The 229,420-nt window shown below is 62.9% G+C and carries 210 protein-coding genes, 5 tRNA genes and 1 pseudogene (2 of these 216 running past the window's edge); 136 read left to right on the top strand and 80 right to left on the bottom strand.

The features are described 5' to 3' along the window. The 5 genes from KPL81_RS10365 to lpxC all read left to right on the top strand — a co-directional run. A protein-coding gene (locus KPL81_RS10365) for a D-alanine--D-alanine ligase (RefSeq protein ID WP_219791894.1) crosses the window boundary here: on the top strand, positions 1-581 show its 3' portion. Its footprint begins 349 nt before the window's first position; 581 of the gene's 930 nt are visible here — the last part of the coding sequence; the start codon falls outside the window, past its left edge; its stop codon occupies positions 579-581. Continuing rightward, positions 578-1,300, top strand: coding sequence for a cell division protein FtsQ/DivIB (locus KPL81_RS10360; RefSeq protein ID WP_219791892.1), 723 nt, complete (start codon positions 578-580; stop codon positions 1,298-1,300). Before KPL81_RS10365 ends, KPL81_RS10360 begins: the two co-directional genes overlap by 4 nt. A gap of 194 nt (positions 1,301-1,494) precedes the next feature. Further along, a complete protein-coding gene (gene ftsA / locus KPL81_RS10355; protein ID WP_209472948.1) occupies positions 1,495-2,778 on the top strand; it encodes a cell division protein FtsA in 1,284 nt (427 codons plus the stop codon). Between the two features lie 33 nt (positions 2,779-2,811). Beyond that, positions 2,812-3,981, top strand: a complete 1,170-nt coding sequence (gene ftsZ, locus KPL81_RS10350) for a cell division protein FtsZ (RefSeq protein ID WP_209472946.1) — start codon at positions 2,812-2,814, stop codon at positions 3,979-3,981. 111 nt (positions 3,982-4,092) lie between these two features. Continuing rightward, positions 4,093-5,004, top strand: a complete 912-nt coding sequence (lpxC, locus tag KPL81_RS10345) for a UDP-3-O-acyl-N-acetylglucosamine deacetylase (protein WP_219791890.1) — start codon at positions 4,093-4,095, stop codon at positions 5,002-5,004. 90 nt (positions 5,005-5,094) lie between these two features. Here lpxC and bioA read toward each other — a convergent pair whose 3' ends face one another. The 7 genes from bioA to bioB all read right to left on the bottom strand — a co-directional run bounded on the left by bioA (position 5,095) and on the right by bioB (position 11,142). Then, positions 5,095-6,363, bottom strand: a complete 1,269-nt coding sequence (gene bioA, locus KPL81_RS10340) for an adenosylmethionine--8-amino-7-oxononanoate transaminase (protein WP_219791888.1) — start codon at positions 6,361-6,363, stop codon at positions 5,095-5,097. A 141-nt stretch (positions 6,364-6,504) separates the two neighbouring features. Then, a tRNA-Leu gene (locus KPL81_RS10335) sits at positions 6,505-6,589 on the bottom strand. Between the two features lie 44 nt (positions 6,590-6,633). After that, a complete protein-coding gene (gene bioD, locus KPL81_RS10330) occupies positions 6,634-7,335 on the bottom strand; it encodes a dethiobiotin synthase (protein ID WP_219791886.1) in 702 nt (233 codons plus the stop codon). After that, positions 7,332-8,147: a methyltransferase domain-containing protein gene (locus KPL81_RS10325; RefSeq protein ID WP_219791884.1), complete on the bottom strand. Its 816-nt coding sequence runs from the start codon at positions 8,145-8,147 to the stop codon at positions 7,332-7,334. The genes bioD and KPL81_RS10325 overlap by 4 nt, the downstream gene beginning before the upstream one ends. Then, entirely contained in the window at positions 8,144-8,881 is a 738-nt protein-coding gene (locus KPL81_RS10320; RefSeq protein WP_219791882.1) for an alpha/beta fold hydrolase, read from the bottom strand. Before KPL81_RS10320 ends, KPL81_RS10325 begins: the two co-directional genes overlap by 4 nt. Then, the gene (gene bioF / locus KPL81_RS10315; RefSeq protein ID WP_219791881.1) at positions 8,878-10,032 is read right to left on the bottom strand and encodes an 8-amino-7-oxononanoate synthase; all 1,155 of its coding nucleotides are present in this window, start codon (positions 10,030-10,032) and stop codon (positions 8,878-8,880) included. The genes KPL81_RS10320 and bioF overlap by 4 nt, the downstream gene beginning before the upstream one ends. Before the next feature lie 3 nt (positions 10,033-10,035). Further along, entirely contained in the window at positions 10,036-11,142 is a 1,107-nt protein-coding gene (bioB, locus tag KPL81_RS10310; protein ID WP_219791880.1) for a biotin synthase BioB, read from the bottom strand. Between the two features lie 221 nt (positions 11,143-11,363). Between bioB and KPL81_RS10305 the strand changes: the two genes are divergently transcribed. Together KPL81_RS10305 and KPL81_RS10300 are read left to right on the top strand one after the other, a co-directional pair. Continuing rightward, positions 11,364-12,104, top strand: a complete 741-nt coding sequence (locus tag KPL81_RS10305) for a ComF family protein (protein ID WP_219791878.1) — start codon at positions 11,364-11,366, stop codon at positions 12,102-12,104. A 59-nt stretch (positions 12,105-12,163) separates the two neighbouring features. Continuing rightward, positions 12,164-13,150, top strand: a complete 987-nt coding sequence (locus KPL81_RS10300) for a serine/threonine protein kinase (protein ID WP_219791876.1) — start codon at positions 12,164-12,166, stop codon at positions 13,148-13,150. A gap of 39 nt (positions 13,151-13,189) precedes the next feature. Here KPL81_RS10300 and KPL81_RS10295 read toward each other — a convergent pair whose 3' ends face one another. Next, positions 13,190-13,756 carry a hypothetical protein gene (locus tag KPL81_RS10295; RefSeq protein WP_219791874.1) on the bottom strand — a complete coding sequence of 189 codons (567 nt, stop codon included), beginning with the start codon at positions 13,754-13,756 and terminating at the stop codon, positions 13,190-13,192. A 267-nt stretch (positions 13,757-14,023) separates the two neighbouring features. Here KPL81_RS10295 and folE point away from each other — a divergent pair, with 267 nt between their 5' ends. The 4 genes from folE to KPL81_RS10275 all read left to right on the top strand — a co-directional run bounded on the left by folE (position 14,024) and on the right by KPL81_RS10275 (position 16,976). Continuing rightward, complete coding sequence (folE, locus tag KPL81_RS10290) at positions 14,024-14,581, top strand: GTP cyclohydrolase I FolE (RefSeq protein WP_219791872.1); 558 nt, start codon at positions 14,024-14,026, stop codon at positions 14,579-14,581. A 57-nt stretch (positions 14,582-14,638) separates the two neighbouring features. Further along, on the top strand, positions 14,639-15,049 hold the full coding sequence (gene folX / locus KPL81_RS10285; protein ID WP_219791870.1) for a dihydroneopterin triphosphate 2'-epimerase: 411 nt from the start codon (positions 14,639-14,641) through the stop codon (positions 15,047-15,049). 85 nt (positions 15,050-15,134) lie between these two features. Then, a complete protein-coding gene (locus KPL81_RS10280; RefSeq protein WP_219791868.1) occupies positions 15,135-15,452 on the top strand; it encodes a hypothetical protein in 318 nt (105 codons plus the stop codon). Positions 15,453-15,518: 66 nt separating this feature from the next. Further along, entirely contained in the window at positions 15,519-16,976 is a 1,458-nt protein-coding gene (locus KPL81_RS10275) for an NAD-dependent succinate-semialdehyde dehydrogenase (protein ID WP_219791866.1), read from the top strand. A 208-nt stretch (positions 16,977-17,184) separates the two neighbouring features. Here the strand turns inward: KPL81_RS10275 and purH are convergent, their stop codons facing one another. From purH to ppa, 8 genes are all read right to left on the bottom strand, one after another. After that, positions 17,185-18,765 (bottom strand): bifunctional phosphoribosylaminoimidazolecarboxamide formyltransferase/IMP cyclohydrolase, encoded by a 1,581-nt coding sequence (purH, locus tag KPL81_RS10270; RefSeq protein ID WP_219791864.1) that lies wholly within the window; start codon positions 18,763-18,765, stop codon positions 17,185-17,187. Positions 18,766-18,832: 67 nt separating this feature from the next. Then, positions 18,833-19,171, bottom strand: a complete 339-nt coding sequence (gene fis / locus KPL81_RS10265; protein WP_219791862.1) for a DNA-binding transcriptional regulator Fis — start codon at positions 19,169-19,171, stop codon at positions 18,833-18,835. After that, positions 19,168-20,211 carry a tRNA dihydrouridine synthase DusB gene (gene dusB / locus KPL81_RS10260; protein WP_219791861.1) on the bottom strand — a complete coding sequence of 348 codons (1,044 nt, stop codon included), beginning with the start codon at positions 20,209-20,211 and terminating at the stop codon, positions 19,168-19,170. Before dusB ends, fis begins: the two co-directional genes overlap by 4 nt. 78 nt (positions 20,212-20,289) lie before the next feature. Further along, a complete protein-coding gene (gene prmA, locus KPL81_RS10255) occupies positions 20,290-21,204 on the bottom strand; it encodes a 50S ribosomal protein L11 methyltransferase (protein ID WP_219791859.1) in 915 nt (304 codons plus the stop codon). Positions 21,205-21,280: 76 nt separating this feature from the next. After that, positions 21,281-22,621, bottom strand: a complete 1,341-nt coding sequence (accC, locus tag KPL81_RS10250; RefSeq protein ID WP_219791857.1) for an acetyl-CoA carboxylase biotin carboxylase subunit — start codon at positions 22,619-22,621, stop codon at positions 21,281-21,283. A gap of 27 nt (positions 22,622-22,648) precedes the next feature. Next, positions 22,649-23,116, bottom strand: coding sequence for an acetyl-CoA carboxylase biotin carboxyl carrier protein (gene accB, locus KPL81_RS10245; protein ID WP_209472908.1), 468 nt, complete (start codon positions 23,114-23,116; stop codon positions 22,649-22,651). A gap of 206 nt (positions 23,117-23,322) precedes the next feature. After that, complete coding sequence (dsbD, locus tag KPL81_RS10240) at positions 23,323-25,212, bottom strand: protein-disulfide reductase DsbD (RefSeq protein WP_219791855.1); 1,890 nt, start codon at positions 25,210-25,212, stop codon at positions 23,323-23,325. A gap of 178 nt (positions 25,213-25,390) precedes the next feature. Then, positions 25,391-25,921 carry an inorganic diphosphatase gene (ppa, locus tag KPL81_RS10235; RefSeq protein ID WP_209472904.1) on the bottom strand — a complete coding sequence of 177 codons (531 nt, stop codon included), beginning with the start codon at positions 25,919-25,921 and terminating at the stop codon, positions 25,391-25,393. Between the two features lie 216 nt (positions 25,922-26,137). Here ppa and KPL81_RS10230 point away from each other — a divergent pair, with 216 nt between their 5' ends. After that, positions 26,138-27,883, top strand: a complete 1,746-nt coding sequence (locus tag KPL81_RS10230) for a bifunctional protein-serine/threonine kinase/phosphatase (protein WP_422674126.1) — start codon at positions 26,138-26,140, stop codon at positions 27,881-27,883. A gap of 63 nt (positions 27,884-27,946) precedes the next feature. On the opposite strand, the gene KPL81_RS10225 is transcribed toward KPL81_RS10230, so the two are convergent. Next, complete coding sequence (locus KPL81_RS10225; RefSeq protein ID WP_209472900.1) at positions 27,947-29,206, bottom strand: 6-phosphofructokinase; 1,260 nt, start codon at positions 29,204-29,206, stop codon at positions 27,947-27,949. Positions 29,207-29,384: 178 nt separating this feature from the next. Here KPL81_RS10225 and mpl point away from each other — a divergent pair, with 178 nt between their 5' ends. The 3 genes from mpl to KPL81_RS10210 all read left to right on the top strand — a co-directional run bounded on the left by mpl (position 29,385) and on the right by KPL81_RS10210 (position 32,120). Further along, complete coding sequence (mpl, locus tag KPL81_RS10220; RefSeq protein ID WP_219791851.1) at positions 29,385-30,764, top strand: UDP-N-acetylmuramate:L-alanyl-gamma-D-glutamyl-meso-diaminopimelate ligase; 1,380 nt, start codon at positions 29,385-29,387, stop codon at positions 30,762-30,764. Further along, positions 30,757-31,416 carry a flavin prenyltransferase UbiX gene (locus KPL81_RS10215; protein ID WP_240549164.1) on the top strand — a complete coding sequence of 220 codons (660 nt, stop codon included), beginning with the start codon at positions 30,757-30,759 and terminating at the stop codon, positions 31,414-31,416. The genes mpl and KPL81_RS10215 overlap by 8 nt, the downstream gene beginning before the upstream one ends. A gap of 80 nt (positions 31,417-31,496) precedes the next feature. Beyond that, positions 31,497-32,120: a LysE family translocator gene (locus KPL81_RS10210; RefSeq protein WP_219791849.1), complete on the top strand. Its 624-nt coding sequence runs from the start codon at positions 31,497-31,499 to the stop codon at positions 32,118-32,120. A 15-nt stretch (positions 32,121-32,135) separates the two neighbouring features. On the opposite strand, the gene KPL81_RS10205 is transcribed toward KPL81_RS10210, so the two are convergent. Genes KPL81_RS10205 through KPL81_RS10195 form a run of 3 tightly spaced genes read right to left on the bottom strand, consistent with a single transcriptional unit; the run spans position 32,136 to position 35,364 of the window. Beyond that, the gene (locus KPL81_RS10205) at positions 32,136-33,533 is read right to left on the bottom strand and encodes a bifunctional DedA family/phosphatase PAP2 family protein (protein ID WP_219791847.1); all 1,398 of its coding nucleotides are present in this window, start codon (positions 33,531-33,533) and stop codon (positions 32,136-32,138) included. Positions 33,534-33,569: 36 nt separating this feature from the next. Beyond that, positions 33,570-34,502: a diguanylate cyclase domain-containing protein gene (locus KPL81_RS10200; protein ID WP_219791845.1), complete on the bottom strand. Its 933-nt coding sequence runs from the start codon at positions 34,500-34,502 to the stop codon at positions 33,570-33,572. Then, positions 34,495-35,364 carry a hypothetical protein gene (locus KPL81_RS10195; RefSeq protein WP_219791843.1) on the bottom strand — a complete coding sequence of 290 codons (870 nt, stop codon included), beginning with the start codon at positions 35,362-35,364 and terminating at the stop codon, positions 34,495-34,497. The genes KPL81_RS10200 and KPL81_RS10195 overlap by 8 nt, the downstream gene beginning before the upstream one ends. A gap of 90 nt (positions 35,365-35,454) precedes the next feature. On the opposite strand from KPL81_RS10195, the gene KPL81_RS10190 reads away from it, so the two are divergent. The 11 genes from KPL81_RS10190 (at position 35,455) to lipB (ending at position 45,873) form a co-directional block, all read left to right on the top strand. Continuing rightward, complete coding sequence (locus KPL81_RS10190; RefSeq protein ID WP_219791842.1) at positions 35,455-36,756, top strand: glutamate-5-semialdehyde dehydrogenase; 1,302 nt, start codon at positions 35,455-35,457, stop codon at positions 36,754-36,756. 47 nt (positions 36,757-36,803) lie between these two features. Then, a complete protein-coding gene (nadD, locus tag KPL81_RS10185; RefSeq protein ID WP_219792200.1) occupies positions 36,804-37,454 on the top strand; it encodes a nicotinate-nucleotide adenylyltransferase in 651 nt (216 codons plus the stop codon). 66 nt (positions 37,455-37,520) lie between these two features. After that, positions 37,521-37,883 carry a ribosome silencing factor gene (rsfS, locus tag KPL81_RS10180; protein WP_219791840.1) on the top strand — a complete coding sequence of 121 codons (363 nt, stop codon included), beginning with the start codon at positions 37,521-37,523 and terminating at the stop codon, positions 37,881-37,883. Continuing rightward, a complete protein-coding gene (rlmH, locus tag KPL81_RS10175; protein ID WP_219791838.1) occupies positions 37,880-38,347 on the top strand; it encodes a 23S rRNA (pseudouridine(1915)-N(3))-methyltransferase RlmH in 468 nt (155 codons plus the stop codon). Before rsfS ends, rlmH begins: the two co-directional genes overlap by 4 nt. 42 nt (positions 38,348-38,389) lie before the next feature. Next, entirely contained in the window at positions 38,390-40,297 is a 1,908-nt protein-coding gene (mrdA, locus tag KPL81_RS10170) for a penicillin-binding protein 2 (protein ID WP_219791836.1), read from the top strand. Between the two features lie 3 nt (positions 40,298-40,300). Beyond that, positions 40,301-41,461 (top strand): rod shape-determining protein RodA, encoded by a 1,161-nt coding sequence (gene rodA, locus KPL81_RS10165; protein WP_219791833.1) that lies wholly within the window; start codon positions 40,301-40,303, stop codon positions 41,459-41,461. A gap of 55 nt (positions 41,462-41,516) precedes the next feature. Next, on the top strand, positions 41,517-42,581 hold the full coding sequence (gene mltB / locus KPL81_RS10160) for a lytic murein transglycosylase B (protein WP_219791831.1): 1,065 nt from the start codon (positions 41,517-41,519) through the stop codon (positions 42,579-42,581). A 23-nt stretch (positions 42,582-42,604) separates the two neighbouring features. After that, entirely contained in the window at positions 42,605-43,537 is a 933-nt protein-coding gene (locus KPL81_RS10155; protein WP_219792198.1) for a septal ring lytic transglycosylase RlpA family protein, read from the top strand. Between the two features lie 45 nt (positions 43,538-43,582). Continuing rightward, positions 43,583-44,788 (top strand): D-alanyl-D-alanine carboxypeptidase family protein, encoded by a 1,206-nt coding sequence (locus KPL81_RS10150; protein WP_219791829.1) that lies wholly within the window; start codon positions 43,583-43,585, stop codon positions 44,786-44,788. Positions 44,789-44,871: 83 nt separating this feature from the next. After that, complete coding sequence (locus KPL81_RS10145; protein WP_219791827.1) at positions 44,872-45,180, top strand: HP0495 family protein; 309 nt, start codon at positions 44,872-44,874, stop codon at positions 45,178-45,180. Next, on the top strand, positions 45,181-45,873 hold the full coding sequence (lipB, locus tag KPL81_RS10140; RefSeq protein WP_219791825.1) for a lipoyl(octanoyl) transferase LipB: 693 nt from the start codon (positions 45,181-45,183) through the stop codon (positions 45,871-45,873). It begins immediately after the preceding gene. 102 nt (positions 45,874-45,975) lie between these two features. On the opposite strand, the gene lipA is transcribed toward lipB, so the two are convergent. Together lipA and KPL81_RS10130 are read right to left on the bottom strand one after the other, a co-directional pair. Continuing rightward, positions 45,976-47,028, bottom strand: a complete 1,053-nt coding sequence (gene lipA / locus KPL81_RS10135) for a lipoyl synthase (protein WP_209472871.1) — start codon at positions 47,026-47,028, stop codon at positions 45,976-45,978. Positions 47,029-47,210: 182 nt separating this feature from the next. Further along, entirely contained in the window at positions 47,211-48,200 is a 990-nt protein-coding gene (locus KPL81_RS10130) for a LysR family transcriptional regulator (RefSeq protein WP_219791823.1), read from the bottom strand. A gap of 32 nt (positions 48,201-48,232) precedes the next feature. On the opposite strand from KPL81_RS10130, the gene KPL81_RS10125 reads away from it, so the two are divergent. From KPL81_RS10125 to KPL81_RS10085, 9 genes are all read left to right on the top strand, one after another. Then, positions 48,233-49,267, top strand: a complete 1,035-nt coding sequence (locus KPL81_RS10125) for an ATP-binding protein (protein ID WP_219791821.1) — start codon at positions 48,233-48,235, stop codon at positions 49,265-49,267. A 140-nt stretch (positions 49,268-49,407) separates the two neighbouring features. Then, positions 49,408-51,852, top strand: a complete 2,445-nt coding sequence (locus tag KPL81_RS10120) for a DUF3141 domain-containing protein (RefSeq protein ID WP_240549163.1) — start codon at positions 49,408-49,410, stop codon at positions 51,850-51,852. 264 nt (positions 51,853-52,116) lie between these two features. Beyond that, a complete protein-coding gene (topA, locus tag KPL81_RS10115) occupies positions 52,117-54,744 on the top strand; it encodes a type I DNA topoisomerase (RefSeq protein WP_219791820.1) in 2,628 nt (875 codons plus the stop codon). Further along, positions 54,741-55,205, top strand: coding sequence for a DUF6586 family protein (locus KPL81_RS10110; protein WP_219791818.1), 465 nt, complete (start codon positions 54,741-54,743; stop codon positions 55,203-55,205). The genes topA and KPL81_RS10110 overlap by 4 nt, the downstream gene beginning before the upstream one ends. Positions 55,206-55,343: 138 nt before the next feature. Beyond that, positions 55,344-55,808 (top strand): 2-hydroxyacyl-CoA dehydratase, encoded by a 465-nt coding sequence (locus KPL81_RS10105; RefSeq protein ID WP_219791816.1) that lies wholly within the window; start codon positions 55,344-55,346, stop codon positions 55,806-55,808. A 47-nt stretch (positions 55,809-55,855) separates the two neighbouring features. Then, complete coding sequence (locus KPL81_RS10100) at positions 55,856-56,314, top strand: GIY-YIG nuclease family protein (RefSeq protein WP_219791814.1); 459 nt, start codon at positions 55,856-55,858, stop codon at positions 56,312-56,314. Positions 56,315-56,484: 170 nt separating this feature from the next. Beyond that, the gene (locus tag KPL81_RS10095) at positions 56,485-57,729 is read left to right on the top strand and encodes a GspE/PulE family protein (protein ID WP_219791812.1); all 1,245 of its coding nucleotides are present in this window, start codon (positions 56,485-56,487) and stop codon (positions 57,727-57,729) included. Between the two features lie 190 nt (positions 57,730-57,919). Next, positions 57,920-58,534 carry a L,D-transpeptidase family protein gene (locus KPL81_RS10090; RefSeq protein ID WP_219791810.1) on the top strand — a complete coding sequence of 205 codons (615 nt, stop codon included), beginning with the start codon at positions 57,920-57,922 and terminating at the stop codon, positions 58,532-58,534. 192 nt (positions 58,535-58,726) lie between these two features. Further along, on the top strand, positions 58,727-58,990 hold the full coding sequence (locus KPL81_RS10085; RefSeq protein WP_219791808.1) for an Lpp/OprI family alanine-zipper lipoprotein: 264 nt from the start codon (positions 58,727-58,729) through the stop codon (positions 58,988-58,990). 132 nt (positions 58,991-59,122) lie between these two features. Here the strand turns inward: KPL81_RS10085 and KPL81_RS10080 are convergent, their stop codons facing one another. Both KPL81_RS10080 and mfd read right to left on the bottom strand, forming a co-directional pair. Further along, a complete protein-coding gene (locus KPL81_RS10080; RefSeq protein WP_219791806.1) occupies positions 59,123-60,202 on the bottom strand; it encodes a L,D-transpeptidase family protein in 1,080 nt (359 codons plus the stop codon). A 191-nt stretch (positions 60,203-60,393) separates the two neighbouring features. Further along, positions 60,394-63,843, bottom strand: a complete 3,450-nt coding sequence (gene mfd / locus KPL81_RS10075; RefSeq protein ID WP_219791805.1) for a transcription-repair coupling factor — start codon at positions 63,841-63,843, stop codon at positions 60,394-60,396. A 231-nt stretch (positions 63,844-64,074) separates the two neighbouring features. On the opposite strand from mfd, the gene KPL81_RS10070 reads away from it, so the two are divergent. The 14 genes from KPL81_RS10070 to KPL81_RS10005 all read left to right on the top strand — a co-directional run bounded on the left by KPL81_RS10070 (position 64,075) and on the right by KPL81_RS10005 (position 78,518). After that, on the top strand, positions 64,075-65,538 hold the full coding sequence (locus KPL81_RS10070) for a glyceraldehyde-3-phosphate dehydrogenase (RefSeq protein ID WP_209472849.1): 1,464 nt from the start codon (positions 64,075-64,077) through the stop codon (positions 65,536-65,538). A 362-nt stretch (positions 65,539-65,900) separates the two neighbouring features. Then, positions 65,901-67,250, top strand: coding sequence for a Na(+)-translocating NADH-quinone reductase subunit A (locus KPL81_RS10065; RefSeq protein ID WP_209472846.1), 1,350 nt, complete (start codon positions 65,901-65,903; stop codon positions 67,248-67,250). After that, a complete protein-coding gene (locus KPL81_RS10060) occupies positions 67,250-68,476 on the top strand; it encodes an NADH:ubiquinone reductase (Na(+)-transporting) subunit B (RefSeq protein WP_219791803.1) in 1,227 nt (408 codons plus the stop codon). Before KPL81_RS10065 ends, KPL81_RS10060 begins: the two co-directional genes overlap by 1 nt. After that, positions 68,476-69,288 (top strand): Na(+)-translocating NADH-quinone reductase subunit C, encoded by an 813-nt coding sequence (locus tag KPL81_RS10055; protein WP_219791801.1) that lies wholly within the window; start codon positions 68,476-68,478, stop codon positions 69,286-69,288. The genes KPL81_RS10060 and KPL81_RS10055 overlap by 1 nt, the downstream gene beginning before the upstream one ends. An 11-nt stretch (positions 69,289-69,299) precedes the next feature. Then, positions 69,300-69,968: an NADH:ubiquinone reductase (Na(+)-transporting) subunit D gene (locus KPL81_RS10050; protein WP_209472840.1), complete on the top strand. Its 669-nt coding sequence runs from the start codon at positions 69,300-69,302 to the stop codon at positions 69,966-69,968. A gap of 1 nt (position 69,969) precedes the next feature. Continuing rightward, positions 69,970-70,587 (top strand): NADH:ubiquinone reductase (Na(+)-transporting) subunit E, encoded by a 618-nt coding sequence (nqrE, locus tag KPL81_RS10045; protein WP_209472838.1) that lies wholly within the window; start codon positions 69,970-69,972, stop codon positions 70,585-70,587. A 68-nt stretch (positions 70,588-70,655) separates the two neighbouring features. Then, entirely contained in the window at positions 70,656-71,888 is a 1,233-nt protein-coding gene (gene nqrF / locus KPL81_RS10040) for an NADH:ubiquinone reductase (Na(+)-transporting) subunit F (protein ID WP_209472836.1), read from the top strand. 77 nt (positions 71,889-71,965) lie between these two features. Next, a complete protein-coding gene (locus KPL81_RS10035) occupies positions 71,966-72,661 on the top strand; it encodes a hypothetical protein (RefSeq protein WP_219791799.1) in 696 nt (231 codons plus the stop codon). 17 nt (positions 72,662-72,678) lie between these two features. Beyond that, entirely contained in the window at positions 72,679-72,945 is a 267-nt protein-coding gene (gene nqrM, locus KPL81_RS10030; protein ID WP_219791798.1) for a (Na+)-NQR maturation NqrM, read from the top strand. A 107-nt stretch (positions 72,946-73,052) separates the two neighbouring features. Beyond that, complete coding sequence (gene sthA, locus KPL81_RS10025; protein WP_219791796.1) at positions 73,053-74,444, top strand: Si-specific NAD(P)(+) transhydrogenase; 1,392 nt, start codon at positions 73,053-73,055, stop codon at positions 74,442-74,444. A gap of 485 nt (positions 74,445-74,929) precedes the next feature. Continuing rightward, positions 74,930-75,667, top strand: a complete 738-nt coding sequence (locus KPL81_RS10020; protein ID WP_219791793.1) for a hypothetical protein — start codon at positions 74,930-74,932, stop codon at positions 75,665-75,667. Positions 75,668-75,743: 76 nt separating this feature from the next. Continuing rightward, entirely contained in the window at positions 75,744-77,012 is a 1,269-nt protein-coding gene (locus KPL81_RS10015) for a hypothetical protein (RefSeq protein ID WP_219791791.1), read from the top strand. Between the two features lie 23 nt (positions 77,013-77,035). Further along, on the top strand, positions 77,036-77,527 hold the full coding sequence (locus KPL81_RS10010) for a DUF120 domain-containing protein (protein WP_219791789.1): 492 nt from the start codon (positions 77,036-77,038) through the stop codon (positions 77,525-77,527). A gap of 25 nt (positions 77,528-77,552) precedes the next feature. After that, complete coding sequence (locus KPL81_RS10005; RefSeq protein ID WP_219791787.1) at positions 77,553-78,518, top strand: glycosyltransferase; 966 nt, start codon at positions 77,553-77,555, stop codon at positions 78,516-78,518. Between the two features lie 40 nt (positions 78,519-78,558). On the opposite strand, the gene KPL81_RS10000 is transcribed toward KPL81_RS10005, so the two are convergent. From KPL81_RS10000 to leuS, 6 genes are all read right to left on the bottom strand, one after another. Beyond that, on the bottom strand, positions 78,559-78,984 hold the full coding sequence (locus KPL81_RS10000; protein ID WP_219791785.1) for a DUF488 domain-containing protein: 426 nt from the start codon (positions 78,982-78,984) through the stop codon (positions 78,559-78,561). Between the two features lie 44 nt (positions 78,985-79,028). Next, positions 79,029-79,979: a PA2778 family cysteine peptidase gene (locus KPL81_RS09995; protein ID WP_219791783.1), complete on the bottom strand. Its 951-nt coding sequence runs from the start codon at positions 79,977-79,979 to the stop codon at positions 79,029-79,031. Positions 79,980-79,990: 11 nt separating this feature from the next. Then, positions 79,991-80,383: a PA2779 family protein gene (locus KPL81_RS09990; RefSeq protein ID WP_209472816.1), complete on the bottom strand. Its 393-nt coding sequence runs from the start codon at positions 80,381-80,383 to the stop codon at positions 79,991-79,993. 183 nt (positions 80,384-80,566) lie between these two features. Beyond that, positions 80,567-81,625, bottom strand: a complete 1,059-nt coding sequence (holA, locus tag KPL81_RS09985; RefSeq protein ID WP_219791781.1) for a DNA polymerase III subunit delta — start codon at positions 81,623-81,625, stop codon at positions 80,567-80,569. Between the two features lie 36 nt (positions 81,626-81,661). Continuing rightward, complete coding sequence (locus KPL81_RS09980) at positions 81,662-82,156, bottom strand: LPS-assembly lipoprotein LptE (RefSeq protein WP_219791779.1); 495 nt, start codon at positions 82,154-82,156, stop codon at positions 81,662-81,664. Positions 82,157-82,178: 22 nt separating this feature from the next. After that, the gene (gene leuS, locus KPL81_RS09975) at positions 82,179-84,761 is read right to left on the bottom strand and encodes a leucine--tRNA ligase (RefSeq protein ID WP_219791777.1); all 2,583 of its coding nucleotides are present in this window, start codon (positions 84,759-84,761) and stop codon (positions 82,179-82,181) included. 207 nt (positions 84,762-84,968) lie between these two features. On the opposite strand from leuS, the gene KPL81_RS09970 reads away from it, so the two are divergent. After that, the gene (locus KPL81_RS09970; protein WP_219791774.1) at positions 84,969-85,484 is read left to right on the top strand and encodes a zinc ribbon-containing protein; all 516 of its coding nucleotides are present in this window, start codon (positions 84,969-84,971) and stop codon (positions 85,482-85,484) included. Between the two features lie 66 nt (positions 85,485-85,550). Here KPL81_RS09970 and KPL81_RS09965 read toward each other — a convergent pair whose 3' ends face one another. Together KPL81_RS09965 and KPL81_RS09960 are read right to left on the bottom strand one after the other, a co-directional pair. Further along, the gene (locus KPL81_RS09965) at positions 85,551-86,828 is read right to left on the bottom strand and encodes a hypothetical protein (RefSeq protein ID WP_219792196.1); all 1,278 of its coding nucleotides are present in this window, start codon (positions 86,826-86,828) and stop codon (positions 85,551-85,553) included. A gap of 116 nt (positions 86,829-86,944) precedes the next feature. After that, positions 86,945-87,835 (bottom strand): LysR family transcriptional regulator, encoded by an 891-nt coding sequence (locus KPL81_RS09960; RefSeq protein WP_219791773.1) that lies wholly within the window; start codon positions 87,833-87,835, stop codon positions 86,945-86,947. A 225-nt stretch (positions 87,836-88,060) separates the two neighbouring features. Here KPL81_RS09960 and leuC point away from each other — a divergent pair, with 225 nt between their 5' ends. From leuC to KPL81_RS09855, 22 genes are all read left to right on the top strand, one after another. Further along, positions 88,061-89,506, top strand: a complete 1,446-nt coding sequence (leuC, locus tag KPL81_RS09955; RefSeq protein ID WP_219791771.1) for a 3-isopropylmalate dehydratase large subunit — start codon at positions 88,061-88,063, stop codon at positions 89,504-89,506. Positions 89,507-89,509: 3 nt separating this feature from the next. Continuing rightward, positions 89,510-90,163, top strand: a complete 654-nt coding sequence (leuD, locus tag KPL81_RS09950; protein WP_219791769.1) for a 3-isopropylmalate dehydratase small subunit — start codon at positions 89,510-89,512, stop codon at positions 90,161-90,163. 237 nt (positions 90,164-90,400) lie between these two features. Beyond that, positions 90,401-91,480, top strand: a complete 1,080-nt coding sequence (gene leuB / locus KPL81_RS09945; RefSeq protein ID WP_219791767.1) for a 3-isopropylmalate dehydrogenase — start codon at positions 90,401-90,403, stop codon at positions 91,478-91,480. 103 nt (positions 91,481-91,583) lie between these two features. Further along, positions 91,584-92,696, top strand: a complete 1,113-nt coding sequence (gene asd / locus KPL81_RS09940) for an aspartate-semialdehyde dehydrogenase (RefSeq protein WP_219791766.1) — start codon at positions 91,584-91,586, stop codon at positions 92,694-92,696. A 221-nt stretch (positions 92,697-92,917) separates the two neighbouring features. Beyond that, positions 92,918-95,524 (top strand): FimV/HubP family polar landmark protein, encoded by a 2,607-nt coding sequence (locus KPL81_RS09935; protein WP_219791764.1) that lies wholly within the window; start codon positions 92,918-92,920, stop codon positions 95,522-95,524. A 7-nt stretch (positions 95,525-95,531) separates the two neighbouring features. Next, positions 95,532-96,476, top strand: coding sequence for a tRNA pseudouridine(38-40) synthase TruA (gene truA / locus KPL81_RS09930; RefSeq protein WP_219791762.1), 945 nt, complete (start codon positions 95,532-95,534; stop codon positions 96,474-96,476). Beyond that, the gene (locus KPL81_RS09925; protein ID WP_219791760.1) at positions 96,473-97,123 is read left to right on the top strand and encodes a phosphoribosylanthranilate isomerase; all 651 of its coding nucleotides are present in this window, start codon (positions 96,473-96,475) and stop codon (positions 97,121-97,123) included. Before truA ends, KPL81_RS09925 begins: the two co-directional genes overlap by 4 nt. Before the next feature lie 64 nt (positions 97,124-97,187). Beyond that, on the top strand, positions 97,188-98,402 hold the full coding sequence (trpB, locus tag KPL81_RS09920) for a tryptophan synthase subunit beta (protein WP_219791758.1): 1,215 nt from the start codon (positions 97,188-97,190) through the stop codon (positions 98,400-98,402). Between the two features lie 2 nt (positions 98,403-98,404). Beyond that, positions 98,405-99,220, top strand: coding sequence for a tryptophan synthase subunit alpha (trpA, locus tag KPL81_RS09915; protein ID WP_219791757.1), 816 nt, complete (start codon positions 98,405-98,407; stop codon positions 99,218-99,220). A gap of 83 nt (positions 99,221-99,303) precedes the next feature. Further along, on the top strand, positions 99,304-100,320 hold the full coding sequence (accD, locus tag KPL81_RS09910) for an acetyl-CoA carboxylase, carboxyltransferase subunit beta (protein ID WP_219791755.1): 1,017 nt from the start codon (positions 99,304-99,306) through the stop codon (positions 100,318-100,320). Positions 100,321-100,329: 9 nt separating this feature from the next. Beyond that, entirely contained in the window at positions 100,330-101,616 is a 1,287-nt protein-coding gene (gene folC / locus KPL81_RS09905; protein WP_219791753.1) for a bifunctional tetrahydrofolate synthase/dihydrofolate synthase, read from the top strand. Positions 101,617-101,632: 16 nt separating this feature from the next. After that, entirely contained in the window at positions 101,633-102,328 is a 696-nt protein-coding gene (locus KPL81_RS09900) for an SPOR domain-containing protein (RefSeq protein ID WP_219791751.1), read from the top strand. A gap of 4 nt (positions 102,329-102,332) precedes the next feature. After that, positions 102,333-102,902 (top strand): CvpA family protein, encoded by a 570-nt coding sequence (locus KPL81_RS09895; protein ID WP_219791750.1) that lies wholly within the window; start codon positions 102,333-102,335, stop codon positions 102,900-102,902. Between the two features lie 56 nt (positions 102,903-102,958). After that, positions 102,959-104,482, top strand: coding sequence for an amidophosphoribosyltransferase (gene purF, locus KPL81_RS09890; RefSeq protein WP_219791748.1), 1,524 nt, complete (start codon positions 102,959-102,961; stop codon positions 104,480-104,482). 11 nt (positions 104,483-104,493) lie between these two features. Beyond that, positions 104,494-105,690 carry an O-succinylhomoserine sulfhydrylase gene (locus KPL81_RS09885; RefSeq protein WP_219791746.1) on the top strand — a complete coding sequence of 399 codons (1,197 nt, stop codon included), beginning with the start codon at positions 104,494-104,496 and terminating at the stop codon, positions 105,688-105,690. 147 nt (positions 105,691-105,837) lie between these two features. Further along, entirely contained in the window at positions 105,838-106,392 is a 555-nt protein-coding gene (locus KPL81_RS09880) for a cytochrome b (protein WP_219791744.1), read from the top strand. A 39-nt stretch (positions 106,393-106,431) separates the two neighbouring features. Then, positions 106,432-107,016 carry a YceI family protein gene (locus KPL81_RS09875; RefSeq protein ID WP_219791742.1) on the top strand — a complete coding sequence of 195 codons (585 nt, stop codon included), beginning with the start codon at positions 106,432-106,434 and terminating at the stop codon, positions 107,014-107,016. A 122-nt stretch (positions 107,017-107,138) separates the two neighbouring features. Then, positions 107,139-107,471: a PAS domain-containing protein gene (locus KPL81_RS20620; protein WP_338035605.1), complete on the top strand. Its 333-nt coding sequence runs from the start codon at positions 107,139-107,141 to the stop codon at positions 107,469-107,471. Between the two features lie 18 nt (positions 107,472-107,489). Beyond that, the gene (locus KPL81_RS20615) at positions 107,490-107,636 is read left to right on the top strand and encodes a hypothetical protein (protein WP_240549162.1); all 147 of its coding nucleotides are present in this window, start codon (positions 107,490-107,492) and stop codon (positions 107,634-107,636) included. A gap of 26 nt (positions 107,637-107,662) precedes the next feature. Beyond that, complete coding sequence (locus KPL81_RS09865) at positions 107,663-109,015, top strand: MATE family efflux transporter (RefSeq protein WP_219791740.1); 1,353 nt, start codon at positions 107,663-107,665, stop codon at positions 109,013-109,015. An 83-nt stretch (positions 109,016-109,098) separates the two neighbouring features. Then, on the top strand, positions 109,099-109,566 hold the full coding sequence (locus tag KPL81_RS09860; RefSeq protein ID WP_219791739.1) for a Spy/CpxP family protein refolding chaperone: 468 nt from the start codon (positions 109,099-109,101) through the stop codon (positions 109,564-109,566). A 532-nt stretch (positions 109,567-110,098) separates the two neighbouring features. Next, complete coding sequence (locus tag KPL81_RS09855) at positions 110,099-110,686, top strand: MSCRAMM family adhesin SdrC (protein WP_219791737.1); 588 nt, start codon at positions 110,099-110,101, stop codon at positions 110,684-110,686. Between the two features lie 85 nt (positions 110,687-110,771). On the opposite strand, the gene KPL81_RS09850 is transcribed toward KPL81_RS09855, so the two are convergent. Beyond that, positions 110,772-112,310, bottom strand: a complete 1,539-nt coding sequence (locus tag KPL81_RS09850; RefSeq protein ID WP_219791736.1) for an NCS2 family permease — start codon at positions 112,308-112,310, stop codon at positions 110,772-110,774. A 188-nt stretch (positions 112,311-112,498) separates the two neighbouring features. Here KPL81_RS09850 and KPL81_RS09845 point away from each other — a divergent pair, with 188 nt between their 5' ends. After that, the gene (locus KPL81_RS09845; protein ID WP_219791735.1) at positions 112,499-113,245 is read left to right on the top strand and encodes a Crp/Fnr family transcriptional regulator; all 747 of its coding nucleotides are present in this window, start codon (positions 112,499-112,501) and stop codon (positions 113,243-113,245) included. Between the two features lie 81 nt (positions 113,246-113,326). Here KPL81_RS09845 and KPL81_RS09840 read toward each other — a convergent pair whose 3' ends face one another. The 3 genes from KPL81_RS09840 to cfa all read right to left on the bottom strand — a co-directional run bounded on the left by KPL81_RS09840 (position 113,327) and on the right by cfa (position 116,949). Further along, positions 113,327-114,514: an amino acid aminotransferase gene (locus KPL81_RS09840; protein ID WP_219791734.1), complete on the bottom strand. Its 1,188-nt coding sequence runs from the start codon at positions 114,512-114,514 to the stop codon at positions 113,327-113,329. 142 nt (positions 114,515-114,656) lie between these two features. Further along, complete coding sequence (locus KPL81_RS09835) at positions 114,657-115,568, bottom strand: GGDEF domain-containing protein (protein ID WP_209472761.1); 912 nt, start codon at positions 115,566-115,568, stop codon at positions 114,657-114,659. Between the two features lie 229 nt (positions 115,569-115,797). Continuing rightward, the gene (gene cfa, locus KPL81_RS09830; RefSeq protein WP_219791733.1) at positions 115,798-116,949 is read right to left on the bottom strand and encodes a cyclopropane fatty acyl phospholipid synthase; all 1,152 of its coding nucleotides are present in this window, start codon (positions 116,947-116,949) and stop codon (positions 115,798-115,800) included. A gap of 201 nt (positions 116,950-117,150) precedes the next feature. Here cfa and pyrF point away from each other — a divergent pair, with 201 nt between their 5' ends. Next, entirely contained in the window at positions 117,151-117,852 is a 702-nt protein-coding gene (pyrF, locus tag KPL81_RS09825) for an orotidine-5'-phosphate decarboxylase (RefSeq protein ID WP_219791732.1), read from the top strand. 6 nt (positions 117,853-117,858) lie between these two features. Here the strand turns inward: pyrF and lapB are convergent, their stop codons facing one another. The 3 genes from lapB to KPL81_RS09810 are packed head-to-tail and all read right to left on the bottom strand — an operon-like array spanning position 117,859 to position 119,678. Beyond that, on the bottom strand, positions 117,859-119,046 hold the full coding sequence (lapB, locus tag KPL81_RS09820; protein WP_209472754.1) for a lipopolysaccharide assembly protein LapB: 1,188 nt from the start codon (positions 119,044-119,046) through the stop codon (positions 117,859-117,861). Then, positions 119,047-119,352: a LapA family protein gene (locus KPL81_RS09815; RefSeq protein WP_209472752.1), complete on the bottom strand. Its 306-nt coding sequence runs from the start codon at positions 119,350-119,352 to the stop codon at positions 119,047-119,049. Positions 119,353-119,381: 29 nt separating this feature from the next. Next, a complete protein-coding gene (locus tag KPL81_RS09810; RefSeq protein ID WP_086508802.1) occupies positions 119,382-119,678 on the bottom strand; it encodes an integration host factor subunit beta in 297 nt (98 codons plus the stop codon). A 201-nt stretch (positions 119,679-119,879) separates the two neighbouring features. Here KPL81_RS09810 and KPL81_RS09805 point away from each other — a divergent pair, with 201 nt between their 5' ends. After that, complete coding sequence (locus KPL81_RS09805) at positions 119,880-120,173, top strand: FAD assembly factor SdhE (protein WP_209472750.1); 294 nt, start codon at positions 119,880-119,882, stop codon at positions 120,171-120,173. 151 nt (positions 120,174-120,324) lie between these two features. Next, the gene (locus KPL81_RS09800) at positions 120,325-120,525 is read left to right on the top strand and encodes a hypothetical protein (RefSeq protein ID WP_219791731.1); all 201 of its coding nucleotides are present in this window, start codon (positions 120,325-120,327) and stop codon (positions 120,523-120,525) included. Positions 120,526-120,556: 31 nt separating this feature from the next. Here the strand turns inward: KPL81_RS09800 and nadB are convergent, their stop codons facing one another. From nadB to uvrY, 7 genes are all read right to left on the bottom strand, one after another. Beyond that, positions 120,557-122,158 carry an L-aspartate oxidase gene (gene nadB / locus KPL81_RS09795; protein WP_219791730.1) on the bottom strand — a complete coding sequence of 534 codons (1,602 nt, stop codon included), beginning with the start codon at positions 122,156-122,158 and terminating at the stop codon, positions 120,557-120,559. Positions 122,159-122,246: 88 nt separating this feature from the next. Beyond that, positions 122,247-122,333: transfer RNA gene (locus KPL81_RS09790), tRNA-Leu, on the bottom strand. 41 nt (positions 122,334-122,374) lie between these two features. Beyond that, positions 122,375-122,448, bottom strand: a tRNA-Cys gene (locus KPL81_RS09785). 37 nt (positions 122,449-122,485) lie between these two features. Then, positions 122,486-122,560, bottom strand: a tRNA-Gly gene (locus KPL81_RS09780). 71 nt (positions 122,561-122,631) lie between these two features. Then, entirely contained in the window at positions 122,632-123,180 is a 549-nt protein-coding gene (gene pgsA / locus KPL81_RS09775) for a CDP-diacylglycerol--glycerol-3-phosphate 3-phosphatidyltransferase (RefSeq protein WP_219791729.1), read from the bottom strand. A 67-nt stretch (positions 123,181-123,247) separates the two neighbouring features. Beyond that, positions 123,248-125,062, bottom strand: a complete 1,815-nt coding sequence (gene uvrC, locus KPL81_RS09770; RefSeq protein ID WP_219791728.1) for an excinuclease ABC subunit UvrC — start codon at positions 125,060-125,062, stop codon at positions 123,248-123,250. Positions 125,063-125,112: 50 nt separating this feature from the next. Next, a complete protein-coding gene (gene uvrY / locus KPL81_RS09765) occupies positions 125,113-125,760 on the bottom strand; it encodes a UvrY/SirA/GacA family response regulator transcription factor (protein ID WP_209478637.1) in 648 nt (215 codons plus the stop codon). A 256-nt stretch (positions 125,761-126,016) separates the two neighbouring features. On the opposite strand from uvrY, the gene KPL81_RS09760 reads away from it, so the two are divergent. After that, positions 126,017-126,092, top strand: a tRNA-Ala gene (locus tag KPL81_RS09760). A gap of 54 nt (positions 126,093-126,146) precedes the next feature. Here KPL81_RS09760 and KPL81_RS09755 read toward each other — a convergent pair. Further along, positions 126,147-126,395 (bottom strand): hypothetical protein, encoded by a 249-nt coding sequence (locus tag KPL81_RS09755; protein WP_219791727.1) that lies wholly within the window; start codon positions 126,393-126,395, stop codon positions 126,147-126,149. Positions 126,396-126,681: 286 nt separating this feature from the next. Here KPL81_RS09755 and KPL81_RS09750 point away from each other — a divergent pair, with 286 nt between their 5' ends. After that, complete coding sequence (locus KPL81_RS09750) at positions 126,682-128,106, top strand: amidase (RefSeq protein ID WP_219791726.1); 1,425 nt, start codon at positions 126,682-126,684, stop codon at positions 128,104-128,106. A gap of 29 nt (positions 128,107-128,135) precedes the next feature. On the opposite strand, the gene KPL81_RS09745 is transcribed toward KPL81_RS09750, so the two are convergent. Further along, positions 128,136-129,881, bottom strand: a complete 1,746-nt coding sequence (locus KPL81_RS09745; RefSeq protein ID WP_219791725.1) for a putative bifunctional diguanylate cyclase/phosphodiesterase — start codon at positions 129,879-129,881, stop codon at positions 128,136-128,138. A gap of 283 nt (positions 129,882-130,164) precedes the next feature. Here KPL81_RS09745 and KPL81_RS09740 point away from each other — a divergent pair, with 283 nt between their 5' ends. After that, a complete protein-coding gene (locus KPL81_RS09740; protein ID WP_219792194.1) occupies positions 130,165-132,162 on the top strand; it encodes a sensor domain-containing diguanylate cyclase in 1,998 nt (665 codons plus the stop codon). Between the two features lie 249 nt (positions 132,163-132,411). On the opposite strand, the gene KPL81_RS09735 is transcribed toward KPL81_RS09740, so the two are convergent. From KPL81_RS09735 to flgA, 3 genes are all read right to left on the bottom strand, one after another. Beyond that, positions 132,412-132,861 carry a flagella synthesis protein FlgN gene (locus KPL81_RS09735; protein ID WP_209472632.1) on the bottom strand — a complete coding sequence of 150 codons (450 nt, stop codon included), beginning with the start codon at positions 132,859-132,861 and terminating at the stop codon, positions 132,412-132,414. Further along, positions 132,858-133,139, bottom strand: coding sequence for a flagellar biosynthesis anti-sigma factor FlgM (gene flgM / locus KPL81_RS09730; protein ID WP_219791724.1), 282 nt, complete (start codon positions 133,137-133,139; stop codon positions 132,858-132,860). The genes KPL81_RS09735 and flgM overlap by 4 nt, the downstream gene beginning before the upstream one ends. A 141-nt stretch (positions 133,140-133,280) precedes the next feature. After that, positions 133,281-133,970, bottom strand: a complete 690-nt coding sequence (gene flgA / locus KPL81_RS09725) for a flagellar basal body P-ring formation chaperone FlgA (RefSeq protein ID WP_209472628.1) — start codon at positions 133,968-133,970, stop codon at positions 133,281-133,283. Between the two features lie 181 nt (positions 133,971-134,151). Between flgA and flgB the strand changes: the two genes are divergently transcribed. From flgB to flgL, 11 genes are all read left to right on the top strand, one after another. Further along, entirely contained in the window at positions 134,152-134,565 is a 414-nt protein-coding gene (gene flgB / locus KPL81_RS09720) for a flagellar basal body rod protein FlgB (protein WP_209472626.1), read from the top strand. A 31-nt stretch (positions 134,566-134,596) separates the two neighbouring features. Then, positions 134,597-135,004, top strand: a complete 408-nt coding sequence (gene flgC / locus KPL81_RS09715) for a flagellar basal body rod protein FlgC (RefSeq protein ID WP_209472624.1) — start codon at positions 134,597-134,599, stop codon at positions 135,002-135,004. Positions 135,005-135,009: 5 nt separating this feature from the next. Further along, complete coding sequence (flgD, locus tag KPL81_RS09710) at positions 135,010-135,702, top strand: flagellar hook assembly protein FlgD (RefSeq protein ID WP_219791723.1); 693 nt, start codon at positions 135,010-135,012, stop codon at positions 135,700-135,702. Between the two features lie 82 nt (positions 135,703-135,784). Further along, positions 135,785-137,050, top strand: coding sequence for a flagellar hook protein FlgE (gene flgE / locus KPL81_RS09705; protein ID WP_219791722.1), 1,266 nt, complete (start codon positions 135,785-135,787; stop codon positions 137,048-137,050). A gap of 31 nt (positions 137,051-137,081) precedes the next feature. Further along, positions 137,082-137,837 carry a flagellar basal body rod protein FlgF gene (locus tag KPL81_RS09700; RefSeq protein ID WP_219791720.1) on the top strand — a complete coding sequence of 252 codons (756 nt, stop codon included), beginning with the start codon at positions 137,082-137,084 and terminating at the stop codon, positions 137,835-137,837. A gap of 52 nt (positions 137,838-137,889) precedes the next feature. Next, complete coding sequence (gene flgG / locus KPL81_RS09695) at positions 137,890-138,672, top strand: flagellar basal-body rod protein FlgG (protein WP_209472616.1); 783 nt, start codon at positions 137,890-137,892, stop codon at positions 138,670-138,672. 138 nt (positions 138,673-138,810) lie between these two features. Continuing rightward, on the top strand, positions 138,811-139,470 hold the full coding sequence (locus tag KPL81_RS09690; RefSeq protein WP_240549194.1) for a flagellar basal body L-ring protein FlgH: 660 nt from the start codon (positions 138,811-138,813) through the stop codon (positions 139,468-139,470). Between the two features lie 65 nt (positions 139,471-139,535). Beyond that, the gene (locus KPL81_RS09685) at positions 139,536-140,633 is read left to right on the top strand and encodes a flagellar basal body P-ring protein FlgI (RefSeq protein ID WP_240549160.1); all 1,098 of its coding nucleotides are present in this window, start codon (positions 139,536-139,538) and stop codon (positions 140,631-140,633) included. Next, positions 140,633-141,763 (top strand): flagellar assembly peptidoglycan hydrolase FlgJ, encoded by a 1,131-nt coding sequence (gene flgJ, locus KPL81_RS09680; RefSeq protein WP_219791716.1) that lies wholly within the window; start codon positions 140,633-140,635, stop codon positions 141,761-141,763. Before KPL81_RS09685 ends, flgJ begins: the two co-directional genes overlap by 1 nt. A 61-nt stretch (positions 141,764-141,824) precedes the next feature. After that, positions 141,825-143,738, top strand: coding sequence for a flagellar hook-associated protein FlgK (flgK, locus tag KPL81_RS09675; RefSeq protein WP_219791715.1), 1,914 nt, complete (start codon positions 141,825-141,827; stop codon positions 143,736-143,738). A 19-nt stretch (positions 143,739-143,757) separates the two neighbouring features. Further along, positions 143,758-145,050, top strand: coding sequence for a flagellar hook-associated protein FlgL (flgL, locus tag KPL81_RS09670; protein ID WP_209472608.1), 1,293 nt, complete (start codon positions 143,758-143,760; stop codon positions 145,048-145,050). Between the two features lie 133 nt (positions 145,051-145,183). Here flgL and fliR read toward each other — a convergent pair whose 3' ends face one another. From fliR to fliF, 13 genes are all read right to left on the bottom strand, one after another. Then, positions 145,184-145,978: a flagellar biosynthetic protein FliR gene (gene fliR / locus KPL81_RS09665; RefSeq protein WP_219791713.1), complete on the bottom strand. Its 795-nt coding sequence runs from the start codon at positions 145,976-145,978 to the stop codon at positions 145,184-145,186. A gap of 7 nt (positions 145,979-145,985) precedes the next feature. Further along, positions 145,986-146,255, bottom strand: a complete 270-nt coding sequence (gene fliQ, locus KPL81_RS09660; RefSeq protein ID WP_219791712.1) for a flagellar biosynthesis protein FliQ — start codon at positions 146,253-146,255, stop codon at positions 145,986-145,988. A gap of 9 nt (positions 146,256-146,264) precedes the next feature. Next, a complete protein-coding gene (gene fliP, locus KPL81_RS09655) occupies positions 146,265-147,026 on the bottom strand; it encodes a flagellar type III secretion system pore protein FliP (RefSeq protein ID WP_219791710.1) in 762 nt (253 codons plus the stop codon). Continuing rightward, on the bottom strand, positions 147,023-147,448 hold the full coding sequence (gene fliO, locus KPL81_RS09650) for a flagellar biosynthetic protein FliO (protein ID WP_219791708.1): 426 nt from the start codon (positions 147,446-147,448) through the stop codon (positions 147,023-147,025). Before fliO ends, fliP begins: the two co-directional genes overlap by 4 nt. Continuing rightward, a complete protein-coding gene (fliN, locus tag KPL81_RS09645; protein WP_209472597.1) occupies positions 147,445-148,017 on the bottom strand; it encodes a flagellar motor switch protein FliN in 573 nt (190 codons plus the stop codon). Before fliN ends, fliO begins: the two co-directional genes overlap by 4 nt. Beyond that, complete coding sequence (gene fliM, locus KPL81_RS09640; protein WP_219791707.1) at positions 148,010-149,056, bottom strand: flagellar motor switch protein FliM; 1,047 nt, start codon at positions 149,054-149,056, stop codon at positions 148,010-148,012. The genes fliN and fliM overlap by 8 nt, the downstream gene beginning before the upstream one ends. Before the next feature lie 17 nt (positions 149,057-149,073). Beyond that, complete coding sequence (gene fliL, locus KPL81_RS09635) at positions 149,074-149,550, bottom strand: flagellar basal body-associated protein FliL (protein WP_209472593.1); 477 nt, start codon at positions 149,548-149,550, stop codon at positions 149,074-149,076. Positions 149,551-149,661: 111 nt separating this feature from the next. Beyond that, positions 149,662-150,933 carry a flagellar hook-length control protein FliK gene (locus KPL81_RS09630; protein ID WP_219791705.1) on the bottom strand — a complete coding sequence of 424 codons (1,272 nt, stop codon included), beginning with the start codon at positions 150,931-150,933 and terminating at the stop codon, positions 149,662-149,664. A 19-nt stretch (positions 150,934-150,952) separates the two neighbouring features. Beyond that, a complete protein-coding gene (gene fliJ, locus KPL81_RS09625) occupies positions 150,953-151,408 on the bottom strand; it encodes a flagellar export protein FliJ (RefSeq protein ID WP_219791703.1) in 456 nt (151 codons plus the stop codon). Beyond that, entirely contained in the window at positions 151,405-152,802 is a 1,398-nt protein-coding gene (fliI, locus tag KPL81_RS09620; RefSeq protein WP_240549159.1) for a flagellar protein export ATPase FliI, read from the bottom strand. The genes fliJ and fliI overlap by 4 nt, the downstream gene beginning before the upstream one ends. 9 nt (positions 152,803-152,811) lie before the next feature. Further along, positions 152,812-153,555, bottom strand: a complete 744-nt coding sequence (locus KPL81_RS09615) for a flagellar assembly protein FliH (RefSeq protein WP_209472587.1) — start codon at positions 153,553-153,555, stop codon at positions 152,812-152,814. After that, a complete protein-coding gene (gene fliG, locus KPL81_RS09610) occupies positions 153,548-154,552 on the bottom strand; it encodes a flagellar motor switch protein FliG (protein ID WP_209472585.1) in 1,005 nt (334 codons plus the stop codon). The genes KPL81_RS09615 and fliG overlap by 8 nt, the downstream gene beginning before the upstream one ends. After that, positions 154,549-156,288, bottom strand: coding sequence for a flagellar basal-body MS-ring/collar protein FliF (gene fliF, locus KPL81_RS09605; RefSeq protein ID WP_219791702.1), 1,740 nt, complete (start codon positions 156,286-156,288; stop codon positions 154,549-154,551). Before fliF ends, fliG begins: the two co-directional genes overlap by 4 nt. Positions 156,289-156,600: 312 nt before the next feature. On the opposite strand from fliF, the gene fliE reads away from it, so the two are divergent. Then, entirely contained in the window at positions 156,601-156,930 is a 330-nt protein-coding gene (gene fliE / locus KPL81_RS09600) for a flagellar hook-basal body complex protein FliE (protein ID WP_209472581.1), read from the top strand. Positions 156,931-156,933: 3 nt separating this feature from the next. Here fliE and KPL81_RS09595 read toward each other — a convergent pair whose 3' ends face one another. After that, complete coding sequence (locus KPL81_RS09595) at positions 156,934-157,299, bottom strand: flagellar protein FlaG (protein WP_209472579.1); 366 nt, start codon at positions 157,297-157,299, stop codon at positions 156,934-156,936. Positions 157,300-157,641: 342 nt separating this feature from the next. On the opposite strand from KPL81_RS09595, the gene KPL81_RS09590 reads away from it, so the two are divergent. The 8 genes and pseudogenes from KPL81_RS09590 (at position 157,642) to KPL81_RS09555 (ending at position 172,498) form a co-directional block, all read left to right on the top strand. Further along, the gene (locus KPL81_RS09590; RefSeq protein WP_219791701.1) at positions 157,642-160,161 is read left to right on the top strand and encodes an EAL domain-containing protein; all 2,520 of its coding nucleotides are present in this window, start codon (positions 157,642-157,644) and stop codon (positions 160,159-160,161) included. Positions 160,162-160,334: 173 nt separating this feature from the next. After that, positions 160,335-161,327, top strand: a complete 993-nt coding sequence (locus tag KPL81_RS09585) for an OmpA/MotB family protein (RefSeq protein ID WP_240549158.1) — start codon at positions 160,335-160,337, stop codon at positions 161,325-161,327. A 95-nt stretch (positions 161,328-161,422) separates the two neighbouring features. After that, complete coding sequence (locus KPL81_RS09580; RefSeq protein WP_219791698.1) at positions 161,423-163,246, top strand: methyl-accepting chemotaxis protein; 1,824 nt, start codon at positions 161,423-161,425, stop codon at positions 163,244-163,246. Positions 163,247-163,381: 135 nt separating this feature from the next. After that, entirely contained in the window at positions 163,382-164,752 is a 1,371-nt protein-coding gene (gene fliD, locus KPL81_RS09575; RefSeq protein WP_219791696.1) for a flagellar filament capping protein FliD, read from the top strand. Between the two features lie 319 nt (positions 164,753-165,071). After that, positions 165,072-166,265: a FliC/FljB family flagellin gene (locus KPL81_RS09570; protein WP_219791694.1), complete on the top strand. Its 1,194-nt coding sequence runs from the start codon at positions 165,072-165,074 to the stop codon at positions 166,263-166,265. Between the two features lie 302 nt (positions 166,266-166,567). Beyond that, a complete protein-coding gene (locus KPL81_RS09565) occupies positions 166,568-171,118 on the top strand; it encodes an FkbM family methyltransferase (RefSeq protein WP_219791693.1) in 4,551 nt (1,516 codons plus the stop codon). Between the two features lie 761 nt (positions 171,119-171,879). After that, a pseudogene (locus KPL81_RS09560) lies at positions 171,880-172,044 on the top strand (flagellin); the annotation flags it as partial. A 97-nt stretch (positions 172,045-172,141) separates the two neighbouring features. Further along, the gene (locus KPL81_RS09555) at positions 172,142-172,498 is read left to right on the top strand and encodes a hypothetical protein (RefSeq protein WP_219791689.1); all 357 of its coding nucleotides are present in this window, start codon (positions 172,142-172,144) and stop codon (positions 172,496-172,498) included. Between the two features lie 170 nt (positions 172,499-172,668). On the opposite strand, the gene KPL81_RS09550 is transcribed toward KPL81_RS09555, so the two are convergent. Continuing rightward, positions 172,669-173,169 (bottom strand): hypothetical protein, encoded by a 501-nt coding sequence (locus KPL81_RS09550; RefSeq protein WP_219791687.1) that lies wholly within the window; start codon positions 173,167-173,169, stop codon positions 172,669-172,671. Between the two features lie 132 nt (positions 173,170-173,301). On the opposite strand from KPL81_RS09550, the gene KPL81_RS09545 reads away from it, so the two are divergent. The 28 genes from KPL81_RS09545 (at position 173,302) to KPL81_RS09410 (ending at position 207,876) form a co-directional block, all read left to right on the top strand. Continuing rightward, complete coding sequence (locus KPL81_RS09545) at positions 173,302-173,559, top strand: DUF2835 domain-containing protein (RefSeq protein WP_338035604.1); 258 nt, start codon at positions 173,302-173,304, stop codon at positions 173,557-173,559. 184 nt (positions 173,560-173,743) lie between these two features. Further along, positions 173,744-174,964 (top strand): GGDEF domain-containing protein, encoded by a 1,221-nt coding sequence (locus KPL81_RS09540; RefSeq protein ID WP_219791683.1) that lies wholly within the window; start codon positions 173,744-173,746, stop codon positions 174,962-174,964. An 88-nt stretch (positions 174,965-175,052) separates the two neighbouring features. Then, complete coding sequence (locus tag KPL81_RS09535; protein ID WP_240549157.1) at positions 175,053-179,087, top strand: sensor domain-containing phosphodiesterase; 4,035 nt, start codon at positions 175,053-175,055, stop codon at positions 179,085-179,087. A gap of 31 nt (positions 179,088-179,118) precedes the next feature. Continuing rightward, positions 179,119-180,804: an HD domain-containing phosphohydrolase gene (locus KPL81_RS09530; protein WP_219791681.1), complete on the top strand. Its 1,686-nt coding sequence runs from the start codon at positions 179,119-179,121 to the stop codon at positions 180,802-180,804. A gap of 201 nt (positions 180,805-181,005) precedes the next feature. Further along, positions 181,006-181,425 carry a flagellar export chaperone FliS gene (gene fliS, locus KPL81_RS09525; protein ID WP_219791679.1) on the top strand — a complete coding sequence of 140 codons (420 nt, stop codon included), beginning with the start codon at positions 181,006-181,008 and terminating at the stop codon, positions 181,423-181,425. A gap of 7 nt (positions 181,426-181,432) precedes the next feature. After that, on the top strand, positions 181,433-181,810 hold the full coding sequence (locus KPL81_RS09520) for a flagellar protein FliT (protein ID WP_240549156.1): 378 nt from the start codon (positions 181,433-181,435) through the stop codon (positions 181,808-181,810). After that, positions 181,807-183,111, top strand: coding sequence for a flagellar hook-length control protein FliK (gene fliK, locus KPL81_RS20835; protein WP_219791677.1), 1,305 nt, complete (start codon positions 181,807-181,809; stop codon positions 183,109-183,111). Before KPL81_RS09520 ends, fliK begins: the two co-directional genes overlap by 4 nt. Before the next feature lie 18 nt (positions 183,112-183,129). Continuing rightward, complete coding sequence (locus KPL81_RS09510) at positions 183,130-183,411, top strand: EscU/YscU/HrcU family type III secretion system export apparatus switch protein (protein ID WP_219791675.1); 282 nt, start codon at positions 183,130-183,132, stop codon at positions 183,409-183,411. A 341-nt stretch (positions 183,412-183,752) separates the two neighbouring features. Beyond that, on the top strand, positions 183,753-184,079 hold the full coding sequence (gene flhD, locus KPL81_RS09505) for a flagellar transcriptional regulator FlhD (RefSeq protein ID WP_219791673.1): 327 nt from the start codon (positions 183,753-183,755) through the stop codon (positions 184,077-184,079). Positions 184,080-184,081: 2 nt separating this feature from the next. Continuing rightward, the gene (flhC, locus tag KPL81_RS09500; RefSeq protein WP_209472543.1) at positions 184,082-184,657 is read left to right on the top strand and encodes a flagellar transcriptional regulator FlhC; all 576 of its coding nucleotides are present in this window, start codon (positions 184,082-184,084) and stop codon (positions 184,655-184,657) included. Positions 184,658-184,849: 192 nt separating this feature from the next. Next, a complete protein-coding gene (gene motA, locus KPL81_RS09495) occupies positions 184,850-185,722 on the top strand; it encodes a flagellar motor stator protein MotA (protein WP_219791672.1) in 873 nt (290 codons plus the stop codon). Then, on the top strand, positions 185,719-186,666 hold the full coding sequence (gene motB / locus KPL81_RS09490) for a flagellar motor protein MotB (protein WP_219791671.1): 948 nt from the start codon (positions 185,719-185,721) through the stop codon (positions 186,664-186,666). Before motA ends, motB begins: the two co-directional genes overlap by 4 nt. A 57-nt stretch (positions 186,667-186,723) precedes the next feature. Further along, complete coding sequence (gene cheA / locus KPL81_RS09485) at positions 186,724-188,868, top strand: chemotaxis protein CheA (protein WP_219791670.1); 2,145 nt, start codon at positions 186,724-186,726, stop codon at positions 188,866-188,868. Between the two features lie 2 nt (positions 188,869-188,870). Next, positions 188,871-189,365 (top strand): chemotaxis protein CheW, encoded by a 495-nt coding sequence (cheW, locus tag KPL81_RS09480; protein WP_209472537.1) that lies wholly within the window; start codon positions 188,871-188,873, stop codon positions 189,363-189,365. A gap of 80 nt (positions 189,366-189,445) precedes the next feature. Then, positions 189,446-190,801 (top strand): methyl-accepting chemotaxis protein, encoded by a 1,356-nt coding sequence (locus KPL81_RS09475; protein WP_219791668.1) that lies wholly within the window; start codon positions 189,446-189,448, stop codon positions 190,799-190,801. Between the two features lie 90 nt (positions 190,802-190,891). Continuing rightward, positions 190,892-193,078: a methyl-accepting chemotaxis protein gene (locus KPL81_RS09470; protein WP_219791666.1), complete on the top strand. Its 2,187-nt coding sequence runs from the start codon at positions 190,892-190,894 to the stop codon at positions 193,076-193,078. Between the two features lie 50 nt (positions 193,079-193,128). Continuing rightward, complete coding sequence (locus tag KPL81_RS09465) at positions 193,129-195,315, top strand: methyl-accepting chemotaxis protein (RefSeq protein ID WP_219791664.1); 2,187 nt, start codon at positions 193,129-193,131, stop codon at positions 195,313-195,315. 20 nt (positions 195,316-195,335) lie between these two features. After that, positions 195,336-196,199, top strand: a complete 864-nt coding sequence (locus KPL81_RS09460) for a CheR family methyltransferase (protein ID WP_209478631.1) — start codon at positions 195,336-195,338, stop codon at positions 196,197-196,199. A 100-nt stretch (positions 196,200-196,299) separates the two neighbouring features. Further along, positions 196,300-197,361, top strand: coding sequence for a protein-glutamate methylesterase/protein-glutamine glutaminase (locus tag KPL81_RS09455; protein ID WP_240549155.1), 1,062 nt, complete (start codon positions 196,300-196,302; stop codon positions 197,359-197,361). Positions 197,362-197,411: 50 nt separating this feature from the next. Continuing rightward, a complete protein-coding gene (locus KPL81_RS09450) occupies positions 197,412-199,166 on the top strand; it encodes a methyl-accepting chemotaxis protein (RefSeq protein ID WP_219791661.1) in 1,755 nt (584 codons plus the stop codon). A 74-nt stretch (positions 199,167-199,240) separates the two neighbouring features. Continuing rightward, positions 199,241-199,630, top strand: a complete 390-nt coding sequence (gene cheY / locus KPL81_RS09445) for a chemotaxis response regulator CheY (RefSeq protein ID WP_209472523.1) — start codon at positions 199,241-199,243, stop codon at positions 199,628-199,630. A gap of 37 nt (positions 199,631-199,667) precedes the next feature. Continuing rightward, a complete protein-coding gene (cheZ, locus tag KPL81_RS09440) occupies positions 199,668-200,360 on the top strand; it encodes a protein phosphatase CheZ (protein WP_219791659.1) in 693 nt (230 codons plus the stop codon). Positions 200,361-200,609: 249 nt separating this feature from the next. Continuing rightward, positions 200,610-201,806, top strand: a complete 1,197-nt coding sequence (gene flhB / locus KPL81_RS09435) for a flagellar biosynthesis protein FlhB (RefSeq protein ID WP_219791657.1) — start codon at positions 200,610-200,612, stop codon at positions 201,804-201,806. Then, a complete protein-coding gene (flhA, locus tag KPL81_RS09430; RefSeq protein WP_219791655.1) occupies positions 201,803-203,884 on the top strand; it encodes a flagellar biosynthesis protein FlhA in 2,082 nt (693 codons plus the stop codon). Before flhB ends, flhA begins: the two co-directional genes overlap by 4 nt. Positions 203,885-203,887: 3 nt before the next feature. Then, positions 203,888-206,110 (top strand): flagellar biosynthesis GTPase FlhF, encoded by a 2,223-nt coding sequence (gene flhF, locus KPL81_RS09425; protein WP_240549154.1) that lies wholly within the window; start codon positions 203,888-203,890, stop codon positions 206,108-206,110. Positions 206,111-206,320: 210 nt separating this feature from the next. Further along, the gene (locus KPL81_RS09420) at positions 206,321-206,701 is read left to right on the top strand and encodes a hypothetical protein (protein ID WP_219791653.1); all 381 of its coding nucleotides are present in this window, start codon (positions 206,321-206,323) and stop codon (positions 206,699-206,701) included. A gap of 122 nt (positions 206,702-206,823) precedes the next feature. After that, a complete protein-coding gene (locus KPL81_RS09415; RefSeq protein WP_219791651.1) occupies positions 206,824-207,117 on the top strand; it encodes a flagellar protein FlhE in 294 nt (97 codons plus the stop codon). A 54-nt stretch (positions 207,118-207,171) separates the two neighbouring features. Continuing rightward, positions 207,172-207,876 (top strand): RNA polymerase sigma factor FliA, encoded by a 705-nt coding sequence (locus tag KPL81_RS09410; RefSeq protein WP_219791650.1) that lies wholly within the window; start codon positions 207,172-207,174, stop codon positions 207,874-207,876. On the opposite strand, the gene KPL81_RS09405 is transcribed toward KPL81_RS09410, so the two are convergent. Both KPL81_RS09405 and KPL81_RS09400 read right to left on the bottom strand, forming a co-directional pair. Then, positions 207,873-209,075, bottom strand: a complete 1,203-nt coding sequence (locus KPL81_RS09405; RefSeq protein ID WP_209472509.1) for an EAL and HDOD domain-containing protein — start codon at positions 209,073-209,075, stop codon at positions 207,873-207,875. The two genes, KPL81_RS09410 and KPL81_RS09405, sit on opposite strands and share 4 nt — an antisense overlap. A gap of 80 nt (positions 209,076-209,155) precedes the next feature. Continuing rightward, positions 209,156-209,932 carry an EAL domain-containing protein gene (locus KPL81_RS09400; protein ID WP_219791649.1) on the bottom strand — a complete coding sequence of 259 codons (777 nt, stop codon included), beginning with the start codon at positions 209,930-209,932 and terminating at the stop codon, positions 209,156-209,158. 311 nt (positions 209,933-210,243) lie between these two features. On the opposite strand from KPL81_RS09400, the gene KPL81_RS09395 reads away from it, so the two are divergent. Further along, positions 210,244-211,062, top strand: coding sequence for a motility protein A (locus KPL81_RS09395; protein WP_219791648.1), 819 nt, complete (start codon positions 210,244-210,246; stop codon positions 211,060-211,062). Then, the gene (locus KPL81_RS09390; RefSeq protein WP_219791646.1) at positions 211,055-211,738 is read left to right on the top strand and encodes an OmpA/MotB family protein; all 684 of its coding nucleotides are present in this window, start codon (positions 211,055-211,057) and stop codon (positions 211,736-211,738) included. Before KPL81_RS09395 ends, KPL81_RS09390 begins: the two co-directional genes overlap by 8 nt. 87 nt (positions 211,739-211,825) lie before the next feature. Here KPL81_RS09390 and argF read toward each other — a convergent pair whose 3' ends face one another. Further along, positions 211,826-212,746 (bottom strand): ornithine carbamoyltransferase, encoded by a 921-nt coding sequence (argF, locus tag KPL81_RS09385; RefSeq protein ID WP_219791644.1) that lies wholly within the window; start codon positions 212,744-212,746, stop codon positions 211,826-211,828. Between the two features lie 161 nt (positions 212,747-212,907). Between argF and grxD the strand changes: the two genes are divergently transcribed. Next, on the top strand, positions 212,908-213,258 hold the full coding sequence (gene grxD, locus KPL81_RS09380; RefSeq protein WP_209472495.1) for a Grx4 family monothiol glutaredoxin: 351 nt from the start codon (positions 212,908-212,910) through the stop codon (positions 213,256-213,258). Positions 213,259-213,497: 239 nt separating this feature from the next. Next, positions 213,498-214,139, top strand: a complete 642-nt coding sequence (locus tag KPL81_RS09375; protein WP_219791642.1) for an HPF/RaiA family ribosome-associated protein — start codon at positions 213,498-213,500, stop codon at positions 214,137-214,139. Between the two features lie 38 nt (positions 214,140-214,177). Here KPL81_RS09375 and rnt read toward each other — a convergent pair whose 3' ends face one another. Beyond that, the gene (gene rnt, locus KPL81_RS09370) at positions 214,178-214,843 is read right to left on the bottom strand and encodes a ribonuclease T (protein WP_209472491.1); all 666 of its coding nucleotides are present in this window, start codon (positions 214,841-214,843) and stop codon (positions 214,178-214,180) included. A gap of 201 nt (positions 214,844-215,044) precedes the next feature. On the opposite strand from rnt, the gene KPL81_RS09365 reads away from it, so the two are divergent. The 3 genes from KPL81_RS09365 to KPL81_RS09355 all read left to right on the top strand — a co-directional run bounded on the left by KPL81_RS09365 (position 215,045) and on the right by KPL81_RS09355 (position 217,894). Next, positions 215,045-216,265 carry an argininosuccinate synthase gene (locus KPL81_RS09365; RefSeq protein ID WP_209472489.1) on the top strand — a complete coding sequence of 407 codons (1,221 nt, stop codon included), beginning with the start codon at positions 215,045-215,047 and terminating at the stop codon, positions 216,263-216,265. A gap of 73 nt (positions 216,266-216,338) precedes the next feature. Then, a complete protein-coding gene (locus KPL81_RS09360) occupies positions 216,339-216,638 on the top strand; it encodes an HlyU family transcriptional regulator (protein WP_219791640.1) in 300 nt (99 codons plus the stop codon). Positions 216,639-216,766: 128 nt separating this feature from the next. Beyond that, positions 216,767-217,894, top strand: a complete 1,128-nt coding sequence (locus tag KPL81_RS09355) for a DUF294 nucleotidyltransferase-like domain-containing protein (RefSeq protein WP_219791639.1) — start codon at positions 216,767-216,769, stop codon at positions 217,892-217,894. A gap of 169 nt (positions 217,895-218,063) precedes the next feature. On the opposite strand, the gene KPL81_RS09350 is transcribed toward KPL81_RS09355, so the two are convergent. From KPL81_RS09350 to KPL81_RS09330, 5 genes are all read right to left on the bottom strand, one after another. Beyond that, complete coding sequence (locus tag KPL81_RS09350) at positions 218,064-220,793, bottom strand: sensor histidine kinase (protein WP_219791637.1); 2,730 nt, start codon at positions 220,791-220,793, stop codon at positions 218,064-218,066. 4 nt (positions 220,794-220,797) lie between these two features. After that, positions 220,798-220,998: a hypothetical protein gene (locus KPL81_RS09345; protein WP_219791635.1), complete on the bottom strand. Its 201-nt coding sequence runs from the start codon at positions 220,996-220,998 to the stop codon at positions 220,798-220,800. Next, positions 220,995-223,058, bottom strand: coding sequence for a 3'-5' exonuclease (locus KPL81_RS09340; protein ID WP_219791633.1), 2,064 nt, complete (start codon positions 223,056-223,058; stop codon positions 220,995-220,997). Before KPL81_RS09340 ends, KPL81_RS09345 begins: the two co-directional genes overlap by 4 nt. Continuing rightward, positions 223,058-223,429 (bottom strand): response regulator transcription factor, encoded by a 372-nt coding sequence (locus KPL81_RS09335; protein ID WP_209472474.1) that lies wholly within the window; start codon positions 223,427-223,429, stop codon positions 223,058-223,060. Before KPL81_RS09335 ends, KPL81_RS09340 begins: the two co-directional genes overlap by 1 nt. A gap of 135 nt (positions 223,430-223,564) precedes the next feature. Then, positions 223,565-223,852 (bottom strand): hypothetical protein, encoded by a 288-nt coding sequence (locus KPL81_RS09330; RefSeq protein ID WP_219791631.1) that lies wholly within the window; start codon positions 223,850-223,852, stop codon positions 223,565-223,567. Between the two features lie 230 nt (positions 223,853-224,082). On the opposite strand from KPL81_RS09330, the gene KPL81_RS09325 reads away from it, so the two are divergent. Then, on the top strand, positions 224,083-224,490 hold the full coding sequence (locus tag KPL81_RS09325) for a ketosteroid isomerase-related protein (RefSeq protein ID WP_219791628.1): 408 nt from the start codon (positions 224,083-224,085) through the stop codon (positions 224,488-224,490). A gap of 37 nt (positions 224,491-224,527) precedes the next feature. Further along, positions 224,528-225,442, top strand: a complete 915-nt coding sequence (locus tag KPL81_RS09320; RefSeq protein ID WP_219791627.1) for a carbon-nitrogen hydrolase family protein — start codon at positions 224,528-224,530, stop codon at positions 225,440-225,442. A gap of 38 nt (positions 225,443-225,480) precedes the next feature. On the opposite strand, the gene KPL81_RS09315 is transcribed toward KPL81_RS09320, so the two are convergent. The 5 genes from KPL81_RS09315 to KPL81_RS09295 all read right to left on the bottom strand — a co-directional run. Continuing rightward, the gene (locus tag KPL81_RS09315) at positions 225,481-226,224 is read right to left on the bottom strand and encodes a YdcF family protein (protein ID WP_219791625.1); all 744 of its coding nucleotides are present in this window, start codon (positions 226,222-226,224) and stop codon (positions 225,481-225,483) included. A gap of 13 nt (positions 226,225-226,237) precedes the next feature. Further along, positions 226,238-227,299: a carboxysome shell carbonic anhydrase gene (locus KPL81_RS09310; protein ID WP_219791623.1), complete on the bottom strand. Its 1,062-nt coding sequence runs from the start codon at positions 227,297-227,299 to the stop codon at positions 226,238-226,240. Positions 227,300-227,412: 113 nt separating this feature from the next. Next, on the bottom strand, positions 227,413-228,051 hold the full coding sequence (gene nth / locus KPL81_RS09305) for an endonuclease III (RefSeq protein WP_219791621.1): 639 nt from the start codon (positions 228,049-228,051) through the stop codon (positions 227,413-227,415). Positions 228,052-228,074: 23 nt separating this feature from the next. Beyond that, on the bottom strand, positions 228,075-228,845 hold the full coding sequence (locus KPL81_RS09300; RefSeq protein ID WP_219791619.1) for an RnfABCDGE type electron transport complex subunit B: 771 nt from the start codon (positions 228,843-228,845) through the stop codon (positions 228,075-228,077). A 102-nt stretch (positions 228,846-228,947) separates the two neighbouring features. Continuing rightward, positions 228,948-229,420: the 3' portion of a sensor domain-containing diguanylate cyclase gene (locus KPL81_RS09295; RefSeq protein WP_219791617.1), read on the bottom strand. The gene runs 1,114 nt beyond the window's last position; only the last 473 of its 1,587 coding nucleotides appear in the window; its start codon lies off the right edge, out of view; the stop codon is at positions 228,948-228,950.

The following is a 229,420-nucleotide window of genomic DNA, read 5'->3' as shown; positions in this document are numbered from 1 at the left end:
CCGAGTCGCTGATGCTGGACGCCGACGCCGACTGGGACGACATCGTCGCCCGGCTGGGGCTGCCGCTGATCGTCAAACCGGTCCATGAGGGCTCGACCCTGGGCATCAGCATCGTCGACAGCCGAGAGGCGCTGAGGGCGGCCTACCACGAGGCGGCACGCTTCGATGCCCGGGTCATGGCCGAGCGCTTCATCCGCGGCGAGGAGTACACGGTGTCGTTGCTGGGCGGGCGTGTACTGCCGGCCATTCGCGTCGAGGTGCCCAGCGGCTTCTACGATTACGAGGCCAAGTACAACTCCAACGATACGCGCTACCACCTGCCTTGCGGTCTGGACACCGCCCAGGAGGCGGCGCTGGGTGCGCTGTGCCGTCAGGCCTTCGAGGCCGTCGGCGGCGAAGGCTGGGGGCGAGTCGACGTAATGCGCGATGGCGACGGGCGCTTCTGGCTGATCGAGGTCAACACGGCGCCGGGCATGACCGACCACAGCCTGGTGCCGCAGGCTGCTGCCCATGCCGGCATCGATTTCGACACCTTGGTGCTGCGTATTCTCACCGCCACGCTGGAGCCGCGTCAGGCATGAGTACACGCGGCCCGACGCTAGGCATACTGCTGTTGCTGATTCTGCTGGGGGCGGGCGGTCGTGCCCTGTGGACCTGGCTCGACCGCCCCATCGAGCGCGTGACTATCCGCGGAGAGCTGCAGCATGTCAGCGCCGATTATCTGCGTTCACAGCTGGCACCGCTGCTGCAGGGACAGACCTGGCTCTCGGCGGACCTCCCGGCACTGCGGCGCCGCGCCCGCAATATCGACTGGCTGGCCGAAGTTCGCGTGGCCCGCGAGTGGCCTTACACCCTGGCCTTCGAGCTGGTCGAGCAGGTGCCGGTGGCGCGCTGGAACGACGACTACCTGCTCAATCAGAATGGCGAACCGTTTGCCTTCGCCCCGGTGGAGCCGCCGGCAGGGCTGCCGGATCTGGCCGGGCCGGTCGGCAGCGGCGCCGAAGTGCTGGCATATCATGATCACTTGATTCCTCGTTTCGAGGCCTTGGGACTGAGTATTACTCAACTGCGGCTGGAACCGCGTGGTGCCTGGCGTTTCCAACTCGACGATGGCGTATGGGTGATGTTGGGACGTAATGACCGTGAGGCTCGTCTGGCCCGACTGGCCGCCGCATGGCAGCGCCAACTGGGTCCGCAGGCGGCGCATATTCGCTATATCGACCTGCGCTATCCCAATGGGGTGGCCGTTGCCTGGCATGGCGAAACCGAAATCGAAGAGGGCGGCGACGGTACGGGCTGAAACCTTTTGTCACGTGCAGAACTCATCTTGCAGCATTGCGCTATTTTCTTTGTCTCCAATAACCCGTATCGTGAACCAGGTTTTTCATAATGGACTGGTGGTTTAACGCCAGTTGTTTCTATAATGGGCGCAATGACCATTTATCAGAATAATGGGATACCCAGCGGGTCAAGTTTCAGGAGACACTCCGGCGCATGGCAGTCACTTCCAATTCATCTAATATGGTAGTCGGACTGGATATCGGAACGTCCAAGGTAGTGGCCATCGTTGGACAGCCTACCGATGACGGCGGCATCGAGATTGCCGGGATCGGATCGCACCCTTCGCGGGGCATGAAGAAGGGCGTGGTGATCAACATCGAATCGACGGTGCAGTCGATTCAGCGCGCCGTGGAAGAGGCCGAGTTGATGGCCGGCTGCGATATCCATTCGGTGTATGTCGGCGTGGCGGGCAGCCATATCAGTTCGATGAACTCGGATGGTGTGGTCGCGATTAAAGAGCGCGAAGTGATGCCTTCGGATATCGATCGTGTCATCGATTCGGCGCGGGCGCGGGCCATCTCCGAGGGGCAGCGCGTGCTACATGTCTTGCCCCAAGAATTTGCCATCGATACCCAGGGCGGCATCCGTGAACCGCTCGGCATGTCGGGGGTGCGTCTCGAGGCGCGCGTTCATCTGGTGACCGCCGCGCTCAATGCGGTGCAGAATATCGACAAATGCGTACGACGTTGCGGCCTCGAGGTGGATGCGATCATTCTCGAGCAACTTGCTTCCAGTATGGCGGTACTGACCGAGGATGAGCGCGAACTCGGTGTCTGCATGGTCGACATCGGGGGGGGGACCACCGATATCGCGGTATTCACCGAAGGTGCCATTCGCCACACCGCGGTGATTCCCATCGCCGGCGACCAGGTGACCAACGACATTGCCATGGCGCTGCGTACCCCGACTCAGTATGCCGAGGAGATCAAGGTCAAGTATGCCTGTGCGCTGACACAGCTGGCCGCCAGCGACGAAATGATCAAGGTGCCGAGCGTCGGCGACCGCCCTGCCCGCGACCTGTCGCGACAGGCGCTGGCGGAAGTGGTGGAGCCGCGCTACGAGGAGCTGTTCACCCTGATTCGCGACGAGCTCCGGCGCAGTGGGTATGAGGACCTGGTGGCAGCCGGCGTGGTGCTCACCGGCGGCACCTCGCGCATGGAAGGGGTCGTCGAACTGGCCGAGGAGATCTTCCACATGCCGGTGCGCATCGCCTGTCCGCATAACGTACGTGGGCTTTCCGACGTGGTGCGCAACCCGATTTATTCCACCGGTGTAGGTTTGCTACATTACGCTCTTCAGGAGGCTCGGCAAGGGCATGGCCGTGAGGGCAGGGTAGTGGCAGCGCCACCCAGGCGCGAAGACGTCTCCCAGCGTGGAGGATGGGAAGGGATTCCAGCGCTGGCAAAACTCAAAGGCTGGTTGAAAGGAAATTTCTAATAGGGCCGCGGCGCGGTCCAGGAGACGGGGCTTATGTTCGAACTGGTAGATAGCGCACCCTCGAGCAGTGCGGTCATCAAGGTCGTCGGCGTAGGTGGCGGCGGCGGCAACGCCGTCAACCACATGGTCGAGAGCAATATCGAAGGCGTCGAGTTCATCTGCGCCAATACTGATGCCCAGGCGCTCAAGCGGGTGGCCGCCAAGACCGTGCTCCAGCTTGGCAACGAGATCACCAAGGGGCTGGGTGCCGGTGCCAACCCCGACGTGGGTCGCCAGGCCGCCATGGAGGACCGCGAGCGCATCGCCGAGCTGATCAGCGGCGCCGACATGGTCTTCATCACGGCCGGCATGGGAGGCGGCACGGGCACCGGCGGTGCACCGGTGGTGGCCCAGGTGGCCAAGGAACTGGGCATTCTCACCGTGGCCGTCGTCACCCGTCCGTTCCCGTTCGAAGGCCCGAAGCGCATGCGCGTGGCCGAGGAGGGAATGAGGGAGCTGTCGGAGCACGTCGACTCGCTGATCACCATTCCCAACGAGAAGCTGCTCTCGGTACTGGGCAAGAATGCCAGCCTGCTCACTGCCTTCAGCGCTGCCAACGACGTGTTGCTTGGGGCCGTGCAGGGGATCGCCGAACTGATCACCAGCCCCGGCATCATCAACGTCGACTTCGCCGACGTGCGCACCGTGATGTCCGAGATGGGCATGGCGATGATGGGCACCGGGGGCGCCACCGGCGAGAATCGCGCCCGCGAAGCGGCCGAGAAGGCCATCCGCAGCCCGTTGCTGGAAGATATCGACCTGCACGGTGCGCGTGGCATTCTGGTCAACATCACGGCCGGCCCCGATCTCTCCATTGGCGAGTTCAACGACGTCGGTGCCACCGTTCAGGAATTCGCCTCTCAGGACGCCACCATCGTCGTGGGGACCTCGATCGATATGGATATGACCGACGAGCTGCGGGTCACCGTGGTTGCCGCCGGCCTCGAGGGGCGCCAGGTCAAGGCGGCAGGTCGCGAAACCGTCAAGCGCAACGAAGGCAGCGAATACCGCCAGCGGCCGCAGCCGGCCATGCGCCAGCAGAGCGCCGTGCCCAAGGCCGAGCCTCAGGAGGCGGTCAAGCCGCAGCCGGAGAAGCGCCGCTCGCCCCAGGAACTGGACGACTACCTCGACATCCCGGCCTTCCTGCGCCGTCAGGCCGATTGATACAGGCTATTGCGAGCATAGGCAGGGCCAGGAGATGTTTTTTTGTTGAAACACTCGTTCGGTGTTATAGTGAACGGTGTTTGATAACATACAACGGCCTGGCTACTGCCCATGATCAGACAACGCACCCTGCAAAACACCATCCGCGCTACCGGCGTCGGCCTTCATTCCGGGAAGAAGGTGTACCTGACCCTGCGTCCGGCTCCGGTGAACACCGGCATCGTTTTCGTGCGTACGGACCTGAACCCCGAGGTGCAGGTACCGGCCAGCGCCGCCCTGGTCACCGATACCACCCTGTGCACCGCGCTCTCGCAAGGTGACGTCAAGGTAGCGACCGTCGAGCATCTCATGTCCGCGCTGGCCGGACTGGGGATCGATAACGCTTACATCGATCTCAGCGCCCCCGAGGTGCCGATCATGGACGGGAGCGCCGGTCCGTTCGTGTTCCTGATCCAGTCGGCGGGCATCGCCGAGCAGGAAGCGCCCAAGAAGTTCATCCGCATCAAGCGTGACGTAGTGGTGAAGGAGGATGGCAAGGAGGCTCGCTTCCTGCCGCACCAGGGCTTCAAGGTGACGTTTGCCATCGAGTTCGATCATCCGGTCTTTGATGATCAGAAACAGACCGCCGTAGTGGATTTCTCCACGACTTCTTTCGTCAAGGAAGTCTCCCGCGCGAGGACCTTCGGCTTCATGCGCGATCTCGAGTACCTGCGTGCCAACAATCTGGCACTGGGTGGCAGCCTCGACAACGCCATCGTGGTCGACGAGTATCGGATCGTCAACGAAGGGGGCTTGCGCTACGAGGATGAGTTCGTCAAGCACAAGGTGCTCGACGCCATTGGCGATCTCTACCTGCTGGGCTACAGCCTGATCGGCGAATTCCGCGGCGTGAAGTCGGGCCATGCCCTGAACAACCAGCTGTGCCGGGCGTTGCTGGCCCAGCCCGATGCCTACGAGATCGTCACCTTCGAGAACGAGCGCGAGCTGGCGCCGATCTCCTACGCGCAGCCAATCATGGCTTGACCTTCAGCGCGAATTTCGACCGACAACGGTTGATCAGGTGCAAGTGAAGTGCCACCAAGAGCGCCGCCCTATCAGGGCGGCGCTCTTGCATCAGCGAAACCAATCCTTCATGACCTGGGCGATGTGACGCATGTCCGCCTCGGGTGTGATATAGGCCGGCATGGTATAGAGCCAGCGCCCGAAGGGGCGCAGCCAGACGCCCCGTGTGCGGGCAAAGGCCGCGACCCCCTGGAGCGCGGTAGCGTCTTGGACCTCGATGACCGCCGTGGCGCCCAGCACCCTGACGTCTCGCACCCGAGGGTGACGATGCAGCGCTGACTCCTCCAGCAGCTCAGTGCGCAGTATCCGATTGAGGCGCGCTATTTTGTCCAGGTAATTCTCCTCCTCGAACACGGCCAGGCTCTCCAGCGCCACACGACAGGCCAGCGGATTGCCCATGAAGGTGGGGCCATGCATGAAGGCGTGCAGCGGCGAGTCGCCGATGAAGGCATCGTGCACCCGGTCGGTGGCCAGCGTCGCGGCGTGGCCCAGGTAGCCGCCGGTCAGCCCTTTCGAGAGCACCATGATGTCCGGCGTGATGGCGGCATGGTCGGCGGCGAACAGCTTGCCGGTGCGGCCAAAGCCGGTGGCCACCTCGTCGAACACCAGCAGGACATCGAATTCGTCGCACAGTTCGCGTGCACCCTTGAGATATTCCGGCGATGTCATGTTGAGGCCGCCGGCGGCTTGCAGCAGCGGTTCCATCAACAGCGCGGCGATCTCGTGATGATGTCGCTCCAGCGCTGCCCGCAGGGCGGCGAGATCCTGCGCCACGGTCTCGGGGTCGGCGTCATAGGGTGCCGTGGGGGCCGGCGCGAAGTGGTGTCTGGGCAGGTAGCCGGCAAACAGGCTGTGCATGCCCTCTTCGGGGTCGCAGACCGCCATGCAGCCGCTGGTGTCGCCATGGTAGGCCTTCATCAGCGAGAGCATGCGGTGCTTCTCTGGCTTGCCGCGCAAGTGGTAGTACTGCACAGCCATCTTCATGGCCACTTCCATGCCCACCGAACCGCTGTCGGAGAAGAACACATGGTTGAGCCCCGTCGGTGTGATCCTGACCAGTTCCCGGGCCAGGCGATCGGCGGGCTCATGGGTGAGTCCACCCAGCATCACATGGCACAGCGTGTCCGCCTGCGCCTTGATCGCGGCCACCAGGCGGGGATGCGAATAGCCGTGGATCATGCACCACCAGGAACAAGTGGCGTCGAGTAGCGTTTCGCCGTTCTCCAGTCTGAAGCGAGCACCTTCGCCGCCGACGACCTTGGGGGCGGCTTGCTGGGTGAGCAGATGGGCATAGGGGTGCCACACGGGAGATTGCGTCATATTGCCTCCGTGGGTGCGTAGCGTGAGTGGTCGGGGGCGTGGCAGGTACGCACCGACGCGGCGCCAATAGGCTGGCGGAGCAGGTTAAGCGAAGGTGATGTCGGCGAGGGGGCCGTAAAGCTCGATGGGCGCGAGCCATGATGGTGCGGATGGGGAGACTTGAACTCCCACGCCCGAAGGCACCAGAACCTAAATCTGGCGTGTCTACCAATTCCACCACATCCGCAGGGCTGGGCAGGCGTCCACATTGTACGGACCTTCGGTTGCAAGTCAATCGCCTTGAGGGAGCTCGAGATGGGCAATGGCGGCTTCCGGGCGCCTGGCCGGTGCCACTCGGCTCAGGCGCGGTACCACGCCGAGACAGGGGGCGCCGAGGCGATGCCGCAGCGTGGCCAGGTTGTCGGCGTAGAGCGAGGCGTCACGCGCGAAGTCGGCATCGAGCAGGTTGCCGACCCAGCCGGCCAGCTTGGCTCCGTCCGCACGGATGGCCTCGGCCGTGAGGCACGCGTGGTTGAGGCAGCCGAGCTTGAGGCCTACCACCAGAATAACCGGCAGGTCGAGGTGCAACGCCAAGGCGCTGAGATCTTCGCTGTCATTGAGCGGTACGCGCCAACCGCCGGCGCCCTCGACGAGGATCAGGTCACGCGGCTCCTCGAGCAGCGGCGCGACATGCTCGCCCAGCCGAGCGAGGCCGATGTGCTCTCCTGCCTGGCGGGCGGCCAGGTGCGGGGCGATGGCCGGCTCGAAGGCAAAGGGGTTGATGGTCGCATAGGCCGGCGCCGGCACGCTGCGTGCCATCAAAGCTAGGGCATCGTCGTTGCGTAGGCCCGCGTCGGTGCGGCGGCAGCCCGAGGCAACGGGCTTGAGCCCCAAGGTGCTCAGGCCGCGCGAGCGGGCCAGTGCCAGCAGGCCGGCACTGATCAGGGTCTTGCCGGCATCGGTGTCGGTGCCGGTCACGAAATAACGGGTCATGCTGTCGGCTCCTTGTCGAGCACGAGGGTCAGTCGTCGATAGCTGACCGGCAGTCCGGCCGGCTCGCGCAGCGAGTCGTAACGGCGTGCGGCACGCTCCAGGTCGGAGCGGGTGAGGCGGGCGGACGCTCGCGGGGTCTGGGCGCCGACGCCCTTGATCGAGGCCATCACTGCCGTCAGGTCAGGGTAGAAGAAGCGCTCGAGAACGTTGGTGCAGCAGGCTTGCGCGAAGCCGGCCCGATGCGCACTGGCCAGATGATCCTCCCGCGAGCGGAAGTCGAGCAGGGCGTCGGGGGATGACCAGGCGTGGGCCACCTCGCCCAGGGTGCCGGGACCCAGCGAGTTGATCACGGCACGTCCGCCGGGGCGCAGCACCCGGTGAACTTCGGCCATTACGGCATCGAGGTTGGGGCACCACTGGAGGGCCAGGTTGGAGAACACCACGTCCAGTTGTCCGCTTGCCAGGGGCAGGGAGGCCGCATCGGCACACAGCCAGTCGACAGGAACGGTCGTCTCGCGGCGGGCGGTTTCCAGCATACCAGGAGCGAGATCGAGCCCGAGCACGCGACACTCGTTGCCGAAACGTGCGGCCAGGCGCCCACACCAGAGGCCCGGGCCGCAGCCCAGGTCGAGCACATGTGCTGCGCGTGCAGGCAGAAGGGGCCACAGCGCTTCACCCATTCGCTGCTGTGCCTGGGCCAGGCGCGTGTAACGGTCCGACGCGCGGGAAAACGCCCTGGCGACCTGCCGCCGCCATGCGCTGGAGGCGTCAGGCTGCCGCCAGGCCGTGACATGCAGCGAGGAGGAGGTCATGAAACGCTCCCGTCTTGGGCGGGGCGATGCCCGTAACCGGTGTGTGCAAGTTCGACGCAGTGGCTCGCCAAGGCCTCCGGGCGAGACAGCATCGGGCAGTGGCCGCAGTCGGTGAGAATCCGGTCGGCCGCCTGCCGCGCTGTCTTGCCCAGCAGCTTGTCCCGTTCGCCGGCAAGGCGCCAGATCGGGCACGGGGGCATGGCAAGGCGTTCTCCGAGGTCGAGGCTGGCCAGTTGATCGAGGCCCAGAGCGAGGGTCTGACTGGACGCACCGGGATGGCCCCCAAGAAGGTCGAGCAGTCGTCGGTGGGCCATACCCGGGGCAGTTTCCCCCTGCAGCTGCCAACGCAGGAAATGTTGCCACGTCGCGCGAGGATCGCGATCGAAGGCGCGACGAAATGTAGCCAGTTCGGCAGGTCTTACACCGTCCTCGCTGCAGAAGCGGGCGCCGATTCCCACCAGCACCAGGGCGCGGGGAGGGGGCAAATGAGACAACAGCGCACCGGCCAGCAAACCTCCCAGCGACCAGCCGACCCAGACGGCATCCGAGGCCAGGTCGTTGCGCATCTCGTCTGCCAGCCCCGAGAGCGTCTTCGGCAGAAGGTCGTGGATCCGTTCACCGTAGCCCGGCCAATCGGGAGTATGAACTCGGATGCCATCCGGCCAGTAGGGCGCAAGCGGTTGCCAGATGCGGGCATCGATGCCCCAGCCGGAGAGCAGCACCAGGCGCGTCAATGCATGCCCTCCTCATGCAACTGGGCCAGAGTCTCGAGCAGGTGGTCCAGGGCTTCCCGTGTGTGAGTGGCGTTCAGCGTGATGCGAAGCCGAGCTTCACCCTGCGGCACCGTGGGCGGTCGGATGGCGCCGACCAGCAGGCCTGCCTCCTGCAGTCGAGCGGCCCAGTGCATCACCGCTTCGCTCTCCCCCAGTACCAGCGGCTGGATGGGAGTGAAGGAGTCGGTCAGCGGCAGACCGAGCAGTGTCGCCTCGTGGCGAAAATAGCGGATGCTGTCGCGCAGGCGGTCGCGGCGTTCGGGCTCGGCGGCAAGAATGTCGAGGGCCGCGAGAGTGGCGGCAGCGACACCGGGAGGCTGTGCGGTCGTGTAGACGTAGGGCCGTGCATATTGGATCAAGTGGTCGATCAGCGCTTCGCTGCCGGCGACGAAGGCGCCGCCGGTTCCCAGTGCCTTGCCCAGCGTACCGACCAGAACCGCCACTTGGTCAACCCCATGAGCCCGACCGACGCAGCCGTCTCCCTGGGGTCCGAGCACACCAAGTCCGTGGGCATCGTCGATCATCAACCAGGCGCCGTATCGGGTGCAGATGTCCCTCAGGCCGCCGACATTGGCGACGTCGCCATCCATGCTGAACACGCCGTCGCTGATCACGAGCCTGGGCGTTTCGGAGGGGGCGCGGGCGAGCAGGCGCTCGAGATCGTCGAGATCACGGTGGTGAAAACGTCGCGAGCGCGCGCCGGCAAGCTTGGCGCCGTCGAGCAGGGAGGCATGGTTGAGCCGGTCCTGGAAGACCTGCGTGTCGCTGTCGCACAGGGCCTGTAGCGTGCCGAGATTGGCCATGTAGCCGGTGGAGAAGAGCAGGGCGCGGGGCCGTCCGACGAGGTCGGCCAGGCGCTGCTCGAGCGCTTCGTGAATCTCGAGATGACCACTGACCAGGTGCGACGCACCAGCACCGCTGCCGAAGCGCCGGGCGCCTGCCGCCTGAGCTTCGGCCAGACGCGGGTCGCCGGCCAGGCCGATATAGTCGTTACCGGCGAAGTCGATCAGGTCGGCCTTGAACGTGCGGCGCTCACGCCACAGCCCCTGGGCGCGGCGCCAGGCTGCGGCCTCGCTGAGACGTTCGGACCAAGCGAACGCGGAGGGCGACATCGTTCAGGCCTGGGTGGCGTCGTAGGCCAGTGCCGCGCTACGGGCCTGCTGTGACTGGTGCGCCACGGCACTCTCGAGTGCGGCCTGCTGTGCATCGTCGCCATGACAGGTGCTGCGTCGCTCGGGATGCAGGCCGAGCTTGGCGAACAGGGCCTTGTCGCGAGCGGCCTGAGGGTTGCCGGTAGTCAATAGCTTGTCGCCGTAGAAGATGGAGTTGGCCCCGGCGAGGAAGGCCAGCGCCTGGGTCGACTCGTCCATCTGTTCGCGGCCGGCCGAGAGGCGCACGTGGCTTGCCGGCATCAGGATTCGGGCGACGGCGATAGCGCGCACGAACTCGATGGGATCGAGATCTTCCACATCCTCCAGCGGCGTGCCGGGCACCTTGACGAGCATGTTTATCGGCACGGATTCGGGGTGCGGGTCGAGCCGGGCCAGCTGCTGCAGCAGGGCGGCGCGGTCGCGCGGCGCTTCCCCCATGCCGAGGATGCCTCCCGCACAGACCTTCATCCCCGCCTCGCGTACGTTGGCCAGGGTTTCCAGACGATCGGCATAGGTGCGAGTAGTGATGATTTCGCCATAGTACTCCGGCGAGGTGTCGAGATTGTGGTTGTAGTAGTCGAGGCCGGCCTCGGCCAGGCGGGAGGCCTGGTCGACGTCGACCATGCCTAGCGTCATGCAGGTCTCGAGCCCCAGTGCCTTGACCTGGCGGACCATCTCCAGCACCACGCCAAGATCTTTCTCGCGCGGGCTACGCCATGCCGCGCCCATGCAGAAGCGGCTGGCGCCGGCCTCCTGGGCGGCCTTGGCCTGAGCTACCACCTTCTCGATTTCCAGCAGCTTTTCCTTGTCCAGTCCGGTGGTGTAATGGCCCGACTGAGGACAGTACTTGCAGTCCTCGGGACAGGCGCCGGTCTTGATCGACAGCAGGGTGGAGACCTGGACGGCATTGGCATCGAAGTGGGCGCGATGCACTTGCTGGGCGCGGAACAGCAGGTCGTTGAAGGGCAATGCAAAGAGCGCCTCTATCTCGGCCAGCGACCAGTCATGACGAATCCTGGTCTCGGGGGGAGTGGTTTGGCCGTGCGGACTGGCAAGCTGGGCGTCGGACATGGAAGGGCTCGTCTCGGTCAACTCATTGGGATAGTAAGGTTGACTGTGAGCGTACGTGATTCTGTCTTGCTGTCAACCTGCAGCGTTGATGGGGTTGACTATGGGCGACGTAGGCGGCGAACGAGATGGTGTCGGGGGTGGTAAGCTGCTTGGCATGGCGAAATCATCAGGAGATCCTCTGCGTGGAACCGCAACGGAAGCCTGCATGGCGGCGCGGCCAGATGTCGCGGAAACGCTCAGGCGATTGGCTTCGCTCGCTCTGGTACGGAGTCGACTCTGCGCTGCGCTGGGCCCTGCCAGGGCGCTGTGGTTTCTGCCTGGCAACCGCCGAGCCGGAGCGTCCCTGGTGTCAGGCCTGCTTCGAGTCGCTGCCGTGGAACCTGCCGGCCTGCCCGAGCTGTGCCGAACCGCAGCCGCCCGGGGCACTGGCGGGCAGGTGCTGCGGCCAGTGCCTGACACGTTCGCCCGCTTTCAGGCGGGCACGCGTACCGCTGCGCTACGAGGATGAAGTGGCCAGGTTGATGCAGCGCTTCAAGTTTCACGCCTCACCGCGTGCCGGCAACGTGCTGCTCGAGCTGCTTGAGGCCGGGCTGCCGCGTGCGGCCTTGGCCTGGCCCGAGGCTCTGATTCCGGTGCCGCTGCATCCCCGGCGGGCGCGGGAGCGCGGTTTCGACCAGGCCGACTGGCTGGCCCGGCGCCTGGCGGCACGCCATGGCTTGGTACTGGCGCATGCACAGCGACGCCAAGCCACGCGCTCACAGCGCGGGCTCGATCGCGCCGAGCGCTACCGCAACCTGCGCGGCGGGTTCGTCGTCGAGAGGGCGCTGCCGTCGCGCGTGGCACTGCTCGATGACGTCATGACCACCGGCGCGACCCTGGACGCCCTGGCGCAGGCCTGTCTGACTGCCGGTGCCCGTGAGGTGGAGGCATGGTCGGTGGCCCGCACCCCGCTGCGGCGTTAGTGATCCTCTGTCGTTGCTTAGGCTGTTACCATGGCAACACCATTCTGTCGGTGAATCACATGCACAGCACGCCTCATCCCTTCGCTACCCTGTCGCCGGCGCGCGTCGTGGCGGCCATCGAGTCGCTAGGCTTCTGGCTGCCGGGCGAACCGTTTGCCCTGAACAGCTACGAGAACCGTGTGTTCCTGCTCTACGACGACGAGGGGCGGCGCTGGGTGGCGAAGTTCTATCGCCCGGGGCGTTGGAGCGACGAGCAGATTCAGGAAGAGCACGACTTCCTGGACGAGCTGGTCGCGGAGGGCGTGGCCGTGGCGGCACCTTGGCGGGATGATTCGGGGCGCAGTCTGCATCAGATGGAGGGTTTTCGTCTGGCGCTGTTTCCCCAGTTGCCTGGCCAGGCCCCGGAGCTGGAGAATCCCGCCCATCTGTTTGCCCTGGGCGAATTGATCGGTGCGGTGCATGCCGTGGGTGAGCGTGCCGAGTTTCAGCACCGGGGCAGGCTCGATCTGGATGGCATGGTGCACGAGGCGCGCAGGCGTGTGCTCACCGCCCCCTGGCTGGAGCGTCGCCAGCGTCAGGCCTACGAGCGCATCTCAGTGGAATTGCAGGAGGTGCTGGCGGCGCATGCCTGGGCGCCTGAACAGACGATCCGGGTACAGGGCGACTGCCACATCGGCAATCTCCTCGGCCGCGACGAAAACTTCGCTCTGGTGGATTTCGACGATTGCTTGATGGCACCGGCGGTGCAGGATTTGTGGATGTTCCTCACCGCCGAGCACGAAGCGGAGTGGCACATGCAGCTGTCGGAAGTGCTGGAGGGATACGAACAGCACCGGGAATTCGATCGCCGTGAACTGGCGCTCATCGAGCCCCTGCGCACGCTGCGCCTGATGCGTCACAGCGCCTGGCTGGTGGCGCGCTGGGAGGACCCGGCGTTTCCCCAGGCGTTCCCCTGGGTTGCGGATGCTGCCTATTGGGATGCACACATCAGGCAGCTGGAGCAGCAGCGTGTGGCGCTGACCCGTTCATCTCCCTGGCTGGCCTGACGCCGTGCGCATCCGACGGGGTGCACACGGCGAAAGGGCTCAGTCGTTGTCGGGCGCGGTGCGCTCGGCGGGGATGGGGTTGGCAACGCCCGCGCCATCGGCCTGGCGGCGCTGCTCGTTGATCTGAGCGGAGGGGTTGTCCTGCTCCTCGATCGCGAGAGGACTGGCCAGCTTGAGATGAAAGACGCGATCGCTCGGTAGCTGACAGCCGCCAGTCTCGCACACGGCCAATCCATAGCTGCCGTCGGCCTCGTAGGCGGCAGCGGACATTTCGCCATTGTAAATGTCGCTGTCACCGCCTTCGGTCTCGACACAGGTCAGTGCCTTGGCGGTAATGCGTAGTCGGTCGCCGTCCTGGCGGGCATCACCTACCACGACACAGTAATCGGGCAGTTCGTGAGTAGCGCCCTCGTGACCGCTCACGGGGCGAAGCAGGATATCGTCACGGCGTCCGCCTTCCTCCGCCAGATCGAGATCGTCGATGACCTGGAATGCAACAACGGCGTCGCCGGGTACGGAAAGGGTATTGGCCGAGGCAGCCAGGGGCAGCAGAAAAAGGAGGGCAACTCCACTGGCTGACAGTATCGCGTCTGGAATCTTGATCATATCGGGCTCTCGAGGGACCAGGCTGCGCGTAGCGGCAGGATTCAAGGCCAGTACTCTACCATAGCCGCAAAGGCGAGGCAGCGGCACGAATGTCGCAGGGGGTCGTTTTCAGGCATACCGCCTGCGGCGTGCCTTCGGTTACGGTAGAATAATGTCCAGAGGCGTGAAAAAATTGTACAGAAAGTATAATTTGTACTGTTATTGTATTGATCGACGATGGCCGGGCCATCACGAGACGAACGGTTTTCTGACTCGCAGGGCCTGACCATGAACGAAGAGCTTGCCAACTTCTACCGCCAGATCATCATCGAACTGGGAGAGGATCCCGATCGTGAAGGGCTTCGCGATACACCGAAGCGTGCCGCCAAGGCGATGCAGTTTCTCACGCGCGGCTACTCCCAGACTCTCGAGGAGATCATCAATGGCGCCGTTTTCGAGAGCGAGACGGACGAGATGGTGCTGGTCAAGGACATCGAACTCTACTCGATGTGCGAGCATCATCTGCTGCCCTTCATCGGCAAGTGCCACATTGCCTATCTTCCCAGTGGCAAGGTGTTGGGTCTCTCCAAGTTTGCCCGTATCGTCGACATGTACGCTCGGCGCATGCAGATACAGGAAAACTTGACGCGCGAGATTGCCGAGACCGTACAGCGTGTCACCGGTGCACGCGGCGTGGCGGTGGTGATCGAAGCGCGACATCTCTGCATGATGATGCGCGGCGTGGAGAAGCAGAATTCCAGCATGACCTCCTCGGTCATGCTGGGTGCCTTTCGCGAAAACCAGCCGACCCGTCAGGAATTCCTCACTCTGGTCAGCGGTCGCTGACCAGATGGCCCACGTACCCGCTTTCGCGGCGGGCGTTTGTTGCCTGGAGCCAATCCGATGCCGCTGCACGCCCTGAACGACCAGCATCTCGATCACGACCTGGCCACGATTCGCATCAAGAATCTGCGCCTGCGGACCTTTATCGGCATCAAGGACGAGGAGATCAATAACCGCCAGGATGTGATCATCAATGCGGTGTTCCGCTACCGTGCCGACAAGGCGGTAGTCTTCAATCATATCGAACAGGCGCTCAACTACCGCACCATTACCAAGCAGGTGATCGAGATGGTGGAGGAGGGGCACTTCCTGCTACTCGAGCGCATGACGCGAGAGGTCCTCGACCTGATCATGTCGCACGAGCAGGTCCTGATGGCGCAGGTCGAGATCGACAAGCCTCACGCACTTCGCTTTGCCGATTCGGTCTCCATTACCCTATCGGCCAGCCGTGAGCCACATCGCCAGCGCTGAGCTTGCTCTCCCTGGGGTTGGTGACAACGGTCCTTTGCGCTTAGCATGAGGGGTTATTGCAGAATCGACAGAGAGAGACGATTCGTTGGAACGCGACAGCTCCTCATCGGATTCACCGCGGCGACGCCATGCCCCTTGGGCCATGACGGCCATCGTCATTGCCATTCTCGCCCTGCTGTTCCAGGGTGCTTTGCTGCCACTGAATCTCGCCGCTGCCGTCTGTGCCGTGATGGGGCTGCGGCAGATCCATCGCCAGCCGGCTCGCTACATCGGCCGCGCGTTGTGCTGGATTGCCATCGCTCTGGTCCTGATCCTTGCCATACTAAACGCTATGCTTCAGCCGCCAGTGCCGGGCGGCATGCCCGAGGCCATGCCCGAACAGCACGGCACTGAGGCTCAGTGACAAGGGCAAGCGTGATAAGAATACATCCACTCGGTACAGGCCCCCGCTGAGGCCAGGAGAATCAACATGGAAGCTCTCAAGGAAACGCAGCTCTATTGCCCTTTCGCCTATATTGACGGTAGTTGGGTCGCAGCTGACAGCGGTGAGCAGATCGAAGTAACCAATCCGGCTACCGGAGAGGTCTTCGGTAGCGTGCCACGGCTGGGAAGAGACGAGACCGAGCGCGCCATTGCCGCCGCCGATGCGGCGCTCGTCGGCTGGCGAGCGCTCACTGCCCAGGAGCGTGCCGACATCCTGATGAAATGGCACGACCTGATGTTCGAGCATCAGAACGACCTGGCCATGATCATGACCCACGAGCAGGGCAAACCGCTCAAGGAGGCGGCCGGCGAGATCGCCTATGCGGCAAGCTTCATCCGCTGGTTCGCCGAAGAGGCACGACGCATCTATGGCGAGACCATTCCCGCTGCCAAGCCCAACCAGCGTATCGTGATCACCAAGCAGCCGGTCGGGGTGGTTGGTGCCATTACGCCGTGGAATTTCCCCGCGGCCATGATCACGCGCAAGGCTGGCGCGGCGCTGGCGGCGGGCTGCACCATCGTCATCAAGCCGGCGAGCCAGACGCCGTTCTCGGCCACGGCGCTGGCGCTGTTGGCCGAGCGCGCCGGCGTGCCGCGCGGTGTGTTCAACGTGGTGCCGGGGCGCGCCTCTGAAATCGCCGCCGCCATGACCGAGTCGCCGCTGGTACGCAAGATTACCTTCACCGGCTCTACCGAGGTGGGCCGCGAGTTGATGTCGCGAGCCTCGCAGCACATCCAGAAGATCTCCCTGGAGCTGGGCGGCAACGCCCCGTTCATCGTGTTCGAGGATGCCGATCTGGATGCCGCGGTGGAGGGCGCCATGGCGGCCAAGTTCCGCAATGCCGGCCAGACCTGCATCTGCACCAATCGCTTCCTGGTGCAGTCGAGCGTGATCAACGCCTTCTGCGAGAAGCTGGCGGTAGCGATGAACAGCGAGTTGAAGGTGGGCGACGGCACCAAACCTAACATCAACATCGGTCCGCTGATCGACGGTAACGCGGTGACCAAGGTCAGCGAGCATGTGCACGATGCCGTCGACAAGGGCGCCGAACTGCTGCTGGGTGGTCATCCCCATCCGCTGGGCGGCAACTTCTTCACCCCGACGCTGATCAGCTTCGCCAATGGCGACATGAAGGTGGCCCAGGAGGAGACCTTCGGACCGCTGGCGGCGGTGTTCCCCTTCGAGGATGAGGAAGACGCCGTGAAGATGGCCAACGACACCCAGTACGGCCTTGCTTCCTACTTCTACTCCCGCGACCTGGGCCGCGTATGGCGCGTCGCCGATGCGCTGGAGTACGGCATGGTGGGCATCAACACGGGGCTGATCTCCAATACCTCGGCGCCGTTCGGTGGTGTCAAGGCCTCGGGCCTCGGCCGCGAGGGCGGCCACCAGGGCATCGAGGAGTTCCTGGAGACCAAGTACCTCTGCATCGACCTGGGCTGACCGGGCTTCGCCCGGAGCCGAAAGTCATAAGCTGCAAGAACGAAAACCCCATCGGCCTTGGCCAACGGGGTTTTCGTAACTGATTTGCTTGAGAAGACGGCTGGGCGATGGTCAGGCTAGGCGAAAGTCGGCGAAACAGCGGAGTTTGCTTTTGCAAATGAGCATGTTGAGGCGACTTTCAACGACGCATGACCGAGATCCAGCGTCTTTAGTGCCTAAAGTGGCGCATGCCGGTGAACACCATGGCGATACCCGCCTCGTTGGCGGCGTCGATCACTTCCTGGTCGCGCATGGAGCCGCCGGGCTGGATCACTGCGGTAATGCCTGCTGCTGCCGCGGCGTCGATGCCGTCGCGGAAGGGGAAGAAGGCATCCGAGGCCATCACCGAGCCGGGTACCGAGAGGCCTTCGTCGGCGGCCTTGATGCCGGCGATCTTGGCTGAGTAGACGCGGCTCATCTGGCCAGCGCCGACGCCGATGGTCTGACCGTCCTTGGCGTAGACGATGGCGTTGGACTTGACGTACTTGGCCACCTTCCAGGCGAAGGCCAGGTCGCGCATCTCCTGCTCGCTGGGCACGCGCTCGCTGACCACGGTCAGCTCGTCGCGGCCGACCATGCCGAGGTCGCGGTCCTGCACCAGCAGTCCGCCGGTGACGCGCTTGAAGTCGTGGGCGTGCTCGCGCTCGCCGGGCCAGCTGTCGCCGACGTCGAGCAGGCGCACGTTCTGCTTCTCGGCGACGATGGCGACGGCCTCCTCATCAACCCCAGGGGCGATGATCACCTCGACGAACTGGCGGTCGATGATGGCTCGGGCGGTGTCGGCGTCCAGCGGTCGGTTGAAGGCGATGATGCCACCGAAGGCGCTGGTGGGATCGGTGGTGAATGCCTTGTCGTAGGCCTCGCGCGGGGTTGCGCCGACGGCGACGCCGCAGGGGTTGGCGTGCTTGACGATCACGCAGGCGATGTCGGTGAAGCTCTTGACGCACTCGAAGGCGGCATCGGTATCGGCCACGTTGTTGAATGACAGCTCTTTCCCCTGCAGCTGGCGGGCAGTGGCGACGCTGGCTTCGCTGGCGTTGGCCTCGACGTAGAACGCCGCGCTCTGGTGCGGGTTCTCGCCGTAGCGCATGGCCTGTTTCTTGACGAACTGCACGTTGTAGGTGCGCGGGAAGCCGTCCTCGCCACCCGGCACCCGCTGGCCCAGGTAGTCGGCGATGGCGGCGTCGTAGCCGGCGGTATGCTCGAAGGCCTTGACCGCCAGATCGAAGCGCGTGGCATCGCTTACCGCGCCGTCGTGCGAGGCAATCTCCTCGAGTACGCGGGGATAGTCGCCGGCGTCCACCACGATGGTGGTATGGGCATGGTTCTTGGCGCAGGCACGCACCATGGTCGGGCCGCCGATGTCGATGTTTTCGATGGCATCTTCGAGTGTGCAGTCAGGCTTGGCCACTGTCTGGGCGAAGGGATAGAGGTTGACCACCACCATGTCGATGGGCGCTATATCGTGCTCGGCCATCACCGCATCGTCCTGGCCTCGGCGGCCCAGGATCCCGCCGTGGATCTTCGGGTGCAGCGTCTTGACGCGACCGTCCATGATCTCGGGAAAGCCGGTGTGCTCGGACACCTCGGTCACGGCAATACCGTTCTCCTGCAGCAGGCGGAAGGTGCCGCCGGTGGAGAGCAGTTCGACAGCGTGCCCGGCCAGGCCGCGGGCGAAGTCGACGATGCCGGTCTTGTCGGAGACGCTGATCAGCGCGCGGCGTACCGGGGTGGGGGAGGCTTGGGCCATGGTGAGGGGCAACTCTCTATCGATAGTGGATATAAGGGGCCGGGCCAGCAGGCGCTGCCCGGCGGGTTCAGATCAGGTCGTGCTGCTTGAGCTTCTTGCGCAGCGTGCCGCGGTTGAGGCCCAGCATCTCGGCGGCGCGAGTCTGGTTGCCTTGGGTGTATTCGAGCACGCTGGCCAGCAGCGGCGCCTCGACTTCGGCCATGACCATGGCGTAGAGGTCGGTGACGGTGCCGCCATCGAGATGATCGAAATAGCGTCGCATGGCGGCATCCACGGCCTCACGCAGGGGTTGCTCTGCCAGCGAGGCCGACGACAGGGCTGCAGCGTCGAGTTCCGGCAGGCCAGCGCACGAGCCGGCTTCGAGGCCGGGCAAATCAACATTGCGATTGAAGGCTTCATGGTTCATGCGGCACTGATTCCATTCGTTGCCTGGCCGAGCGGAGTTTCACTCTCCAGGCGAAAGAGGACGTCGATGAAGTCATACTGTTCGTCAGGCTGCTCCAGCGCATTGAAGGCCGCCCGCAGTTCGCGCAGTCGAACGGCGTCGAAACGTCCGTCGGCAGCGAGATACCAACCAAGGTGCTTGCGGGCGATTCGCACCCCCATGTAATTGCCATAGAAGTCATGCAGGGCATGGAGATGTCCCCGCAGCACGCTGGCTCTCTCTCCCGGGGCGGGGGGTGGACAGCTGTATCCATGGCGTAGGTAGTGGTCGATCTCGCGAAAAATCCAGGGATTGCCCTGGGCGCCACGACCGACCATCACCGCATCCGCACCAGTATAGTCCAGAACCTGGGCTGCCTTGCGTGGAGAGTCGATATCGCCATTGGCAAAGATCGGAATGTTCACGGCCTGCTTGATGGCGGCAATGGTGTCGTATTCGGCCTTGCCCTGATAGCGCTGTTGACGGTGACGGCCATGTACCGCCAGGGCCTGGATGCCGGCGGCTTCCGCCAGGCGCGCCACGCGTACGCCGTTGTTGCTCTCGGCACACCAGCCGGTGCGGATCTTGAGCGTCACCGGGATGTCGACGGCGGCCACCACGGCTTCGAGAATCTCGGCGACCAGAGTCTCGTCACGCAGCAGCGCCGAACCGGCGGCCTTGTTACACACCTTCTTGGCCGGGCAGCCCATGTTGATGTCGATGATCTCAGCGCCCTGGTCGGCATTGAGGCGTGCGGCCTCGGCCAGCATGGCGGCATCCCCACCGGCGATCTGCACCGCGCGGGGTCCCGGCTCGCCGCGATGATCCATGCGCTGGCGTGACTTGCGGGTATGCCAAAGTGCCGGGTCGGAGGTGACCATCTCGCCCACCACCAGTCCTGCCCCCAGGCGACGGCAGAGCTGGCGGAACGGGCGGTCGGTCACGCCGGCCATGGGAGCCAGGATGACTCGGTTGGGCAGGCGGTGTCGGCCGATCTGTGGTAGCGGGCGGCTCTCGGACATGGTCGGATCAGTGAGTTCGGGGCTGCATATCATACGCCCCCGAAGGGGCGGGGTGAAGGCAGAACAAGGTACCGAGATTCAGGGTGCCCGGCCACCGCTGAGTCGAACCCAGCCTTCGCGACGCTGCGGCTCGTCCATGATCAGGCCCTGGGCACGATAAGCGTCGAGTACCTCCTGTGCCTGGCCCTCGAGAATGCCCGATAGCGCCAGTCGTCCTCCTGGTGCCACGTGGCCGGCGATTATCGGCGCCAGCTCTACCAGCGGGCCGGCCAGGATATTGGCGATCACCAGAGGAAAGTGGCGCTCTGAGTCGAGCTGCTCGGGATAACAAAGCGTCAGTTCATGCTCCGCAACATCGTTGCGTATGGCATTGTCACGGCTGGCCTGCAGCGCCTGGGGATCAATGTCGGTGCCGGTGGCCGCTGCCGCGCCCAACTTGAGCGCGGCGATGGCAAGTATTCCCGAGCCGCAGCCGACATCGAGCACCTCGAGGCTGTCGAGGCCGCCTTCCAGCGCCAGGGCGTCGAGCCATTCGAGACACAGTGCCGTGGTGGGATGAGTGCCGGTACCGAAGGCAAGTCCAGGGTCCAGGTGCAGGTTGACGGCGTCAAGATCGGGCGGCTCGTGCCAACTGGGCACGATCCACAGTCGCTGGCCCATGCGAAGAGGTTTGAAGTCCTCCATCCATTCGCGTTCCCAGTCGCGATCGGCGAGCAGCTCATACTCGATGATCGGGCAGGGCTCCTCGGGCATAGTCTCGGCCCAGGCTGCGGCGAGGCGCTCCAGCATGGCGTCGAGCCCCTCGAGGTCATCGTACAGGCCGGTCAGCACCGTTTCGTTCCACAATGGCGTGGTACCGCGCTCGGGTTCGAACACCGGGTCGTCATGAGCGTCTTGTAGCGTAATGGCGGTGGCGCCTTCGGCCAGCAGCAGTTCCTCGAGCCGTTCGGCCTGCTCGGGGGCGATGCGGGCCTTGAGTTGCAGCCAGGGCATGGTGGTCTCCGTGCGTAACGCAAGCAGGGTGGCCGTGGCCACCCTGCGGGAGCGATGTTCGTCCCAGGAGTGAATCCTAGGAGGCGAGCTTCTTCTCCAGATAGTGGATATTGACGCCACCCTGCTGGAAGTGACCGTCGCGGACCAGATCCTTGTGCAGGTCGGTGTTGGTCTTGATGCCTTCCACCAGCAGTTCGTCGAGGCCGTTGCGCATGCGCGTCAGCGCGATCTCGCGGCTGTCCCCCCAGGTGATCAGCTTGCCGATCAGCGAGTCGTAGTGGGGGGGGACGGTATAGCCGGTATAGACATGTGAATCCATGCGCACGCCGAGTCCGCCCGGCGGGTGGTAGAGCGTGACCTTGCCGGGAGAGGGCATGAAAGTGCGCGGATCCTCGGCATTGATACGACACTCGAAGGCGTGGCCGTGGAGCTTGACGTCTTCCTGGCGGATCGACAGCGGCAGGCCCGAGGCGATACGCAGCTGCTCGCGCACGATGTCCACGCCGGTGACCATTTCGGTGACGGGATGCTCCACCTGGACGCGCGTGTTCATCTCGATGAAGAAGAACTGGCCGTCCTCGTAGAGGAACTCGAAGGTGCCGGCGCCACGATAGTCGATCTCGATGCACGCCTCGCGACACGCCTCCAGCACCTTGGCTCGGGCATCGGGATCGATGCCGGGAGCTGGGGCCTCTTCCAGCACCTTTTGATGACGTCGCTGCAGCGAACAATCGCGGTCATAGAGGTGAATGGCATTGCCCTGGCCGTCGGCCAGCACCTGAACCTCGACGTGACGCGGTCGCTCGAGGAATTTCTCCATGTACACCGTGCCGTCACCAAAGGAGGAGTGCGCCTCGGTGCGGGTCACGTTGATTGCCGACAGCAGATGACCTTCGGTGTGCACCACGCGCATGCCGCGTCCGCCGCCGCCGGCAGCGGCCTTGATGATCACCGGATAGCCGATACGCCGGGCGATGGCGAGGTTGTCGCCTTCGTCGTCACCCAACGGGCCGTCCGAGCCGGGTACCGTGGGTACGCCGGCCTTCTTCATGGCCTCGATGGCGCTGACCTTGTCTCCCATCAGGCGAATGGTCTCGGCGCGTGGACCGATGAACACGAAGCCGGAGCGCTCCACCTGTTCGGCAAAGTTGGCATTCTCGGAGAGGAAGCCGTAACCGGGATGGATGGCGCTGGAATCGGTGACCTCGGCGGCGCTGATCAGCGCCGGAATGTTGAGGTAGGACTGCGCCGAGGGGGCCGGGCCGATGCATACGGCCTCGTCGGCCAGGCGCACGTGCATCAGCTCACGGTCGGCCTTGGAGTGAACCGCGACGGTCTTGATGCCCAGTTCCTTGCAGGCGCGCAGGATTCGCAGGGCGATCTCGCCGCGGTTGGCGATGAGAACCTTGTCCAGCATAGGGAGTCCGCCAGTGTCGGTGAAAGATCAGGAAATGATGAGCATCGGCTGGTCGAACTCGACCGGCTCGCCGTCCTCGACCAGGATCGCCTCGATCACGCCGTCACGGTCGGCCTCGATCTGGTTCATCATCTTCATGGCTTCGACGATGCACACGGTTTCGCCCTTCTTGACGCTCTGACCCACTTCCACGAATGCCTTCGAGCCTGGCGCCGGGCTGCGGTAGAAGGTACCGACCATCGGTGAGGTCAGGGCGTGGCCCTGGTAGCTGGCCGCCGGAGTCTCCTCGGTGGCGGGTCCGGCGGCTGGGGCGGGTGCCGCTTGGTTGGGCGCCGCCTGCGGTGCGGCATACTGCGGCATCGGGGACTGGGGCCAGCTGACGCCATTGGGATGACGGCTGATACGCACCGATTCTTCGCCTTCCTGAATCTCGATTTCGCTGATGTTGGACTCTTCCAGCAGCTCGATCAGTTTCTTGACCTTACGGATATCCATGTTGAGTCTCGACCGGTGAGTAGATGGCCTGGCCGGGTGCTGTTAACCCAAGCCAACTTTCGATAGATCGCGGCAAGATGGCGAATATTGCCGGCTCTATCGGCCTTGATAAGCGTTGTTGGCGGAGTGTGCCTAAAATCGTCGGGGATGTCCAGCCGATCGGGAACGCTGTTCGCCCTGGTTGTCGCTTGCGCTCGGTGAGGTCGTTAGCCGCGCTGCTGCTCGTACCAGTCGAGTACCCCTTTGAGGTGGCTGGCGAGCTCGTCGGCCCCGACTTCCCCCTGGATGCGGGCTGCGCGGATTTCCTCTTCCCCGCTGAAGAATAGCAGGCTCGGTGGGCCGAACAGGCCGAAGTGATCGAGCAGTGCGCGGGTGGTGTCGTCGGTGCGGCTCACGTCGACATCGATGCGGGCGAACTGCGAGAGCGGCTCGGCGACTTGGGGGGCGGGGTAGACCTGGCGCTCCAGTTGCTTGCAGGTAATGCACCAGTCGGCGGTGAAGTGCACGAAAACCGGTTGGTCCTGTGCCGAGCGGTCTCGCAACGTGCTGCGCAGTGCTTCGAGGTCCTCCACCGTGGTCACCTCGGTGCTCTCGATGCTGGGCCCTGGGGTGGTAAGTCCTGCCAAGGGGCGCAATGGATCGCTGCCGCCCATGGCGGCGCCGAATACCAGGGCGATGCCCCAGGCCAGTAGCATCAATCCCGCGGCCTGGCGCACACGGGGCCAGCCCTGGGCGAGGTTGAGCGAAAGCGCGCCTAGCGCCAGGGCGCTGCCGATGGCCAGTGCCGCCCACAGCAGCAGGCTGATGGAGGCGGGAAGCAGCCGCTCGACCAGCCATACCGCCACGCCGAGCAGCAGGACGCCGAAGGCAACCTTGACGCCGTTCATCCAGGCGCCGCTGCGCGGCAGGGCGGTAGCGCCGAGGGTGCCGACCAGCAGCAGCGGCACGCCCATGCCCAGCCCCAGGGCCAGCAGGGCGGCACCGCCCATCAGCGCATCGCCGGTAGTGGAAGTGAAGACCAGAGCGCCGGCCAGCGGCGCCGATACACAGGGTGAGACTACCAGGACCGACAGCGCGCCGGCGCCGGCGAGGCCCAGGGGGCCGCTGCGCTGGGCACGTGCCTGCCAGGCATCGACGCGGCCTGCCAGGCGCGGTGTCAGACGCAGGTCGAAGGCACCGAACATGGCCAGGGCGAAGACGACGAAGAGCAGGGCAAAGACGATCAGCACGGGGGCGGACTGCAAGTGTGCCTGCAAGTTGAGCCCGGCGCCGAACAGGCCCATCAGCACCCCGACCAGGGCGTAGGTGAGCGACATGCCGCCAACGTAGCTGGCGGAGAGCACGAAGGCTCGCGGCCGGGTAGGCCTCTGGCCGACGATGATCGAGGAGAGGATCGGCACCATCGGCAGCACGCAGGGCGTGAAGGTCAGACCCAGCCCGGCAAGGAAGAACAGGCCCAGGGCCAGCGGCAGGCTGGCCTCGCTGATCAGGTTGCTGAAGCGGCCATCCTTGCTCTCCAGGGCAGGCGGCGCCGTGGCGGGCGTGGCTTCACCCGAGCCGCTGCCATCACGCCAGCCGGCGAAGGCCGCCGGCATGGCACTGGCGGGAGCCTGGAGTTCGACGCGCTCGGGTGGATAGCAGAGCCCGGCATCGGCACAGCCCTGGAAACTGACCGTGACGTTCAATGGGCCCTGCGCTTCGCCTTGCAGCGGTGCCTCGAAGACCACGCGGTCGTAGAAGACATAGACGTCGCCGAGGAATTCGTCGCTCTTGAACTCACCCTCCGGGATACGCGGTTCGCCGACCATGAGTACCTCATCGCGGCTCTCGACGCCGAGCCGGTGTCGATAGAGGTAGTAGCCCTCGGCGTTCTCGAAGCCGATGTAGAGGGTTTCACCGTCATGCCAGGCGCTGGGCTGGAAGGCCTCCATGACCGGCAGGAAGTCGCTCTGACCACCGGAAGAGGAGGAGAACCATTGGGCCTGGGCGGCCAGCGGCAACCACAGCAGCAGGCAGCAGAGCAGGCGTGTGAGAGGGCGACTAGTCAACGCAGGGATCCCTCTGGCAAATGGAAGCAGTCGATGGACGACGCTCATGAACGGGTCGCGGTGCTCGCTCGGGTTGACCCGCAGCGCAACGCCGAGTTCCAGAATACCTCAGTCGACGCTAGCGTTAGAACCATACGGGTGCGCCCTGGTGTCGCAGAAAACGGATGTCGCACGAAAACGAACGGGCCGCCCCGAGGGGGCGGCCCGTTCGACGAAGGGGTTCGGCTCACGCCTTCTCGTAGGCGGCCACGGACTTTTCGATGGCCTTGCGGGCGGCTTCCGCACCCTCCCAGGATTCCACCTTCACCCACTTGCCCTTTTCGAGATCCTTGTAGTTCTCGAAGAAGTGAGCGATCTGCTGGCGCAGCAGTTCAGGCAGGTCGGTGACTTCCTGAACGTCGTCGTATAGCGTGGTCAGCTTGGCGTGGGGCACGCATACCAGCTTGGCGTCCTCACCGGCCTCGTCGGTCATGTTGAGGATGCCGACCGGGCGGGCGCGGATGATGCTGCCGGGCTGCACCGGATAGGGGGTGACCACCAGGGCGTCGAGCGGGTCGCCGTCGTCGGCCAGGGTATGGGGAATGAAGCCATAGTTGGCCGGATAGAACATGGGGGTGGCCATGAAGCGGTCAACCAGAAGTGCGCCCATCTCCTTGTCGATCTCGTACTTGATCGGAGCGTGGTTGGCAGGGATCTCGATGGCGACGTAGATGTCGTTGGGGAGGTCCTTGCCGGCGGGAATGTGGTCGAAGTTCATCGTCGCTTCCTTCGTTGGGCGAAAAGTGAGGACACCGCAAAATGCGCCAAATTATACGGACCAGGGCCGGGGATTACCAATGCGACATAGGTGACGAAGGGGCAGGGCTGGCTTGGGCTTTGGTTGACAGGTTGAATTCGCTGCAACCGTGTATGATGGCCGTCGTCAGGCGGTTCGGCCAGCCATGCGGAGCGAGCGGTGATCAGCGGCGATATCATGAAGGAGCGTGTCTTGCCATCCAATCGACTGTCGTTGAGCGTCGGGCAGGCATTCGTGGCGCCGGATCGGCGGCACCATCGTAGCTCCATGTCGGTGCGCATCCCCAGTCAGGCAGCTCAGGCTGCCGCCAAGGGGGCCTGTGCGGTAATCAGCGATACCAGCCTGCGCAATGCCATCGCCAAGCAGGCCGGCGACCTCAGCGTGAGGGGGTTCCTGGCCGACTACTTCTCCACGCCGGACCATTGGGACGTGAAGACCTCTGCGACTCGCGTGTTGCGGGCACTCAACGGCTGGTGCTATAGCCAGAGCACCTTCGTCGAGGGCGGCAGTTACGTCGCCTCCCTTTCCGCCATGGTCTACCGTGGGCGCGATGCGCACTTGTTCCATATGGGCGATACCCTCGTCTTTCGTCTGCGCGGTGCCGAGTTCGAGCAGCTCAGTCGCGATCACGTGACCGACCTGGGCGGCTATCGCTATCCGTCGCGCGCCCTGGGGTTGGATGGCAGCATCGACATCGATTACATGCAGCTGCCGCTCAAGCAGGGCGATATCTTCCTTTTCACCACTCAGGCGGTGCGCGGCACCCTGATGCCGACCGACTACGTGGGCCTGATTCGCGAGGATGCCAGCGATCTCGACGCGGCCTGTGAGCGCCTGGCCGAGGCGGCCAGGGAGCGGGCCCAGGAGCGGGGCTACGGGGCCGACCAGTTCTGCTTCCAACTGGTTCGCATCGACCAGCTGCCCGAGGTGGAGCAGGACCACCCCAGCCGCATCTATGGCGACCTGCCAATTCCACCCGAGCTCTCCCCGGGTGAGCGCATCGACGGTCTCGAGATCCAGGAGGTGCTGTCGCGCACCGCGCAGTCGCGGGTCTACCGGGTACGCGATAGCCGCACCGAGCGCGAGATGGTGATGAAGGCGCCGAGCCCCGAACTCTCCAACCGCAATGCCTACCTGGAGCACTTTCTGTTGCAGCAGTGGGTGGTCGAGCGGGTCAAGTCGCCGTTCGTGGCCCGGGTGATGGAGTCCTCCCGCCCACGCCGCTACCTTTACTACCTGATGGCCTACGTGGAAGGCATGACGCTGACCGAGTGGGCGCAGCGCCATCCTCAGGCCAGTTTGGCCCAGCGCCTCGATATCGCAAAGCAGCTGGGCAAGGCGGTGCAGGCCCTCCATCATCGTGAGGTGCTTCACCAGCGCATTCACCCCGACAACATCCTGATCGATGCGCATGGCCAAGTGGTGTTGACCGACTTCAGTGCTTGCCACATGCGTGACCTGGATGGCCACCGGCGCTCGCGCGAGCTGGCTCGCCAGATCGGCCTCTCGGAGCACAGTGCGCCCGAGTATGCGCTCGACGACAGCGTCGGGCGGCGCAGCGACCAGTACTCGCTGGCCTCGACGATCTATTGGCTGCTGACCGGCGCACTGCCCTATGAACTGAGCCCGGATCGGCTGCGAAGCCATACTGACCTCGAGCAACTCAGCTATCGCAGTGCCAGGCTGTACAATCCCGAGATCACGCCGCAGCTCGACGACACTCTGCGTCGGGCGTTGGATCCTCAGCGCTCGCTACGTTTCCGGCGCATGACCGAACTGCTCTATGCCCTGCGTCACCCGGACGGAAAAGTCAGCTCGAGGCATCGCGACCCGCGCCGCTTCCTGCGCGAGCCGGCCAACTTCTGGCAGGGCGTGGCCGGTATCCTGCTGCTGTTGCTGGTGCTCTCCTGGCTGCTGCGCTGAGGTGACCGCTGAAACGGAGAAGCCCCCGCCGTGGCGAGGGCTTCGTCGCAAGGTGCCTGCGGTTCAGAGCTTGAATTCGGGCAGTTTGCGCTCGACCTTGGCCAGCTTGAGATTCGCTACCTTGGGCAGACCGTTCTCGTAGGGGGGGTAGTCTTCGCCCTGGATCAGCGGCGACAGGTAGCTGCGGCAGGCGTCGGTGATACCGAAGCCATCTTCGCGGATGTACTCGCGCGGCATGAATTTCTCGCGGTTGGCCACTTCGGCCAGGGGGGCGGACTCGATGCGCCATTCGTAGGGCGTGTCGCTGACCCGCTTGATGGCCGGCATCATGGCGTTCTTGCCGGCCACGGCCAGTTCCACCGCCTGCTGGCCCACGGCATAGGCCTGCTCCACGTCCGTGCGTGAGGCCAGGTGGCGGGCCGCGCGCTGCAGATAGTCGGCCACCGCCCAGTGGTACTTGTAGCCGAGGTCCTGCTTGACCATGCCGGCAAGCGTCGGTGCCACGCCACCCAACTGGCGATGGCCGAAGGCGTCGGTGTTGCCCGAGTCGGCGAGGAAGGTGCCGTCCTCGTAGCGCGCCCCCTCGGAGACTACGATGACGCAGTAACCGTACTTCTGCACGCACTCCTCGACGCGGGCCATCACCTTGCTGCGTTCGAAAGGTACTTCGGGGAAGATCACAAGGTGGGGAGGCTCGCCTTCTCCCTCCCCCGCTAGCGCCCCGGCCGCGGCGATCCAACCGGCATGGCGGCCCATCACCTCGAGTACGAACACCTTGGTCGAGGTGGCGCACATGGAGGCGATGTCCAGCGAGGCTTCCAGAGTAGAGGTGGCGATGTACTTGGCCACGCTGCCGAAGCCCGGTGAGTTATCGGTGATCGGCAGGTCGTTGTCGACGGTCTTGGGTACGTGGATGGCGGTCAGCGGGTAGCCCATCTTCTCGGAGAGCTGCGATACCTTGAGGCAGGTATCGGCGCTGTCTCCACCGCCGTTATAGAAGAAGTAGCGGATGTCGTGGGCCTTGAAGACCTCGATCAGGCGCTCGTACTGGGCGCGGTGGCTCTCGATGTCCTTGAGCTTGTAGCGGCAGGAGCCGAAGGCGCCGCCGGGGGTATGACGCAGGGCGGCGATCGCCTCGTCCGACTCCTGGCTGACGTCGATCAGATCCTCGGTCAGAGCACCGATGATGCCGTTGTGTCCGGCATAGACCTTGCCGATGTGATCGGCGTGTTGGCGGCAGGCTTCGATCACGCCGCAGGCGCTGGCGTTGATCACGGCGGTAACACCGCCAGACTGGGCATAGAAGGCGTTATGCTGGGCCATGGGGCTGATGGGCTCCTGGGAAATGTCCATTTTCATGCTTCACGACAAGGCGTGACATTTTAGCCGAAAGGCGGCGAACCTGCACGCCGCTGGAGGGCCCTGCCAGGCCGTGCTAGTCTGCCGATTCTTTCCGGCGGACGCTGTCCGCTTGCGCTACCTGGTGAAAAGGTCGGACGTCATGCACCTGCATATTCTCGGTATCTGCGGCACCTTCATGGGTAGCCTGGCCCTGCTGGCGCGCGACCTGGGGCATACCGTTACCGGCTCGGACAGCGGCGTCTATCCGCCGATGAGTACCCAGCTCCAGGAGGCCGGTATCGGCCTGCATGAAGGCTACGCCGCCGCCAACCTGTCGCCGCGGCCCGACCTGGTCGTGGTTGGCAATGCCATGACGAGAGGCAATCCGGAAGTCGAGGCGCTGCTCGACCTTGGCCTGCCCTATACCTCCGGGCCGCAGTGGCTGGCCGAGCACGTGCTGCCCGGGCGCCGGGTCATCGCGGTGGCCGGCACTCATGGCAAGACCACCACGGCGAGCCTGGCCGCCTGGCTGCTGGAGTCGGCCGGGCTCGAGCCGGGTTTTCTGATCGGCGGCGTGCCGCGCAATTTCGGCGTATCGGCACGACTCGGCGCTGCGGGGGGCCCCTTCGTGGTCGAGGCAGACGAATACGACACCGCCTTTTTCGACAAGCGTTCGAAGTTCGTTCACTACCGCCCCGAGGTCGCGATTCTCGGCAATCTCGAGTTCGACCACGCCGATATCTTTCCCGACCTGGCGGCCATCGAACGCCAGTTTCACCATCTCGTACGTACCGTGCCGGGTCGCGGCCGACTGCTGGTGGCCGATGGCGAGCCGGCACTCGACCGCGTGCTGGACATGGGCTGCTGGACGCCGGTGGAGCGCTTCGGCATCGATGCCGAGAGCCCCTGGCGGCTGGTCCTCGAGCGCGACGATGCTTCACGCTTCCGCGTGGTGCACCAGCAGGGGGAAGCCAATGAAGATGCGGTGGTCGACTGGACGCTGACGGGCACCCACAATGCTCTCAATGCCCTGGCCGCTCTGGGGGCGGCCCATGTCTTCGGCGTCGACCTGGCGCGGGGCTGTGCGGCACTGTCACGCTTCGAGACACCGCGGCGACGCCAGGAGGTGCGCGGGGAGGTGGCCGGTATCCAGGTCATCGACGATTTCGCCCATCATCCCACGGCTTTCGCCGCCACCCTCGAGGGGTTGCGTGCCGCCACACCGCGCGGGCGCCTGCTGGCGGTGATCGAGCCACGCTCCAACACCATGCGACTGGGCACCATGCGTGATCGCCTGACGGCGAGTGTCGCCGCCGCCGACCTGGCGTTCTGGTACCAGCCGCCGGGCCTCGATTGGTCGCTGGCTCCGGTAGTCGAGGCGAGTCCGGTGCCGGCGCGGCTCGAGGAGGACATCGACGCGCTGGTGACGGCCCTGGTGGCCGAGGCGCGCCCGCTCGACCGCATCGTCGTGATGTCCAACGGCGGCTTCGGCGGCATCCACGAGAAGCTGCTCGCGGCACTCGAGGTGGCGCATGGCTGAGGCAGGTGCGAAGGACCAGGCCAGCTTCGGGCCGGCGGACAAGGCGACCTTTCTCCCGCCTGTCACCGTGGCGATCACGGGTGCCTCCGGTGCCCAGTATGGGCTGCGTCTGGTCGAGGCACTGGTGGTGGCCGGCCACGAGGTTTGGGTGATGATTTCCAAGGCGGCCCATCTGGTGATCGAGACCGAAACCGAAGCCAGCCTGCCGGCTCGACCCGAGCGGCTGGTGCGGGCGCTCAGCGAGCGCAGCGGCGCGGCGTCAGGCCAGATTCGCTGCTTCGCACGTGAGGACTGGATGGCGCCGGTAGCCTCCGGTTCGGGGGCGCCCTCCGCCATGGTGATCTGCCCCTGCAGCACCGGCACGCTATCGGCGGTGGCGACAGGTGCCAGCAACAACCTGATCGAACGTGCAGCCGATGTGGCGCTCAAGGAGCGCCGCCGACTGATCCTGGTGCCGCGGGAGACGCCGCTGTCGGCGATTCACCTCGAGCACATGCTGAACCTGACCCGCATGGGAGCGATCATCCTGCCGGCGGCGCCCGGTTTCTATCACAAGCCCCGGAAGGTGGAGGATCTCGTCGACTTCATCGTGGCCCGGATCCTCAACCAGCTCGGCATCGAGCATCGCTTGGTACCGCGTTGGGGAGAGTGAGAGCACCGGAACTGACGTTGCCTGAGCGTCATCGAATCCTGACAGTCTGTGTGCAAGGACGAGACCAGAGAACCTTCCTCATGATCAAGCTATCGCTGCTGTCGGTCTTCGTGCCGACGTTTCTGTTCGTCTCCCTGACGCCGGGCATGTGCATGACCCTGTCGATGGTGCTGGGCATGACCCAGGGGGTGAAGCGCACGCTGTGGATGATGGCAGGCGAACTCGTCGGCGTGGGGCTGGTGGCGGCCGCTGCCGGTGCCGGGGTGGCAACGCTGATGTTGCGCCAGCCCGAGCTGTTCGCGCTGTTCAAATGGGTCGGCGGTGCCTATCTCGGCTACCTGGGTGTAATGATGTGGCGCTCCCGAGGGCGCATGGCGATTCCCCTCGAAAGCGTCGAGTTGCCTCCGGCATCGCGCGGCCAACTGGCGCTGCAGGGATTCATGACGGCCGTCGCCAACCCCAAGGGCTGGGCCTTTTTCGTCGCGTTGCTGCCGCCTTTCCTCGATGCGTCGCGTCCGCTGGGTGGGCAACTGGTCGTGTTGATCGGGGTTATCCTCACCATCGAGTTCCTGAGCCTGCTGTTGTACGCCGCGGGCGGGCGCGGTCTGCGCCGCGTGCTGGGCGAGAGCGGCAATGTCAGACTACTCAATCGCATCGCCGGCACGCTGATGGTGGGGGTGGGGATATGGCTGGCTTTCGGCTGAGGCGTATCGGTCACGTCAGACCGCTGGCAGCAGCGCCACCCGGGCGCTGAGCAGCACCAGCGAGGCCGCCGTCAGCCAGGGCCAGGGGCAGGGCGTGAGCGGGGCGTAGGGGCGGCGCTGCCAGGCCAGGCGAACCAGCGCGCAGACCACTAGCCCCAGCAGAGCCCCACCGATCAGATCGGTCAGCCAGTGGACCCCAATGACCAGGCGCGACAGCGCCATGGGCAGGGTCAGGGCGATGGCTAGCCAGTAGGCCCAGAAGCGTCGCTGCGGTGGCAGCTCCTGGGCCACGAAGGCGGCGGCCAGTCCATACAGCACCACGGCGGAAGACGCGTGGGCGCTGGGGTAGGACAGCGAGCCGGTCAGGTAATCGGGCGTTTCCGGGCGTGGCCGGCCGATCAGTGCCTTGCCCAGGATGTTGAGCACGGCGATGCCGCCAAGGCCGGCGGCCACATGGGCCAGGGCGGCGAAGTGGCGGCGAGCCAGCAGCCAGGCCCCCCACGGCAGGACCAAGGCCAGAATGCCGGCAATGTCCCCGACGCGCGCAAGCAACTGGCCTGCTTCGGGCAGCATGGGAACGATCAGGTTGTCGAAAAAGGCATATACCTGAAGGTCGATGGGGAAGGGACCGCGCTGACGGATGACGGCAATGGTCAGCCCCGAAAGCCCGCCGAGCGAGAAAATCAGCAGCAACCAGCTGGCCAGTGGGATCTCGCCGTGCCAGCTTCCCTTCAGCCAGGTCCGGCGCAGCAGGGGGTGGCGTCGGGCACCAAGCGCCAGTGCCCGGTAGGCGCGACCGGAGCGGCTCACCTGATGGCGTAGCCACGAGAAGGCCAGCGTCAGCACCACCAGGATGATGGCCAGTGTGATCAGCAGTGCCTCCAGTCCTTCGGGGACGTCCAGCAGTTGCTGCCAGGTCTGGCCCAGCAGGTATCCCGGCAGGACATAGGCCGGCGCCCAGAGTGCCGCCGATGCCAGGTTGGCCCAGACGAAAGCGCGGGGCGACATGTGCAGCATTCCCGCGATCAGCGGTATCACCGGGCGCACCGGGCCGACGAAGCGGCCGAAGAAGACCGACAGGCTGCCATAGCGCTGGAAGAAGCGGGCGCCGCGAGCCAGCCACTCCGGGTGGCGCGACAACGGCCATAGACGGGTGACACGCTCACGCTGGGTATAGCCCAGCACGAAGCTGAGCCCATCGCCCAGCACGGCCCCGCAAAACGCTGCCAGCAGCAGAGACGTCAGGGCCATGTCCTGATGCCCGGCCAGCGAGGCGGCTGCCGTGATCAGCACCACGCCGGGCAGCAGCAGGCCCACCAGGGCCAGCGACTCGAGCAGCGCAATGGCGGCCACGACAAACAGCAAGAGTTGGGGGGATGGGGCGAGTTGCAGCAGGGCGTCGGTCAGGCTCAAGCATCGGCTCCTTGTGACGGGTTTCAGTGAATCCCTTCAATGGCTGCTGAGGTGGCGGGTCAATGACTGAAGGCGCTGTTCGAAGCGTGGCCAGCTCTCCCCTGGGAGACGCTGGCAGTGGGCAATCTTTACCTGCAGCGGCCCGGTATCCACCAGGACCGTGGCTTCCAATGCCTGTCCGATGCGCTGCTGCACCATCTGGACACCGCTCTGGCTGGTATCGGGAAGTACTAGCCAGAAGGTCGAGGCGCTTTGCCGGCCCAGGAAGTCGTGGCGCCGCGAGAAGCGGTTGACGGCCAGGCAGAGTGCGTCGAGCAGAGCCTGGCGTGCCCGGTTGCCGAATTGCTCGCTGGCCATCTCCAGCTGAGGCAGGTGAAGTGCCAGCACGGCAAAGGGCTGGCCGAGGAACTGGGTGCGCTTGTATTCGCTTGCCAAGAGCTCATGCATGGCGTCGCGCGTCAGCGCGTTGCAGTGAGGATCGCGCGGGTTGGTGGCGTCCAGCAGCGCCTGATGGCGGCGCTGTTCCCAAGGAACCAGCGCCGCCACCAGCGCCATGGCGACATAGCTCAGCGTCAGGTGCGCATCCAACTGCGTATTGCTGAGCAGCAGCCAGACCGGTGCCAGCAGCAAGTTGAGCAGCATGGCAGAGGCGAGGGGCAGCAAGAGCACAGTGAGCAAGGGGGCAAAGCCTAGCCACATGATGCCTGCCTCGTCCAGCCATGGCAGCTCCAGGGCCAGCATCAGATAGCCGGCGATGAGTGCCAGGTAAGCCGACAGGCGAGCCTGGCTGGCGCTGGCGATGCACATGAGGGAAGCCACCAGCATGACCAGGGCGAGAGACGCCGGCAGCAGGATGCGATTGTAGTCGCCCATCAGATAGCGCCAGATTGCATAGCCGCCCAGCAGGAGCGTGGCGATGGCATAGGCCGCGATGATGCGGCTCATGTGCAGGCGGTTGTCGTCATCCATGGACGCTCTCCGTCTCGACCTGAATTTCCTCGCGCTGGCGCTCGAAACGCTGCACCGCCTCTTCGAGCGTTCCCAGCTCGTTCAGCGAGGCGAAGCGTACCTTGGCGCTGGGTCGCAGCCCCTTGAGTAGCGTATGGCGCCTTTCGCTGGCCTGCTTGTCATCGCGGCTGAGCAGCAGCGTGGCCAGAGTGCGGTGGTCGAGGCGGTAACAGTTCTCGAACTCGTGGGTCAACCGGCAGAGGTCCTGCGCAATAGGCCAGAGCTGGTGGCGCGACGTGCGCAGCAGCATCAGTTCGGCGTGTACTCCTTCGCGCCGGCAGCGCGCACGTTCGCGTCGCAGGTCGGCAGAAAGCTGATGGCCGCTCCACAGCGGAAGCCCCGGCACCAAACGCATTCGTTGCCGCGCGGTGGCGCGGGTTGGCAGCAAGTGGCGGTTGCGTGCCAGGCCGAGCAGCATCAATGGCAGCAAGACCAGGCCGGAGAACAACGTCTGCTCGATCCCCAGCATGTCCGCCAGCAGCCACCAGGTCAGTGCCGCCAACAGGCAGGTAAGGGCAAGCACCCAGCCGGGCTGCGGGAGCATCAGCAGGGCGGGCCAGACCCATAGCCACAAGGCATGACGCTCCGGGTCGGCCAGCAGCAGGCCGGCAAGGAGCAGGCCGGGCAACAATTGCCAGGGTACGGTGGCGGGTCGCCGATGGCTCATCTCGAGCAGGCTGGCCGTGACCATCAGCCAGACGCTGGCCAGCACCAGCAGCAAGGTACTGGACAGCCGTTCCGACAGGTACGCCAGCAGGATCAGGAGTGACGCCGCGGCCCAGAGATTGAGGCGCATCAGGCCGACTTTGTACTTGCTCTGCATGGTGCCTTACTATGGAGTTCATCGTGTTGTCGCGCCAGTATAACGCTCGTAGCGCCGTGTGGCGCTCTGCCCAGGAGAACTTCGTTCAGCATGTCCGCTCACGCCTCCCAATCCGAATGCATCGAAACCGAGGTGGTCGATGTCGTTGCCTACATGACCCGTCTTGGCGAGGCGGCGCGCAGCGCTGCCAGCCAGATGCGCCGTGCCGTCACGGGCGACAAGAACCGTGCCCTGCTGGCGATGGCCGAGCAGCTCCAGCGCCGCCGTAGTGACATCCTGGATGCCAACGCCGCCGACCTTGCACGTGGCCAAGCCAACGGTCTGGAGCCGGCATTGCTCGACCGCCTGGCACTGTCCGATGCACGAATCGACGCTATGGTGGAGGGGCTAGAGCAGGTGGCAGCGCTGCCCGATCCCGTCGGCGAGATCGACGGGCTGCGTTTTCGCCCCAGTGGCATCCAGGTGGGCCAGATGCGTGTGCCCCTCGGCGTGATCGGCATCATTTACGAGTCACGACCCAACGTGACCTTGGAGGCGGCCAGCCTGTGCTTGAAGTCGGGCAACGCCAGCATCCTGCGCGGTGGTTCCGAGGCGCGCGACTCCAACGCGGCGATTGCTGCCTGCATCCGCGAGGGGCTGCGCGAGGCCGGACTGCCGGAGAGCGCCGTGCAGGTCGTGGCAACGACCGATCGTGCCGCGGTAGGGCAGCTGATCGCCATGCCCGAGTACGTCGACGTCATCATACCGCGTGGTGGAAAGTCATTGATCGAACGCATCTCGCGCGAGGCGCGAGTGCCAGTGATCAAGCATCTGGACGGCATCTGCCACGTCTATGTCGATGCCACGGCTGACCGTGAGAAGGCGCTGGCGATCGCCGTCAACGCCAAGACCCATCGCTACGGCACCTGCAATACCATGGAGACGCTGCTCATCGATGCGCCGGTTGCCGAGGGGTTGCTGCCGCCCTTGGCCGAGGCCTACGCCGAGCACGGCGTCGAGCTGCGTGGCTGTGAGCGTGCCCGGGCCATTCTCACCGACATCGCCGCCGCGACCGAGGAGGACTGGGCGACGGAATACCTGGCGCCCGTTCTGGCGATTCGCGTGGTCGACGGCATCGATGCCGCCATCGCGCACATCGAGCGCTACGGCTCGCACCACACCGATGCCATCGTCACGGAGGACTACGGCTTGGCGCGCCGCTTCATGGCCGAGGTCGATTCCAGCTCGGTGATGGTCAACGCTTCGACCCGTTTTGCCGACGGTTTCGAATATGGCTTGGGCGCCGAAATCGGCATTTCCACTGACAAGCTGCATGCCCGGGGGCCGGTCGGGCTCGAGGGGCTGACCACCCGCAAGTACGTGGTGCTGGGCGACGGTCAGGTTCGGCGGTGACCTCGCATCAGACCAGTACGCTACCGGCCCGGCGTGCCGCGCTCCCGATGGAGCCGCCACGCGTGGCCATGCTCGGTGGAACCTTCGATCCCGTTCACCTGGGTCACCTGCGCAGCGCCGTGGAACTGCTTGAGGCCCTGCGGCTGGATCGGGTTCATATGGTGCCGGCCAAGGTGCCGCCCCTGCGTGGTACGCCGCAGGTCACGCCGGAGGAGCGCCTGGCGCTGCTACGGCTGGGTATCGGCGATACGCCGGGTCTGGTTGCCGATCCCCGTGAGCTCGAGCGCGACGGTCCCTCCTACAGTGCCGATACGCTGGCCAGCCTGCGCGAGGAGTACGGCCGCCAGGCGCGGCTCGTCATGGCGCTGGGTCATGATGCCTTCCTGCGTCTGGCCGACTGGCACTCGCCACAGCGCCTTTTCCAGCTCGCCCACTTAGTGGTGATTGAGCGTCCCGGCAGCGACGCTCCGTTACCGTCCGCCTTGGCCAAACTGGTCGAGGGTCGAGAGGTTGCCGGTCCTGAAGCCTTGATGCGGTATCCTGCGGGCGGCCTGCTGCGCCTGGCGCTGCCCACGCGCATGGCGGTGTCGGCAACCGAGGTTCGCCGGCGTCTGGCGTCGGATCGAAGCGTGCGCTATCTGCTGCCCGAAGCCGTCGAGGCGAGAATTCACTCCAACTTGCTTTATCGTTGTCGTTGAGCGCTGCCAGCGGCGACTCAAGACGATACAATGACGGCGACCAAGACTTCCCGTTGACGAGGGACTATGCAGAACGATTCGCTCAAGACACTGGTGGTAGAGGCGCTCGACGACCTCAAGGCCAAGGACGTTGCACAGCTGGATGTGTCCCGGCTGACGAGCGTGACCGACCTGATGATCGTGGCCAGCGGCACCTCCACGCGTCACGTCGCCGCCCTTGCCGATCATGTCGTCCAACAGGCCAAGGCCAATGGTGTCCAGCCGCTGGGGGTAGAAGGGCAGGCCGGGTCTGACTGGGTCCTGGTTGACCTGGGCAATCTGGTCGTTCACGTCATGCTTCCCGAGACTCGTCAGCTGTACGACCTGGAGCGGCTGTGGGCCGACCTGCCGAGCGACTCGGAACGACAGCAGGAACACGGTGGGGCATGAGGGTCCGCCTGCTGGCGGTCGGTACGCGCATGCCCGGCTGGGTCAATGAAGGGGTCGAGGAGTACCGTAAGCGCCTGCCCCGCGATTTTACCCTCGAGATCGAGGAGATCCCTCCCGGGCAGCGTGGCAAGAATGCCGACACGGCCAGAGCCGTGGCAGTCGAGGCGAAGCGGATTCGCGAGCGGCTGCGCGGCGACGAACTCACGGTGGCGCTCGAGGTCGGCGGCAAGGCCTGGAGTACCGAGCGTCTGGCTCAGCAAGCCGAAGCCTGGCGCCTCGAGGGGCGCGACGTGGTACTGCTGGTCGGCGGGCCCGATGGGCTGGCGCCGGAACTCTCCGCGGCAGCCGACCAGCGCTGGTCGCTGTCGCCGCTGACCCTACCGCATCCGCTGGTCAGGATCGTACTGGCCGAACAGCTCTACCGCGCCTGGACCCTGATGGTTGGGCATCCCTACCACCGCTGAACGGCGGCTTTACGACAACCTGGAGTCGAGACGATTTTCGGCATGCGCGACCGCCGTGAGACCTTGAAGAATCCCGAGCAGGAGCTGCGCATCTTTCGCGTGCGCGCGTTTCTTGCCGTATTGACGATCCTGCTGTTGACCGGGTTGCTGGCGGGGCGGCTGGTATACCTGCAAGTGGTGCAGCACGAGGTCTACACGACCCGTTCCGAGAAAAATCGCGTGAGGGTGGAGCCGCTGCCACCGACGCGGGGATTGATATACGACCGAAACGGGGTGCTGCTGGCCGAGAACCGCCCCACTTACAACCTGACTTTGACGCGTGAACGTGTCGATGATCTCGATGTGACCCTGGATCGGCTCGAGGAGCTTCTGGAGCTGGCGCCGCAGGAGGCCGAAGGAGTTCGCCTGCGCGCGCGTCAGCCCCAGCGGCCGTTCCAGCCGGCACTGCTGATGAGCGATCTCGACGAGGGGCAGATCGCCCGGTTGGCGGTCAACCGACACCGTCTCCCGGGGGTCGAGGTGGAAGCGCAACTGCTGCGCTACTACCCCGATGCTCATGTCATGGCACATGCTCTGGGCTATGTTGGGCGTATCAACGCCGAAGAGGTCAAGGAACTCGATTCCGGGCGCTATGCCGGGACTCACTTCATCGGCAAGACCGGGGTGGAGCGTTTCTACGAGGACGTGCTGCATGGCCAGGCCGGCCTGCGCCAAGTGGAGACCAACGCCCGTGGCCGGGTGCTGCGTGAGCTGGGTCGCACCGACCCCGTACCGGGGCAGAACCTGACGCTGACGCTGGACAAGGAGCTGCAGTTGCTGGCCTACGAGCTGCTCGATGGCCGCCGTGGCTCGATCGTCGCCATCGCGCCTCGAACTGGCGAAATCCTGGCCATGGTCTCGACGCCGGGATTCGACAGCAATCAGTTCGTCACGGGGATCGACTTCGACTCCTATCGTGCGCTTCAGGAGGACATCGACCTTCCGTTGTTCAATCGCGCCATTCGTGGCCAATACCCCCCTGGCTCCACCATCAAGCCGTTCCTGGCGCTGGCCGGGTTGGCCGAAGGGGTGATCACGCCCGAGAAGACCATTTACGACCCCGGGTACTACCAACTGCCCAACGATAGCCGCCGCTATCGCAACTGGTTGCGCTGGGGACATGGGCGCGTCGACATGGAGCGTGCCATTGCCGTTTCCAACAACACTTACTATTACTCGCTGGCGCACGACTTGGGAATCGATCGACTTCACGAGCAGATGAGTGCCTTCGGCTTCGGCCAGCGGGTTGCACACGACGTCTATGGCGAGAGCGGGGCGCTGATGCCCTCGCGCGACTGGAAGCGAGCGCGCTTCAATCAGCCCTGGTACCCGGGCGAGACCCTTTCGGTCGGTATCGGCCAGGGCTACTGGCAGGTCACGCCGCTGCAACTGGCCACGGCCACGGCGGTGCTTGCCAACCGCGGCCAGTGGGTGAAGCCACGCCTGGCGAGGCGAATCGGCGAGCAGGAGGTGCCGACGCAGCTGCCCGAGACGCCCGAAGACATCGTGATCCTGAACGACGCCTGGTGGGATCGTATTTTTTCCGGAATGGAGAAGGTCCTGACCGGGCAAGAGGGAACGGCCAGACGCACCGGGGTGGATCTCGAGTACCGCATGGGCGGCAAATCGGGTACCGCCCAGGTCTTCTCGCTGGGGCAGGACCAGCGCTACAACGCCGAAGAGCTTGCCGAGCGACTGCGCGACCATGCACTGTTCATGGCCTTTGCTCCGTTGGAGAACCCTGAAATTGCCGTCTCCGTGATAGTGGAAAACGCCGGCGGTGGGAGTACTCATGCCGCGCACCTGGCGCGAGCCATTACCGATGCCTGGTTGCTAGAGGAGGAGGCTCCCGACGTCGAAGAGGTGCGTGAGGTGATGGAGAGTGACATCAGCAGCGTGGCGGGGAATTGAGCGATGGCCTGGATGAGTCTGACGAGAGGATTGCGAGCTCGACCGGTGAGGGCACCGCAAGACGGCATATCGCGGCGCAAGAGCCTCTGGGAGAGGAGCCACCTCGATCCTTGGTTGTTGCTGCTGCTGCTGGTGCTTCTGCTGGCAGGGCTCGGAGTGCTCTACAGCGCCAGCGGTCAGCGAATCGATGTGGTCATGGCCCAGGGCACCCGCTTCTTGGTGGCAATTGGGGTGATGCTTATGCTGGCGCAACTGCCGCCCGCCACGCTGATGCGTTGGGCGCCGCTGGTGTATGGCGCCGGTGTGCTGATGCTGGTGGCGGTCGAGTTGGTAGGCGACCTCGGCATGGGGGCGCAGCGCTGGTTGGAAATTCCCGGGGTGATTCGCTTTCAGCCCTCCGAACTGATGAAGCTGGCCATGCCCCTGATGCTGGCGGCCTGGCTCGGCCGTCGTGCACTCCCGCCGCGCTGGAAAGATCTGCTGATCTGTGCGGTATTCATTGGCGTGCCCGTCGTGCTGATCGCCAAACAGCCGGATCTGGGTACTTCCCTGCTGGTGGGGTGTGCCGGGGTCTTCGTTGTGCTGATGGCGGGGCTCTCGTGGCGCTTCATCGGCCTGCTCTGCGTTGCCGCGGCGGCGGCGCTGCCACTGCTGTGGATCAACATGCACAGTTACCAGCGCCAGCGGGTATTGACCTTTCTCAACCCCGACAGTGACCCGCTCGGGGCGGGCTGGAACATAATCCAGTCAACGACGGCCATCGGCAGCGGTGGTTTATGGGGCAAGGGCTGGCTGCAGGGCACCCAGTCGCAGCTCGAATTCCTGCCCGAGCGGCACACCGATTTCATCGTGGCGGTGCTCGGCGAAGAGTTCGGTCTCGTGGGCATGCTGCTGGTGCTGCTGCTCTATCTGCTGATCGTGATCCGCGGACTGTGGCTTTCCGCCGTGGCACACGATACCTTCGGGCGCCTATTGGGCGGCAGCATCATTCTGACCTTTTTCATCTATGTCTTCGTCAACGTCGGGATGGTCAGCGGCATACTTCCCGTGGTTGGGGTACCGCTACCGCTGGTCAGCTATGGTGGGACCTCCAGCGTGACCTTGTTGGCGGGATTCGGTATTCTCATGTCCATTCATGGGCACCGTCGCCTGTTGCCGCGTTGAACGCCGGCACGGCGCGGACCCGGACGATGTGGCCCAGTCAGGGAGTGGCGCAAGCATGAAGCCATCGAGAAAGTGGAAAGGGGCTGGCGCCGCGGCGGCGGTCACCGCGCTATGGCTGTCGGCTCCGGTCGTCTACGCTGCAGACTTTTCCCCTGCCGAGCATGACGGGGCCAGACAGTTGCTGGAGGAACTGGCCGGACGCGGCATCGAGCGCGACTGGCTCGAGGCGGCGCTGCAAGAGGCCGTTTTCCAGCAAGGCGTACTCGATGCCATGGCGGGTGCGGCGGAGCGGCGGCTGCGCTGGGACGAGTACCGCGAGATCTTCCTGCAGCCGGAGCGGATCAGTCGCGGGGTCGCCTTCATCGAGACCCATGAGGAAGCCTTTTCTCGTGCCCAGGCGGAGTTCGGTGTGCCGCCGGAAGTCATTGCCGCCATCATCGGCGTCGAGACCAGCTATGGCCGCTTCACCGGACGCCACCGTGTCATCGATTCGCTGGCAACGCTGGCGTTTCATCATCCGGCACGCGGCGATTTCTTCCGCGGCGAGCTGGCCGCCTTTCTCGAGATCAGCCACGAGCAGGAAGTCGAGCCCGGCAGTCTCATGGGCTCCTACGCCGGTGCCATGGGCTATCCCCAGTTCATTCCCAGCAGCTATCGTGCCTATGCGGTCGACTTCGATGGTGACGGTCAGCGTGACCTGTGGACCAACCCGGTCGATGCCATCGGCAGCGTGGGCAACTATTTCGCCGAGCATGGCTGGCGCCCGGGCGAACCCATTTATACCGAGGCCGAAGGGCCCGCCACCCCCCCTGCAGCGGTGGAGTTCAACCGCACGCAGAGGCCTTACGCACAGCTGGATGAGCTGGAGCGGAGCGGTATCGTTCCTCAAACTGAGCTCGAAGCCGAGGCGCCGGTCATACCGCTGGCGCTGGAGCTCGACGATACTGCCTGGCGCTATCGCCTCGGGTACGTAAATTTCTACGTCATCACACGTTACAACCACAGCCATCTCTATGCCATGGCCGTGACCGAGCTGGCCGAGGCGATAGCGGACCTGCGCAAACTGGAGCCCTTCCCGCTCTCTGCCTCCCTGTCCGACGAGCAGGAGGATTCGCTGTGAGAACGTTGTGCTGGGCACTGGCAATGGCGACTCTGTTGACGGGCTGTGCAGGCAGCGGCACTCAGCCTCCGGGACAGCAAGACAGCGGCTCGGCGTCATCCCCGTCGACGTCTACGGGACGCTACGCCATGAGTGGCGATGCCTATCCCCAGGATCCCCCCGATGTGAGCCAGATCCCTGATGCCGTTCCCCGCGTGGAAGCGCCTTCACGGGGAGGCAATCGCCCGGTTTACGAAGTATGGGGCAAGACGTATCGGGTGCTGCCGGATGCCCGTGGTTACGTCCGACAGGGTACCGCGTCCTGGTACGGCGAGAAGTTCCATGGCTACGCCACGTCGAACGGTGAAATCTACGATATGTACAAGATGAGCGCGGCTCATCGTTCCTTGCCGCTACCGACCTATGCCCGGGTCACGAACCAGGACAATGGACGCTCGGTGATCGTGCGGGTCAACGATCGCGGACCGTTTCACAGCGACCGCGAGATCGATCTCTCCTATGCGGCTGCCGCGCGACTCGATATCCTCGAACGCGGCACCGGCCGGGTAAAGGTCGAAGCGATCGATCCCGTGGTGTGGCTGGCAGAAAATGGCGGCAGTGACGCGAGCCGCACGGTTGCGCCTGCTGGCCAAGCGACGGCGCAGGCGTCGCCGCGGTCCGTCGCCAGCGCCGGCGCCGTGAATTCCGGCGGTGGCGCTACCTCGGCTGATGCCGGCAGTGCCGACGGTGTGCCGATCTACCTGCAGATCGCTGCGCTGGGGTCGGCCGACAACGCACGAGCGCTCAAGGCCCGCCTCGAGCGTGAGTTGTCGCAACCGGTGCGGGTGGCAGACGCCGCCGGCATGTACCGGGTCCAGGTCGGCCCGCTGGCGCATGCCGGGCAGGTCGAGCCCGTTCGGGCCGAACTCAGGCGTGCCGGTTTCGATCAGGCCTTTATCGTCAACGGCGCCGACTGATCGGCGCCTTTACCCTTGACCTTTCTCGACGTAGTGATGAGAACCATGCCCATACGAGTGCTGTTTTCCCGTTTCCGTTCGCGGCTTTTCCCGCTGACGCTGCTCGGCCTGCTGTTGGTCGTTTCCCAGGCCCTGGCGCAAGCGGTGCCTCAGCCTCAGACCCTGATACCGGCTTCGCCCCAGATAGCGGCGAAGTCGTGGATCCTGATGGATGCGGATAGCGGCAGGGTGCTGGCGGAGCACAACGCTGATGAGCGCCTTCCCCCGGCGAGCTTGACCAAGCTGATGACGGCCTACCTGGTCGAGCGTGAACTGAATCGCGGCAACATCAGTCTGGACGATACCGTGCGTGTCAGCGAGAACGCTTGGCGAACCGGTGGCTCCAAGATGTTCATCGAGGTCAACACGGAAGTCTCGATTCGCGATCTGCTGTACGGGATCATCATTCAGTCCGGCAACGATGCCAGTGTCGCCGTGGCGGAGCATCTGGCCGGAGGCGAAGCGCCTTTTGCCGACATGATGAACCAGCATGCGTCCCGTCTCGGTTTGAGCAATACCCAGTTCGTCAATGCCACGGGACTTCCCCACCCTGAGCACTACTCAACGGCACGGGATCTGGCGCAGCTTTCTCAGTACATCATCGACGACTATCCCGAGCACTACGCCATCTATGCCGAGAAGTACTTTACCTACAACGACATTCGCCAGCCCAACCGCAACCGCCTGCTATGGCGCGATCCGACCGTGGACGGCTTGAAGACCGGTCATACCGATGAAGCGGGTTACTGTCTGGTGGCGTCTGCCGAGCGCGACGGCATGCGGCTGATTTCTGTCGTCATGGGCACCAATTCGGAGGAGGCGCGGGCACAGGAAACCCAGAAGCTGCTCAGCTACGGGTTCCGTTACTACGAAACCCTCGAGCTCTACGAGCAGGGAGCGGTACTGAATACGCCGCGTATCTGGGGAGGAGAGAAGGACGAGCTGCGTGTCGGGGTCGACAGCGACGTTGCCATGACATTGCCGCGCGCGCGCAACCAGGAGCTCAGCGCACGCCTGGACCTTCGTCCGGACCTCACCGCGCCGGTCAGCCTGGGTGACCGGGTGGGCACGCTGGAGGTGCGTCTCGGTGATGAAATCGTGGGCGAGCAGCCTCTGGTAGCTCTTGAGTCGATCGAAGAAGGTGGTTTGTTCAAGCGGTTGTTCGACCAGGTGCGGCGATTCTTCAGCAGTCTGCTGAGCGTCTGGTTCTAGTCAGCCTCTGGCCGGTGCCCGCTTGGTCGGCGCCAGGTAGTTGAGTAGAATAGTCGGAATTCCACTCGAACGTGTTGAGAACCATGTCAGACGACAAACTGCGCGATCTGCGTCAGCCAGCGGCTGCCACCGTGTCGGCGCCAAAGATCACCTTTCCCTGTGACTACCCGATCAAGGTGGTGGGCGATGCTGCCGAGGACTTCACGGCCAGCGTCTGCCAAGTGGTGCTGCGCCATGATGCCAGCTTCGATGCCTCCAGCATTGAAGTAGTCGAGAGCCGCAATGCCCGCTTCCAATCGGTGCGGTTGACCCTGCGTGCCACCGGAGAGGCCCAGCTCAAGGCGTTGTTCGAGGAGCTCAAGGCCACCGGGCGCGTCCACATGGTGGTGTAGTTGAACGGTCAGAGGGGAGGGGCGCCGATCGCGCTGCTGCGCCTGGGTCGGCGCCCCTACCTGCCGGTATGGCGGGCCATGCGTGAATTGACCGATGGCCGCAGCGAGACGACCCCGGACCAGTTCTGGCTGGTGGAGCATGAGCCGGTCTTCACCCAGGGGCAGGCGGGCAAGCCAGAACATCTGCTGATGCCGGGCGACATACCGGTGGTGCAGACCGACCGGGGCGGGCAGGTGACTTATCACGGGCCAGGGCAGGTCGTGCTTTATCCCTTGCTCGACGTGCGCCGGACCCGGCTGGGGGTTCGCGATCTCGTCTCGGCGATCGAGGGTGCGGTCATTGCGCTACTGGCCGAGCAGGGCATCGAGGCACATGCGCGCCCGGATGCCCCGGGTGTTTACGTTGGCGATGCCAAGATCGCTTCGCTGGGCTTGCGCATACGGCGCGGCGCGAGTTATCACGGTGTGGCGCTGAACGTCGATGCCGACCTGGCGCCTTTTCAGCGTATCAACCCTTGTGGCTATGCCGGCATGGCCATGACTCGCCTGTCCGACCTGGTCGCTCGGCCGTTCTCTGTCGAGCAGGCCGGTTCGCGGCTGGCCGAGTGTCTGGCGCTGCAGTTGGGGCGTGAGCTCACTTCGACCGGGGCGGCCTGGCCTGTACCGCTGACGGACGCAGCGGACGTTAGATGAGCGCAACGTTGGCGTCGCGAAACATGGCCAGGCAGTACAGAAAGGCGACCGCAAGGTCGCCTTTTGCTTGGTACCGTCGTCCCGCCGACGGTGATGGGGGTGTCAACCGACGTTGACGGCCTGGATGCGATTGGGATCGGCCGCCTGGCCTGGCACCTCGGCCGGCGCGGCCAGTCCCAGGTTGTTCTTTTCGAATACCCGGTCGGCGCGGTAGCTGGAGCGTACCAGGGGGCCTGATGCCACTTCCATGAAGCCCTTTTCCAGGCCCAGGCGGCGATAGCGTTCGAATTCGTCCGGCGTCACCCAGCGTTCCACCGGCAGGTGGTTGCGGGTAGGACGCAGGTACTGGCCGAGGGTGACGATGTCGACGTCGATGGCGCGCAGGTCGTCGAAGGTCGCGAGGATCTCCTCATCGGTCTCCCCGAGCCCCAGCATCAGGCTGGTCTTGGTCAGCACGTCGGGGCGATGGCGCTTGGCATGCGCCAGCACGTCGAGGGTCTTGCGGTAGCCGGCGCGGGGATCACGCACGTAGTGGGTGAGCCGTTCCACCGTTTCGACGTTCTGGGCAAACACCTCCAGGCCGGAGTCGACCACGCGTTCGATGGCCTCCGGGTCGCCATCGAAGTCGGGCGTGAGCGCCTCGACCACGACTGCCGGGGTATGGGTCTTGATGGCCCGAATGCACGCCGCGTAGTGGGCGGCGCCGCCGTCGTCCAGGTCGTCACGGTCGACCGAAGTGAGTACGACGTAGCGTAGTCCCATCAACTCCACCGACTTGGCGGTGTTGGTCGGCTCCTCGGCGTCGAGCCAGCCGCGTGGATTGCCGGTGTCGACGGCACAGAAGCGACAGGCGCGCGTGCACACCGACCCCATCAGCATGATGGTGGCCGTGCCGTTGCTCCAGCATTCCCCCATGTTGGGACAGTGCGACTCGGCACATACCGTACTCAGGCGATGCTCGTTGACGTTGCGCTTCACTGCCTCGAAACGGCCGCCGCCGGGTATCTGGGCGCGCAGCCATTGTGGCTTGCGTCCCGGTTCGGGGCGCTCCTCGGCCTGCTGGCGTTGCTTGATGCCGTCCTTGATGGCGGCGAAACCATGCTCGGTGCGGAACTTCGCGCCGCTCGGCACGCGTTTCGAGGTGCTGTCGCTCATAGGGTGTGAGCCCTCCACTCGGCGGCTGCCACAACCATGTCGGGATGCTGCGCTACGTCGAATTCATGGCGGCGCCAGCCCGCATGGCATGCAATTGATACGATGGGTCGCTGGCCCGTAATCTAACATATCCGCATCGGCCTGGCACGGCGATCCTGGCCGGTGCCACAAGCCGGGCGACGCTATCCGGGAGGTATCGGCAGGCAGATGACACCATGATCGGGCATCGGCTGCGGTGGGGCCTTGAAATGCGCCTCTATCTCGCCGAGCCGCTCGCGTACGAAGCGCAGGAACAGTTCGGTCACGGGGGTGGGGAAACGGTCCCGAGGATAGACCGTGCACCAGGAGCGTCGCAGGGGAAAGCCTGGCAGCGGCAATTCGGCCAGCAAGCCTGCACGAAGTTCCAGGCGAACGGCCAGCCGGGGAAGTACCGTGACGCCCAGGTGTGCCATCACGCCCTGCTTGATCGCCTCGTTGGTACCCAGCTCCATGGTATGCTGAAGCGCGACGTCCTGTTCGGCGGCAAGCTGCTCGAAGGCGGTGCGTACGCCCGACCCCGATTCGCGTATCAGCAGATAGTGACGGGCGAGATCCTCCAGCGTGGGGGAGCGGGCGTCGAGCAGCGGATGGCCAGGCCAGACAATGGGAATCAGCTCATTCTCGAGGAACGGCATGAAGGCCAGGTTGTCGTCATCCTCCGGCACCATTGCCATGATCACCAGGTCATCACGGCGTGTCGCCAGCCTTTCCAGCGCCTGGCTGCGGTTGCAGACCTGCAGCCGCACCTGGACATTGGGATAGTGGGCACGAAAACGGGCGATCAGGTGAGGAACCACGTACTGCGCCGTCGATACGGCCGCCAGGTTCAGCTCGCCGGAGATCGTGCCGTCCATGTCGGAGAGCGTCATCTGCAGTCGCGAGACCTGGCCGAAGATAGCCTGTGTCGTGGCTGCCAGCGCATCGGCTGCCGGCAGCACGTGAAGCGTCTTGCCGGCATACTTGAACAGCGGCTGGCCCAGGGCTTGTTCGAGTTGCCGGATCTGCGCGCTGACCGCCGGCTGGGTCAGGCCCAATTGCTCGGCGGCCCGGGAATAGGACTGTTGCCTATGCACCGCCTGGAACACCTGTAGCTGGCGAAAGGTCAGGCGGTTCAGCAGGCTAGGCGTCGTCATCTATCAATCCGCTGGAAGGGGTGGGAGGCCCGTTGAAGAAGCCTTTTCATGCTATCACCGGGGACGGTCGGGGTCATGCCATCGGCACCATGAGTCCATATCAAGCGTCATCCAGCCCTCTCCCAGGCGTGCTGCGCCGTGGGGGCTGGCGTGGCGTAATGCTGGCGGGAAGCGGCCTGGCTGCATTGCGTGCCGGTCAGGCCTGCACGGAGCTCGAACTGGCCTGGCATGGCAGCGATGGTGCGGTCGACGATGCCTTGGTGCAGCGTGCCCAGCGGCTGGGCTGCGATGTGCTGCACCCCGGGGAGACGGGAGCCGGCGTGCAGCTCTGCCTTGCTCGTGCCTGTGCGCGTGCCGGACTGGCTTTCATAGGCCCGCGGGAGAGCCACATCGCTGCCATGTGCGACGCGGATGCCGTGCGCCAGCTAATGCGCGAAGCGGGGGTGCCGTTGGGGGAACTCTCGGCCCAGGCGCCGCGGGTCCACCTGCCGGTGCTGGCCGATTGCCGGGGACAGGCATTGGCCCTGGTCGAGCATGAGCTGCTTGCCGAGGGGTTTGCCATGGCCCCCAGCGAGCGCCTCACGCCTGAGCAGCGTGCCTATCTGGGGCAGCTTGCCGTGCAGGGCGCTCGCTCGTTGGGCCTGGTCGGCCTGGCGACGCTGAGCTTTTCTCTGGCCGAGAACCGGCTGGGATTCGTTGGCATGCGCCCTGGCCTGACGGGCTACGAGGGGCTGGCTGAAGTCCTGACCGGGCTCGACCTGGCGGTAGAGCAGATCCGCCTGGTGGCAGGGGAGCGGCTCCGGCGGCCGCGGGTCGGACACATGGGGCATGGTCCGGGGCGGCCAGGTCAGGCACGTTGGCACTTGCTTCCGTCGACAGCAGGTCTATTGGGCGGTGGGCCGGGGGTCAGGCTCGACCGAGCCTCCCCCGTTGGCGACGAGGCCAATGTGCGTTTGTTGGTCTGGGGACGGGATGGTGCCGAAGCCAGCCGTCGCGAGCGCCGGGCGCTAGCCGAGTGGCAGGTGGCGTCAGCCATCCTGAGGGGACAGATCGGCGAGAGTGGCTGAATAGGCCCACGACCCAGTCACAAAAAATCGACAAAACGGCTGCATTGCAATCGCACAGGGCGTACTATGCTTGCTGCATTGCAGCATCTTTTCTCCTCCCGTTGACCACGTTCCGTTAGCGGAGACATCAGGAGCCGAACATGAACGCACCCTTGCCGACACCCCCGACAGAATTTCTCAGCTTTCTGGATCCGTTCGGTTTCGGTCGTGCCGCCTTCGATTACTGGCGGGACGCCGTCGAGCGCAGCGTGTTGTACATGGACGTGATGCGCGAGCGTGGCAACCAGTATCTCGAGCATATCGAGAAGACCAAGCCCAATGTGCTGGGTTTCGATGCCGAGGTGGTGATGGACGGGCGCGATCTGCCGCGGCCGGTCAACTACGAATTGATGCGCATTCTGCCGCCGGCCGACGTCGAGGTCGATCTCCAGGCGCGGCCCTTCGTGGTGGTCGACCCACGGGCCGGGCATGGGCCTGGTATCGGTGGGTTCAAGCCCGACAGCGAGATCGGTGTCGCCCTACGCGCTGGCCACCCCTGCTATTTTATCGGTTTTCTGCCTTATCCCGAGCCTGGCCAGACAGTGGAGGACGTGGTGGAGGCGGAAATCGCCTTCCTGCGTCGAGTCATCGAACTCCACCCGGAGTCCTGCGAGAAGCCTATGGTCGTCGGCAACTGCCAGGCGGGCTGGCAGATCATGATGGCCGCCTCCCTCGAGCCCGACTGCTTCGGCCCGATCCTGATCGCCGGGGCACCGCTCTCCTACTGGGCCGGCGAGCGGGGCAAGGCGCCGATGCGCTATACCGGCGGCATGACCGGCGGCAGCTGGATGACGACACTGGCCAGCGATCTGGGTGACGGGCTGTTCGATGGTGCCCTGCTGGTGCAAAACTTCGAGCGACTGAACCCTGCCAATACCTGGTGGGACAAGCAGTATCGCCTGTATGCCAACGTCGATACCGAGGCCGAGCGCTATCTCAATTTCGAGCGCTGGTGGGGCGGTCACGTAGTCCTGGGTGGAGAGGAGATCCAGTACATCGTCGATAACCTGTTCGTCGGCAACCGGCTCTCCACTGCACAACTGGTGACCTCGGACGGCCGTCGCATCGACCTGCGTAACGTACGCTCGCCGGTGGTCGTGTTCTGCTCCCAGGGTGACGACATCACCCCGCCTCCCCAGGCGTTGGGCTGGGTGCGGGATCTCTATGAAGATACCGATGACATCATCGCCAGCGAGCAGACCATCGTCTACTGCGTCCATGACACCACCGGGCACCTGGGGATCTTCGTGTCGGGGAGTGTGTCGCGCAAGGAGCACGCCGAATTCACCGCCAACATCGATTACATCGACGTGCTACCGCCGGGCCTTTACGAGACCACGGTGACCAGTGCCAAGGAGCGCGATGATGCCGAGTTGCTCGAGCGTGACTATCTGCTCGAGTTCAAGGCCCGTTCCATCGAGGGATTAAACCGGGACGTGCTGCATCATCGCGAAGACGATGACAGGCGCTTCGCTACCGTGGCGCGCCTCTCGGAAATCAATCTGGGACTCTACCGGCTCTTTCTGCAACCCTGGATTCGTGCGGTAAACACGCCCGAGGCGGCACGTCTGATCCGCCGCATGCATCCCATCCGGCTGGGCTACAAGTTGCTCTCCGACCGCAACCCGCTATCGGTACCGCTGCCGGTGTTAGCCGACTGGGTGCGCCATGACCGCCATCCGGTCGGTGAAGACAACCTGCTGCGCACTCTCGAGCTGGCGGCGTCGCAGCAAATCTCCCATGGCCTCGACACCTGGCGCGAGATACGCGACCAGAGTATCGAGCATCTGTTCCTCACGCTGTACGGCCAGCCCCTGTTGCAAGCCATGGTCGGCCTGGGGGGGGACGCCCATGTGCACCGCCGTCAGCCCGGCAGCGAGCCTGAGCATCGCCGTTTCCTCGAGCGGCGTCAGGACGAGCTGCGCCAGCGGGTGGCAGAGGGCGGCATACACGAGGCGGTGATGCGTTCGGTCATCCACGTGCTGGGTGGAGCTCCTACCACGGATGAACGCAACTTCAAGCGCCTGCGCGCCTCGCGCGCCGAGCTGGAGCCCGGCAGCAGACTGTCGGACTTCAAGCACCTGGTGCGTGAGCAATTCTTCATCCTCAAACTCGACCGTGATGCAGCGCTGGCAGCGATTCCTCAACTGCTCGCCGAGGAGCGGGGCGAAGCGATTCGCGCATCTCTAGAACACATCGACCATGTTCTGGCGGCCAGCGGTGAACTCTCCGAACATGCCAGGAAGCGCTACGAGCACATTCAGCAACTCTTCGGCGAGGCACTCGAGCGGGTCGATCCTGAACTGCATCGTCAGGCGTTGGCCGAACTTCACGACGAGGTGGCGATAGGCGCCAAGGCCGAAGCCACTGCGCAGAATGAAGTCAGCAAGCTGCTCGAGGCCGATGACCCAGCGGCGTCGGCCAAGACGGCGGCCAGCCGCTCGACAGCGCGTCCCGTCGATCCCGAGGAACAGGGCCGCTCCGGCGATGCCGCGGGTCGAACGACTACCAGAAAGGCAGTGCCGCGCAGGACGCGCAAGCGCTGAGCAACACGGCGCGTGCTGGTATCGAGCGCCCCTGCCCATCGTGGCAGGGGCGCTGGTCGTTTGGCGGCTAAGGTCGCGGCGAGGCATGATCGACTTGATGCTTGTTTCCCATTGCTGCTTTACTGCCGCCATGCGGAAGCGACTGGCGTGATTTGGGTTGCTGGGGTAGGGTAAGCGGATTTTTCACCGTCACCGCCGAGTTAGCGGCGGAACGGAACCGTTCAGGCGGGCTGCAGAACCCCGCCGTGCAGAATGTGGAGCGCTATGGGCAAGTCATTGGTCATCGTCGAGTCGCCGGCCAAGGCCAAGACGATCAACAAGTACCTCGGCAGCGAATTCGTCGTGAAGTCGAGCGTGGGTCATATTCGTGACCTGCCGACCAGCGGCTCGGGCAAGGCGGCTTCCGATCCCAAGGAGCGTGCCCGCCAGGCGGCGGCGACGCGCAAGATGTCGCCCGAGGAGAAAGCGGAGTACAAGAAGCACAAGGCCAAGGAGCAGCTCATCCGGCGCATGGGGATCGATCCCGAACACGGCTGGAAGGCGCACTACGAGATTCTGCCCGGCAAGGAGAAAGTGGTGGCCGAGCTGCAGAAGCTTGCCGAGAAGGCGGACGCCGTCTATCTCGCCACCGATCTCGACCGCGAGGGGGAGGCCATCGCCTGGCACCTCAAGGAGACCATCGGTGGCGACGATGAACGCTACCGCCGTGTAGTGTTCAACGAGATCACCAAGAATGCCATCAAGGAGGCGTTCAAAGAGCCCGGCACGCTCAATATCCCTCGCGTCGAGGCACAGCAGGCGCGTCGTTTTCTCGACCGGGTGGTGGGCTTCATGCTCTCTCCGCTGCTGTGGGCCAAGATCGCTCGCGGGCTTTCGGCCGGTCGCGTGCAGTCGGTGGCGGTACGCCTGATCGTCGAGCGCGAGCGCGAGATTCGCGCCTTCGTCCCCGAGGAGTTCTGGGACGTGCATGCCGATCTCGTCTCCGACCAGGGCGAACCGGTGCGCTTCGAACTGGCGCGCCAGGACGGCAAGGCGTTCCGGCCCACCTCCGAGGCCGAGACGCTGGAGCGCATCGAGACATTGCGCAAGGCATCTCTTGCCATTACCGCCCGCGAGGACAAGCCCACCCGCTCGAAGCCCAATGCGCCGTTCATCACCTCGACCCTGCAGCAGGCCGCGAGCGGTCGCCTCGGTTTCTCGGTGAAGAAGACCATGACCCTGGCCCAGCGTCTCTACGAGGCAGGCTACATCACCTACATGCGCACCGACTCCACCAACCTGTCTCAGGATGCGGTGGCCATGGCGCGTGAGCACATCGAGCAGGCATACGGCCAGCGCTACCTGCCTGAGTCTCCCAATCGTTATTCGAGCAAGGAGGGGGCGCAGGAGGCGCACGAGGCCATCCGGCCATCGGATGTCGGTCTCCAGGCGGGCGACCTGGCGGGTATGGAGCGCGACGCCGAACGCCTCTATGACTTGATCTGGCGCCAGTTCGTGGCCTGTCAGATGACTCCGGCGGAGTACCTATCCAGCACCCTGACCGTCGAGGCCGACGGCTACGAACTCAAGGCCAAGGGACGGGTGCTCAAGTTCGACGGTTACACTCGGGTGCTGAAACCGGCCGGCAAGAACGAGGACCAGGCGCTGCCAGACCTCGCCGAGGGCACGCCCATGCGGCTCGAGGCGCTCGACCCCCAGCAGCACTTCACCAAGCCGCCGGCACGCTATACCGAGGCGAGTCTGGTCAAGGAACTGGAGAAGCGTGGGATCGGGCGCCCATCGACCTACGCCTCGATCATTTCCACGATTCAGGACCGCGGCTACGTCAAGCTGGAGAGTCGGCGCTTCTATGCCGAAAAGCTCGGCGACATCGTCACCGAGCGGCTCAAGGAGTCATTCCCCGACCTCATGGACTACTCCTTCACCGCGCGCATGGAGGACAGTCTCGACGAGGTGGCCGAGGGCGAGCGCAACTGGCGCGAATTGCTTGACGCTTTCTACGCCGAATTCCGCGAGGAGCTGGAATCGGCCGAGAGCGAGGAAGGCATGCGCCCCAACCAGCCGGTACCCACCGACATCGACTGTCCCACCTGTGGCCGCAAGATGCAGATCCGCACGGCGTCCACCGGGGTATTCCTGGGCTGCTCCGGCTACAATCTGCCGCCCAAGGAGCGCTGCAAGACCACTATCGACCTGTTGCCCGGTGACGAGGCGGTACCCGCCGATGCTGGCGAGGAAGCCGAGACACAGGCCTTGCGCGCCAAGCACCGTTGTCCCAAGTGCGGCACGGCGATGGACAGCTACCTGATTGACGAGAGCCGCAAACTGCACATCTGTGGCAATAGCCCCGACTGCGACGGCTACGAGATCGAGCACGGCAAGTTCCGCATCAAGGGTTACGAAGGCCCCACCATCGAGTGCGACAAGTGTGGCAGCGAGATGCAGCTCAAGTCGGGTCGCTTCGGCAAGTATTTCGGCTGTACCAATGAGGCATGCAAGAACACCCGCAAGCTGCTGCGCAGCGGTGAGGTGGCGCCTCCCAAGATGGATCCGATCCCGATGCCGGAGCTGGCCTGCCAGAAGGTTGACGACCACTATGTCTTGCGCGATGGGGCCAGCGGCCTGTTCCTGGCGGCGAGCAAGTTCCCGCGCAACCGGGAGACTCGCCCTCCGCTGGTGAGCGAGCTCAAGGCTCACGCCCAGGAGCTACCTGACAAGTACCGCTATCTGCTCGAGGCGCCCAGCGAGGACCCGGAAGGCCGCCCGGCCCAGATTCGCTACTCGCGCAAGAGCAAGGAGCAGTTCGTGATGACAGAGGAGGAGGGCAAGGCGACCGGCTGGCGGGCCATCTACGATAAGGGTAGGTGGCATGTAGAGGATAAGCGCAAGTGACCCCGAGAGCCCGAACCAACCAGTTGCTCTACCAGGCCGAGCTGATCCTGGATGTGGCCTTCGGCGATGACGAGCACGCCGAGGCGCGACGCATGGCAAGCGAGGAGGCGGCGCTGGCGTTGATCGAGCTGGCGCTGGAGTCGCTGCTGCGCGAGGTGACCGAGCATGCCCGGCTCGAGCGGCACGACTGGCGTGAACTGCTCGGCAGCGAAGGGGCGGGCATTGCCGAGTTGCACCGGCTACGGGAGCTGGCGGCTCGTTCGGAAAGCTGGCTCGGCTGGTTGTTGCAGCGCATCGAGGCGTTGCATGACTCTGCCGGCGTGGCGCGCCGACGTAGCCCCTCCCCGTCTGGGCTGATCGCGGTGGGCAGCGGCGCGGCGCTGGGTGACGAGCTGCGCGGCTGCCTGCGCGAGGCCAAGCGCGAGATCGCCGCGCTGCGTGAAACCAGCGAGGAGTGGTAGCCTCCGGACACTACGCCTGCAGCATCATTCCGCCAATCGCCTTTGGTTGATGTCGATCAAGTGGTAATGGCGGGCAACGGCTAGGATGAAAGCAAGCAGCCGGTCATCGGGGCTGGCTGCGTGCCATCGGGGGCTCACATGCGCTTTCATCAAGTCAAGGAACTGGTCGAGTGGGCGGCGGACTACCATGCTCGACTGGCTGATCACTATTCCCGTCTGGCCGCGACGGGTAACGATGAACGGGTACGGATGGCGCTGGAATACCTGGTAGAGCGGGAGCGCAAGCTGCAAGCCGACCTGCTGGGCTACCTCAATGATGGCAGCGACCATGGCGGCGTGCTCGGCACCTGGTTCGACGATCCCAACGACTTTCCCCACCCCCCGGTCCTCGAGCGCTTGCCGGAAGGCGTCGAAGGCAAGAGCGTGCAGAGCGTGCTGGCCACGGCGCTGACCGCACACAGGACGCTTCAGGACCTTTATGCCCATCGGGCCGACCTGGCCGGCAGCGTCCATGAGCGGGAATTCTTCGAGGCCTTGGCGAAGGGGCATGAGGGAGAGGTGCGACGCCTCGTACGTGACATGCAGAGGCTCGAAGACTATTGAGTTTATGTGCCAAACTGCAGATATAACCCACGATCAAGGAGATCGCCATGTCGGAAAGATTCATGTTGAGCTCCATCTCGAACGACCTTCTCTCTCCCGAGATGCTCGGGTACTGGAACGACGCGTCGCTGCGTGATGTGCCGGATGACTCCGGTATCTACTGTGTCTTTCGTGCAGCGACGGATCCCGAGACCAACGTCATGGAGGTCCAGCAGCTGCTCTACGTGGGTGAGCATCGCAACGTGCGGTATGCCCTTCAGCACCATCCCGACAATGAAAAATGGCGCACTTACCTGCAGCCCGGCGAGGAACTCTGGTACTCCATGGGTCTGTGTGGCCATGCCAACCGTGAACGCCTGGCTGCGGCCATGATTTATGCGCACAAGCCCCGATGCAACGCTGCCAGCGAATACCTGGATCACTATCCGTTCCCGGAGACCACGGTGCATATCTACGGGAAGAAGCACAAGCTGCAGAGCATCTTCACCGTGGAGCACCGCCCCTAGCACGATAGCCGGAAAGGGCCGCAGCGCGGCTGCGGCGAGTGCCCCCCGACAGGCGTGCCTGTCGGGGGCACTGTGCTTTGGCGCTGCGACGTGATGCACTTGAGCTAGACTGCTTTCAGCGGCCGAGTCTCGCCGCTTCTGTGCCAGGGTCCGTCAGGGAGGAGCAGACCGTGTCCGAGGCGTACTACAAGCAGCACTTGTTGCCTGCACTGTCAGCGCAGATGGAAGTGGGGCAGTCGATGGGAGGGGCGACGCTCGAAGCGTTCGCTCTCCTCGGCGATGCGCTGCGTGCCAGGGCTACCGACGTGCATCTCGATCCCGACCATGAGCACTATCGCGTCCGCCTGCGTATCGATGGGCGTGTCGTCGATGCGTTGCGGGTCGATGTGGTTCAGGGCGCGCGTCTGGTGAATCAGTTCAAGGTGTTGGCCAAGCTCAACCCCGTGCCATCTCTCGTCACCGCCGAGGGGGGCTTCCATTGGTCGCGCAAGCAGGACGGCGAGCAAGAGGTTCATCTGCGCGTTACGGCGGTGCACTGCACGGCGGGGGAGAAGTTGGCGATTCGCTTCCTGGCGCCGCCGCAAACCTTCGATGATGTCGTGGAGCTGGGGATCGGCGAGGAGGGCGCGTTGGGCATCCGGCGCTGGATGGACGCCACGGGCAGTATGCTGCTGGTAGCCGGGCCCACCGGTGCGGGCAAGACCACCACGCTCTACACCCTGCTGGGCCAGCTGCAGCTGACCGATAGCCACGTGATCACGCTGGAGAATCCGGTCGAGTACAGCATCCCCGGCATCAACCAGATCCAGGTCGACCTCGACCATGGCCTGGATTTCGCCAGCGGCACGCGCTCGCTCTTGCGGCTGGATCCTGACTACGTGCTCATCGGGGAAGTGCGCGACCGCGAGTCGGCACTTGCTGCCCTGAGCGTTACCAGTAGCGGCCGCTCGCTGATGGGCACGCTGCACAGCCGCGACGCCGTGGGTGTGGTGACCTCGATGCGACAACTTAGTCTGGCCGACAGTGAGATCAGTGCCAATCTCGGCCTGGTTATTGCCCAGAGGCTGGTGCGCAGACTGTGTCCGCACTGTCGCGAGCAGGCGCCGCCGGAGCGACATGACCAAGAATGGCTGGAAGCGATAGGCAGGACGCCACCAGCGCTGGCCTGGCGCGCCAAGGGGTGTCCGCAATGTGATGGTCTTGGCTTTCGCGGACGCATCGGTGTGTTCGAGATCTGGCAGCTCGCTCCTGAGGATCATGCCCGCATCCTGCGCCATGCGGACGAGTCGGAGCTGCGCCGTGGCCTGCTCGAACGCGGTGTCGACCTGATGCTGGCGGATGGTCTGGCCAAGGCCGAGGCGGGCGTCACCAGCCTGCGGGAAGTGTTTCGCATGGGGGCCATTCTTTCGGCTTGAGCGGCAGGCTTTTGTCTGGCCTGGGATCGACCTTAATACTGGTGCACTAACGTCTAGCGAGCTTGAATAAAGTGGGCCAGTTTCCTCTGGCGCCGCCTGTCGAGCCTGGTTACGTTAAGTGAACTGACAGTCGTCAAGCGATACGTTATAAAGCGTCTGTCACCTGCCGTTCCGCCCGAGTGAGGAGTCGATGAAACACGTATCCCGTCGTCGCTTCGGCCAGCTTGCCCTGCTGGCGCCCTTCACTCTGCTGATGGCCGATGAAGGCCGGGCCAATCTGATCGAGACATTGCTGACGCGTGCCCATCTGCCTCGCCATGCCGATGAGATCTGGGTGCTCGTCGATGACAGTGAAGCTTCGCTGAGCCTCTATCGTGGTAATTTGCTCCTCGAGCGCTTCGCTCCCATCTCGTTGGGTCGTTCCGGGGCGAGCGTCATGCGGACACAGGGAGACAATAAAACCCCGAAGGGTGAATTTCGCGTCAATCGGTTCAACTGGGAGAGCGACTGGCACGTTTTCATCGGTCTGGACTACCCTACACCCTCTCATGCGCGCATGGCGTTGGAATCAGGGCTTTACACGGAGCAGGATTACGCAGATTATTTCGCCTACTATCGCCACCACGGGTATCCGCCGCAGCAAACCGTACTGGGAGGCTTCATCGGAATCCATGGCGTCGGTAGAGGGGACCCAGAGGTTCATGCCAGCTATCACTGGACTCAGGGATGCGTGGCGGTGACCGACGAACAGATCGAAAGGCTTTCCGAGCTAATCGACATTGGCACTCGCGTCGTCATCCGCTAGGCTCTAGATACGCAAGGGACGTTTCGAGCTATGGACAAGCGCCGTCTGGTATTATAAAACAGCGTTTGACTCCTGTGCTTGGCAGCAGTCGCTGCAAGAATCCTGCATTGAGCAGGGGAGCCTGGATCACAGGCAACATCAACGCCGCTGTACTAACGTGTGCAGTACCAAGGAAGACTCAAGGAGAACATCATGACTCTGAAGACCACCCTGAAGCTGACCGCCGCCGCCGCTTCCATGGCCATCCTGGCAGGTTGTGCCAGCAATTCCGCTCTGGACGAAGTTCGCCAGACTGCTGAAGCTGCTCAGGCCGACGCTGCAGAAGCGCGCAGCATCGCCACTCAGGCTCAGAACACCGCCAACCAGGCTCAGCGTGACGCCCAGGCGGCTCTGCAGATGTCCGAGCAGAACCGCGAGGAAATGAACCGCATGTTCCAGCGCTCCATGCAGAAGTAATTCTGCTGAGCGCCGCATCGCCCTCGGGCGGTGGCGGTTCTGCAACGAGAAAACCCCGCCTCGGCGGGGTTTTCTCGTTCTGGGATGGTTCGTCAGGCACCGGCGAGCCGGTGCCTGTTGGCTCTAGTGTGATCAAAGGTGGCTGACTTCCAGCTCCGAAAACAGCCCCGTCTGCTGGCTGATCTCGAGTTCCGAGAACAGCCCCTCGTCCAGTGTTTCTTGCCGATCTTCCGGGGCAGGCTCTTCCTCGGCGACCCGGAGTAGGGATACCAGGCGACCGTTGGGCTGCTCGACGACCTGGCGCAACTGGGCGTAATCGATCGGTGCGGGCTCCTCTCCGAAGGCGTCAGCCACGATCTCCATGGCGTTGAGGATTGGCTCGAAGGTGCCCACGTTCTCTTCTAGCAGAGGGAACGACTGTGCATAGAGCACGCCGTCCGCCGACCACGCGACCTTGAACGGCTGGTCGATGATGTTGACTTGCGTACCACTGGGCACGCGCTCGTAGAGCGACTCGATGTCCTCGGGGAACATGCGGATGCAGCCGCGGCTGGCACGCATGCCGACGCCGTCGGGTCGGTTGGTGCCGTGGATCAGGTAGCTCGGCAGTCCGAGCAGGATGGCGTGACGACCCAGCGGGTTGTCAGGGCCTGGTGGTACCACGGCGGGGGGGGGCTCGCCGCGAGCGGCGGCTTCCTCACGCATGGAACGCGGAGGCGACCAGTGAGGGTCCTTGACCTTGACGGTGGTACGGGTCACGCCCACGGGCGTGGCGAAGCCATCCCGACCGATGCTGATGGGATACGTCTCGACGATGCCGGGGCGCGAGTAGTAATACAGGCGCAGCTCCGAGAGGTTGACGACGATGCCTTCCCGCGGTGCGTCCGGGAGGATGTACTGGGCCGGGATCACCACCTCGGTGCCGGGGCGGGGCGCCCAGATGCTGACCTCGGGGTTGGCCATGCGGATCCCCTCGTAGCCCACGTTGTGGCGGCGCCCGATATCGAGCAGGGTCTCGCCCTCCTCGACGGTCACGGTATAGGCCTCGCCGATCACGTTGCCCTCGTCGGGCAGGTGGAAGTGGCCGCGGGGTAGCTCCCCGGAGCTGTCGGCGCTTTCCTCCTCGGCAAGGGTCGTGGTCGCCAGCAGGGCGGCAAGACCGAACAGGGCAACGCCAAGACCGATGCGTCTGGTCAATGTCGGGTTCTTCATCTACGTCGTGTTCTCGTCATAGGGTCACCGGCAGTGTCCTGCCGAACAGGCAGTGTCGCTTGGTGACGGTCTACGCCTTCCGCTGGGGTGGCGTCGGGTTGGTTCAAGGCTGCGATGGGACACACTGCATAGTATAGCGTTCCCGGCTCTGGCGGGAGTAGCGGCGCGTCATTGCGCGATGGGCCGCCTCGTCAGGCGGCCTGGGCCTTGCGGTTGAGGGCATCGAGCAGTTGCTCCACGGCCTGGAAGCGGGCCTCCGCGCTGTCCATCTCGTCAGTGAAGCGCAGGGTGTCGGCGCCATCGAGCCGATAACGTTGCGGTTCGGCCTGAATCATCTTGACCAGCGTCAGCGGGTCGACCCGGGTCTGGCCGCCAAAAAGCACCCTGCCGCGTTCGGCGCCGGCCTCCAGGCGCACGATACCGAGGCGCTCGGCGCGCTGGCGCAGGCGGGTCTGGCGCATCAGCGTCTTGACCGCGGCCGGCAGAAGGCCGAAGCGATCGATCATCTCCACCTGCAGTTCCTTGAGCTCGGCCTCGTCGGCGGCGCTGGCGATGCGCTTGTACATCACCAGGCGCTGCTGGACGTCGGGCAGGTAGTCGTCGGGGATCAGGGCCGGCAGGTTGAGGCTGATCTCGACGCCATCGCTGAGCGGTGCCTCGATGTTGGGCGTCTTGCCGGCGCGGATGGCGGCCACGGCGCGATCGAGCATCTCCATGTAGAGGGTATAGCCGATGGCCTCCATCTGGCCGCTCTGCTCCTCGCCGAGCAGCTCGCCGGCACCGCGGATCTCCATGTCGTGACTGGCCAGGGTGAACCCCGCGCCGAGGTCCTCGGCGGCGCCGATAGCCTCCAGGCGCTTGACGGCGTCCTTGGTCATCGCCCGCGGCGGTGGAGCGAGCAGGTAGGCGTAGGCTTGATGATGGCTCCTGCCCACTCGGCCTCGCAGTTGGTGCAACTGGGCCAGACCGAACTTGTCGGCGCGCTCGATGACGATGGTGTTGGCACTGGGCACGTCGATGCCGGTCTCGATGATGGTGGAGCAGACCAGCACGTTGTAGCGCTTGTGGTAGAAGTCCGACATCACCCGCTCGAGGGCGCGCTCGGGAAGCTGGCCATGGGCCACCGCGACACGTGCCTCGGGAACCAGGTGGCGAATGGTATCGGCGGCGGTCTCGATGGTCCTGACTTCGTTGTGCAGGTAGTAGACCTGTCCTCCACGCAGGATCTCGCGCAGGATCGCCTCCTTGATGGTCGATTCGTCGCGCTGCTGGACGAAGGTCTTCACCGACAGGCGACGCGCCGGCGGCGTGGCGATTATCGACAGGTCGCGGATGCCGCTCATGGCCATGTTGAGCGTGCGTGGAATCGGTGTGGCGGTAAGGGTGAGAATGTCGACCTCGGCGCGCAGTTCCTTCAGGCGCTCCTTCTGGGCAACGCCGAAGCGATGCTCTTCATCGATGATGAGCAGTCCCATGTTGGGCAGCTTCATCGACTTCGAGAGTAGCTTGTGGGTGCCGATCACGATGTCGGCCTGGCCGCTCTCGATGCGCTTGAGCGATTCCGCCTGTCCCTTGCCTGCAGTGAAACGTGATACCAGCTCGATCTGCACCGCGGTGTCGGCGAAGCGGTCGCGGAAATTCTCGTAGTGCTGGCGGGCGAGCAGGGTGGTCGGTACCAGCACCACCACCTGGCGACCGGAATGTACGGCGAGGAAGGCGGCGCGCATGGCGACCTCGGTCTTGCCGAAGCCGACATCGCCGCATACCACGCGATCCATTGGCTTGGGTGCGGTCATGTCGCCGATCACGGCGCTGATGGCAGCACGCTGGTCGGCGGTCTCCTCGAACGGGAAGCTGGCGGCGAAGCGGGCGTACTCCTCGTCGGGTGTGACGCAGGCAAAGCCTTCACGTGCCTCGCGCCGGGCATAGACATCGAGCAGCTCGGCGGCGGTGTCGCGAATCTTCTCCGCCGCCTTGCGGCGCGCCTTGTCCCACTGATCCGAGCCTAGTCGGTGCAGGGGGGCCAACTCATCGTCGGCGCCGGCGTAGCGCGAGATCAGGTGCAGATTATCCACCGGGACGTAAAGCTTGGCACCGTCGGCATATTCGAGGGACACGAACTCCGCGGCCTGACCGCCGGCCTCCAGGCGTTCGAGACCGCGATAGCGCCCGACGCCATGGGTCTGGTGGACCACCGGGGCGCCTGGACGCAGCTCTGCCAGGTGGCGAATAGCCAATTCACCCATGTCGGTCGCCTTCTCGCGGCGGCGACTCTGGCGCACGACATCACCGAACAGCTCCGTTTCGGTAATGACGGCAATGTCGGGTTGCTCCAGCCATAGTCCGCTGCCGACCTCGCCCTCGGTAATGCCCAGGCGTGAGTCGCCCTGGCGGAAGGCATCGAAGCTAGCAGCATGAGGGAGTGACAGGTGCAGCGGTGCCAGGGTCTCCTCCAGCGCCTCACGGCGGCCGCGCGATTCGGCAACGAACAGCACGCATGTGCTGCCGTGTTCGGTCAGGAAGCCCTGCAGTGCGGCCAGCGGCTGTTTGGCACGGGCGTTGATTGCCACCTCCGGCAGGGGCCGCGAGGCCGTCTCGAGGGCATGGGGATGCTGGCTGTCGGCGGTCAGTTCGACACGTGGATGACGCTTGATAGCGGCGAAGACCTCGGCGACGGGGACGAAAGCCCGGTGGGGGGGCAGCAGCGGCCGGGTCGGATCGACGCCAAGATTTTCATAACGGCTCTCGATCGCCTGCCAGTGGTGCTCGGCGGCGGCAAAGGACTCGGGCAGGAGGGCCACGCGTGTTCCTTCGACCAGGTGGTCGAACAGCGTCGCCGTCTCCTCGAAGAACAGCGGCAGGTACTGTTCCAGGCCGGGGGAGGGGATGCCTTTCAAGGCATCGAGGTACAGCGGGCACTGGCGCGGATCGACGTCGAACAGGGTCTCGAAGCCTTCGCGGAAGCAAGCGATGGCGCTGCGCGAAAGCGAGTACTCGTGTGCCGGCAGCAGCTCCACTCGCTCGATCTTGTCCTGGCTGCGCTGGGTGTCGGGGTCGAAGCGACGCAGGGTATCGACTTCGTCATCGAACAGGTCGATACGCAACGGACTCTCGCTGCCCATGGGGTAGAGATCGATCAGCGCCCCGCGCAAGGCGTATTCGCCCGGCTCGTACACCGTCTCCACGGCACGATATCCGGCACGCGACAGGCTCTCGCGAAAGCCCTCGCGATCCAGCCGCATGCCAACTTCCAAGGTCAGTACGCGGCCAGCGATGTAATCCACTGGGGGCAACCGCTGCATCAGGGTGTTGATCGGCACCAGCACGATGCCATGCTCACCATTCTGCAGCCGACGCAGGGTGCGCAGCCGCTCAGAGACGATGTCCTGGTGCGGCGAGAAGCTGTCGTAGGGCAGCGTTTCCCAGTCGGGGAAGGGCAGCACGGGGACGCGGGCATAGAAACGCAGATCATTTTCCAGCCGCTGCGCGCTGGCGGTGTCGGGAGCGATGACCAGCAGTGGCGCATCGTCGGCGAGATGTGCCAGCGCCAGGGCAGCCGCGCTGCCCGGCGGCATTTGCCAGTAAAGGGTATCGCGAGTCCCCGTTGGGTGGGGCGGATCGAGCGGCGAGAGTTTGGGCATGATGTCGTCGGGCGTTCCGTCGTCGTGTGGGCCGGCCGGCAGGCCGTTCGCAATGCCTGGCTGAGAGCAGCAACAGGAGCAAAGGGGGATCATACCAGCCCGATGCGACGCTTGTAGTCAAGCAGCGATTCCTGTAATCCCCCTACAGCACCTGCGACCATCCTGCGATTGCCCCAGCGAAACGCGAACGGGATAATAAACCGGAATTTTCGATTTTCAGAGAGGCTTCACGTGAGTCAGCAACCCCTCGAGAACGTCTTCCAGGAATGGCACGACAATCAGGCCCTGGCCGAACAGATGATCCCGCTCATCGGCAGCCTCTACCGGCATAACAACGTGGTCACCACCCTCTATGGGCGCTCGTTGTTCAACCGCTCGGTGATCCGCATCCTGAAGGACCACCGTTTCGTCAGAAAGGTCGAGGGCACCGAGCTCTCGGTGCAGGATACCCTGCCGCTGGTCCAGGCCATGATCGAGCTCAACCTGGGACCGGCTCACGTCGATGTCGGCAAGCTTGGCGTGGCCTTCAAGAAGCGTGGCGGCGGCGACGCCAAGGCTTTCCTGCGTGATGAGCTCGCCGAAATCGTCGATGCCCATGATCCCAACGGCAATAACGGCCAGTCCAAGGATGTGGTGCTCTACGGCTTCGGTCGCATCGGTCGTCTGCTGGCACGGGTGCTGGTGGAGAAGGCTGGCGGCGGCAACCTGTTGCGTCTGCGTGCCATCGTGGTACGTGGCCGTGGCGATATCGCCAAGGACCTGGAGAAACGTGCCAGCCTGCTGCGCCGGGATTCGGTCCATGGCCCCTTCGACGGCACCATCAGTGTCGACTACGAGGCCCGCACCATCACCGCCAATGGCAACGTGATCCAGGTGATCTATGCCGATAAGCCGAGCGACATCGACTACACCGCCTACGGCATCGACAATGCCGTGGTAGTCGACAATACCGGCATCTGGCGCGACGAGGCCGGCCTGGGTCAGCACCTGGAGTGCAAGGGCGTGTCAAAGGCACTGCTCACCGCGCCGGGCAAGGGCGATATCAAGAACATCGTCTTCGGTATCAACCATGGCGACATCGCGGCGGACGATACCATTCTGTCGGCGGCCTCCTGTACCACAAATGCCATCGTGCCGGTGCTCAAGGTGCTCAACGACGAGTACGGTATCGAGTGCGGTCACGTGGAGACGGTGCATGCCTACACCAACGACCAGAACCTGATCGACAATTACCACAAGGGCGATCGACGCGGCCGCAGTGCACCGCTCAACATGGTGCTGACCGAGACTGGCGCCGCCAAGGCGGTGGCCAAGGCCCTGCCCGAGCTTTCCGGCAAGCTGACCGGTAACGCCATTCGCGTACCGATCCCCAACGTTTCCATGGCCATCCTCAACCTGACGCTGGGCCGCGAGACCGATGCCGAGGCGCTCAACGACTACCTGCGTCGCATGTCGATCGATTCCTCCTACCAGAAGCAGATCGACTTCGTCGATTCGCCCGAGGTAGTGTCGTCCGATTTCGTTGGCAATCGCCATGCCGGCATCGTCGACGCCAAGGCAACCATTGCCAGCGGGAAGCAGGCGGTGCTCTACGTCTGGTATGACAACGAGTTCGGCTACAGCTGTCAGGTGGTGCGCATCCTGCAGCAGATCTCCAACGTGCACTTCCTCAAGTTGCCGCGCGCCCAAGCCTGAGCTTCTCGGGCAAACCCGACCTCGCGGGTCGGAATTCTCTGACCCGCGTCACTTATCGGTCATGCCGGGCGGCGCCAGCGTGGCGCTGACCCGGTTCCTTCAGACGCACGAAAACCCCTGAAACGAACGCATTTCAACGCCTATTGAACCCTTTCGAAGCCAGGCGTAGCGTGGTTTTTTACCCCCTTTTGCGACCTTAGGCCGTGTGGTCTTTGGTCGCGCTTGTCTTTATAATGCTGTGGATTTTTTCGGGGTGGCCCGGAATGCCTCGGGCCTGACTGGTAACGTACTGACTCAACAAGAATTCGAATCCATTCGAACCCCTTTCCTTCGCATTTCCGATCCATCAACTGGGCGAGACTATGATCGAAGTCAAGAAAGGCCTGGATCTCCCCATCATGGGGACGCCCGAGCCGCGCATCGAGGATGCGCGACCCGTGCGTCACGTGGCTGTCCTGGGCACCGACTACGTCGGCATGAAGCCGACCATGGAGGTCCGGGAGGGGGACAAGGTCAAACTGGGCCAACTCCTCTTTACCGACAAGAAGAATCCCGGTGTGCGGTTCACGGCACCGGCTGCGGGCGAAATCGTCGCCATCCATCGTGGCGAGAAGCGCAAGCTGCTCTCGGTCGTCATCCAGATCGACGAAAACGAGGAAGCGGTCGAGTTCACGGCCCATGGGCGTGAAGGGCTTGACTCCCTGGATCGCCAGCGCGTCGTCGACCAGTTGGTCGAGTCGGGGCTGTGGACTGCACTGCGTACCCGGCCCTACTCGCGCAGCCCGGCGATCGACAGCGAGCCGGCCGACATCTTCGTCACCGCTATCGACACGCATCCGCTCAGCGCTGACCCTGCCGTCATCATCAACGAGCAGCCCGAGGCCTTCGAGGATGGGCTCAAGGTGCTGTCGAGTCTAACCCAGGGCAAGGTCTTCCTGTGTACTGCTCCCGACGCCAAGATTCCTGGCGGCGACGTAACGGGCGTGCAGCTAGAGACCTTTGCCGGCCCGCATCCGGCTGGCCTGGTCGGTACACATATTCATTTCCTCTCTCCGGTCGCCCTGCACAAGCGTGTCTGGCACATCGGCTATCAGGACGTGATCGCTTTCGGCAAGCTGTTCGCCGAGGGGCGGCTCGACATGTCGCGGGTCGTCGCCGTGGGCGGGCCGCGTGCCGAGAAACCGCGTCTGTTGCGCACGCGAATCGGTGCCAGCACCGAGGAACTGTTGGCCGGGGAAATCCTCCAACCCCAAGATACTCGCGTGATTTCCGGGTCGGTGTTCTCCGGATTTACCGCGGAAGGTGGGCTGCGCTACTTGGGCCGCTTCCACAACCAGTTCAGCCTGATCGAAGAGGGCAACAAGCGCGCCTTCCTGGGGTGGCTGTCTCCGGGCAACAACCGTCACTCGGTGCTGGGCATCTATCTGTCGAAGTTCAAGGGGCTCTCCAACTACGCGCCCAATACCTCCACCAACGGCTCCGAGCGGGCGATGGTGCCGGTGGGCGTCTACGAGGAAGTGATGCCGTTGGATATTCTGCCGACCCAGCTGTTGCGTACGCTGATCGTCGGTGACATCGAGGCGGCCATGCAGCTTGGGTGTCTGGAGCTGGATGAAGAGGACCTGGCACTGTGCACCTACGTGTGCCCGGGCAAGTACGAGTACGGTCCCATCCTGCGTGACAACCTCACCATGATCGAGAAAGAGGCCTGATGATGGGTATCCGACAGACACTCGACAATCTCGAGCCGCATTTCCACAAGGGTGGCAAGTACGAGAAGTGGTATCCGCTCTTCGAGGCGGTCGACACCATCTTCTACTCTCCGCCCAGCGTCACCAAGACCACGGCGCACGTGCGTGATGGTATCGATCTCAAGCGCATCATGATCACCGTGTGGCTGTGCACCTTCCCGGCCATGTTCTTCGGCATGTGGAACGCCGGCTGGCTGGCCAACAGTGCCATCGCTGACGGCTATGCTTCGATGGACGGCTGGCGTGAGGCGATTCTCATGGTGCTCGCCTCCGGCCACGACCCTGACAGCCTGTGGGCCAACTTCGTGCTTGGTGCCACCTATTTCCTGCCGATCTATCTGGTGACCTTCGTGGTCGGTGGGTTCTGGGAGGTACTCTTCGCCGTCAAGCGTGGTCATGAGGTCAACGAAGGTTTCTTCGTCACTTCCGTGCTCTATGCCCTGATCCTGCCGGCTACCATCCCGCTGTGGCAGGTGGCTCTGGGCATTACCTTCGGTGTGGTGATCGGCAAGGAGATCTTTGGCGGTACTGGCAAGAACTTCCTCAATCCGGCCCTCACCGGCCGCGCCTTCCTTTACTTCGCCTATCCGGCGCAGATCTCGGGTGATGCGGTATGGGTGGCTGCCGACGGCTACACCGGGGCAACGCCGCTTTCCATCGCTTTCCAGGACGGCATGGCGGCGCTGAGTTCCCAGTATAGCTGGTGGGACGCCTTCATCGGCTACCTGCCGGGCTCGGTTGGCGAGGTCTCGACGCTGGCCATCTTCGTAGGTGCGGCAGTGCTGCTGTGGACCAAGATCGCCTCCTGGCGAATCATGCTGGGCTGTCTGCTCGGCATGGCGGGGACCAGCCTGTTGTTCAACCTGGTCGGCTCCGAGAGCAACCCGATGTTCGCCATGCCGTGGTATTGGCATCTGGTCGTCGGTGGCTTCGCCTTCGGCATGGTGTTCATGGCCACCGATCCGGTTTCCGCTTCCATGACCAACCCGGGGCGCTTGATCTTCGGCATCCTCATCGGTGTGATGACCGTGCTGATTCGCGTGGTCAACCCGGCATTCCCCGAAGGCATCATGCTGGCGATCCTGTTTGCTAACCTGTTCGCACCGCTGATCGATCACTTCTTTGTTCAGGCCAACATCAAACGCCGCATTCAGCGAGTCGGCGTCCCGGCCGAGGAGACTGCCTGATGGCACAGAGCAATAACTCCATCAAGAAGATCCTGACGGTGGCGTTCGCACTCTGTATCGTGTGTTCGGTCATCGTGTCCACCGCGGCGGTGGCGCTGCGCTCCAAGCAACAGCTCAACCAGGAACTCGATCGCAAGACCAACATCCTCAGCGTGGCCAACCTGTACGAGCCAGGCATGGACGTGGAGGCGGCATTCGGTGAGGTAACCCCACGCGTGGTGGACATGCGTACAGGGGAGTACACCGACGAGTTCGACCCGGAAACCTTCGACCACTTCCAGGCCGCGCGCGATCCGGCCACGGGGCGCACCCTGTCCGGCGACCGCGATATTGCCGGCCTGAGCCGCGTCGAGAACTATGCCACCGTCTACCTGGTCGGCGATGCCGAGGATCCGGATCAGATCATCCTGCCGATCCGTGGCCAGGGGCTGTGGGGGCTGATGCGTGGCTTCCTGTCGGTGGAGGGCGATGGCAACACAATCGTCGGCATCACCTACTATGAACACGCCGAGACCCCAGGGCTAGGGGCCGAGGTGAATAACCCGCGCTGGCAGGCCCAGTGGGAAGGCAAGAAGATCTTCGAAGACAAAGAAGATCTGACCCCCGATATCCACCTGACCAAGGGGGGCGCCGACGACGAGACCGAGATCGATGCGTTGTCCGGCGCCACATTGACCAGCAACGGCGTGACCAACATGCTGCAGTTCTGGCTGAGTCCGGAGGGTTTCGGCACGTATCTGACTCGATTCCGTGAGGGAGTCGATACAGAGCAAGCCCAGGAAGCCGACGTCGAACTCGAAGCAGAAGCTTAAGGAGCCTGACTATGTCCGCTGTGACTCCCAAGGGCGTCCTGACGACCCCGATCTTCAACAATAACCCCATCGCCCTGCAGGTACTGGGTATCTGTTCGGCGCTGGCGGTGACGACCAGCATGAGCGTCTCGCTGGTCATGTCGTTGGCCGTTTGTTTCGTAACGGCTTTCTCCAGCTTTTTCATCTCGTTGATCCGGCATCACATCCCTTCGTCGATCCGCATCATCGTGCAGATGACCATCATCGCCTCGCTGGTGATCGTGGTGGATCAGATCCTCAAGGCGTATGCCTACGAAATGTCCAAGCAGCTCTCGGTATTCGTCGGCCTGATCATTACCAACTGCATCGTGATGGGGCGTGCCGAAGGTTTCGCCATGCAGAACTCTCCGGGACTGTCGTTCCTGGATGGCATCGGCAACGGTCTGGGCTATGGCTTCATCCTGATGACCGTGGGCTTCGTTCGCGAGCTGCTCGGTTCCGGTAGCGTGTTCGGTCTAACCATCCTGCCCACCGTGCAGGATGGCGGCTGGTACGTGCCCAACGGCCTGCTGCTGCTGCCGCCGTCGGCGTTCTTCATCATTGGCCTGATCATCTGGGCGCTGCGTTCCACGCACCCGGAGCAGGTCGAGGCGAACGAGTTCAAGATGAAGGAAAACACCCAACCGAAGGAGGCCGTGTAACATGGAGCACTATATCAGCCTGTTCGTTGCCTCGGTCTTCGTCGAAAACCTGGCCCTGGCGTTCTTCCTCGGCATGTGTACCTTCCTGGCGGTATCCAAGAAGGTCTCGGCGGCCATCGGCCTCGGTATCGCGGTGATCGTGGTGCTGACCATCTCCGTGCCCGTCAACAACGTCATATATAGCGCACTGTTGGCGGAGGGCGCGCTGACCTGGACCGGTATCGAAGGGGCCGAGAACATCGACCTGTCGTTCCTGGGTCTGCTGTCCTACATCGGTGTGATCGCCGCTCTGGTACAGATCCTCGAGATGTTCCTCGACAAGTACGTACCGGCGCTCTACAACGCATTGGGCGTGTTCCTGCCGCTGATCACCGTGAACTGCGCCATCCTCGGGGGCGTGCTGTTCATGGTCGAGCGCAACTATAACTTCGGCGAATCCGTGGTCTACGGCCTGGGCTCCGGCGTGGGCTGGGCGCTGGCCATCACCGCGCTGGCGGGGATCCGCGAGAAGCTCAAGTACAGTGACGTGCCGGCTGGCCTGCAGGGCCTGGGCATCACCTTCATCACGGTGGGCTTGATGTCGCTGGGCTTCATGTCCTTCTCGGGCATTCAGCTCTGAGCCGGGGCGCATTTCCGGCGGCGCTCGCGCCGCCGGGAAACAGGTTACACAGCAAATAGGAATCCGACATGGTTGGAACATCTATCATCTTGCTCGGTGTGGTCATGTTCACCGTGGTCATCATCGGTCTCGTCGTGGTGATCCTGGCGGCCCGAAGCAAGCTCGTCAGTACCGGCGACGTTTCCATCGAGATCAACGGCGACCCGGAACACACCATCAGCACCCAGGCGGGCGGTAAACTGCTCAACACGCTGGCGGCCAATGGCATCTTCCTTTCCTCCGCCTGCGGTGGCGGCGGCTCCTGCGCGCAGTGCAAGTGCCGGGTGGAAGAGGGCGGCGGCTCGATCCTGCCGACCGAGGAGTCCCACTTCACTCTGCGCGAAAAGAAGGAGGGCTGGCGGCTCTCCTGCCAGGTGCCGGTGAAGCAGGACATGAAGATCGAGGTGCCCGAGGAGGTCTTCGGCGTCAAGAAATGGGAATGCGAGGTCATCGGCAACCCCAACGTGGCGACCTTCATCAAGGAGCTCAACCTCAAGCTTCCCGAAGGCGAGAATGTCGATTTCCGCGCTGGCGGCTACGTGCAACTGGTGGCGCCGCCTTACGATATCAAGTTTTCGGACTTCGACATCGAGGAGGAGTATCGCGGCGACTGGGAGAAGTTCGACCTGTTCAAGCTCTCTCACAAGAACAACGAGGAGGTCATTCGCGCCTACTCGATGGCGAACTACCCGGAAGAGAGGGGCATTCTCAAGTTCAACATCCGTATCGCCACACCGCCTCCCGGTACAAGCCATCCGCCAGGGCTGATGTCGACCTACGTCTTCAGCCTGAAGCCGGGTGACAAGGTCACGGTGATGGGGCCCTTCGGCGAGTTCTTCGCCAAGGACACCGACGCCGAGATGGTATTCGTCGGTGGCGGTGCAGGCATGGCGCCGATGCGCAGCCATATCTTCGACCAGCTCAAGCGACTCAAGAGCGACCGCAAGATCTCGTTCTGGTACGGTGCGCGTTCCTGGCGCGAGACCTTCTACAATGACGAGTATGATCAGTTGGCCGAGGAGTTCCCCAACTTCGAGTGGCACCTGGCGCTATCGGACCCGCTACCCGAGGACAACTGGACCGGTCCCACCGGGTTCATTCACAACGTGTTGTACGAGAACTACCTCAAGGACCATCCGGCTCCCGAGGACTGCGAGTACTACATGTGCGGACCGCCCATGATGAACGCATCCGTCATCAAGATGCTGCTCGACCTGGGTGTCGAGCCCGAAAACATCTTGCTGGACGACTTTGGCGGATGACCCCCTTCGCCTTCGGGCGATTCACCGGGCTGGCTCTGTGTGGGCCAGCCCGGCTCCTTCTGGCAGTGTCCTTGATCATGGCACTCAGCGCTTGCCGCGAGCAGGCCAGCGAGTACTATCTCCACGGTACGACTCTTGGCACGGGTTACCATATCACCTTGTATGCCGACCTCGATCAGTCCCAGGTTGCTGAACTCGAGGCCGGCATACAAGGTGAACTGGCAACGCTTGAACGTCAGCGAAGTACCTTTACCCAAGCGCTGGACGCGGCGTTCAGCCACTTCTGGATAGCCACGCCGAGCCTGCGGCAAGAGACGGATCGTGTCGTTCACTCGCTTGCTGTCGATCGGTTGACGCGTTGGCTCGAGGACCATCCCATGGCTCCAGCCGCCATGCTGGTCGAAGTGGGCGGCGTAATGCGTGGTCGGGGCAAGCCCTCCGAAAATGGCTGGCGCCTATCGCTTGAGCAGGCAGGGCTTTCGGGACCGGATGGCGCACGACATCTGCGTCTTCAGGATGCCGCCTTGGTGCAGCGCTTTGCCCAGCAGGATGTGGTTCCACTGGTCACGTTGTCGACCCCCCTGGCGGTCAGTGTCGTTGCACCGAGCGCCAGCGAGGCCATGCAACAGGCCAGTCTACTGATCCGGGCCGATCCTGCGGACGCCTTGCTCCTGGCTGAGAACATGGATAGTGCCGCCAGGGTTGTTGTCAAGACACCACAGGGTATCGAAATTCAACATACCGCGGCCCTTGAGCCTTGGCTCGAGCCCTAGCCGCCTGGAGGGAAAGAATGACCACTTTTCTCGTTGTACTGGGCTTCATGCTGCTGATCATGGGGTGTATGGCCATCGGCGTGATCATGGGACGCAAGCCCATTGCCGGCTCCTGTGGCGGCCTCAACAAGCTGGGCCTCAAGGAGGGGTGCGACATCTGCGGCGGCAAGGACGAGGTGTGCGAGGAAGAGAACCGCAAGCGCAAGGGGGAGTCAGTTAGTGCACGCCGTTCGAGCGACGAGAGTCGTGGCGCCGATCTGGGCTATGACGCTACCCGCCGCTAGGGGAGGCATGTCTTGCCCCTTCGCCATGCCAGAACTAGCCGAATTATCGTGCAGCAGGCCTGGCCCCGAAAACCAACATCGACAAGGGAAAGGAGACGCGAGCGCCCATGGCAATCCATAACTATGACGTGGTGGTGATCGGTACCGGGCCCGCCGGCGAGAGCGCGGCGATCAATGCCGCCAAGCATGGCAAGCGGGTGGCGGTCGTGGAGAAGCAGCCGATCCTGGGGGGGAACTGTACCCACTGGGGAACGATTCCCTCCAAGGCTCTTCGCCATCAGGTCAAGCAGATCATGCAGTTCAACACCAACCGCATGTTCCGTGATATCGGTGAGCCGCGCTGGTTCTCCTTTCCCAGAGTCATGGAGCGCTCGCGAATCACCATCGACCAGCAGGTCGAGATGCGTACCAAGTTCTATGCGCGCAATCGTATTGATCTGTTCAGCGGGGTGGCCCGCTTCAAGGACGAGCACACCTTACTGGTACGCGACCGTCAGGAGGCCTTGGAGGAGTTGGCGGCGCAGAAAATCATCATTGCCACCGGTTCGCGTCCCTATCGTCCCGCAGACATCAATTTTCGACATCCGCGCATCTACGATTCCGATAGCATCCTGAGCCTCTCGCATACGCCGCGTACGTTGATCATTTTCGGTGCAGGTGTGATCGGTTGTGAATACGCTTCCATCTTCTCCGGACTCGGCGTCAAGGTGGACTTGATCAACAGTCGAGATCGTCTACTGTCGTTTCTCGATGACGAGATCAGCGACGCGCTCTCCTATCATCTACGCAAGCATGGCGTACTGATCCGCCACAATGAAGAGTACGAACGGGTCGAGGGAGACGAGTCGGGCGTGGTGGTCTATCTCAAGTCGGGCAAGAAACTGCGTGCCGACGCCTTCCTTTGGGCCAACGGCCGCACCGGCAACACCGACGAGCTCGGCCTGGAGAACATCGGTCTCGAAGCCAACGGCCGTGGCCAGCTCCAGGTAGACGACCACTACCGCACTGCCATCCCGCACATCTATGCCGCCGGCGACGTGATCGGTTGGCCGAGCCTGGCGAGCGCCGCCTATGACCAGGGTCTCAATGCCTGCGACGAGTTGCTCGAACGCGACTATCGCTTCGTCAACGAGGTGCCGACAGGCATCTACACTATTCCCGAGATCAGCTCGTTCGGGCGGAGCGAGCGTGAGCTCACCGAAGCCAAAGTGCCCTATGAAGTTGCCCAGGCTTTCTTCAAGGATACCGCCCGTGCTCAGATCACCGGCGATACGGTTGGCATGCTCAAGATCCTGTTTCACCAGGACACTTTGGAAATCTACGGTATCCACTGCTTTGGCGACCAAGCTTCGGAGATCGTGCACATCGGCCAGGCAATCATGCAGCAAAAGGGCGAAGCCAACACCCTCAAGTATTTCGTCAACACCACCTTCAACTACCCCACCATGGCCGAAGCCTACCGGGTAGCAGCACAGAACGGACTGAATCGGGTGTTCTGACCCTTTCCGTTCAGGATCCCTCCGCTTTCACGTGCCGGTCGTCATGACCGGCACGTGTCCTTGCCGGCAGCACCGCTTGCGCAGCCCAAGGAATCGCCCACGCTAGCGCTTCGTCATACGCGCCGTTCGCGGTGCATGGCTCTAGGCTCGCAAAAAAGAATGAGAAAAATGATATACGCAGCGCTGCGCGAGCTGTGTGATCTTGAGTATCGAAAGGTTTCAATTTGTTCTTTCCGAGAGCTTGCATTAGCGTCTTGATTACGAAAGGAGGAAAACCGTCGACAAACTCTACACAAGAGAGGCATGTTGCCGAGTCTATTGGCTGAGGGGGGGCTATGAAGCGAACGCTGGGCGCGTGGGGAAGGAGAGTTGTCGGAGCGTGTCTCGCTGGGCCATTGCGCCTGGCCGGTTACCGGATCGAAAGGCAACAGGCTCCTTTACAGGACATGAGGGCCCCCGGGAGGTGTCCCACGCCTCTGGAAGGCATGTATGTCAGCAAGCAGCGGAGATATGTGGTAGACGTGCCGCTTGCTCTGCTGGCAAGCACTAACCTGATGCACATCTGGATTGAGGTGATTCGTGTCTATGAACGTGGCGGAAGGGGGGCGGCACTGCGGTTCTTTTCCGATTATTTTAATGAATTTCAGCCAAGAAATGTGGCCGAGTTCCTGAATGTAATGCCCAACAAGAAATGGCTCCTCCTGGATCCACTTGCTTATGTATACCCATGGGATGCATCGACACCGGAGGAGAAGAGAGAATTCCGCATCAAGTTGATGCGTGATGAGGCGAAAAAGAATGGTTTCGAAGCCTGGCGCGAGGAAGATGGCTGGAAAGGCTTTGGCCCAGTCTCCCCCAAGTTGGTGGAAATGGAGCTGAAAAGACTCATTGATGCGTATGAGTCTATCAGGAGCATAGGGCTGAGGGAGGAGTTTGGACTGATAAGAGCTAGAATATTTTCCACTAAAGGAGAGGAAGTCATACAGCCTAGGCATGGCTGGCATCGCGTTGCGATATGTCTGGCTTTGGAAATAGAAAGCATTCCCATGCTGTTCGATAAGGATAACCCTGTCATCAGGCTCGAGGAGGCCCATTTGTGGCCTAATGTTCGGCGTGGGCTTTATACAGAGGAAGAGGCTACCGACTTTTTCCGTCGTCGGTTCGAGCGGCATTTGCAAGAACGATTATGGCCGAAACGTGAAGTGATCAGACAAGCCGTCTAGCTATTGAAAAGCCAGAGCGAGATGAAAAATGGATACTATCGGGCGTGTGAATGGGAGTTCGGCCGAGCCTGACGCCATGTTCAAGCTTGAAAAAAAAGGGCGTGGGCCTGCGAGTGAGCTAGCCGTGATGCAGGAAAGGAAAGATCTGGTAAGAAGAGACTTTTCTTGTTTTGCCATATGGGAGGGGGGGCGGAGCAAGGAAGGTGAGATTGTCGAAGGAATAAGGCGTAATTTCAATGTTTTAGGCGATTATAATATATACTGGTCGGAGCGTAACTATAATAGAAATATACAACGTCTTTACCAAAGGTCCTCGGGTTCACTTGATTTCAAAGGGTATGATAAAAAGATTGGAAAACCCCCGTTTCGCTTCATTATTGTTGAGGATCTAGAGCCTCAGTATGCCTTGATACGGAATGTGTCAGGTAATATTGAACTTTCTAATCGCAATGTCGTGAAGAAAAAATATGAATTTCGCGCTTGGTTCGACAAGGCATACCAGGTGCACTCCAGTAATAATTACGAAGAATTCATATTTCAGACATCCCTAGTTCTAGGCAGCGAACTTCTTGCTGAATGCCTATCCTCTGATGTCCCTATAAAGAAAGACATACAAAAGGACCTTGAGGGAGCTAATGGCTGGCGGGACTGGAATGAGCCATTTGAGATTTTGAATAATTCCGTAAAATACCTTGTGCTGAGGAATTTCGAGAATCTCCCTGTCAAGACCGGCTGTGGTGACGTGGATTTTCTTTGCTCCGACTTCCAGAAACTGGCCTCGGCGGCCAACGTCTACCAGAAGAGTGGGAGGCCGTACAAAGGAACTATCGACATTGCAGGCAATACAATACCTGTCGATATCCGATTCGTGGGCGATGGATATTATCCTTGTTCTTGGGAAAAGGACATGCTGGAACGCAGGAAAAAGCATGGGAATTTCTTTGTCCCTGAGTTGGAGGATCTCTTCTTTTCACTGCTTTATCATTGTAAAGTTCATAAGAGTCGAGTTAGCGAAAGTTATGTCGAGCTTCTCGAAGAGATTGCAAGGGAAAAACAGTGGGTTTGGTATCAAGATGTAAATGTGCATGATAATCTGCAAATGGGTGGTCTGCTCAAAGGATATCTTAAATCCAATAACTATTATTACGAAAAGCCTATAGATGTTGGGGTCAATATTAACAAGGAAGTGGTGAGATTGCTAAGTGAGTCGATGTTCGGCGAGAGAGAGTTGGGGGTTTTCGGAAAAATGGCCATGAAACCTGTTCGCCTCGCTAATAAGGTATTGAGAAAGGTGAAGCACCAAGTTAAACCGAGTTTCAATGTGATTGGAAAATCTATCCATTAAGATTCGACTCGAGGGGATGGATAATGAGAAGGGTTGAGGGGGTCGTATCTTCGGGCAGGGGGAGGGCTAACGAGCATATAACTCATTCCGTCGAGGAAATCGAGAACCTCACGGGGCTGCGCATCTTCCCTGGTTCCTTGAATATCGTTCTTGATGATGGAGTCAAGCTGCGCGTCGCCTGCGCAAAGAAATTCGATAACGGAAGGCGTTTTATCTGGCCGGCTTTCATAGCCGGCCAGCCTGTATGGATATATCGCTGGCAAGGCACGCCATTCCATATTATGGAAATACTTTCCGATAAGAAGCTCAGAGAGGTGCTTAATGTGCAGGACGGCTCGAAGATAATAATCGACTTGGATGAGGTCTTTGTCGAGAGAATGTGTCTGCGTGAGAAGATCTCCACGCTTGTGATTTGGGGGTTTGGGAGAAGTCATCTTTACTACAGAAGAAATTATACCAGTAATAGAATGATTTTCTTTGCCAGAAGATGCATGCGAGATGGGCAAAGAAAATGATATGTGATATCGATATGGAGCGATAATGAAAAAGGCTAGCATTAGTGTGATTATGCCGGCATTCAACGTCTCGCGCTACATGGAGGAGGCACTCACCTCCATGGCACATCAGGAGACTCTCCCCGATGAAGTCATCGTCGTCGATGATGGCAGTGCGGATGATACACTGGCATTGGTTGAAAAATTTCAGCACCCTTACCCTGTCAAAATACTATCTACCAGAAACCAAGGGCAAGGGTGCGCTAGAAACCTGGGGCTTTCGTTGGCTAGCTGTGAATATGTGTATTTTTTCGATTCGGATGACTTGGTAACGCCGGATTTCATATCCGATATGAAAGATTTGGCAGAGGATAATGCTTTCCCAGATATTATTTTCTTCTCGGGAAGGAGCTTTTATGACGGCATCGACGAAAGCGTCATCCAACTGGAATATGACAGGGGATTTGATGGAGTCTTCGAGTCCTCGATAGAACTGCTCGAAGCGTTCCGTGCTAGCGGAAGATTTTCCGCCTCGACCTGTCTGTACATGAGCAGGCGCCGTCTATGGACCGATGCCTCGCTTAGGTTCATCCAACACTTTCATGAGGATGAATGCATCCTCTACCCATTGGTGATGGCCGCTAGACGCTGTCTGGTGACACAGCGGGTTTACTTTGAAAGACGCATAAGACTGAACTCGACCATGACCCAGCACAAGGTTCCCAAGCACGTTCAGGGCATGCATGCTACCGTCAGGACCCTCCTGATGCTCAACCGGAAAGTGAGGGACAGGCAGCTCACCACGTTCATCCATCGACGTATGAGGCTTTTCCTCAAGCGCTATGTATCCCTGTGCAGGAGTGCAGGAACTGAGATCGACTTGAACCTACTGGTGAGGGCTTGCCTGGAATTACGTGATCCTACGGTGCTGGCATATCTGCTCTATTACCTGTTCGATGGCCAAGCAAGGGGTCGGATCAGGAGATGCATGCGCGCAGGGTCGAGAGGATGAGAAGCCTCGCAGTGGTGCCGAGGTAGCTGGCATTGGACATTTACTCGTCCGGTACTTGGTGCCGATAGCAAGGCGGCGAGGCCAGTTCCAGATCCTCCACGTCCTCATGCCGCAGTGCTTCAAGCAGAGCCTGCTGCAACAGTGGTAGGTAGGACTCCTCGAGATTGCGGGCGGCGGATAGCAGCGTCAACTTCCCTTGGCGGGCATAGCGCATCAAGGGAACCAGGTTCTCGGGATGATCCCTCAGCTCGCCACGATAACGCACGGCAAAGACCTTGGGGCTGATCTCGTCCTGACGTAGTTGGCGACTCAGCGAGGGCGAGGGCGACGCGTCACGATACCACTCCGTCAGCGCCAGGCTCTCGCGCCTCTTTCCGCGAGGCCAGAGGCGATCGACCAGAACCCGGGCACCGTCCGTTGGTTCGCCCGGGCTATAGATTCGCTTGAGTACGATCTCGTAGCTCACGCCGTCTCCCTTTAATGCTATCGACTCTCTTTGGCTGAGCCGGGCTACAACCGCTGCAGCGCCTCCCTGGCGCGTGGCTGCCACTGGCCAGGCAGATCAGCGGCGCGGCCCAAGGCCTGGCGAGCCTCGCCGGTTTCGCCCTGCGCGCCCAACAGCAGCCCCAAGTTCAGCCATGCTACGCCCAAGTCGTCCCGATGCGCTACCGATGCGCGAAATGCCGCTATGGCGCCCGATGCATCTCCTGCGGCATGGCGGGCATTACCCAATGCAAAGTACCCCATGCCGGAATCGGGGAAGCGTGCCACCAAAGCCTCCCAGGCCGGGACGGCTGCTTCGGCCCCCTGCACCTGCTCGAAGGCAGCGATCGCCTGTAGCGCGTGCTGCTCACCGATACCGCTAGGCATCTCGCCGGGAGCCAGGGCGACGAAAGCCCAGCGATCGCTGCGTGCCCAGGTGGCATCAAAGCGGCGGAAGGATTCGATGCGCGCCGCTTCTTCTCCGCTGTGCACGGTCATTTCCTCGGCTTCCAGATCGTAGCCGATGGCCACGGCGTAATGCCACATCGGCCATGCCGGAAGGGCAAGGTTCTGCATGACGACGACAGGGTGGCCGGCGGCGATTTCGGTGAGCAGCGCATCGAAGCTGTTGTCGAGGACGTAAGGAATACGGCCGTGGCGTCTCACCGTGGCAAGCATCTCGGGTTGAACGCTTCCCTCGCGACCGGGCAGGAAGACCTGTGGAATCAGGCGCTCCATGGCTACGTCCGCACCGTCATGGTTGAGCACCATGGCTAGCGAAGCGGGTCCACACTGATATTCTCGTTGGGCGTGGAATGGAACGTCCTCGATCAGCGTTTGCTGCGGCAAGGCCTGCTCCGTACTTTCGGTCAGGCGCGGCGTCGAGGCGCAACCCACCAGCATGAACAGCCACAGTCCCATCAGAAAAACGCCCGCGAAGCGGGCGTTCTTGCGTAGTGGCATGAAACGGTTCTGCATGTCGTCTTTCATCAGCGGGTGAAGGGGAAGACGTTGGTCAGACCCAGGATGTCGGTGACCAGCAGGACAAGGAAGATGAGGACCAGGGCACCTACGACGCTGGCACCGGCGGGCAACTGGTCGAGCTGCTCGGCCATCTGACGGGCCTCTTCGTCAGAAAGAGCGGCCACGCGGGCTTCGACTTCGGCCGGGTCCACCCCCTGGGCGACGAGCTGTTCCTGAACGTCGGCCCGAGAGAGGATCTCGTTGATTCGCTCCCGGTCGGCGTCGGCTCGTTCGGCCGAGAGGGCTGCCTGGGTAGAGACCAGCTCGCTGGCGGGAAGCGGCGCGGCCGATACCGAGACGCTGCCGAGTACCAGGGCGAGAATCAGCAGGGGACTGAGAAAGCGGCGGAGTGTTTTCATGATCAGTGTTCCTTCTTCTTGAGGTAAGGCTTCCGGCTCTTGAATGATCCAGCGCTCCCGGTTCGGTGAGCGCAGAGGTCCACTTGCTCCAGCGATGCTGTATAAGTATAAGCAGAAAGCGCGTGAAATTTCATGCCCTTGCATAAATCGATATGTCGAAATAATCGAGATGCAGTGACCAGCTTATCCCACACGATAAGAGGAGGGCAGCTCAGCGAGCAGGCCGCGGCCACCCGCCAGGGTCAGTGCCAGGTCGTGTAGCCCCTCCCACAGCGGCAAATGGGCGGCGCCCTTGATCGAGAGATCGAGGCGCTGGGAAAACAGCAGCAGCTTGTGCAGGCGTTTCCTTGGCAGGCGCGAGATGGCCTGTTGGTAGGCTGGGCGGCGCTTGTCGAAGATCGCCGGTTTCTGTGCCTTGCAGGCGTGTTCGAAACTCTGGCCCTGGTCGAGGTGTTGATGCAGCGACAGCAGGGTGCGCAGCTCGCGGGTCAGCGCCCACAGCACGATGGGGGCCTCGACGCCTTCCCCACGCAGGCCCCGAACGATGCGCGAGACGCGTTCGCGCTCCCCCTTGAGGCAGGCATCGGTCAGGGTGAAGACGTCATAGCGAGCGCTGTCTTCCACGCCGCCAGCAATCTGTGCAGGGTCCACGCGTGTGCCTGGGGGCAACAGAAGGGCCAGCTTCTGCAGTTCCTGATCTGCTGCGAGCAAGTTGCCTTCGGTGCGCTCGCCGAGCAGGCGGGCGGCATCCAGCTCGAGCGACAAACCGTGGCGCTCGGCGCGGTCGCGTAGCCAGAAGCCCAGTCTCGCCATGTCTACCGGCCACACCGGGACGAACAACCCGAGTTTGTCGAGCGCCTGGAACCAGGCACTCTTCTGCTGGCGGAAATCGAGCTTGCCCATGCTGACGAGCAAGACGTTGTCACGGTTGCCCGGTGCTTCGGCGTACTCCTTCAGTGCCTTGGCGCCCTCCTGGCCGAGGCTCTGGCTACCCAGACGCAGCTCGATCACCTTGCGCGAGGCAAACAGCGACAGGCTGGCGGCAGCCTCGCGCAGCCGGCCCCAGGCGAAGTTGGCCTCCACGTGAAGGATGTCGCGCTCATCGATGCCCCGCTCGCGGGCCGCGCTGCGCACGGCGTCGCAGGCTTCCATGTGCTGTAGCGGCTCCTCACCGGCCACGATTACCACCGGGGGCAATTTCTTGGCCAGCGCTTCCGGAAGCTTGTCGGCAAAGACCTTCATGAGCGCGCCTTCATGCGAGCAGTAGGGAGTTAATATTCACGAGCCGTCGGTCACTGCGCGCAGACGGTCGAACAAGCGGCGCTGGGCCTCCTGACGCAGGTCCTGGCGCGCTTCCTCGCGGAGATCATCCTGAGCCAGCAGATTGTCGTCGCTGACGGTGAATCGGGTCGATACCTCGAGGCGCTGTTCGGAGAGGCGATAGGCCCCGTCGCTACGCTGTTGTACCGAGAAGGGTACCGTGAGCGACATCTCCAGCTCTTGAGGACCGCTGTCGAGAACGCTGAGCTGGCGTTCACGGAAAGTCTCCGGGCCGAGATTGAGCACCAGCGGAGCGTTGTCGTTAACCCGGGTGCCGATCGCTGTCAGGCGCTCTTCCACCAGGCGGGCCAGCTCGCTGTCGTCTCCCGCCAGTGCGAGTTCTTCCAGGGCTAGTCCCGGCGTATCGAAGCCGCGCAGGCGAAAGCCGCAGCCGGCCAGTGCCATGGCCGCCCCGGCGGCCATGGCGAGGTTGAGAAAATCGCGTCGCTGCATGGGGGCTCCCGTTCGGTCTGCGTCAGCTCACCACGATATTGACCAATTTGCCCGGCACCACGATCACCTTGCGTACCACCTTGCCCTCGGTATGGCGCTGCACGTTCTCGGCGGCGAAGGCTTCGGCTTCGATGGCTTCCTTGGAAGCCTCGGCCGCTACCTCGATGCGGGCGCGCAGCTTGCCGTTGACCTGTACCACCAGCTCGATGGTGTCGCGCGCGAGAGCCGATTCGTCCACCTTCGGCCAGGGGGCGTCGATGGCTGGCTCTTCATGGCCCAGCTCGCGCCACAGCGCATGGCAGGCATGCGGCGTGATCGGTGCCAGCAGCAGCACGCAGGCTTCCACGGCCTCGCGGGCCACGGCCAGGCCCTGGGGCGTGGCGTCGTCGAACTTGGCAAGGGCGTTGCTCAGCTCCATCACCGCAGCGATGGCAGTGTTGAAGGTGGTGCGCCGGCCGATATCGTCGCTGGCCTTCTTGATCGTTTCGTGGGTCTTGCGCCGCAGTTCACGCTGGGCGTCGTTGAGTGCCACGGTGTCCAGCTTGCCCGGCTGGCCGGCCTCGAGGTGTTCAAACACAATGCGCCACAGGCGCTTGAGGAAGCGGCTGGCACCCTCGACGCCCGAGTCGGACCACTCCAGCGACTGCTCGGGCGGCGCCGCGAACATCATGAACAGGCGCACGGTGTCTGCGCCGAAGCGGTCGATCATAGACTGCGGATCGACGCCGTTGTTCTTCGACTTTGACATCTTCTCGATGCCGCCCATCTCCACCGGTTGGCCGTCACTGATGAGCACCGCGCTGACCGGGCGGCCCTTGTCGTCTCGCTTGACCTCCACGTCGGCGGGATTGAACCACTCCTTGCCACCGTTCGGCGTCGAGCGGTAGAAGGTCTCGGCGATCACCATGCCCTGGGTGAGTAGGCGCTGGAACGGTTCGTCGACCTTCACCAGGCCCAGGTCGCGCATAAGCTTGGTGAAGAAGCGCGCGTAGAGCAGGTGCAGGATGGCGTGCTCGATACCGCCGATGTAGAGATCCACCGGCAGCCAGTAGTCAGCGCGCTCGTCGAGCATGGCGTCGCGATTGTCGGCACAGCAGAAGCGGGCAAAGTACCAGGACGACTCCATGAAGGTATCGAAGGTATCGGTCTCGCGCACCCAGCCGTCGCCCAGCTCATAGAACTCGGGCATACGCTTCAGCGGCGAGCCGCTGGCATCGACGGTGACCTCCATGGGCAGGGCGACGGGCAGCTCGTCGTCGGAGAGCGGCACGGTCTGCCCTTCGGGGCCGTACTTGACCGGGATCGGTGCGCCCCAGTAGCGCTGGCGGGCCACTCCCCAGTCACGCAGGCGATAGTTGATCTTCACCTCGCCGCGACCCAGCTCAGCCAGCCTGCCGGCGATGGTCTCGAAGGCGGCATCGAAGTCCAGGCCGTCGAACTCCCCGGAGTTGATCAGCACGCCGTATTCCACGTAGGCGCCTTGCGAGAGATCCGGGGCCTGGCCGCTCTCGTCGGCAATGACTGCCTCGATGGGCAGGTCGTACTTGGTGGCGAACTCCCAGTCCCGCTGGTCATGGCCGGGAACCGCCATCACCGCCCCGGTGCCGAACTCCATCAGTACGAAGTTGGCAACGTAAACGGGCACCTCGCGACCGGTAAGCGGATGCACGGCCATATGGCCGGTAGGCATGCCGCGCTTCTCCTTGGTGGCCAGCTCCGCCTCGGAGGTGCCGCCCCGGGCGCATTCCTCGCAGAAGGCTGCCAGCTCGGCATTGTCTTCAGCCGCGGCTTTGGCCAGCGGATGCGCGGCCGCCACCGCCACGTAGGTGACCCCCAGCAGGGTATCGGGGCGAGTGGTGTAGACCGAAAGCGGTTCTGCCACGCTGCCGTCGGCAGCCTTGATATCGAAGCTGAGCTCCACGCCACGCGACTTGCCGATCCAGTTGCGCTGCATGGTCTTGACCTGCTCGGGCCACTCGATCTTGTCGAGGTCGGCAAGCAGCTCGTCGGCGTAGTCGGTGATGCGCAGGAACCACAGCGGGATCTCCTTGCGCTCCACCAGTGCACCGGAGCGCCAGCCGCGGCCCTCGATGACCTGTTCGTTGGCCAGCACGGTCTGGTCCACCGGGTCCCAGTTGACCGTGGACATCTTCTTGTAGACCAGCCCCTTTTCCACCAGCTTGGCGAAGAACCACTGCTCCCAGCGGTAGTAGTCGGTATCGCAGGTGGCGAACTCGCGGCTCCAATCGTAGGCGAACCCCAACGCCTGGAGCTGGCTACGCATGTAGTCGATGTTGTCATAGGTCCACTTGGCCGGCGGCACCCGGTTCTGGATCGCCGCGTTCTCGGCCGGCATGCCGAAGGCGTCCCAGCCCATGGGCTGCATCACGTTCCTGCCCTGCATGCGCTGGAAGCGCGAGACCACGTCGCCGATGGTGTAGTTGCGCACGTGCCCCATGTGCAGCTTGCCACTGGGGTAGGGGAACATCGACAGGCAGTAGAACTTCTCGCGGCTGGCATCCTCCACCGCCTTGAAGCACTGGTTCTTCTCCCAGAAGTTCTGGGCGTCGCGTTCTATCTCAAAGGGCTTGTACTGGGCATCCATCGGCTTTCGAAATGACCTTAATGTGTTCGGGCACGGCGCGCCGTGCGCTTGCGCAGAAAGTTGTCCGACGTCATTGCCGGCCGGCAGTCTCACGATAAAACGTTGAACTGACGGCGGGATGGCGTCTAAATGGTAACCAAGGATACCCCAGTAGCGCATGCCCGGCCATGCCCGGTCCATGCCGAAAACCGCTTCGAGGAGATGACCATGAGCGAACGTCCCGACTCCCATCGCGAACATCGGCTGCGTGAGGGCTATGAGCGCATGCTTGGCAGGCTGCGTGAGGGTGCGGATGATCTGACCTGGGAGAACCTTCAGCGGGAATTGGACGAGGCGGTAGAGTTCGAGGCCGAACTGGAGGAGTTCACCAAGGACGAACTCGCCCTGCTGCGCGCCTGGGTCGAGCGTGACCTGATCGACATGCGCCGCTACCTGCGGGCAGGTGGTCGTGGTGTGGCCGCTTGGTTGGGCATCGACCTCGATCATCTCTCGCGCCGAGTGGTGGAGTCACTGTTCTCCATTGCCGACCGCAGCATTGTCGAGAACGCACAACTCAATGAAGACCTGGAAGCAGCCCGGGCCGACTACTGCGAAGGTGAGGTAGCGGCACCTGGGCGCATGGCTTGCGTGCACTGCGATGCGGTGGTCGAACTGGAGGGTGTGAAGCGCATCGAGCCTTGCCATCGGTGCGGGCACCGCTACTTCTATCGCCTATCGCAATAAGCGAGCCCTGAGTTGGCGGGTTGGTGCCATGCCGGCCCGCTGCGGCGCTGCTACTTTGATCGGTCCTCACAGCCAGGCATGGAGCGCGAGTATCGACACCACTACTAGTCCGCTGAGCAGCAGGGCGTAACCCAGGTTGTGACGCATCATGCGATAACCGCTGACGCCGTAGCGGCCCTGCAATGAAAGATTGATCCCCGACAGCGGCCCCACCGAGGTGCCCACCGCCCAGGAGGCCAGGGCGGTGAAGGCAAATAGCGTCTGCTCGTTGCCACGCAGGTCCAGCATCGAGGCCAGCACCGAGACGCCGATGATCGGGTGCAGCCCGGCTACGGCGCTGACAACGATGGCGAGGAAGCTGGTCACGGCCTGGACCGGGCCGAAATGAGGGAAAAGTCGCCATTCGCTGCCTGTCGCCGCGACGACGAAAGTAGAAAGTCCCATGGTCAGCAGGCCTGCCGAGAGGAACAGGGCGATCTCGCCGCGCATCGCTGGCAGGCGCGTGAGGGTGTGCTGGCGCACTCGGCGCAGGGTCCAGCGTGGTCCGGCTGTGAGATTACTGGCCAGTGCCACTGCCGGTAGCAGAAAGGTGATAATGCTGACGATGCTCAGGTATGGCGTCAGCTTGAAGTGAAACAGCATGACCAGGGCTGCCATCGCTACCGGCATCAGTAGGCTGCGAGGTGACAGCGAGAAGCCCGCTACCTCGGCGAGATCGAAGCGGCGCGACAGTTCGAGCGTGGTCAGGAGACCGCTGAGCAGCGCCAGCGGCAGCCCCACCGTCAGGATGCGAGAATATGCCATGTCCGGCGCCAGGGTCATTACCACCCCCATGGAGGCGAAGAAGGGCGACCACAGCGCGGCGCTGGAGAGCCCTCGGTTGAGTGCCAACAGTTGGGGCGTGGTCAACGGGCCGCGCCGGGCGAGACGGTCGCCGATCATGAACACGGTCGAGAGGTTGAGGATGGTGCCGAGCAGGTGGACGCCGAGCCAGGTGCCCAGGGTGCCTCGGCGGCCCGTTATCGGACGGCCGAGCGGTCGCGTCTTGCCGCTGCGGTTGCCTATCAGCCCGATGAAGCTGACGCCGACCAGCATGGCCACCACATAGCTGTTGCCGCTGGTGACTGCCGGCCAAGCGATATCGGCGCCGTAGCGCCAACCCGCCAGGATCAGCATCCCGAGGCCGATGGCGGCCAATGCACCGGCCTGCCAACGGGTGCGGCGTGGTATGTCTGGCCATAGTAGAAAGGTGGCCAGCCACAGCGCGTAGCCGACGCCGTGCGGCAGCGGCGACAGCCCGGCGAAGCCAAGGATCTGCTGCACCAGGCCGAGCAGGATCAGCATGCCTGCCAGGGCATGACGCAACGATGTCGGTGGCGAATCGGGTGGGGACACGAGGAATGGGGCTCCGGCGAGTCGAGGCGGCTCTTCTTTTTCATGAGCAGTCTAACAATGTCTGCCTATCTCTCGCGACTCGCCGCATCACGCGCCTCTTCAAGTAGCCTGAGCATCGCTCGTGCGGCATTGGAAAGCGTACGGCTGCGGTGCACCAGATAACCCAGCGAGCGGTGAATGTCTGGGTGCGCCACATCTAGCTCGTGGAGATCGCCCGCGACCAGTCGCTCCGGCAGCAGACTCCAGCCCAGGCCGATGGCGGTCATCATCTTGAGGGTTTCGAGGTAATTGGTGGAGAGCGCCACCGGCAGCTCGAGACCGGCGGCGGCAAAGCGTGATTCGACCAGCGTGCGGGTGAAGGTCAGCGAACCGGGGAGCACCGCATCGAAGGCGCACAGTTCATGGAGCGAGAGCTTCCCGTATCCGGTCAGTGGGTGATCGTGGGCGCAGACGAAGCACATGCGGTCCTGCCAGACCGGTACCACGTCGAGCTGCGGGTCCGGGTGCGGCGCCAGGGTTACCACGGCGATCTCCAGCTCGCCGTCCAGCACGCCCTGGTAGGCCTGCTCCGAGTCGAGGAAACGCAGGTCGAGTCGCACCTCTGGGTGGGCCTGGGTGTAAGTCTTGAGCAGCGGTGGCAGGCGGTGCAGGCCGATATGGTGGCTGGTGGCGAGGGTCAGGTTGCCGGCCACCTGGCCTTCGAGATTGGTCAATGCGCGGCGGCTGTCGTCCACCATGACGAGAATTTCACGGGCGCGGGGCAGCAGCACCCGGCCCGCCTCGGTGAGGGTGACACGGCGGCCGATGCGATCGAACAGGCGGGCACCGATCTGCTCCTCGAGGGTGGCAATGCGCTTGGAGACCGCCGGCTGGGTCAGGTACAGATGCTCTGCGGCGCGGGAGAAGCTGCCGCTGTCGGCCACGGCGAGGAAAGCCTGCAGGCTTTGGGTGTCCATCTCTCGTTTGTATTCCTTTATGGAATCCAATGAATAAATAACATGAATTGCTTTTATGGGCGAGCCGCGCAAGACTTGATGACACCAACGAGAGCCAAGCGTGAATCACCCGTACGGATAAGCTTGGCGGTTGCTGCAGCGTGAGCGGCGCCGGAACAGCCGCGGCATTGGGGCAGCTCGGACCGACCGGATGAGCAAAAGGGCCATAGAGCCCGGGAGAACGATATGGCAGGCCAGACCCTTTACGACAAGTTGTGGTCGCAGCACCTGGTGAAGGAGCGCGACGACGGCACCGCACTGATCTACATCGACCGCCAGTTGCTGCACGAAGTGACCTCGCCGCAGGCCTTCGAGGGGCTGCGTCTGGCCGGGCGCAAGCCGTGGCGTCTCGACGCCAATCTGGCCACTCCTGACCACAACGTGCCGACCACGCTGAAGGAACGCGCCGAGGGCAATGCCGGCATCAAGGACCCGGTGTCGCTGATCCAGGTGCAGACGCTGGACGACAACTGCGTCGAGTTCGGTATCGAGGAGTTCAAGATCAACGACCCGCGCCAGGGCATCGTGCACGTGGTGGGCCCGGAGCAGGGCGCCACGCTGCCCGGCATGACCGTGGTGTGCGGCGATTCCCATACCGCCACCCACGGCGCCTTCGCCGCGCTCGCCCACGGCATCGGCACTTCCGAGGTCGAGCACGTGCTCGCCACCCAGTGCCTGCTGGCGCAGAAGATGAAGAACATGCAGGTGCGCGTCGAGGGCAAGCTTGGCTCCGGCGTGACCGCCAAGGACGTGGTGTTGGCCATCATCGGCAAGATCGGCACCGCCGGCGGCACCGGTTACGCCATCGAGTTCGCCGGCAGCGCCATTCGCGACCTCTCCATGGAAGGCCGCATGACGGTGTGCAACATGGCCATCGAGGCCGGCGCCCGGGTCGGCCTGATCGCCGTGGACGACACTACCATCGACTATCTCGCCGAGCGTCCCTTCGCTCCCCGGGGCGAGCAGTGGAAGGCCGCCGTGGCGGACTGGCACAACCTGGTCTCCGATGCGGACGCCCAGTTCGACAAGGTGGTCACATTGGATGCCGCCGATATCGAACCTCAGGTGAGCTGGGGTACCAGCCCCGAGATGGTCACCGGCATCTCCGGCGAAGTGCCCGACCCGGCCGAGCAGGGCGACGAGACGCTCAAGCGTGGCTACACCCGTGCGTTGGAGTACATGGGCCTCGTGCCCAAGCAGAAGATCAGTGATATCAAGCTCGACAAGGTGTTCATCGGCTCGTGCACCAACTCGCGCATCGAGGATCTGCGCGAGGCGGCCAAGGTGGCACGCGGCAAGAAGGTGGCAGATTCCATCAAGCTCGCCATGGTGGTGCCGGGCTCCGGTCTGGTGAAGCGCCAGGCCGAGGCCGAGGGGCTCGACAAAATCTTCATCGAGGCGGGCTTCGAGTGGCGTGAGCCGGGCTGCTCCATGTGTCTGGCGATGAATGCCGACAAGCTCGGTGCCGGCGAGCACTGCGCCTCCACCTCGAACCGCAACTTCGAGGGGCGCCAGGGCTACGGCGGGCGCACCCATCTGGTCAGCCCGGCGATGGCCGCCGCCGCCGCCATCGCCGGTCATTTCGTCGACGTGCGTCGCCTCGACGCACAGCCCGTCGCAGAGGAGGCTTGAGCCATGAGGAAATTCGAACGCACTGAAGGGCTCGTCGCACCGCTCGACCGGGCCAATGTCGACACCGACCTGATCATTCCCAAGCAGTTCCTGAAGTCGATCAAGCGCACCGGCTTCGGCGTCAACCTGTTCGACGAGCTGCGCTACCTCGACGAGGGACAGCCCGGTCAGGACGTTTCCCAGCGTCCGCTCAACCCCGATTTCGTGCTCAACCAGCCGCGCTATCAAGGGGCGAGCGTGCTGCTCGCGCGGCGCAATTTCGGCTGCGGCAGCTCTCGCGAGCACGCGCCCTGGGCGCTGGAAGACTTCGGCTTCCGCGTGGTGATCGCGCCGAGCTTTGCCGACATCTTCTACAACAACGCCTTCAAGAACGGCCTGTTGCTGATCACGCTGCCGGAAGAGACCGTGGATCGCCTGTTCCGCGAGGTGGAGGCCAGCGAAGGTTACCGTCTCGACGTGGACCTCGAGAACCAGCGGGTGATCACGCCCTCGGGCGAGATTCTTCAGTTCGAGGTCGATGCCTTCCGCAAGCACTGCCTGCTCGAGGGCCTGGACGACATCGGCATCACGCTGCAGGACGAGGACGCCATTCGCGCCTTCGAGCAGCGCCACCGTGCCGAGAGGCCATGGCTGTTTCGTGATGGTGCTCAGGCCTGACAAGACCTTTTCTTTACATCCGTCGGTGAGGGGCTGATTAGGCGGCTGGCAAGTGGTCGCCTCTTAACTCAAGCTTGCCTTTGGCACTCCGAGGAGCTGATCCGGCGGCAGGCCTGCGAGGAGGCGCTGTGAACCCATCCCTGGGCGCTACTTTTGCCATCCATGGCAAAAGCCCTCCTCTTCGGCCTGCCCTCGGCGCCCCGCTTGCGACGGTGGTAGTCAACCAAGGAAGCTACGATGACACGCAAGATTCTGGTACTGCCGGGTGACGGCATCGGCCCCGAGATCACCGCCCAGGCGAGCCGCATCCTGGCCGCCTGCCAGGCCCGCGGCCTTGACGTCGAGGTGGAGGAGGCGCTCGTGGGTGGTAGCGCCTATGACGAGCACGGTGAGCCGCTGCCCGCCGTCACCCTGGACAAGGCCAAAGTCGCCGACGCTATCCTGCTCGGCGCCGTGGGCGGCCCCAAGTGGGACAAGCTCGAGGACCTGGCCAAGCGCCCCGAGAAGGGACTGCTCGGCCTGCGCAAGAACCTCGGCCTGTTCGCCAACCTGCGCCCGGCCATCACCTACCCGCAACTGGCTAGCGCCTCCAGTCTCAAGCCCGAGCTCGTGGCCGGGCTCGACATCATGATCGTGCGTGAGCTTACCGGCGGCATCTATTTCGGCCAGCCCCGCGGCATCGAGGTGCGCGACGGCCAGCGAGTTGGCTTCAACACCTACGTCTACTCAGAGAGCGAGATCGAGCGTATCGGCCGGGTCGCCTTCGAGCTGGCGCAGAAGCGCGGCAAGCGCCTGTGCAGCGTCGACAAGGCCAACGTGCTTGAGGTCACGATCCTGTGGCGCGAGGTGATGGAGAGGCTGGCGCCGGAATATCCCGACGTAGAGCTCTCGCACATGTACGTCGACAATGCCGCCATGCAGCTGGTGCGTGCGCCCAAGCAGTTCGACGTGATGGTCACCGGCAACATGTTCGGCGACATCCTCTCCGATGCCGCCGCCATGCTCACCGGCTCTATTGGCATGTTGCCCTCGGCCTCGCTCAACGAGAGCGGCCAGGGCATGTACGAGCCGTGCCACGGCAGCGCGCCGGACATTGCCGGCAAGAACGTTGCCAACCCGCTGGCGACCATCCTCTCGGTGGCGATGATGCTGCGCTATTCGCTCGCCGAGCCGGACCTCGCCCAGCGTATCGAAGACGCCGTGGGGAAAGTGCTGGACGACGGCCTGCGGACCGCGGATATTGCTTCAGAAGGTACGCGCACCGTGTCCACCGTCGAGATGGGCGACGCGGTGCTGGCGGCCTTCGAGGCGCTCTGAACGCCAACGCATTCCACTGTCGTTACCCTGCGCCCGGGCTCGCCTGCGAGGTGAGCCCGGGTCGTGTATACTATTGGCCTCATTCTTTCCAGGAGGACTTCACATGTTGAAAGTCGGTTTCGTCGGATGGCGTGGCATGGTGGGCTCCGTGCTCATGCAGCGCATGCAGGAGGATGGAGATTTCGACGGCATCGAGCCGATCTTCTTCACCACCTCCCAGGTCGGTCAGGCCGGCCCCGACGTCGGCGTGGACGTGCCTCCGCTGAAAGATGCCACCGACATCGAAGAGCTCAAGGCGCTGGATGTGGTGATCACCTGTCAGGGCGGCGATTACACCAAGCAGGTCTACGGCGATCTGCGCGGCAGTGGTTGGAAGGGCTACTGGATCGACGCCGCCAGCACACTGCGCATGGAGGATGAGGCGACCATCGTGCTCGACCCGGTCAACCGTCGCGTCATCGATGAGCAGCTGGCACGCGGCGCCAAGACCTTCGTTGGTGGCAACTGTACCGTCAGCCTGATGCTGATGGGGCTGGGTGGCCTGTTCGAGGCCGACCTGATCGAATGGATGACCTCCATGACCTACCAGGCCGCCTCCGGTTCCGGTGCCAAGCATATGCGCGAGCTGCTGCTGCAGATGGGCGCGTTGCGTGACAGCGTCGCCGATGAGCTGGACGATCCCGCCAGCGCCATTCTCGACATCGACCGCAAGGTCACTCAGGCCATGCGCGGTGGCGACTTCCCGATCGATAACTTCACCGCACCGCTCGCGGGCAGCCTGCTCCCGTGGATCGACACCAAGCTCGACAACGGCCAGAGCCGCGAGGAGTGGAAGGGCAGCGTCGAGACCAACAAGATCCTGGGCATCCAGGATAACCCGGTTCCCATCGACGGTCTCTGTGTGCGTATCGGTGCCATGCGTTCGCACAGCCAGGCATTTACCATCAAGTTGAAGAAAGATGTGCCGATAGATGAAATCGAGGAGCGCATCGCCAAGCACAACGAGTGGGTCAAGGTGATCCCCAACGACAAGGAGGCCACCATTGCAGGGCTGACGCCTTCGGTCGTTACCGGCACCCTGAGTGTTCCGGTGGGTCGCCTGCGCAAGCTGAACATGGGCGGCGAGTACCTTTCCGCCTTCACTGCGGGCGACCAGTTGCTGTGGGGCGCTGCCGAACCGCTCAAGCGCATGCTGAAGATCCTGCGCGAGCAGTGATCGTCTCGCAGTTGCCGTCAACGGGGCATCTCCTGCGGGAGATGCCCCGTTTTCTATGGGCATGCAGACGCTGTGCTGACCGGGGAAGAATGCTGCACTGGACATCGCCGTGCAGCACGCGGTACGAGGATATGGTAGATATTCGAACCTGCCCCGGGCAGCACAGCAACCGGGCGCCTTGAAGGCAGGCGGCAATGCAAGGGAAACCAATGAGACGCAAGTTGACATCAGCCATGCTGCTGGCGCTTTCGACCGCAAGCCCTCTGGTACTGGCACTGGGCGTGGGGGAGGTCGAAGTGCGCTCCTCCCTCAATGCACCGCTACGTGCCGTCATTCCACTCACCGATACGCAAGGGCTCGACCCCGAGCGGCTGCGAGTCAGTGTGGCGGGGCCTCAGGAGTTCGAGTCCGCGGGGCTTTCGCGCACTCCCTTGGCGGCCAGCGTGCGAGCCGACGTAGAGGTTCGCCAGGGACGCTGGGTCGTGACCCTCTCCAGCGAGAATGCGGTCCGGGAGCCTTGGATGGACCTGCTGCTGCGCTTCGACTGGCCAGCGGGTCGTCAGCTGAGAGAAATGACGCTGCTGCTTGACCCGCCTGGCTATGACAGCATGCCAGTGCTGGTGAGCGGTTCTGGGCGCCAGCCTGCAAGTCCCGCCGTCGAAACGCAGGTGGCGGAGTCCGCGCCCGTTGCCTCACAAGTGGCCGTGGCGCCTGCGGATGGGCGGCGTCCGGTGGAGGAGAGCGCCTGGGTCGACAGTGGCGATACCCTATGGTCGGTTGCCGGGCGGCTGCGCCCGGATAGTGGGATCAGCATGGACCAGATGATGGTGGCGTTGGTCGAAGCCAATCCCGACGTTTTCCCTTCAGGCAACATCAACGCCATGCGCGCCGGCCATACGCTGGACGTGCCGTCGCGCGAGGCCATTGCGGCGCGCTCTGCACAAGAGGCAACCAACATCGTTCAGGCCATGAATCAGGCCTGGGCGAGCCGTGGTAGCGGTGCGCCGGCTCGCGTTTCCCTGGCGCCAGATGCTGCGGTTGGTGACAGTGTCGAGGCGTCCGCCACTGCTGCTGCGGCAGTGCAAGCGGTGGCCGAGACTTCCACAGCGCCAGGTCGGTCGCAAGCGACCGAACAAGACGATGTCGCCGGTGCTACGGCAGGCGAAGCCTCTGCCGCACCGCGCCTGACGCTGCTCAGCGATGAGGAGTTGGCTGCCGAGGCCGCGATGGGCGTGGCCAGGGATGGGGGGCGATCGGCATCCGCTGTCGAAGAAAAAGGCGAGTATGCCCAAGACGTTCTTGATGCGGAGGTGTTGGCAACGCTGGGGGCTGGCGAGCTGGCCGTCGGCGGGAGCGATCCTCGACTCGCACTGCTCGAACAGCGCTGGGAGGAGAGCCGTGCCGCTCTGGAACAGGTTCAGAGGGAGCGTGATGCCTTGCAGCACGAGTTGGGTGGCCTGCGCGACGAGGTCGAGGCCATGCGGGAACAGCTCAGTGCGCTGCTGAGCGAGGGTGCAAGTGGCGAGGCGACGGGAACCAGCGTGATCGTGCAGCGCGAGACCGAGTCTGATGCCGATGCGTCATGGTGGGGGGCGGCCTATCCGGTGGCCATAGATCGCAACCTCATCCTGGGCGGCGCGGGGCTGGCGGCGCTGCTAGGGCTCTGGCTCTTCGTTCGCCGGCGTCAGCGCCGTGAGGCCGCGTCGACGATGGGAAGTCGTACCATGCCGAACATGGTGCATGGCATTCCTCCAGCCGACACAGTGGTGCCGCCGAACGCTCCAGCCGAGCCACTATCTCCTGGCGTCAGGGGAATGAGCGTCAGTGAAGCCGAGTCCTCTCAGGAGGAGGTGCCGCGCAATATCATGCCTCAGGCCGAGGCGATCAGTGAGGCGGACATCTTCATGGCCTATGGTCGCTTCGATCAGGCCAGAGAGTTATTGGAGGCAGGGCTGGCGCGCGATCCCGAGCGGCACGATTTGCGCCTGAAGTTGCTCAATGTGCACGTAGAGCAGGGTGAGCGACAGGCGGCAGAGCAAGAGGCGCAGCGGCTGGCCGAGACCGGCGATGCCGCCCTGGTGGCCGAAGCAGGGCGGCTGCTGGCCAAGCATCAGCCCCCTTCGCCGGAGACTGACTCCCTGTCGAGCCGCTCAGAGTCGCCGCGACCCCTGGCCGAGCCAGAAGTGCGGGAGCAGGGCGATCTCCCGGAGGATACCGCAGAGCGAGACGAGCCCTCGGCAGCGGCCGAGCGTGAGCATGCCGACTTTCCCTCCTCGACTCCTGCCGACAGCGGGGAGTCGAGGTCTGATCAGCAGGCGCTCCGTGAGAAGGCGGCGTCGCCCAAGGCCCCGGGTGTCACGCCGCATAAAGATGACGATGAGGCTTCGACCGACACCGGCGCGGGACACGCCTCGCCAACCCGGCGCAGCGAGACGTTGGAATGGCGTACGATCGACTATCAACCACCCAGCCTGGATCCGGAGCCGCCTGCACGTGAAGAGACGCCGATGCAGCCCAGCGTCGAGTTCCCACGAATCAGCGCGGCCGGCAGCGCCGAGCAGAAGGCCGAGGCGATGGATCGTCCCGACGATCAGGCGAACGAGGCCGAATGGGAAGTCGAGGAGGTGGCCTTCCCGCCGTTGGACCGGGATAATGGTGCAGCCCCAAGCGAGCCTGACTGGCGCGGCGAGCTGAATGAGGCCCGCCGGCTGCTGGATGCCGGTGAGGTGGAGCGCGCTCGTGCGATGCTGCAGCGTCTGCGTGACGGGGCGGAAGATTCCCGCCTGCGTGACGAGGCGCAAGCATTGCTCACACACAATCGACTCTGACGGTGGCATGACCCTGTTCCGACCTCTCGATGATCGTCGCCCCTTGAGTGGCCGCCTGGCCATGGGGGTGGAGTATGACGGCAGCGCCTACTGTGGCTGGCAGCGGCTCAAGCACGCTCCCTCGGTGCAGGCCGAACTGGAGCGGGCGCTCTCCAAGGTGGCGAGCCAGCCAATTACGATACACGCCAGTGGGCGCACCGATTCCGGTGTGCACGCCACCCGCCAGATCGTGCACTTCGATGCGCCGGCGCCCCGTTCGCAGAAGGCCTGGGTGTTCGGTGTCAACGCCAATCTGGCGCGCGACATCGCCGTGCGCTGGGTGCGCGAAGTTCCCGAGGCGTTCCACGCCCGTTTCAAGGCGCTGGCACGGCGTTACCGCTACCTCATCCTCAACCAGCCCAGCCGGCCGGTGCTGGAACGTGCCAATGTCACCTGGTGCCGGGATCCGCTGGACGCCGACACCATGCATCGCGCGGCCCAGGCGCTGGTGGGGGAACACGATTTTTCCAGCTTCCGGGCGGCGGGCTGCCAATCGAAGACGCCCTGGCGCCACCTGCACTTTATCGAGGTGCATCGCCACGGCCCGCTAGTCGTCGTCGACGTGCAGGGCAATGCCTTCCTGCACCACATGATCCGCAACATCGTCGGGGCACTGGTCACGGTGGGGCGCGGCGAGCAAGGCGATGGCTACTTGGCCGAGCTGCTGGCGCTCAAGGATCGTACCCTTTCCGATGTCACTGCGCCGGCTTGTGGCCTGCACTTCGTCGACTCGCTATATGACGAGGCCTGGGGGTTGCCGCAGGAGCCGCTGGGGCCGAACCTGCTGGCCTTTCTGGGTGAGTGGACCGGCGAGCGCGAACTGCCCGCGTGTCCCATGGTCGAATTTCGCCGGGGCCGGCCCGTGGCCGAAGCAGCGGGCAAGGCGCCCATGGCGAAGGAGGACGAGTCATGAAGGTAGCCTGTCCGCCGATGCGCACCCGCATCAAGTTCTGTGGCATGACCCGCGAGCAGGACGTGGCCGATGCCGTGGCTGCCGGAGCCGATGCCCTGGGCTTCGTGCTCTGGCCCGGCAGCAAGCGCTGTGTCGGCGAGGAGCGCCTTGCCGCACTGGCAGCCCAGGTGCCGGCATTCGTCACTCGGGTGGGGCTATTCGTCGATCAGGACCCCGAGCTCATCGCGCGCTGTGCCGAGCACCTCGATCTGCTGCAGTTCCACGGCGACGAGACGCCGGCGTTCTGTTCCGGTTTCGGCCGGCCCTGGATCAAGGCGCTGCGCATGCGCGACGATCTCGATCTGCATGCCGCCGCCGCGTCTTTTGAAAGCGCCCAGGCGTTGCTGCTCGATGCTTATCGCCCGGGGGTGCCGGGCGGTACCGGGGAAACCTTCGACTGGTCGCGAATCCCCGCAAGCCTGGCAAAACCTGTTATTCTCGCGGGTGGGCTGACGGCGGACAACGTCGCCGGCGCCATCGAGCGCGTGCGCCCCTTCGCGGTAGATATTTCCGGTGGCGTGGAGGCCGAACCCGGCTGCAAGGATCCGCGCCTGCTGTCTGCGTTCGCCGCAGCGGTGACCGAGGCGGATCGTAAGCGCCTGGCATGAGCGTCTTCTGCCCGAACCCGATCCAATTCCCTGTCCCTTATGGCGACCCTATGAGGTGTCTTTAGTGAGCAAGTTCAGTGACCTGACCCGACTGCCGGACGCCCGCGGCCACTTCGGTCCCTATGGCGGCCGGTTCGTCTCGGAGACCCTGAGCTTCGCCCTGGACGATCTGGAGAAGACCTATATGCGTCTTCGTGACGATCCGGACTTCCAGGCCGAATTCGACTATGACCTGGCCCACTACGTGGGTCGTCCTTCTCCGCTCTACCATGCGGAGCGATGGTCGAAGAAGCTGGGTGGGGCACGGATCTGGCTCAAGCGCGAAGACCTCAACCACACCGGCGCGCACAAGGTGAACAACACCATCGGCCAGGCACTGCTGGCCAAGATGAGCGGCAAGCCGCGGGTGATTGCCGAGACCGGGGCCGGTCAGCACGGCGTGGCCACGGCCACGGTCGCAGCCCGTCTGGGGCTCAAGTGCGAGGTCTACATGGGCGCCGAGGACGTGCAGCGCCAGAAGCTCAACGTCTACCGCATGCGCCTGCTCGGGGCCAAGGTGATTCCCGTCGAGTCCGGCACCCGCACGCTAAAGGATGCCATGAACGAGGCGCTGCGCGACTGGGTCACCAACGTCGACGACACCTTCTACATTATCGGCACGGTGGCCGGGCCGCATCCGTATCCCATGCTGGTGCGCGACTTCAACGCCGTGGTTGGCCGCGAGGCGCGCCGCCAGTCGCTGGAGGAGTTCGGCAAGCTGCCCGATGCGCTGGTCGCCTGCGTCGGCGGCGGCTCCAATGCCATGGGGCTGTTCTATCCCTTCGTCGAGGACGATGATGTCGCCATGTACGGCGTCGAAGCCGGCGGCGACGGCGTCGATACCGGACGCCATGCGGCGCCGCTGGCGTCCAATGCGCCGCGCGGCGTGCTGCACGGCAATCGCACCTATCTGATGTCCGACGAGGGCGGCCAGGTCTCCGACACCCACTCGATCTCGGCCGGCCTCGATTATCCCGGTGTAGGGCCGGAGCACGCGCTGTGGAAAGACGTTGGCCGGGTGCAGTACGTGGCCGCCAACGACGACGCCGTTCTCGAGGCGTTCCGCGAGCTGACCCGTATCGAGGGCATCATGCCGGCGCTGGAATCGGCCCATGCCCTGGCGCATGCCAAGGTGCTGGCACCCACCATGCGGCCCGACCAGAATATCGTGGTCAACCTTTCCGGCCGCGGCGACAAGGACATCATGACGGTGGCCAAGATCGACGGCCTGGAGTTTTGACGATGAATCGAATCGATGCACGCTTCGCCGAACTCAAGGCCCAGGGGCGTCGCGCACTGATCCCCTATATCACTGCCGGCGATCCAGCGCCCCAGCACACCGTCGGCTTCATGCATGCCTTGGTGGAGGCGGGTGCCGACGTGATCGAACTGGGGGTGCCTTTCTCCGACCCGATGGCCGATGGCCCGGTGATCCAGAAGGCCTGCGAGCGAGCGCTCAAGCACGGCGTCCGCCTCACCCATCTGTTCGAGATGGTGCGCGAATTCCGTCAGCGTGATGCTCAGACTCCGGTCGTGCTGATGGGGTATCTCAATCCGGTCGAGCGCATCGGCCTCGAGGCTTTCGCCGCGCAGGCCGCTGACGCCGGCATCGATGGTGTGCTGACCGTGGACATGCCGCCCGAAGAGGCCGATGAGTTCGGCCCCATCCTCGAGCAGAAGGGCCTGGCGTCGATCTTTCTGGTCGCCCCTACCACTTCGCAGGAGCGGGCCGCTACAATATGCGCCCATGGCGAGGGTTACCTCTACTATGTTGCGCTCAAGGGGGTGACCGGGGCCGCCACGCTCAACGCCGCGGATGTTGCCGAGCACTTGGCGCCGCTGCGTGGTCTGACCGAGCTGCCGCTGTGCGTCGGTTTCGGCATTCGTGACGGTGCCTCGGCCGCCGAAGTCGGCAAGGTTGCCGATGGTGTCATCGTTGGAAGCGCCCTGGTCAGTCGTATCGCCGAGCACGCCGAGCAGCCGGACGCGATTGCCGAAGAGCTCAAGGCGATTCTCGGTGAGATGCGCCAGGCCCTGGATGCGCTACCAGCGCGCTAGCCTTGGGGCTTGCCCTTGCCCACGATTTCGACTCATGACGCCCGGTACCGCCGGGCGCAACAGCATACGGAAGTCTTTCTGACATGAGCTGGCTCGACAAGATTGTTCCCTCCATGGGGCGGATTCAGCGCAAGGACCGGCGGGCCAGTGTGCCCGACGGCCTGTGGCGCAAGTGCCCGAAGTGCGAGGCGGTGCTCTACCTGCCCGAACTGGAGAAGCATCACAACGTCTGTCCCAAGTGCGACCACCACCTGCGGTTGACGGCGCGCAAGCGACTCGACTGGTTCCTCGACAAGGAAGGGCGGGAGGAGATCTCGGCCGACCTGGAGCCGGTGGATCGGCTCAAGTTCCGCGATTCGAAGAAGTACAAGGATCGCCTTGGCGCGGCTCAGAAGGAGACCGGCGAGAAGGATGCCCTGGTGGCCATGCGCGGAACGCTGGACGGCCTGCCGGTGGTCGTGGTGGCCTTCGAGTTCACCTTCATGGGCGGCTCCATGGGCGCCGTGGTGGGTGAGAAGTTCGTGCGTGCGGCCAGCCTGGCGCTCGAAGAGCGTATTCCTTTCGTCTGCTTCTCCGCTTCGGGTGGGGCGCGGATGCAGGAGGCGTTGTTCTCGCTGATGCAGATGGCCAAGACCTCGGCGGCGCTGGAGCGCCTGCGTGAGGCCGGCGTGCCCTACATCTCGGTGCTGACCGATCCGGTTTTCGGTGGCGTTTCGGCGTCGCTGGCCATGCTCGGCGATCTCAACGTGGCCGAGCCCAATGCCCTGATCGGCTTCGCCGGCCCTCGCGTCATCGAGCAGACCGTGCGAGAGAAGCTCCCCGAAGGCTTCCAGCGCAGCGAGTTCCTGCTCGAGCATGGCACGGTGGATATGATCGTGGCCCGGGGCGAAATGCGTGCCCGTCTCGGTAGCGTGCTGCGCAAGCTCACCCACCAGCCTCCTCAGGGCCTGGAGCCTCCCGAGCCCCTCGAGCCGGACCTGGTCGATGAGGCAGAGCGAGCAGAGGTGGAAGAAGGCGAGTACATGGGAGCGGCCGATCCGGGGGCGCCGGAAGAGGCTGAATCTCAGGATAACCTCGATCGTGGCGACCCGGCGCGCTGATTGCTCGTGATGCCTTCGATTCCGTCTCGTAGCCTGGAGGCCTGGCTCGATTACCTGGAGCGGATCCATCCGGTGGGCATCGACCTTGGCCTCGATAGGGTGGCCGAGGTAGCCCGTCGCATTGGGCTGCTGTCCCAGCGCCTGGCGCCGCGGGTGATCACGGTCGCCGGAACCAATGGCAAGGGGTCGACCGTTGCCATGATCGAAGCGTTGGCCAGGGCGCACGGCTTGACTACGGCCGCCTATACTTCGCCGCATCTGCTGCGTTACAACGAGAGGCTGCGTCTCGACGGTGCCGAGGCTGATGACGCCACGCTCATTGCCGGCTTCGAAGCCGTCGAGGCAGCACGTCTTTCCGATGATCCCGTCAGCCTGACTTACTTCGAGGCAGGAACCCTGGCGGCGCTTTGGGCCATTGCCCGCCACGCGCCGGATCTCGCGGTCCTCGAAGTGGGGCTTGGCGGCCGCCTGGATGCAGTCAACGTCATCGATGCCGACGTCGCCGTGATCACTACCATCGCTCTTGATCATGCCGCCTTCCTTGGCACCGACCTGGCGGGAATCGGCCGTGAGAAGGCCGGTATCATGCGCGCCGGGAGCCCCGCCATCCTGGGTAGCCGCGAGCTTCCCGACAGCGTACGCCAGTACGCCAAGGCCTGTGGGGCTCCGGTTTTGGCGCTGGGGCAGGAGTTTCGCTGGCAAGCGGGCGCCTCCGGCCGCTTCGACTGGCAGGGAAGCGCTGTCGACGGCGCCTTGCCCAGTCTCGAAGACTTGCCCGATCCGGGGCTGCCGCTGGACAATGCGGCAACGGCACTGCAAGCCTTGACGGCGGCCGGCGTCGTGCTCGACCCAGTGAGCTGTCGGTTGGCCTTGCGCGAGCTGCAGGTACCCGGTCGGATGCAATGGCTGGGGCAATGGTGCCTGGATGTGGGGCATAACCCGCATGCCGCGGGCTATCTTGCGGCGAGGCTCTCGACTCAGCGATGTCGCGGTCGTACCTGGGTGCTGCTAGGCATGCTCGCAGACAAGGATGCCGACGGCGTCATCGAGGCGCTGGCCAAACTGGCGGATGGCTGGGTAGCCGTGACGCTGGCAGGAGAGCGGACGCGGGCAGCCGCCGATCTGGCGCGGCGCATCGACGACCGAGGCGGGCATGTCGCTTACCAGGCCGAGTCGCCCGAGGCTGGCGCCGAATGGTTGTCGGGGCGCCTGGCGCCGGACGATCGCGTATTGGTGTGCGGCTCCTTCTTCACGGTGGCGGCCATACTGGCGTGGAAGCAGGCGCAAGCGTTTTAGTGGGGCAGGAGGGGTGATGAAGTACGGAATGCGCGAACGAATCAGCGGTGCCATCATTCTGATTGCCTTGGCGGTAATCTTCGTGCCGATGCTGTTCGATGAGCCCGCTCCCCGCGATGAGCGCCCTCAGCCGGTGTTGACAATCGAGCAGCCGGTGCCGGTGGAACGGCGTAACGTGCCTGATCCGCAGCCGCCGGCGAGCCTGGGACAGATCCAGAGTCCCGAGGCGAACTCTGCGCGGGTGGAGCCCCAGCCGTCGATGGCAGACGTCGAGCCCGAGCCCGATGATGCAGCTCGGATCGATGCAGAGCCGGCCGTGGCGCTCCAGGAAGAGACGGGCAACGACGCGGAGCCGTCGGCCGAGGCACCCCGCGAGGATCCGATTGCCGAGCTGGCCCAGGCCGCGTCGGAACGGCAGGAGAGTCGCCAGCCGGAAGCCTCAGGCGCCGAGCGACAAGTGAATAGTGTGAGCGCGTCACCCGGCGGTGAATGGGCCGTGCAAGTGGGCAGCTTTGGCGAGCCGGGCAATGCCGAGCGGCTCCAGGCGCAGTTGCAGGAACAGGGCTTCCCCGTCTACAGCCGGCGGCGTGACAACAACATGACCACGGTCTACGTGGGACCCTTCGACTCGTCGGAGTCCGGTGAGCGTGCCATGAGCGCCGTCAAGGAGCGGGTCAACCTGCAGGGCCTGCTGGTGCGAGTGAGAGAGTGAGCGCATGACGCTGAGCTGGATCGACTGGGGGTTTCTCGCCGTACTGGCCGTCTCGACTCTGGCCGGCTTCATGCGTGGGCTGGTCCGTGAAGGCCTGGGCCTCGCGGCCTGGATCATCGCGCTGCTGGCCGCCCGACTGCTGGCCGAGCCGGTGGCCGACCTGCTGTCCGGTCTGATCGACAACCCCGATGGCCGGCTGGTGCTGGCTTTCGTGCTGGTGATCCTTGGTGTGGTACTGCTTTGCGGTATCGTCATTCGCATGGTCCATGCCGCCGTGGAGTGGGTCGGGATGGGATTCTTCAACCGTGTCGCCGGTGCCTGTTTCGGTATCGCCCGCGGTGCGGCCATACTGGTGGTAGCCACCATCCTGATCAGCCTGACGCCCCTGTCACAGCTACAGGCGTGGCAGAATGCAGAGCTGCGGCCCACCTTTGAGCAACTGCGCGACTGGGCCGTGAGCCAGCTCGAGACCTGGGAAGGGCGCGTGCCCGAGGCCGCCGAGGGCTGGCGGAATATTTCCCTGCCCGAGCGTCGTGGTGGGCAGATGCCCGAGCCCGCCGCCGATGCGCAGTGAACGACGGATTCTTCTTTGCCGACCCTGTCGGCACCCTGCAAGCGAGGTAAGGTGGAATGTGCGGTATCGTCGGCCTTCTGGCCAAGCAGACCGTGAACCAGGCGATCTATGACGCCCTGACGGTGCTTCAGCATCGCGGCCAGGATGCCGCCGGCATGATGACATGGAGCGAGGGGCGCTTTCTGCTGCGCAAGAGCAATGGCCTGGTACGCGATGTGTTCCACACGCGCCACATGGCGCGACTGCAGGGCAACCTGGGCATCGGCCATGTGCGCTACCCCACGGCGGGCTCCTCCAGCGAGGCGGAATCACAGCCGTTCTATGTGAACTCTCCGTATGGCATCGCGCTGGCCCACAACGGCAACCTGACCAATTCCGAGCAGCTCAAGCAGGAGCTGTTCTCTTCTGATCTTAGGCACATCAATACCAGTTCGGATTCCGAAGTACTGCTCAACGTCTTCGCTCATGAGCTGGGCAAACAGGGGCTGCATCTCGCCCCAGGCGACATCTTCGACGCGGTGCGTCGCGTGCATCGCCGCTGCCGCGGCGGCTATGCCGCGGTGGCGATCATCAACGGCGTCGGTCTGGTTGCCTTCCGCGATCCGAACGGCATTCGTCCTGTCGTGTTCGGCACCCGGGACGAGGGCAATGGTCAGGAGGTGATGATCGCCTCTGAATCGGTGGCGCTCGACGTTGGCGGTTTCGAACTGCACCGCGACCTGGCACCGGGCGAAGCGATCTTCGTCGACATGGAGGGGGAGTTTCATACCCAGCAGTGCGCTGATACGCCAAGGTTGTCGCCGTGTATCTTCGAGCACGTCTACCTGGCGCGTCCCGACTCGATTCTAGACGGCGCCTATGTCTACGGCACGCGCATGCAGATGGGGCGCAAGCTTGGCGACCGTATCCGCAGCGAGTGGCCGGCGCACGACATCGACGTGGTGATTCCGATTCCTGACACCTCGCGTACCTCGGCGCTGGAACTGGCCCAGCATCTGGGTGTGACGTATCGCGAAGGCTTCATGAAGAATCGCTACATCGGCCGCACCTTCATCATGCCGGGCCAGACCCAGCGCAAGAAATCGGTGCGCCAGAAGCTCAACGCCATCGGCGTCGAGTTCAAGGGCAAGAACGTGCTGTTGGTGGATGACTCCATCGTCCGCGGTACTACCTGCAAGCAGATCATTCAGATGGCACGCGATGCAGGGGCCAACAAAGTCTACTTCGCCTCGGCGGCGCCGCCGGTGCGCTACCCTAACGTCTACGGTATCGACATGCCGGCGGCTGCGGAATTGATTGCTCATGGCCGCAGTGAAGCGGAAGTGGGTGAACTGATCGGCGCCGATCGCATCTTCTACCAGGATCTGGAGGACCTCAAGGCTGCCTGTCGCGAGGTCAACCCGGGACTCGAGCGATTCGACTGCTCGGTGTTCGATGGCAACTACATCACCGGCGATATCGACGACAGCTACCTCTCGGCACTGGAGGCCTCGCGCAACGACGCTGCCAAGGAGCAACTAAGCGTCGGGGCCCACGCCCTGGTGGGCATGCACAATCAGGAAGACGACATCGACGACTGAGGTGGCCGAGCATGCATGACACAACATCTCCAGACGACGGCTGGGCGCTGGAAACCTTGGCGATTCGTGCTGGCCATCAGCGTACACATGAGCAGGAGCACGGCGAGCCGATCTTCCCCACGTCGAGCTTCGTCTACGGCAGTGCCGCGGAAGCGGCGCGCAAGTTCAAGGGAGAAGAGCCGGGCAACGTCTACTCCCGCTTCACCAATCCCACGGTGCACACCTTCGAACGTCGTCTTGCCGCGCTGGAAGGCGGTGAGCGCTGTGTGGCGACGAGCTCTGGCATGGCGGCGATTCTATCGACCGTGCTTGCACTGCTGCAGGCCGGGGATGAAATCGTCGCCTCACGCTCGCTGTTCGGTTCCACCGTCAGCCTGTTCGACAAGTACTTCGGCAAGCTGGGTATTACCACACGCTACGTCGAGCTCTCCGATCTGTCCGCCTGGGAGGCGGCAATCACGCCGAATACACGCCTGTTGTTCGCTGAGACGCCTTCCAATCCGCTTTCCGAAGTGGTCGACATTGCGGCACTCGCCGAGATCGCTCACCGGAATCAGGCGCTGCTCGCCATCGACAACTGCTTCCTGACGCCGGCATTGCAGAAACCGCTGATGCTGGGGGCCGATCTGGTGATCCATTCTGCCACCAAGTACTTGGACGGGCAGGGACGTGCGGTAGGAGGTGCCGTCGTGGGGCGCGACAAGGAACTCGAAGAGGTCTTCGGCGTGGTGCGTACCTGTGGGCCATGCCTGAGCCCGTTCAACGCCTGGATCTTTACCAAGGGTCTCGAGACGCTCTCGCTGCGCATGCGAGCCCACTGCGAGAATGCCCAGGCACTTGCCGAGTGGCTGCAGGGACACCCGGCGGTGGCACGGGTTTACTACAGTGGCTTGCCGGACCACCCGCAGCATGAGCTGGCTTGTCGCCAGCAAACTGGCTTTGGCGCGGTGCTGGGCTTCGAGGTGAAAGGGGGCCGTGAGGCCGCCTGGTCGGTCATTGATGCCACCCGCATGCTCTCGATCACCGGTAATCTGGGTGACGTCAAGAGCACCATCACCCATCCAGGCACCACCACCCACGGGCGTCTCTCCGAGGCACAAAAGGAAGCCGCGGGGATCGGTGAGGGGCTGATTCGCGTGGCGGTCGGCCTCGAGGCGTTCGACGACATTCGTGGCGATCTGGCGCGTGGACTCGATGCACTTCTCTGACTCGAAACGTCTGGCGCGGCGAAGGCGCGCCAGGCCCTCGAGCAAGGAATTTTTACGAATGTAACGTTCGGTTTTTTCAGCACATCCTGAGCAATCGTTACGGTATGCTGCCTTTCATCGACGGCGAAGCTCAACGGGAGCGACGAGATGTGGCGCAACACCCGCTCAGGCTGGGGCCTGGTCAGCATACTTCTTCACTGGGCCAGCGCCTTGGCAATCGTGGGCCTGTTCCTGCTCGGTTGGTGGATGACGGACCTGGGCTACTACGACCCTTGGTACAACCGTGCTCCGTGGTGGCACCGCTCCATTGGTATGCTGCTGCTGTTCGCTACGCTGCTGCGCGTGTTGTGGCGCCTGCTCCAGCCGAGTCCCCTCGGCCATGGTAGTCGCGTGGAGCGTGTCGCCGCGCACGTGGGCCATCTCGCACTTTATGTGCTGATGCTATGCGTCATGATCAGCGGCTACCTGATCTCCACTGCCAAAGGGCGTGGCATTATCGTCTTCGACTGGTTCGAGGTGCCCGCTTTCATTAGTCACCTGCCCGATCAGGCCAGCATCGCCGGCGATATCCACTGGTACAGCGCCGTGGCGCTGATGCTGCTGGCGGCGGGCCATACCTTGGCGGCACTGAAGCACCATTTCCTCGATCGCCACGATACTCTCATTCGCATGTTGAACCCGGCACGTACGCGTCGCCGTTGAACGCCAGCGCCTGTGGGCGCTCAACCAAGGAGAGACTCGATGTTCAAGAAAGCCGCACTCGCTACTGCCTTTGGCACCGTTTCCCTGGCCGTCGCCGCCCCGGTGCTGGCCGACGATTACGTGGTGGATACCGAAGGGCAGCACGCCTTCATTCAGTTCAAGATCAACCATCTCGGCTTCTCCTACATTCTCGGCACCTTCGAGGAGTTCGATGGCCGCTTCCACTACGACCCCGAGGACCTCGAGGCATCCAGCGTCGAAATGGAGGTTCAGGTGGATAGCTTGAACACCAATAATGCCGAACGTGACAAGCACTTCCTCAGTGGCGACTTCCTGGAAGCCGACGAGTATCCGACTGCCACCTTCGTCTCCACCGGCTTCACGCCCAATGGTGAGGACGAGGGTGTCTTGACCGGTGACCTGACCCTGCACGGCGAGACCCACGAAATCGAGATGCCGGTCACCCTGATGGGTGAGGGAGAGGACCCGTGGGGCGGCTACCGTGCCGGTTTCGAGGGATCGACGACGCTGACCCTGGCCGACTTCGGCATCGACATGAGCGACTTCCCCGAAGCGATGCACGAGCTGGAACTCTACGTTACCTTCGAGGGCGTGCGTCAGTAACAGAGCGCTCGCCGTCGTGATGAGGCCCTCGGAACAGCCGAGGGCCTCATCATGCAAGCCGATACGAGATTGTCGCTGAACTCTAGTACCATGCAGGCTTAACTCGGTCAGGGAGCCTGCAGGTGCGTCATTTGCTCAGTTCTTTCCGTTGCCTGTGGCAATTATCAAGGTTCCGTTCACGCTCAGCTAACAACGATTGCCAGGGTGACTCACGTTTCAGGGTGCTGTTGGAAAGCCTGCCGAATGTCGCGGTCCAAGGCTATGACCGCAATCGGCGGGTCATCTACTGGAATGCGGAAAGTGTTCGACTGTACGGTTACCAGGCCGAAGAGGCTGCCGGTCGTCCCCTCGAAGAGCTGATAATTCCCGAGCCCATGCAAGCGCAGGTGATACGGGACCACACGGCATGGCTATGCGAAGGTAAGGCCATACCACCTGGGCGCCTGGTGCTGTAGGACAAGCAGGGGTGTCCGGTGCCTGTCTACTCCTACCACGTGATGCTCGACGAATTCACCGCAGATCCCGTCATGTTCTGTGTCGATGTTCGTCTCGATGACATCGAGGCCGAGCGACGAGCACCCTCTGCTATCGATATGGATCTGGAGACATTATTGCAGTGATACCGTTTTTCTCTCGCGATGCCGCCATGTCTCGGTTGGGCCCGGCACTCTGGCGTCAGACCTGGCCTATGACCATCGGGGTATTGGCACTGCTCGGCTTCCAACTGGTGGACAGTGCCTTCGTCGCTCGGCTGGGCACGGCGCCATTGGCAGCCCAGTCGTTCACCTTCCCCCTGACATTCCTGATCATCGGCGTGCAGGTGGGGCTTGGCATCGCCATTGCTGCGTTGATTTCGCGTGCGCTGGGTGCCGGCGAAATTGAAAGGACGCGGCGCCTTGGCTCATTGGTGCTGATGGTGGGCGGTGCCATCATTGCTCTGCTCGCATCGATGCTGTGGTGGGCCCAGTCGCCTATTTTCTCTCGCTTGGGTGCCGATGCGGCAACACGAGAACTAATCCGCCACTACTGGGCACCGCAACTGCTTGCCGCTTGGCTGGGGGCGCTCCTCTACTTCGTCTACAGTCTGTTTCGTGCTCACGGCGATACGCGACTGCCTGGCAAGATGATGGTGATAACCAGTCTCGTCAACTTGCTGCTCGATCCGCTGCTGATCTTCGGCTTCGGCCCTTGGCAGGGGCTCGGTCTGCCCGGTGCAGCTTGGGCCACGGCGATCGCCTTCGCCAGTGGGCTGCTGCTGATCACCAAGCGGCTGCTTCAGAACGACTGGTTGGCGTGCAGTGGACTCAGGCGGGAGTTGGCGGTTTCGACGCGTCCCTTCGTCGGCATTGCCGGGCCGGCAATGATCAGCCAGCTCATGCCTCCACTGGCAGCCATGCTTGCCGTTTCGGTGGTGGCGAGTCTCGGTGAGTCTTCCGTGGCTGCTTGGGGCCTGGCGAGCAGGCTCGAAACGCTGGCGCTAGTCGTGGTGCTGGCCATGACCATGTCACTGCCCCCCTGGTTGGGGCGCTGCTATGGTGCCGGCGACTGGACGCAGATCAGGCAACTGGTGCGCCTGGCGCTGCGGCTCGTGGTGGGGTGGCAACTCGCACTGGGTATCATTCTGGCGCTGTTTTCGCCCTGGGCTGCTGAGCTGCTGGCGGGCAGTCCTGACGTGCGTGACGATCTGGCGGTGCTGATTCGTTTTCTGCTGCCAAGCTATTCCGCTCTCGGCGTCTGCATGCTGGTAGTGTCCGCCGGCAATGCGCTGGGCTGGCCGCTGCGGGCCATGCTGATGTCGATGGCTAGGCTGTTCCTCTGCTATCTGCCGTTTCTCTGGCTGGGAGCTTCGCTTGCCGGCCTGCCGGGGCTCGCTATAGGAGCGGCGTTGGGCAACGTGCTGGCTGGAGTGGTTGCCTGGCAACTGATGCGGCGCATGCTGGCGCGAAGCGAGGCCTGCTCCCGATACGAGTCGAAACTTTTGTCCCGTGAGCGAACCTGACGCCTGTTCCGCTGTCAGGATTAGGACGTAGTGGCTCGACCGTTCCGGGTCATGAAAGCAACTCTGATGGAATGGAGTACGTAATGAAGCTCACCAAGTTTCTGGCAACGATCGCGCTCACCCTGGGTATTGCCGGCGGTGTGTCGGCACAGCAGATGCAGGCCCCGCCCCAGGGGGATCAGGTGGACCAGCTCGATCAGTTGCTCGACCTGGACGAGAACCAGCAGCAGGAGATCCGTAGCCTGTTGGATGAGGCTGAGCGTCAGCTGGCGCCCAAGGAGCAGGAAGCCCAGGCGCTTCAGGCGCGCCTTGGGGATCATGTCGGTCCCGACTACGACGAGAACCAGATTCGTGAAGATGCCTCGCGGCTAGGCGACCTGACCGGCGAGATCACGGCCGAGACGGTATTGCTTCAGTCTCGCATCGAGTCAGTGTTCACCGATGAGCAGCGTCAGCAGTTGGACGATGCGATTGCCCAACAACAGCAGCAGATGCTGGACCTGCAGAACCAGATGCAGCAGCAGGGCCAGCCGGCCCAGCCTGCGGAATAAGGCTGCCTGCACAGCGACTCTCGTACGGGAGTCGCTGTGGTATCGGGAGAAGTCAGCGGCGGCTTGTTGCTGTTCGCCCCTGACCGAATGGCGTGATACATCATCGACCCGAGCGGTCTGAATGTCTCCCTTGACGCTGCATGACGTAGCGCACGGGTGGGTATCGACGAGGCCCTGTCGAGCGATCGGCAGGGCCTCGTTGCGTCGGTAGGGGCCGGCTTCTGCTGCGCTCGTGGTATGAAGTCGCGAAATGGAGACAGGGGCTGCGCCTACTTATCCTCCGTATCACGGGGCGAATATTGTGGGCAAGCCTCACATCTGTCCTGTCTCATCATTGCGACGGATCGAGGCTGCCCTAATCAGCTGTAAGCAGCTGCATGAACTTCGTGCCTTTTCAATTAACTGTTTTTTCTAGTTTTATTTTTGGCATGGCATACCCCTCGCTAGGCAGGGTATGAGCGGTATCGTTGATGAGTCGCTCATCAGGAGTTTGACCGAACCACCCCCAAGGAGGCGGGGACAAGGAGGCGCTATGAAGCTCAAGACACTGACTGCCAGTATGGCCTTGATCTTTGCCGGCCTGGCCGGCGCGACCGTTCATGCCGAGAGTGAGACGTGGCAGAGCGATAATGTTTCCCCCACGGTGTCGTTGGGAGTGGCCAGCGAATCGTCTCCCATGTTGCTGGCCCAGGCCGGTGATGCCGAGGGTGGCCTGGATGGCGGTGCCGAGGGTGGCCTTGATGGCGGTGCCGAGGGTGGCCTTGATGGCGGTGCCGAGGGTGGCCTGGATGGCGGTGCCGAAGGCGGTGTCGATGGCGACACCGATGCCAGCGCCGAAGGCGATACGACCCATGGTTCTCTCGATGGCGATGCCGAGAGCAGTCTTGACGGTGACATCGAGACGGAGTCCACGGATGAGCTCGACGCGGAGACCAACATGGACGCCGATGCGGAAACGGAGACCGAGGTTGAAGCCGACGATCCGAAAGCACCTGGGCTGGATCGTGCCATGGAGCAAGCTGCCGAGCCTGCCCAGGAGCGGATCGAACAGAATCGTGAGCGCATCAGGGGGACGGCAGAGGGCGAGACGGAAGCCGATACTACCATCGACGCCAATTGAACAGGGATGCGTTTGCTCTCAACATATTCTGAGGGAGCCAGGTAAGGAAACCGGGGGCGCAGCTGCGCCCCCGGTGCTTTGTGCCTCAGTCGGCTGCTGGCGGCTGAGGGGTTGCGGCGGCCCTCGTCGTTGAGGCATGGGGGATTGCCAGCTTCTCCTGCTGCCATGCGAAATAGAGGAACAGCACGCCCATCACAAGGTAGCCGAGGGTGAAGTCCCAGGCGGCGTTTACGGCCAGCTTCGGGGCGTGCATCAAGCCGACGAAGGAGAAGGCGGCTGCCACCGCGGCGAAGATGGCGGCGCGACGAAACTGGTGGTCGATGACCGACACCGTCATGGCACCGATAAAGATCGCCATGAACATGGCCCCCTGGCCCATCGGCACGACACCCGAGGAGATGCCCGTGACGGTCTCTTCGGCGGCCCGGTTGAAGCGTGTCATCACGTAATTGGCGAAGTAGGGCAGCATGGCCAGTGCCACCGCCGGGTAGTAGCGAGTGTCATTGCTCTGGAAGGCGGTGGCGATCATCGACATGCCGACGAAGACCAGGATCGGTGCGACCACCGAGACGGGGATGATGGCTGCCAGCGCGGCGATCAGGCCGAACATTGTGGCAACGGCATAGACGGCACCGTTGAGGATGCTGTAGCCGCGTCCCGCTCCCATCCACTTGGCGCCCACGGTGGCAATATAAACGGTGGTAGGGAAGACGCCGCCGAACAATGCGCCGATCATGGTACCGGCACCATCCACGGCCTGGCACTCGCGAACGTCATACTTGTCGCCCGCGGCCTCCATGGCCTCGACGTTGTTCATGGTCTCGATGGCGTTATACAGCGTGATTGGCAGCACCACGGTGAGCACCGCCAACATGCCGGTGAACAGCAGTCCCAGCCCCTCGAACCAGGCTAGGTTGGGCAGCAGCGGATAGAACCCCAGGTGGTTAAAGGCGTCGCTGAAACGCTCGCCGCCGGCATCACCGATCAGGTAGGCCATGGCGGTGCCGATGACGATGGCGAATAGCGAGGTAGGCAGGCGGAACGGCATGCTGACGCGGGCCACCAGGCCGACGATGATGATTGCCAAGACCAGCAGGCCGATCACGGGCATTTCCAGGGTCTTGAACAGCATCTCGCCGGCGATGAAGGTCAGTGCAACCCCCGCCACTGCCCCGAGCATGGCGGCGCGTGGCAAATGGTATTGGACCCAGCGGCCGATCAGGCTGACCGCAGCCTCGATGGCACCGCTGATGAAGCAGGCCGCCACCGCCACCTTCCAGGCCAGCTCGGCGTCGCCGGTGAGCTGCTTGGCAGGTAGCAGTACGCCGAACAGGAAGACGAACATCACCGGCGTGGAGATGCCGTAGGAGAGCGCGGTGACGTCGGCGCGGTTCTCCTTGCGTGCCAGGCGTGCTGCCGACCAGGCGTAGTAGAAGTTGCCGACCATCACCGCCACTGCAGCTCCCGGCAATACTTGGCCGAAGACGATGGAAGCGGGAAAGCCCATACCCAGCATGGTGATGGCGATGATGACGAAGTTGGCGATATTGTTCTGGAAGAGGGCGAAGAAGGCATCGGTGTCCTCCTTCTTGTACCAGGGATAGTGTACGGGGGAAGCCGCCATGATGAGCCTCTTGTGTGTTGGGGTTGTAGTCAAGGCAGGCTCAGTGTGACCACTGCTTGACTATTTGGTCAAGGCTGCCTTTGTCGTATGTCGCAAGGCTAGCGCGGTATGATGGGACAATTTTCGTGGATTTCGTTGCGCTATGCGGGAGAGACGCGTAGGCGCCCATGCAGACAGGGGATTGATCGATGGATCTAGACGAGAGCTGTATCGTTCGCCACTTCAATTTTTACAGTCCTCTGTCCGAGGAGGACAAGGCACTGCTAGCCACGCTCGAAGACAGCGCCTCACGGGTGCGGGCGGGCACCGTGCTGTGGGAGGAGCGGGATGAGGCCGACGAGTTCTGTACGCTCAAGGCTGGCTGGGCATTCTCCTACCGTGAGCTGGAGAACGGTACGCGACAGATCCTCGAAATCTATCTGCCGGGCGATATCATCGGGCTGCGCGAGTTTGCCTTCACGCAGCGGCTGGCCGGGGTGCAGATGGTCGAGGATGGCGAAGTCTGCTTCTTTCCCCACTGCAACCTCGTCAACATTTTTCGTCAATCCTTTACCCTCACTTCGATCCTGTTTGCCGTGGCCAGCCGCCAGCAGATCTTGATTACCGAGCGCCTGGTGAATCTGGCACGCCGCAACGCTCGTCAGAAACTGGCGCACTTTCTGCTGGAAATCTATCAGCGCCTCAAGCAGACCCATGCCCATGGCAGCGATAGTATTCGGTTGCCGATGTCACAGGAGATCCTGGCCGATCTGCTGGGGCTCAGCCCGGTGCATATCAGCCGAACCTTTACTGCCCTGAGTGAAGATGGCCTGGTCATACGTAATCGACACAAGGTGACCTTGCCGGACCTGGAGGCCTTGACCCAGGAGGCCGGGTTCGATGACCGCTACCTGATCGAGAACATTCGCCCTGTGCTTGGTGGCCAGGGCGCATGACGTCGTGAGGCTATCAACAAGACAAAAAACGCTGCACCCCGGATATACCGGGGTGCAGCATTGGCGACTTACCGTACTCGATCAGTTGACCGCGGCGATGGCCTTGGCCAGGTAGGGCAGGTTCTCGTGGGAGAAACCGGCCACGTTGGCGCGGCCCGAACGTACCATGTAGATGCCGAACTCGTCGCGCAGGCGGTCGACCTGCTCCGGCTGAAGGCCGGTATAAGAGAACATGCCGCGCTGCTCGGCCACGCAGGCATACTTCTGGTCAAGCCCATAGGGCTTCAAGGCCTCGACAAAATCGCGGCGCAGGGTGTTGATGCGGTCGCGCATCTCGGTGAGCTCCTCGCGCCACAGCGCAGCAAGCTCGGCGGAGTGCAGGATCTCGCTGACAATGGCTCCGCCATGGGCCGGCGGATTGGAGTAGTTCTCGCGGGCGACGATGGCCACCTGGGAACGGATGTTCTGCATCTGCTCGTGGTTCTTCGCCACCATGATCAGGCAGCCGGTACGCTCGCAGTAGATACCGAAGTTCTTCGAGCAGGAGCTGGTGATGATTACCTCGTCCAGGTTCTCGGCCAGCAAGCGAACGCCGTAGGCGTCTTCCTCGAGACCTTCGCCGAAGCCCTGGTAAGCGAAGTCGATCAGGGGTAGTAGGCCGCGCTCACGAACCACTTCGAGGATCTGCTGCCACTGTTCGCGGTTCAGGTCGAAGCCGGTGGGGTTGTGGCAGCAAGCATGCAGCACGATGACGTCGCCGGCGGGAATCTGCTTGACCGCTGCCAGCATGCCTTCGAAGTCGAGGCGGTTCTCGGCGTCGACGTAGGGGTACTTGTGCAGTTCGATACCGGCGGCAGTGAAGATACCGTGGTGGTTCGGCCAAGTAGGGTTGCTGACCCAGATGCCCTTGCCGGGGAGCTGGGTGCTGATGAAGTCGGCGGCCAGACGCAGTGCGCCGGTGCCACCCGGTGACTGTGTCGCGCTGGCGCGACCGGCCTCGAGTACCGGCGAGCCTTCGCCCAGCACCATCGGCAGGATCACTTCGCCATACTCGGGTGCACCATGGGAGCCGATGTAGGTCTTGGTGGTTTCGTTCTTGAGCAGCAGGGCCTCGGCTTCCTTGACGGCGCGCATCACCGGGGTATTGCCCTGGGCGTCCTTGTAGACGCCGACACCGAGATCGACCTTCTCGGGATTGGTATCCTTCTTGAAGGCTTCGATCAGGCCGAGGATGGCGTCCCCGGGAACCCGCTCAATATGTTCGAACATGTATTTCGCTACCTCGTCGGTCTGGCGGCAAGTGGGTGATCGTGGCGACGCCGGGCCTCGTTATCGTACGGCCCGCATCCTCTACATGATGCCACTGCCTTACGCATTCTGCCACTTGAGGTGTCGGCGGGCAGTGGCGCGATCAGCCGCTGATGACGCGGTTTCGACCTTGATGCTTGGCCGCGTATAGACTGCGGTCGGCTCTGCCGATCAGCGTGTCCCTCGACTCCCCCAGACGGTACTCGGCAAGCCCGATACTGGCGGTGACCTGGCCTGCCTCGATGCCGAAGTCGTGCGTGGCAATGGCGTGGCGCAGCCGTTCGGCCAGCGGCTGACTGGCGACCAGGGGGGTCAGAGGTAACAGCACGGCGAACTCCTCGCCGCCGAGCCGGCCAATGACGTCTTCCTCGCGCAGCAGTTCATGGCACAGGTTGGCGAATTCGGCGAGAACCTGGTCGCCCTGCAGGTGGCCCCAGGTATCATTGATGCGCTTGAAATGGTCGAGGTCGATCAGCATCAGGGAGAGCGGGCTGGTATGCCGGTTGCACTTGGCGATCTCTTCCTCCAGCCGGGTCATCAGCCTGCGGCGGTTGGCCAGGCCGGTCAGGTCATCGGTATCCGAGAGCCGGCGCAATCGGGCCTCCTCGGCCATTTGCTCGGTGATGTCGATCATCAGGCCGTACCAGAGTACACCAGTCGTCGCATCTTCCGGTTGGGCGCGGAGCGCGACCCAGCGGCAGCGGCGGCTCGACAGGCGTATGCGAAACTTGGTGGCGATGGGAATGCGCCAGCGAGCCGAGCGTTCGATGGCAGCCATCACTCGCGGATAGTCTTCCTCATCCAGGCGGTCGAGCATATGACGAGCGTCCTGGTTCAAGGCGTCGCGGTCAATTCCTGGCAGGCCGGTGCCGCTTCCGGCCAGGTAGGGGAAATGCATGTGCCCGTGATGGTCACGATGAAACTGAAAGACGACGCCGGGCAGGCGTTCCGTGAAGTCGCGCATGCTGATCGGCTCATTCAGCTCCCCTCCCGTCATGGCATTCTCTTCAGGCATGCGGGCATCCCTTGTGGCCTGCTGCGTACAGGCATAGTCCTGATGTTGTTATGTCACGGCTCGGTATCACGTCACGGACAGGCATGGCTTCCGTGGGAAGCGCCACCTGTACAAGGGAGCCGTTGAGAGAATGTCTAATATACGTTGTAACAGTGCGTAAATCATCTAGCAGAAGCTGTAAGAGATTGGCTATACAGCTTGTAAGACAAAGCCACACGCAGCGTGGCCGTCATCGCGGCGCGTCGTAGCGAGCCTTCCTTCCGCGGGAAAAGACGACCTGCCAGAGCTGAAGGTCACGTGCACGAAAGGCGCCGGCGCATACCGACAGGTAGTAGCGGAACATGCGCTCGATGCGCTGGCTGTATCGATCGGCGATCTCGTGCCAGTGGGCGTCGAAATTGTCGCGCCAGGCCATCAGTGTCCTGTCGTAGTCGGGGCCGAAGTTGTGCCAATCCTCCATCAGCAGCAGGCCTTCGCTGGCCTCCGCGATGTGGCGTGCCGAGGGCAGCACCCCGTTGGGAAAGATATACCGATCGATCCAAGGATCGACGCTGATCTCAGAGCTGTTCGAGCCAATGGTATGCAGTAGAAAGAGCCCTCCTTCGGCCAGCAGTTGCTCCACGGTCTGAAAATAGATCGCATAGTTGCGGTGCCCCACGTGCTCGAACATGCCGATGGAAACGATGCGGTCGAAGCAGCCGGTCAACTCACGGTAGTCCTCCAGTTCGATCTCGACGGGCAGCCCTGCGCAGCGCTTCCTGGCCAGCTCCGCTTGTTCGCGTGAGATGGTGATGCCGGTCACCGAGACGTCATAATGACGGGCCGCATACTCGGCGAAGCTGCCCCAGCCGCAGCCGATGTCCAGCACGCGCATGCCGGGGCGCAACTCGAGTTTTTGGCAGGCCAGTTCGAGCTTGGCGAGCTGAGCGTCGTGGAGCGTCCTGGCATCCTTCCAGTAGCCGCAGGAGTAGCACATGGTGGGGTCGAGCATACGCTCGAACAGATCGTTGCCCAGGTCATAATGCGCTTCGCCGACGATATAGGCGCGGGCCTTGCTCTGGAGGTTGAGCAGCCCTGCCTGGAGGCGATACATGATGCGATCCGCGGGGGGGCGGGCTCGCTCTCCCAGGCCGTGCTGGAGTAGGCGGCAAGCCATCTCGTCGATTTGCTCGCATTCCCACCAGCCGTCCATGAAAGACTCCCCCAGACCCAGGGAGCCCTGACGCAGAATTCTCGAGCAGAAGTCGGGATGATAAATCTGCGGGTCCCAGGGAGCCTCGCCATTGAGCGTTACGCCGGAACCCTCCAGCAGCGCCGTCAGAACCCGCTGGGCTCGGTTGTCAGGCAGGGCGATAGGCGCTATGCGTTGCTCACTTGTCATGGAAACCTCCTGGTCCTCAAGGCAGGGGGCATGCATGGCACAGCTGAGTTGAGTGTCGCGAAGGCTGGAAGCGATCTGTGTCTATCGTGCATGCCATGGCGTGCTCATATTAGGTAAGAGCATAGTTCAGGGTGGAGAGAACGGTGAACTACGCATGGCTGGTATACTCGCGCTACCCACATGCAGCCGGAGTTCTTGAACGTGTCCAGCGATTCGCCGCTTATCATTGCTCTCGACCACCCTTCTCTCGATGCTGCCCTATGCCTGGCCGACCGGCTCGATCCCGAGCGCTGTCGAGTCAAGGTGGGCAAGGAGCTGTTTACCCGCAGCGGGCCGGAGGTGATCGATGCGCTTCACGGCCGTGGTTTCCAAATCTTTCTTGACCTAAAGTTTCATGACATCCCCAATACCGTGGCCGGAGCCGTTCAGGCGGCCGCCGAGCAGGGCGTCTGGATGGTCAACGTGCACGCCAGCGGCGGCAAGCGCATGATGGAAGCGGCACGTGAGCGACTGGACCGCCACGGTCTGTCCACCCAACTGATCGCCGTGACGGTGCTGACCAGCATGACGACAAGCGATCTCGCTGGTGTGGGCATCGATGCAAGTCCGGCGCAGCATGTCGAGCGACTGGCCCTGTTGGCGCGCCAGAGCGGCATGGATGGGGTGGTGTGTTCGGCACAGGAGGCGGCTCGCTTACGCGAGCTCTGCGGCGACGGCTTCCTCAAGGTGACCCCAGGGATCAGACCTCACTTTGCCGAGCCGGGCGATCAGCGTCGCGTGATGACGCCTGCGGAGGCAATGGCGGCGGGAAGCACTCACCTCGTGGTCGGCAGGCCGGTGACCCAGGCGGACGATCCCATGGCGGCCCTGGCGGCTATCGAGCAGGAGCTGGCTGCGCGTTGAGCAGCCTCATTCCCCTTCGATGCCGGTGATGGGACGCGTGGTGCCCCAGCTCCGGCAGCTGGGGCACTGCCAGTGGAGCGGCTGGCCGGCAAAGCCGCAGCGTTGGCACCGATGCTTGGGACGTGCCGTCAACAGGGTGTGGGTATGTTGCTTGAGCAGCTGCAACCGGTTGTCGGGAGGGCCTTGCTCCTGCTGCTGTTGCTGGTAGAGATCCAGCAAGTAGTCGAGTGCACCCAGGCTCGGCGCGCGGTTGAGCTGTTCGCTAACCAGCTCGATGGCTACCTGCAGTCCTAGGCGTTTGCGCTGTGTTTCCGCCAGCAGGATGATCAGGCTGGTCACGTGGGCTCGTTCAAGCAATCGTTCCAGGCAATTCACCAGGCCCGCCTCGTCATCCATCATCGAGTAGGCATGGTGTAGCGGTTCCAGGACGATCGGCATCATGTCCATATCCTGGTCGGGGATGCGCATGAGGATGCGGATGGCTTCGCGATAGTGTCCAGTATCCTGCGCCAGCGCTGCCAACAGGAGGTTGGCGCGAACGCAGCGAGGGTCGATGGACAGCGCCCGGCGCAGGTGCTTGCGAGCCAGTCCCGGGCTGGCCGAATGGCGCTCCTGATCGGCCATTTCGCATAGCCAGTGGGCGGCTGCCCGACGGATGTCATCGTGCTGACGAGTCAGGCCGGGGTAGGCCACGTCGAAGGCGGCTTGCCACTCTCCCTCGCGATCGAAAAGGTCTGCCAGCAGGCGCTTGGCGGAATGACGAAAGTCGTCATGGCTGGCGTCCTGTATGAGTTGCTGAAGCAGTCGCTCGCTGCGGTCGAATAAGCCCAGATGAAGAAAATCCCGCGCCAGTTCTAGCTGCACCTGCTCGCTTTGTAGTGCCGTCAGGGTGGGGCGCGCCAGCAAGTTCTGATGAATCTTGACGGCGCGGTCGGCTTCGCCGCGAGTGCGAAACAGGTTGCCCAAGGTTATGTGGGTATCGATGGTCTCACTATTGACTTCCAGTGCGCTGACGAAAGTTTCGATGGCGCGATCGGGCTGCTCGTTGAGCAGGTAGTTCAGACCGACGAAATAATCCCGTGACAGCGTGTTCGGTGGTGCGAGATCGCGGCTGCCCTGGCGCTCACGGCGACCTAGCCACCAGCCAATGGCAACGGCAGCCACCAGCATCACAAGCAGCAGGGCATCAGGCATTTACGGCAGTTCCTTGAGCTCCTGAACGCGCAGTCGGTCGAGTTCCTTGCGTTGCTGTCGATTCAAGCGCTGGGCACGGGAGAGTGCGGTGCGCAGTCTCAGCCAGACTCCAGTCATCGCCAGCATGCCCAGCACCACGCCGCTGACCAGGGCGACCAGAAGCCAGACCGAGAGCGAAATGGCCGGCAGCTCTATCCAGATCAGGTTGAGTGGTACCGTCTGCTGGTTGTTGACGGCGAAAAGAATGCCGACAAGCAGAACCGCCAGCAGAATGATGGCCAGGATCAGGCCTTTGAGCCAACGCATGTGTCTTTCCCTTGTAAATGACGAAAGTATTAATAACCGAGGGCGCGGCTGGCATTGACCTGCTCGCGGAGCTCCTTGCCAGGTTTGAAGTGTGGCACGAACTTGCCCTCCAGTGCGACCGGTTCGCCGGTCTTGGGGTTACGCCCTACGCGAGGCTCCCGGTAGTGCAGGGAGAAGCTGCCGAATCCCCTTATTTCGACCCGTCCGCCTTCGGCCAGCGTGTCGGTGATATCGTCGAGTATCAGGCGAACCGCAGATTCGACTTCCTTGATCGAGAGCTCGGGCTGGCGCATGGCGATCTGTTCGATCAACTCGGATTTGGTCATCGGGTCATCTCCAGGCGTATCCTGGTCCGGTGGGACCTGGGTGGCATTCTTGTTCTCCCGTCAGCATACTGCTCAAACCGAGATAAAACAACGCACTACGACCATGGTCAAGAGAATAGAGGCAGTGCGGGGCGAAGCGCTGCCCCATTTCGGCGGCTCCGGTATACTGGTGACTCATTCTTTCTACCATCGAGGTCGACGTTGAGCGAAGCGAATACTCCCGATGCTGCTGCCTTGCGCAAGCGGCTCTATTGGCACTCCCGGCGCGGAATGTGGGAACTCGACCTGCTGCTGATTCCCTTTCTCGAACACTGCTACGATCAGCTTGGTGCCGACGATCAGGCAGCCTACCGCGCGTTGATCGAGGGCGAGGATCAGGACCTGTTCGCCTGGCTGATGCAGCGCGAGGAGCCCGAGCCGCCGTTTCGTCGCATCGTGGCGTTGATTCAGGAACATGCCGAGAACGCCGACAACGATCCGCGTCGCCCCGTCTAGGTTGGCCTGGGGCTGTCAGTGGCTACTGGCGCTGGCGGTTACTGGCGCCGTGCTTGTCCATGCTCCCGCCTGGCTGACGCTGCCGGCCGTAGCGTGGCTCCTGGGGCTTGGTGTGTGGCTCTGGCGGGGTCAACCACGGGGGGAGTTGCTGATGCAGCCGGAAACCGACGGTGGCTGGCGCTGGTCATGGCGGCGGGAGGCGGCCGCCGAAGCCGTTCCCGTCAGGCTGCGTTGCGTCTACCTCGGCCCTTGGTTGATTGCGCTGGACATTGACCAGTGCCGGACCTGGCTATGGCCCGACAGTGCCTCGCGCGAGTCGTTGCGCCAAGTGAGGCGCGCCCTGGCTCGCTAACCTATCGCGGAGCTTGCGCGGGGAAAGAGGTTCAGGTGGCAAGGTCAGCCAGTCGCAGGCGGGATGGGCTGGGCGTCAGGCCGCTTTCGGTATGGTGCGGGCAGTCGGGGTTGAAATGCAGGCCGCGCGACTCGCGGCGTTGGCGGGCTGCCAGTACGGTCAGGCGAGCCAGCCTCACGGCGTGCCATAAGCTTGCCAGCGACGTGTCGGGTGCGGCCTGCACCATGGCGGCATGCACCTCTCGGCTCAGCTCGCTCAGCTTGCGCGCGGCGGCTTCGAGCCCTGCGTCGCGACGGACGATGGCCACGTGGTGGCTCATGATGTCGCGCATGGTCGTGCGCCACTGCTGGATGCGCTGGGTTTCCAGCTGTTCCCTGTCTACGCTTGTTGCCGTTGGCAGGGGGGAGGTCGCGGGGGCGTGGCTGACTGCCAGCGTGGCAGCACAGCTGCGTGCATAGACCAGGCACTCCAGCAGCGAGTTACTGGCCATGCGATTGGCGCCGTGGAGTCCCGTGTAGGCGACTTCGCCAACGGCGTAAAGATGCGGCACGCTGGAGCTGCCGTCGAGGTCGGTGGCAATGCCGCCGCAGCTGTAATGAGCGGCAGGCACGACCGGTATTGGTGCTTGGGTAATGTCCAGCCCGCGATTCAGGCAGTGGGCTTGGATCGTCGGAAAGTGGTGGCGTATGGCCGTTTCGCCGAGGTGGGTCACGTCCAGCCAGACGTGCGGCGAGCCGGTACGCTGCATCTCGGCGTCGATGGCGCGAGCGACTATGTCGCGGGGCGCCAGTTCCGCACGCTCATCGAGCTCGGGCATGAAGCGTCGTCCATCCGTGCTGTAAAGCCGTCCACCTTCACCTCGAACCGCTTCGCTGATCAGGAAGGGCGGGCCGTCCGGGTCGTAGAGACAGGTCGGGTGAAACTGCTGAAACTCGAGGTTCATCAGCTCGGCGCCTAGCTCGGCGGCCATCATCATGCCTTCGCCGCTGGCCGGGTGCGGGCTCGTGGTGTGGCGATAGAGCCCGCTGGCGCCGCCGGTCGCCAGTACCGTATCGCCGGCCAGCAGTTCTTGCAATTGGCCTCGTTCGTTGAGGCAGCGAGCACCACGGCAGCGTTGCTCCGCATCGGCCAGCAGGCCGATGGCGACGAGATCGTCGCGAATGGTGATTGCCGGGCTTGTCTCGACGTGGGTCTTCAGGGTGTCGAGTACGGCACGCCCGGTGGCGTCTTCGGCATGGATAATGCGGCGGGCGCCGTGCCCTCCTTCCCGGGTCAGGTGGTAGGGATAGCTGGCGCTTGGGCTGTGGTCACGCGTAAACGGCACGCCGAGGGAAAGTAGCCATTCGATAGCGCCAGGTCCCTGTTCGACGGTGAAGCGCACGGCGCGTTCGTCGCAAAGGCCATCTCCCGCCACCAGCGTATCCGCGACGTGCGCGTCGAAGTTGTCCTGGGGGGAGAGCACCGCGGCAATGCCGCCCTGGGCCCAACGGCTGGCGCCCTGATCATCGCTGGCAGGGCGAACCAGGGTTACGCGGCGCGTCTCGGCGACATGCAGGGCCAGGGTCAGGCCGGCAACGCCGCCGCCGATGACCAGAACGTCATGTTCGCTACGAGTCGGACGAGTTGGAGACATGCGCACTCTCGCTGAGGCCTGTTGCATCAGCCAGCATGCCGCATTGGTGTCCAACAGGATAGGGAAGCGAGGGGGACGGCGAAGAGCCTGGTGCCCGGAGCCGGGCTCGAACCGGCACGGTGTTGCCACCGAGAGATTTTAAGTCTCTTGCGTCTACCAATTTCGCCATCCGGGCGGCACGGTTTCGAGTAGGCAGCTGACAAGGGGATAAGGAAATGGAGGCTGGAGTCGGAATCGAACCGGCGTACACGGAGTTGCAGTCCGCTGCATGACCACTCTGCCATCCAGCCTCGATGAGTCGTTTGCCTCTTGTATGTCCAAAGAGGATGGAGCGGGAAAGGAGATTCGAACTCCCGACCCTCGCCTTGGCAAGGCGATGCTCTACCACTGAGCTATTCCCGCTCGACTCGAGTGCGAATTATACGGATAAGCTCGTTGGTGTCAATCACTTGTTGGCGCTGGATGCCGTTCGGTCACATCGAGCGAGACAGATGGGGCCAGGCGGCGCGAAGGTACAACAGCATTGACCATAGTGTCATGATCGCGGCGACATGCAGGGTGGCAATACCCAGTAAAGAGAGCTGCGTACCGGGGGGGAAGGCCAGCAGCAGCAGCAGGGCGACCATCTGCAGTGTCGTCTTGACCTTGCCCAGCCAGGAGACGGCAACGCTGCTGCGTTTGCCCATCTCGGCCATCCATTCGCGCAGCGCCGAGATCACGATCTCGCGGCCAATGATCACCAGTGCCGGCAGCGTCAGCCAGATGGTATCGAAGCGCTCGATGAGCAGAGCAAGGGCGACGGCGACCATCAATTTGTCCGCCACCGGGTCGAGGAAAGCGCCGAAGGGAGTGGACTGATTCCAGCGCCGTGCCAGATAGCCATCGAGCCAGTCGGTCACCGAAGCCAGGGCGAACAGGCCCGCTGCAACCGGCATGCTCCAGGCATAGGGAAGATAGACGAACACCACCAGCAGCGGGATGAAGGCGATTCTGGCCAGCGTCAGGATGTTGGGGATGTTCATTTCACGGGGGGTCCTTGCCTTGGATCAGAGTGCCGAAGAGGGCTCATTCTATCTGTACCGGACGCCATCATCCATGCAGCGAGCGATGAATCGTCTCGGCCAGGGTGGCGCTGATGCCGGGAACGCGGGCGAGCTCCTCGCGGCTGGCCTGTTTGACGCCTTGTAGCCCGCCGAAAAATCGCAGCAGTTCCCGGCGCCGCTTTGGGCCGATACCGTCGATCTCTTCTAGGGCGGAGCTGCGTCGCGCCTTGTCGCGCCGGTTGCGATGCCCGGTAATGGCGAAGCGGTGAGCTTCGTCACGAACATGCTGGATCAAGTGCAGCGCCGGGGAGGCAGCCGGCAGGTCGAGGGTGCGATCAACCGTCTCGATGAACAGTGTCTCGAGGCCGGCTTTTCGGGTGGTGCCCTTGGCCACGCCCAGCAGGCGGATGTTGTCGAGCCCCAGTTCGGCCATGACTTCGCGGGCCAGGTTGAGCTGCCCCTTGCCGCCATCCAGCAGCAGAATGTCCGGTGCCATGCCTTCTCCCTCGGCGAGGCGGCGGAAGCGCCGATCCAGCGCCTGGCGCATGGCCGCGTAGTCGTCTCCGGCCGTCACTCCCTCGATGTTGAAGCGTCGGTAGTCCGACTTGCGCGGGCCGTTGCGGTCGAAAACCACGCACGAAGCGACCGTGGCCTCGCCATGACTGTGGCTGATATCGAAGCACTCGAGTCGCTCGACGGGCGCCTCCAGAGAAAGAGTCTGTTGCAACGTATCGAAGCGGCGATCGAGTTCGCTCTGGCTGGCCAGTCGGCTGGCCAGTTGCTGCTCGGCATTGGTGCGCGCCAGTTCGAGCCACTGGCTTCGGTGTCCACGCACCTTGTGGGTCACCCGCACGCGCCGTTCGGCGCGACGGCTCAGGGCGCTTTCCAGGATCTCGCTGTCGGGTAGCGGCAGGCTGCTGATGACTTCGCGAGGGATTTCACGATCCTGACCAAGATAATACTGGCTGACGAACTCGCCTAGCAGATCAGCGGTCTCCAGGCCCAGGCCATTGTCAGGCGAATGGTGGCGTGCTCCCAATAGCCGCCCCTGACGCACCGCCAGCACCGAGATGCACAATGCGCCTTCGCGCTCGGCCAGGGCGAAGGCATCGGCGTCGCCCCCTTCGGTATCGACGAACTGGCGATGCTGGAGCTGGCGCAGGTGCTGGATCTGGTCGCGCAGGCGGGCTGCATCCTCGAAGGCCAGGTCGCGGCTGGCAGCTTCCATGGCGTCGGTCAGCTCCTGGGTGACCTGTTCACTGCGTCCCTCGAGGCACATGATGGCGTGCTCCAGGTCGCGCCGGTAGTCGGCTTCGCTGATGTACCCCACGCACGGAGCGCTGCAGCGTTGAATCTGGTACTGCAGACAGGGGCGCGTGCGATGAGCGAAGACGCTGTCCTCACAGTTGCGTATGCGGAAGATCTTCTGCATCAGGGAAAGACTCTCCCGTACCGCACCACTGCTTGGATAGGGGCCGAGATAGCGCCCGTCGTCATGCCGCCGGCGGGCACGCTTGTACTCGAGCGCGGGGTAGGGGTGGCGGTCGCTGGCGAATACGAAGGGGTACGACTTGTCGTCGCGCAGCAGGATGTTATAGGGCGGGCGCAGCTCCTTGATCAGGGTCTGCTCGAGCAGCAGGGCCTCGATCTCGCTGCGTGTCACCGTGACCTGGACATCGGCGATGCGCGATACCATGGCCTGGGTCTTGGTATTGAGGGCGCCGCGAAAATAGCTGGCCAGACGAGCCTTGAGCCGCTTGGCCTTGCCCACGTAGAGAGTGTCGCCGTGCTCGTCAAGCATCCGGTAGATGCCGGGGGCTTGGGTGAGGTTGGCAAGGAATTGCCGCGGATCGAAGGTCATGGCGCTCTGGCTGTCTTGCAGGGAGGCAATAGGGTACCAGAAGCCTCTTCTCAGTTGGCGGTGTCGAACCCTTCGATCAGGCCGTGTTTCAGCCCCAGATGGGTGAGCTCGACGTCGGTCTCAATGCCGAGTTTCTCGAAGATCCGGTAACGATAGGTATTGACGGTCTTGGGGCTGAGAAATAGCCGGTCGGAGATTTCCGATACTCGTTGGCAATTGACGATCATCATGGCCACTTGCAGCTCTCGCTGTGAGAGCTTGTCGAATGGGTTCTCTTCCGAGTCGAAACGGGAGAGTACCAGGCGCTGGGCAATGTCAGGGCTGATGTAACGGTGCCCAGCGAAGACACTGCGGATGGCGTCGACCATATCGGGTACCTGGGTGTCCTTGCTGATGAAGCCGCCAGCACCGGCGTCGAGCATGCGCTGTGCGAAGTTGTCCTCCATGAAGCCAGTCAGTGCCAGAATGCGTACGTCGGTATTGTTGCGCATGATCTTGCGGGTTGCTTCAAGGCCGCCGATACCCGGCATGCGCAGGTCCATCAGTATCACGTCCGGTTCGAGCTGGCGGCATAGGGTAATGGCTTCCTCACCGCTGGCTGCCTCGCCCACCACGTCGATATCCTCTTCGTTCTCGAGCAAGCGAGCAAGACTGGTGCGAACCAGGTGATGATCGTCGACAATGAGCACCTTGATCAAGATTGACATTCCTCGTCATTGCGGAGAGCTGGCGGCGACGAGCAGAGTCGCACGGAGCTTGAGCTCAGGTTGGGCTCTTGATCGCCGAGTCTTCGGCATCCAAGTGCAAGCTTGCCATACTCGCAAGGCAAGGGAAATTGAACAGGCATCCCGATTCCCGCTTTCTCTCAACGCAAAGCATACGTTGCACCTGCCTATTGACGATGTGCGCCGTGACGGGTATGATTCTCCTCGTTCTCGCAAGGTCGAGACAAGTGGGGCCTTAGCTCAGCTGGGAGAGCGCAACACTGGCAGTGTTGAGGTCAGCGGTTCGATCCCGCTAGGCTCCACCAACAAGCTTCGATGAATCAGCCGCTTGGAGTACTACTCCAGGCGGCTTTTTCGTGTCATCTTTCCGTACACCACTGGGTGTAGGTGCCCTGTTCATCGGGGTGGCCGAGCCTCCACTTGGGGGCGACGTCCAGCATTTCTTCACGGTACCACTGTTCGACACTCTCGCAATAGCGCTGCTGCTCCGGCGTCAGTTCATCCGGGCTCATGCGCGCTGCCCGGTCCCTTGCATCGTCGAGCAGGTAGAGGCCGAGGCCGAGGCCGATGCCAGCCATGCAGGCGACGATCACCCATACCTTGTTCATTGTCTTCACCTTGTTTTCGTTTGCTTTTGTAAATCAAGGTTAGACCCTTAGAACGAAGGGTTACAAAGTGGCCGGTCCATGTCGAGGTCTTCTGGGGCGCGGTCGACTACGTTATGGGCAAACCGTTGCAGCGCCGTTACCTCATGTGCGGCCGTCGCTTCGCTGGCTTGGTGCACGGGCCTGCCTCATGCATAGAAGGCCGGAGCAGCTGAGCTACCGCCATTTGCCATTCAGGATGAATGTTTTCCACAATCATAAAGGTCTCACTGGAAAAAGGGAGGTTCTTGTGAGCGACACCGATCTTGGCACCATGGATGCTGGGCAGCTTCGCCAGTGTTTCGAGAGCGGGGTAGCTTCCCCCTTGGAGGCAACACGGGCCGCGCTCGAGCGTATCGACCGCTTCAATGGCGTCGTCAATGCCTATGTGGTGATCGACAGGGAGGGGGCTGAGGCGGCCGCCAAGGCGTCGACCCGGCGCTGGCGGGAAGGTCGTCCGCTCAGCCATCTCGATGGTGTTCCCGTCTCGTTGAAAGATCTGACCGAATCACGCGGTCTGCCGGCGCGTAAGGGATCGCTGACGGAATCGGCCGCCCCGTGCGAGAGGGACTCTCCGCCGGCGCGCATGTTGCGTGAAGCGGGAGCAGTAATCCTGGGCAAGACCAACACGCCGGAATTCGGCTGGAAAGCCATCACCGACAACCGCATCTTCGGTGCGACGGCCAACCCATGGCACACCGGGCTGACGCCGGGTGGGTCGTCGGGCGGCGCGGCGGTGGCGGCGGCCCTCAACATGGGAGTGCTGCACCAAGGGGGCGATTCAGGAGGCTCGATCCGCATTCCTGCGTCGTTCTGTGGCGTGTTCGGTTTCAAGCCTACCTTTGGTTGGGTGCCTGAGTGGCCGCGCTCCAAGGAGGCCTCTCTTTCTCACCTGGGACCGTTGACTCGAACCGTGCCCGACGCAGCACGCATGCTGAACGTGATTGGGCGCTACGACTATCGTGACCCCTATGCCCTGCGTGGGCAGCCCCAGGACTGGGGTGAGGAGCTTGGCGAAGGCGTGGAGGGCATGCGTATCGCCTTTTCGCCTACGCTAGGCTACGCCCGGGTGGAGCCGGAGGTGATCGAATGCGTACGCAGAGCGGCCCGTCGTCTCGAGGAACTCGGGGCCGAGGTGGAGGAGGTCGACCCCGGCTTCGAATCGCCCATACGCATTTTCAATACGCTGTGGTTTACCGCTTCGTTGGCGGTGTATCGCGAGCACGGCGAGCGGCAGCGCCGCCTGCTCGATCCAGGACTGGTGGCCGATGCGAAGCGAGCCGAACGGCTGAGTGCGCTGGACATGTTCTATGCGCTCAAGGAAAGGGCGAGTCTCACCGAGAGACTCGAACACTTCAATCAGCGCTATCACCTGGTCATGACGCCGTCGGTGGCGGTTCGTCCTTTTCCCCTCAATCGTGACGTGCCGCCCGATGCCGGCATGCGCGACTGGGAGGAGTGGGCGCCGTTTTCCTACCCCTTCAATCTCAGCCAGCAGCCCGCGGCATCCGTTCCCTGTGGCTTCACACCGTGTGGTCTGCCGGTTGGGTTCCAATTGGCGGGTGGCAAGCATGACGATACCCGGGTGTTGCGGGTCAGTAATGCCTATCTTACGGCCTTTCCTCCGTCATTCCCCGACGCGCTCGACCTGGCGAAGGACGATTCAGCTGGCTAGGAGCGGCAATGGCGTGGCCCCAGGCCATGTCAATCACCGCCTGGCCCGTGGGCTTCAAGCCAGCGTTCCAGTGCGTCTGCCGGCATGGCCGGACTATACAGATCGCCCTGTACGAGGCGTGCGGATATCCCCTCCAGGCCGGCCGCCAAGCTGCCTTCATCGATGCTCACGAGCACTGGCTCGATGTCCAGGGCATTCAGCATGCGACACGAGGCCTCCAGCAGTCGCCGTCCTTCATGGTGCATCCCGAGCAGTCGGGCATCGACCGTAGCCTTGTAAAAGGGCAGGCGCGACAGCCAGGCCAGGTCCACGGCCTGGCTGCCGAAGCCCTCCACTGTAAGGCGGATGCCGAGTCGCTCGACTCGCTTGAGTAGGTGGGTAGCCTTGTCCAGCTCACCGCCAAGCCCTTGGGCGGGCACTTTCAGCGTCAGCCACTCGAAGGAGTCGGCACCCTGGTGCCGCAGGAAGTGGTCCAGCGGTCGGTGGTCGAAAGTGTCCTGTGCCAGGTGCGACTCGCAGAGCTGAATGGAAACGGGAAGCTTGCCGAGGGCCGTGCCGCTGTCATGCCATCGGCGGTGGTCGGCGATAGCCGTCTGGATCATCCAGCGGTTGAGTCGTACGCCGAGCCCCAGGCGGGCGATCGTATCCAGATAGTCGCCGGGCGGGTGCTGCCAGTGCGTGGGTCGCTTCCAGCGCAGCATGGCCTCCAGGCCGGTGCAGCGAAGGCTGCTACGGTCGAGTTCCGGCTGGTAGTGCAGCTCCAAATGGTGACTCGGCATATGGATGGCTTCGCTGAGCAGGCTCTCGAGGCGGTACTTCTCCTTGAGCTGCGCCGTCAGTCGACGGTCGACGAAAGCCAGGCGCCCCGGCCCTTTCTGGCGCGCGATGAACATGGCGCTGCGAGCCGCCGCGAGCAGCGGCTCGACATCCTGGGCATCGGTGGGGTACAGCGCGATACCGATCGATGCCGTCATCAGCAGGTAGCGATCCCCTGACGCGAAAGGGGGTTCCAGCGCCTCATGCAGGCGCTCTGCTACCAGCTGTGCCGCCTCGGGCGTCCCGTCCTTTTCCAGCAGAACCACGAACTGGTCGCTGCCCAGTCTGGCCAGGGTGTCCTTGCTGCGGACCTCGTGTTGCAGGCGTTGGGCCAGCTCGCCCAGTATGCGATCGCCCTCGGAATGACCCACGGAATCATTGATGGCCTTGAATTGGTCGATATCGATGAACAGCAGCGCCAAGGTGGTGTCGGCGCGTTCGGCCTGGGCCAGGGCATGGCTCAGTCGGTCGCGCAGCAGCAGCCAGTTGGGCAAGCCGGTGATGGGGTCGATATGGATCCAATGACGGTCATCGAGCATCTTTCCATTGGTACGGAAGAGCTGAACGAAGGTGTGCAGGAAATGGCGCGGCTGCTGATGCTCGTCGAGCATGGCGTCGACCGTCATCAAGACCGGCAGCGACTCGCCCTCCGTGCTGCGGCAGAGTACCTCCTGCTGCCAGGAGTGTGTCAGGCTCGGCGTGGTATCGGCGGTAACCGGCAGGTGCGAAGGCGTACGCCGGGAAAGGTAGAAGTGCTCGATCGGCCAGCCGCTCGTCTCGGCTCGATCCACGCCGGCGATCCGACAGAACGCCTCATTGACCAGCAGGATGTTGCCATCGCCGTCGGTAATGACCAGGCCGTTCTGGCTCTGCTCGAAGGCATGTTGCACCAGCCGAGCCGGATGCTGGGCAAGGACGTGCGTATGCTTGCCCGTGGGGCGGTTACCTTTTTCGGTCATCGGAACGGCTTCGGTAAAGTTGAATTCGGTTCGTTCTAATGTCTATATCGTCTTTTCGCGCCAAGACTTGAGCGATGGCACCTGCTTGCGTTGAGTAACGGGGACGTCATGTTGAGTAACATGGTTTGATGCGTTTGCAGGGCTCAAGTTCGCTTCGGGCATGCCGATAGTCAAGGTAGTTTCCCGCTTGCGTGCGGGGCTGCCAGGAACAGGCGGCACACGATGTCAAGCCGAAGGCGGCAGGCCCCATTTTACTTCCATCCGGGAGATTGCATTGCACGTGATGGCACCTTTTACATCCCTGACTCGCTCGATCTGCTCGTTGCAGGGGCGCCTCCTCGCCGGGCTGGTCATGACCTGGCTGGTGATCGTCGGTATCGTTCTGCTGCTGGCCTGGCAGTTTGGCAAGGAGCTCGTCGATGACGCCAACCTCTCGCACCTACGCTATGAGTCGCGGCTTATCGCCGAGGACTTGACCCGGCAGGTCGAGCGCCGGTTGGGTACTCTCGAGCGGCTCGAGCGGAGCCTGCGTGGGGTCGATGAGGAGGAGCTTAAGGCCCGGTTGGCGAACAGCCAGGTGTTGATGGAGTGGTTCGAGGGGCTGATGGTCACTGATGCCGACGGTCGTGTCGTCGCCGACTGGCCCGTCGTACCGGGGCGAGTCGGGCTGGAAATTGCCGACAGAGAATACTTCCGCATGGTCCGCCACTCGCCGTGGCCCTACGTGAGTCGTCCCTTCGTCGGAAGGGCGAGTGGCGACTCGCTGGTGCTCATGCTGGTGCCTCGCTTCGATGACCGAGGGAGCTTTGACGGTGTCGTCGGCGGTATGATCAATCTCGCCCAGGGCGGTCTGTTTCAGCGTCTGGAGACGATCCGCTTGGGTGAGGAGGGTTATGTGTCGATATTCACTGCTATGGGGGAGCGGCTCTTTCATCCGCGCCGGCATTCGTCGTTGAGGCCAGAGGGTGCCCAGGATGATTCGGCGGCCCTGCAGCTTGCACTGGATGGCTGGCAGGGCGAGACGGTAGCCCGGGCTGGTGGAGAGGCCACCGCTCTGGTGTCGTATCGCCAGATTTGGCCGGCCGGCTGGGTCGTCAAGGTGGCGGTGCCCCAAGCCCAGATCCAGCAGCCCCTGGGCGAATTTCTCAGCCGGCTGTGGTGGGCCTGGTTGGCACTGGCGGTGTTGATGCTGGTCACCATGCGTCTACTGGTGAGGCGACTGCTGCGTCCCTTGCACCGGCTTGAGCAGCAGATTGCCCAGGTAGGTGCGGGAGAGAGGCGCTACCTCGAGTTATCCACGAACATGCATGAACTGCGACAGGTCGCGAGCAGCTTCAATCGTCTCGAACATGAGCGGCTGGCGGCGCTCGAGCACTTGCGTGACCGCCAGGCGTTTCTCGATGCGGTGCTCGGTTCGACGCCCATCGGCATGTTCGTGGCGGGTTTGAACGGCCATCTCAACTATCTCAACCCAGCGCTGCTCGAGCTGCTCGGCTTGAATGAGGTGTACAGTGCCAATGAATGGTGGGAGCGTATTCATCCCGCCGATAAGCAGGGCACCGAAGACATGTGGCGCCACACCCTGGCCACCGGCAGCGACTTCGTGCGCCAGCTGCGCTTTCTCCATCCTAACGGTGTCACTCTCTGGGTCGAGGTGCATGCCAGCCAGGTGCTGGGCAACGAGCAGGCGCTGGGCTTCGTGGGCATGGTCAAGGACATTACCGAGCGGCGACAGCAGGAAGCCCTGCAGCGCTGGGAGGCCGAACACGACCCCTTGACCGGCCTGCTCAATCGGCGTGGCTTCGAACGCCGCCTCGAGGAGGCGCTGGCGGAATATGCAAAGACCGGTACGCCCTCGGTGCTGATCCTGTTCGACCTCGACCATTTCAAGCCGATCAATGACGAGGGTGGGCATGCTTTGGGTGACGAAATGCTGCGGCGTGTCGCCCAGGTAGTGGCCTGGGAAGTGCGGCGTAGCGACCATGTGGCCCGTCAGGGCGGGGATGAATTTGCCGTTCTGCTGCCCAGCTGCACGCTCAAACAAGCGGGGGAAATTGCTGAATCCTTGCGTCGAGCAGTGGCCGAGGTCACGGTAACCAACGAGGACAAGACATACAGCATTACGCTAAGCATGGGGGTCACGGCGCTTCAGGAGGGCGATGAGTCGGCCGATACCGTGCTCGCTCGTGCCGACGAGGCAAGCTACAAGGCCAAGGCGAATGGGCGCAATACCGTGGTGATCACGACGTGCGACGACGATCTGGTTGATAGCCTGTGGTAGTGCGATGTGAAAATGCGACGGACTCATGCCGACGACACTTTCTGTGCTGGTCAAGCAAGGGGTGGCCTGGCTGCCCTCAGTGACGGAGGCACTCTGGCTTGGCGCGACGAAACGCCATGCGGTGCCAGCTCGGCGCCTGGTCTTGGGCGCAAGCAAGCGCTTGGAAAAAGGACGAAGGGGTAGTGAGAGGGTAACGAAGGTTGTCGTCGCCGTGCTCTTGCCGCGATGCACTGGCTCCGCTATTCCATCCTAGACCGAGGCATTGATGCGCCCCGATTGGGCGGCAACGCGTCCGCTGGCGCGATAGACGGTCTTTTCGGCGGCTTGATGGATGAATGCCAGCAGCCGGGTGTTCTGCTCCATGCGCAGCTCCACCAGCTGGCCATTCAGCGCATTGAGACGCTGGGCTTCGCGGGTCAACTCCAGAGTGTGCATCCAGGCCTGCTCGCAGCCGGCATCGTTGGCTGCCTGCCGAGCGCCTTGCGCACCGCTGGTATAGCCGAGTCGCTGTTGCACACCCTGACGCAGCTTTTCGCTGGCCTCCAGCTTGGCGAGTAGCGCCTGCTTGCGTTGGGCGATCTCGCCGAGCTGGTGGCCATCGATCTGCGCGCTAGCCAGCACGATGCGCTCGTGCTGAAGCAGTTCAAGGACGCCATTGAGGCGCTGCTGCTGGTCCAGAAGTAGCTTTGCCAGGCTCATTCCCCGCTGCGCTCCGCAGAAAGGGAGTCGATCAGCCCATCGGCAATGCGGTCGGCACGAATTTCCAGCCGCCCTTCGCGAATGGCGTCGCGAATCTCTTCGACCCTCGCCATGTCAACGTCGCGCGAGGTATCGGTGGCCTTCTGGCTGAGGTGCGTGGCGGCCGATGGGCCAGGCTCCTGCTGCTTTGCCGAGGTGGCGCCCTTGACTGGCTGAGTCTCCTCGCGCTGCGTCGTCTGAGTCGGGCGAGTTAGGGGGTTCTGGCTATTGATCTTCACGATATTGGCCTCATGACCGGATGCTTTCACCTGCTATCGGCAGCGTACAGAAAAACTTTAGGCTCGATTTTTCGGTGCAGCCTTCCGAGGCGGGGCTGTGCCTGCCTTGCCGGTGTGCATGTCGTCAGCGGTGTGGTGATGTCAGAAGTCTACGACAAGCACGCCCTCGCCGGCCACTGCCGCGGTCACGATCTCGCGACTGTCGAAGCGAACGCGGACTCGGTCGCCAAGGCCCCCTGGTTCCAGTGCTTGTCCCTCGCGGGTTACGCGAAATGCCGAACCTCTGGCTTCGACCACCACGCGCTGATTTCTCTCCACCAGCGGCAGACTGCGGAACTGGTGTTCCATCAGGGGTTGGCCGGGACTGAGGGGGCGGGTCGCCACCTGACCGACGATCGTCGTGGGGTCGAGCAGGGCGCGATTCGGTAGTTCGGCCAGATTGCCCGACTGCATGGTCAGGTGTTCGTGACGAACGGTTTCACCCGCTCCCAGTGGGACGTCAAGAACGGGATAGTCTCCCATCGCACCGATTTCGGCCTGCAGATAGCGCACCTGGCGGCCGTCGCTGCCACAGCGTACCCCGACGGAAACGCGCCCGAGCGGGACGTCGCCGGAGCGCGCGAGGAATGGCTCGGGGAATTCGCAGGCAGGCAACCTGGCGGATGGCGGACGCACCTCGATGATCAGTTCGTCGCCGAGACTGCTCGCCTCATCATGCAGGAACGCATGCACGGCTTGCAGCAGTTCGGCATCGTCAGCCATGGCCGCTGCCTGTGGTGACGATATGGCCAGCAATAGCGGCAGCAGCGGAGCGAAGCGGATCAGGCGCATAGGGCAAGACTGTCCAGCAATGGGTGATAGTCGAATTCTAGCGGGAGGCCATAGGCTGAAACAGCGGAAATGAACGAGGAAAACCGGTCTGTTCCTGCCATTGAAATGACAGCGGCGTCGCTATTCTTCAACCTCAAGAAGTTCCGCATGTCATCCACTGGGCTTGTACGGGAGTGCCGGCATGATCGACCAGCTCGAGGCCGCCTTTAATTACCACCAGCAGGCATTGGGTCTGCGTCAGCAGCGTCATCAGATCCTGGCCAGCAACATCGCCAATGCCGATACGCCCAACTACAAGGCGCGCGATATCGACTTCGCCAGCGAGCTGAAGCGGGCGGTAGAGCACGGTAGGTCCCCCGGTGGCGGGTTATCGCTGGCACGCACCTCCGAGCGCCACCTCGAGGGCCAAGCCATGGCGACGCCAGGCCGCGAGCTCCTCTATCGCATTCCTGATCAGCCGAGCCTGGATGGCAATACCGTGGACATGGACCGCGAGCGTACGCAGTTCGCCGATAACGCGGTGCGTTACCAGGCGGCACTGACCATCATGAACAGGCGCATTCAGGGCCTGAAGAATGCCATGCAGCCGGAATAACAGACCGGATCAGACGAAGAGAGAGCATACCATGTCGATGTTTTCCGTGTTCGATATCGCCGGCTCGGCCATGAGCGCCCAGTCGCAGCGCATGAACGTTACCGCCAGCAACCTGGCCAACGCCGACAGTGTCGCCGGGCCGAACGGAGAGGCCTACCGAGCCAAGCAGGTCATGTTCGAGACGCGCCTGCAAGATGGTCGAGGCATTGGCGGCGTCGCCGTGAGCGAAGTGGTCGAGGACCCCTCGCCGCTGCGCATGGAGTATCGCCCCGAGCACCCGTTGGCCAATGAAGAAGGCTACGTGTCGATGCCCAACGTCGAGCCGGTGCATGAGATGGTCAACATGATCTCGGCGTCGCGCTCCTACCAGGCCAACGTCGAGGTCTTGAATACGAGCAAGCAAATGATGCTCAAGACACTCACGCTGGGCGAGGGTTAAGCCGCATGTCCACCACCATCGACGCCAATGTCGTCACGCGCATGAACCAGGGTGGCTCAGCGGCTCGCGACGCCAGCCAGTCCGCTGACCTGCGCAACAATTTCATGACCCTGCTGATTGCCCAGATGCAGCACCAGGATCCGCTCAAGCCGATGGACAACCATCAGATGACCAGCCAGCTGGCGCAGATCAATACCGTCAGTGGCATAGAGGATCTCAACGAGACGCTCTCTGGCATCACCGAGCAGATGAACGCCGGCCAGACCCTCCAGGCCACCGGCCTGATTGGCAAGGGCGTGCTGGTGCCCGGCGACCGCGTACTGCTCGAGCAGGGCGAGGACGGCGAGCCGCATACCACGCCGTTCGGTATCGAGCTGCCCCAGTCGGCTGACAACGTGACGGTGACCATCACCAATGCAAGCGGCCAGGTGATCAACCGCTACGACATCGGCTCGGCCAAGGCGGGCGTGGAGTCGTTTGCCTGGGATGGCCGTACCAGCGAAGGTGAGGTGGCGGCCTCGGGCTCCTATCGCGTTCGCATCGAGGCCACCAGCGGTGACAAGACCGTGCAAGGCACCACGCTCAACTATGCCGTGGTCGGCGGGGTGACGCCTCCCGATGACAACGGTGGCGTCAGGCTGGACCTGGGGGCCGTCTATGGCCAGGTCGGGCTCGATCAGGTCAAACAGATTCTTTGATTCGACAATCACTCACAACGCATACATAGCATAAAAGAACCGCGCATAGCGGCACTTTCAGCGGTAGGCAGAGGAACGAAAAATGAGCTTTTCACAAGCATTGAGTGGCCTGAACTCCCAGGCGCAGAAGCTGGGGACCATCGGCAACAACATTGCCAACTCCCAGACCGTAGGTTTCAAGGGTTCCAACGTCCAATTTTCCGACGTCTTCGCCAACTCCAAGGTTGGCCTGGGTACGCGCGTTGCGTCCGTGCTGCAGAACTTTAGCGAAGGCAACATCGAGTCCACCAACCGCAACCTGGACCTGGCGGTCGCCGGTGATGGCTTCTTCCGCTATATGGACACCAGCGGTGAGGTGGTCTACTCGCGTAACGGCCAGCTCTCCATGCAGTCCGACGGCGATCTGGTCAATGCCCAGGGCTTCCAGATCATGGGCTACGGCCTCAATGCCCAGGGCCAGGTGCAGGTGGGTGGCCAGCCGGAGCCGCTGAACGTTTCTGCCGAGGAGCTGGCGGCGAGCGCCACCACGCGCGTCGGCACCACGCTCAACCTGGATGCACGCAAGGTGACAGGCGAAGACCTGAGCACGGTGGAGGCGACCGATTCGACGGGCAACCCGGCAATGATCGACTACCACTACTCCAATAACTTCTCCATCTACGACTCGCTCGGTAATCCGCGCAACATCACCGTGTACTACGAGAAGACCGCGGCCAACGACTGGACCGCTCGAATGACCCTCGACGGCACCACGCTGGACGATGGGGCCGGTAACGTGACTGAATTCTCCGTGCAGTTCGACAACAATGGCAAGCTGGTCAATGGCGCAGGCGATGTCAATGCCAACGGAACCATCGCCGGGATCACCTTCGATACCGCCGCCTATCTGAACGGTGAGCCGGAGGATCTCGTCTTCGATCTCAACCTGGCCGGGACCACTCAGTTCGGCAATACCTCGACCGTCAGCAGCCTGACCCAGAATGGCTACACCTCTGGCACCCTGGTTGGCATCACCATCGACGAGAACGGCACCATCATGCGCAACTACTCCAATGAGGAGTCGCGCCCTGCAGGTCAGATCGCACTGGTCAGCTTCCGTAACCCGGAAGGCCTGACGCCCGCCGGCGACAACGTCTGGCGCGCCTCCAACGAGTCGGGCCAGGAACTGGTCGGTGCGCCGGGAACCGGGCTGCTGGGCGGCATCGTTTCCGGGGCGGTCGAGACCTCCAACGTCGACATGTCGCGTGAGCTGGTCAACATGATCGTGGCGCAACGGGCCTACCAGGCCAACTCGCAGACGATCAAGACCCAGGACGAGCTCCTGCAGACCGCCATCAACCTGCGCTAAGTACTGAGACGAGCGCCAAGGGAGCCGAATCGTGGATCGCATCCTCTACACCGCCATGAGCGGGGCCAAGCAGAGCATGGACCAGCAGGCCGTGGTCAGTCACAACCTGTCCAACGTCTCGACCAACGGCTTTCGTGCCCAGCTGCATGCCATGCGCGCCGTGCCGGTCCAGGGGGACGGTGCGCTGCCGACCCGTGTCTCGGTAGCAGCTACCACACCGGGCAGCGACTTCAGCCCGGGGCCGATTACCCACACCGGGCGGGAGCTGGACGTGGCGGTGGAAGGCAACGCCTGGCTCGCCGTGCAGGCCGATGACGGTAGCGAGGCCTATACCCGTCGCGGCGACCTGCAGATTGATGGCGATGGTCTCGTCACCATCATGGGCCGCCCGGTCATCGGCGATGGCGGTCCCATCATCGTGCCGCTGGGCTCGAGTGTCAGCGTCGGTGCGGACGGTACACTCAGTGCCATTGGCGAAGGGCAGGGGCCCGAGGCCTTGGTCGACGTGGGTCGACTCAAGCTGGTCACGCCGCAGCAGAACCTGCTGCGCGGCGACGATGGCCTGTTCCGCATGCCACCGAATGCCGAGGGAGAGGTGGCCGCACTGGAAGCCGACGAGGAAGCCCGGCTTGCCAGCGGTGCATTGGAAGGCAGTAACGTCAGCGCGGTAGAGGCGATGGTTGCCATGATCGACGTGGCCAAACGCTATGAAATGCAGATGAAAGCGATCAGTACCGCGGACGAGAACGCGCAGCGGGCCAACAATCTGCTCTCAATACAAGGCTGATGGCTTTAGAAACCGGGCTGATGGCCCGTACGCAGGGTAAAGGAAAAACATCATGATCAAGTCACTGTGGACGGCCAAGACTGGCTTGGAATCCCAGCAGGTCAAACTGGACGTCATCTCCAACAACCTGGCCAACGTCAGCACCAACGGATTCAAGCGTTCGCGCGCAGTGTTCGAGGACCTGCTCTACCAGAATCTGCGTCAGCCCGGTGCACAAAACGACGTGCAGAATCGTCTGCCTTCGGGCATGCAGGTCGGTACCGGCGTGCGCCCGGTGGCCACCGAGCGTCTGCATAGCCAGGGTGGTCTCGAACAGACCGAGAACTCGCGTGACCTGGCGATCAACGGCAAAGGCTTCTTTCAGGTGCTGATGCCGGATGGCTCCACGGCCTATACCCGCGACGGTAGCTTCCAGCTCAATGAGAACGGACAGATGGTGAACGCCAACGGCTACCCGCTCGAGCCGGCCATTATCATTCCCGACAATGCCCTGTCCATCTCCATCGGCGAAGACGGCATCGTCTCGGTCACCCAGCCCGGTGTCAACCAGGCGCTGGAGGTGGGCCAGATCACGGTCTCCACCTTCATCAACGAGACCGGGCTGGAGAGCATCGGTGGCAACCTGTATCGCGAGACCACCTCTTCCGGTCCGCGCAACGAGGCCATGCCGGGAATGAATGGTGCTGGCAGGCTGTTCCAAGGCTACGTGGAAACCTCCAACGTCAACGTGGTGGAGGAGATGGTCAGCATGATTCAGACCCAGCGGGCCTATGAAATCAACAGCCGTGCCGTGCAAACCAGCGACGAGATGCTGGCGCGCCTGAGCCAGCTCTGATCGACGAACAACGAAACATCTTGGCCTGACGGGTTCGGCCGGAAGCGAGTGAGAATGAAAGGTACGGGTACGATCTCAACGACTGGTTCAAGCACTGGCTCGGGTACGAGGGCTTTGGCCTCCCGAGTGACCTTGCTGATGGTTGCCGTGGCACTCCTGGTTATGGGTGGCTGCGCCCAGGTGCCGCGTGCCTCGGTGGTGGGTGAGCAGGAGCAGATCAATATCGTCGAACCGCCGCCGAGGTTGGCCAACGGGTCGATTTACCAGTCGCATCGCGGGGCCCAGCCGCTGTTCGAGGATCGACGTCCGCGCATGGTGGGCGACATCCTGACCATCGTACTCGACGAGCAGGTCAGCGCCAGCAAGAACTCGCAGTCCAACATGAACCGTGACGGTTCCGCTGGCCTCGACCTTTCAGCGCTGCCCGATGTGTTGGAGCGCCTGGCCGAGCAGGGCGTCGACCTGTCCGGTGAGCTTTCCGGCAACAATACCTTCACCGGTGGCGGTGGCTCCCAGGCCAGCAACAGCATGACCGGGACTATCACCGTGTCGGTGCTCGAGGTGATGCATAACGGCAACCTGCGTGTGCGCGGCGAGAAACAGATCGCCGTCAATCAGGGCGTCGAGTTCATCCGTTTCTCCGGTGTGGTCAACCCGCGCACCATTACCGGACAGAACACGGTGCCCTCGACCGCGGTAGCCGATGCGCGTATCGAATACGTGGGTAATGGCTACATCAGCGAAGCGCAGCACATGGGTTGGCTGCAGCGCTTCTTCCTCAATATTTCGCCTTTCTGATGCGATCTGCTAGCGAGGCGATCATGATGATTTCCATGATGTCCAAGCCAAACCGATCCCCTTCGATGGCGGCGAAACTCTTGATGCTGGCGTGGTTGTGTCTGCTGGCGCTGCCGGCCCAGGCCGAGCGGATTCGGGAGATTGCCAGTTTCGCCGGCGTGCGTGACAACCAGCTGGTGGGCTACGGCCTGGTGGTCGGCCTCGACGGGACCGGCGACCAGACCATGCAGGCACCCTTCACCGGGCAGAGCTTGACCAACATGCTGTCGCAGCTCGGCATTACCGTGCCGCCGGGAACCAACATGCAGCTTCGCAACGTGGCCGCGGTGATGGTCACGGCCAACCTGCCGCCTTTCTCGCGCCCGGGTCAGCGACTGGACGTCAACGTCTCCTCCATAGGCAACGCACGCAGCCTGCGCGGCGGCACGTTATTGATGACGCCGCTCAAGGGCGCCGATGGCGATACCTATGCCATTGCGCAGGGCAACCTGCTGGTGGGCGGGGCCGGGGCGCAAGCGGGTGGCGCCCAGGTGCAGGTCAATCAACTGGCCGGTGGCCGCATTGCCGGGGGCGCCATGGTGGAGCGCGAGGTTCCGCTCGATCTCGGGAGCAATGCCGGGCTACTCGAGCTGGAATTAAAAGAGGCGGATTTCGGCACTGCCCAGCGCGTCGTCAACGCCATCAACAACGAATTCGGGCGTCCGGTAGCCGCGGCGATGAATGGCAGGGTCATCGCGCTCGACGGGCCGATGAATGCCAATTCACGGGTCAACTTCATGGCTCAGGTGGAGAACATTCAGGTCACGCCCACGGAGGCACCGGCGAAGGTAGTGTTCAACGCCCGTACCGGTTCGGTCGTCATGAACAGTGCGGTCAAGCTGCATCGCGCGGCGGTGGCTCACGGCAACCTCTCCATCGTGATCGACACCCGCTTCCAGGTCAGCCAGCCGGCGCCCTTCGGCGAAGGGGAAACGGTGGTGGTGCCCGATACCGAAATCGAGGTGCAAGAGCAGGATGCCTATCTGCGCGTGGTGGAAGGAGCCGACCTGGTTGACGTGGTCAATGCGCTCAATGCGCTGGGCGCCACGCCTTCCGACCTGATGTCCATTCTCGAAGCGCTCAAGGCCTCGGGTTCGCTGCGCGCCGAGCTGGAGATCATTTGATGAGCATCCAGGACGCCACCAGTCAGTTCGCCCTTGACGTACAAGGTCTCGAGCGGCTCAAGCATACGGCGCGTCAGGACAGCGCGGCCGGTCTGCGCGGTGCCGCCCAGCAGTTCGAGGCGCTGTTCCTGCAGATGATGCTCAAGAGCATGCGCGACACGATTCCTTCGGGCGGCTTGCTCGATAGCCAGCAGGGCGAGTTTTACCAGTCGATGCTCGATCAACAGTGGGCGCAGACCATGGCGGGGCGGGGTATCGGCCTGGCCGACCATCTCGTCGCCCAGCTCGAAGGTCAACTGGGGGCGGTGCCTGCACGCTCCGGCGTGGCCGACAGCGAACTGGGCGAACTGATTGCTGGCATTCCTCGCGGCACGCCGAGGGTGCTTCAAGACGCCCTTCAGCCGAGCGAAGAAACGCCTCCGCAGGATGAGCGGGAGGCGGCCGTGCCGGCTGGAAGCGTGGAAGCATCGGTCATGCCGGCGACCTTCCTCGAAGAGCTCGAGGCGGTGCGTGGCGGCTTCATGTCGGCGCTTGATGCAGCGTTGCCGGCTGCGGCCCCCGCTGCCGTCCAGCCAGGCAATACTGAGCCGACAGCGAATACAGCATCCCGCGCCGGCTCGACTGGTGAACAGGGCGGAGAGCATGTTCGCCGGTTCATGGAGCGACTCTCGGCACCTGCCCAGGCCGCCAGCCGTCAGACCGGCGTTCCGGCCGAGCTGATCCTGGCCCAGGCGGCGCTGGAAACCGGCTGGGGGCGTCACGAGATCGCCACGGCAGACGGCGGCAATAGCTACAATCTGTTCGGCATCAAGGCGGGTAGCAACTGGCAGGGACGAACCACCGACGTCACCACTCATGAGTACATAAACGGACGTCGCACGCGCGTGGTGGATACTTTCCGTGCCTACGACAACTTCGAGCAAGCCTTCACCGACTATGCGCGGCTGATCGGCAACAATCCCCGCTACTCAGCGGTCACGACGGCCGGCAATGCCGAGCAGGCGGCTCGTGCCTTGCAGTCAGGCGGCTACGCTACCGACCCGGCCTATGCCGACAAGCTGATCGCGGTGATGAACTCCATGGGCCCAATGCAGCAGCGTGGGGATTCGCTGGTCTTTTTTAGCTATTGAATGATTAAAGTTCTGACCTGACGGGCCGATATACAGGGCATTGGCGAAAGGAAACGACACCATGAGCATCATTTTTTCCGTCGGCCTGAGCGGCCTGAATGCCGCCCAGAACGCGCTGAATACCACCAGCAACAACATCAGCAATGTCTATACCCCGGGCTACAATCGTGAGCTGACGATCCTGGGGCAGAGTCGTGCCGATGCCGGCGTGCAGGTCAACGACATCCAGCGCCAGTTCAATCAATACGTTGCCTCGCAGCTCAACGCCGCGACCAGTTCTTCCAGCGCGCTGAAGACCTACGAGAACCAGATCAGCCAGATCGACAATTTGCTGGCCGATCGGGATGCAGGCCTGGCGCCGTTGATGCAGAAATTCTTTTCTTCTCTCGAGGATCTCGCCGGAGCGCCTTCCGATCCGGCAGCCCGGCAAGGATTGCTCGGCAGTGCCGATACGATGACCGCTCAGTTCCGCGCATTCGACGGTTACCTGCAGGACTTGCAGGAGGGCATAAACGGGCAGATCGCGGATGAAGTCACCCAGATCAACAACGCGACAGAGCAGCTCGCGACCCTCAATAGAGAAATTGCGCTGGCACGTGCGCGTAGCGGAAACGCGCCCAACAGCCTGCTAAACCAGCGTGACCAGCTGGTGGCGGAATTGAGCGAGCGCATGAACCTGCGCCTGGAGATCCAGGACGGCAAGAGTTACAACATCAGCCTGCCCAACGGCCAGCCGCTGGTTTCCGGCACCAATCATTATCGTCTGGAAGCGATGGAGTCACCCAGCGACCCGCAGCGAATGGTCCTGGGTTACAAGGATTCGGGTGGCAACCTGGTGGCGCTGTCGGAAGATACCATCACCGGGGGAACGCTCGGCGGGCTCATGACCTTCCGTGCGGAAACCCTGGACAAGACTCAGAACCAGATCGGCCAACTGGCCGTGTCGCTCGTTGCGGGCTTCAACCAGCAGCATCGCCTGGGCATGGATCTCAACGGCGACCAGGGCGGTGACTTCTTCAGCATCGGCCAGCCCAAGGCATACTCGCACGAACGCAACACGGGCGGTGTCGATGTGACGAGCGCCAGTTTCGATAGCGCCAACCTCGACCAACTGCGAGCGACCGACTACACGATCCGTTTTGATGCTGCGGGTGACCCGCAGGTGACCCGCAACGACAACGGCCGCGCGCTTACCGCTGGCGAATTCGCCTGGGACTTCGACGGCACCGTCGGTGAGCTGAGCTTTGGTGGCGTGACGCTGATCTTCGACGGCCAGCCCGCCGAAGGCGATCGCTATCAGGTTCAGCCGGTACGTCGTGCCGCCGCCGATATGAATTCCAACATCTCCGATCTGGACAAAATCGCCGCGGGTAGCTTCGTGCGATCCGAGGGGGATATGGCGATCCGCAATTTGCGCGCCAACGATGGGGCGCTGTCCAGCGGTTCCGCCTACAGCCTCGAGCTGGCGGATGATGGTTCGCTAACCGTGGTGCCTGGAGGAAGCACCGTCACTCGTAACGGTGAGGCTTTCGATCCCGTCACGGATACTGTCGTGGCGGGCGATACACTGGAGATCGACGGTATTGCGTTCGAAGTCACCGCGTTGCCCAATGCAGGCGAGACTGCAAGCCTCGAATTCGGCGTAGCAAGCTCGGGTACCGGCGACAATCGCAATGCGCTGGCCATGCAAGATCTGCAGGATGCTTCGCTGGTGGCAGGTCGTGCCACGCTCAGCCAAAGCTATGGCGGCATGGTCAGTGATGTCGGCAACCGCACCAATATCGTCAAGGTCAATCTCGACGCGCGCCAGGGTTTGACCGACCAGCTCAAGGCGGCACAGCAGTCTGAATCCGGGGTCAACCTGGACGAAGAGGCGGCCAACCTGATCCGCTATCAGCAGTTCTATATGGCCAATGCTCGCGTCATCGACACCGCTTCGACGGTGTTTGACACCATCCTTGGTCTGCGTAACTGATTCGAAGGAGCTTAGTGCGATGCGTATCAGCACCGTCACCATGTACGAGCAAAGCGTTTCGTCCATGAATCGTCAACAGGGCGATTTCCTCAAGGTAGGCCAACAGATTGCCAGCGGTCGCCGCGTGGTCAACCCTTCCGACGATCCCCAGGCGGCTTCTCGTGCGGTAGGCGTCTCGCAAGCCAAGGCAGTAACCGAGCAGCACGCCGATGCGCGGATTTCGGCGCGCAACTCGCTGGCACAGGCCGAAAGCGTTCTCAATAGCGTCAGCGACGCTGTTACGAGTGCCAAGACACGTCTGGTACAGGCTGCCAGCGATACCCTGAGTGATGTCGACCGCGAGTCGCTGGCGTCCGAACTGAAGGGCATTTATGAAACGTTGATCGGTCAGGCCAATGCCACCGATGGTAACGGACGCTACCTGTTCGGCGGCTATCAGGACGATTCGCCGCCCTTCGCTCGTACTACGGGGCAGGGTGTTTCCGGCGTTGCCTACATCGGTGACGAAAACATCCGTGAACAGCGCATAGATGCATCGCGTCTGATGCCGGTAGCGGACAACGGCAAGACTATCTTTCAGAGTGTGCCCTCCGGGGCCGGCTACGTAGCCCGTGCCGAACGCGACAGCGATCCCGGTACCGGCAATACGCTGGGTGTGCAGGCGGACAAAGGTTACTACGCCAATGCGGGCTCCGTAACGTTCAAGGGCCCTGACCGTATCGATCCGGAGGATCCCGCCTTCGGCGACAACCTCACTGTTCGCTTCGAAGACGATGCCGGCGTGATGCGCGTGCGGGTGGAGGATCCGAACAACCCGGGTACCGACATGTATGACGAGGCTTATGTGTCGGGCAAGAGCATCAGCTTCGGCGGTGTGAGCATCACGCTCGATGGCGAACCGGCCGATGGTGACCAGATTCAGCTGCGGCCGGCCAATGCCGGTGACGCCAACCAGGACCTCTTCAAATCGCTTAAAGATGCCATCGACGTGCTGGAGATGGACCAGGCCGGTCTCGATGAGAATCGTGCCCACTTCCGCAATACGCTCAGCTCCGCCATGCGCGAGCTGGATAACAGCCTCGACAATGTGCTCACGGTGCGTGCTTCCATGGGCGCGCGGCTCAACGAGCTCGACGTGGTCGATGCGGTGGGCAGCAATCGCATGATGAACTACGAGCAGACGCTGTCGGATCTGGTCGATCTCGATTACAACGAGGCAATTTCTGAATACAGCCTGCGCCAGGTCGGGCTGCAGGCGGCGCAGAAGGCCTTTGTCGATGTGAAGGGCCTGTCGCTCTTCAATTTCCTGTAGCCGTCATGCCTGGGCATGCAGATAGCATGCCCGCTTTTCCCTGCAGATCATGTCGGTGGCATAGGCGTGATCTCTTTCACCGCTGCGGTTCGCCGGAGCGGTTTTTTTTGTGCACATGCTCCGTTGACGTTAGTCAGTTACCGAGCGGTGCCAAGCTCTCGATGAGTTGGTATTGGAACTGAACACCGTGGCTGAAGAGTTGTTGAAGAAAGCCGGAAAGGTCGGTCATCAGCACCATCAGCAGAACGAGACCGATGGTAAGGGTCATGGGAAACCCGATGTTGAACACCGTGAGTTGGGGGGCGGAACGGTTGAGGATGCCCATGGCCAGATTGAGGATTAGCAGGGAACCGACCAGTGGCAGAGCCAATGACATGCCGACAACGAAGATTGTACCGCCGTAGCGTACCAGCATTTCGAAGGCAGCGGGGTTGAAGGCACCAATGCCGACAGGCAGTCCGTGAAAGCTCGTGACTAGCGCTTCCAGTATCATCAGGTGGCCGCCCAGGGCGAGAAAGAGCAGCAGGGCGATCATGTAGAGCACCCGGGAGAGAATCATGGTATTGGTGCCGCTGCCGGCGTCGAAGAAGGTGGCGAAGGCCAGGCCCATCTGCAGGCCAATGAACTCACCGGCAGCTTGCACCACGGCAAAGGTCACGTGCATCACTACACCGATGGCGATGCCGATCAGCATCTGTTCCACCATCAGCCCAAGACCTGCCCAGGAGACGATCGGCACGTCCGGCATGGGTGGCAGCACCGGTGCAATCACCACGGTGATCAGAAAGGCCAGACCGACCTTGGCTTGCCTGGGTACGCTGGAGTGCCCCCACAGCGGGGCGGCGGAAAAGAAGGCCAGGATCCGAACGAAGGGCCACAGCAGGATGACGAGCCAGCCGTGTAGCTGGTCGAAAGTCACCTCGACCATGCGTGCCTCACATCAGCATGCTGGGAATGCTGGTGAAGAGGTTGCGCGTGAAGTCGACGATCAGGCTGATCAGCCACGGGCCGGCAAGCACCAGCACGCTGAATACCCCGAGTATCTTGGGGATGAAGGAGAGCGTCATTTCGTTGATCTGGGTTGCGGCCTGAAAAAGGCTGACGATCAGGCCGGTCAGCAGCGCGGTGATCAGCAGCGGTCCGGCCAGGTAGAGCGTGACTCGCATCCCCTGGTAGGCAATGCTCATGACCATTTCCGGTGTCATGGCGACTCCTTAGATGAAGAAACTTTCCGACAGTGAGCCGATGATCAACTGCCAGCCGTCCACCAACACGAACAGCATCAGCTTGAACGGCAGCGAGATCGTTGCCGGCGGCACCATCATCATGCCCAGCGACATGAGAACACTGGCCACCACCAGGTCGATGATCAGGAACGGGATGAAAATGGTGAAGCCGATCTGGAACGCCGTCTTCAGCTCGCTGGTGACGAAGGATGGCACCAGGATGCGTAGCGGCACGTCCTCCGGTCCCTGCATGGGACCGACTTCGGCCAGGCGTGCAAAGAGAGCCAGGTCGGGTTCGCGGGTCTGGGCCAGCATGAACTCGCGAAAGGGCTGCTGCGCCAGTTGCAGGAATTCATCAAAGTTGATCTCGTCCGCACTCAGCGGCACCCACGCGGTTTCGTAAACCAGGCTGAACACCGGCGACATGACGAAAAAGGTGAGAAATAGCGCCAGGCCGAGCAGCACCTGATTGGGCGGCGTGGCCTGGGTGCCGATGGCGGTGCGCAGCAGGCTGAGCACGATGATGATCCGGGTGAAGCTGGTCATCATCAGCAGCGCCGCCGGCAGGAACGCGAGTGAGGTGAGCAGCAGCAAGGTCTGCAGCGAGAGTGACCACTGCTGGCCGCCGTTCTCCAGGGGCTGACTGACGATACCGGGAATTTGCTGGGCATGAGCGGCCAATGGCAATAGCGCGACGGCCAGCAAGACAGCCAGGACAAGCAGGCGCAGCGAGCGAGCAAGAGCGGTCATGCATCTCCCCGCCCGCGGCCGCCCAGGCCGGCGTTGTGCTTGAGGGCGCGTGCGAAGCGAGCGGCGAATCGCTCACCCTCGGGTGCCGAAGATGTGGTGCCGCTGGCGGGGCGGGCCGGAGCTGCAAGTTCATGCAGTTTGTTGACCTGACCGCCAGCGACGCCGAGCACCAGCCAGGTACCTTCGATCTCAACGATAACCACCCGCTCACGGCTGCCCAGGGCGGCGCTGCCGATCACCTGGAGGTGGCCACCGGCCGCGCGCTTTTGGGGGTTCCAGCGACGCAGGAGCGCCGTGCAGACCAAGATGATGGCGATGACCAGGGCCAGCGCTGCGGCGGTCTTGCCGAGGGTGGCCATGCCGACCAGGGCATCGCCACCGCCGGTGAGAGACGCGGTTGCGGAAGAGGTGGTGTTGCTCATCGGTTGAGTTTCTGTACCCGCTCGGAGGGGGTGATGATCTCGGTGATGCGGATGCCGTACTTGTCGTCGACCACGACGACTTCACCCTGGGCGATCAGGTAGCCATTGATGAGGATGTCCATCGGCTCGCCGGCCAGGCCGTCGAGCTCGACGACGGAGCCCTGGGTCAGTTCCAGCAGTTGTTTGATGGTTAGCTTGGTGCGGCCCAGTTCCACGGTCAGTTTGACCGGAATATCCATGATCATTTCGAGATCACGGGCTGCACCGCCTTCCTTGCCCTTGTCGAGCGGGCGGAATACACGGTCACCGGCGGACTGAGGGGCAGAAGGGGGCGCACTGGATGCTGCCGGCGCTTCGTCGGCCTCGGCTTCGGCCGCTTCCTGCTCGGCTAGTGCTTCCGCCCAAGGGTCGTCCTCGGCACCGGCGGCGGCTTCGGCCGCCTCCTGCTCGGCCATGGCTTCTGCCCACGGATCGTCATCGGCCGCGGGCTCGTTTCCTTCCTGCTCGGACATCGCGGATGCCCAGTCGTCGTCGGAAACGTTCTGATCGGGTTTCTTGGGATCAGTCATGCTTGAAGTCCTTGGCTTGAGGCGCTGCGCCCTTGATGAAGGCGTCCTTCGACACCGGGTTCTGTGCACCATGATCGATGATGCGGATAACACGCAGCGCGCGTTGCTCGTGCTGGCTACCGTAGTCGCACTCCATCACCGGCACGCCATCGACGCTGGCGGTGACCGTCTCGGGTAGCTCGAGAGGGAGAACGTCACCCACTTTGAGTGCCATGACATGGGCAATGCGGGTGGGCACGTCGGCAAAGTTGGCGATCAACTCCACTTCGGAGCGACGCAGTTCGCCTGCCATGCGCTTCGTCCAGGAACCGTCCTGGTCGTGGTGACCATCGCTGAGCGGATTGGCCAGCAGGTCGCGCAGGGGCTCGACCATCAGGTAAGGGATGCAGATCTGAAAGCTGCTGGAGAGGTTGCCGACCTCGATGTTGAAGTTCGTGTTCACCACGATCTCGTTGGGCGAGTTGGTAATGTTGGCGAACTTCGACTGCATCTCCGAGCGCAGATAGCTGATCTGCAGGGGATAGACCGACTTCCACGACTCCTCGTAGGCGTCGATGGCCAACTGCAGCAGTCGCTGGATGATGCGCTGCTCGGTGTTGGTGAACTCGCGTCCTTCCGACTTGGTCAGAAAGCGTCCATCACCGCCGAACAGGTTGTCCACCACCATGAAGACCAGGTTGGGCGGGAACACGATCAACGCCGACCCGCGCAGCGGTTTCATGCCGATGATGTTGATGTTGGTCGGCACCGGAACGTTGCGAGAGAACTCGCTGTAGCTCAGGTAGCGTACCGAGTCGACGGTGATGTCGGCGCTACGGCGCAGAAGGTTGAACAGCCCCATGCGAAAGTGCCGCGCGAAGCGTTCGTTGATGATGTCCAGCGCCTGCAGGCGCTCGCGAATCACGCGGTGCTGGGTCGCCGGGTCATAAGGACGTACGCGAGAGTCGCCGTCGCTTCGCGCATCGGGCTCGTCGTCGCCGCTGACGCCCTTGAGCAGGGCGTCGATTTCATCCTGTGACAGCAGATCGTCTTGGGACATGGTGGCCAGGGCACCCGTTATTGCACGATGAACTCGGTGAACAGCACATCCTGGATCTCCAGGGCGGGCTGGGGCTCGGTCAGCGGCTCGGACAGCACGGCCACGACCTCTTCGCTCAGGCGACGCTTGCCGCTCTGCGTGGTCAGCTCGCTTGCCTGCTTGCCGGAGAACAACATCAACAACCGGCTGCGCACTTGCGGCATATGCTCGTCCAGGATCTCGCGTGTCTCATCGTTGCCGACTTTCAGTGAGATGCCGGTATACAGCAGACGCGAACCGAAATTGTCGTCAGCCAGATTGACCGTAAAGGGGTCGATCTTGACGAAGATGGGGGCCTGACGCTCGATCTGCTGAGTCTGCAGGTTGGCCTCATCTTCGCCGTTGCGGTCGTTCATGACCATGTAGATGGCTGCTCCGGCAGCTGCCGTGGAGAGCAGTACCAGCAGTATCATCAACCACAGGAGCTTGGAGGAGCCACCCGTCGATTTCGCCATTGCCTTGCCTTTATCGATGTTGGTCTAGCCGTTGAGGAGAGTATGCCGAAGGTGCGCGCCCCCTGATGACAGGAACAGGCCGCGCGAAAGGGCCTATCTTGGCTTTTTGTCTCAAGCGTAGAGGTTCACGCGGCCATCCAGCGAAAGCGTAGTGGAGGAGGGCGTTACGCCAAGTTCCTCGGCACCCGACAGTGCCAGGTCGCCTTCGTTGGGAGCCTGTGCTGCCGGGCCACGCTTATCGTCCTGGCCCGCAAAGGCCTGGGCATTCTGTTGGCGTTGCTCACCCACTGATGCCTCGCCGAGACTGATGCCCTGTTCAGCCAGTGCCTCTCGTAACTGTGGGATGGCCTGTTCGAGCACTTGTCGTACCTGGGCATGCGCGGAAAGGAACTGAGCCTGGGCGCCTTGCTCAGTCATTTTCAGCGTCACGGATAGCGGGCCGAGATCGGCTGGGTTCAAACGCATCTCGATCTGCTGCTCACCGCCTTGACGCGCGAACTGCACCAACTGTTGCCCCAACTGTGAGGGCCAGGCCGGGCTCTGGAGAGGCGCGGCAAGGCTGGCCTGAGTGAATGGGGTGGCGAGTGTAGCGGCCTGGGCCGATGCACTGGCTGGCGCCGCCGGGCTGGCGGAAGCCGGAGACATCGGAGCGGACTCCGGCACGAAGCCACCAGGCCGTGTCTCGGGGGCTACGGCACGCGGCTCGGTGCCCGGCTGTGGCGCCGTTGCCTTGACCGTGACATTGGCGAAGTCGACCGGTCGAGCCGGCGCCGCAGCGTCACCGTCGACATCCTGTGAGGCGACCGCCACCGGCGCAGCCGTCACGGAGTGACCAGAGGTGGCTGGGGTGAGCGCGGCCGGCTTGACGGCTTGTGCGGTGGCTTCGCCCAGCGGCTTCTGCTCGGGAATAGTCGTGCCAGGGCGCTGGGTTTCGGCGACGACAGCCGCTACCAGAGCGGCTGTCTGGGGCTGCTCGTCGAGCTCGACGCCCGCCTCAGCGGTGGGAAGCAACGCTTCCTGATCGGGCAGCGGTTGCAGAGTGCCCATGGTCGGCGGTGTCTGCTGGTAACTGTCATCGATCAGGGCTAGCCGAGTCATGATTTCACTCAGCTCGGCGTTGGGAAGGACAGCTTCGGCTTTGCCTTCTGGTTGCTGATTCACATGGGCACTCAGGGCCTGTAGGAGTGCCTCCCGTGCCGCCATGGTCTGGGGCAGTCCTTGTCCCGGCAAGGCCTTTAGCGAGATGGGCAGAGCTGCGCCATTCGTCTGGGGGCCCTGAGTCGCTTGGCTCAGGGCCAGCGCGAACTGTCCTGGCTCGGCGTTTGCCTCCGGCTGGCCGGAGAGTGGCGTCGGCAGGGTGGACAGAATCATCTGGATGTTCATGGTTATCTCCTTTGCCGGATCACGATGCGTATCCGGCACGCTGACGCAGTAGCCGTCCGGTCGCCATTTCGTCGCTGATACGTTGTTCGCGGCGATCCTCTTGGCGCTGCCGCTCGGCGTCGCGGCGAGACACCAGGGTGTCATAGGCCGAGAGTCGCTTCTGTTCCTGCTGCCACTGTTGCTGAGTCTGCTCGACGCGCTGCTGCTGTGCATCGAGCGCCTTTCTAGCCCGCTGTAGCGCGGCATCCAGCGACGCCAGAAACTGCTGGTAATTGTGCATGCTGGCTGGATCGATACCTTCACGCATGGCCTGTTGCAAGCGCTCGGCATACTCGAGGCGATAGCGATTGAGCGACTCCAGTTGGGCGGCCACTTGGCGTTCGCTCTGTCGTTCACCTGCCAGCAGGCGGCCGGCCTGATTGCGAGCATCACGAGCCAGTTCACTCAGCATGGCGAGCTGTGACGGTGCACTCATTGCCTGACTCCTAGGGTCTCAGCAAGAACCTGTCGAGAGGCCTCGATCGAGGCATTTTCCTGCATCCCCTGCTGGAGAAAATGCTCCAGCTGCGGGTAGCGCTGAACGGCTTCGTCCAGCTGTGGGTCGTGGCCGGGGCTGTAGGCGCCCACGCTGATCAGGTCGCGGTTGCGCTGATAGCGCGAGAAGAGGCGCTTGAACGCCTGGGTCATGGACAACTGCTGGTCGTCGATGATGTGTGTCATCACGCGGCTGATCGAAGCCTCGATGTCGATGGCCGGGTAGTGGCCGGCCTCGGCCAGGGTCCGCGACAGCACGATGTGGCCATCGAGAATGGCTCGCGCGGAGTCGGCGATTGGATCCTGTTGATCATCGCCTTCGGTGAGTACGGTGTAGAAGGCAGTGATCGAGCCGCGACCGCGTTCGGCGTTGCCGGCACGCTCCACCAGGCTGGGAATCTTGGCGAAGACCGAGGGCGGATAGCCCTTGGTCGCCGGGGGTTCGCCGATAGCCAGGGCGATCTCGCGCTGGGCCATGGCGTAGCGGGTCAGGGAATCCATGATCAGCAGGACGTTCTTGCCCTGGTCGCGAAAGCCTTCCGCCAGGCGCGTCGCATAGGCGGCGCCCTGCAGACGCTGTAGCGGTGAGGTGTCGGCCGGCGCCGCCACCACTACGGCTCGGCGACGCCCCTCGGAGCCCAGAATGTTGTCGATGAAGTCCTGCACCTCGCGGCCGCGCTCACCGATCAGGCCCACGACAATGACGTCGGCACCGGTATAGCGAGCCATCATGCCGAGCAGAACCGACTTGCCCACGCCGGAGCCGGCAAACAACCCCATGCGCTGCCCGCGGCCGACGCTTAGCAGGGCATTGATGGCGCGAATGCCGACATCGATCTGTTCGTCGATCGGTGCTCGCTTGAGCGGATTGAGCGGTGGGGTGGAAAGCGGGGAACGGGGCGCGCCGTCCAGGGGGCCGAGACCGTCCAGTGGGTCGCCATTGCCATCCACTACGCGACCCAACAGCGACTCGCCGAGGGGGAAGCGGCGGGCTGCATGATCCGGGCCATCGCCCAGCGGGAAGACCCGAGCGCCAGGCATCAGGCCAGCTATCTCTGTGAGCGGCATCAATAGCAGGCGCTCGCCGTTGAAGCCGACCACCTCGGCCTCGGCGAAACGGGGTGGCTCGCTACCGCCGGGCGAGAGCAGTTCGATACGGCAGGCATTACCCAGGGCCACGCGCAGGCCGACGGCCTCGATCACCATCCCGGTCGCGCGCAGTACACGGCCGCTGGTGCGATAGCCCGGCACCGACTCCACGCGCGCACGGACATGCCGCAGCGTCTGCTGCCAGCGTGTCTGATGCGTGTTGGTCGATACCGCTGCTTCGCTCATGTTCTGCCTCTACTCATCGTTGCCGTCGGGGGGTGTCGGCGAACGTCGCCGCCGCACTTGCGATTTGACGGCCTCCCAGCGACTTTCCCACGTGGCATCCAGTTCACCGTTGGCGCTCGTCACGCGACACCCGCCACGTGTCAACTGCGCGTCGGGCTGCAGCTTCCAGCCCGCCGCCGTCAGTTCACTACCCAGATGTTCCTCGACCAGCTTGTGGTCTTGGGGGTTCAGCCACAGGCGCGGTTGCCCGACCAGCGGTGGTTCGGTGTGCAGTAACGCCTTGATCAGTTCGAGCACCTGCTTGGGGCGCGCCTTGAGCGCTTCGCCGGCCAGCTGATGTCCTGTCGCCATGGCCAGCTCCACCAGGTCGTTGGCAATCTCTTCGTCGAGCTGCTCGAGAGCATCCGTGAACTGCTCGGCAATTGGCTTGAGCGGCGTGACCACCTCGTGTGTGCGCAGCTTGAGCTCGCGTTCGGCCTCTTGGCGCCCTTCCTGCAAGCCCTGGGCATGTCCTTCACGGCGTCCCGTCTCGAAGCCGGCCTGGTAGCCCTCTTCGCGAGCTTCCTGAATCACTTTTTCGCGCAGCGCTTTCAGCTCCGCCTGGCGCTGGAAAGCGGCACGCCGCCGGGCTTGCTCGGCGGGGTCCAGCTCCTGGCTCTGCCGTTCGGCCGGGCTCTCGTCGTGTAGCTGGCCCATTTGCCAGCGCTGCCAGGGCGCATGACGCTCGGAAGAGGCGCTCGACCGTTCAGACATAGGTGTCGTCCCCACCGCTCAGCACGATCTCGCCGGAGTCCGCCAGGCGACGTACCACCTGGAGGACGGCCTTCTGCTCGGCTTCCACCTGGGAGACACGAATCGGCCCGCGGGCTTCCATGTCCTCGCGCAGGAGGTCGGCGGCGCGCCGCGACATGTTGCGCAAGAATTTTTCCATGAGCCCCTCGGGGGCGCCCTTGAGCGCCACCACCAGCGAGTTGGTGTCGATCTCCTTGAGCACCAGTTGGATGCTGCGATCGTCCAGGTCCATGAGGTTCTCGAACAGGAACATCTCGTCGATGATCTTCTGGGCCAGATCCTCGCTGTGCGCGCGTACCGTCTCGATGGCGGTCTCCTCGAGAGAGGAGTTCATCAGGTTGAGGATCTCGGCGGCGGTTCTCACGCCGCCCATCTTGCTGCGCTTGAGGTTCTGGCCGTCGAGCATGCCGGAGAGCACTTCGGTGAGCTCCTGCAGGGCAGCTGGCTGCACGCCGCTGAAGGTGGCGATACGCAGTACCACGTCGTTGCGCAGCTTGTCGTCGAACAGCTCCAGCACGTCGGCGGCCTGATGACGCTCCAGGTGGACCAGGATGGTAGCGATGATCTGCGGATGCTCGTCGCGGATCAGCTCCGCCACCATGGAGGCTTCCATGAGATTCAATGAATCGATGCCGCTGCTGGTGCCGGTGGACTCCAGGATGTCCTCGATCAGGCTGGTGGCGCGTTCGCTGCCCAGAGCCTTGGTCAACACCGAGCGGATGTGATCGCTGGAGTTGAGGTTCAGGGCGATGAACTCTTCGGTCTCACGATGGAACTCCAGCATGACCTGCTGCATGTCCTCATGGGAGACCTGATCCATCTCCGCCATCTCCATGCTGAGCTGCTGGATCTCCTTGGGCGCGAGGTACTTGAATACCTCCGCGGCACTGTCCTCGTCGAGGGCCAGCATCAGGATGGCGCTGCGGCGTACGCCGCTCATGGGCTTGGCACTGCTCATTCTTTGTTCATCCAGCTGCGTACGACCATGGCGATCATGCGTGGATCCTCCTTGGCGAGCTCACGCAGCTCGGCCAGATGGTCTTCGTAGGCCGAGGAGCGGCGCTTGCGCTTCGGCTTCTGATACGGGCGCAGTTCGTCGTCTTCGTCGCCGGCCGTCTGCAGCTCGCCTTCGCTGGCCTCGGCATCGTCGCCTACGCGAACCTGCAGGCCGGTGCCCGGCGCGGCAGCCAGCACGGGCCGCTCGGTATGGCGCTTGATCAGCGGGCGCAGGATCAGCAGGTAGCCGAGCAGGATGCCCAGTGCCACCAGCAGATAGCGACTGATGGTGAGTGCCAGGGCATGAACCTGGGGTGACTGCCACCACTCGAGCTCTTCGCTTTCTTCCACCACACGGTTGAACGGGCTGTTGACGACTTCGATCGCATCGCCCCGCGCCTGGGAGAAACCAATGGCCTGACGCACCAGGCGCTCGATCTGGGCGACCTCGGCATCGCTCAGCGCAACGCGCTGCCATTCGCCGTTCTCGTCGCGTTCCTCGCGGTAGTCCACCACCACCGCGGCGGTCAGGCGCGTCACCTGCCCCTGGCGATGCTGGATATGCTGGATGTTGCGGTCGACCTCGTAGTTGACGACGTCGTCCTGGCTCAGGTTATTCAGCGCCTGCAGGCTCTGCTGGGCCTCCTCGGTGAGCTCGCCATCCTCGTCGGTGGGAAGTTCTTCGATGGGTGAGGGGGCCGTGCCGGGGGGTGTGTTGCTGAGCGCGCCGGGAATGCCGCGTGCCACGCCGTCGCCGCCGTTGTAGGAGAGGCTGGTCTGGCGACTGCGTACCGCGGCCTCGTTGGGCGGCTGGTTGGGGCCGTAGCGCTCGCTGGTTTCCTCGCGGCGCGAAAAATCGATCTGGGCGGTCACCTGGGCGCTGATGCTGTCGCGGCCGAGGATGGGGGAGAGGATGTTCTCGATGCGCTGCTGGAAGGAGCGCTCGACCTCGGCGATATAGTCGAGCTGGGTGGCATCGAGCCCGCGGCCCTGGCTGTTCGGCATCGACAGCATGCGGCCGCCGTGGTCGACCACGGTGACGTTCTCGGCCGCGAGGTCCGGTACGCTGCTGGAGACCATATGGACGATGGCGGCGACCTGGCCTTCCCCCATGACGCGGCCTGGCTCGAGGGTCACGATGATGGACGCCTTGGCGGGTTCGCGGTCGCGCACGAAGACGGAGGACTTGGCCATGGCCAAGTGAACGCGGGCGCGCTCCACCGGCCCCAGGGATTCGATCGAACGGGAGAGCTCGCCTTCGAGGCCGCGCTGGTAGTTCACCTGCTCGGCGAACTGACTGACACCAAAGGCTTGGCTATCCATCAGTTCGAAACCGACATTGCCGCCGCGCGGCAGGCCCTGTTCGGCCAGCTGCAGGCGCAGGCTGTGCACGGTATCCCCCGGTACCAGCAGGGCGGTGCCGCCCTCGCTGAAGCGATAGGGAACGCCGCGGCTGTCCAGCTCACCGATGATACGACCGCCATCGGCCTCGGTGAGGTTGCTGTAGAGGACACGATACTCGGGCTCACGCGCCCACATCAGCAATGCCACCACGATCGCGATCATGGCAGCGCCGCCGATCAGAACGGCGATCAGCGGGTTGCCGCGAAACTGCTGCTGGATGCGCTCCAGCACCGCGGTGGAAGATCCTCCGCCCGGGGAGTCCTGACGCTCTTGCGTCGTGGCGCCGTTGCTCATGCGCCCCCCTGTCGGAGAGCGCCATCGGCTGCTGGGAAAATGTTGCTGGAAGCTGGCATCGACTGCATCCGTTCACCGCGTTCTGGTTGCCCCATGGGGCGCAACTGTGATGAACGCTATTATGCGAGCCGCCATCCACTCCAAAGGCGGGAAAAGCCCCTTTTTTACCTGCCAATTGGCAGCTTGGTTACGTTTCGTAAGCTGATAGCCTTGCTCTACATTCGCCGGGAGCCCGTTTCGACGGCATCGGGGCGAAAGCAGACAAGCCTGCCGTGGCGGTAACGCCATGGCTGAAATGAGGGGGCATGGAGCATGAGTTCACCGACCATTCAGTCGGCATTGGCGCAGATGCAGACCCTGGCGACCCAGGCCGCCGGCCAGGCAGGCAAGGGGCAGCAGGTTTCCACACAGGTTGGTCAGGGCGGCTTTGCCGGAGAGCTGCAGGCGTCGATACAGCGCATCAATCGCTTGCAGCAGGCCTCCGCCGCCAAGACCATGGCGTTTCAGGCAGGCGACCCCAATGTCGAGCTCAACGACGTCATGGTCGACATGCAGAAGGCTAGCGTCGCCTTTCAGATGGGGCTGCAGGTTCGCAACCGTCTGGTGACGGCCTACAAAGATGTCATGAACATGCAGGTGTAAACTTCAGGCTTCCAGGCTGATCAGCCGTCCCTGCAGCTCTTCCAGACGTTCGGCGATGGCCAGCACTTCCTCGGAAGGTATCTGGCGCAATACATCGCCCGTTTCGCGGTCGACGATACGAGTGATCACGCGTGATGTGTCGTTGAGCTCGAACTCCACGCCGTACTGGCGAAGCACTTCATTGATGCGTTGAATCGGTTCCACCAGATCCGCTGGGCTGGGCGACTGACCATGGCTTGCGGCCTGGGCCAGCACTGAGCCTGCCGTTGGTAGCGTGGCAAGCACGGTCTCCTTGCGCTGACGCGGCGTCAGGTCGTGCAGTGCCGACGTGTTCAAGGCGTTGGTGGCATCGGTCAGTGGCGAAGACATGTCATGTTTTCCTTGTATATGCCCTAGCAGAAGCGATATTCCGCTTCCTTCCCAAGGCCGCCCGACAGACAGCCTCTCCCGCAAACTCTATCGGCCGCTGCAGCGACGACTTTAGCCCACCGGCAATCTTTTTTTCGCCTCTACGCGTAGCGTTGGTCTTTTTTTCCCTGCGTTGATGCAAAGTCAGCCTAAGTAGATAAAATGCAGTTACGGTTTGGCTACATTCTCGAATGTTTCCTTTCCAGACAGGCAGGAATCCTGAAGCGTGCAGGGACGCGTGCAGGTTGCTCTTGGGTCGAGGTTGGGGCGATCCAAGCAGCAGTATCCAGCCAGCGAGGCGCCATGAGCCAAGAGCTACCCGTCGAACGCATCATGCAAACTGGGCTTCTTACCTGCGAGCCCGATACGCCGTTATGGATGGCTGCCGAGCGCATGGCGGCGCGCCAGTGCAGCTCGATCATCGTGGTCAAGGCAGGACAGCCATTGGGGATCTGGACGGAACACGATGCGCTGGCGGTCAACTTCGCCGACCCCGATGCCGTACGCCTGCCGATTTCCCAGGTCATGAGCCAACCGGTGGCGAGCCTGCCTCGGTCCATGCCGGTCAGTGAAGCCGCGTTGCGGTTCAATGTCGACCGAAGGCGCCATTTTCTGGTAGTCGATGACGGTGGATCACCAGTGGGCATCGTGTCGCAGACCGACGTGGCCCTGAACCAGGGGCTCGAACCTTACCTGAGGCTGCGCGAAGTGCAGGCGGCCATGCGCCAGCGAGCGCTGGTATTGGAAGGCGAGCAGCGCCTCGCTCAGGCGGCGCGTTCGATGCGGCTCTCCGAATGTGACGCCGTGGTGGTCAAGTGTGAGGGCGGCGAGCTAGGCATTCTGACTGAGCGCGACCTGGTGAGGTTCGTGGCGCGCCATCCGGGCAATACGCCGATCCATTCGCTTGCCAGTCGTCCCCTGCTGACGGTGCGCCAGAACGATACCCTGATTGCCGCGCGCGATCTGCTGATGGAACACCGCGTGCGACATCTGGCGGTGCTGGATGAAGCCAGCGAAGTGGTGGGACTGTTGGGCTTCCGCGACATGCTGGCAGGGGCCGAGCATCTCTACATGCAGGACCTGCGCCATGCGCTGGAACAGCGCGACCGTGCGCTTGCCCAGTCGCGGGAGAACCGTCAACTGGCCGAGCGGGTGATCGACTCCTCGCTGGAAGGCATCATCATCACCGATGCCGGGAATCGCATTGAGTTCGTCAACCGCGCCTTTACCCACATGACCGGTTATACCGCGGAAGAAGTAATCGGCAAGACGCCCGCCATTCTTTCTTCGGGTCGTCACGACGGCGCCTTCTATCGTCAGATGTGGGACACCCTGCAGCGCAGCGGTTACTGGCGCGGGGAAATCTGGAATCGACGCAAGAGCGGCGAGCTTTACCTGGAGCTGTTGACGATTACGGCGATCACCGACGACAGCGGTGCGGCTACCCATTATGCTGCCCTGTTCAGCGACATCACGCACCTGCGAGACAACGAAGATCGCATCCGCAAGCTGGCCTACTACGACGCCTTGACCGGGTTGCCCAATCGCCGCCTGCTGGAAGACCGCCTCGAGCTGGCGATACGTCACGCTCATCGCAACCAGAGCCGACTCGCCGTGATCTTCGTTGACCTGGATCACTTCAAGGAAGTCAACGATGCGCTGGGTCATGCCTTTGGCGACGAACTGCTGGTGATGATAGCCGAGCGCCTGCAGCTGCGCTTGCGAGAAGATGACACCCTGGCGCGTCTCGGTGGCGACGAGTTTCTCGTACTGCTGCCCGACCTGGAGGAGGTCGACGAGGTGGTCCGGGTGGCCCGGCGCCTGGTGGAAGCCGTGCGCGAGCCCTGTGTGATCGAGGGACAGGAGTTCCGCCTCGGCTGTAGTCTGGGCATCAGTCTCTACCCTGACGATGCCACGACGGCGGAATCGCTGGTGCACAATGCCGATGTCGCCATGTATCGGGCCAAGCAGGAGGGGCGCAACGGCTACCGTCTCTACCGCAACGAGATGAACCTCCAAGACGATCGCCAGCGTGCGCTGGAGACCGCCCTGCGCGAAGCGTTCGTCAACGGTGAAGGGCTACAGCTCCACTATCAACCCATCTTCGAGCGTGACGGCAACCGTCTGCGCGGTGCCGAGGCGCTGCTGCGATGGCACCACCCACTATTGGGCAGCGTGCCGCCGATCAGCGTCGTGACGCTGGCCGAGCGGGCGGGGTTGCTGCCGCAGCTCGATGAGTACATTCTCGAGCAGATCTGCGCGCAACTGGCCGCCTGGGGTGCCTCCGGTGCCGGACCGGTTCCCGTCAGTATCAATCTCTCTGCGCGCCAATTCTGGCAGCATGACCTGCCCGTGCGTGTGGCCACCAAGCTCAACGAACACAAACTGCCGCCGGGCCTGCTGGGGTTCGAGATCGCCGAGCGCACGCTGCTGGAAAAGCCGCACCAGGCGGCCGTCGTGCTCAAGCGGCTGCGACGCCTGGGAGGCGAGGTTGCCATCAATGATTTCGGCACGGGCTATGCCTCGTTCGGCTATCTTCAGGAACTGCCGATCAGCATGGTCAAGATCGACCGCCGCTTCGTGCAGCGTCTGGATAGCGGACAGCGGGGCAGCGCGGCCATCGTGGCCGCGGTGGCTGGATTGGCTCGCGAAATGGAATTACGCCTTGCTGCCGTCGGGGTCGAGACCGAGGCGCAGCGCGATGTCCTGGCCCGGCATGGGGTCGAACTTATCCAGGGCTACCTCACCGGCCAGCCGGTACCGGCCGACCTCTTCGCCAGCCGCTATCTCTCTCGAAGCGACGTGACGCCTCAGGACGCCTAAAAAGGGGGGTTGGCCAGGCGAGGAACCGGCTTCAGGGACCGTTTTTCGTCGCTTCACCCATGGCGGCGAACCATTATACTAGGTATCTTTCTCCGACCGTCACTCCCACTCTCGGATCGACTGCCGTCTCGATGAGTTCTTTGCATTCCACTAGTGGCGATCATCGTGGTCCCATGCGCCACGAATCGCTGATGCCGACCCACCACGATCACGACCAGGACAGCACCTGGATGATCGGCTACCTGGACATCATGACCCTGCTGGTGGCGCTGTTGGTGCTCATCTTAACGCTGACGAGCGTCGGGCAGCCGGATGACGAAGCGACATCGCTCGCTGCGCACGTGCCCTTTGCCATCCCGCTGCCCAGCGAAATGGCCCAAGTGTTGCCCGTACCGGCCGAACCGCGTCCGGCTCCCGGCCGGTTGAGCCAGTCGGCGATCTCGGCGGCGCTTGGGGTGGTGGGGCTGCCGCGGCGCCGCACCGAGTCGGGCGGGCGTGTTGCCTTTGTCGCTCCGCCGACACCGCTGGCCCTGCTGGAACAGCGCGAGCCTGCGCCGTTCATGCTGGTTCAGTCGCAAGTGCCGTTGACGAACGAACTCCAGCCGATCCTGTCGGCCAACGGCGACCTGCCGCAGCCCGAAGGCGACTTCGTGCTGGTGCTGACCGACCGCCCGCCGAGCAGGGCGCGCCAGATCGACCCGCAAGCGATTGAGGCTTCCCAGACACTCCAGCAGGCGCTGGCTCAAGACTTGGACGACGCGCCTTTCCTGGCTGATCTGGAGGGCGTCGAGATATCCAGGGTGGCGGAAGGCATCAAGCTGCGCGTGGAGGATCGGCTGCTGTTTCCCACTGCAACGGCGGAGTTGACCGCTGACGGTGAGGCGCTCATCCAGCGTCTGATGGAGGTGATCCAGCGCCACGATGGTGAGGTCGCCGTGGAGGGCCACACCGACAGCCGCTCGATCCAGACCGACGAGTTTCCCTCCAACTGGGTACTTTCCAGCGCCCGGGCTATCGCCATCGTGCACGCCCTGGAGCGTGCTGGCGTCGAGTCGCAGCGCCTGCGGGCGGTGGGCCTGGCTGATACGCGCCCCCTGGCGAGCAACGATACCGGAGAGGGGCGGGCCCAGAACCGGCGAGTGGAAGTGATCATTCACGCTCGCTGATATCGCCTAAAGTCTAGTCTCTAGCGGCCGATATGCGGTTAGCCCCGGCGCATGGACGCGTCCGGCTCCGCATCCCGTTACAAGCGAGACCCTGCATGCTCACCTCTTTGCGATTGCGTTTGCTACTAACCACGGCCGCTGTGATCGCCGTGGCGCTGATTATCAATGCCGCCATTAATTACTTCACCCTGCAACGCCATAACGACCAGCAAGTGGCGCGTAACCTGGCGGCCGTTGCCCAAGGCAACGGGCTGGCCATCAGCGAGTGGATCGAGGCTCGTGCTGGTATGCTTGAGGCCTTGGCACCAGCGGCACAAAGCGAAGAGCCACTTGGCGCGCTGCTGCAGCTCGAAGCCTCGGGTGGCTTCATGTCCACCTATCTGGCCTATCCCCAAGACGGCAGGGGCATCTTCTCCGATGGCTGGAACCCACCGTCCGACTATGATCCACGCCAGCGTCCGTGGTATCTCCAAGCGGTAGAGGCCGGAGGCACCATCGTCACCGAACCCTATGTGGATGCCAACACGGGCGGCTTGATTGTGACGATTGCGACACCTTTCCATGTAGACGGTCGTCTTGTTGCGGTTGGTGGTGGGGATGTGCCCATCGATACCATCGTAGCCACTGTGGGCACCATCGCGCCGACGCCTGAAAGCTTCGCTTTTCTCGTCACCTCCGACGGTACGCTGGTGGCGCATCCTGATCCGGCGATGACGTTGGAGCCAGCTTCACGTCTTTCTTCGACCTTCGATGGTCACACATTCACCGCGTCGCTAGGTGTCGACGAACCCGTTCGGCTTGCTCTGGAGGAGCGCAGCAAGTGGTTGCGCAGCGTGCCCGTAAAAGGTACCGACTGGCAGTTGGTCGTAGCGCTGGACGAGCGTGAAGCCACGGCCGGCCTGCGCGCCGTGCTGGAAACCTCGATGGTGAGTCTTGTGCTGGTGGTGCTGGGTTCTGCACTTGTCCTTGGGACGCTGCTCAAGCTGATGTTTCGCCGGTTGCAGGCGGCTCGCGATGCCATGACCGATATTGCTAGTGGCGAAGGTGATCTCACCCGACGCTTGCCGGAAAGTGGGCGCGATGAGGTGGCTCAGATAGCCGCCGCTTTCAACCGCTTCGTCTCGCGCATCGAGGACGTCATGCTGACCATTCGCGATGCCAGCGAGTCGGTGACCGTGGCTGCGGGTGAAATTGCCACTGGCGGTCAGGACCTCTCCCGGCGTACCGAGAACGCCGCCTCGAGCCTGCAGCAGAGTTCGGCCTCCATCGAGCAGATTACCAGTACCGTCGAGCACACTGCGGACTCGGCCCGCCATGCCAGCGATCTGTCGCAGTCGGCATCCGAAGTGGCGACCCGCGGTGGCGAGGTGGTGGGGCAGGTAGTAACCACCATGGCCGAGATCACGGCTTCCTCCGAGCGTATCGGCAACATCGTCAAGGTGATGGATGGCATCGCCTTCCAGACCAACCTGCTGGCGCTCAACGCCTCGGTGGAAGCCGCCCGGGCCGGCGAGCAGGGCCGGGGCTTTGCCGTGGTGGCGGGTGAGGTGCGCCAGTTGGCCACGCGCAGCGCCGAAGCCTCACGCGAGATCCGTGGCTTGATCGAAGCGTCGGGGCAGAAAGTGGCCTCGGGCACCGAGCTGGTCCAGCGGGCCGGCACCACCATGGAGGAGCTGGTTGCGGGTGTTGGCCGCGTGGCCAAGGTGCTTGGCGAAATCAGCGTGGCGGCAGGTGAGCAAAGCGACGGCATCGGCCAAGTCAACGTGGCTGTGGCCGAACTCGACCGCATGACCCAGCAAAATGCCGCCCTGGTGGAAGAATCCACCGTCGCCGCCGAGCAGCTCAAGGACCAGGCCGACAGGCTGGCTGAGGCGGTGGGGGGCTTCAAGCTCAGCGAGCGTCGGCTTACCCACGCCTGAAGGCTCGAAACGAGGCGGGTTGCAAGGACGCGACCCGCTGATAGCAAAAAAAAAGCAGAGGAAGCGCTAAAGTTCTCGGCATAGCGGTCGATAGCGGTACTAACTCTTTATCTCTGCCACCAGGGAAGTGAAAAAATGGCGACGATCTCCTCACTCGGTATTGGCTCAGGGCTGGATCTGAACGGTTTGCTCGACCAGTTGCGCAGTGCCGAGCGGCAGAAGCTGCAGCCCATTGCTCAGCAGAAGGCTCAGCAGGAGGCCAAGATTTCCGCTTACGGCCGGCTGAAGGCGGGTGTCGACAAGCTTCAGAGTGCGGCGCAGTCACTCAACGACACGGCGCTCTACCAGAAACTCACTGCTTCCGTGCAGGGTGATGGCATGTCAGCATCGGCCAGCGACAAGGCGAGCCCTGGCCGCTATGACGTGACGGTGACCAGCATTGCTACCGCCGGTACGCTGGCGACGACCCGCGTGGACAGCCTCGAGACCGGGCTCACGGATGCCGGCGCGACTTTGGATCTCGCCTTCGGCGATGGCAGTACCCATCAGGTGGCCTTGGATGCAGGCAGCACGCTGGAAGACATTCGCGATGCCATCAACGCCGACGAGGCCGCCGGGGTCGACGCATCCATCATCAACGACGGCGCCGGGTATCGGCTGGTACTCTCCTCGCGGGAGACCGGGGTCGATGCGGGCATTACCGGGATGACCTTCGCGGGATTATCGACCGGCGTCACGCTGGGTGAGGATGCCGCAACGGCCCGGGCGGGTAAGGATGCGAGCCTTACGATCAACGGTATCGACATCACCAGTGCCACCAACACCGTGGAGGAAGCCATCCAGGGTGTGACCTTGACGCTCACGCCCGAGGCCGAGGGCAATACCCTTAGCTTGACCGTTGCCCGCGACAAAGGGTCGGTCAAGGAGGCCGTCAACAAGTGGGTGGCCGCCTACAATGAGCTGCAGTCAACCATTGGCCGCATGATCAAGCCGGGTGTCGATGGGGCTTCGTCGGGAGAGCTGATCGGTGATCGTACCGTTCGCACCCTGGAATCGCGGATGGTGCGTGACCTGACCAGCAGCGTGCCGGGTGGCGACTATACTCAGCTTTCGGATCTGGGGATTGCCCTGAACAAGGAGGGTAGGCTGGAGGTCGACGAGGAGACCTTGGATGCCGCCATTGCGGACTCACCTGCGTCGGTGGCGTCCTTCTTCGCCGGGGAAAGCGACGAGACCGGCATGGCCGGCCAGTTCAGTGCCACACTGGAGCAGATACTCGACGACAAGGGCATGATCGGTAATGCCATCGAGGGGGCCGAAAGCCGGGTGGAGAGCCTGAACGATCGCTATACACGCATGGAAGCGAGCGTGGAGCGTACCATCGAACGCTATCGCAAGCAGTTCTCCCAGCTGGACGGCATGATTGCACAGATGAACCAGACAAGCTCCTATCTGATCCAGCAGTTCGACATGATGAATGCCCAACTCGGGCGGAATAACCGCTAACAGGTATTAGAACAAACGCCGCCAGGCTCTGCCTGGCGGCGTTTTTCATGAATGGCCCCCCCCACCCCTTAGCTTTCGGATGTCTCGTCTTTGGTGGTGCCTGTCAGGCTGATATTGACTCGCTGGAGTCTGCCTGCAAGAAGGGTGTCAACGCCAAACGAAAATTTTTCCATCCAAACCCTAAAGTCTTGCCGGCAGGTGCCGTTAATTAGGGTAACGGCCAACGGCGCCGTTGAGGTAGGCCCGAGATGCTGGGCCAGCAAAACCAAGGTTCAGTGGGCCCACCAATGGAGCCCTCAACGCAAGAAGGAATGACACCATGTCAGTGATCAATACCAACATTACTGCAATGATCGGTCAGCAGAATCTGGCCAAGTCGCAGAACTCTCTGTCTACCGCCATGGAGCGTCTCTCCTCAGGCCTGCGTATCAACAGCGCCAAGGACGACGCCGCCGGTCAGGCCATCGCCAACCGCATGAGCGCCCAGATCACCGGTCTCTCTCAGGCTCAGCGTAACGCCAACGACGGTATCTCCGTCGCGCAGACTGCCGAAGGTGCCCTGAACCAGGTCAACGACAACCTGCAGCGTATTCGTGAGCTGACCGTTCAGTCCCAGAACGACACCAACTCCGCCGACGACCGCGCCTCCATCCAGGCCGAGATCAAGCAGCGTCTTACTGAAATCGACCGCATTTCAGAGCAGACCGATTTCAACGGCGTCAAGGTGCTCGGCAAGGATCAGACACTCTCGATCCAAGTTGGTGCCAATGATGGTGAGTCCATCGACATCAGTTTGGAGAAGATCACTTCTGATACCCTGAATCTGTCCAATTTTAACGTCAACGGTCCGGGCGAGAACCTGGGGGCTGCTACAGCTTCCGATTACCAGGATGCTTATGGTGAGTCTACTGGTATCGCCAACAACGCAGTCTCTGCGACCGGTTTCAGTGATGAGCTGGCCACCAACCTGGGTGTATCGACTGCTGCTGTTGCAACGTCTGGTACTGCTCAGGTGGATGACGACGGCAACTGGTATGTAGACGTAACCATCACAGCCCAGTCCAACGCCGAAGCCAAGGCACTGCAGTTGCAGGGTATCGAGGCGACTTCCGGCGCCGCTGTGACCTTCCAGGTCGCTCTCGATGCTTCAGATGCCGATGTCACGACTGAAGCAACTACAGCGAACTTCACTGTGGACGGCACCAAGTTGGACGCCGGCGATCTGCTGAGCGGCGCTACTTCCAACCCGATGAGCCGTCTTGACGAAGCTCTGAAGCAGGTGGATGAGCTGCGCTCCGATCTCGGTGCTATCCAGAACCGCTTCGAGTCTGCTATCACCAACCTGCAGACTAACGAGACTAACCTCTCGGCCGCGCGTTCACGTATCGAAGATGCCGACTACGCTTCTGAGGTCAGCAACATGACCCGCGCGCAGATCCTGCAGCAGGCCGGTACCTCTGTCCTGGCGCAGGCCAACCAGGTGCCGCAGAACGTGCTGTCACTGCTGGGCTAAGCTTGACGGTGCTTTGAGATCATTCTGGCTCTCAGTAGTTCAGCCCCCCTTTCAGGGGGGCTGTTTCGTTACATGCTGCTTTCAAAGGGTAAAGGTGCAGAGTGGAAAAATTCTAGACCTACTTGGGAGGGCAGCACGAGCCGAAGCGCTTTTGGATGCCCTCTTGTCTTGTAGGCTCGACTTACCCGCTGCGCTCGGTTGGCTTTCCAGTTGCGCCCCTTATAGGGCTCTTTTCGAGTGTTTGTCTTGCTCAATTGATGGTTATCCTATGGGCAACACATAGCTATCTTTAGGTATTTTCAATGAGTTACGCCAAACCAAAGCGCAACGTTAGTAAGCAACGCAATCGTACGCTCGAGGGGCAGGCTGTGACCATGTCATTGAATAAGGCGCGGCTTCTTACTCAGACACAGCCCAGCAACCCAGTTGGCTGGAAGCAGCTGGGAGTTCAACTATCCCAGGCCGGGGATCTACAAAGCGCACTGGAGGCTCTACAAAAGGCGCAAGCGCTTGCCAACGAGGATGCCGAGGTGCTAGCCATCCAAGGCCGCATCATGCATCAGCTCGGAGATATCGATTCTGCCATCGAGCGCTTGAAGCAAGCGGTAGCGATTTGGCCTGAATATGCAAAGGCTCATAACTACTTAGGCTATATTTTTTATTCTCAAGCGCGTTTCGATATCGGGCTGGAGCATGCGGAGCGAGCTTGTGAGTTGGCACCCGACGATACGGACATGTTGAATACGCTGGCCAACATACTCGCAAAGCGCTTCGAGTACTCACGTGCGAAAGAAACGTTAGAGCGGGCGGCTCAGCTGGCGCCGGAACGTTACCTGACTTGGAACAACCTCGGCAATGTCTTGAACGAGATGGGGGATTTCGAAGGAGCTTTAAAATCCTATCAGCGCGCCCACAGACTTCAGCCCTCGGCCACAGGTCCTTTTTCCAATCTCATAACCTCATACCATTATCATCCCGATAAGGATGCCGGCACTATCAGCGCTCTATGCAAACGATGGAGCAAGCTGTTTTCACAAGAGCCTATTGTAGAACAATATCTCGGTGAAAAGAGGGTTGATAAGAAACTGAGAGTTGGATTGATATCGGGTGGGTTTCGCGGGCATCCGGTAGGCCGTATGATAACCTCGGCTTTGGAGCGCGTGTCGGCTGACCAAGTTGAGTTATTTTTTTATAGTACTAATAATGCTAGTGATGCAATAACGCAGAGGCTTAAGACGGTCGCGTCTCAATGGCGAAGTGTGCAGGCGCTTCGGGACACAGAGGTGGCAAAGACAATCCTGAGTGACGAAGTGGATATAATGATCGACCTGGCGGGGCATAACTCCGACAATAGGATTCGTGCTATTTCTATGCGTCCGGCACCACTGCAGGTTAAGTGGGTGGGTGGACTGATTAACACAACAGGTGTTGAAACAATCGATTACCTTCTCAGTGATCATGTGGAAACGCCTGAAGGCGTCGATGAAGAATATGTCGAGAAGATAGTTCGTTTGCCCGATGATTATATCTGCTACGATCCTCCTTGCGGCTATGAGCCGGAAGTTGGTCCGCTTCCTGCTCTGCGCAATGGTTATGTTACGCTAGGCTGTTTTAATAATGCGACCAAGCTTAATGATGTTCTTCTGGGAGAGTGGGCAAAGATACTCAACGATCTGCCCAACTCCCGCCTGTTTCTCAAGAGTATGCAGTATCAAAGTAAGGAGCGGTGTAAAAAGATCATAGATTACATGATGCAGTGTGGTATAGGTGAGGATCGCTTAATCATCGAAGGGCCGTCCCCCCATGCTGAATTGCTTGATGCTTACAATCGAGTGGATATTGCATTAGATCCTTGGCCGTACTCAGGGGGCTTGACTACGTGTGAGGCGTTTCTTATGGGAGTGCCTGTAGTCACTATGCCCGGGCCAACCTTTGCCGGCCGACATAGTGCAACCCATTTAGTGAATGCCGGAATGCCTGAGTTAGTGACGTCGAGTTGGAGTGAGTATCGTAATCGTGTTATCGAATTGGCAGCTGATCTGGACAGTCTCTCCACCATACGTAAGCATTTGAGAGATGTTCTGTTGGAGTCGCCCGTTTGCGATGCGAATCGTTTCGCCAAACATTTTACCATTACGATGCGGGCCATCTGGCAGCGATACTGCGAAGGCAAAGAACCGGCTGCTCTTTCGTTCGACAACGAGGGTAAGGCTTGGTTCGAAGATGAGAGTAACCCAGTCGAGATCGTTTACGCACCGGAGTTGTTAAATTCAAGAGATAAATTCAATTGGAAGCTATACAGCAAAATTATTGCAATTGACAACGGCGGTAAGCTGCTCCGCCAGCACGGCTTCGACAGGCTGCTATCGCTCAATGCCTTCGGACTCGTGGCGTTCGACCCCACCAGCCGCGTGACAGATCCGGGTCGCTTCGAGAGTAGCCAGGATGTTCAGCTGTTTTCGCATGCCGTGCTGGGGGATGGGCAACCCACGACGCTGTACGCCTGCCTCGACCCAGCATTTAGTAGCACCTTGGAGCCCCTGCCCGTCGACCAGCAGACTAGTGCCGATGCCCAAGGGGCTAGGGTATTGACCCAACTGTCCATCAATACTGTTTCTCTGGACAGCATAGAAGGGCTGGAAAGCCTAGACTGGCTGATCTTGGATGACCTGAATGATGCTATAACTATTCTAGAACATGGCAAGAAAGCTTTGGCCGATACATTGTTGATACAAGTTCGCGTAGCTTTCCAGCCAACTCATCGGCGGCAGCCCTCCCTGGCGGAGCTACAGCATTGGATGGCTCGTCATGGCTTTCGGCTCTACCGCTTAAACGACGAAGCTATGCGTAGCTACTTTCCCGATACTGTGCCTGAGGAGAAGCGCCAGGCAAGTGAACTTGTCGCAGCAGACGTGATCTTCTTGCCTAGTCTCGAGCGCATGGCAGTACTAAGCAATGAACAGCTGACAAAGCTCGCTTTCTTGCTGCATACGGTGTATGACATTAAGGATATGGCTTACGCATTGTTGGTCAAGGTAGATGAGGAGCAGGCAGGGAAGTATTGGGCTGCTCTTGACTGTGATGAGCGCCATCAAAAAACTCAGTCGGCTTTCTTAAGTTCTGAAACAGGACAAGCTAAACAGGTGGTGAGAGAGGTTGTATCCAATGAGGCTCACCAAAAAACGGAAGTAATAACTGAATTAGTTAATGTATCATGTGAGCGAATGCCCGCTCAGTCGTCAGTTATAGAAAAACCAAGAGCAGTAAAGGAGGCTCCCTGCGTAAAGGGAGATGACCTTTGGTCCTTAAACGAACCTGTACATGTAGTGGATGTCGGCGCTAATCCAATTGACGGTGCTCCACCTTATGCAGACCTTCTCAAGCGCGGATTGGTTAAGTTAGTCGGCTTTGAGCCGCAGAAAGACGCCCTGCAAAAGCTACAAGCCATGAAAGGCCCTAATGAAACGTATCTGCCGCATGCAGTTGGTACTGGTGAAAAGGCTAAGTTATACCTGTGTCAAGCATCGGGCATGACTTCAACTCTGAAGCCGAATAATGAAGTATTAGATTACTTTCAGGGGTATCCCCTCTGGGGGAAAGTTAAAGCGGTTGAAGAGATAGACACGGTTCGTCTTGATGATGTGAGCGAGATCGATAAAATTGATTGGTTGAAGATCGATATTCAGGGCGGTGAGTTGAATGTTTTTAAAAATGCAGAGAATAAACTTAAAAATGCTCTCGTGATACAAACGGAAGTTAATTTTATACAGTTGTATGAAGGGCAGCCGCTGTTTGCTGAGATTGACCAGTGGATGCGTGCGCATGGTTTTATGCTGCACACATTGCTTGAGCAGAGGGTGCGTCTCTATGCGCCGATGAAAATCAATGGCGGGATACATCAAGGAATCAACCAGCTTACAACTGCAGATGCTGTGTATATTAAGGACATTAATAAACTAGATGGTGTCTCGGAAGAAGGTGTTAAAAAGCTGGCATTTATTATGCATGAGGCGTACGGAAGCTATGATTTGTCTCTTAGTCTGCTGAAAAGATTGAGGAATGACTATGGTAAAAGTTATGCTGGGAAGATTAATAAAACTTTACCTATAAGGATCTCAGTTGATAAAGGCTTGTCTAATAAACCCGATGTTAGGTTGAATTATTGTTTTGTTGTAGGGTGTGGCCATACTGGAACTACATTAATGGCGTCAATCTTGGGGCAAAATGAGTCGGTTTATACAATTAAAAGAGAGACAGGGTGGTTTCTAGGTGAAGAGAGTTTTGCTTTTGAATTGACAGCAGAAGAATCCATGGCGAAATCTTTGGGGAGTAAATGGCTGTGCGAAAAAACGCCGCGGCATGTCTACTATTATCATGATATAGTTAATAAATTCACTGGGGCGAAATTTGTTGTTATGACTCGTTGTGCAAGAGATGTCGTGGCATCAATTAAAAATCGCACTGGTGATTTTGATTCCGCTCTTCTTCGGTGGGTGGAAGATAACCAAGAGGCTGTTAAAGTGGCTTCTGCCAATAATGCTATTTTGGTTCGTTATGAGGATTTGGTGTCTGATGCAGAGCGGATCCTGAGTGAGGTTTGTGATTTTTTGGGGTTGATTTACACACCATCCATGTTGGATTTTCATAAGTCCAATTATAATTGGTTCGGCGTTATGCCAAAACAGACAGATGGGAAGGGAGAGAAAGCTCATTTGGAGCGTCGAGCTTGGCAAATGACACAACCTCTCCAAGATAGAAGAGGAGTCTGGAAAAATATACTGACTGATGAAGAAGTCAGGATTGTTGATCAAGCTGCTCGAGAACTTATGGTCAAGCTAGGTTATGATGTATAAACATCATTTTTACACTCCGCTGTGGCGTGCCTAGTCTCTCTGGTTTCTAGACTGGCCCGCTTCGTGCGACCCGTTTTTGTTGACTATGGGGCTACTGGGATAGATTCAGCTCGGTGATTTTCAAGGTCGCCGGCTGCATCTGGCTTCTGCTATGCACACCGACTCAAACGTTGTACAAGCCACTGGTGGGTTCTGGAGCATAACCATTCGGGTGGAGGCCGTTTAAGTTGTCATAGCACTACTAGCGGTTGTCGGGTGCATTGATTACCGTCGTGGTGTCAATGCCGGAAGTGCCGGTGATGTAGAGCGGTATGCTGACGGCAGTGAAGGTGCAGATCGATATCTGGGGGCCGGTTCATGATGTAACCGATGCAATTGGGCCCCAGCTTGCCGCTGACCGGTGAGGAACAGCCTGCCTGCAGGCTCTGCGCCCTAGAGGCGGGGCTGAAGCTGGCGGAGGTAATAGCCGCCGGGCCGGAGTCATTTTGTTATTCTACAGACTACAGCCGGAAGTCGGTTGTCTTTTAGTAGGCTGAGCAGGCTTGGCTCAGGCGATAGGAGATGTACAGACGACTTTGTTAATTACCGGCGGAGAGCCAGTGTAAGCCCTCCCGGGGCGTAACGATCAAGGCTTGGGACCGCGTCGATACAAAAGTGTGCCGAAACGTCTTTTTCTTAAGTGACTCCTAAAGCTCAGCGCGCTTAGGCCGATAAGGGTAAAATGACCTAGGTGCGGTGAGCTTCCTTTATGTTAACCATCAACAACAACATCCTTTTGCTCACGCGCTGTTTCTCGCATTATGGATGCTGATTATTCGTCAGAAATCGCCAACCTAACCAAGGCGCAGATCCTTCAGCAAGCCGGCACGAGCATGCTGGCCCAAGCGAACCAGGTGCCTCAAACTGTGCTGGCCCTGCTAGGGTAAGCCGGCATGCGGGTGGTGGGAGGAATTTATCCTCCCAGCGCTACAAGCGAGCAACTAGCACCATTGCAGCATTTATTGCATGAGGAGAAAGAACTCGATGATCCAGACCAGCGTAACGGATACGGAGCTGCTGGAAGAAGTAATACCGAAGCTTAAGAACATTGAGCTCTTTCTCCACGATACGCTTCGTGTCAAAATAGATGGATGTCGTGTCCCCAAAGAAATACATCGGCTCCGAAATCTTAAGTCAGAATTCGAGCTGGAAATTTCCATGATTCGCATGAACCTCAGTCATCTTTTAAGAAGGTATTCAGATCAGCTGATCAGAACAGTTGAGGATGCTAAGCGAGAAAGGGGGACACAGATTGTGCTGGACGAGCACGAAGCCGTGGCTATAGAGAGGATCCGTCGTCTCTATCAACGCTCCCAGGAGGTGCAAACCGATCCTGCATAACGCTGACACAAGCGCCTAGAGTCACCCTCCCCAAACCACGGTTGCTCCCGTGGGCCTCGAGCTCATGATGCTTCCTCAGGGCTGGGGCGGCGGGGGTGGCCATTGGACATCGAGACCCCGCTGTGAGATGCGGGGCCTCGCTTGGCTGGCATGAGCAGGGGGCTTGCGTTTCAGTTTGCAGGATTCAGCTCGGTAATCTTCAAGGTGGCCGGCTGCATCTGGTCGCTACCGTGAACGCCGACCCAGATGTTGTACATGCCACTGGGCGGGTTCTGGAACATGACCACTGGGTCGAGGCCGTTGAAGTCGTCGTTGCAGTACCAGCGGCCGTCCGGGGCATTGATGACCAGGGTGGTGTCGGTGCTGGAACTCACGGTGACGTAGAGCGGCATGCTGCCGGCGGTGTAGTGCAGGTCCACGTCCGGTGCACTGGCCATGATGTAGCCGGTGCAGTTGGGGCCCAGTTTGCCACTGACGGGCGAGGAGCCGCCTGCCTGCAGGCTCTGGGTCCAGGGATCGGGCGTGAAGCCGGCGGCAAGGTGGTGGCTGCCATAGCTGGGTTCGGCGGTCCAGTCGGGCTCCTGGGCCTGGGCCGTGCCGAGCATCAGGGCCAGGCCCACGACCGAGGCGCCGCCTGCCAGAGCGGTACGGGAGAGGGAGGATCTGTTCAAGGTGTTATTCCTGCGTAATCGAGCGTTGAGCTCTTATCATCGTTATCGAGTGTCGTAGAATAAGGCGGTTGTACGTCGATGAGAAGTCGCTGATTCAACACTTAAGCCAGCGGCTGTAGAACATGATCCATAATGAAACCTCAGGGCCGGTCGAAGCGCATGCCGAGTATCGATGTCACGCTATCCCTATCTTGCGAGGCCTGCCTTGCCCATTATGAGGGGCGGGCAGGGCAGGTGATGGCCCGTAGCCTGGACGGTCGGCGGGTAGTGTTTCCGGCCGAGGCGCTGCGGCGAGTGGTGTCGCGGGATGGCGTGCATGGCACCTTTCGTCTCTGCTTTACGCCGGAAGGGCGTTTTCAGTCGATTGCCCGTCTGGACCGGTTCGCTTGAGGCGCGATGGCTGAAATGGCTGTGAAATGGCTTGATGTTTGTCGTATGTCAAGCCTTGTGGACTCGTTACCTTGAGCTTGCTCTGATATAACGACAAAGCTGCACAGAGGCCCTTCGTCCAGCCATGGAGCAGCGTTTCCGTTTCCGGCCATCAGGAAGGGTGGCCCTCCGACAAGGCGATAGCATGCGCTTCAGCCAAACGCGTGAGACCCATGAGTACCAGAGCCGGCGCCTGGATGCGTTGGCCGAACCGCCCGAGGTGGGCCATGAGCTGTTCGTCGGCCTGAGTGCCCTGCGTGATACCCTGAGCAGTCGCCACCACTCGCGAGATTTTGCCTTCGCTCACGCACGATACTTGCGTAGCCGTGTGTTAGCCCTTAGCCTCATCTTTACGCTGCTTTCCCCATTATGGATCGTGGTGGATGCACTCGTGCTACCCAGCGAGCTTTTGTACCTGACCTTGGTGGGGCGGGTGGGACTGTTGCTGGGGCTGATGGGCGTCGTGGTGTTGGCCTATGTCACGCACGAGCGGATACGACGCATTCGCTTCAGCGCCGGTATGTTGCTGGCCCTACCGGCGGGGTTCTACCTGTTCGTACTGCTCATGCTGCCATCTGAGCAGGTGCAAAATCTGGTGGGTTACGGCTTCATTCCGTTCCTGCTGGTGGCGGCGCTGAGCGTGTTTCCCTTTACCCTGTTGGAATCGCTTGCTGCCGGACTTGCCATGCTCGGGCTGCTGGGGTTCTCTCAGGCCGTCGATGGCAGCTGGCTGACCGGCCGAGGCGTGGAGAGCATGTGGCTGCTTGCCAGTCTGCTGGGCGTATCGTTGGCAGCCAACCACTTTCAGCTCAGCCTGTTGTTGCGACTCTATCGCCAGGCGACCCATGACCCCTTGACCGGGCTCTACAACCGCGGTGCGCTGGAGCTGCATCTGGAGAAAGTCCAGGCCTGGCAGCGAGAGATCGAGGGCCAGGACCGCCTTGGCAGCATTCCCTGTTCGCTGTTGATGGCGGATCTCGACCACTTCAAGCAGATCAATGACAGCTACGGTCACTCTGCTGGGGATAGTGTACTGTACCAGTTCGCCGAACTGCTGGTGCAACAGACGCGCCGGCATGACTGTGTTGCGCGCTACGGTGGCGAGGAGTTCGTGATCATCCTGGTCGGCAGTAGCCAGGCCAGGGCGCTGGATGTCGCCGAGCGAATTCGACATGCCGTGGAAAATGCCACTTTCAGCGGTTTCGATGGCGAGCCCATTCCCGTCACCACCAGTATTGGGGTAACCCGGCTGGAGCAGGACGAGCCGGCTCAGGAAGCGCTCAAGCGCGCTGACCACGCGCTTTACCGCGCCAAGCGGGAGGGGCGTAACCTGGTCATGGCGGCGCTCGAACCCTGCGACGCTTGATCCTGCACGAGTTCCCTCACCCCAGTTCCTCAAGTCCCGCCGCTCGCTGCCGATAATTCACTCAGGGAAATTAGCGAGTGGGGGACGAATGCCCAACAATTCACAGCAAGTGGCGCTTCATACCTGGCTGGTGCTAGTGCCAGTGCTGCTGCTGGTCATGGGCATCGTCAACGGCCTTGCTACCTGGCAGCTGCCGGTCGAATGGCAGCCGCCCGGGATTAGTCTGCCGATCATGGTGCTGGTGGGTACTGGGCTGTTGGCGACGCAGGTGGGAAGGGTGAGAACGGCCCAGCTTTGCGGGGCAATGCTCCTGCCGATCGGCCTGTACGCGCCGTTGATGGCATGGCTACCCGGCGATCTGTCCGTTGCCGTCGCATTTGGATTTCAGCCGCTCACACCGGCCACCAGCATTGCCATACTGATCGTGTCCGTATGCTTGATGGCCAGCAATCGCTCGGCGCGTGCTCGCCTGTTCTGGTGGCTGGGCGGCGTCGGCCTGTTCCTGGTCGGGGGGGCTAGCGTGGTGGCAGGGTTGCGGCCGGATCTGTTTGTAGCCAGTCCCTGGGGGTGCGCCTTCGCCACGCCCTTTACCGCTCTGCCTGCACTGCTGAGCGGTACGGCCATGATGGTGATGGCGCGTCACCCGGCCGTAATGCCTGCTTTGAATCGTACGACGATACTGGCCCTGACTGGCGGTGTACTGGCCAGTGGCATTGCCTGGTACGGGCTTACCTGGCAGCAGTACGACGCCAGGCAGCAGCATGCGACGGAGCTGTTCTTTACCTTCAAGGTCAGCGCCGAGCGCGTGGTGGACAACAAGCAGCGTGAACTCCAGCGCATGGCGGAGCGGTGGGTGGAGTTCGGGGGGCTGCCGCCTCGAAAGTATCGGGAAGTCGAGGTCGAGGGGTTCTTTCGCGATATGCCAAGCCTGGTCGCGCTTCACTGGCAGTCCGGGCTCGACGAGCAGCTTCGCTGGGGGCGAGAAAGAGACGACTTTCGTTTATCCGATTGGCTGGTAGGTCATGACTGGCTGCTGGACTGGCTGGCGGTGGGCGGTCCTTACCCTCGCTGGGTGCTGCCGGACGCGGACAACCCCGAGCTTGCCCTCGTATCGGTACCGTTGTCGCTGCCTGCGCATGGCAAGCTGATTGCCGTACTCGACCTCACTCGGCTGTTTCGCGAGGAGGTGAACTCCTTGGTGACGCCGCTGCGACTCTCCATGCGGAGCGATGTGAGCCTGTTGCCGATCAATAACCTGCAGGATGCTGAAACGGGAGTGGAGCTGCGGCGCGGGCTGGTGGTGTTGCCAGGCGGAGCCGCCATGGAAATGCGCATCCATGATGCAGGGCCGCTGAAAGCCAGCCTGACGGGGTTGATGCCACTCGGTGTGGCCATCGGGGGGCTTATCATGAGCTACCTACTGGCTTTCAGCCTCGGGATGGACGGTCTGAGCCGGCGGCGCTCGCTGGCGCTGGCACGCACGCAACGCCATCTGCGGGCGCAGCAGCGTGTACAGACGTTGATTGCACGGGATCAGCCCCTCAAGGAAACGCTCAAGGCCATCTGCCGCATCGTGGAGGTCCAGGTGCCGGGCGGAATCGCCTCCATCATGCTCTGCGACGAGGCGCAGCAGCGGCTGGAGCAACTGCATAGCGTGAGTTTGCCGCAAGCCTATTGCGGTGCGGTCGGGAGCGTGGAAATCGGTCCCGACAATGGTGCCTGCGGCCGCGCGGCGTACCTGCGCGACTTCGTCATCTGCACCGATCTGGCCAACGACCCGCGCTGGGTTGGCTACCATGCACTCGCGGCCCGCCACGGCCTGAGAGCCTGCTGGTCCTATCCCGTGGTGGGCAGCAACCAACAGCTCTTGGGCACCTTTGCCATCTACTACCATCAACCGGGCGAACCCACGCGAAGCGATCGCCGTCGCGTGATAGAGGCGGCCGAACTGGTGTCGTTGGCCGTGGAGCGTGAGCGCAACCGTCGGGCGTTGAAGGAGAACGAGCAGCGCTATCGCTCGATGTTCACCTATCATCCCGATGCGGTTTTCTCCCTCGATCTGGAGGGACATTTCACCACGGCCAATGCGGCCTGCAGCAGCGTTACCGGCTATGCCCTGGAGCAATTGATCGGCCTGCATTTTTCGCGGCTGGTCCAGCATAAGGACCGTGAGCACATCGAATCGCTCTATCGCGATGCCGACAGGGGCGAGGCGTTTCGCTATTCGGTGACCATCCAGCACCGTGAAAATCGCAGTGTCTCCCTGGACGTAACCAACCTGCCCATCGTGGTCAACGAGCGTATCATCGGTTTCTACGGCATCGCCAAGGATATGACAGAGCAGCATCGGCGCGAGACCGAACTGCGCATCCTGCAGCGCAGCGTCGAGGCGAGCATCAACGGCATCATCATTACCGATGCTCGGCTGCCCGGTAACCCCATTATCTACGTCAACGAGGCATTCGAGCGGATCACCGGCTACCGGCGGGATGAAGTGCTGGGAAGCAACGGCAACTTCCTGCAGGGCGCCGAAACTGATCCAGCCGCCCTGGCGCAACTGAAGCAGGCGATTGCCGAGCAGCGCGAGATCAATGTCACGCTGTGCTGCTACCGCAAGGATGGCTCGCCGTTCTGGAACAGTCTTTACCTGGCGCCGGTGCGGGATGACAGCGGCAGCGTGAGCCATTTCATCGGTATCCAGCACGATATTTCCGAGCGCAAGGCCTACGAGGCGAAGCTCTCCTATCATGCCAGCCACGATGCGCTGACGGGGCTGGCCAACCGCTCGCTGTTCGAGGACCACTTGCTGCACGACGTGCTGCTGGCGCAGCGACACGGGTGTCACCTGGCGGTGCTGTTCCTCGACCTGGATGATTTCAAGCCGATCAACGACAGTCTCGGCCACGAAGTGGGCGACCAGGTGCTGATCCAGGCTGCCCAGCGCCTGGGCGAGGCCTTGAACCCGGGGGATACGCTGGCTCGCTTCGGCAGTGATGAGTTCGTCATCCTGTTGCCCGAGCTGGAGCGGGAGGAACAGGCCATTCACCTGGTCGAGCAATTGCTCCCCAGCATTCGTCGTCCCTATCGGGTTGGCGAGCACGAACTCTACATCGGTGCCAGCGTGGGCATCGCCTTCCTGCGCGAGGGACTAGAGAATCCCGTCGAGTTGATCCAGCAGGCCGACATGGCGATGTACCGTGCCAAGCAGAAGGGGCGCAATGCCTGGGAGTGTTTCACCAGCGATATCAACGACGAAGTGAGCGAGCGCATGGCGCTGCGCAACGACCTGCAGGAAGCCATCGAGGCGGAAAACTTCGAGTTGCACTATCAGCCCCTGCTCTGCGCCCGGAGCGGTGAGGTGGTCGGTTTCGAGGCGCTGGTGCGCTGGAAACATCCGGTCAAGGGGTACCTCTCCCCGGGGCTGTTCATTCCGCTGGCCGAGGACACCGGACAGATCGGGCCGATCAGCGAATGGGTGCTGCGCCAGGCGTGCCGCGATATGTGCCGATTGGCCGCCGAGGGCTACGGCCGCTACCGCGTGTCGGTGAATCTGTCACCGCTGCAGTTCCGCCGCGCCAACTTCCTGACCAATCTTCAACAGGCGCTGCTGGAGACCGGGCTGTCGGCGGACTATCTCGAACTGGAGCTCACCGAGGGGGTCCTGATGACCGACACCGCGGCGGCCGTCGAGACCCTGCACCAGCTGCGCGACATGGGGGTGGAGGTATCCATCGATGACTTCGGTACCGGCTTCTCCAGCTTGAGCTATTTGAAGCAGTTGCCCATCGGCAAGATCAAGATCGATCGCAGTTTCGTGCGCGATGTGACCGTCAATCGCCACGATGGCGCCATCGTTCAAGGTATCATCTCGATGGCGCATCACTTGGGGCTGCTGGTGGTGGCCGAAGGCATCGAGGAGGCAGAGCAGCGCGACTTCCTGGCGGCACATGGCTGTGATGTTTTCCAGGGCTTCTTCTTTGCCCGGCCGATGCCGCTTGTAAAGTTGCAGGACTACTTGAAGCAGTGGGGCGGCGTGCCTGGGCGGCATGACATTCTGCCGGTTCCGAACGGGAGAGAGGTGCTGGCGGCCGGCGCCCCGTCGTGGCGAGACGACAATCATTAAAACCAATCGTTGAAGGGGCGGAATGGCGAGCATGGCGCAGGTTCAGGACGAGTTTCTTCGAGTAGGAAGTCCGAGCGAGATAGAGGCGTTGCTGGAGCGGTTGATCCAGCCTGGCGGCGCGTCGCTGCTGCTCGACAAACCCGGCAGTACGCCCCTGCCGGTGGTGGTGATGGAACAGGCCGTCCCGCAAACGCTGCTACTCGACATTACTGCCGTGCGAGAGATCGTCGGCGAACTCAGACGCGGCACCGGCTTTCGACTGCTGGGACAGGTACGCGGCAAAATGATACGCAGCCCGGTACTCAAGTCGATCCAGGTCGACACATCGGACGGAAGGGTACAGTGCCGTTGTGAGTATCCTCACTACCTGGAGGAACTGCAGCGGCGCGAGGCTTTTCGTGCGCGCCTGCGGTTGGGCATGGAGGTAGGGGCTATCGTACGTGGAGCCGAAGGCGAGACCGCAGCCCAGGGAGATCTCAAGGACCTGTCCCAACAGGGCTGTCAACTGGAGTTGCCATCGTCTGCCGCGGCGCTGCTTGCCGAGGCCGTGCTGGTCGAAATAGAGCTCTGCTTTCCCAACGACACGCGGTTCACGATCCAGGCGGTGCCACGTCACACGGTGGCGGACAGTGATCGTCAGGCGCTGAGGGTGGGGTTTCAGTTCGAGCACTGTAGTGCCGAGCAGGAGCGCAAGCTGTGGTTCTTCGTGCGCGAGATCGAGCGCGAGTCATCCCGCTATGGCGACGATGCCGACGTCGGCCGCCTGCCCTCGTTGCTGTTTCAGAGTCAGTCGGCCAGCGCTGCTGCGCCGGTCGGCCGGCGCAACCTTCAGGCTTACCCGACCCCCATGGCGCGTCGGCTGGCGCGGGTGGCGGGTTATCTCGATGCTCAACTGCTAGAGCTTCGGCAGGGCGATGACATCGACTCGGTACAGCTTTCGCGTCATGCCGACATGCTGTTGCAACTGGCCGAGGAAGATATCGAAGCGCTGCTCTTCGCCACTCGCTGCCTGGGCCAGGAGCCGCTTCTGGTGCGTCACGGGCTGGGGGTCGCCGTGCACTTGCTGGCATTGGCGGGTACCGGCACGGTACCGCGAGACGTCCGAAAGGCCTTGGCAGCCAGCGCCATGGTGCATGACCTGGGCAAGGGGCTATTGCCTCCCAGTCTGCTGGCAGCCGAGTCGCTGGGGCCCGAGGCGCGCACGCTTCTCAGAGAGCACGTGGCGCTAGTGAAGCAGCGGCTGGGCAGCTGCCAGTGGTTGGCCGCGGGCGTTATGACGGCGGTGGTGGGGGGTATTAACGAACGTCTCGATGGCAGCGGCTACCCCGCGGGTGCAACGAGCGATGAGCTGCCCGAGCTGGCCCGTATGAGCGCGGTGGTGGATGCGGTGGATGCCATGCGGCGCGATCGCGCCGATCGTCCCGCATGGCGCATCGACGCGGTGTACCGGCATCTGCTCAAGTCACCCAGTCAGTACGATCCGCGCTGGGTAAAGCGCTACGTACAGCGCTTCGGGCTGCGCCCGGTGGGGTCATTGGTGCGCTTCTCCGGTGGCGCGCTGGCCTGGGTGCAGCGGCTCGACCAGCAAGGTAAGCCCTTCCAGGTGCAGCTGGCCGAACGGGTCGCGCCACCGGGGGAGGCGCTGGGTGAGGTGCTACGTGGGGATGTCACGTCGCGCCTGGGGGAGATGGTAGAGGAGATTCCCGTCTCGACCTGAGCGGTTTGCCCTGGGACATGGGCAGGATGGTGGCTGGCCCGTCGTTACTAAAGTCTTCGCAACGCGTGCCGATAACAGGAAATAACCCCTTGGGCGCGAGCTTTTCACCGGAACCGATAGCGCCAAGGCTGCCACAATATTCGCCACAGGCCATAGACATCGTGGATCGCTTCGCAGCCACGATATTTCGGAGAATGTTCCATGACTACCACGCGAGGAGCTGCCGCTTACGGAAGAGGTGCAGGCGCCTATGCCAGGGTGGGTGTCGAGAGTGCCGTGATGTCCGCCTCTCCGCACCAGCTGATCGTGATGCTGTTCGATGGTGCCTTGAGCGCCATCCGGGCGGCGCGTATCCATATGCAGTCGGACAATATCACGGAAAAGGGCAAGGCTATCTCGAAGGCGCTCGATATCGTCAATAATGGGCTATTGGCGGCTCTCGATACTGAAAAAGGGGGAGAGGTTGCCGAGCGCTTGGGTTCGCTCTACGACTATATCGCCCGCTTGTTACTGGCAGCCAACCTGCACAATGACCAGGAGAGTCTCGACCAAGCCGAAAAACTGCTGGACGATATCGCCTCGGCGTGGCGAGAAATAGGCGGTGCCGGGGCGCAAGGCTGATATGGCGATGTCAACCACTCGTGCCGTCCTCGACGGTTACACCCGGCTCAGGCGACAAGTCGCCGTCATGCTCGAACTGGCGCGCGCCGGTGAGTGGGATGCCCTCATCGAGCGCCAGTCCGGCTACCTGCAGCTTGTCGACCGAATCCAGCAGCTCGACAAGGAGACCGTACTCGATCGCGAGAGCCAGCAGAGCAAGGCCGAGCTGCTGGAAGCCATACTGGCCGACGATCTGGCGATCCGTGAGCACCTGATGGCGCGCCGCAGTGAGCTCGGCCAGCTCATGGATACCAGTCGGCGGCAACGTGACTTGCATCGCAGCTATGGCAAGCAGGCGGCATCCCTTGTCGATGCTTCCGACAAGTTTGGCCCGGGGACAACGTGAGTGGCATCACGCCCTTGCTCGATACGCTGCTCCATCAGGTGTTGGGCAAGCGTATCGATACTGCGCCTCCGCGGGAGCTGACCGAGCCGGTCCGGCCCGTCGACCCGGGTGAGGGGCCGCGGGCGTTACATAGCGACTCACGCCTCGAAGGGCGCCGCCCGGGCATGGTGCCGCTGCAGGGCACGACGACACCCAGCCAGCGGGGTGATGCCGCTACGCCACGCAGCGACCCAGCTCAGCCTGCTGCTTCCTTCCAGACCCATTTCAGCCCCTCGGCGCGCACCATCGCCGACCTGTTGGTGCGTTTTCCAGCGCCGCCATCCGTGCTCAGCTCGAGCTCACCCTTGATGAGCGCGGGGGAAGTCCCAAACGCTTCGGCACTGGCCGAGCGGTTGCAAACCGGCGTACGCGACAGCGGCCTGTTCTACGAGGCGCATCTGTCTCGCTGGTATCGCGGTGAGATGAGCCGACAGCAGCTGGAGCGGGAACCCCAGATGCTGCGCACATTGCGCTTTACGCCGGCAGCGCCGGGAAACGCGCCAGCGGCAGCGCCGAATGCGCCCGCAGCGGCACCGGCCATGGGGGCGCATTCGGCGCTGGCTGGCGGTGCGCAAGGCTTGGTGTCGCCCGGACAAGTGCCTCCTGCGCCGCCTGCGCCGGGAGCAAGCCTTCCTGGGCCGTCACTCCCGGGGCAGGCCAATGCGGCAGCCAGCGCCTATGTTGCCACCGAATCGCTTTATCCTTCTGCGGCTCGTGGCGAGAGTGCGAGGGCTGAGGTGCCCCTATCTACCGGCCAGGTACGTGACACGGGCCAATCGGCTGCGCCACGTACCGAAGGGATGGAGCAGGCGGGGCGCGAGGCAGGCGAACCGCTGGCTCGTGCGCGCTCAACGGGTGGCGAGTCGGTACAAGAAAGCCTCCAGGGTCTGGTGCGTCACCAGCTCGAGATGCTCGTGGCGCCTGTCCTGCGCTGGGAGGGTGACGTCTGGTCCGGCATCTTCATGGCCTTGATGATTCAACTACCGGCTGGTGCCCGTCATGAGCATGAAGGCGCTCCACAGGGCGAGGAGGAGGCTCAGCAGGAGACCTGGCACTCCGAGCTCCAGCTGACGGTGCCAAGTCTGGGGGAGATTCGGGTAGCGATGTGGCTGCAGGAGAAGCAGGTGCGCTTGCAGCTGCTGGCCAGGGATGATGCCAGCCTGGAAGTGCTTGAGCGCGGCTTGCCGCAGCTTGAGAATAGGCTGCAGAAAGCAGGCCTTGCGACGGTGCTGGTCGATGCTCGTCTGTGGGAAAGGGACTGAGAATGAGGGGAGGGAGGGATGACGGAAGCGAAGCCTGAGCGCCGACGCCAGGCAGTGGCACTGGCTTACCGCGAGGGTGACGATGCCCCGCGGGTCCTGGCCAAAGGCTATGGCGACATGGCCGAGCGGATTCTGGCCGAGGCCAGGCGGCAGGGGATCTACGTTCACGATGCCCCCGAGCTGGTCGCGCTGCTGATGGGGTTGGACCTGGATGAGCGCATCCCCCCAATGCTGTATCAGGTGATTGCCGAGCTGCTCGTATGGGTGTATGAGCTTGCCGAAGCGCAAGGCCAGCGTTGAAACGAATACCCTTGTTTTTGTAAAAAATTGTAAACGAAGTTTCGTCTCATACGCTTTGTCAAGCCTTTCGTGTGTCTTTTTTTATGTTTCCGTACAAGGCGTTAACAAAATAGTCCTTAGAGCTTAGCCATCTCACCTTTTTGTCTGAGTAGATCTTGCGTTGAGAGAGGTTGGCAGGTATTAAAACAGTGGTCACAATGCCTGTGTGTGAGATATGTCCTTATCAGGTGCAGCCTGGTGCTTCGTTGAACCAACCGACGTATCTCTAGGCCGTTCGTCCTGAATAAGTACGTTACAAGAAAACAAAGGACACGCGAATCAACAGCGTGCAGGGAAACTGAATGATGAACACGAACCACCTGGACGAGATCCAGGAGCTGAATCTTGCCTATCTTCTTCTGGCTCAGCGTTTGCTCAACGATGATCGTGCTGCGGCCATGTTTCGTCTCAAGATCGACGACGAAACCGCTGATCTGCTCGTATCCCTCGGTGTTGCCCAGCTGACCCGCCTGGCTCGAACCAATCAACTGCTCTGCCATTTCGGTTTCGAAGGCGTCGAGCAGCTGCGTCAAGTGATCGATAACCCCCGTGACAATGGACTGTCGCAGTTCCACGCCTCGCTGCTGATGGCGGGCCGTGGTAACGCCTCCATGTCACGGGGGGTGTGAAGATGTCGCAGAAAAGCCTCGTCGAGGAAATGCAGCAGGTCCAACTCGCCATCGAGTTGATCGAGCTGGGGGCCCGGCTTCAGGTGCTGGAAACCGAAACCGACCTGAGTCGCGCACGTCTGATTCGCCTGTTCAAGGAAGTACGCGGCATGTCTCCGCCCAAGGGGATGCTGCCGTTTTCTACCGACTGGTTCATTACCTGGCTGCCGAACGTGCATGCCTCGCTGTTCTATAACATCTATCGCAGCCTGGTCGAGGGGCAGAAGTGCGAGCGGATGCAGGCCTTCGTTACGGCCTATCGGCTGTACAATGAGCAGGTCAGCATCGACCAGGCCGAGCCGGTGCTGGGTCTGACCCGTGCGTGGACGCTGGTCAGGTTTTTCGAGAGCGAGCTGCTGCAGCTGTCTACCTGCAATCATTGCCATGGCCACTTCGTTGCCCATGCCCATACGCCGGACCACGACTACGTTTGCGGTATCTGTATGCCGCCTTCACGCGCCGGCAAGACCCGCAAGCGCCGCGAACGTGAAGCGGAGGAAGCCGTGGGCCGTGAGGCTTCGATCAAGCGAGTCGGTTGACGATGGTCTGCGACTGACACGGAACCTGCGTAGCAAGACGCCGCCTTCGGGCGGCGTCTTGCTGTTCGGAGAAAGGTTGGATGCGGTGCGGGAAGTCGAAGCGCTCTTTTTGGCCGACAGGCCTCAAGTGTGGCGTCGCTTGGCCGATATGCAGTGATAACGACGTCTTGCATTTATTGAAGGGTATCGGATGTGCTGATTCTTCTGGGTTACTTCGTGGTGGTACTGTGCGTCTTCGGTGGCTTCGTGCTGGCGGGGGGGTTTCTTGGACCGCTTTTTCAGCCTACCGAGCTGCTGATGATCGGGGGGGCCGGCGTGGGGGCGTTCATCGCGGCCAACAACGGTAAGGCGATCAAGGCCACCTTCAAGATCCTGCCCAAGCTCAGGCGCACCAAGAAATACAACAAGCAGATGTACATGGAGCTCTTGGCGGTGCAGTTCAAGCTGCTGACCAAGATTCGTCGCGAGGGCATGCTCGGCATCGAGCGCGACATCGACAGTCCGCAGGAGAGCGCGCTGTTCCAGGAGCACCCCATGGTGCTAGCCGACCCGATGATCATGAACTTCCTCATCGACTACCTGCGGCTGATGGTGGCGGGCGGCATGGATCCCATGGAGATCGACGAGCTGATGCTCCATGAGATCGAGACCTTCGAACAGGAAGCGCACATCCCGGCGGATGCCATCGCCAAGGTGGGTGACGCCATGCCCGCCTTCGGCATCGTCGCAGCCGTCATGGGCGTGGTGAAGGCGCTCACTTATGCCGATGCAGGGCCGGAGCAGATGGGAGAGATGATTGCCCACGCCCTGGTGGGTACCTTCCTCGGCATCCTGATGGGGTATGGCTTCATCAACCCGGTCGCCAGCCATGTCGAGCGTCAGATCAAGGAGGCGGAAAAGATGCTGCAGTGTATCCGCATCACCTTGCTGGCCAGCTTGCACGGCTATGCGCCGCAGCTGGCAGTGGAGTTCGGTCGCAAGGCGCTGCATACGGCCGAACGCCCCGGGTTCACCGAACTCGAGGAGTACGTGCGTAACGCCAAGTCGGGTGCGGCAGCAGAATGAGTGCGGGAGGAGACAAGCGACCGATCATCATTCGGCGCAAGAAAGTCGTCCATGCTCACCATGGCGGTAGCTGGAAAATTGCCCTCGCCGACTTCATGACGGCTCTGATGGCATTGTTCCTGGTGATGTGGATACTCTCGGTCGCCAGTCCGGAGGCGCGAGAGGGCGTCGCCGATTACTTCAGCACGCCTTTGGTCAGTGCCGTCTCGGGCGGTGATCGGGCAGGTAGTACCCTGGTCATTCCAGGTGGGGGGCCCGATCCTGCTCATAGCGATGGCGAGCGTGCACGTATCGATACCCGAGAGTTCACGCGCCCGAGCGAGCAGCAGCGTCGCTTCTTCATGGACCTGCAGCGGCGCATCGAGACGGTGATCGAGGCCGATCCCGAACTGCGTGAACTGCGTCAGCAGATGCGCTTCGACCTCACCCCCGAAGGGCTTCGCATCCAGTTGCTCGATACCGAGCAGCGACCGATGTTCGCCATCGGCAGTGATCGCGTCGAGCCTTACATGCGTAACCTGCTGCGTACCATTGCGCCATTGCTCAACGATCTGCCCAACGATCTGAGCATCAGCGGGCACACCGATAGCCGTCCCTATGCGGGTGGGTATCGAGGCTACAGCAACTGGGAGCTATCCAGCGACCGGGCCAATGCCTCGCGCCGTGAGCTGGTTGCCGGTGGGCTCGAATCGGACAAGCTGCTGCGGGTATCCGGCTTTGCTGACCGCGTACTGCTGCCCGAAACCGATCCTTTCGATGCAGACAATCGCCGGATCGAACTGCTGGTGCTGCTGCCGGAGGTGGCGGATTACATTCGCCGGCCGAGCATCCTGAATGGTCCGGGTGTGCCGAGCCCGATGAGCACACGCCTCGAGAGCGAGGTCGACTTGGCACCCGTGCAGCAATTTACCGAAGGCCTGCGCCGTACTCTCAACCCTGAATAGGGCGCAGAGAGTAGAGGGCAGCAGAAAACCAAATCTTGACACCAGGTGGTGAAGCGCATGGATATCACGGATTTCTATGACACTTTCTTCGAGGAAGCCGAAGAGCTGCTGGCCGACATGGAGCGCTACCTCCTGGAGCTCGATGTGGACGCGCCGGATACCGAGCAGCTCAATGCCATTTTCCGGGCGGCCCACTCGATCAAGGGTGGCGCCGGTACGTTCGGCTTCGATGTGCTCCAGAGAACGACGCACCTGTTCGAGAACCTGCTCGACCATACCCGCAAGGGCGAACTCAAGCTGCGCCGGGATATCGTCGACATCTTTCTGGAAACCAAGGACATGCTCAGTGATCAGCTAGACGCCTATCGCAATAGCGACGAGCCCGACCAGGAGGCCTTCGAGCGTATCTGCGAAACGCTGCAGCGGCTGGCGCTCGAGGAGATCGGGCAGGACCTCGAGGGGGGAAGCACCTCTGTGGCCGCGCCAAAACCTCAGGCGAAGCCGGAGCCGGAGCCGAAGCCGGAACCTGTCGCCTCGGACGAACCGGACATTGAGGCGGACTCGAATCACTGCATCGTGACGCTGCTCAACGTGGGAGAGAAGGACCGCCAGTTGCTCGTCGAGGAGTTGGGGCAATTGGGCGAGGTCATCACCCATGGCGGCGACGAGGCGTGCTACGAGGTAACGCTCGCCTCGTCGGTGGGCAACGACGATATCGAGGCGGTGATGTGCTTCATCGTCGATGCCGATCAGGTTCAGATTCGCTCAGCCGGTGGCGTGTCGGCCAGCCCGGCCGATGCCCCGGAGCCTGAGAAGAAAGCGCCAGCCCAGCAGCAGCCGACAGCGCAGCCGACTCCTCCGGAGGCGCCTTCGCCGAAGCCGGCGGCTGCCAAATCAGCTGGGGAGGCCAAGCCGGCTGGAGATGCCAAGTCCGCCAAGGCCAAGAGCAAGGCCAAGGGCGGAGGGGAATCGACCTCTATCAGGGTGTCGGTCGACAAAGTCGATCAGATCATCAATCTGGTGGGCGAGCTGATCATCACCCAGTCGATGCTCGACCAGACCGTCAGCGAAATGGAAGGCGTCGCCGACAGCGCCCTGCTCAACGGGATGAGCCTGCTGCAGCGCAATGCACGGGATCTGCAGGAGTCGGTGATGTCGATCCGCATGATTCCGATGGACTTCGTCTTCAGCCGCTTTCCCCGTGTCGTGCGCGAGACCGCCGGCAAGCTGGGCAAAGAGATCGAGCTGGTCACCGAAGGTGAGTCGACCGAACTCGACAAGAGCCTGACCGAGCGCATCATCGACCCGCTGACGCATCTGGTGCGCAACAGCCTCGATCACGGTATCGAGCCGCCCGACGTGCGCGAGGCGGCCGGCAAGCCGCGCACCGGCAAGCTGATCCTGTCGGCCAAGCATCAGGGCGGCAATATCATCATCGAGGTGATCGACGATGGCGCCGGCCTCAATCGTGACAGGCTGCTGGCCAAGGCGCGCGAAAACGGTTTGCCTGTTTCCGACACCATGAGTGACGACGAGGTGTGGCAGCTGATCTTCGCTCCGGGTTTCTCCACTGCCAAGGAGGTGACGGACGTCTCGGGGCGCGGCGTCGGCATGGACGTGGTCAAGCGCAACATCCAGGGCATGGGGGGGCATGTACTGATCATGTCCACGCCGGGCGAAGGCACCACCATCCGCATCGTGCTGCCGCTGACGCTGGCAATCCTCGACGGCATGTCGATCAAGGTCGGCAACGAGATGTTCATTCTGCCGCTGTCCGCCGTGCTCGAATCGCTGCAGCCGGCCAAGGAAGACTTGTATGCCATGGCGGGAGACGACGTGGTGCTCAAGGTCCGCGACGAGTACCTGCCGGTGGTGGCGGTTCACGAGGCGCTGGACGTGCCGAACGCCAAGACCACCCTGACCGAAACCATCGCCGTGATCGTGCAGGGGGAGGGCCGTCGCTATGCCTTGCTGGTGGACGATCTGGTCGGCCAGCAGCAGGTGGTGGTCAAGAATCTGGAAACGAACTATCGCAAGGTGCCGGGGGTTTCCGCGGCGACCATCCTGGGGGACGGCAGTGTGGCGCTGATCCTCGATATTACCGGCCTGCACCGCCTCAGCCGGGCCAAGAAGGAAAAACGCCGGCCCGAACGTGGATTGCAGACACTTGAAGTCCTGACCGAAAACGCGCTGGAGAACTGATCATGAGCCAGACGAACGATGCGGCACTCGCCGCTGCCGAAGCCCACAACCGTGAATTTCTGGTGTTCTCACTGGGCGATGAAGAATATGCCGTCGATATTCTCAAGGTGCAGGAGATTCGCGGCTACGAGAACGTCACGCGAATCGCCAACGCGCCTGATTTCATCAAGGGGGTCACCAACCTGCGCGGCGTGATCGTGCCGATCGTCGACCTGCGTATCAAGTTTCACCTCGACAAGGTGGAGTACGGCGGGCAGACGGTGGTGATCGTGGTCAATGTCGAGGATCGGGTCGTCGGTATCGTCGTCGACGGGGTGTCCGACGTCATGACCCTGTCACCAGACCAGATCAAGCCGGCACCCGAGTTCGGCGTCACCCTGTCCTCGGACTTCCTCAGTGGGCTTGGCAGCCTCGAGGACCGCATGCTGGTCATCGTCGACATCGACAAGCTGCTCACCAGCGACGAGATGGCGCTGGTCGATCGTGTGGCTGAATAGAGGCGGACTCAAGTTTGCCTCGCCCATGCCGATGTTGTTGGAAAGGACTGCTTTTCGCACGCCGCTGATAAGGGGATGACGTGAAGTTAATCGACAACCTGACAGTTCGGGCCAGTTGGTTCCTGGTGCTGCTGTTCTTCGGTGCGATGCTGGTCGTACTGAGTGTCCTGGGGCTCTATGCCCTGCAGCAAGGTAGTGCGGCCGTGGCCGTCATGGCGCCTCATGCAGGGGAGTCAGGCGTGGCCAATCAGGCCTCGTTTGCCGCCACGGCCGGCTTGATACGCCTGGCGATCGTTGCCGTCCTGCTGGGGTCGGTTGTGGTAATGGGGATTGTGGTGTGGGGCATCAGCGTCAACGTGCTGCGCCCGCTAGCCCGCCTGGTCGGGTATTTCGAGGGCTTGGCACAGGGCAATCTCTCCCAGCCGGTGGAGAGCCGGGGCAACAACGAGATCGGACGCCTCTTCACCTCGCTCAGACACATGCAGGAGGGGCTGTCGGGCACGGTCGGCACCGTGCGCAGCAGCAGCGAGAGCATCTACCTGGGGGCGCAGGAGATTGCCGAGGGCAACGGCGAGCTGTCGTCCCGAACCGAGCAGCAGGCTGCCTCGCTGGCCGAAACCGCCTCCAGCATGGAGCAACTGGCCTCGACCGTGGAGCAAAATGCCGACAATGCGCGCCAGGCGAGCCAGTTGGCGAGCGAGGCATCGCGTACTGCTGTCCAGGGAGGCGAGGTAGTGGGCGAGGTCGTTTCGACCATGCACGACATCAGTGAAAGCTCGCACAAGGTCTCCGACATCATCGGTGTCATCGACAGCATCGCCTTCCAGACCAACATCCTGGCGCTGAATGCTTCAGTCGAGGCGGCGCGTGCCGGTGAGCACGGGCGTGGTTTCGCCGTGGTGGCACAGGAAGTACGCAGCCTGGCCGGACGCAGCGCGTCGGCTGCAGGCGAGATTCGCACCCTGATCAAGGCCTCTCTCGAAAAGGTGGACGTCGGTACCGCACGAGTGGACCAGGCCGGCCAGACCATGAGTGAGATCGTTGCCGCCGTGCAGCGCGTAAGCGACATCATGGACGAGATCGCTTCTGCCTCGCTGGAGCAAAGCAACGGCATCGGCCAGGTGAATCAGGCCGTGACCCAGATGGACCAGGTGATCCAGCAGAACGCGGCACTCGTGCAGCAGGCCGCCACGGCAGCGACCCAGCTCGAGGCTGAAGCAGCTCGCCTGCGCGAGGCCGTGCTGCGCTTCCGCCTGGCTGGTCAGCAGGACCAAGGGCGTCCGGAAGTGAAGAAGGGCGTGAGGAACGAAGCGAGGAAGGAGACCGGGCGCGGTGGCTTGCCCGCCCAGCAGGATCCACTGCCTGCCAAGCGCAGCCAGAACGTAGCGAACAGGCAGGCCGAGACGTCTCAAGAAGAAGAGTGGGCATCATTCTGACCCACCTGGACGCATGCCAGACAACGCAGGGACGGAGTCGTAACAGCTGCCGTTCCGCCCTGATCGAGCCGAATCGGCAAGGAAACTACAATGCGCAACAACCAGCCGGTTACACAGCGTGAGCACAAATTGGATGATCAACAGCTGCTGATCACCCGCACCAATCTCGAGGGTAAGATCACCTTCGCCAATGACGCTTTCGTCGAGGTAAGTGGCTACAGCCGTGATGAATTGATCGGTTCACCGCATAACCTGATTCGTCACCCCGATATGCCATCGGCGGCTTTCGCCGACCTGTGGCAAACGATCAAGCGCGGCGATACCTGGCAAGGCGTGGTCAAGAACCGCTGCAAGAACGGCGATCACTATTGGGTCCGTGCCACGGTCACGCCGATCATCGAGGGAGGGGAGTGCCTGGGATACACCTCGGTGCGCACGAAAGTCGAGCCCGGCGTCGTCGCGGCGACGGAACGTGTCTACGCGCGCATGCGCGAGGGGCGCTCCGGCTTCGCCGTTCGCCAAGGTCAGGTGATACGTCGCGGCCCGTTGGGTTGGCTTGCGCGGATCAATCTGCACTCCATCCGCGCTCGGCTCTCCATGCTCACCTTCTCGGCTCTGCTGCTGTTGGCGGTCAGCGGGGCTGTCGGCCTCTATGGCCTGGAGGCCTCGGGGCAGCGTCTGGCGGAGTTGAACCGGGACGGCCTGCAGGACGTGATTCGTCTGCAGCAGTTGGGGCAGCTCATCGGCGAGGGGCCGCAGCGGCTGAGCGCCGAGCAGCGCATGGAAATCCTGAGTAGCCGGCACGAGCATGCCGAGGAGCTCACCGGTATCGCCGACCGGCTGGCTGGGCTGCGAGACGACTATATGGATCGCGAAGTCAACCGCACCGAGCTGGCACTGGAGTTCGATACCGCACTGGAGAGTTTCATGCAGGAGGGACTCGGTCCGATGGCCGAGGCGCTGGGTGGCGAGGAGGCTTTCGATGCCATGATGGCCTTGAACAACGAGACGGCCGGGCTGCGTGAGCGTGCCGAGACCCTGACCGGACTGGTCAATCAGTTGATCGACCAGCAGCGTATCGCCGCCCTGGGCATGGCGGAAGCGGCCGAGCAGGGGCAGCGGCAGATGCTCATGGTTCAGCTGGGCTTCATGGCCCTCGGCTTCGTGCTGCTGCTCGTCATCAGCGTGTGGATCATGCGCGCCATTACCCGGCCGGTGCGTCGCGCCGCCGACTTCACCCTGCAGATCGCCTCGGGCAACCTGGCGGTTCAGACGCCGAAGCAGACACGTGACGAGATCGGCGCGCTGCTCGGCTCACTCGATACCATGCGCAAGAGTCTCTACAGCACTACCGCGAGTGTACAGCAGGGCATCGACGTGGTGACGCCGGCGTCGCGTTCCATCGCGCGTGGCAACGAGGACCTCTCGGCACGTACCGAGCAGCAGGCCGCCTCGCTGCAGGAGACCGCCTCCAGCATGGAGGAGATGACCACCACGGTGCAGCAGAATACCGACAACGCGCGCCAGGCCAGCGGGCTGGCGCTGGACAACGCCAGCCGCGTGCGTGACACCGGCGAGCTGATGCACGGTGTGGTGCAGACCATGGAGCGCATTACCGCCGGTGCCGAGAAGATGAAGGACATCATCAACGTGATCGACTCGATCGCCTTCCAGACCAACATACTGGCGCTGAACGCCTCGGTGGAGGCGGCGCGGGCAGGCGAGCAGGGGCGCGGTTTCGCGGTGGTGGCCGGCGAAGTGCGCAATCTGGCGGGGCGCAGTGCGGAGGCGGCGAAGGAGATCCGTAGCCTGATCGATGGCTCTGCCAGCGAGATCCACGAGGGCGCCAGCCAGGTGCAGCGCGCCGAGAGCGCCATGGCCGAGGTGGTGTCGGCCTCGCAGCGGGTCAACGACATCATGGGCGAGATCACGGCGGCATCCGAGGAGCAGAGCAGCGGCATCGGCCAGATCAACCAGGCCATCACCGAGATGGACCAGGTGACCCAGCAGAATGCCGAGCGCGTGCAGCAGAGTGCGCGGGCGGCAAGCGACCTGCAGCACCAGGCGGAGCAGCTGGCCCAGGCCATTCGCGTCTATCGTCTGCAGGGGGCCGGCCCCGAGACGATCCCTGACACCAAGCAGTCCGTAGAGCGGCCGGCCGGATCCGCTCGGACACCGGCGGCCACGCCAGCCTTGCAACACGACCCGCTCCCCGCCAAGCGGACGCAGGCCAAGCCTCACAAGCAGGCCTCCGAAGAGGAGTGGGAAACGTTCTAAAGGGTGTTGGCAGGGGACTCACTTAGACCAGGCGGCAAAGGATAATAACGATGCGTGACAATCAGCCGGTAACACAGCGTGAATACAAGCTGGGCGATGAACATCTGCTCATCACCCGTACGGACCTGGAGGGGCGGATCACCTATGCCAACTCCGCGTTCGTCGAGGTCAGCGGTTACGATCATGAAGAATTGATCGGCGCTCCGCACAACCTGATTCGTCATCCCGACATGCCGTCCGAGGCCTTCGACGACCTGTGGAAGACCATCAAGAAAGGCGACACCTGGCAGGGGGTGATCAAGAATCGGCGCAAGGATGGAGACCACTATTGGGTTCGGGCAACGGTCACGCCGATTCTGGAAGAGGGCAAGTGCCAGGGGTACACCTCGGTGCGAACTCCGGTCGAGGCGGCAACCGCCGAAGCGGCGGCGCGCGCCTATGCCCGGATTCGTGAGGGTCAGCGCAAGCTGGTGTTCAAGCAGGGCCAGCTCGTGCGGCGCGGTGCGCTGGGCGCTCTGTCGCGGCTCAACGTCCATACCATCCGCGCCAAGCTGGTCACCCTGACCCTGGTGCCGGTGCTGTTGCTGCTGCTCAGCGGGGCAGTGGGGCTTTACGGCCTCAAGGTGTCGGGTGATCGTGTCGCCTTCATCAACGGCAATGGAGTGCAGGACATTGCCGCTCTGCAGCGCATCGACCAATTGTTGAGCCAGTTGATGACCGACCTGGAACGCCCGGTGCGTAACCCTAGGGCGCTGCGCCTGGAGCAGATCCAGGCGCTGGCAGACGAATCCGAAGGCATTGTCGAGCGCGTTGAGACCGCCTGGGAGAGTTTCCTCGAAGGCGAGGACATGGCCAGCGAAACGATCGCCATGCTCGAGGCTCAGCTCGGTGTTGCCGTCGATGGCGGTATCCGCCCCACGTTGCAGGCATTGATCGACGGCAGCGGTTTCGCCGCCTACGAGGCATACAACGATGTGCTGCGACCGGAGGTCGAGAGCATCAGTCAGAGCATCAATGCGCTGATCGAGGGCAAGCTCGGCTATGCCGATCAGCTGGCGGAAGAGGCTGAGCGCGGCCAGACCCTGATGCTCACGGGCCAGCTGGTGGCGCTGTCGGTGGGCATCCTGTTCCTGATCCTGCTGGGCTTCTGGACCCTGCGTGCGATCACCCGGCCGGTGCACCGCGCCGTGGATTTCACCCTGCAGATTGCCTCGGGCAACCTGGCGGTGCGCTCGCCCGACCGCACGCGCGACGAGATCGGCGTGCTGCTCGGTGCGCTGAACACTATGCGCAAGAGCCTTTACAGCACTACCCGCAGCGTACAGCAGGGCATCGACGTGGTGACGCCGGCGTCGCGCTCCATCGCGCGTGGCAACGAGGATCTCTCGGCACGTACCGAGCAGCAGGCCGCCTCGCTGCAGGAGACCGCCTCCAGCATGGAGGAGATGACCACCACGGTGCAGCAGAATACCGACAACGCGCGCCAGGCCAGCGGGCTGGCGCTGGACAACGCCAGTCGCGTGCGCGATACCGGCGAGCTGATGCACGGCGTGGTGCAGACCATGGAACGCATCACCGCCGGTGCCGAGAAGATGAAGGACATCATCAACGTGATCGACTCGATCGCCTTCCAGACCAACATACTGGCGCTGAACGCCTCGGTGGAGGCGGCGCGGGCAGGCGAGCAGGGGCGCGGCTTCGCGGTGGTGGCCGGCGAGGTGCGCAACCTGGCCGGGCGCAGCGCGGAGGCGGCGAAGGAGATCCGTAGCCTGATCGATGGCTCTGCCAGCGAGATCCACGAAGGGGCCAGCCAGGTGCAGCGCGCCGAGAGCGCCATGGCCGAGGTGGTGGCGGCCTCGCAGCGGGTCAACGACATCATGGGCGAGATCACGGCGGCGTCCGAGGAGCAGAGCAGCGGCATCGGCCAGATCAACCAGGCGATCACCGAGATGGACCAGGTGACCCAGCAGAATGCCGAGCGCGTGCAGCAGAGCGCGCGGGCGGCAAGCGATCTGCAGCACCAGGCGGAATTGCTCGACCGGGCGATTCGCGTGTTCCGGCTGCGTGGTGCCGGGCTCGAGCAGGTCGTTGCTCATGCGCAGGAGAGCGCCGCGGAAACCTCGAACGAACGTTCACGTTCTGCCACCCCCGCCTTGAGGCACGATCCCCTTCCCGTGAAGCGGGCTCCTGGCCAGTCCAGCAAGGCTACGGCCGATGAAGAGTGGGAAACATTTTGACGAAGCCACTGAGTCCCGGGATGGAGCCGGGGCAATGGTCCGGGCTGGGTCACCTCGAGCGTGACCTGGTCCTCACCGACGAAGATTTTTCCCGAATTCGTCAGCTGATCTATCAGCGTGCGGGTATCGTGCTGGCCGAGCACAAGCGCGAGATGGTCTACAGCCGTCTGGCCAAGCGCTTGCGTCACCATGGCCTGACCCGCTTCAGCGACTACCTGGAGAAGCTGGCGCGTCAGCCCGATGCGCGGGAGTGGGAAGCGTTCACCAATGCGCTGACGACCAACCTAACGGCCTTCTTCCGCGAAATGCATCACTTTCCGCTGCTGGCCGAACACGTGCGCAAGTCCAGCGGGCCCGTACGCATCTGGAGCGCCGCTGCGTCTACCGGCGAGGAGCCTTACTCGATCGCCATGACCCTGCACGAGAGCCTGGGCCCGCGGGCGGCCGAGGCGCGCGTCGTGGCGACCGACATCGACACCGAGGCGTTGACGCGCGCCCGGGCCGGCGTCTACCCGGTCGAGCAGGTTCGAAAGATCGAGGAGAGTCGTGTCAAGCGCTTCTTCCAGAAGGGGCGGGGGCAACACGAGGGGCTGGCCAGGGTGCGCCCCGAAGTCTCCTCGATGGTGGAGTTCCTGTCGATGAACCTGCTGGCTCCGCAGTGGCCGATCAAGGGTCCCTTCGACGCCATCTTCTGTCGCAACGTGATGATCTACTTCGACAAGCAGACCCAGGCCCGTATCCTCGAGCGCTTTGCTCCGCTACTCAAGCCCGATGGCCTGCTGTTTGCCGGCCACTCGGAGAATTTCTCTTACATCAGCAAGGTGTTTCGCCTGCGCGGGCAGACGGTCTATACCTTGGCGGAACGTACCGGTGCAAACGCCTAGCCAGACAGCGCGCGGCTAAAGTTTTCGCCATCGGGGCCGATGAACCACATATTGGAATGCCATGGGTCAGCGTGGCTTCCCCATGAACAGGAGATTTGCCTTGGGATCGAACAGGATCAAGGTGCTGTGCGTTGATGATTCGGCGCTGATTCGTGACCTGCTCAGCGAGATCATCAACTCGCAGCCGGACATGGAAGTCGTGGCCGTGGCGCCGGACCCGCTGGTGGCGCGCGATCTGATCAAGCGCCACAACCCTGATGTCCTGACCCTCGATGTCGAGATGCCGCGCATGGACGGCCTCGATTTTCTCGAGCGTCTCATGCGTTTACGGCCGATGCCTGTGCTGATGGTGTCGTCGCTGACCCAGGCCGGCTCCGAGATCACCCTGCGCGCGTTGGAACTGGGGGCGCTGGACTTCGTGGCCAAGCCGTCGCTGGGCATCCGCAGCGGCATGCTCGAATATGCCAACGACATCGCCGAGAAGATCCGCGCCGCGGCCAAGTCGCGCCCGCGCCAGGCGCGCCAGGCCCAGACGGCGCCACGGGCTACCTTGAAGGCGCCGCTGGTGTCGAGCGAAAAGCTGATCATCATCGGGGCCTCCACCGGGGGCACGGAAGCAATCCGCGCCGTGCTCGAGCCGCTGCCGGCCAACAGCCCGGCCATCCTGATCACCCAGCACATGCCGGGGGGATTCACGCGTTCTTTCGCTGAGCGCCTGAACCGGTTATGCAACATCACCGTGAAGGAGGCCAGTGACGGTGAGCGCGTCTTGCCAGGGCATGCCTATATCGCACCAGGCGATGCGCACCTGAAGCTGGCGCGCAGCGGGGCGAACTACGTGGCCAGGCTCGACGACGGGCCGCCTGTCAACCGCCATCGTCCCTCTGTCGACGTGCTGTTCCATTCCGCCGCCACCCAGGCGGGTCGCAACGCCATCGGGGTGATCCTCACCGGCATGGGCAAGGACGGAGCCGCCGGCCTGCTCGAGATGCGTCAGGCAGGGTCGTCCACCCTGGCGCAGGACGAGGCGAGCTGCGTGGTTTTCGGCATGCCGCGCGAAGCGATTGCCCTGGGCGGCGCCGTCGAAGTGGCCAGCCTGGATGAAATACCCGAGCGCCTGATGGCGCTGGTGGCGGCCTCTGGTCGTGCGCAGCGGGTCTGACCGGAACAGAACAACAAGCATCGTCACCTTACGCAAGGAGCAGCCAGGTAATGAGCCGCCTGATGCGAAATATCAGTATCAACGTGTCCGTGATCGCTGCCCTGGTCAGCTTCGCCGTGCTGATCGGGCTGGTCTCTCTGCTCTCGTTCCTGTCGGAGCGCCAGGCGGAGCGGGTCATGGCGGACCTCGATCGTATCAATGCGCAGCAGCTCAACGAGATCAATCGTGCCGATGCCCTGCTCAATGTGGCGCGCGTCAGCCTCGAAATCGCCTCCAACCAGATCATGCTGGGGCGCATGGCCGATGCCAATCAGCAGCTCGACGTCGCCGCCGACCGTATGGATCGGGCCGAGGCGCGCCTGAACCACTTTGCGGCGGCACCCAAGTCCGATGCGTCACGGGAACTGGCTCAGCGGCTCGAGGAGCAGTTCGCGGCGGTGCTCGCTCTCGCTCGGGACCAGCACGCAGCGCTCGATCAGCTCGATACCCCGCAGTTCGGCAGGCTGCGTGATGCGCTGACCGAGCCCAGTGATGCGCTCGCCAGCAGCATGACCGAGTTCGTGCGTGATGGTTTCAGCAGTGGTCAGGCGATGATGGCCGACTACCATGCGCAGGCAGATCGTTTCGCTGTAATCAAGCTGGGTGCGCTGGTGCTGGCCGCTCTGGTGCTGGTGCTGGTCTATGCTGGGCTGCGGGCCACGGTGATCCGGCCGCTAAACTCTGCGGTCAATCATCTGCAGACCATTGCCAAGGCCGATCTCACCGGCAAAATCCCCGAGGGCAGCCGCAACGAGATCGGCAAGCTGTTCAACGCCATGCGCAACATGCAGCAGAGCCTGACCCGCATCGTCGGCCAGGTGCGCAACAGCAGTGGCTCGATCCATGTGGGCACGCGTGAGATAGCCAGCGGCAACGCCGACCTGTCGTCTCGTACCGAGCAGCAGGCGGCCTCGCTGGAGGAGACCGCCTCGAGCATGGAAGAGCTCACTGCCACGGTGCGCCAGAACGCCGACAACGCGCGCCAGGCCAGCGGGCTGGCTCTGGATGCCTCGACCACGGCCGAGCGCGGCGGCGAAGTGGTCGATCGCGTGGTCAAGACCATGGGCGGTATTTCCACAAGCTCGCAGAAAATCAGCGACATCACCAGCGTCATCGACTCAATCGCCTTCCAGACCAACATCCTGGCGCTGAATGCCTCGGTGGAGGCGGCTCGGGCCGGCGAGCAGGGGCGTGGCTTCGCCGTGGTGGCCGGTGAGGTGCGCAACCTGGCCAGCCGCAGTGCCACGGCGGCGAAGGAGATCAAGGCGCTTATCGACGGCTCGGTGGCCCAGGTGAAGGAGGGCTCGACCCTGGCCGAGCAGGCCGGCGAAACCATGGACGAAGTTGTCAAGGCGGTACGCCGCGTGACCGACATCATGGACGAGATATCGGCGGCTTCCCAGGAGCAGAGCGACGGCATCGAGCAGGTCAGTCAGGCGGTAGGCCAAATGGACCAGGTGACCCAGCAGAATGCCTCGCTGGTGCAGCAAGCCTCTGTTGCTGCGGCTTCGCTCGAAGAGCAGGCCAGTCGTCTCGAGCAGACCGTCGCCGTATTCCGCCTTGCGGGCGACGCCCAGCAAGCACCCCGGGAGGCGGCGAGACAAGCCCCCGCTGGGGCTGCGCATGAGGCGCCGCACAGCGGCATGCCTGCCTTGGTCGGACCGGGTGCCCGGGAGCGCTCCGCTACGTCGCGTGCCGCCGAAGTCGACCCCAAGCGCAAGAGCCAGGCCGAGCCCGTGGTCGAGGGTGACTGGGAAGAATTCTGAACGTGCTTCCAACCACGACGGTGCCCGTCGCCGTCAGAAGATGAACATCGATTGATAGAGAAGAGGTATTTCCGATGGCTGACAAGAACATGAGCTTTCTGGTGGTCGACGACTTCCCGACCATGCGCCGGATCGTTCGGAGCCTACTCAAGGAGTTGGGCTACACCAATGTCGAGGAGGCCGAGGACGGGCAAGAGGCGCTTACCAAGCTGCGTTCAGGTTCCTTCGAGTTCGTGGTTTCCGACTGGAACATGCCCAACCTCGACGGCCTGGAGATGCTCAAGCAGATCCGCGCCGACGATGCACTCAAGCAGCTGCCGGTGTTGATGGTGACCGCGGAGGCGAAGAAAGAGAATATCATCGCGGCGGCGCAGGCCGGGGCCAGCGGCTACGTGGTGAAGCCATTCACCGCCGCCACCCTGGAAGAGAAGCTCAACAAGATTTTCGAGAAACTGGGCAAGTGACGCCGGCGATAGTCCCGCTTGCGGAGGAGAGAACAAGATGAGCGCAAACGAGCAGCCTGGCCAGGCTCAACCGGCAGGCGCCGCTGGCGAGGAGCTGGTCCAGCGCATCGGACAGCTGACCCGCATGCTGCGGGAAAGCATGCGCGAGCTGGGTCTGGACAAGGAGATCGAGAAGGCGGCAGAGGCGATTCCCGACGCGCGCGATCGCCTGAGCTACGTAGCCACCATGACAGAGCAGGCCGCGGAGCGCGCCCTCAACGCCATCGACCGCGCACAGCCGCTGCAGGATTCGATCAGCAGTGGCGCCGAGTCGCTGGACAAGCGCTGGGCCGAATGGTTCGCCGAGCCCAAGGAGCTCGATGAGGCGCGAGATCTGGTCAAGCAGACGCGCTCCTATCTGGCCGGTGTGCCCGACAAGACGCAGGCGACGCAGAAGGAACTGCTCGAGATCATGATGGCCCAGGACTTCCAGGATCTGACCGGCCAGGTGATCAAGAAGATGATGGATGTCATCCGCGAGATCGAGCATCAGCTGGTCCAGGTGCTGATCGATAACGTGCCCGAGGAAGTGGCGCGCGAGAACATGCAGCGCAAGGCCAACGATCAGTGGGAGAACGAGGCGCGTCGCCGCGAGGAGGGGCTGCTCAACGGTCCTCAGATCAAGCCTGGGGCCGATATCGTCACCAACCAGGATCAGGTGGATGACCTGCTCGACCAGCTCGGCTTCTAGCAGGTACGAATGCCTGCATGAGCGAATCGATGCGTGGCACGCTGCGCTGCATCCCGCTCGGCAATTCGCTCAGCGACGCCCTGCGCATGGATAAGCGCCGCCCCCCCTGAGTCGCTTTCAACACCTCGCTGCCTTCCCAGGCGCCGATGGTCGTGGCCGATAAAGCCACGATCATCGGCGCTTTTTGGCGTATCGCCAGCCTGCCGTTGACGCCACAATGGCCACCGTGCGGAAAAGTGTGCGGGTGCCATGGCCGACGAGAGCAGCGATCAGGAAAAGACCGAAGAGGCCACACCACGGCGCCTGGAAAAGGCGCGCGAGGAGGGCCAGGTTGCCCGTTCACGGGAGCTGACCACCTTCATGCTGCTGTTGGGTGGCGTGGTGGGAATGTGGTCGATGGGCACGATGCTCTACGATCAATTGGGGCTGGTGATGGAACAGGCCTTTCTGTTCGAGCGCCGCCAAGCCTTCGAGACCGGCCCCATGCTGAGCAATGTGCTCGATCTGGGAAGCCGCACACTGTGGACCATGTTGCCGCTGTTTCTATTGCTCACGCTGGTGGCGCTGGTGGCGCCGGCCCTGCTGGGCGGCTGGTTGATCTCGGCCAAGTCGCTCCAGCCCCAGCTGTCGAAGCTCAACCCCTTCAAGGGGCTGAAGCGCATGTTCGGCACCCAGGCGCTGATCGAGCTGTTCAAGGCGGTGGCCAAGTCGGTGCTCATCGGCGGGGTCGGCATGGCGTACCTGTACTACAAGCGTGGGGAATATCTGTCGCTGATGGATCAGCCGACCACCCAGGCATTGGCACGGGCGCTGATGATGGCCGCCGAGGCTTGCGGCCTGATGGTGCTGACGCTGCTGGTCGTCATCCTGATCGACGTGCCCTACCAGCTCTACAGCCATGCCAAGAAGATGCGCATGTCGAAGGAAGAGGTCAAGCGCGAGCACAAGGAGTCGGAAGGTGATCCGCACGTCAAGGCGCGCATTCGCTCCCAGCAGCAGGCGATGGCGAGAAACCGCATGATGAGCAAGGTACCGGAGGCCGACGTGATCATCACCAACCCGACCCATTATGCCGTGGCCCTGCAGTACGATGAGGCTCGCATGGGGGCCCCCAGGGTGGTGGCTAAGGGTGCGGACATGGTCGCGGCGCGCATTCGTGAGCTCGGCCAGGAGGCCGGAGTGCCGCTGTTGCAGGCACCGCCGCTGGCTCGCGCCCTATACCGTCACGTTGACCTCGAGCGAGAAATACCGCTGGATCTTTATACCGCCGTGGCGGAAGTCCTGGCTTGGGCTTTCCGCCTTAAGCACGTATCACAAGAGGGGGGAGAGGTGCCGCCTACACCCGTGAACTTGCCGATACCGGAGAGCCTGGCGGTACCCGCCGGCGATGCGGGCGATGGCACTACTGAACCAGGGCCGTTTGAGCCTGGCGGAGCACGCCGATGAAATCCCTCAGCCAGATCATGGGGCGACGTGACTGGGTGGGCGATGTCCGCATGAAGCTGCTTGCCGGCCCGATCCTGATCATCATGATCCTCGGCATGATGATCGTGCCGCTGCCACCTTTCGCGCTGGACCTGCTGTTCACCTTCAATATCGCCCTGGCGGTTATGGTGCTGCTGGTCAGCATGTTCACCCAGAAGCCGTTGGATTTTGCCGCCTTTCCTGCAGTGCTGTTGTTCACCACCTTGTTGCGTCTATCGCTGAACGTCGCTTCCACACGGGTGATCCTGATGGAAGGCCACCAGGGCGGTGACTCGGCGGGCAAGGTGATCGAGGCCTTCGGTGAGTTCCTCATCGGCGGCAACTTCGCCGTGGGTCTGGTGGTCTTTCTGATCCTGGTCATCATCAACTTCATGGTCATCACCAAGGGGGCCGGGCGCATCGCCGAGGTGGGCGCGCGCTTCATGCTCGATGCCATGCCGGGCAAGCAGATGGCTATCGATGCCGACCTCAACGCCGGCCTGATCGGTGAAGAAGATGCTCGCACGCGTCGCGCCGAAGTTGCCCAGGAGGCCGATTTCTACGGCTCCATGGACGGTGCCAGCAAGTTCGTGCGTGGCGATGCCATGGCCGGCCTGGTGATCATGGTGGTCAACGTCATCGGCGGCCTGCTGATCGGTATGCTCCAGCACGACATGGGCTTCGGCGATGCCGCCCGGACCTACACCCTGATGACCATCGGCGACGGCCTGGTCGCCCAGATCCCTGCACTGGTGATCTCCACGGCCGCCGGCGTGACCGTGTCGCGCGTCAATACCGAGCAGGACGTCGGGCAGCAGATGATCGGCCAGCTGTTCGTCAATCCTCAAGTCATGGTGTTGGCAGCACTGGTCATGGGACTGCTTGGCCTGGTGCCGGGCATGCCCAACATGGTGTTTCTGATCTTCACCGGACTCTTGGCCGGCCTGGCCTGGATGCTAACGCGACAGCAGGAGCAGCGCCTGGTGGCGGAGGAACTCAAGGCCGAGCCGCCGCCGATGCCCGAAACGCCCGAGGCCAGCTGGTCGGACGTCCAACTGGTGGATACCCTGGGGCTCGAGGTCGGTCATCGCCTGATTCCGCTGGTCGACCAGCGCCAGGATGGCGAACTGTTGGGCCGCATCAAGAGCGTGCGCAAGAAGTTCGCCCAGGAAGTCGGTTTTCTGCCCGCCGTGGTGCATATACGCGACAATCTGGAACTGGGTGCCAACACCTATGTGATCACGCTGAAAGGCGCCGAGATTGGCCGTGCCGAGGCCTTCCCGGGCCAGTGGCTCGCCATCGATCCGGGGCAGGTCACTGGCCAGTTGCAGGGCACGCCGACGTCCGATCCGGCCTTCGGCCTGCCGGCGGTGTGGATCGATGGAGGACAGCGCGAGCATGCCCAAGTCTACGGCTATACCGTAGTCGACGCCGGCACCGTGATCGCCACGCACCTCAACCACCTGCTGCATCGCCACGCGGCCGAAATGCTGGGACGCCAGGAGGTCCAGAAGCTGCTCGACAAGCTCGGCGAGGAGCAGAAGTCGCTGGTCGAGGACGTGGTGCCCAAAGCCATCAGCCTGACCGTACTCCAGCGCATCCTGCAGAACCTGCTCGATGAAGATGTCTCCATTCGCGACATGCGTACCATCCTCGATACCCTGGCAGAATATGCGCCGCAGCAACAGGATGCCAACGAGCTGACAGCACTGGTTCGGATCATGCTGGGACGCGCGATTACTCAGCACTGGTTCCCTGGACGCGATACGCTGAACGTGATCGGCCTGGATGCCCAACTCGAGCAGGTCCTGATGCAAGCCATGAACGGCAATGGGGCGCTCGAGCCAGGATTGGCCGAGACACTGATGAGCCAGACCGAGCAAGCCGTCGAGCGGCATGAGGCGAGCGGCGAGCCACCGGTGCTGGTGGTGCAGCATAGCCTGCGTCCGCTACTGGCTCGTTTCCTGCGTCGGCGCATGCGCCACCTGGTGGTCATGTCGCAGGCGGAAATACCTGATGATCGGACGCTGCGCATCGTGACGCTGGTGGGAGGTCGATAAGCAATGAGTGTCATGCGTTTCGTGGGGGGCAACAGTCGTGAGGCCATGCGTCAGGTACGCGCGGCCCTGGGTGACGAGGCCCTGATCCTGGCCAACCGGCAGACCGAGCATGGCGTCGAGATTCTGGCGATGGCCGAGTCGGCGGCCACGCAGGGCGAAGCCAATGTCGGCGAATCCGCACCTCGTTCGGTGGAGCCGAGTCGCCCGCCAGCGGCGGCGCCTGCCACCCCGGCAAGCCCCGATCCCGCCCAGGCCTTCGAGGCCATGAGTGCAAGGCTGCTCGAAGAGATGCGGGACATGCGTGCCCTGCTGTCACGCGAGCGTGACCCGTCTGACTCGACGCGTACGCTTGGTGAGCAGCTCATCGGCACGATGCTGGAGACCGGTTTCAGCCAGGCGCTGGCCGACGAGGTTGTCGCGGCACTGCCCGAGGAGCTGGCGCTGGCCGGGGCAGTCGACGAGCGTGCCTTGGCATGGCTGGCGCGACAGCTGGTCAAGCGACTCGGTGGCCTGGACGATGAGGCTGCCTTCATGGATCGCACCGGGATCGTGGCACTGATCGGGCCCACCGGGGTAGGCAAGACCACGACTACGGCCAAGCTGGCAGCGCGCTATGTCATGCGTCACGGCACCCGACCGGTGGCACTGGTGACGACCGACAGCTTCCGTATCGGTGCCCACGAGCAGTTGCGAATCTACTCACGCCTGCTCGACGTGCCGATGTACGCCCTCAACGCCGACCAGCCGGTGTCGGAGCTGCTGGGGCGCATGAAAGGCAAGTCCTGGATCATCATCGACACGGTCGGCATGAGCCAGCGCGATCACCGCGTGATCGAGCAGGTCAGCCACTTGCACGGCGGCGATTCGCCCGTGCGCCTGGTACTGCTGCTCAACGCTGCCAGCCAGCCCGAGACCCTCGAGGAGGTCGTGGTGCGTTATCGGCAGGCCGCTCAGGCCGCCGGTGGCGAGCTCACCGATTGCATCATCACCAAGCAGGACGAGGCAGGGCGGTTGGCGCCTGTGCTCGATATCGTCATGCGTCACGGTTTGCGTCTGCTGTTTGTCTCCCATGGCCAACGCGTTCCGGAGGACATGGCGCTCGCCGAACCCGAAGCCTTGATCGCCGATGCCCTTGCCGATCGCACGCCGTCCGCCAGGTCTCCGGCACGTCAGATGCCGGAAGCGGCCGTGCGAAGTTCAGGCAATCTGTTGGGACAAGGCCGCCGCCTGGCTTCAGTACTGCAGGCGCTACGCCAGCGTCTGCCCGGCTTCAAGCGCTTCGAAGAGGTGTGGAACCTGTTGGGAATGCCAGCCTCCGTCCAGCAGCAGCGCCTGGATCGACTGTTGGCCGATTACCCCCAGGGTGATCAGGCACTCGGCATGCTGTGGAGCGAACGCCGTCGCGTACCGGGCGAGAGCTGGTCGATGCCGGACGTGGCGCTCAGTCCCGAGGGTACCTGGCTGGCGCTGCCGTTGCTGCAGCATCGCCAAGTGGCGGGCCAGCAGGCACGCCTGGCAGAGATGCTGGAGCAATACGGGGTCGGCGTGCATCTGTTGAATGGGCTGCCCGACAGTGACGCGGGAGACTGGCTACAGAAGGGTGGACTGAGCTGGTGCAGTCAGGTACGCGGCAGCCAGCGTGTCGAATTTGGCGGCGAGCGGTGTACCCTGGCGTCGCTCAGTGGCATAGGCGACGCCGTTGGCGACGTGCGCTGCCGATTCCGCGGTGCTGCAGCACGCCTCGGTCTCGCTACGCTTCCCGTCGGCGTGGTGTTCAAGGGAGCCCGGCGCGACCAACAGAGCCTCGACGCGCAGGCCTGGTTCGGTGAGGTGCGTGATGAAGAGAGTGGCAAGGTGCTGGCGAAACGCTACTGGATAGTGCCGTTGCGGCTGAAGCGCGAGCCCCAGCCGCTCTTGTTGACCCTGCTGCAGGGCGACGTACTGCCGCAGCTCGCCCGAAGTGCGTGGCAGCGCCTGGATCCAGCCGAATTGGGGGAGCTGCGTGCCGACCTGCGCCTGCTGATGGCCAGTGGCCTGGCCACGGTGGCAGCGCACCTGGATCTTGCCGAGGACGTAGCGGCGATGGATCTGCGAGCGGAATTGCTGGGGCTCGGCGGGGGGCGTCGCAGGCGGCGCGATGTCGCGCTGCTCGAGTCGTTGGTACAACTCTTCATGGTGCGCGATGCCATTCGCCACCTGGGTCTCGGTGAAAGGGAGACAGGCTAGATGGGATGGGACCAGGCCGCTGGGCTGCGCCAATGGGCGAACGGGGAGGCACAGGATTGCCCGGCACATGTGGCCGAGACGCTGGTCGAGTTGGCAGCCGCCGGGGGCAACGGCACGGCAAGGGCGCCGGCCAAACCGGCAAGTACCGCTCGCGTATCGACACATAGAGCCACTGACACTGGCAACAGAGTCCCTGACACGGGCAGTACGGTGACGCTGATGGTGCTGGGCCTGCCGGGAACCGCCGAACGGCACACCGCCAGAGTTACCGAGCTGCTGCAAAGCTGGGCCAGCGAGGGACGACGTTGGGTGGGGAATCCACACTCATGGCGCATCGTGGCGCTGCCCATCAGCAGCCCTCATCTGCCAGTGCTGGCGACCCAGCAGTCGCACTGGGCGCTGTGGGTAGATGACGATCTCGAAGCCTTTCGTCGTGGCTACCGTCTGCTCAAGCAGATCGACGAGCAGGGTGGGCCGCGGCGTTTGATCGCCGTGCATCCGCCAGGAGTGGGGCGCCAGGGTCTATTGACCAATCTACAGTATGTCGCGGAGGCTTATTTCGGCATCGAATTGTTGGTATTGGCGAGATGATGGTTCGAGCGCATCGCTGGTTGGCGGCAGTGGTCCTCTGTGGGTGGATGGGAGGCGCGTATGCCAGTGGCAGTTGGGTGGCCACTGCTCCCTCGCTGCCGGTCGTCACGGCCGATCGGCCGATGTCGTCCGCTGTGTTGCTGCCACCGTCGCCCGAGCTGGCCAGTGGTCAGGTCATGGGACGGGTCGGTTGGCAGTTCCAGCCGCCGGCCGGCAGCGTGGTGAATGCCTGGTTGTGTCATCCAGGAGGCTGCACACGCTTGCCGGCGTCGCGTGGCCAGACCGATGACTTGGCGGGCCTGCCTGCCGACACGCCACTGCATTTTCAGTTTTCACTGCAGGATCGCCGGCAGCGCGCCGCGACCCTGCAGGGGCTGCAGGTGATCGTCAACCACCAATCCCTGCAACGTCCCTGACCCATCGGGCGTGAATCGACGCCCGAGGGAATTGTCAGCCGTGAGAGCAAGCGCATGTACACAGCACGAGGCAAGATCGAACAGGCAGACCTGCTGGAGGAGTACCTGCCGTTGGTTAGGCGTCAGGCGCTCTCCATGCAGGTTCGGCTACCGTCGAGCATCGAGCTCGACGACCTGATCCAGGCCGGCACGGTGGGGCTGCTCGAGGCCATGGGGCGCTTCGATGCGGGCCAGGGAGCCAGCTTTGCCACTTTCGCCAGCCAGCGTATTCGCGGCGCCATGCTCGATGAGTTGCGCAGTCGGGACTGGCTGCCGCGCAGCGTGAGACGCAACGCCCGAGCCGTCGACGAGGCGGTACGGCGTCTGGAGCAGACGCTGGGCCGGCCGGCCGAGGAAACCGAGATCGCCGCCGAACTCGACATGGGCCTGGAGGAGTATCGCCAGTTGCTCAGCGATACCAACAGCGGGCACCTGCTGCCCTTCGAGGCGTTGATGGCCGAGGGCATCGAGCCCGGGATCGAAGATGCATCGATCGACACGCCCTACCGCATGCTCATCGACGAAGAGAAGCGCCAGCAACTGGCCGAGGGGATCGAAGCGCTTCCCGAGCGCGAGAAGCTGCTGATGGCGCTGTACTACCAGGAGGAGCTCAACCTCAAGGAAATCGGCGTCGTACTCGGCGTGACCGAGTCGCGGGTATGCCAACTGCACAGTCAGGCGGTGAGCCGGCTCCGAGCGCGCCTGACTGTTCACGGTTAAAGATTTTCCATCAGCGCCTTGGTGCTTCCCAGGGCGTTCATGTAGCAAGCATGGAGCCGGTCGGCTGGTACGTCGTCGATGGCTTCCTCGACCTGACGCTCGTGGTTCTCGCACAGTGTCAGCACGGCGCCCAGGGGGCCGGCCCGGTGTCGCAGGGCGTCGATGATCGGCTGCCCCAGCGGCAAGTGCTCGAGCAGAGTGTTGCGGTCCTCCTCCAGCAGCGCATCCATCATCGAGAACAGGCCGGTGGTGAAGGCATCCTCGGGGTCGAGGGCAGGAAAGGGGGCCGCCAGGTTGCGGCACATGAAGGCGCGGATCAGCGCCATGCGCAGTACGATACGCGATGTGGGCTGCAGGCTGGCGAGCGTCAGGGTCAGGATCAGCCGGCGAAGCTCGATCAGGCCCAGCAGCTGTACCGCGCGGTGCAGATCGACTTCCTTGCCGCCACGGTGGAAGTAGCTCGAGTTGGCCCGACGCAGGATGGCCACGTGCAGATGGGGCACCTGTACGACCAGCTCGTGAAGGCGGTTGAGGTCGTGGTTGTCCTCGTAGAGGGCGCGGATCAGACGGATCTGCGCGGCACGATTGCCGTGACGACCACGTGGGGCCGAGGCAATGAAGCTGGGTTTGGCGAGGTAGCGGCCATGATAGTAGTCGCAGCCCATCGCCTGGTAGCGCTCCAGCTCGTCGCGGCTGTCGAGATTTTCGACCAGCAGCTTGATGTTGCGCCCGGGAAGTCGCTCCAGGGTCTCGTCGGCGAGATCCTGAGGTGAGGAGAGCACGATGATGTCGCAGCGCTCGAGCATCGCTTCCGGGTCCTGCTTGAACAGGCGTGACGGGACGATGACCCGGTAGCCGCGCTCACGGATATCATCCAGGCGTACGAGCAGCTCGGCATCGACCGTGTGCGTCTCGGCAATGCCAAGTGCCAGGCGTGGTGCCGGCGTAGGCAGCAGTTCGGGGCGCTCCAGCCACTCCAGGGGCAGGTCGACGAACAGCGTCCTGTCGCCCAGCAGGCCGCCGTCGCCGAGTTCGTAGACGGCACTGGCCAGCGCCCTGGCCGTGGCGGCCATGACGTCCTCGGCTTCGGTGTCGGTATGCCGGGTATAGACCAGACGATCCGCAACGTGATGATGGCTGGCGTCGTGGATCGGGTGAAGAGCGACGGTGAAAGGATCGGTGTCCCTTTGCTCAGGCATGCTGCTTGGCTCCGTGCTGAGTGTGATGCACTCGGACATTCTCAATGGTGGCTGATAGGCTCATGATCGAATCGTTTGTGCTAGACAGCCCGTTGCAATGCCACGAGCGTCGGCTCGAGGCCATGGGTCAGGCTTTCGAGGCCGGGGCGGGCATAGAAGAAGCCTTGCTGCTGGAAAATGCCGCTGCGGGCCAGCCACAACGCTTCCGCCTGCGTCTCGACGCCTTCGGCTACCAGGCCGATATCCAGCTCCCCGGCGAGGTTGACGATGGCACGCAGGATGGCTTGACGGCGGGTGTCGCTGTCGCAGTTCATCACCAGGGTGCGATCGATCTTGAGTCGGTCGGGGTGCAGCTCGACCAGCAGGTCGAGGTTGGCGAAACCGTTGCCGAAGTCATCCAGGGCGGTCAGGAAGCCCGTTTTGCGGTAGGCCTCGATGATGCTGCGCAGATGCTGTTGGTCCTGCACCCTCTCGCTTTCGGTCACCTCGAATATCAGCCGCTGAAGCGGCCAGCCGACCTGCTCGGAAATCGCCAGCGTTGCCTGGATACAGGCCATCGGTTCGTAAACTGCGTTGGGCAGAAAGTTGATCGACAGGGTCTCGCGCATGCCGAGACGACTGGCAAGTTCGATGGCACGGATGCGACACGCCTGGTCGAAGCGATAGAGCAGCCGGGGGGTGACCTGGGCCAGAATGCTGGCTGCCGACTCGCCGGCCGGCCCTCTCACCAGTGCTTCGTAAGTGGCGATGCGGGCCGAGGCGAGGTCGACGATCGGTTGGAAGGCCATGGTGAACGCGAACGGCAGCGGCCCCTCGCAGCGTTCGCAATGTCCTTCCTTCTCGGCGCATCGTGGCATGACTACTCCTGTTTGGCCGCGGTTGGCCAACGGATGGTTCCCCGGCGCGGCTTGGTCGCCGCCGGAATCGCTCGCTGGCAAGGCGCAGGCCTGTGGCTTGCACCATCCTCCATGACAGGCCTGACCGCAGGACCTGTTGCCGACAAGGATCTCATGACTGTCGTATCGGCCGTTATCGAGGAAACTTTAGCGTCTTGCGGAAAGATTGACCTGGATCAACTTGCTGCAGGCATTTTCCGCTTTCGGCTAAAGTGCCTATGCCCACGGCCGATATCTTTCCCTAGACTCGCCCCGTATTTTCAGGAGCTTGCATGAACCCGTCTACCATCATCGGCATGTTCGCCAGCATCGTTCTACTGGTCAGCGTGCTGTTCTTTACCGCCGAGTCACCGCAGAGCTTCATCAACCTGCCGGGTCTCGCCATCGTGCTGGCAGGGACCATGGCGGCCACCTTCATCAGCTATCCGCTGCGGGAGGTACTGCGAGTGGTGCGCCTGGTGGGCCTGGTGTTCCGCCGGGAGAACACCTACATGCGCGACGACATCAAGGAGCTGGTGGACATCTCGCGGCTGTGGTTCAAGGGCGACGTGCGGGCAGTCGAGGCGGCCCTGGAGAAGGCATGCAATCCCTTCCTGCGCACCGGCATCCAACTGGTCATCGCCAACACCAAGGAGGAGGAGATCTTCGACCTGCTGCGCTGGCGCATCGCCCGGCTCAAGGCGCGCGAGCACGCCGAAGCCCAGATCTTTCGCACCATGGCCACCTATGCGCCGGCCTTCGGCATGATTGGCACCCTGGTCGGGCTGGTCAACATGCTCGAAGTGATGGAGTCGGGCGACTTGCACGTCATCGGCCCGCGGATGGCCGTGGCCCTGCTCACGACCTTCTACGGCATCCTGCTGGCCAACCTCGTGTTCAAGCCCATCGCCGTGAAGCTAGAGCGGCGTACCGAGGAGCGCCTGATCGCCATGAACATGGTGCTCGAAGGCATTTCACTGATTACCAAGCGTCGTCTGCCCTCGTTCATCGAAGAAACCCTGCACTCCTTCGTCGTCAACTATCACGACGAGATTCGCGACCCGGAAGTGGCCAAGCGCGACGACCCAGACGGACAGGCACAGAATGCTTGATCGCAGCACGCGAGACATGTTGCAGCCTCCCGCCGTCGATGCGGCAGAGGGCGAAGGCTGGCTAGTGAGCTATCTGGATGTGCTGACGCTGCTCATCACATTGTTCGTGCTGCTGCTCTCCCTGGCCGGCAACGGCCTGGCGATAAAGGGTAGCCAGCATGGCGGCGAAGTGTCCGCCGTAGTTTCGCCTCAGGCCGAAGCTGCCGCTCGCATGGTGGCCGGGGCGGGACTCAAGCCGCGCCACGATGGCCTCGAGCCGCGCTTTCCCGGGCTCGAGATCGAAGGGGTGAGCGTGCTGGAGGATCAGCAAGGCATTACCCTGCGTATCGACGACAACCTGCTGTTCGACAGCGGCCAGGCCATTCTCACGGGGCAGGGACGTGAAGTGCTGGGCCGGTTGCGCGAAGTGCTCGTGTCATTCGAGGGGGACATCTCCGTGGAAGGGCACACCGACAGCATCCCCATTGCCAGTTTCCGCTTCCCGTCGAACTGGGAGCTCTCCTCAGGACGGGCCATCGCCGTATTGCGCTATCTGGCCGAACTGGGCGTACCGGGCGAGCGGCTGCGGGCGGTGGGCTATGCCGAGACGCGCCCATTGGGCAGCAACGAAACCCCTGAGGGGCGTGCCGCCAATCGTCGAGTCGAGCTGTTGCTGCATCAGGAAGCGAACGGCTAGACGCAACGACAGGCGGCTCGTGTGAACGAAGGAGGCCCGAGAAACGCCGCGGCGTCGCGCAACGGTACACGACGACGCGGCGAAAGCTCAGTGATCGACGCGACCCAGCAGCAAGAATTCTATCAGCGCCTTCTGGGCATGCAGTCGATTACCGGCTTCCTGCCACACCACCGCACGCGGGTCGTCGAGCAGCGTCTCACTGATTTCCTCGCCGCGATGCGCGGGCAGGCAATGCAGGAACAGTACGTCGGGCTTGGCGCGGTCCAGCATGGCTTCGCTGACCTGGAAGCCGGCGAAGTCTGCCTCGCGCTTGGCTTGCTCCTCCTCCTGGCCCATCGAGGCCCACACGTCGGTAGTGACCAGATCGGCGCCAACCACGGCCTCGTCTGGATCGCGCATCAGGGAGATACGATCGCCGGCGGCCTCGAGAATGTCCTGGCGCGGCTCGTAGCCCTCGGGGCAGCAAACGCGCAGTTGGAAGTCGAACTGGCGGGCGGCATTGATCCAGGAATGACACATATTGTTGCCGTCGCCGATCCATACTGCCGTACGCCCGCGCACGCTGCCGCGCAGCTCGGTCCAGGTCATCACGTCGGCCAGCAGCTGGCAGGGATGGTAGTCGTCGGAGAGCGCGTTGATCACCGGCACCCTGCTGGAGCCGGCATAGGTCTCGAGACCGGCATGGGAAAAGGTGCGGATCATCACGATGTCGACCATCTCCGCCAGTACTCGGGCCGTATCCTCGATCGGCTCGCCGCGACCGAGCTGAGTATCCCGCGGCGAGAGGAACAGCGCATGGCCGCCGAAGTGGGCCATGGCCGTCTCGAACGAGACCCGGGTGCGCGTCGAGGATTTCTCGAAGATCATCGCCAGCGTGCGGTTGGTGAACGGGGCATAGGTCGGGCCCTGGGCACGCAGGCGGTTCTTGATCGTGATGGCGCGCTGGATGAGGTAGTGCAGCTCTTCTGGGCTCAGGTCCAGCAGGGTCAGGAAATGGCGTGTCGCCATGGCGAACTCTCCGCGCGAAAAAACCACCATCCTATCCAGCTGGCGGGGGATGCGCAATTCGCCCGTCATCAGTAGAATGAGGGCAAAGAGAGAAAGGCCGAGTGCGGCACTCGGGTATCGGCCCGGCAGCCTCGGCATTCACGATCCAACACGGAGCGCACATGAGCACTACCCTCGAGAACATCCAGCGCCAGATCAGCGAGAACCCGATCCTGATCTACATGAAGGGCACGCCTCAGCTGCCCCAGTGCGGTTTTTCCGCCCAGACCGTCCAGGCCCTGATGTCCTGCGGCGAGCGTTTCGCCTTCGTCAACGTGCTCGACAACCCGGACATCCGCGCCGAGCTGCCGAAGTATGCCAACTGGCCAACCTTCCCTCAGCTGTGGGTCGAGGGCGAGCTAGTGGGTGGCTGCGACATCGTCGGCGAGCTGCACCAGAGCGGTGAGCTTGAGAAGTTGATCAAGGACGCGGCGGCACGTGCCAAGGCCAAGGAGGAGGGTGGCGACGCCTGAGCCCACTCCAGTCCGCCCCTCACAAGGCCCGCGAACGCTCGTTTGCGGGCCTTTTGCCTTCCTGGGGCCATGCAAGGGGCGAAGTGTCCTGAATTGCATGAGGTAACGTTGGGAAACCAAATGCTCGAACGGAGTCGATTGAAATCTCCCGTGCCTGCTACCACGCTAGCGGTTGATGGCCAAATGGAGACAGGCATCGAGGAACCGATAGCGGTTTCCTTGTTCGGCAGGGAGGTAACATGCAGACGCCTTTGGAAATTACCTATCAGCACGTGTCGCGCTCCGCATGGATCGACGAATACGTCAGATCACGGGTGGACAAGCTGGAGCATTTCAGCCGCGACATCGTCTCTTGTCGCGTCACCATCGAACAGACGCAGAACCCCCATAGGACGGGCAATCCCTATCGGGCTCTGGTCGAGGTTTCCCTGCCAGCCAAGGGAGAGCTCGTGGCCGAGAAAAGCGACAAGGTGACCGATCCGCAGGTTCAGTTGCGTCCGATCATTCGCCACGCCTTCGAGGCGATGGAGAAGCAGCTCAAGAAGCAGACGGCGAAGCGTGATGGCAAGGTCAAGCAGCACAATGATGAGCCGATCCCACCGGTCGCTACCGTGGTGCGTCTGTTCGGGGGGGATGGCTACGGCTTTCTCAAGAGCCTCAGCGGGGAGGAATTCTACTTTCACCAGAACGCGGTATTGCACGGTGACTTCGACCGGCTGACCGTGGGTACCCGGGTGCGCTTCGAACCCGACGAGGGCGAAAAAGGGCTGCATGCCAGCACGGTGCAGATCATCGACAAGCCCGGGGTTGGCGGCGAGCCGGGCGAGGACGACCTCGACATGCCCGCCGGCTGGGAGCGGGAGACCGGCACCCGCCACTGATCGAGGACACGCAGGATCCCTGAGGGTTGGCAGGTTGCCTAGATGTCCTCCAGGCCCTGCTCTCGCTGCGCCAACGCCCAGCCGCCCAGATCCTTGTAACGGTTGACGATGGCGCAGAACAGCTCCGCGGTTCGCTCGGTGTCGTAGCGTGCCGAGTGAGCTTCCTGGTTGTCGAAAGGAATACCTGCCGCGCGGCATGCGCGAGCCAGTACCGTCTGGCCGTAGACCAGACCCGACAGGCTGGCGGTGTCGAAGCTGGAGAAGGGATGGAAGGGGTTGCGCTTGATGCCGCAACGGTTGACCGCGGCATTGAGGAAGCCGTGGTCGAAGGCGGCATTGTGGCCCACCAGCACGGCGCGGGTGCAGCCATACGACTTGATCGCCTTGCGTACCGGGCGGAAGATCTCGCCCAGCGCTTCCGCCTCGGACAGGGCGACGCGCTGGCGTAGCGGGTCGTCGAGCTTGATGCCGGTGAAGTCCAGCGCCGACTGCTCGACGTTGGCCCCTGTGAAGGGTTGCACATGATAGGCGTAGGTCGCATCGGGCATCAGATTGCCCTCCGCGTCCATGGTCAGCGTTACGGCGGCGATTTCGAGAATGGCGTCGCGCTCCGCGTTGAAACCGCCGGTTTCCAAGTCGACCACCACCGGCAGAAAACTGCGAAACCGCTGCGCCATCATGTCGCGAGTGATCGCCTCGCTCATGCGCTTCTCCTCATCATGTGCCTCTCACTGTGGTAAATCGGGGACGGCTCCTTGCCGACGGGCCATTGCCGCGGCCAGGCCGAATCTCATGGGCGAAAAGTCTAACAGCTTGGCCGTGATACGTCCCGCCGCCGGTATTCGCCGGGCGGCAGCCACGCTATACTGAGCGCCTTGAGACGTCTACCTCAGAGGAGCCCCCGAATGTCCGATGTCAAGAAGGTCGTGCTTGCCTACTCCGGCGGCCTGGACACGTCCGTGATCGTCAAGTGGTTGCAGGAAACCTATAACTGCGAGGTCGTGACCTTTACCGCCGACATCGGTCAGGGCGAGGAAGTGGAGCCCGCGCGCGCCAAGGCCCAGGCCCTGGGCGTGAAGGAGATCTACATCGAGGATCTGCGCGAAGAGTTCGTGCGCGACTACGTCTACCCCATGTTCCGCGCCAACACCATCTACGAAGGCGAGTACCTGCTCGGCACCTCCATTGCCCGCCCGCTGATCGCCAAGCGCCTGATCGAGATCGCCAACGAGACCGGCGCCGACGCGATTTCCCACGGCGCCACCGGCAAGGGCAACGACCAGGTACGCTTCGAGATGGGCGCCTATGCGCTCAAGCCAGGCGTCAAGGTGATCGCACCGTGGCGCGAGTGGGATCTCACCTCTCGCGAGAAGCTGATGGCCTACTGCGAGCAGCACGAGATTCCGGTCGACTTCTCCAAGAGCAAGAAGAAGTCGCCGTACTCCATGGACGCCAACCTGCTGCACATTTCCTATGAGGGTGGCATCCTCGAGGATCCTTGGGCCGAAGCCGAGGAAGACATGTGGCGCTGGAGCGTATCGCCGGAAGCCGCTCCCGACGCTCCCACCTACGTCGAGCTGACCTACGAGCGTGGCGACATCGTGGCCATCGACGGCAAGCCGATGAAGCCCCATGAAGTGCTCGAGACCCTCAACAAGCTGGGTGGCGACAATGGCATCGGCCGTCTCGACATCGTCGAGAACCGCTACGTCGGCATGAAGTCCCGCGGCTGCTACGAGACCCCGGGGGGCACCATCATGCTGCGTGCCCACCGCGCCATCGAGTCGATCACTCTCGATCGTGAGGAAGCACATCTCAAGGACGAGCTGATGCCCAAGTACGCCAAGGTGATCTACAACGGTTACTGGTGGAGCCCGGAGCGCCGTATGCTGCAGGCCGCCATCGACGAGACCCAGAAGAACGTCTCCGGCGTGGTGCGCATGAAGCTCTACAAGGGCAGCGCCACCGTGGTCGGCCGCAAGTCCGAGCAGTCGCTGTTCGACGAGTCCATCGCCACCTTCGAGGACGATGCCGGCGCCTACAACCAGAAGGATGCCGAGGGCTTCATCAAGCTCAATGCCCTGCGGTTGCGCATTGCGGCCGGTAAGGGCCGCCAGCAGAGCTGAGCCTGCCGCGGTGTGTTATGACAGCGCCGGTCCAGTGGGCCGGCGTTTTCGTCTCCAGGCATGAGGGTGAAATATGTTAAAGAAACTCTTGGGCGGGCTGTTCGGCAATGGCGAAGCCAAGCCGGGCAATGCCAAGGCCGCCGAGCCGGTCGAGTACAACGGCTACCAGATCGTCTCGGAGCCGGCCGAGCAGGGCGGTCAGTTCCGCGTCAGCGGCTGGATACGCAAGCCGGACGAGAATGGCGAGATGCGAGAGCATCGCTTCGAGCGTTCCGACCTGGTGCCGGGGCGGGAGGCCTGCGACCAGTTGATGGTGAGCAAGGCGCAGCGCTACATCGACCAGATCGGCGACGACATGTTCCAGTCGCGCTGACGAGGTAGAGGGGCGTTACGCAAGTGTGTTCGCGGCCCGGCCCGGTGAGCGTCATCCCTTGGCCCAAGTGTCTCCGCCTCCCGATTCTGGTTACACTCGGCTAACGTGTGTATGCGACGGGAGACGATATGCAATTGCTGCATCGGGCCTCACCCTGGCGCACGCTGTTCGCCGGCGATGGCCTGCCGGAGCCGACCATGCTGCTGGCCCCCCTGTGCGAAGCGCTGGGCGAACTGGGGCCTGATGCCGATCTGGCTACCGCTCACGCCTGGCAGCCGCGTCTGGTTGAGGCACTGCAGCGGCTCGACCTGCCCGCTTGGCGTATCAGCCAACTGATCAGCGACCACAACGACCAACTCTATCGCCGCGCCATTCAGCTCTCGCTCAATGAGATGCAGGGGCAGGGGTGGGGCAGCCCGCCGGTCGCGTTCTGCGTGCTGACGCTGGGTTCGGCCGGCCGCCACGAAAGTCTGCTCGCTCCCGATCAGGGCAACGCCATGATCGTGGCCGACTATCCGGATGCTCGCCATACCGAGATCGACGGCTTCTTCCAGGCGCTGGGGGAGCGCTTCACTGCGCGCCTCGATGAGGCCGGGATCCCGCTGTGTCATGGCCATGTGATGGCCCGCTGGCCGATGTGGCGCAAGCGTCTCTCGGAGTGGTGCGAGCAACTCTCGCTGTGGACCCGCGACAGGCGGGTAAAGCGTGTTCAGCAGAGCAATATCCTGCTCGATTTCCATCCGGTCTTCGGCGACGCCAGCTTGGCCGAGGCGCTGGCCGAGCATGTCACCGGTCTCATGCCGCGGGCCGGCCTGTTCCTCGATGAAATGGCGCAACTGCTCGATGAGCTACCCGTGGCGCTGGACCGCTTCGGGCGGCTCGCCGGAAGCGTCGAAGAGGCGCCTCATATGAATGCCCTCGATCTCAAGCGCCAGGGCCTGCTGCCGTTGGTCAATGCTGTTCGCTTGCTGTCGCTGCGTCATGGCGTCAGGGTGCCCGATACGCGCCGCAGGCTGTCGACGCTGGTGCTGAAGGAGGTGCTCCCGGCACGACAGGCCAGAGCGGGAATAGCGGCAATGGATCGCCTGCAGGAGCGGCTGCTCGTGGTACAGCAGGCCAACCTCAAGGCCGGAGGAGCCGTCGATGGCTGGGTCGACGTGGCCAGGCTGGAGGACGACCAGCGTCTCATGCTGCGCCACGATATGCAGACCATTCGCCGCCTGGTCAGGCTTGCCCAAGGGCGGGCGGGCGCATAGCCCATATCGCCCAACGCGGCACTTGCCGTCAGGCCGATGCCTCGTCGTCCCATGGCATCGTTTGGATATCGATCTTGATGTACGACGCCAGGGGTAGATTCCGCGCCGGGATGAGGGCGAAGTCATCCGGCGCGGGCATGGGCACCATATGCTCGATCAGCAACCTCCCTCAAGGGGCGCTGGGCAGTTCCATGATCAGGCAGGCGCCGTGCAGCGTCGGCGCCTCGTCGACCCACAGCCGCCCGCCAAGGTGAGCGACGATGCCGCGGCTGATCGGCAGGCCCAACCCGCTGCCGCGAGGGCGACCGCGGGCCTTGCCGCTGGTGGTGCCAAACCGCTTGACCTGATGGAACTTCTCGAAGACCCGCTCGCGCTCATCGGGGGCGATCCCCGGCCCGTTGTCCTCGACGCTGAGTCGGAAGTTCTGCTTGTAGCGTGCCAGATGAAGGCGCACGTGGGGATCCTCGTCGGCGGCGAACTTGCCGGCGTTGTCGAGCAGATTGATGATCACCTGCTCCAGGCGGTCGGGGTCGCCGATGACAGGCGCCTCGTCGAGCTCCAGGTCGACGTCCAGCGCAACACCGCGATCCTCCTGCAGCCGGTGCACCGCATCCACGCTGTGGCGGACCAGGGCCACCAGATCGAGCCGCTGAGGGTTGAGCGTCAGACGGCCGCTCTCCAGCCGCGCCAGATCGAGGATCTCCTCGATCAGACGTGAGAGCCGCTGGCTTTCGAGCACCACCACCTCGAGAAAGTGGACGCGTTTCTCCTCCGGTAGCTCCTGATTGTCGCGCAGTATCTCGGCAAAGGCACGGATCGAGGTGAGCGGTGTGCGTAGCTCGTGACTGACCATGGCGACGAATTCGTCCTTGAGTCGGTCGAGTTCTCGCAGGCGTTCATTGGCGGCCCGCAGCTCCTCTCCAATACGCGCCAATTCGTTGGACTTCTGCTCCAGGCGACGGTTGTACTCCAGCGTCTGAGAGGTAGTGTCGAGAATGCTGAGAATGGCCTCCAGGTCCAGTGCCTCGCCGCGTACCACCGAGTTGATCAGCACCCGCGCCGACGCGCTGCCCAGGGCGCCCGACAGAGCCTTCTCGGCGCGGGCAATCAGTGCCGGCGGAGCCGGCGTCTCGTCGGCATGACTATCGTGCGTTTCGTATAGGATCCGCGCCGTGGCGCCGGCGCCCAGGTAGCGGTTGAGCAGGCTCTTGAGCTCGCCGCGGGTGGTCTGGCCGCGCCACAGCGAGGTGTGCTGAAGCCCCGGATTCATGGCTTCGGTGAATAGGGCGGCCTGGGTCTGTTCCACCGGGCTTTGACGGGTGAACAGCGATACACCGATCAGCAGGCCGGCATTGGCCAGCAGGCTCCACAGCAGGGCGTGACTATAGATGTCGAAGCCTTCCAGGCCGAACAGCGCATAAGGCCGCAGCCACGGCAGACCCAACAGGCCCTGCTCGAGAAAGGTGGAATCGAGCCAGCCCGACTGGGCGAAGCCCGGCAGCAGCAGGGTATAGCACCAGGTGAGAAAACCGGCGAGCAACCCCAGGGTCGCCCCAGCCCGGGTCGCCCCGCGCCAGTACATGCCGATCAGCATGGCCGGGGCGAACTGGGCCGCGCCGACGAACGACACCAGGCCGATGGTCACCAGGCTGTAGGAGTCGCCGATCAGGGCGTGGTAGAGGTAGCCCAGCAGCAGAATCATCACGATCGCCACACGGCGAATGCCCAGCAGCCAGCCTGCCAGCTCACCCTGGGAACTGAGGTGAAGACGCTTGGAGCGCAGTAGCAGGGGCATCATCAATTGGTTGCTGACCATGGTGGAGAGCGCAATGGTCTCGACGATCACCATGCCGGTCGCTGCCGATAGCCCACCGATGAAGACCAGCAGCGGTATGCCCTCGACACCGGCGGAGAGCGGTAGGGTCAGCACGAAGCTGTCGGGATTGCTGTTGCCCATCGGCAGCAGCAGGCCGGCCATGGCGATGGGAATCACGAACAGGTTGATCGCTACCAGATAGAGCGGGAACAGCCAGCTGGCGCGTCGCAGGTGACGCTCGTCGACGTTCTCTACCACCAGTACCTGGAACTGGCGCGGCAGTGTGAGGAAGGCGAGAAAGGCGAGCACCAGGGTGCCGACCCAGCCGATGGCGCCACCGGGGACTGCATCGAGGCTCAGCGCGCCGGCCAGCTCTGGCGAGTCGGCTACTTGGCGGAACAGGTCGCCAGGCCCGTTGAACAGCACGAAGGTGACGAAGATGCCGACGGTGAGAAATGCCACCAGCTTGACCAGCGACTCGAAGGCGATGGCTGCCACCATGCCCTCGTGGCGCTCGCTGGCATCCAGGTGGCGGGTACCGAACAGGATGATGAACACGGCCAGCACCAGCGCTACCCAGAACGACTTGTCGGTCCAGAAGCTCTCCTCGGCGAGGCGAAACTCCGTCGCTTCGGGATAGTTGACCAGCACCGCATGGCTAAGGGTGATCGCCTTGAGCTGGAGGGCGATATAAGGCGTGATGCCGATCAGTGCGATGAGGGCTACCAGTGCACCGAGGCTGGAGCTCTTGCCGTAGCGTGCGCTGATGAAGTCGGCGATGGAGGTGATGCGCTGGGTGCTGGCGATACGCACCATCTTGCGGATCAGCAACGGCGCCATGAGCATGGCGAGCGTCGGCCCCAGGTAGATCAGCAGGAAGCTGGGACCGTAAACCGCCGCTCGACCCACGCTGCCGTAGAAGGTCCAGGCGGTACAGTAAACGGCGATCGAAAGGGCATACACGGTGGGCGAGCCTATTACCGAGCGGCCCTGTTCGGCGCGCCGGTCGCCCCAGGCAGCGATCACGAACAGCAGCGCCAGATAGCCGAAGGCGACCGCCAGTACGACCGGGTCGGCGCTCATTATGTCAGCTTTCCTCCTGCCGGTGCTCCATCAGCCAGGCGGCGAGGCCGATGACCAGCAGCCAGGCCGCGAACAGGTAGAGCGGCAGCCAGGACGGGCCGGCACCGGGCGGTCCATCGAAGATCAGCACCAGTGGCGGCGAGAAGAGCAGGGCCGCCAGACCGATCAGGGCAACCAGGCGAGCCTGTGGGCCGGAGCTGTTCATGTGCAGGCGTCCTCCCGATCGAAGGCAGTGGCCTGTAGGGCTAGCGCCTGCTCCAGGGTCTCGATGCCGCGCGCCTCGAGGCGAGGCATCAACGCCAGCCACAGTTCGGCAGTCACGCGTGCATCGCCGAGTGCCGTATGACGAGTCCCCGGGGGGAAGCTTAGGTCGTAGCGCTCGGCGAGCGTATCCAGGTCGTGCCCGTCCAGGCTCTCGTCGAGCGCCCGTGAGAGCAGCAGCGTATCGAGTACCGGCATGTCCAGGGCCGTACCGCTGCCGGTGGGCTGCAATGCCAGCAGATCGAAGGCAGCATTGTGGGCGAGAATCACGGCATCGCCGATATAGTCGCGAAAGCGCGGCAGCATCACCGGCAGCGGTGGGGCACCGGCCACCTCGCTGTCGGTGATGCCGTGAATCGCGGTACTGGCGGGCGGTATCGGCTTGCCGGGATCGACTCGCGCATCGAAGGTGTCACTGGCCAATAGCCGCCCGTTGACGATACGACAGGCACCGATACTGATGACGGTATCGCCCCTACGCAGTTCGAGCCCGGTGGTCTCGGTATCGAAGGCAACGATCTCCAGTGCGCGCAAGGAGCGCCGGGCCAGCTCGGCATCCGGTGGCGGCAGGTCAGCGATGCCGAAATCGTGGAACTCGGGACGCGGCGGCAGTTGGCTGGGCGGTGCGCCGACTCGATCCATGGCAGGCAGCGGCAGGCGCAGGCGAGCGTGCTGCCCATCGCCGTCCGCCAAGCTCCAGGCATCGCTGGCGTGCTGGCGCAGCAGGTCGCCAACCCGCGGTGAGAGCGGTAGCATCTCGAGTCGCTGCTCGCACCATGCCGCCAGCTCCCGCTGCGGCAACGGTTTTCCGGGCCAGATCAAGTCGAGGTAGACGCGGCGATTGCCAAGCAGGATCTCGCCTTCGAAATGGCGGGTGCCGGCATGCTGGCTCAGCCGCTCCAGTAGAGTCGCAAGCATGACCAGCAACGCCGGAGCATCGCCCTTGAACCAGGCGGGCATGCCGATGGGAAGCACCTCGATAGAGCGGTCTCCAAGCCGCTCATTGAGCGACTGCCAGAGATCGTTCGACCACAGGGGGACCAACCGTTCGCCCTGTTGCTGCATGTCCTCGATCAAGCGTCCGAGATTCTCGATCTCGTTGCCCAGTGCACGGCTCTCCTCGTCGATCACCGCCTCCAGGCGCTGGCGCAGCGTGTCGTCGATATGCCTGGCATGGCGTACGCTGCCCAGCGCTTCGGCAGCACTGGCGAGGCTGGCGCCGTGGCGGCGCAACGGTCCCATGTGCTGGGTCAGGCCGGCGCGGGCTCCCATCTCGCTGGTCCAGGCCGCGGTGGCATCGGTCAGGGTAAGCAGCGTTTCGCCGTTGCTCTGGGGTACCCGGCGCATCACCATGTGCAGCCAGCGTTCGTCGCAGGGGATCAGCAGTTCGCGCGGTGCGCCATCTGCCGGAAGTTTCCCCAGGGCATCCTGAAGGCTCGATATGGGCAGCAGCGCCTCCAGGCGTTTGCCCAGCCCGAGCCCGGTGTGCGCCTCGAACAGCTTCTCGGCGGCCTGGTTGAACAATAATATCCGGCGGTGGTGGTCGCAGAGCAGCAGTGGCGTGTCGAGTACCTGCAACAGCGTCTCGAGTTCCTGGCGGATGCGAGCCGCGCTGCGCGCGCCTTCGGCGTGCGCGGTGGCCAGGCGCTGACGATCGCCACGCCAGGCCTCCCGTACCCTTACCAGATCCGGACCCAGGCCGCGCAACCAGCCTTCGGGAGGGTAGTCCTCGCGGGCATCCGGGTTGGCCACCAGGCGCGCCAGCTGCACCTGCAGATGGCGCAACGGGGTAAACAACATGCGCTCGAGCAGCAGGCCGACCAGAAAGATGGTGCCGCCGCCCGAGAAGCAGCCGAGCCACAGTACCACTCTGGCGACGCCCTGGGGCTGGAACAAGCTGTCGAGCCAGGCGGCGAAGAGCGCACCCCCCAGCAGGCTGATGCCGCTGAGCAGCAGCCACAGGCCGATCAGGCGCTGGCGCTTGGGCAGCTTGCCTCCCTTCATCAGGCGTCCTCGGCGAGCAGGGCCTTTACCTTCTCGACCAGAGCCTGGGTCGAGAAAGGCTTGGTCACGTAGTCGTCGGCACCCAGGGCCAGCCCCTTTTCACGCTCCACTTCGCGACCATGGGCGGTGAGCATGATGATCGGCAGCCTGGCGTGTCGGTCGTCCTGACGCAGTTGCTCCAGTACATCGAAGCCACTTATCCCCGGCAGGCTGATATCGAGGAGGATCAGGTCGGGAGCGGCGTGCTCGACCTTGGCCAGGGCGCCTTCGCCATCTTCGGCCGTCTCCACCTCGAAGCCGGCCTGCTGCATAAGGAACTCCAGCGACAGGACGATGTTGGGCTCATCGTCCACCACCAGCACCTTGGCCATGCATGACTCCTTGAAGCGTCTTTGTATCTTGTTGATTGTCAGTCTAGTGCGCACGGCTTCGGCGGCAAAGACGACCTTGGCACAAGGCGTCCGTAGCAGTGTCCGTATGCGTGGAAACGGGCTGGCAGCAAGCGCTCAGCGCGGTTCGTCGCCGTTCCTTTCGAGCGCTCGCCACTTGGGTCCGAGTGGGCCGAGCCACAGCCATACCTGCAGCAGCACCAGCATGGGCAGCAGCCAGGCGGGCGCGCCGGTGGTACGGCTCAGCACGTGGAATATCACGTAGGCGGTAACGCCGGCAGCCATGCCCACCAGGGTGAAGGCAAAGGCGCGCGTCCGGCCCGGCTGGCGGGTGACACGGAACAGCAGGCCAAGGAAGGCACCGAAGGCACCGGCCATGGCGAGTTGTAGCAGGGTCGCTTGCATGTAGGGTCTCGTCGCGCGGAGGGTGGCTTCTACCGGCAGGGTAACGTGCCCCAGGCCCCGGAGCTGTAAGACCTTGGGTCAAGCCGGGGAGAGGGTCCCACCTTCCAAGGCGCGCGAGGTTACCTGGCCATTGCTGTACGGCAATGGATAAATGCAGGGCGACAGGCTATCGCCACCGGGCCGGGGCGTTTACACTTGCGCCCCTCGAACCCAGCCAGGAGAGCCTGTTCATGTCCGATAGCGTGCAATTGATCCAGCGATACTACGATGCCTTCAATCGCGGCGACTGGGACGCCATGCTCGACTGTCTCGATCCCGAAGTGGCGCACGACCTGAACCAGGGGCCGCGGGAGACGGGGCGTGACGCCTTTCGTCAGTTTCTGGCGCGCATGGATCGCAGCTACGTGGAGCGACTGGAAGACGTCGTGCTCATGCCTACCGCCGACGGTCGACGAGTCGCCGCAGAATACGTCGTCCACGGCGAGTACCGCATCACCGACGAGGGGCTTCCGCCGGCCAAGGGGCAGCGCTACGTGCTGCCGGGCGGCGCCTTCTTCGAGGTGGCGAATGGTCGGATCACGCGCGTGACCAACTACTACAACCTGGAGGAGTGGCTGCGTCAGGTGGCCCAGGCGTGAGAACGACCGAGACCAGGAACATGAGGGAGGAGTAGCGATGCGCGTGGCCGTGGCCAAATATCCCATCGGCATGCCGGCAAGCTTCGACGATTTCGCCCGGCGCCAGGAAGCCTGCCTGAGGCAGGCGCGCGAGCTGGGTGCCCGGATCGCGGTCTTGCCAGAATACCTGAGCCTTGAACTCGCGGCCGGCTTTTCGCCCGAGGTGCACGGCGACCTCGCGGCCTCGCTGGCTGCCATTCAAGCATGGCGAGGCGCCTGGTGCGAGTTTTATGGCCGCTTGGCGCGGGAGCTCGACATGTACCTGGTGCCGGGCACCTTCCTGCTCGATGTGGGCAGCGGGCGCTACCGCAACCGGGCCGACTGGTTCGCCCCCAACGGCGTTCATGGCTGGCAGGACAAGCTGCAGCTCACCGGCTACGAGAAGCAGAGCGGCATCATCGAACCGGGCGACGCGCTGCACGGCTTCGACTGCGACGGTCATCGGGTCGGCATCGCGGTCTGCTATGATGTGGAGTTCCCGCTGCCGGTACGCGCCCAGTTCGAGGCAGGCATACGCCTGCTACTGGTGCCCAGTTGCACCGACACCGCTGCCGGTGCGACCCGTGTGAGGATCGGCTGTCTCGCTCGTGCGCTCGAGAATCGCTTCTTCGTGGCCCAGGCGGTGACCGCTGGTGAGGCGCCATGGAGCCCGGCGCTCGACGTCAACACCGGCGAGGCGACCCTCTACGCGCCGATGGATCACGGCTTTCCTGCCGACGGGATACTCGCCGCTACCCAGGGCGATGCGCTGTGGGCCTGCCATGAGGTCGACGTGGCCAGGCTGGAACTCAGTCGCGCACAGGCTCAGGTGGACAATGACCGTGACTGGCCAAACCAGCTCGTCACCACGTTGCAACACTGGCCCGAGGGTTTGGACGCCGTGGCGCCGCGGTGCGAGCCAGCATCGGCGTGAGGTGATCCCTACTTGCGTTCCGTGCTACAGGCCGCAACCTATGGCAGCAGTTGATGAAGCGCCTGACCGGCACGCCCCAGCCACTCGTTCAGCGCTCGCGTACTCTGGTTGAGGTGATAGGCGCGGGGTAGCCAGGCCGCCAGGCCCGCAGGCGGTGGGCTGGCGAACTCGGTGGGCGCGGGGATCACTTCCAGGCCCTGGGCCTCGAATTCTGCCACGGCCCGGGGGAGATGCCAGGCCTGCGAGACCAAGGCTATCCGTTCTATGCCATCGGCACGCAGCCTCTCGGCGCTGAAGCGGGCATTCTCAGCGGTGTTGCGGCTTTCCTCCTCCCGCCAGCGCACGGGCACGTCGAAGACGTCGCGCAGCGCGGCTGTCATCAGACTTGCCTCGGCGGCTTGCTCGCCATGACGCCGTCCTCCGCTGACCAGCAGCGGCAATTCTGTCTGGCGATGCAGATGAACACCATAGGCGAGTCGGCGCCAGGTGGGGTTCGCCGGCGCATCGCCCCAGCCGAATTCGGGGGCATCGTAGTCCCGTCCACCTCCCAGGATCACGATCGCTTCGGCGCTTTCCAACTGGCTGTGCGTCGGGGTTGCGTAAGGTTCCAGCCCCTGACGCAGGGTATGGCTGGCCATCGGCGTGGCGAGCAGCAGCAGGCCGAGCAGGCCCACCACGATCAGCAGGGCACCAAGGAAGCGCTTGGGGCTGAGCCATAGTCCCAGTAGTACCAGCCATACGTTGAGCGCGGGTGGCAGCAGCAAGATCTTCAGCAGCGTCATCGTGGCGATCCGTTCAAGCGTGATGGAGGAGCTCCAGCCGGCGGCTGGGCCAGTGGACGACGGCGGTGCGCAATGTCATGCAGTCTGCCAGCGCGGGATGCTCCCGGGCGATGACCTGGGCGGCGAACTCGGCAAGGAAACATGATTTCAGCTCGGCGCGGGCGCGATCCACGCCGACCGTTTCGTAGGGGGTCGAGGCCAGCAGTAGGAAACCGTCGTCGCGGATGCGCCCCGCCTTCATGTTGGCGGCGATGATCGCCGCGGCGGTGCCGATGGGGCCGGAAAGGTCGGGACTGTAGGGGCCGACGATCAGCGCGGTATTGGGCAGGTGCAGGAAATCGAAGCCGCGACCGACGCAGATCACCCACTCGCGATGCTCGATGCCGAGTTCGCGATCGATCCCGCGCAGTGAATCGACGTGCTGCAGGTTGCCTTTCAACAGCGGCAGCAGATCGCGGCGAATGTCGACCGGCATGTCGGGGCACAGGTTGGCGAGGCGGCGTTCGAGGTCGTCTTCGGCATCTGCCGCGAGTTCGCTGATATCGAGCGTGGCGTCGTCGGCACCATGCACGATGAGCGCGTCGGAGTCGGTTTCGAAGCCGCATACCAGAGGATAAACATGGCGATGGTCGCGGCCGAAGATACGCTCTGCCTGGCGGCGTATCTCGCGGGCATGCGCCAGAGCGGCATGCGTGTCGCAGGCAAAGCCGGCACAACCGCGCAGTTTTTCGCCGCGGGAGAAGTGGTAGGTGATGATCAACAGTACGCCGTTGCCGCGTCGTACGGCGCTTTCGACGGTCTCGGTGAGGATCTCGCCGAGATAAGGCCAACCCAGGTTGAAGATGCCACCGAGGTTGCGAAACGGAGTGATGATGCCCAACGGCGTGCGCGTGGCATGGGGGAGGTGGAGACGACCATCCATGCACTTCATGGTCACTATCCGTGTGGGATGGTTGGCCAGGTAGCGCTCACGGGCCAGCCAGGCCGAGGGACTGCAGAAAGTGTCGGCATGCTCTCGCGAAAGGGCGAGCAGCGCTTCGATGCGCTCTTCGATGGGGCGGTCGTGCAATGGCATGCATCCGGCTCTGGTTATTGTTATCTATCCGGCATCGTCCATGACTGTACCGTTATATGCAAAACCCCCATTAGTCGCATTTTAAGTTCGAAATTCGCTTAACCGATACCGGCTTATGCGATATCCACCTTCTCCTTGTATTCGCAGAGATCCTCGATCACGCAACTGCCGCAGCGTGGCCTGCGCGCCACGCAGGTGTAGCGGCCATGCAGGATCAGCCAGTGATGGGCGTCGCGGAGAAACTCCCGGGGCACGTGGCGCAGCAGTTTTTGTTCGACCTCGTCGACGTTCTTGCCGGGTGCCAGGCGGGTGCGGTTGGCCACACGGAAGATGTGCGTGTCCACGGCGATGGTGGGCTCGCCGAAGGCGGTGTTGAGTATCACGTTGGCGGTCTTGCGCCCTACGCCGGGCAGTGCCTCGAGTTCGGCGCGGGTGCGCGGCACCTCGCCGCCATGCCGTTCGACCAGGATGCGGCAGGTCTTCATCAGGTTCTCTGCCTTGGTATTGTAGAGCCCGATGGTCTTGATGTGCTCCTTGAGCGCTTCGAGGCCGAGGTCGATGACGGCCTGGGGCGTATTGGCCGCAGGGAACAGCCGAGCTGTGGCCTTGTTGACCCCGACATCGGTGGCCTGGGCGGAGAGCAGCACGGCGGTGAGCAACTCGAACGGCGTGTTCCAGTTCAGTTCCGTGGTCGGCTCGGGGTTGTGAGCGCGCAGGCGGGAAAAGATCTCGTAGCGTTTCTGTGCATTCATGCGTGGACTCGTGGTGAAGGTGCTCACTGCGGATCGGGTGTCAGGGAGGCGCGGGCCTCCTCCAGCAGAGCGGTGGCGCGTTCGAGCTGCACTTCGGCCAGGCGGCAGGCTTCGCTGTCATGGCATCGCTGGGCGTGCTCGAACTGCTGGCGAGCTCTGCGTACCGCCTGTTCGGCTGCCTTCACGGCCATCTGGCGCTGGCGCTGTGGAGCTGGGCCGTTGCGCGAACCGCGTGACCGTTGCTGGATCATACGGCGCTGCCGCTCCAGGCGCTTCTCCCGCTCCAGGCGCTTCTCCCGCTCCAGGCGGGCCCGGTGCCGCTGCCGGCCCAGTCGTGCCCGGCGATTCAGGTAGTCCTGGCGTTCGGCCTCGTCATTGGCCGCCTGCCACTCGGGATGGGGAATCAGGTCGATGCAGTCGACGGGGCAGGGCGCCACGCACAGCTCGCAGCCGGTGCACTCGGAGGTGATCACGCTGTGCATCCGCTTGCTGGCCCCAAGGATGGCATCCACCGGGCACGCCTGAATGCACTTGGTGCAGCCGATGCATTCTGCTTCGCGGATGACAGCCGCCAGGGGTGTTTGGGCCGGTTGTTCGAGCGCCTCGATCTGCCGCCCGGTCAGCTCGGCGAGGCGTTCGACAGTTTCCTCACCGCCGGGCGGGCAGCGGTTGATCGGCTCGCCCGCCACGATGGCCTCGGCGTAGGGGCGGCAGCCTGGGTGACCGCACTTCCCGCACTGGGTCTGTGGCAGCAGCGCGTCGATGGCGTCGATCAAAGTGCTGTGGCCCGTCACGTCGTCTCCTGTTGGGGGCAGGGAGTGCCAGAGGTAACTGGCGGTCGGCTATTATACGCCGCGAGACCGGGGTGGGCATACCGGCCGGCCCGTTGCCGCACCTCAGCGCTCGAGGGGGCTGAGCGGCTCGCCGACACGATAGGCTTCCACTCGGTTGCGCCCCTCCGTCTTGGCCTGGTACATGGCCTGGTCGGCGGCTCGCATGATGTCGTACGGCGTCGACAGGTCCGCTCGGTGCGCGGCGACGCCAATGCTGACGGTGACGCTGGAACGGGTCGGGGAGATTTCGTGGGGAAGGTTCAGCTCTTCTATGGCCCGGAGCAGCGCTTCGGCATGGGCGAGGGCCGCCTCCAGCGATGTTCCGGGGAGCAGCACGCTGAACTCCTCGCCGCCGGTGCGCGCCAGCAGGAAGCCGTGAGCACTGAGCAACTGGTCCATGCGCTGCGCCAGGGTAATCAGGCAGACATCGCCCGCCTGGTGCCCATAGTGATCGTTGTAGAGTTTGAAATGGTCGATGTCGATCATCATGGCGGCGGCACGGGGTGTAGGGACAGGGCGGCTCAATGCCTGGGCAA

Origin of the sequence: Billgrantia antri, assembly GCF_019430905.1 — a bacterium.
GTDB classification, from domain to species: domain Bacteria; phylum Pseudomonadota; class Gammaproteobacteria; order Pseudomonadales; family Halomonadaceae; genus Halomonas; species Halomonas antri.
Note: the sequence above shows the minus strand (reverse complement) of the source record. Positions and strands in the feature narration are given on the sequence as shown.

Excerpts from the sequence above, each read along its gene's own strand:
- KPL81_RS09630 (WP_219791705.1), bottom strand. The coding sequence starts at position 150,933 with ATGAACATCCAGATGATTCTGTCCACCCTGCCGACGCCACTCTCCGGC.
- KPL81_RS10055 (WP_219791801.1), top strand. The coding sequence starts at position 68,476 with ATGGCACAGAGCAATAACTCCATCAAGAAGATCCTGACGGTGGCGTTC.
- flgA (WP_209472628.1), bottom strand. The coding sequence starts at position 133,970 with ATGCGCCTGATCCGCTTCGCTCCGCTGCTGCCGCTATTGCTGGCCATA.
- KPL81_RS09360 (WP_219791640.1), top strand. The coding sequence starts at position 216,339 with ATGTTAAAGAAACTCTTGGGCGGGCTGTTCGGCAATGGCGAAGCCAAG.
- folE (WP_219791872.1), top strand. The coding sequence starts at position 14,024 with ATGAACGAAGAGCTTGCCAACTTCTACCGCCAGATCATCATCGAACTG.
- KPL81_RS09860 (WP_219791739.1), top strand. The coding sequence starts at position 109,099 with ATGAAGCTCACCAAGTTTCTGGCAACGATCGCGCTCACCCTGGGTATT.
- flhB (WP_219791657.1), top strand. The coding sequence starts at position 200,610 with ATGGCCGACGAGAGCAGCGATCAGGAAAAGACCGAAGAGGCCACACCA.
- flgD (WP_219791723.1), top strand. The coding sequence starts at position 135,010 with ATGTCCACCACCATCGACGCCAATGTCGTCACGCGCATGAACCAGGGT.
- KPL81_RS10090 (WP_219791810.1), top strand. The coding sequence starts at position 57,920 with ATGAAACACGTATCCCGTCGTCGCTTCGGCCAGCTTGCCCTGCTGGCG.
- KPL81_RS09690 (WP_240549194.1), top strand. The coding sequence starts at position 138,811 with ATGGTTGCCGTGGCACTCCTGGTTATGGGTGGCTGCGCCCAGGTGCCG.
- KPL81_RS10210 (WP_219791849.1), top strand. The coding sequence starts at position 31,497 with ATGATCAAGCTATCGCTGCTGTCGGTCTTCGTGCCGACGTTTCTGTTC.
- KPL81_RS09320 (WP_219791627.1), top strand. The coding sequence starts at position 224,528 with ATGCGCGTGGCCGTGGCCAAATATCCCATCGGCATGCCGGCAAGCTTC.
- nqrF (WP_209472836.1), top strand. The coding sequence starts at position 70,656 with ATGGTTGGAACATCTATCATCTTGCTCGGTGTGGTCATGTTCACCGTG.
- mrdA (WP_219791836.1), top strand. The coding sequence starts at position 38,390 with ATGCGCGACCGCCGTGAGACCTTGAAGAATCCCGAGCAGGAGCTGCGC.
- KPL81_RS10195 (WP_219791843.1), bottom strand. The coding sequence starts at position 35,364 with ATGCAGAGCAAGTACAAAGTCGGCCTGATGCGCCTCAATCTCTGGGCC.
- KPL81_RS09590 (WP_219791701.1), top strand. The coding sequence starts at position 157,642 with ATGAGCCAAGAGCTACCCGTCGAACGCATCATGCAAACTGGGCTTCTT.
- nadB (WP_219791730.1), bottom strand. The coding sequence starts at position 122,158 with ATGTCTCCAACTCGTCCGACTCGTAGCGAACATGACGTTCTGGTCATC.
- flgB (WP_209472626.1), top strand. The coding sequence starts at position 134,152 with ATGATCGACCAGCTCGAGGCCGCCTTTAATTACCACCAGCAGGCATTG.
- KPL81_RS09810 (WP_086508802.1), bottom strand. The coding sequence starts at position 119,678 with ATGACCAAATCCGAGTTGATCGAACAGATCGCCATGCGCCAGCCCGAG.
- KPL81_RS09685 (WP_240549160.1), top strand. The coding sequence starts at position 139,536 with ATGGCGGCGAAACTCTTGATGCTGGCGTGGTTGTGTCTGCTGGCGCTG.
- KPL81_RS09980 (WP_219791779.1), bottom strand. The coding sequence starts at position 82,156 with ATGCAGCGACGCGATTTTCTCAACCTCGCCATGGCCGCCGGGGCGGCC.
- argF (WP_219791644.1), bottom strand. The coding sequence starts at position 212,746 with ATGGCGACACGCCATTTCCTGACCCTGCTGGACCTGAGCCCAGAAGAG.
- flhF (WP_240549154.1), top strand. The coding sequence starts at position 203,888 with ATGAGTGTCATGCGTTTCGTGGGGGGCAACAGTCGTGAGGCCATGCGT.
- KPL81_RS10200 (WP_219791845.1), bottom strand. The coding sequence starts at position 34,502 with ATGGATGACGACAACCGCCTGCACATGAGCCGCATCATCGCGGCCTAT.
- KPL81_RS09740 (WP_219792194.1), top strand. The coding sequence starts at position 130,165 with ATGGCACCTTTTACATCCCTGACTCGCTCGATCTGCTCGTTGCAGGGG.
- KPL81_RS09735 (WP_209472632.1), bottom strand. The coding sequence starts at position 132,861 with ATGAGCCTGGCAAAGCTACTTCTGGACCAGCAGCAGCGCCTCAATGGC.
- fliN (WP_209472597.1), bottom strand. The coding sequence starts at position 148,017 with ATGACTGATCCCAAGAAACCCGATCAGAACGTTTCCGACGACGACTGG.
- KPL81_RS09995 (WP_219791783.1), bottom strand. The coding sequence starts at position 79,979 with ATGCAGAACCGTTTCATGCCACTACGCAAGAACGCCCGCTTCGCGGGC.
- KPL81_RS10010 (WP_219791789.1), top strand. The coding sequence starts at position 77,036 with ATGAGAAGGGTTGAGGGGGTCGTATCTTCGGGCAGGGGGAGGGCTAAC.
- accC (WP_219791857.1), bottom strand. The coding sequence starts at position 22,621 with ATGCTGGACAAGGTTCTCATCGCCAACCGCGGCGAGATCGCCCTGCGA.
- KPL81_RS09470 (WP_219791666.1), top strand. The coding sequence starts at position 190,892 with ATGCGCAACAACCAGCCGGTTACACAGCGTGAGCACAAATTGGATGAT.
- fliM (WP_219791707.1), bottom strand. The coding sequence starts at position 149,056 with ATGTCCCAAGACGATCTGCTGTCACAGGATGAAATCGACGCCCTGCTC.
- KPL81_RS09405 (WP_209472509.1), bottom strand. The coding sequence starts at position 209,075 with ATGCCTGAGCAAAGGGACACCGATCCTTTCACCGTCGCTCTTCACCCG.
- KPL81_RS09925 (WP_219791760.1), top strand. The coding sequence starts at position 96,473 with ATGAAGGTAGCCTGTCCGCCGATGCGCACCCGCATCAAGTTCTGTGGC.
- leuB (WP_219791767.1), top strand. The coding sequence starts at position 90,401 with ATGACACGCAAGATTCTGGTACTGCCGGGTGACGGCATCGGCCCCGAG.
- fliF (WP_219791702.1), bottom strand. The coding sequence starts at position 156,288 with ATGAGCAACGGCGCCACGACGCAAGAGCGTCAGGACTCCCCGGGCGGA.
- mfd (WP_219791805.1), bottom strand. The coding sequence starts at position 63,843 with ATGCCCAAACTCTCGCCGCTCGATCCGCCCCACCCAACGGGGACTCGC.
- KPL81_RS09450 (WP_219791661.1), top strand. The coding sequence starts at position 197,412 with ATGAGCCGCCTGATGCGAAATATCAGTATCAACGTGTCCGTGATCGCT.
- fis (WP_219791862.1), bottom strand. The coding sequence starts at position 19,171 with ATGAACCATGAAGCCTTCAATCGCAATGTTGATTTGCCCGGCCTCGAA.
- KPL81_RS09355 (WP_219791639.1), top strand. The coding sequence starts at position 216,767 with ATGCAATTGCTGCATCGGGCCTCACCCTGGCGCACGCTGTTCGCCGGC.
- KPL81_RS09555 (WP_219791689.1), top strand. The coding sequence starts at position 172,142 with ATGATCCAGACCAGCGTAACGGATACGGAGCTGCTGGAAGAAGTAATA.
- KPL81_RS09310 (WP_219791623.1), bottom strand. The coding sequence starts at position 227,299 with ATGCCATTGCACGACCGCCCCATCGAAGAGCGCATCGAAGCGCTGCTC.
- KPL81_RS09315 (WP_219791625.1), bottom strand. The coding sequence starts at position 226,224 with ATGACGCTGCTGAAGATCTTGCTGCTGCCACCCGCGCTCAACGTATGG.
- KPL81_RS09845 (WP_219791735.1), top strand. The coding sequence starts at position 112,499 with ATGGATCTAGACGAGAGCTGTATCGTTCGCCACTTCAATTTTTACAGT.
- KPL81_RS09325 (WP_219791628.1), top strand. The coding sequence starts at position 224,083 with ATGTCCGATAGCGTGCAATTGATCCAGCGATACTACGATGCCTTCAAT.
- KPL81_RS09400 (WP_219791649.1), bottom strand. The coding sequence starts at position 209,932 with ATGCCACGATGCGCCGAGAAGGAAGGACATTGCGAACGCTGCGAGGGG.
- cfa (WP_219791733.1), bottom strand. The coding sequence starts at position 116,949 with ATGACAAGTGAGCAACGCATAGCGCCTATCGCCCTGCCTGACAACCGA.
- KPL81_RS09615 (WP_209472587.1), bottom strand. The coding sequence starts at position 153,555 with ATGTCTGAACGGTCGAGCGCCTCTTCCGAGCGTCATGCGCCCTGGCAG.
- KPL81_RS10100 (WP_219791814.1), top strand. The coding sequence starts at position 55,856 with ATGTCGGAAAGATTCATGTTGAGCTCCATCTCGAACGACCTTCTCTCT.
- sthA (WP_219791796.1), top strand. The coding sequence starts at position 73,053 with ATGGCAATCCATAACTATGACGTGGTGGTGATCGGTACCGGGCCCGCC.
- KPL81_RS09755 (WP_219791727.1), bottom strand. The coding sequence starts at position 126,395 with ATGAACAAGGTATGGGTGATCGTCGCCTGCATGGCTGGCATCGGCCTC.
- KPL81_RS10120 (WP_240549163.1), top strand. The coding sequence starts at position 49,408 with ATGAACGCACCCTTGCCGACACCCCCGACAGAATTTCTCAGCTTTCTG.
- bioB (WP_219791880.1), bottom strand. The coding sequence starts at position 11,142 with ATGTCCGACGCCCAGCTTGCCAGTCCGCACGGCCAAACCACTCCCCCC.
- KPL81_RS09880 (WP_219791744.1), top strand. The coding sequence starts at position 105,838 with ATGTGGCGCAACACCCGCTCAGGCTGGGGCCTGGTCAGCATACTTCTT.
- KPL81_RS09365 (WP_209472489.1), top strand. The coding sequence starts at position 215,045 with ATGTCCGATGTCAAGAAGGTCGTGCTTGCCTACTCCGGCGGCCTGGAC.
- KPL81_RS10360 (WP_219791892.1), top strand. The coding sequence starts at position 578 with ATGAGTACACGCGGCCCGACGCTAGGCATACTGCTGTTGCTGATTCTG.
- KPL81_RS10300 (WP_219791876.1), top strand. The coding sequence starts at position 12,164 with ATGCACAGCACGCCTCATCCCTTCGCTACCCTGTCGCCGGCGCGCGTC.
- flgC (WP_209472624.1), top strand. The coding sequence starts at position 134,597 with ATGTCGATGTTTTCCGTGTTCGATATCGCCGGCTCGGCCATGAGCGCC.
- KPL81_RS10225 (WP_209472900.1), bottom strand. The coding sequence starts at position 29,206 with ATGGCCCAGCATAACGCCTTCTATGCCCAGTCTGGCGGTGTTACCGCC.
- KPL81_RS09465 (WP_219791664.1), top strand. The coding sequence starts at position 193,129 with ATGCGTGACAATCAGCCGGTAACACAGCGTGAATACAAGCTGGGCGAT.
- lpxC (WP_219791890.1), top strand. The coding sequence starts at position 4,093 with ATGATCAGACAACGCACCCTGCAAAACACCATCCGCGCTACCGGCGTC.
- KPL81_RS10325 (WP_219791884.1), bottom strand. The coding sequence starts at position 8,147 with ATGACCTCCTCCTCGCTGCATGTCACGGCCTGGCGGCAGCCTGACGCC.
- KPL81_RS09840 (WP_219791734.1), bottom strand. The coding sequence starts at position 114,514 with ATGTTCGAACATATTGAGCGGGTTCCCGGGGACGCCATCCTCGGCCTG.
- KPL81_RS10065 (WP_209472846.1), top strand. The coding sequence starts at position 65,901 with ATGATCGAAGTCAAGAAAGGCCTGGATCTCCCCATCATGGGGACGCCC.
- rodA (WP_219791833.1), top strand. The coding sequence starts at position 40,301 with ATGGCCTGGATGAGTCTGACGAGAGGATTGCGAGCTCGACCGGTGAGG.
- KPL81_RS09965 (WP_219792196.1), bottom strand. The coding sequence starts at position 86,828 with ATGCTGATCCTGCTCGGCCTGGTGCAGCAGATCCTTGGCTTCGCCGGG.
- fliD (WP_219791696.1), top strand. The coding sequence starts at position 163,382 with ATGGCGACGATCTCCTCACTCGGTATTGGCTCAGGGCTGGATCTGAAC.
- KPL81_RS09875 (WP_219791742.1), top strand. The coding sequence starts at position 106,432 with ATGTTCAAGAAAGCCGCACTCGCTACTGCCTTTGGCACCGTTTCCCTG.
- KPL81_RS10295 (WP_219791874.1), bottom strand. The coding sequence starts at position 13,756 with ATGATCAAGATTCCAGACGCGATACTGTCAGCCAGTGGAGTTGCCCTC.
- KPL81_RS09330 (WP_219791631.1), bottom strand. The coding sequence starts at position 223,852 with ATGCAAGCGACCCTGCTACAACTCGCCATGGCCGGTGCCTTCGGTGCC.
- asd (WP_219791766.1), top strand. The coding sequence starts at position 91,584 with ATGTTGAAAGTCGGTTTCGTCGGATGGCGTGGCATGGTGGGCTCCGTG.
- KPL81_RS09350 (WP_219791637.1), bottom strand. The coding sequence starts at position 220,793 with ATGAGCGCCGACCCGGTCGTACTGGCGGTCGCCTTCGGCTATCTGGCG.
- dsbD (WP_219791855.1), bottom strand. The coding sequence starts at position 25,212 with ATGAGCGTCGTCCATCGACTGCTTCCATTTGCCAGAGGGATCCCTGCG.
- pgsA (WP_219791729.1), bottom strand. The coding sequence starts at position 123,180 with ATGAACATCCCCAACATCCTGACGCTGGCCAGAATCGCCTTCATCCCG.
- fliL (WP_209472593.1), bottom strand. The coding sequence starts at position 149,550 with ATGGCGAAATCGACGGGTGGCTCCTCCAAGCTCCTGTGGTTGATGATA.
- KPL81_RS10155 (WP_219792198.1), top strand. The coding sequence starts at position 42,605 with ATGGCGACTCTGTTGACGGGCTGTGCAGGCAGCGGCACTCAGCCTCCG.
- KPL81_RS09595 (WP_209472579.1), bottom strand. The coding sequence starts at position 157,299 with ATGTCTTCGCCACTGACCGATGCCACCAACGCCTTGAACACGTCGGCA.
- KPL81_RS09540 (WP_219791683.1), top strand. The coding sequence starts at position 173,744 with ATGCGCTTCAGCCAAACGCGTGAGACCCATGAGTACCAGAGCCGGCGC.
- folC (WP_219791753.1), top strand. The coding sequence starts at position 100,330 with ATGCCTTCGATTCCGTCTCGTAGCCTGGAGGCCTGGCTCGATTACCTG.
- KPL81_RS09855 (WP_219791737.1), top strand. The coding sequence starts at position 110,099 with ATGAAGCTCAAGACACTGACTGCCAGTATGGCCTTGATCTTTGCCGGC.
- KPL81_RS09745 (WP_219791725.1), bottom strand. The coding sequence starts at position 129,881 with ATGACCGAAAAAGGTAACCGCCCCACGGGCAAGCATACGCACGTCCTT.
- nadD (WP_219792200.1), top strand. The coding sequence starts at position 36,804 with ATGGAGCCGCCACGCGTGGCCATGCTCGGTGGAACCTTCGATCCCGTT.
- rsfS (WP_219791840.1), top strand. The coding sequence starts at position 37,521 with ATGCAGAACGATTCGCTCAAGACACTGGTGGTAGAGGCGCTCGACGAC.
- KPL81_RS09510 (WP_219791675.1), top strand. The coding sequence starts at position 183,130 with ATGACGGAAGCGAAGCCTGAGCGCCGACGCCAGGCAGTGGCACTGGCT.
- fliE (WP_209472581.1), top strand. The coding sequence starts at position 156,601 with ATGAGTTCACCGACCATTCAGTCGGCATTGGCGCAGATGCAGACCCTG.
- accD (WP_219791755.1), top strand. The coding sequence starts at position 99,304 with ATGAGCTGGCTCGACAAGATTGTTCCCTCCATGGGGCGGATTCAGCGC.
- KPL81_RS09885 (WP_219791746.1), top strand. The coding sequence starts at position 104,494 with ATGCATGACACAACATCTCCAGACGACGGCTGGGCGCTGGAAACCTTG.
- KPL81_RS09520 (WP_240549156.1), top strand. The coding sequence starts at position 181,433 with ATGTCAACCACTCGTGCCGTCCTCGACGGTTACACCCGGCTCAGGCGA.
- KPL81_RS10215 (WP_240549164.1), top strand. The coding sequence starts at position 30,757 with ATGGCTGAGGCAGGTGCGAAGGACCAGGCCAGCTTCGGGCCGGCGGAC.
- KPL81_RS09970 (WP_219791774.1), top strand. The coding sequence starts at position 84,969 with ATGAGCGAACGTCCCGACTCCCATCGCGAACATCGGCTGCGTGAGGGC.
- rlmH (WP_219791838.1), top strand. The coding sequence starts at position 37,880 with ATGAGGGTCCGCCTGCTGGCGGTCGGTACGCGCATGCCCGGCTGGGTC.
- KPL81_RS09345 (WP_219791635.1), bottom strand. The coding sequence starts at position 220,998 with ATGAACAGCTCCGGCCCACAGGCTCGCCTGGTTGCCCTGATCGGTCTG.
- flgE (WP_219791722.1), top strand. The coding sequence starts at position 135,785 with ATGAGCTTTTCACAAGCATTGAGTGGCCTGAACTCCCAGGCGCAGAAG.
- mltB (WP_219791831.1), top strand. The coding sequence starts at position 41,517 with ATGAAGCCATCGAGAAAGTGGAAAGGGGCTGGCGCCGCGGCGGCGGTC.
- ppa (WP_209472904.1), bottom strand. The coding sequence starts at position 25,921 with ATGAACTTCGACCACATTCCCGCCGGCAAGGACCTCCCCAACGACATC.
- KPL81_RS10015 (WP_219791791.1), top strand. The coding sequence starts at position 75,744 with ATGTTCAAGCTTGAAAAAAAAGGGCGTGGGCCTGCGAGTGAGCTAGCC.
- fliG (WP_209472585.1), bottom strand. The coding sequence starts at position 154,552 with ATGAGCAGTGCCAAGCCCATGAGCGGCGTACGCCGCAGCGCCATCCTG.
- nqrM (WP_219791798.1), top strand. The coding sequence starts at position 72,679 with ATGACCACTTTTCTCGTTGTACTGGGCTTCATGCTGCTGATCATGGGG.
- KPL81_RS09835 (WP_209472761.1), bottom strand. The coding sequence starts at position 115,568 with ATGCCTGAAGAGAATGCCATGACGGGAGGGGAGCTGAATGAGCCGATC.
- KPL81_RS10085 (WP_219791808.1), top strand. The coding sequence starts at position 58,727 with ATGACTCTGAAGACCACCCTGAAGCTGACCGCCGCCGCCGCTTCCATG.
- uvrC (WP_219791728.1), bottom strand. The coding sequence starts at position 125,062 with ATGACCTTCGATCCGCGGCAATTCCTTGCCAACCTCACCCAAGCCCCC.
- fliP (WP_219791710.1), bottom strand. The coding sequence starts at position 147,026 with ATGACCGCTCTTGCTCGCTCGCTGCGCCTGCTTGTCCTGGCTGTCTTG.
- fliO (WP_219791708.1), bottom strand. The coding sequence starts at position 147,448 with ATGAGCAACACCACCTCTTCCGCAACCGCGTCTCTCACCGGCGGTGGC.
- prmA (WP_219791859.1), bottom strand. The coding sequence starts at position 21,204 with ATGCCCTGGCTGCAACTCAAGGCCCGCATCGCCCCCGAGCAGGCCGAA.
- trpA (WP_219791757.1), top strand. The coding sequence starts at position 98,405 with ATGAATCGAATCGATGCACGCTTCGCCGAACTCAAGGCCCAGGGGCGT.
- nqrE (WP_209472838.1), top strand. The coding sequence starts at position 69,970 with ATGGAGCACTATATCAGCCTGTTCGTTGCCTCGGTCTTCGTCGAAAAC.
- KPL81_RS10050 (WP_209472840.1), top strand. The coding sequence starts at position 69,300 with ATGTCCGCTGTGACTCCCAAGGGCGTCCTGACGACCCCGATCTTCAAC.
- KPL81_RS10275 (WP_219791866.1), top strand. The coding sequence starts at position 15,519 with ATGGAAGCTCTCAAGGAAACGCAGCTCTATTGCCCTTTCGCCTATATT.
- lipA (WP_209472871.1), bottom strand. The coding sequence starts at position 47,028 with ATGAGCGACAGCACCTCGAAACGCGTGCCGAGCGGCGCGAAGTTCCGC.
- mpl (WP_219791851.1), top strand. The coding sequence starts at position 29,385 with ATGCACCTGCATATTCTCGGTATCTGCGGCACCTTCATGGGTAGCCTG.
- fliQ (WP_219791712.1), bottom strand. The coding sequence starts at position 146,255 with ATGACACCGGAAATGGTCATGAGCATTGCCTACCAGGGGATGCGAGTC.
- dusB (WP_219791861.1), bottom strand. The coding sequence starts at position 20,211 with ATGTCCGAGAGCCGCCCGCTACCACAGATCGGCCGACACCGCCTGCCC.
- KPL81_RS09565 (WP_219791693.1), top strand. The coding sequence starts at position 166,568 with ATGAGTTACGCCAAACCAAAGCGCAACGTTAGTAAGCAACGCAATCGT.
- grxD (WP_209472495.1), top strand. The coding sequence starts at position 212,908 with ATGAGCACTACCCTCGAGAACATCCAGCGCCAGATCAGCGAGAACCCG.
- KPL81_RS09390 (WP_219791646.1), top strand. The coding sequence starts at position 211,055 with ATGCTTGATCGCAGCACGCGAGACATGTTGCAGCCTCCCGCCGTCGAT.
- fliS (WP_219791679.1), top strand. The coding sequence starts at position 181,006 with ATGACTACCACGCGAGGAGCTGCCGCTTACGGAAGAGGTGCAGGCGCC.
- KPL81_RS09530 (WP_219791681.1), top strand. The coding sequence starts at position 179,119 with ATGGCGCAGGTTCAGGACGAGTTTCTTCGAGTAGGAAGTCCGAGCGAG.
- KPL81_RS09570 (WP_219791694.1), top strand. The coding sequence starts at position 165,072 with ATGTCAGTGATCAATACCAACATTACTGCAATGATCGGTCAGCAGAAT.
- motB (WP_219791671.1), top strand. The coding sequence starts at position 185,719 with ATGAGTGCGGGAGGAGACAAGCGACCGATCATCATTCGGCGCAAGAAA.
- fliR (WP_219791713.1), bottom strand. The coding sequence starts at position 145,978 with ATGGTCGAGGTGACTTTCGACCAGCTACACGGCTGGCTCGTCATCCTG.
- bioD (WP_219791886.1), bottom strand. The coding sequence starts at position 7,335 with ATGACCCGTTATTTCGTGACCGGCACCGACACCGATGCCGGCAAGACC.
- KPL81_RS09375 (WP_219791642.1), top strand. The coding sequence starts at position 213,498 with ATGCAGACGCCTTTGGAAATTACCTATCAGCACGTGTCGCGCTCCGCA.
- KPL81_RS09850 (WP_219791736.1), bottom strand. The coding sequence starts at position 112,310 with ATGGCGGCTTCCCCCGTACACTATCCCTGGTACAAGAAGGAGGACACC.
- ftsZ (WP_209472946.1), top strand. The coding sequence starts at position 2,812 with ATGTTCGAACTGGTAGATAGCGCACCCTCGAGCAGTGCGGTCATCAAG.
- lapB (WP_209472754.1), bottom strand. The coding sequence starts at position 119,046 with ATGCCTGATGCCCTGCTGCTTGTGATGCTGGTGGCTGCCGTTGCCATT.
- leuC (WP_219791771.1), top strand. The coding sequence starts at position 88,061 with ATGGCAGGCCAGACCCTTTACGACAAGTTGTGGTCGCAGCACCTGGTG.
- flhD (WP_219791673.1), top strand. The coding sequence starts at position 183,753 with ATGATGAACACGAACCACCTGGACGAGATCCAGGAGCTGAATCTTGCC.
- KPL81_RS09395 (WP_219791648.1), top strand. The coding sequence starts at position 210,244 with ATGAACCCGTCTACCATCATCGGCATGTTCGCCAGCATCGTTCTACTG.
- flgL (WP_209472608.1), top strand. The coding sequence starts at position 143,758 with ATGCGTATCAGCACCGTCACCATGTACGAGCAAAGCGTTTCGTCCATG.
- cheW (WP_209472537.1), top strand. The coding sequence starts at position 188,871 with ATGAGCCAGACGAACGATGCGGCACTCGCCGCTGCCGAAGCCCACAAC.
- KPL81_RS10020 (WP_219791793.1), top strand. The coding sequence starts at position 74,930 with ATGTATGTCAGCAAGCAGCGGAGATATGTGGTAGACGTGCCGCTTGCT.
- KPL81_RS10130 (WP_219791823.1), bottom strand. The coding sequence starts at position 48,200 with ATGACGACGCCTAGCCTGCTGAACCGCCTGACCTTTCGCCAGCTACAG.
- ftsA (WP_209472948.1), top strand. The coding sequence starts at position 1,495 with ATGGCAGTCACTTCCAATTCATCTAATATGGTAGTCGGACTGGATATC.
- topA (WP_219791820.1), top strand. The coding sequence starts at position 52,117 with ATGGGCAAGTCATTGGTCATCGTCGAGTCGCCGGCCAAGGCCAAGACG.
- purF (WP_219791748.1), top strand. The coding sequence starts at position 102,959 with ATGTGCGGTATCGTCGGCCTTCTGGCCAAGCAGACCGTGAACCAGGCG.
- KPL81_RS10035 (WP_219791799.1), top strand. The coding sequence starts at position 71,966 with ATGGCACTCAGCGCTTGCCGCGAGCAGGCCAGCGAGTACTATCTCCAC.
- KPL81_RS10105 (WP_219791816.1), top strand. The coding sequence starts at position 55,344 with ATGCGCTTTCATCAAGTCAAGGAACTGGTCGAGTGGGCGGCGGACTAC.
- KPL81_RS09535 (WP_240549157.1), top strand. The coding sequence starts at position 175,053 with ATGCCCAACAATTCACAGCAAGTGGCGCTTCATACCTGGCTGGTGCTA.
- KPL81_RS10230 (WP_422674126.1), top strand. The coding sequence starts at position 26,138 with ATGAAGGAGCGTGTCTTGCCATCCAATCGACTGTCGTTGAGCGTCGGG.
- KPL81_RS09460 (WP_209478631.1), top strand. The coding sequence starts at position 195,336 with ATGGAGCCGGGGCAATGGTCCGGGCTGGGTCACCTCGAGCGTGACCTG.
- flgG (WP_209472616.1), top strand. The coding sequence starts at position 137,890 with ATGATCAAGTCACTGTGGACGGCCAAGACTGGCTTGGAATCCCAGCAG.
- fliJ (WP_219791703.1), bottom strand. The coding sequence starts at position 151,408 with ATGAGTGCACCGTCACAGCTCGCCATGCTGAGTGAACTGGCTCGTGAT.
- leuS (WP_219791777.1), bottom strand. The coding sequence starts at position 84,761 with ATGGATGCCCAGTACAAGCCCTTTGAGATAGAACGCGACGCCCAGAAC.
- KPL81_RS10190 (WP_219791842.1), top strand. The coding sequence starts at position 35,455 with ATGTCCGCTCACGCCTCCCAATCCGAATGCATCGAAACCGAGGTGGTC.
- KPL81_RS09990 (WP_209472816.1), bottom strand. The coding sequence starts at position 80,383 with ATGAAAACACTCCGCCGCTTTCTCAGTCCCCTGCTGATTCTCGCCCTG.
- KPL81_RS10080 (WP_219791806.1), bottom strand. The coding sequence starts at position 60,202 with ATGAAGAACCCGACATTGACCAGACGCATCGGTCTTGGCGTTGCCCTG.
- fliI (WP_240549159.1), bottom strand. The coding sequence starts at position 152,802 with ATGAGCGAAGCAGCGGTATCGACCAACACGCATCAGACACGCTGGCAG.
- folX (WP_219791870.1), top strand. The coding sequence starts at position 14,639 with ATGCCGCTGCACGCCCTGAACGACCAGCATCTCGATCACGACCTGGCC.
- flhC (WP_209472543.1), top strand. The coding sequence starts at position 184,082 with ATGTCGCAGAAAAGCCTCGTCGAGGAAATGCAGCAGGTCCAACTCGCC.
- KPL81_RS09340 (WP_219791633.1), bottom strand. The coding sequence starts at position 223,058 with ATGAAGGGAGGCAAGCTGCCCAAGCGCCAGCGCCTGATCGGCCTGTGG.
- flhA (WP_219791655.1), top strand. The coding sequence starts at position 201,803 with ATGAAATCCCTCAGCCAGATCATGGGGCGACGTGACTGGGTGGGCGAT.
- nth (WP_219791621.1), bottom strand. The coding sequence starts at position 228,051 with ATGAATGCACAGAAACGCTACGAGATCTTTTCCCGCCTGCGCGCTCAC.
- KPL81_RS09545 (WP_338035604.1), top strand. The coding sequence starts at position 173,302 with ATGAAACCTCAGGGCCGGTCGAAGCGCATGCCGAGTATCGATGTCACG.
- KPL81_RS09900 (WP_219791751.1), top strand. The coding sequence starts at position 101,633 with ATGAAGTACGGAATGCGCGAACGAATCAGCGGTGCCATCATTCTGATT.
- cheA (WP_219791670.1), top strand. The coding sequence starts at position 186,724 with ATGGATATCACGGATTTCTATGACACTTTCTTCGAGGAAGCCGAAGAG.
- KPL81_RS09895 (WP_219791750.1), top strand. The coding sequence starts at position 102,333 with ATGACGCTGAGCTGGATCGACTGGGGGTTTCTCGCCGTACTGGCCGTC.
- bioA (WP_219791888.1), bottom strand. The coding sequence starts at position 6,363 with ATGACGCAATCTCCCGTGTGGCACCCCTATGCCCATCTGCTCACCCAG.
- bioF (WP_219791881.1), bottom strand. The coding sequence starts at position 10,032 with ATGTCGCCCTCCGCGTTCGCTTGGTCCGAACGTCTCAGCGAGGCCGCA.
- holA (WP_219791781.1), bottom strand. The coding sequence starts at position 81,625 with ATGAAGGTCTTTGCCGACAAGCTTCCGGAAGCGCTGGCCAAGAAATTG.
- KPL81_RS10145 (WP_219791827.1), top strand. The coding sequence starts at position 44,872 with ATGTCAGACGACAAACTGCGCGATCTGCGTCAGCCAGCGGCTGCCACC.
- accB (WP_209472908.1), bottom strand. The coding sequence starts at position 23,116 with ATGGATATCCGTAAGGTCAAGAAACTGATCGAGCTGCTGGAAGAGTCC.
- KPL81_RS09960 (WP_219791773.1), bottom strand. The coding sequence starts at position 87,835 with ATGGACACCCAAAGCCTGCAGGCTTTCCTCGCCGTGGCCGACAGCGGC.
- KPL81_RS09580 (WP_219791698.1), top strand. The coding sequence starts at position 161,423 with ATGCTCACCTCTTTGCGATTGCGTTTGCTACTAACCACGGCCGCTGTG.
- KPL81_RS09800 (WP_219791731.1), top strand. The coding sequence starts at position 120,325 with ATGCAGCCGGAAACCGACGGTGGCTGGCGCTGGTCATGGCGGCGGGAG.
- rnt (WP_209472491.1), bottom strand. The coding sequence starts at position 214,843 with ATGAGCGAGGCGATCACTCGCGACATGATGGCGCAGCGGTTTCGCAGT.
- leuD (WP_219791769.1), top strand. The coding sequence starts at position 89,510 with ATGAGGAAATTCGAACGCACTGAAGGGCTCGTCGCACCGCTCGACCGG.
- KPL81_RS09815 (WP_209472752.1), bottom strand. The coding sequence starts at position 119,352 with ATGCGTTGGCTCAAAGGCCTGATCCTGGCCATCATTCTGCTGGCGGTT.
- KPL81_RS10005 (WP_219791787.1), top strand. The coding sequence starts at position 77,553 with ATGAAAAAGGCTAGCATTAGTGTGATTATGCCGGCATTCAACGTCTCG.
- cheY (WP_209472523.1), top strand. The coding sequence starts at position 199,241 with ATGGCTGACAAGAACATGAGCTTTCTGGTGGTCGACGACTTCCCGACC.
- KPL81_RS09410 (WP_219791650.1), top strand. The coding sequence starts at position 207,172 with ATGTACACAGCACGAGGCAAGATCGAACAGGCAGACCTGCTGGAGGAG.
- truA (WP_219791762.1), top strand. The coding sequence starts at position 95,532 with ATGACCCTGTTCCGACCTCTCGATGATCGTCGCCCCTTGAGTGGCCGC.
- KPL81_RS09585 (WP_240549158.1), top strand. The coding sequence starts at position 160,335 with ATGCGCCACGAATCGCTGATGCCGACCCACCACGATCACGACCAGGAC.
- KPL81_RS10150 (WP_219791829.1), top strand. The coding sequence starts at position 43,583 with ATGCCCATACGAGTGCTGTTTTCCCGTTTCCGTTCGCGGCTTTTCCCG.
- purH (WP_219791864.1), bottom strand. The coding sequence starts at position 18,765 with ATGGCCCAAGCCTCCCCCACCCCGGTACGCCGCGCGCTGATCAGCGTC.
- KPL81_RS10060 (WP_219791803.1), top strand. The coding sequence starts at position 67,250 with ATGATGGGTATCCGACAGACACTCGACAATCTCGAGCCGCATTTCCAC.
- KPL81_RS09335 (WP_209472474.1), bottom strand. The coding sequence starts at position 223,429 with ATGGCCAAGGTGCTGGTGGTGGACGATGAGCCCAACATCGTCCTGTCG.
- KPL81_RS09865 (WP_219791740.1), top strand. The coding sequence starts at position 107,663 with ATGTCTCGGTTGGGCCCGGCACTCTGGCGTCAGACCTGGCCTATGACC.
- cheZ (WP_219791659.1), top strand. The coding sequence starts at position 199,668 with ATGAGCGCAAACGAGCAGCCTGGCCAGGCTCAACCGGCAGGCGCCGCT.
- KPL81_RS09415 (WP_219791651.1), top strand. The coding sequence starts at position 206,824 with ATGTCGTCCGCTGTGTTGCTGCCACCGTCGCCCGAGCTGGCCAGTGGT.
- flgK (WP_219791715.1), top strand. The coding sequence starts at position 141,825 with ATGAGCATCATTTTTTCCGTCGGCCTGAGCGGCCTGAATGCCGCCCAG.
- flgJ (WP_219791716.1), top strand. The coding sequence starts at position 140,633 with ATGAGCATCCAGGACGCCACCAGTCAGTTCGCCCTTGACGTACAAGGT.
- KPL81_RS10305 (WP_219791878.1), top strand. The coding sequence starts at position 11,364 with ATGTCGCGGAAACGCTCAGGCGATTGGCTTCGCTCGCTCTGGTACGGA.